Raw genomic sequence first — 230,686 nt, 5'->3', positions numbered from 1 at the left:
ATCGATCGATCTCTCCGAATACAATATCCATGGTGCCGATAATCGCCACCACATCCGCCAGCATATGCCCCTCGCTCATTTCGTCCATGGCGGCAAGGTGAGAAAAACCGGGGGCACGGACCTTCAGTCGATAAGGCTTGTTCGCCCCGTCGGAAACCAGATAGACACCCAACTCGCCCTTGGGATGCTCGATGGCGGTATAAACCTCGCCGGCCGGGAGCGTGTAGCCCTCGGTAAACAGTTTGAAATGATGGATCAACGCTTCCATGTCATCCTTCATTTCCTCCCGTTTGGGTGGAGTGAATTTGTGATCGTCGAGGATCACCGGACCGGAATTATTACGCAGCCACTCGATGCACTGCTTGATGATCCGGGTCGACTGGCGCATTTCCTCGATCCGCACCAGATAACGATCGTAGCAATCCCCGTTAACACCGACCGGAATGTCGAAATCCATCCTGTCATAAACTTCATAAGGCTGCTTCTTGCGCAGGTCCCATTCGATCCCGGAACCCCGCAACATCGGACCGGTAAAGCCAAGTTGCTGGGCGCGCTCGGGAGACACCACGCCAATGCCGACGGTGCGCTGCTTCCAGATGCGATTGTCGGTCAACAGCGTTTCGTATTCGTCGATGTTGACCGGAAAGCGCTGTACAAACTCCTCGATAAAGTCGAGCAGCGATCCGCTGCGCGCTTCGTTCAGTCGTTTGGTCTCGGCTTCGTTCTTGTACTTGCTGCTCTGGTACTGCGCCATCTTGCCGGGCAAGTCGCGATACACACCGCCGGGACGGTAATAGGCGGCATGCATGCGTGCGCCGGAGACCGCTTCGTACATATCCATCAGATCTTCGCGTTCGCGGAAGCAATACAGGAACATGGTCATGGCGCCCACGTCGAGTGCATGGGTACCCAGCCACATCAAATGATTCAGAATCCGGGTAAGCTCATCAAACATGACCCGGATGTACTGCGCACGTATCGGCGGTGTGATATCCAGCAATTTCTCGAGCGCCAGCACATAGCCGTGCTCATTACACATCATGGAGACGTAATCGAGCCGGTCCATGTAGGGAATGGTCTGGTTGTACGGCTTGCTTTCCGCCAGCTTTTCGGTCGCGCGATGCAGCAAACCGACATGCGGATCGGCGCGTTGAATCACCTCGCCGTCCATCTCCAGTACCAGACGCAACACGCCATGCGCGGCCGGATGCTGGGGCCCGAAATTCAACGTGTAGTTTCGGATCTCGGGCATGAATTACTCCTCTTCTTCCTGCAGCAGACGATCGGCATAACGATGATCGTCACGGATCACCCGTTGTTGGGCAACCCGCGGCTCGATACTGACCGGCTGGTAGACCACACGCTGTTTTTCCGGGTCGTAGCGCATTTCCACGTTCCCGATCAACGGGAAATCCTTGCGGAACGGATGGCCGATAAAGCCATAGTCGGTCAGGATGCGGCGCAGATCGGGATGGCCTTCATAGACGATGCCGTACAGATCGAAGGCCTCGCGTTCGAACCAGTTAGCCGAGGCCCAGACGTCCACCATGGATGGAATCACCGGCGGTTCGTTATCCAGCATAACCTTCAGACGCAGACGGTGATTGTGTTCAATCGATAACAGGTGATAGACCGACGCAAAACGCGCCCCCTGCCACTGCCCTTCGCCGCCATACTCGCTGTAATCCACGCCACAAACATCGATCAACTCGGCAAATGCGAATTCGGGATCATCACGTAAGGTCACAGCCACATCCAACAGTTTATGCCGGTCGGCAACGATCGTCAGCTCACCCCAGTCCACGTCACAGGACTGGATGCGATTGCCAAATTTTTCCCGGACCTGCTCGGCCAGTTGTTTATAGTATCTGGACATATATAAGGAATCAGCGCGCTATGGTGTTGGTTCTTTTTATTTTGTTCTGCAACTGCATGACGCCATACAGCAACGCCTCGGCCGTGGGCGGGCAGCCCGGGACATAAATATCCACCGGTACAATCCGATCGCAGCCGCGGACCACGGAATAGGAATAGTGATAATAACCGCCGCCGTTGGCGCAAGAGCCCATGGAGATCACCCAGCGCGGCTCGGCCATCTGGTCATAGACCTTGCGCAGGGCCGGCGCCATCTTGTTCACCAGGGTACCGGCGACGATCATCACATCCGATTGCCGTGGGCTGGGCCGGAAAATCAGACCCATGCGATCCATGTCGTAACGAGCCGCTGCGGCATGCATCATCTCCACGGCGCAACAGGCCAGACCGAAGGTCATGGGCCACATCGAACCGGTGCGCGCCCAGTTAATCAACCGATCAGCCGTGGTCGTAACGTAACCTTCTTTGAGTAACCCTTCTATTCCCATTCCAGGGCTCCTTTTTTCCATTCATAAATGAAGCCGATAACCAGAATCCCCAGGAAGATCGCCATGGCAACGTAACCGAACATACCAATGTCCTCGAGAACCACGCCCCATGGAAACAGAAATGCAATTTCCAGATCGAAAATAATAAACAGAATCGCAACGAGATAATAACGCACGTCGAACTTCATGCGGGAATCCTCGAACGCCTCGAAGCCGCACTCATAGGGAGAGAGTTTTTCACTGTCAGGACGGCTCGGCGCCAGGACAAAGCCAAGCACAATCATGACGACGCCGACGGTCAAACCGACAATCATGAATATGAGAACCGGCAGATAGTTCTCTAACATCGTTGTGCTCCTCCGCCGCATCCCGCAGTGGCTGCGGATGTATTTAAAACCGCCCCGTCGGACGATTTTGTTTATTATTGTTTTGCTCTGTGATCATCATTGATCAAAGCCGAACCAGTCTAGGCTAGCCGCAAACTTTGTGTCAAGTTTGTATAAAGCGCGAAAAACCTTGCATATCAAAATGTTAGCTTAATTTTAGGGGTCTATAAAAAGATTCAGGGGCTAGGGGCTAGGGGCTAGGAACTAGGGGCTAGAAAAAGCGCAGAACCGTAAAACTGGTAAAATCGCTAAAAGTGTCTAGAACTAAACTCTTTTCCTAGAACCTAGCCCCTCGCCCCTAGAACCTCACAAACAAAAAGGCCTCCCGGGCATGCGCCCGGGAGGCCTTTTTGTTTGTGTTGGTGCCGAAGGCGACGCACAGGGATGTGCGAATGCCGCGGGAGGCAGGATGCCGGGAGCGGCCGGACATCAAAACAGGGCCGGTTCGACCAGAAAAAAGCCGTGTATGCAACCCATGCACGGCCTTGATTTGAAAGATGGTGCCGAAGGCCGGACTCGAACCGGCACGGCTTACGCCACTACCCCCTCAAGATAGCGTGTCTACCAATTCCACCACTTCGGCAAGGATTTGCGGATCTACTCCGACTTCGGCACGTCCACCGGCGCGCCGTCTTCCGGAGCAGCCGATTCGGGCGCGGCCGGCACGGTGCTTTCCTGCGACTGCCGCTCGGCCTGATCCACGATGCTTTCGGGTTTGCTGACATCCCCGGCCAGGGTAAACAGCGCCAGGGACAGGCCGAAAAACAGAAACGCCAGCACCGCCGTGAAACGGGTCAGAAAGTTCGCCGCGCCACGCGAGCCAAACATGGTGCCCGAGGCGCCGCCACCACCGCCGCCACCAAACGCGGCGCCGGCATCGGCGCCCTTGCCCTGTTGCAGCAGCACCATCACAACCAGTGTCACGGCAACAATGACATGCAATACCAGAATAATGTTATACAACATACTTTCAGAGTCTCCCGGATTTATCCTAACCCGCTGCCTGGCAGATGGTCAGAAAATCCTCCGCTTTGAGTGAGGCGCCGCCGATCAGGCCGCCGTCGATATCCGGCTTGGCCAGCAGTTCGGCGGCATTGGCGGCGTTCATGCTGCCGCCGTATTGAATCCGCAAGCCTTCAGCGACCGCCGCATCGTGTTTGACAATCTGGCCGCGAATAAAGGCATGGACCTCCTGGGCCTGTTCCGGAGTCGCGGTCTTGCCGGTGCCGATGGCCCAGACCGGCTCATAGGCGATCACGCCGTCGGCCAGCGCCGTTACCCCGGCGTGCTGGATCACTGCGTCGATCTGACGAGCCACCACCTGTTCGGTGATCCCCTGCTCCCGCTCCTCGAGCGATTCGCCGACACACAAAATCGGCTTGAGGCCGGCCTGACGGGCCACTTCGAATTTCTCGGCCACCAGCGGGGCATCTTCGCCGTAGAGGCTGCGGCGCTCCGAGTGACCGACGATAACGTATTTGCAGCCGAAATCGAGCAGCATGGCGGCAGAGATTTCACCGGTAAAGGCGCCCTTCTCTTCCTTGCTCAGGTTCTGGGCGCCCCAGGCGATGGAGGTCCCCTCCAGCTGCAGCTGGACATCCGCCAGATAGACATAGGGAACACAGACGGCCACTTCCGCTGCTTTGACGTCGCCGATGCCCGCCTTGATCCCGTCCAGCAGGACCGTGTTATCCGTGCGCGAACCGTTCATTTTCCAGTTGCCGGCGATCAGTGGCTGACGCATGCCCTCTCCTTCTTCTCGTTCGGTTGACCTTATAAAAGAGCGCGAAAGCTTACCGTTCAGGCCGCAATAAATCAATGAAAAACCGGGTTATTTGGCGGATGAGAAGGGGTCAAGGCCCCATTCCAGGCGGTCCGTGGCGTAAGTGTCGGAGCGCGCTCAGCCGGGACCGAGCGCCCGCTCCACGACGCCGGCCAGCTCGTGTGCCACCCGCGTCACCTGGTCGGCATCCTGGCCCTCGACCATCACCCGCAGCAGGGGTTCGGTACCGGAGGCGCGCAACAGTACCCGGCCGCGGGTGGCCAGTTCCGACTCGGCGGCGGCCACCGCCGCCTGTACCTCGGGCGCGCCCAATACGTCGACCTTGCGGGCCAGGCGGACGTTGATCAGCTGTTGAGGGTACTTGTGCATGCCGGCCACCAGATCGGTCAGGCTTCGCCCGGACTCCACCACCGCCGCCAGCACCTGCAGGGCGGCCACGATCCCGTCACCGGTGGTGGTCTTGTCCAGGCAGATCAGGTGCCCGGAGCCTTCCCCGCCCAGTTGCCAGCCTTGTGCCTGCAACTGCTCCATCACATAGCGATCCCCGACCCTGGCCCGCGAGAACGGAATGCCGGCCACCTGCAGGGCATGCTCCATGCCCAGATTGGTCATCAGGGTCCCCACCACCCCGCCTTCCAGGCGCCGCGTGCGCTGACGATGGGCGGTGATCACGTACAGCAGTTCGTCGCCGTCGACGATCGCGCCCTGACTGTCGATCATCAACACCCGATCCCCGTCCCCGTCGAAGGCAATGCCCAGATCGGCGCCCTGCAACTGGACATTTTTCTGCAACCATTCCAGGTGGGTGGAGCCGCAACCGTCGTTGATATTGAGGCCGTCGGGATCGTTGCCGATCACCGTCAGTCTGGCGCCCAGTTCGGCGAAGACCTTGGGTCCAATCTGGTAGGTGGCGCCGTTGGCGCAATCGAGCACGATATGCAGGCCGTTGAGATCGAGATGCTCGGGAAACGTGCTTTTGCAAAACTCGATATAGCGCCCGGCCGCGTCGTCCACCCGGGTGGCACGGCCGAGTTTATCCGGTGCGCTGGTGACCAGCTCCTGGTCGATCATCGCCTCGATCGCCAGCTCCACCTCGTCGGGCAGCTTGGTCCCCTCGGCGGAGAAGAACTTGATGCCATTGTCCGGATAGGCGTTATGCGAGGCACTGATGACGATCCCGGCGCGGGCGTGCAGGGTGCGGGTCAGATGGGCAATGCCGGGCGTCGGCATCGGGCCCAGCAGACAGACATCCATGCCGGCGGCCGCCAGCCCCGCTTCCAGGGCCGATTCGAAAATATAGCCGGAGAGCCGGGTATCCTTGCCGATCAGCACCTTGCCGCCGCCATTGCCCAGCACCCGCCCGGCCGCCCAGCCCAGCTTGAGAATAAACTCCGGCGTGATCGGGAACTCCCCGACCCGCCCGCGGACCCCGTCGGTACCAAAATATTTACATGACATAAAACAACATTCCCCTTGCCGCCGGCACGGGCCGGCCAGGCCCTGTTTCAGCGATTATAAAGCAATCACCCCGCCGATACTCAGGCCTGTTGCACAGCCCGGCACATCGCCAGGGCATCGGCGGTCTCGCGTACATCATGCACCCGCAGGATGGCCGCCCCCAGCCAGCCGGCCAGGGTTGCCAGGGCGAGACTGCCCGCCAGGCGCTCTTCCACCGGCCGCTCACCCAGCAGTTTGCCGATTAACGATTTGCGCGAGACCCCCACCAGCACCGGGTAGCCGGTCTCGACAAAACGGCCCAGCTCACGGAACAGGGTCAGGTTATGCCCCGCCGTTTTTCCGAAACCGAAGCCGGGATCCAGAATCACCTTGTCCGGCGTAATCCCCACACCCTGACAGGCCTCTATCCGCTGCAGCAAAAACGCCAGGACCTCTTCGACCACATCCTCGTAATGCGGATTGGCCTGCATGGTCCGCGGCTGGCCCTGCATGTGCATCAGGCAGATCGGCACACCCAGTTCGGCCGCGGCTTCCGGCGCGCCGGGTTCCTGCAACGCCCGCACATCGTTAATCAGGCTGGCGCCGGCGGCCACCGCCGCGCGCATCACCGCCGGCTTGCTGGTATCCACCGAGATCGGGATGGGACTGTCGCGACGGATCGCCTCGATGACCGGAATCACCCGTGCCAGTTCATCCTCTTGTGAAACGGCCGGCGCGCCCGGGCGGGTAGACTCGCCGCCGATATCAATCATGTCGGCGCCCTCCTCGATCATTCGCCGCACCCGTTCGATCGCCGCCGAAGGCTGATTAAAATGCCCTCCATCGGAGAAGGAGTCCGGGGTCACATTGAGTATCCCCATGATCAGGGGCCATTGTTCGGGACTGAGATCTATCGCCATGCTTGATTCATTCCGGGTATCTGCTGCCGTAGTTTAACAACATTCGACGACGGCGACCGGCAAGCAAACCGGATCCATTCACGCGCCACAACCACCGGCTTGTCGAAAACGGCTCCTGGCGGGCGTTACATGACCGCCACTGGCAATCGTTGCCGGGCAAAACGAAAAACGCCCCGTCAAAACGGGGCGTTGATTGTACTTAACGGCGGGATGGCTCAGTGTTCACCGGCCGGACCGCCGATCTTGCCTTCCCCCTTGTCCGCGCGGGAGGGTTTCTTCTCCTCGTCATCGGAGGGGCTGTGCGGCGGCTCGTGATCATCCCAGTCGGCGGGCGGCGGTGGCTCGTTACCGCTCATGATGGCATCGATCTGCCGCTTGTCGATGGTTTCATACTTGATCAGCGCCTGTGCCATCAGGTGCAGCTTGTCCATATGATCGGTCAGCACCGTCTTGGCCCGCTGGTAGTTGCGATCGATGATGGAGCGAATCTCTTCATCGATAATATGCGCGGTCTCATCGGAGAGGTTCTTGTGCTGGGTCACCGAATGACCGAGGAACACCTCGCCTTCGTCCTCGCCGTAAGTCATCGGACCGAGGCGTTCGGACAGACCCCACTTGGTCACCATGTTGCGAGCGATCTCGGTGGTGCGCTGAATATCGTTGGAGGCACCGGTGGTCACGTGTTCGTTGCCGAAGATCAGCTCCTCGGCCAGGCGCCCGCCGAACAGGGAGGCGATGGAACTTTCCAGCCGCTCCTTGGTATAGCTATAGCGATCCTCTTCGGGCAGGAACATGGTCACACCCAGCGCCCGGCCACGCGGAATAATACTGACCTTGTAGACCGGATCGTGCGACGGTACGCTCAGGCCCACGATGGCATGGCCGGCCTCGTGATAGGCGGTGAGCTTTTTCTCTTCCTCGTTCATCACCATGGACTTGCGCTCGGCGCCCATCATGATCTTGTCCTTGGCCTTTTCGAACTCTTCCATACAGACCAGGCGCTTGTTGCCGCGCGCGGCAAACAGGGCGGCCTCGTTGACCAGATTGGCCAGATCGGCCCCGGAGAAGCCGGGTGTGCCGCGGGCAATCACCATCGGTTCGACATCATCACCCACCGGCACCTTGCGCATGTGGACCTTGAGGATCTGCTCGCGGCCCCGCATGTCGGGCAGCGGCACGACCACCTGGCGGTCGAAACGACCGGGACGCAGCAACGCCGGATCCAGCACGTCGGGACGGTTGGTGGCGGCGATCACGATCACGCCCTCGTTGCCTTCGAAGCCATCCATTTCCACCAGCAGCTGGTTGAGGGTCTGCTCACGCTCGTCATGACCGCCGCCCAGGCCGGCACCGCGATGCCGACCGACCGCATCGATTTCGTCGATAAAGATAATGCACGGCGCCTGCTTCTTGGCCTGCTCGAACATGTCGCGCACCCGCGAGGCGCCGACACCGACAAACATTTCCACAAAATCGGAACCGGAGATGGTAAAGAACGGCACCTTGGCCTCGCCGGCAATCGCCTTGGCCAGCAGGGTTTTACCGGTACCGGGCGGGCCGACCATCAGCACACCGCGCGGGATCATCCCGCCCAGCTTCTGGAACCTGCCCGGGTCACGCAGGAATTCGACCAGTTCCTGCACTTCATCCTTGGCTTCGTCACAGCCGGCCACATCGTTGAAGCGGATATTGACCTGATCCTCACCCAGCATGCGCGCCTTGCTCTTGCCGAACGACAGGGCACCGCGGCCACCGCCGCCACCCTGCATCTGGCGCATAAAGAAAATCCACAGGCCGATGATCAGCAGGAACGGGAACCAGGAGATGAATATCTGAGTCCAGATAGACTGCTCCGGCGGCTTGGCCTTGATGGTCACGTTATGCTTCATCAGGTCGCCGATCATGGCGGTGTTGTCTGTTTCAGGACTGAAGGTCTTGAAATTTTCACCCCCTTGAGTACGGCCGGTAATATTACGCCCCTGAATAGTGACTTCCATCACCTGGCCGCTTTTCACATCCTGCATGAATTGTGAATAGGGCTTTTCAGTCGCGGGAGTTGTCGTGCTCAGATTCTGGAACACCGACATGAGGATGATCGCCACGATCACCCACAACAGGATATTCTTGGTCAAGTCGTTCAATGGTCTACCTCATGGCCTGCCATCACAGGCGTTTGCTGTCATGCAAAATACACTACTACACATTATAGCCCCTCGCCAGCAGATAAATCTCGGGAGAACGGGGCCGTGAAGCCTTCGGTTTTCGGACAACCAATTTCGCGAAATGTTGCCGGATTTCGCGTTTAAATTCATCCAGACCCTCGCCGGTAAACGCCTTGATCAACATATCCCCGCCCGGCTTGAGGACTTTTTGCGCCAGCTCCAGACTCAGCTCGGCCAGATACATAGCGCGCGGCTGATCTACCGCCTTCATACCACTCATATTGGGGGCCATATCGGACATTACAAGGTCTACCGGCCGCCCCTCGAGCACCGCCAGCAAGCGCTCGTAGACCGGCTCTTCGCGAAAATCCCCCTCGATGAATTCGACGCCGGCAATCGCGTCCATGGGCAGCAGATCCAGCGCAATCACCCGCCCCTTGTCGCCGACTTTACGCGCGGCATATTCCGACCAGCCCCCGGGGGCCGCACCCAGATCCACTACGGTCATACCGGGTTTGAGCAGGCGGTCCCGCTCGTCAATTTCGATCAGCTTGTAGATGGCGCGACTGCGCCAGCCCTCCTGCTGAGCTTTTTTGACATAGGGATCGTCAAAATGCTCGGTGAGCCATTTTTTGCTGGTTCTGGAACGGGCCATGGGAATTCCAGTCGTCAGTTAGCAGTTGGCAGTCGTCAGTGGGGGTATGAATTGGTACAATTTACGGCCTTCACCATCCGGATTCCGCTTTCATGTCCCTGACCAGCAACCAGAAAAAATTCCTGCGCCAGCGCGCCCATCACCTCAAACCCGTGGTCATTGTCGGCCAGCATGGGCTGGGCGAGAACATCCTCGCCGAGGTCGACATCGCGCTGGCCCATCACGAGCTGATCAAGGTGCGGGTCAACGCGGCGGATCGCGAAGAGCGCCAGCAACTGATTGAACAGATCAGCGAGCACAGCCAGGCCGAACAGGTGCAGCTGATCGGCCATGTCGCGGTCTTTTACCGTCCGGCCGACGAGCCCAAAATTCAGCTGCCGCGCTGAGTATCCGGCTCCAGCCCGAAGATCACCAACACCAGGCCCGCCAGGCTGTTAAACAGAAACAGACTCGAAGAGAGGCCATGCAACATGCCAAAGCGCTGTTGCGCGGCGCTGCCCTCGTCCAGTCCCAGAGCCTTGAGCTCGGCCATCATCGGCTGCAGCACAAACTCACCCATCACGATCACCAGCAGCATAGCCAGCAAAACCCAGCGGCGCCACTGGCGCCAGCCGTTGAGCCAGTTTTTTTGAAAATGGGTCAGTAACAACAAACCGACGCAGACCAGCCCCACATAACTCATCGCACTGAACATCCTGCCCGCCAGCATCCCGGCCAGCGCTCGTTCCTCCAGCACCGAGAACAGCATTGGCGCCACCAGATACCCGGTAATCCACATCCCCCCGACCCACAGGGTCAGGGCAATGCGTTCAGGAATCGCGTAATTCATGGACATCATCCTGTAGAGAGTTCACTGGAAAATAACGCGGAGGGCGCAGAGGCGCAAAGACGCAGAGAAAACAAAATCATTTTAAACATTTTGATGTTGGGCACTGAAGTAATACTGAACCGCGATTCAAAATTTAAAATTCAACATTAAAAATTATCTTTCTCCGCGCCTCTGCGCCTCCGCGTCCTCTGCGTTCATTCCCAGAAGCACATCTACACGTATTTAACAGACACGATTTCGTAGTCGCGGTTGCCACCCGGCGCCTGGACGGTGACTTCGTCGCCTTCCTGTTTGCCGATCAGGGCGCGGGCGATCGGGGAGGTGATGGAGATCAGGTTCTGTTTGATGTCCGCTTCCTGTTCGCCGACGATCTGGTAGGTCACTTCCTTGTCGCCATCGATGTCGTACAGTTCCACCGTGGCACCGAATACGACCTTGCCGCCGGCGTTTTTGCCCACCGCCTGGACGTCGATGATTTCGGAGTTGGACAGGGCCGCCTCAATCTCCTTGATCCGGCCCTCGATGAAACTCTGTTGCTCGCGCGCGGCATGGTACTCGGCATTCTCCTTGAGATCGCCATGTTCGCGCGCGACCGCAATCGCTTCGATCACTTTCGGACGTTGCACGCTTTTCAGATCCTTGAGCTCGGCGCGCAGTTTATCGGCGCCGGCAGCGGTCATCGGTTGACGACTCATGCATTCATCTCCTGATGCAGATCCTGCAAACAATGTACCTTGATGTTGTTCAGATAGCGCAACGCCTCGCAGGTCGCTCGCGCGCCGGCCACGGTCGTGGTATAGCCCACCTTGTGATTCAACGCCTGGCGGCGGATTTCGTAGGAATCGGCAATCGCCTGCTGGCCTTCGGTGGTATTCACGATAAAGTTGATTTCGTCGTTTTTGATCATGTCGACGATATGGGGACGGCCCTCATTGACCTTGTTGACCCGTTGATTGGGCACACCGGCTTCGTTTAACGCGTCCGAGGTGCCACTGGTAGCCACCAGGTTGAACCCATGTTCGACCAGCTCCCGGGCCACCTCGACCGCCGCGCTCTTGTCGACATCGCGGACGCTGACAAAGGCGGTACCGGCGGCCGGCAGGGCCACGCCGGCGCCCAGCTGGGCGCGCCCGAAGGCTTCACCAAAACTGCGTCCCACTCCCATCACTTCGCCGGTGGACTTCATCTCGGGACCCAGCAGGGGATCCACGCCCGGGAATTTGACAAACGGGAACACCGCCTCCTTGACCGAATAATAGGGCGGAATACGCTCGCTCGTCATGCCCTGCTCCGCCAGGGTCTTGCCGACCATGCAGCGCGCGGCGATCTTGGCCAGCGGCAATCCCACGGTCTTGGAGACAAACGGCACCGTGCGCGAGGCGCGCGGATTGACCTCGATGACAAAGATCTTGTCACCCTGCACGGCAAGCTGGGCGTTCATCAGACCAATGACCTTCAGCTCGATGGCCATGGCCTTGACCTGTTCGCGAATCCGATCCTGAACTTCCGCGCTCAGACTGTAAGGCGGCAGGGAACAGGCCGAATCGCCGGAGTGCACACCGGCCTGCTCGATATGCTGCATGATGCCGCCGATCACCACACTCTTGCCATCGCACACCGCGTCCACATCCACTTCGATGGCATCGTTCAGGAAGCGGTCCAGCAATACCGGCGCGTCGGGGTAGACCTCGACTGCCGTGCGCATATAGCGGTCCAGATCCTCGGGCTGGTAGACGATCTCCATGGCCCGGCCACCGAGCACATAGGAGGGCCGCACCACCAGCGGGTAACCGATCTCCTCGGCCAGTTTCATGGCCTCGGCCTCGCTGCGCGCCGTGCGATTGGGCGGCTGTTGCAGATTGAGTTTGTCGATCATTGCCTGGAAGCGCTCCCGGTCCTCGGCCAGATCGATGGAGTCGGGTGAGGTACCGATAATCGGCGCGCCAGCCTCTTCCAGGTCCCGGGCCAGCTTGAGCGGGGTCTGGCCGCCGTATTGCACGATGACCCCGATCGGCTTCTCGATTTCGATCAGCCCCAGCACGTCTTCGAGTGTCAGCGGCTCAAAATAGAGCCGGTCCGAGGTATCGTAGTCGGTGGAGACCGTCTCGGGGTTGCAGTTGACCATAATGGTCTCGTAACCGTCCTCGCGCATGGCCAGTGCGGCGTGCACACAACAATAGTCGAACTCGATCCCCTGCCCGATGCGGTTGGGCCCGCCGCCAAGCACCATAATCTTCTTACGATCGGAGGCCTCGGCCTCGCACTCTTCTTCATAGGTGGAGTACATGTAGGCGGTATTGGTCGCGAATTCAGCGGCACAGGTGTCGACCCGTTTGTAGACCGGGCGAACATCCAGCTCGTAGCGATGCTGGCGCAGCACTTTTTCGCTGACCCCGACCAGTTTGGCCAGGCGGGTGTCGGCAAAGCCCTTGCGTTTGAGCTCGCGCATGCGTTCGGCGGTCAGCACCTTCATGCCCCCCTCGCGAACCTGCGCTTCGAGCTGAATGAGCTCTTCGATCTGGACCAGAAACCACGGATCGATCGCCGTCATCTCGTGCACGTCTTCCACGCTGAAACCGGCCCGGAAGGCATCGCCCACATACCAGATACGCTCGGGTCCGGTATTCTTTAACTGGGTACGGATCTTCTCCAGCGCATCGTCATCGTTGAGATCCACCATTTCATTGAAACCGTCGGCGCCGGTCTCCAGACCGCGCAGAGCCTTTTGCAGCGACTCCTGCTGGGTACGGCCGATGGCCATCACCTCGCCCACCGATTTCATCTGGGTGGTGAGTCGCGCTTCGGCCTGGGGGAATTTCTCAAAGGTGAACCGCGGTATCTTGGTTACCACGTAGTCGATGCTCGGCTCGAAGGAGGCCGGCGTGGCGCCGCCGGTAATCTCGTTTTGCAGCTCGTCCAGGGTATAGCCGACCGCCAGCTTGGCGGCCACCTTGGCAATCGGAAAGCCGGTGGCCTTGGAGGCCAGCGCCGAGGAGCGGGAGACCCGGGGATTCATCTCGATGATGATCATCCGACCATCGTCGGGGTTGATGGCAAACTGCACATTGGAGCCGCCGGTATCCACCCCGATCTCGCGCAGCACCGCCAGCGAGGCGTCGCGCATGATCTGGTATTCCTTGTCGGTCAGGGTCTGGGCCGGTGCCACGGTGATCGAGTCACCGGTATGCACCCCCATCGGGTCGAGGTTCTCGATGGAACAGATGATGATGCAGTTGTCCTTGTGATCCCGCACCACCTCCATTTCGTATTCCTTCCAGCCCAGTGCCGACTCCTCGATCAACAGTTCGTTGGTCGGCGACAGCTCCAGGCCACGCTCGCAGATCTCGACGAACTCTTCCTTGTTGTAGGCGATGCCGCCACCACTGCCGCCCATGGTAAACGAGGGACGGATGATGGTCGGAAAACCGATCGTCTTCTGCACCTCGTTGGCCTCGTCCATGCTGTAGGCCACTTCCGAATGGGGGAACTCGAGCCCGATCTTGCTCATCGCCTTGCGGAAACGATCCCGGTCCTCGGCCTTGTCGATGGCATCCATGGAGGCCCCGATGAGTTCCACGCCGTACTCCTCCAGCACCCCTTCGCGATCCAGATCCAGGGCACAGTTCAGCGCGGTCTGGCCACCCATGGTGGGTAACAGGGCATCGGGACGTTCGCTGGCGATAATGTTGCGCACGGTGGTCCATTCCACCGGTTCGATGTAGGTGCGGTCGGCCATCTCCGGATCGGTCATGATCGTGGCGGGATTGGAGTTGACCAGGATGACACGGTAACCCTCTTCCTTCAGCGCCTTGCACGCCTGCGCGCCGGAGTAGTCAAACTCGCAGGCCTGACCGATAACAATCGGCCCGGCGCCGACGATGAGAATGCTTTTGATGTCGGTACGTTTTGGCATAAGTCTTTTTAACCACCAAGGCGCCAAGACGCCAAGTTTAATGAGTTTTCCAGAATCATTGCATCACGCGGGATATCGCATAACACATGCATTTGCTTGCAACAAAAACCAACAAGTCACTTCTTGGTGTCTTCGTGTCTTGGTGGTTCACGCTTTTTGCTTTTTCAGCATATCAATGAACTTGTCGAACAACGGCGAAAGATCGTGCGGCCCCGGGCTGGCTTCGGGGTGCCCCTGAAAACTGAACGCCGGACGGTCGGTGCAGGCCACACCCTGTAGCGTGCCGTCGAACAGCGACCGGTGGGTCGCCTGAACGTTATCGGGCAGGGAGTCCTCGTCGATGGCAAAACCGTGGTTCTGGCTGGTAATCATCACCTGCTTGCTCTGCAGATCCTGGACCGGATGGTTGGCACCGTGGTGACCGAACTTCATTTTGACGCTTTTGGCGCCATTGGCCAGCCCCAGCAGCTGATGGCCGAGACAGATACCGAATAGCGGAACGCCTTTTTCGAGGATATGTTGTATCGCCTCGATAGCATAGTCACAGGGCTCAGGATCGCCCGGTCCGTTGGAGAGAAAGACCCCGTCCGGGTCCATGGCCAGCACCTCCTCGGCCGGGGTCGTCGCCGGCACCACGGTTACCCGGCAGCCACGATTGACCAGCAGGCGCAGGATGTTGCGTTTGACGCCATAGTCATAGGCCACCACCCGGTAGGGCAGCGCCTCTTCCACCATGGCGGGGACATTGGGATAGCCTTCCCCGGGGTTCCACACCCCTTCCAGCCAGTCATAGGCCGTGCCGGTGCTGACCACTTTGGCCAGATCCATGCCCTTGAGGCCGGGGAATTCACGCGCGGCCGCCAGCGCCTGTTGCTCGTCGATGCTGCTGCCGGCCATGATGCAGCCGTTCTGGGCCCCCTTTTCGCGCAGGATACGGGTCAGCTTGCGGGTGTCGATATTGGCAATCCCGACCACGTTGTTGCGCTGCAGATAGTTGTCCAGGGTCTCCTGGCTGCGCCAGTTACTGGCGGTGAGCGGCAGATCGCGAATGATCAGGCCATCGGCGAATACGGCGCGGGATTCTTCGTCTTCATGATTGGTGCCAACATTACCAATGTGCGGATAGGTCAGCGTAACGAGCTGTTTGGCGTAGGAAGGGTCGGTCAGAATCTCCTGATAACCGGTCATCGCGGTGTTGAACACCACCTCGCCCACGGTCTGACCGTCTATGCCGATAGACTCACCGTGAAAAATGGTACCGTCTTCCAACGCCAGCAGTGCCGGTTTTTTCAAGAGTCCTCCCTTGCGCGTGGCGCCTGCAAAAAGCGGGAGATACCAAACTGGAGTCTCCCGCTATGCAAAAATTCGCTTCAATTGTTCAGTCCGAGTTTAATTCAGACCTTCTTTATTCTAACCAAGTGGTCTTACGACCACAAGGAACGAGTGACGAGTCACGAGTCACGAGGGCAACCATAAAGCCGGCTAACCACCTGATTTTATTCCTAATATAAACAAACAATCATACCCGCAGAAAATAGAGTCGACTCACAAGTTCTCCTCGTCACTCGTCACTGTATGTGACGAAGGCCGAGGACGTCCTGCATGTCAAATAGCCCCTGATCATGCTGCATGATCCAGTTGGCGGCGCGTACGGCGCCGTTGGCGAAGGTCATGCGGCTGGAAGCCTTGTGGGTAATCTCGACCCGCTCGCCCGCACCGGCAAACATAACGGTATGCTCGCCGACGATATCGCCGGCCCGGATCGTCTCAAAACCGATGGTCTGGCGATCCCGCTCGCCGGTATCGCCTTCGCGGCCGAACACGGCGCATTCCATCAGATCCCGACCCAGGGCATCAGCCACCACCTCGCCCATGCGCAGGGCCGTGCCGGAAGGCGCATCCACTTTATGCCGGTGATGGGCCTCGATGATCTCGACATCCACGCTGTCACCCAGTACCCGGGCGGCAATATCCAGTAATTTAAACGAGAGATTGACCCCGACACTCATGTTGGGGCGAAGACGATCCCTATGTGTTTGGCAACATGGGCAATCTGTTTTTTCTGCTCATCAGTAAAACCGGTGGTGCCGATGACCATGCGCTTGCCGGCGGCGCGGCAGATCTCCAGATGCAGCATGGTGGCTTCGGGACGGGTAAAATCAATCAGCACGTCAAACTGATCCGCCACCCGGGTCAGACTGTCATCCACCTTGATCCCAATCTTGCCGAGACCGGCCAGCTCCCCGGCATCCACGCCGACCATGCTGCTGCCCGGCCGATCCACCACTGCGCGGATCTCGGCCTGTGTATCCTGGTGTGTCGCTTCGAGCAGCACCCGTCCCATGCGCCCGGAGGCACCCACAATTGCAACCCTGGTCATGAGAAAACCCCTTTTTCAGAACCTCATATCTTCGAAGAATTTTTTCACCCCATCCAGCCAGGAGGCGGCACGCGGGCTGTGTTTGATGCCGTCTTCCTGCATGGCCTCATCGAGCTGCTGCAGCAGCTCTTTTTGCCGGTTGGTCAGGTTGACCGGGGTCTCCACCGCGATCTTGCACAGCAGGTCGCCCACCGCCCCGCCGCGGACCGACTTGACGCCCTTGCCGCGCATGCGGAACTGCTTGCCCGACTGGCTTTCCGGCGGCACCTTGAGTTTGACCCGCCCGTTCAGGGTGGGCACTTCCAGCTCGCCGCCCAGCGCCGCGACACCGATGCTGACCGGCACCTCGCAATGCAGATCGCTGCCGTCGCGCTGGAAGATGGGATGTTCCTTGACGTGAATGTGCACATAGAGATCACCGGGCGGCCCGCCGTTCTCGCCCGCCTCACCTTCACCGGCCAGACGAATACGATCGCCGTTGTCCACCCCGGCCGGCACCTTGACCGACAGGGTCCGGGTTTGCTCGACCCGACCGTGACCGTGGCAGGCGGTACAGGGATCGGTGATGATCTTGCCCGTACCCTGACAATGCGGGCAGGCCTGTTGGAGCGAGAAGAAACCCTGTTGCATACGCACCTGACCGTGACCACCACAGGTGGTACAGGTGCTCGGGGAACTGCCTTTTTTCGCCCCGCTGCCGTCACACTCTTCGCAGGCGACATGCGTCGGAATGCGTACGCTGACGTCGCTGCCCTTGACCGCCTCTTCCAGGGTCAATTCCAGGTTGTAGCGCAGATCGGCGCCGCGATAGACCCGCTGGCCGCCGCGTCCGCCGCCCCCGCCGAAAATATCGCCAAACACGTCGCCGAAGATGTCGCTGAAGCTGGCGCCACCGAAGCCACCACCAAATCCGGCACCGCCACCGGCCGACCCCTCAACACCGGCGTGGCCGAATTGATCATAAGCCGCCCGTTTTTGCGGATCGCTCAATACATCATAAGCCTCGCGGGCTTCCTTGAACTTCTCCAGCGACTCTTCATCATCCGGATTGCGATCCGGATGGTATTTCATCGCCATGCGCTTGAAGGCTTTTTTGATCTCGTCATCACTGGCGTTTTTGGAAACACCCAGTGCTTCGTAGTAATCCTGTTTGGCCATAATCGTTATTACTTTGTAGTGAGTGTATTCGGTGTTTTCAGTGGTTTCGCTTTTACCGTACTACAACGCCGAAACTTACACAGCAATTGGCTGGATACAGTTACCTGCATCCAGCCAGAGGTAGTGACAGCCGAAAAAGTAACGACTTATTTCTTGTTGTCGTCCACTTCCTCGAACTCGGCATCGACGACGTCTTCGTCGGCCTGGCCACCTGCTTCCGAGGCGGCTTCCGCACCGGCCTGGGCACCGGCCCCGGCGGCACCCTGTTCGGCGTAGAGCCGTTCAGCCATCTTGGCGGATGCCTCGGTCAGGGTCTTGGTCTTGGCCTCGATATCATCCTTATCGTTGCCGTTCATGGCTTCTTCCAGATCCTTGATGGCCGCCTCGATCTTCTCCTTCTCGTCGGCTTCCAGCTTGTCACCCAGATCATCCATGGACTTGCGGGTGGCATGGATCAGGTTATCGGCCTGGTTGCGGGCATCGACTGTTTCGTGGAACTTCTGATCCTCGGCCGCATGGGCTTCGGCATCCTTGACCATCTGTTCGACTTCTTCCTCGGACAGACCGCTGGAGGCCTTGATCACGATCTTGTTCTCCTTGCCGGTCGCCTTGTCCTTGGCCGACACATTCAGGATACCGTTGGCGTCGATGTCCAGCGTGACTTCAATCTGTGGCACGCCGCGCGGGGCCGGCGGAATGTCCTGCAGGTCAAACCGGCCCAGCGACTTGTTGGCGTCGGCGCGTTCGCGCTCGCCCTGCAGCACGTGGACGGTCACCGCATTCTGGTTATCGTCCGCGGTCGAGAACACCTGGGTCGCCTTGGTCGGGATGGTGGTGTTCTTTTCGATCAGCTTGGTCATGACACCGCCGAGGGTTTCGATACCCAGCGACAGCGGGGTCACGTCGAGCAGCAGCACGTCCTTGACGTCGCCACCCAGAACACCGGCCTGAATAGCGGCACCCAGGGCCACGGCTTCGTCCGGATTCACGTCCTTGCGCGGATCCTTGCCGAAGAACTCCTTGACCGCTTCCTGCACCTTGGGCATCCGGGTCTGACCACCGACCAGAATGACATCATCCACATCGGAGGCGGACAGGCCGGCATCCTTGAGTGCGGTCTTGCACGGCTCCAGGGAACGGGAGATCAATTCCTCGACCAGCGATTCGAGCTTGGCGCGCGTGATCTTGACGTTCATGTGCTTCGGACCACTGGCATCGGCCGTGATATACGGCAGGTTGACATCGGTCTGCTGCGAGGAAGACAGCTCGATCTTGGCCTTCTCGGCGCCTTCCTTGAGGCGCTGCATGGCCAGCGGGTCGCCCTTGAGGTCGATGCCCTGGTCCTTCTTGAACTGTTCAGCCAGATAGTCGATCAGGCGCTTGTCGAAGTCCTCACCGCCGAGGAAAGTGTCACCGTTGGTGGACAGCACCTCGATCTGGTGTTCGCCATCGATATCGGCGATCTCGATAATGGAAATATCGAAGGTACCGCCGCCCAGATCGTAGACCGCCAGCTTCTGGTCGCCGCGCTTCTTGTCCATCCCGTAGGCCAGGGCAGCCGCGGTCGGCTCGTTAATGATGCGCTTGACATCCAGCCCGGCGATCTTGCCGGCATCCTTGGTGGCCTGACGCTGGGAGTCGTTGAAATAGGCCGGCACGGTAATGACCGCTTCGGTCACTTCTTCACCGAGGTAGTCCTCGGCCGATTTTTTCATCTTCTGCAGGACCTTGGCGGAGACTTCCGGCGGAGCCATTTTCTTGCCATTGACTTCCACCCAGGCGTCGCCGTTGTCGGCCTTGATGATGTTGTAGGGCACCATGTTGATGTCCTTCTGGACTTCATCATCCTGGAATTTACGGCCGATCAGACGCTTGATGGCAAACAGCGTATTTTCCGGATTAGTGACGGCCTGCCGCTTGGCGGACTGGCCCACCAGGATTTCATTGTCCTTGGTATACGCCACGATGGAGGGGGTAGTGCGATCCCCCTCCGCATTTTCGATCACCTTGGCCTTGCCGCTTTCCATGATGGCGACACAGGAGTTGGTAGTACCAAGGTCGATTCCGATTATTTTACCCATTGTTCGGTTCTCCACATTTTGCGAGTTTCGGGTCTTAAATTCTGTTGTTGCTTTCTAAATGGGGGCATCCACGCCGACTTCAAGCCTGCTGGTCGACCTTTGAGCCCCTGTCGTCCGCCTTCGGGGCCCGGGAGACAATCACCATGGCCGGGCGGATCAAACGATCGTTGAGCAAATAGCCCTTTTGCATCACATTGATTACCGTATTGGGGGCCTTGTCCGGGGTTTCAACCGTCGACATGGCCTGGTGGCGCTCCGGATCAAAGGGCTCGTCCTGCGGGTCGATGGACTGGATATTGAACTTGTCCATGGCCCCCTCGAGCATGCGCAGGGTCAGCTCGGTCCCTTCCTTGATTTTCTCGACGCTGGCCTCTTCCTGCTCGGCGGCGGCCACGCCCATCTCCAGGCTGTCGCGCACGGCCAGCAGCTCCTGGGCGAAGCGTTCCACAGCATATTTGTGGGCATTTTCCAGCTCTCGCTCGGTGCGCCGACGCAGGTTGTCCATCTCCGCATTGACCCGCAGCAGCTTGTCCCAGTTCTCCTGGGCGCGGTTTTCGGCCTCGGTCAGTTTGGCCTGCAATTCCTCGATGCTGTCGGCCTCCAGGGGGGCGCGGGACTCGCTCTCGTGGCGGGCCTCCTCGCCGGGGTTGTCCTGGGGCTGTTGATCGGTCACATCTGTGTCACTCATGCTCTACTCCGAAGCGTTGCGATTACCTGATAAGGGTTTGAATCTGTTTGGAATTATGGGGGAATATGGGGACGATTATTCCGAGGTCAAGAGTGACCCCAGCAATTTGGCGGTCACATCCACCACCGGTATCACCCGGTCGTAGGCCATGCGGGTCGGGCCGATGACCCCCAGCACGCCCACCACCTCGTCCTGCACCCGGTAGGGCGACGTCACTACCGAACATTCGCCAAAAGCGTCGTAGCCCGATTCCTCGCCGATGAAAATCTGCATGCCCTCGGCGTGGATGGACTTGTCCAGAATGTGCAGAATATCCTGCTTGGTCCGCAGCGCCTCGAACAGCTGGCGCAGGCGTTCCATATCGGCCATCTCGGCGTAACTCATCAGATTGGTCTCGCCGTGCACCACGTAATCGGCGGTCTGGCTGGTCTGGACCACCTCGTCGGCCAGTTGCACCGCCAGTTGCATGATCTGCTTCATGTCGTCGCGGATTTCCTCCATGTGCTGGAGCACCCGTGCGCGTATCGAATCCAGCTCGCGACCGGCGAATTCGCTGTTGAGATAATTGGCCGCCTGTTGCAGCTCCGACTGGGTATAGGGTCGATCGGTGTGAATAATCCGGTTTTGCACCTGCTGATCATTGATCACCAGAATCACCAGCACCCGGTCCCCGGAGAGAGGCAGGAATTCAATATGCTTTAACTGTACCGAGCCGGCGCGCGGCAGCATCACCAGCCCCGCCATGCGGGTCATACTGGAGAGCAGATTGGAGGCGCGATCGATCAACTCTTCGGGATCATCGAGGCGATGCAGTTCATCGCGAAAGCGTTCCACCACATTGCCGCGCAAGGGGCGCACAGTGAGCAGATTATCGACAAACAGCCGGTATCCGCGTACTGTGGGAATCCGACCCGCGGAAGTGTGCGGCGCCTTGACCAGCCCCAGATCTTCCAGATCGGCCATGACATTGCGCACGGTCGCCGGGCTGAGGTTCATGCCCGACTCACGCGACAGAATCCGGGAGCCGACCGGCTGGCCGTCCTGGATATAACGTTCTATCAGCGTTTTTAACAGCGACTGGGCGCGATCATTTATAATCGGATCGTTGCTCACGGCACATCCCGGTCTGGTCAAATGGAGGTATGATTAGCACTCGTCAGAATAGAGTGCCAATCGCGAATTTGCAACTGCTCGCGACCGCGGTCAAGCCCGCCCGACAGCCGTGCCGGGGGAATCGAATACGGGAAGAATAACAATGAAAAATGCTTTCAATACGATTGGACTGATTGGCAAATACGCCGACCCGGCGGTCAACGCCGCCATTGTCGAACTGGGCCAACTTCTGGAGCGGCGCCAGTGCGAGATCCTGATTGAAGAGAGCACCGCCCGGGATTTACACCAATGCGATTATCCACGGGTCAGCCTGGAAGAACTGGGGCAACGCTGCGATCTGGCCATGACCATTGGCGGTGACGGCACCCTGCTCAACGCCGCCCGCTCGCTGGTGGAAAGCAAAGTCCCGCTGCTGGGCATCAATCTGGGGCGACTCGGCTTTCTGGTGGATGTCTCGCCCGACGAGATGACACAACAAATCAATGAAATCCTCAATGGCAAATTCGAGGAAGAACACCGGATCATGCTGACCACCGTGATCCATCACCACGAAGGCCCGCCCAGCCAGAGCGATGCCTTCAATGATGTGGCGCTGCACAAATGGGAAGTCGCCCGCATGGTCGAAACCGAAACCTATATCAACGGGCGCCTGCTCAACAGCGTCCGTTCCGACGGGCTGATTATCTCCACGCCCACCGGTTCCACGGCCTATGCCCTGTCAGCGGGCGGGCCGATTCTGGAGCCGGACATGGACGCCATGATCATCGTGCCCATCTGTCCGCACACCATGAGTTACCGCCCCATTGTGGTCGACGGCGACAGTGAAATCGAAGTGGTGGTCAAAGAAGATCCCCATTCCCATGCCCAGGTCACCTGCGACGGCCAGATCAACCTGGGCGTGGTCTCGGGCGAGCGGATTCTGATCCGCAAAAAGGGGACCGTGGTCCGCCTGATCCATCCCTGCAAGCACAATCATTATGAGATACTGCGCCGCAAACTGCACTGGGGCGAGCACTTTTAAACCGTGCGGATTGTGATCGAAAAAAGGATGAGTAACACGGCATGCTGACGCATATCCATATCTGGAATTTCGCTATCGTCGAAAAGCTCGACCTGGCCATGGACAGCGAACTGACCGTCTTTACCGGCGAGACCGGCGCCGGCAAATCGATCCTGCTCGATGCCCTGAGCCTGGCGCTGGGCGATCGTGCCGACAGCGGCGTGATTCGTCACGGGGCCGACAAAGCCGAGATCAGCGTCACCTTCAGCACCGAGGACGCCCCCGACGCCGAGGCCTGGCTGGCCGAACGGGAACTGGCCAGCGAAAACGAGTGCATTATTCGCCGCACCATCAGCAGCAACGGTCCCTCCAGAGCGTTTATCAACGGCAAACCCAGTCCCATTCAAAGCCTGCGCGAGCTGGGCGAGATGCTGGTGGATCTGCACGGCCAGCACGAACACCAGTCCCTGCTCAAGCGCGATATCCAGCGCCAGCTGCTGGACGACTATGCCGGTCACCAGAGCCTGCTGCTGCAGTTGCGCGAGGTATATCAACGCTGGCAACAGCATAAAAACGAACTGGACGAACTGCGTCAGGCCAGCAGTGAGCGCGATGCCCGACTGGATCTGCTGCGCTTTCAGGTCAACGAACTGGAGACCCTGGCCCTGGAAGAGAGCGAACCGGCGGAGCTGGAACAGGAACACAAGCGACTGGCCAATGCCAGCCAGCTGCTGGAGACCAGCGAGCGGGTCAGCCAGCTGCTGCAGGACAATGACGAAACCAATGCCAGTCAACTGCTCAGCCAGTGCAGCAGTGAACTGCAGCAGCTGGCCGACACCGACGCCCGGCTCGGGACCGTCGCCGAGCTGCTCGACAGCGCGCTGATCCAGGTCCGCGAGGCCGGCAGCGAACTGCGCCACTACCTGGATGCGCTGGAGCTGGATCCCGGACGTCTGAGCTGGGTGGAACAGCGCCTCTCCGACATTCATGCCCTGGCGCGCAAACACCATGTGGCCGTCGAGGAGTTAGCCGGTGTGCTGCCCCAGCTGCAACAACAGCTCGAATCGCTGGAGCAGGCCGATGTGCAGCTGGGCCAGTTACAACAGGCGCTGGACCAGGCCGAAAACGCGTATCGTCAGCTGGCGCAGCAGTTAAGCGAGGGGCGCCGGCAGGCCGCCACGCGGCTGGCCGAACAGGCCACACAAAGCATGCAGACCCTGGGCATGGAAGGCGGTCGTTTCGATGTGCAACTGCAAGCCCGCGAGGAAGGCTTTTCGCCCAACGGACTGGAACGGGTGGAATTTATCGTCAGCGCCAACCCCGGCCAGCCGCTACGCCCGCTGAGCCGGGTCGCCTCCGGGGGCGAGCTGTCGCGCATCAGCCTGGCGATTCAGGTGATCACGGCGCAGGACACCCGCATCCCGACCCTGATCTTCGACGAGGTGGATGTGGGCATCGGCGGGCGGGTCGCCGAAATCGTCGGCCTGCAGCTGCGCGAACTGGCCACCCATCGTCAGGTACTGTGCGTCACCCACCTGCCCCAGGTCGCGGCGCTGGGCCAGCATCACTTCCAGGTCAGCAAACGGGCCGCCTCCGACGTCACCATCAGCGAGATTACCGAACTGACCCCCGAACAGCGCGTCGACGAAATCGCCCGCATGCTCGGCGGCATCGAAATCACCGACCAGACCCTCTCCCACGCCAGAGAAATGATCGACCGTGCCCAGGCGGGGTGAACTCTTTTCTAATCCACTGGAAATAACGCGGAGAACGCAAAGACGCAAAGGACGCAAAGGTTTTATTGCTTTTGGGGGAGGTGGAAAATTACGGCTGGATAATCTTACACAAGCGTCCTGCTACAAGTACTTCCTATGCGCTAACAACGCAGGTAATTCTTCAGATACACAAAAGTATTTTCTTTGCGTCCTTTGCGTCTTTGCGGCCTTTGCGTTTTTTATAGCGGCCTTAAACAGAGGTCACTTTTCTTTTTTCTGGCAGTCGGGGCAGATGCCGTATATATATAAAGAATGGTCGGTCATGGAGTAGCCGAGTTTGTCGGCGATGGCGTGCTGACGTTCTTCGATGATCTCGTCCATGAACTCATCGACGCGGCCGCATTTGACACACAGGATGTGGTCGTGGTGGGTGCCTTCGTTGAGTTCGAACACCGACTGGCCACCTTCGAAATGGTGACGGGTTACCAGGCCGGCGGCTTCGAACTGGGTCAGGACGCGATACACGGTCGCCAGACCGATTTCATCCCCGCTTTCCAGCAGGGCCTTGTAGACCTCTTCGGCGGTCATGTGCCTGACATCGCTATCCTCGAGAAAATTCAAAATCTTGAGTCGCGGCAGGGTGGCCTTGAGGCCGGCTTTTTTCAGATCCTGGCTTTCCATATCACTCTCTCTACAACCGGTCTTGCGCATGCTGTATCATGCGCCCAAGTATAACCGTATCCGGGATAGAAATGCGAAACCTTCTCATTCTGATTTTACCGGCCCTGCTCCTCGGGCCGGCGGGCTGTTCGGTCTACAAGGTCGACATCCAGCAGGGCAACACCCTCGAAGCCCGGCAGGTCAATGAACTCGAACCCGGCATGTCCCGGGAGCAGGTGGTTTACCTGCTGGGCACACCACTGATTCAGGATCCGTTTCATCCCGATCGCTGGGACTATGTCTACAGCTTCAAGCCCGGTGGCGGCGAGCCTGAAAGCCAGCATCTGACCCTCTATTTTGAAAACGGGCAACTGGCCAGGATCGACAGCTCCGCCTTTGTCGATTTCAACAAGATTTACGCGCCCACCGGTAGCGGCCGGGCCGACACGGCCAGCCAGAGTACCGGGGGCGATCGCGGCCCCGCCCCGCCGCGTCCCTCGCCCGGCGGTGGCCTGCCGATGCCCTGAGGGGCCACCGATCAGTTTTCCGACTCGCTCTCCGGCTCTTTCTTGGCCGCCCGGCGCCGCCGCGACTCCTTGGGATCGGCGATCAACGGGCGGTAGATTTCCACTCTGTCCCGCTCCCGCAATTCGGTATCCGCACGGGTGATCTTGCCAAAGATACCCAGCTTGTTCCGGGCCAGATCGATTTCAGGAAACTGTTCGAGCACCCCGGACAGCTCGATGGCTTGCTGCACCGTTGTCCCCGGCGCGACCTCCAGGGGGATGAGAACCTGCTCGTCCGGGCGCGCATAGGCCACTTCCACCGGTATTTTTGAGGCAGGCTCAGCCATACACCACCCGGGCACGTTCGATAAAAGAGTCCACCAGTGTTCCGGCAATCTTGCTGAACAGGGAGCCAAAGGTCATCCCCATCAGCTTGCTGGAAAACTCGAAATCCATCTCCAGCGACACCTTGCAGCCATCATCGCCCAGGGACTCGAATCGCCAGATCCCTTTCAGGGACTTGAACGGCCCCTTGACCAGGCTCATTTCGATCCGCTCGTGGGGATGGAGCTCATTGCGGGTGGTAAAGGATTTGTGCAGCCCGCTGTGAGCGATCTCGAGACTGGCTTCGACATGACTGTCCGTGCGGTGATGTTCCTCGGCATGATGGCACCAGGGCAAAAACTGCGGATAGGTCACAATATCATCCACCAGAGCATACATCTGGTCGGGACTGTAAGGCACCAGGGCACTTTTATTAATCTGCATAAGACATCAGGTCGCAGGTTAGATAACACCGAGCATATTCAAAAACACCAGCAAAATGGCCGCCGGCGTGACGAATTTCACCAGGAAACGCCATAGATTATAGCGTATCCCGTCGCCCAGCCCGAGCTCGTCGCGGCTCGCTTCACGGCTCATAAACCAGGCGGCGAAAATGGCGATAAACAGCCCGCCCAGCGGCAACATGATACTGGTGGTCAGGATATCCAGAATATCGAAGATCCCATTCTGCTTCAGGATGCCGGCAAATTCGAATTCAAATGCCCACTCGTTGAAGGAGAAAACACTGACCACGCCCAGCAACCAGGTCAGAATCCCCGCGTAAAGCGTGGCCGTGATCCGGCGCAGGTTAAAGGTTTCCACCAGCCAGGTGACCACCGGCTCCAGCAGGGAAATACTCGAGGTCCAGGCCGCGAAGCTCAGCAAAACAAAAAACAGGCTGCCAAACAGCACCCCGCCCGGCATATGCCCGAAGGCCAGCGGTAAACTGATGAAGATCAATCCCGGACCGGCGGCCGGCTCCATATGGTTGGCAAAAATAATCGGGAAAATGGCCATGCCCGCCAGCAAGGCAACACCGGTATCGGCCAGGGCAATCGTAAACGTGGTCCGGGCGATGGACGCCGAACGCGATAAATAGGCGCCATACACCATGATCGCCCCCATGCCGAGACTCAGGGTAAAGAAGGCCTGGCCCATGGCCGTCAGCACCCCGCCCCAGGTCAGAGCGGAAAAGTCCGGGTTGAACATGAAATGCAGGCCCTGCATAAATGCGTCCCCCTGACTCATGGCGTAACCCACCATCAGTAACAACAATAAAAACAGGGCAGGCATCAGAAACTTGACGGCCGATTCCAGCCCGCTTCTAACCCCGCGGGCGACGATCATCATGGTCATGGCCATAAACAGTGTATGCCAGAACAACAGGGTTTCGGGGTGCGCCAGAAAACGCTCCAGAAACAGGCTCTCGACACCATCGGCCGTGGCCCCGGTAAAGGCGCCGCTGGCCGAGCGAAAGACATAGGCCAGCGACCAGCCGGCAATGACACTGTAAAAGGAAAGAATCAGGAATCCGGCCAGCACGCCCAGCCAGCCCAGCCATTTCCAGTTGGGATTGTGGCCCGATTCGACGGCCAGATCATACATGGTATTGATCGGGCTCTGGCGGCCCCGTCGCCCCAGCATGATCTCGGCCATCATCACCGGAATCCCGATCACGGCGATACAGGCCAGATAGACCAGAACAAACGCACCGCCACCGTTCTCACCGGTGATATAAGGGAACTTCCAGATATTGCCCAGACCAACCGCTGACCCGGTCGCCGCCAGGATAAATGCCCAGCGCGACGACCACTCCCCATGCATCGATTTGCGTGCCATGCCCCTGCTCCATTATTTTCGTTATGCCCGGATTTTCGGTGAATTCGCGCCCCGGCTCAACCTTCCGGACCGCTTTTGTTCCCGCTCAACTATCTGCCCTCGCGCCGCTCCGGTATAATGCATGGCTATGAGCAAGCCCAAAAAAACCAAATCAGGACACACCAGCAACACGATCGTGCTGAACAAGAAATCCCGCCACGATTATATCCTGGAGGAACGTTTCGAGGCCGGACTGGCGTTGCAGGGCTGGGAAGTCAAGAGCTTGCGCGAGGGACGCGTACAGATCCGGGACAGCTACGTGATCCTCAAGGATGGCGAAGCCTGGTTGCTGGGCGCGGTCATCACTCCCCTGCCCACCGTGTCCACCCATATTCAGCCCGAACCCCAGCGGACCCGCAAGCTGTTACTGCGCCACGATGAACTGAACAAGCTGATCGGCGCCGTGGAACGCAAGGGCTACGCCCTCATTCCCACCGCCCTGTACTGGAAAAAGGGCCGCGCCAAACTGGAAATCGCCCTCGCCAAGGGCAAACAGGCCCACGACAAACGCGCCGCCATCAAGGAACGCGACTGGCAGCGGGACAAACAGCGAATCATTAAAGGTACTAGGTCCTAGGTGTGATCTCTCAATAGGTTGTTCATCCGGAACGATCCCGGAAGAATGGAGGTGTGAACAAACCAACCTTCCAGGAGTCCCGGATGAACATTCATAAAAATGCCCGATTAACGCCTCAAGGTCGAGCCCTTTTGGTTCAACGTGTGCTCGAAGAGGGGCTGCGTCCCACCGAAGCGGCCCAGGCCGCCGGCGTCAGTCCCCGCACGGTCTATAAGTGGTTGGCCCGTTTTCGTGACGAAGGAGAAGTCGGTTTGCGGGACCGCTCTTCCCGGCCCCACGCCAGTCCCCGAGCGACCGCCGAGCCGGTCCGTGCCCAGATCATCGAACGCCGCCGCCAACGCCAGACCTACCGTCAAATTGCCCAGGCCCTGAACCTCGGCCATAGCACGGTCGCCCGACTGCTCCAACGTGAAGGACTCAATCGCCTCGGGGCATTGGCGCCGGGCCGGCCCGATAATCGCTACGAGCACGCGGCACCGGGGGACCTGTTACATCTGGATATCAAGAAGCTGGGCCGCTTTGTCCGCCCCGGGCATCGGATCACCGGGGAACGGCAGCGCAAAAGTCGCGGCGCCGGTTGGGAGTATGTGCATGTGGCCATCGATGACCACTCGCGGGTGGCCTTTAGCACGATTTACCCCGATGAGACCGGCCAAAGCGCCTGCCGGGCCTTGCTGGCGGCGGTGCGTTACTATGCCCACCTCGGGATCCACTTCAAGCAGGTGTTGACCGACAACGGGGCCTGTTACCAGTCCCGACGCTTTGCGCGACTGTGCCAACGCCTGGGACTGACACACCGCCGGACGCGGCCCTACAGTCCGCGCACCAACGGCAAGGCCGAACGGTTCATTCAAACCGCGTTGCGCGAGTGGGCCTATGCCCGGCGCTTGACGCCAGTTCGACCAGCGGGAGCAGCATCTGTAGGCGTGATTGTATCAGTACAACTGGCATCGGCCTCCTGGAAGGTCTGGTTTGTTCACACCTCCATTCTTCCGGGATCGTTCCGGATGAACAACCTATTGAGAGATCACACCTAGGCACCAGGTCCTGGAAAACCAGCCTGTTCCCGATCCATCGGCCTGATAAAGCATCCGGCGGACATAAACCCCGCGGTATCGCGCACAGCCGGTGCCGGACACCGCTACGCTCAGTCCGGCCTACCCACTACCCACTTTCCTAGCCCCTAGTACCTAGTATCTTGTTAATTCTCGCAGAGCCCCTATATAAGTACGGAACTATCCGCTAGAATAGCAGTCGAAAGAATAGACCAATGGGGGCGACCTGGATTCGACGTGGGTTGCGAAACCGGAGGTGCATGCCGAGGTGCAGATAACCTCGTAAATCAATCTGCAAACCTTATAGTTGCCAACGACGACAACTACGCACTCGCCGCTTAAAACCCGGTAGGGTGCCCTCTGACTGAAGCCGTGCCTGTGCGTTCAGATTCCAGGGGTCATATCTCACAGGATCGCGTCAAAGCTCGTCCGGGGCAGCGACGTTAAAACCTAACCGGAATCGCCGTCAGTTGGCCCTGCCCGTCGGGTTGCTGCCGGTTAAAATAATAGACGCGGATAAGCATGTAGAGCCAATGGCAGAGGACTCGCGGACGCGGGTTCGATTCCCGCCGCCTCCACCATCCAGTCAAAACGCCACCTTTTCGGTGGCGTTTTTTATTGTCTGTCGATATCAAATTCTGCTCGCAAAACGGGTAGTATGATGAAAGCCCTCCAAGAGGGTGCTATATCAGGTGCCGGGTGCATAGAATGCACCCTTGTATCTCTCTCGCAGAGACGCAGAGCACGCTGAGAATGCGCAATATCAGGTTTCTCTGCGCCGTAGTGTCTCCGCGAGATATCCGCTTTTTTCCTTGACTGTGACACGCCGGCCCCAAACAGGGATAACCACCGAAATCCGGGCCATTACGTATTCTTCAGGCAGACAGTTCCTGCTCGAGCAGCTTCTGGAACTCGGCTGCGGGCACCGGCCGGCTGAAATAATACCCCTGGCCGATCGTGCATCTCTGTGCTTGCAGAAAATCACAATGCGTCTTTTCTTCGACCCCCTCGGCAATCACCGTCAGCTGCAGATTCTCCGCCATGGCCAGAATCGCGCGCACGATAGCCGCGTCCTCGGGATCGCTGACAATATCCCGGATGAAATCCCGATCAATTTTCAGCTTGTTAACCGGAAGTCGTTTGAGATAGCCCAGCGAGGAATAGCCGGTCCCAAAATCGTCAATAGTAATCGTCGCACCGTGTTTTTGCAGTTCGGTCAGAATCCGGATGGCACTGTCGGTATCTTGCATCAGAATCGACTCGGTGATTTCCAGTTCGAGATCGGAAACCGATAACTGATAATAATCACAGGTACTCAAGATATGCCTGACCAGATCACCCCGTTGTAACTGCACGCCGGAAACATTAATCGCTATCTGCTGAATTTCGTAACCTGCCTCGCGCCACTGGCGCAACTGCTCGCAGGCCCGGGTGATAACCCAGTCACCAATCGGGACGATCAGTCCGGTCTCCTCGGCGATCGGGATGAAACGGTCCGGCGGGATCATACCCAGTTCGGGATGCGACCAGCGTAACAGGGCTTCGGCGGAGGTAATGCTGCCGTTTTTCAACTGGTTTTGAGGCTGGTAATGTAAATCCAGCTGGTTTTTCTCGATAGCCTGGCGCAGATTGGTTTCAAGCGTCAGTTTTTCATGAGCCTTGCGGGATAATTCCGAGGTAAAAAACTGGAATCCGTTGCGACCCTGTTCCTTGGCACGATACATGGCCGCATCGGCGTTTTTCAGCAACGTTTCCACATCCCTGCCATCATCGGGACTGATGCAAATCCCCATGCTCAGACTCAGGTGCAGGTGATTCTCATTGATGACAAACGGGTCGATAAAGGTATTGAGCAGCTTTTCGGCAAAATAGACTATATGCTCATCCGATTCAATATTCTCCAGCAGCACCACAAACTCGTCACCACCCAATCGCGCTACCGTGTCGGATTTGCGAATATTCATGAGAAAACGCGATGCCGCGTCTACCAGCAATTTGTCACCCAGGGCGTGGCCCAGTGTATCGTTGATATTCTTGAATCGATCCAGATCGATAAAGATAATGGCCAGTTTGGTTTTTTCCCGCGCGGATTTCTCCAGCGCCTGGGTCAGGCGATCCATAAACAGAACCCGGTTGGGCAGCGAAGTTAGAGGATCGTGATAAGCCAGAAAGTCGAGTTTTTCCTGCGACTGCCTGATGGCGCTGATGTCAGAGAAAATGGAGACATAATTGAGTACTTCACCGGCATCATTACGAATCATGTTTATGGTTTGCCAGGCCGAAAACAACTCGCCATTTTTACGTCGGTCCCAGATTTCACCGCGCCAAACCCCCTGATTTTGAAGCTGTTCCCACACTTCGGCATAAAAATCCCGATCGTGAGTACCGGAACTGAGGATATTCGGCTCCTGACCCAGCAGTTCTTCTCTCTCATAGCCGGTAATATGCAGCAGGGCCTCATTGACCTCAATTATGCGGTTGTTGTGGTCGGTCACCACCACACCTTCGCTGGTGTTTTCCAGCACCACCGCAGACAGTTTCTGGCGGTTGAAATCCTCACGCTGTCGGGTCACATCGAAGCCCATACCTTGTGTCGTGACCCGATGACGCTCGAGCATCTCACCCACGGCATCTGCCACAAGCCCGAGGGGATCCTGCTCAAGCAGGGCCTGGTCATTGAGTTCATCAGGCTCAAACGTATTTACCCCTGCAAGGGGTAACAGGCGTCGAAGATGGTGACGAAGATAGCGAACGGCGTTGTCATGTATCGCCGTCGAGTCGCCGGATCGGGGAGTGTTTTTATTGTCTGACACGCGGCGACTCATTATGCTTATTAATTAAATTCAATCTGCAATACTGCCCCGGCCAGGGACTGGCAAAATAACAGGACAACAGTCTGGTGAATATAACAATGCCCGGTCGGGGTGCCAACCCTGTTCCGGGTCGCATTGCCGGCTAAAAGACCATCTCGTACAAGACGTTACAAATGTGTAACAGTTAGTAACACATCACTTGCTAATCCGGCTCATTACTCCGTGCAAGACCAATTCAATGCGAAAGTCTTCAGTCACTCACACAGGAACCGGTATCCCAGCGGAAATAGCGGGCGTGGGCTTTTTTGTGCAGATAGATGCCCAGCACGATACCGACCATCGTCATCAGTGCCGGAATTTTTCCGGCACCGAGCTGGATAAACACCATACTTGGACAGGCGCCACAGACCGCCCAGCCGAAGCCGAATAACATGCTGCCGGGAATGGTCCCCGGCTGGAAAAACTTTTCCTGTTTGGGAATACGGCGCGCCAGGATGATAAATCCCAGTAATGACAGGGCAACGGCGCCGGCGAAGGCATACAACATGCGCAGATCTTCCAGAATGAACATATTATGCAGCTCGTCATAATCACCAAAGCCGATCCGTGCGATCACATAGCCCATCAGACCGCCCATCAGCCCATAGGAGAGATACATGCGTATTCTGGACTGTTTCATCAGATTGCCGCCTCCATTAATAAAGACAGACCAATGGCACTGAGCATGAATACCACGGTGGAAAGCAAACTGGCGGGAATCAGTCGGGCGCAACCGCTCAGGCCATGACCGGAAGTACAGCCTCCCGCCATCTGGGCGCCAAAGCCAACCATCATGCCGCCAAACAACAACGCCAGCCAGACTTCCATGGGGCCGCCGAATATGCGGCTGTGGGTATCGCTCAACTGGAGTTCAATTTCAAACTGCCCGGAGGTCAGAGCCGCAATCAGACCGCCGATGAACATGGCCAGCAGAAAGGTCAGATGCGCGGTCCACGGTGTGTGGCTTACCGCCTGTGTTGCTGCCGTGGCTACGCCATCTTCGGTTGACATCTCATCGGCGGATTTCTCATCCACGGCACCGGCGCCGAATTCCGCCAGGGTCGCGGCCAGCAGAGCATCCTCGATCTCGCCATCATCGGCCTCTTCGAGTTGTGCAGCGGAACGGGCCAGCTCCCGGTCTTCCTTCCAGCCGACCACCTTGGCCCAGCTGCCGGAGACTCCGAGCATTTTACCGATCAGCAACAGGTAACCGAGACTGACTCCACCCAGCGCCAGCGCGCCAATCCACCAGGGCCAGTATTCCACCGCTCAGGCCTCCCTGGAACGAAACGGGTTCAGGCGACGTAACAAACCAACCACTTCGTTCATTTCCGGTTCGGCGTTGGTTTCGGCTTGCGCCGTGGCGGACGCCGGTGACGTCTTGCGGGTCGGATTGGCGGCCATGTGCTTTTTCAATATCTGCTCGCAATCACCGAAACCGGCCTCCCGGGCCAGTTCGATAGCCCGTTTCCCCTCGCCATTGGTCGCATGGGGATCACAGCCGTATTCGAGCATCAGTTTCACCAGTTCCGCGTTGCCAACGGCCACCGAGGCCATCAGCGGCGTCATGCCGTCTTCGGTCTTGAGCTCATAGGAAGACATGCCGGTCTTGATCAGCGAGCGAACGACCCCGACCCGCTGTTTCTGGATGGCATTGAATAGCGCCGAGGCGCTGATCTGCTCCTTGGAGCGACGCTCGACCATCTTGCCGTTGGGCAGCAGGGTCAGGGGGACCGGTTTACCCTCCAGCGCGAGCTGATAGCGGGCACACTGGTCGAAAACCCCCTCACAATAGTGTTGTTTCCACAATTTTAACGACGCATCGGCCGCAAACTGGGCGTAAAGCTGGCAATTGGTGGTATGTGAACATGTCATGGCACTTCACCCCCCGTGAAGTGGTTGTCCGGGCCGGACTCCTGAAATTGACCCGGTATTGCAAGTCCTGTTCAGTGTGTCGGCAAACAAACTGTGAACTTTAGCACGGTTTTACCTGACAACCAGGAGGGTTATCAACCACCGGGAACCCGGCTAAAAGAGGCGGTTTACTCGTCGGCCATACTTGCCTGGATCTGGCGCAATTGCCTGACCCAGGGTTGCCACTGACGTAAGGCTTCAGGGAGCGTCTCGATCGCCCGGGTGGCATCGGCCACCGAGGGATAGGTGCCATACACCAGAGCATACTGGTTGCGTTTTTTATTCAGGAAATAGCCCCCGCGCCCCTGGAGCTGGTATTCGACGTAATAGCGCTTGATCAACCGGCTATTGCGACTGCTGGCCAGCTGAAGCGTGTAGTTACCAGGCTCCTGAACCCGTATCCACTCCTGCGGACCAAACACAAGTTCAACCTGTGGCGGCTGCCCGGGCTGGACCGCGTCCTGCCGCAACTGGGCATAGGCATTGACTATCCCGCCACGCGCCGCTCGCTTGAACCAGTACTTCGCCAGCTGTCTGTTAGAGGCGACACCGATACCATTTTTATAAAACAGGGCGAGATCGTATTGCGCGACCGGGTCATCCGCCTCGGCGCGTTGCTTCAAAATGGACAGGGCCCGATCATGCTCCCCGCGCTGACTGGCCGATAGCGCCTGCGCCACGGTGTCGGCAAAGGCCGGATTGATCATCAGCCCCATCAACAGTACAGCAGCAGTGGCAAGATAAAATGGAAAATGAATAACTCGCCCCATACTGGCCTTTAACCGGTTCATGACAGGGTGACACTGCGATCGGCCTGCCGATGACGGTTAATGAACATGGTTAACCAGTCATGCAGCAACAGATTCGCCTGGCGTTTCTCGTCCGGCAACAACATGCCGCTGTTGGGCAACTCATAGCGCGCCAACAGCCGCTCCACACCCTGATACCCGATCACCTCCGCGAGCATGGCATCATGGTACACACGCACGCTCATACAAAGATCGCGCAATAGTGGCGAGCTGGCGTCAAAGCGCTGGGATAGCTGCAGCCGCTGGGTATAGGGGCCAAAATCGGTGACCTGAATATCCAGCCTGTGCTGCTCGTGTGTAATTTGATAACTCTCCTGACGGCCATGGTGCAGGTCCGGGAGCAACAGACACAAGAACCGGTAGTTCTTTTCATAGAACCACATCGGTTGCCGGCGTCGGTGTTGTGCAATCGTATGACTCATCAGACTATAAATCAGTAAACCATGCCGTATCTATCGGTCCGGTCAGGAGATTCTTGAACCTTCACAGGTTACCACCGTGGCTACAGGATGTGTAGGCCCGCACTCACAGAAAAGAACAGGACGACCGCGGGGGAACGGCAGAAAAGGCGACAAAACCGGCTCGATGGCCGCACAAAAAACGGGCCGTCAGTTACCCGACGGCCCGTCTTCAGCAGAATCCGATAACCGTTATTTCAATCGAAATCCATGACCGACTCCAGGCGCTCCATGTCGTTAACCACCTTCCATTGGCCACCGCCGGATTCGACCCGGTTCTGCCACTCTTCCAGGCGACTCATGTATTTGCGCGGGTCAACATTATCACTGCTTAACTTGATAACGTTCAGCGCCACGACATTGAAGCCATCCAGCTGCAGCGGTATATCCCGCACATACCCCTCTTTCAGATCCTCTTTCATATCGGAGAAGATCAGAATTGTCTTGTTTCCCGGTCCGACCTCGTTGAGATGCTCGATCGCCTGCAGGATACCGCCGGTGATATCGGTATAGGAGCTGGGCTTCACCTCTTTGACAAACGTATCGATCGTCTCGCGAAATTTGCGTCGTTGCATATTGGCCTGGCTGGGGCGCGTATCGAACGTTTGTCGATGGACAATATCCTTGCCGCTGAAGCTGCCCGTATCAATACGCGCCACGGCAAACGTATCGCCCGGCTCCAGCTCGCTCAGTATATAATTGATAATACGCTGGGCGTCGGTTAACTGCTCGGTATAGGTGCCCGATGTATCCAGCAGCATATAAACACCGTGGTCGCGCGCCTGATTATGTCTGGAGCAGCCGCTGACAATAGCCAGCGCCGCGACCATTATCAGAATAAGCAGTTTCGTTGATTTCATTTCTCCCCCCTTAAAATGCGGATGCGGTATCAATTTTCTTGTTTTTATCTCCACTTTTTCCTGGTTCCCTGTTTGTCGCTATCAGTCGTTCAATTAACAGGGGCGCAAAAATAACCAGATCGTAAATATTGACAAGCACCTTCGCGGCATAGCGTGAGATATTCCCGACAAACCGTAGCAGCCATGCCAGGCTGCGCAGGAACGCAACACCGATAATCCCAAGAACTGTACGCAATGAATGCACAAAAGACTCGAGCGGAATCGCAACAAAGACCAGCGCAAACGGCAGCATAAAGCCCAGTCCCATCTGTGCGGCAGTGGTAATCCACAGATAGCCGCCCTGAACGACTTCCTCGCCGCCGGTCAGCATGGAGGCCTGTTTCATTTCAAGCAGCCATTCACGCATATAGGCCAGACCGGCTTCCACCGAGGCCAGAACAAGCAGAATCGTGAAGGTGATCCAGATCATACGCACCCGTATCTTGTCCGGCAGGGCACCGATAATGGGAAACAGCCGGGTGATCCGCATGGATTCCATCAGAAAAATTCCCATGGCGATTTCCACGAGAATGATCACCAGCGCCGCGACATCCGAGGTTGGCATGCCGATAATTTCACTTTTCGCCCCCACCATTTCCGACATCGGCAAGGCGATCAAATTAAAGTTAATCATCGCGCCACCAATGGCGATAACCAGCACGAAGGAAGAGATAAAAAACTGGGTAATAGATGAGGAAGAGAGCATCTCCATGGCACGATTACTGTGTTTCTGGATATTCTCATACTCGTCCATATGCCGATCGATGGTGACCGAACGCTGTAACAGACTGTTGACGTTCTTGTCGACCTTGCCGAGTATCTGCTTGACGTTGCGCCAGTGCGGCATCATGTTATTCAGCAACTGATGGCGTTTGTGGCTGGCCTTGCGATACTCTTCCAGTGCCCGGGTGTTGGCCTTGACCAGGGATTGATGAATATCCTCGAGGACATTACCAACCATCGGATCACCCTTGGTGGACGGAATCTTGGCGACAGCTTCCACCGCCTTGACCCAGGCCGGCGGTTCCGGTGGCACTTCGGTGCTTTCCTTGTAGTCCTCGTCGATCTTGGCAATTTCCTCGCTCAACTGACGATGTAGTGAGGGATACTCCGCCAGATCCTTGCGTACGGTGGCATCAATTCGCTCAAATTCCCTTTCGATAATGCGCTCGGCGGCTTCCCTGCCCTGGTTCAGCAAGACTTCGCGGTTGCGGTCCAGCAGCCGTTTTTCGGCACGCATGATGGCCGCGGCGGTCAGGCGCATGGCACTGTGCAGTACCTGGCCAAAAGAACGAATAGCGCGATGGGCGTGAGCACGGGCCGCCCACAACACAAAACTCAGGATAATGAACCAGATCAGCACGCTCAACAAAACGCTGCCGGGCACGATCATTAATATCTCACTCATTATTATCTCCTCACATCCTGTCAGAACATAACGGTTCCAACCCGGGCATGGTAACGGTATTCAAGCTGACAAAACCGATAAGCGGATCACAGAACATCCGCCGTTATTTTAATTATCAGAGACTTAACAACAGTGAGTATAGAGTATTCCCACGCCGATGCGAGCCGTGCCGGCCATTCGAAAGGCGTTCTGTGAGCCAAACCCGGTAAATCGGTAGCGCCGTGCGGGGTCAATCCCGGGTAGTGTAATCGGACAGATGCTTGCGCATGCGCAGATGTGCCTGGCTCATCAACTGGCTGACCCGGGATTCGCTCACCCCCAGCACCTCGCCAATTTCGCGCAGGTTGAATTCCTCATCATAATAGAGGCCGATAACCAGCTTCTCGCGTTCGGGCAGTGCCTCGATGGCCTCGACCAGATGCTCCTGAAAGCGCGTCTCTTCCAGTCCATCCAGCGGCGTTGTCTGTCCGGCCTTGTAGTTATCCCCCAGTTGATTGTCATCGACCCCCATATCCACAAAGCTGAGAATGCGGCAACTGTTGGTCTCCTGCAGGATCTGGTGATATTCGTTAAGGGTAATCCCCATCATCCCGGCCACTTCACCCGGCCGGGCTTCGCGTCCGGTTTCCGCCTCGATCTGTTGCGCACACTCCATCAGATCCCGTGCCCGCCGATGCACGGATTTGGGTGCCCAGTCATTGCGGCGCAGTTCATCCAGCATGGCCCCGCGGATGCGGATCGTGGCATAGGTTTCAAATGTGGCGCCCTGAGCGGGATCATAATGCTGGGCCGCATCCAGCAGCCCCAGCATCCCGACCTGGATCAGATCATCCACCACCACACTGGCGGGCAGGCGGGACATCAGATGATAGGCAATCTTCTGTACCAGCGGCCCGTGCGTCTCCACGAGCTGTTCGGCTTCGCTGAGCTGGCTGGTGCTATACATCGAAAGCGGCATCAGAATTCACCTGTTTGTGATTGCTGTAATGTCGGTAGCCGAAGGCGGCAACTTGAATACTTCTGTCTCAGACGGTACTGAACAGCAGGATGCAGAAAGCGTGCCCGTTCTCTGAAATACATTAACTTTTTGTTAATCAAGGTCTTACATTCATCCTGTTGTATAACCCGGGCGCGGTGTCATGAATCCGCCGCCGTTTGATGTCAGGCCCGCAAAACCGTCGTCACAGCGGCCCATCACCGCCGGGTCAGGCATAAAGATCCAGTAATCCGTTGTCGTTCGAATTGAGACGGCTTTCTCCCGCGACGGTGGAGGAGTCACTATCGGTCCCGGGCTCATCACCATGGGCGAGCGCCTGGCCCTGGCCATCGGGGTTGTCGCCGGTCTGTTGCTGTTCGGCAAACGATTCCTGGGAAACATTCACATCGCCCAGATCCAGACCGACCTCGCCAAACATTTCCCGTAACCGGGGGGCCGCGGCTTCCACCGCATCCCGCACCTGGGCATTGGCCACGCTAATATTCAAACTGGCCTGATCCCGATTGATCGTCACCCGCAGTTCCAGAGAGCCCAGTTCCGGAGGCTCAAGACGAATTTCAGCCCGTTGCATGTTCTGGCCCACCATCCACTGGATCCGCTCACCAATCCCGTTACTCCAGTTCGGGTGCTGCGGTGACACGTTCATCGGCGGCAGCTGCATTTCGGGACGTTGCCCCGCGCCGTTATTCATCCCGCCGAGCCCCGCCAGCATTTGATTGAACTGCCCCTGCTGCGAGGAAGAAGACCCCGCGTTCAGGGATAGCGAACTGCTCAATCCTGTTTCGGTATTCTCCGCGGCGCTCAGCAAGGTCGCCGGTTGACGGGGATCGACCACGCGATTGCTGGTTTGCTCGGTGAGGAGCTTGAGCAGATTCTGGTTGAAAAGCGCATCACTATTTTGAGATGCGCTGCTGCCGACATGACCCGGCATCTCGCCTTGTGTCCCCTGTTGCAGCGGATTGGCCTGGCGTAACAGGAAACTGGCGGCCGCCCCGGCGTCACGGCCTGACATGGCGTCAGGCAGCCCACCGGCGGGCAAAACAGCCTGCCCGTCAGTACGCGGTAAATCATCCCAGACCATGAGTGCCGACCAAGTGATGGCCGGCGATTGTGACGGCAAGCTGTTGCCGCTTGCCTCCCCGTCGGTTGCCGCGGGCGGCAATTGCAGCGCCGCCTGCTCCCCGTCGGTATTCAGCATTTTCAGCAGCAGACCGCCGAACAATGGCGGCGGCGCCGCGCCCTCGGGTTGCGTTCCCGCCTCGCCCTGGCGCGCGTTCTCGGCGGTGCCCTGAGCTTTGGCAGGCGGTTTCCCCGACAGCAACATCATTGCAGCTTCAGACATGAAAGTGTTCTCCACAGCGGTTTGTCTGGGTAACTGCAAGGGGTATGCCAAAATCCAGGGCCAAGGGTCAGGGGCCAGTAGCTAGCCACTGGTGATTGACCTCCGTGCCCGGCGCGGTCGTCAATCGGTAGGCTTGTGCCGGTGCCGGGCCCCGGCCAGATCGTCATTTTCAAGCTGTTCCTGCCGTTCGGCCTGATGACGTTCGTGGCGCGCGAAGCGATCCCGGGTCTTGTCCAGGATACGGGTCTGTTGATGGCGCTGTTGCCAATGATCGGTTTGTTGCCGGCACTGCACGGCCAGTTGTTCAACCACCTGGTGCTGATTTTCGATCGCCTGATCCAGCTGGCCCATGAAAGCCTGGAAATGTTGCAATTGGGAACCAGTGATCCCCTGCTCGCCATCCTGTAAAAAGCGCCGCCGGTACTCCTCGCGGTATACGCGCAGCTCTTCCAGTTTGGTCTGCTGGGCTTCCATTTGCTGTTGCGCCTGGCCCAGATCGCGCACGGCCTGCTGTTCCTGTTTTTCCGCCAGCTGCATAAGCGATTTGATACGCTCGGATTTTTTCATCTCAGATCGTCACCATCGGGACTTCCGGTTGCGGTGTATTCGCCGGTTCAGACAATAGCTGCTCCAGCTGATTGAGACTGTCCTGCCAGTTAGTCGGCTGCTGCATATCCTGGCGCAGAAACGCCATCAATTTCGGATGCATGGCGATCGCCTCATCGATGCGGGTATCAGTGCCTCGGGTGTAGGCGCCGACACTGATCAGATCGCTGTTACGCTGATAAGTGGAATACAGCTGTTTGAACCGCTGCACTATCTGTTGCTGTTCGTTCGAGACAATCGCATTCATTGCCCGACTGATAGAGGCCTCCACATCGATCGCCGGATAATGCCCCGACTCGGCCAGTTGGCGCGACAGCACGATATGCCCGTCGAGGATTGCGCGCGAAGCATCGGCGATCGGTTCCTGTTGATCGTCGCCTTCGGTCAGCACCGTATAAAACCCGGTAATCGAACCGCCGCCGGCCGGGCCGTTACCGGCCCGCTCAACCAGTTGCGGCATGCGCGCGAAGACCGACGGCGGATAGCCCTTGGTGACCGGCGGCTCGCCAATGGCCAGGGCGATTTCCCGCTGGGCCTGGGCGAAACGGGTCAGCGAGTCCATGAGCAACAGGACATGCTTGCCCTGATCGCGAAAATATTCAGCAATACTGGTAGCCAGAAAAGCACCGTGCATGCGCATCACCGGTGTCTGGTCCGCCGGCACCGCCACCACGCAGGCACGCGCCATACCTTCGGGACCGAGAATATTATCAATGAATTCTTTCACCTCCCGGCCGCGCTCGCCGATCATGCCGACGACGATCACATCCGCGGCGGTATAGCGGGTCATCATGCCCAGCAGGACACTCTTGCCGACCCCGCTGCCGGCAAACAGCCCCATGCGCTGGCCGCGACCGACGCTTAACAAGGCATTAATGGCGCGCACACCAACATCCAGCGGGGCGCTGATCGGGGCACGTTCCAGCGGGTTGATCGGTTTGCCGGTCAGTGGCATGCGTTCGGACGCCATCAAAGGCCCCTGTCCGTCCAGCGGTTTGCCGGCACCGTCGAGCACTCGTCCCAGCACACCATCCCCCACGACCGTTTCATAAACGCGATTGGTGGGAATCACCCGGGCATTGGGATGGATACCATGAATATTGCCGGTCGGCATCAAAAACAGTTTTTCGCCCGCAAACCCGACCACCTCGGCTTCTATGCTGTCACTGTCTTCGCTTTCAACCAGACAACGCGCCCCGATCACCGACTGACAGCCGACCGCTTCGAGGGTCAGACCGACCATCCGGCTCAGCCGCCCTTCGACGATCAGGGTTTCCACCTGTTGCAGGCGCCCTGACAGGGTAGCGAGGCCCTGTCGCCATTGATCACTGCGCTCAGTTGTCGGAATCGTCGCCATCGCTGACACGCTCCCCGCCAAACACGGCTGCTGAGATTCTGGCGATCTGTTTTTCGATGGTGGCATCGATGGTCGAGTTTTCCGCCACCACCTTGCAGCCGCCACGACTGATCAGCGGTTCTTCCACCACCTGCCATAACCGGTTGTCGTTATCGGTTTCATTGAGGGACAGCGCTTCGCGCACCAGCTGGGCGTCTTCGGGGTGTAACTGAACCCGGATATTGCGGGCACTGACCGGCAGGGCATTGACGGCCTCGCGTACCACGGCAATCACCTGCCCCGGCTCGGTTTTCAGTTCACGGCGAATCACATGCTCCGCGACAGACATGGCCAGTTGACCGGTCTGCTCGATCACCTGCTCATCCAGTTCGGTAAACGGCTCGGTCAACGCCGACATCAACCGTTCCAGTTGTTCAACCCGGCTCCGGATTTCCTCCTGCCCCTCGGCCAGCCCCTTGTCGAAGCCTTCCTGCTTGCCCTGGGCAAAGCCTTCTTCATAGGCCTGTTGCTGAACGGCTTCCAGTTGCGAGGCGGTAGCCGGGGAACGTGGCATGGCGTCGTCATGCACATTGGGCAGTTCCCAACGCTCATAGGCGGACTGCTGATTGTCGGACACCTTAGACGAAGTCATCGCCGCTGCCGCCTAACGAGATCTCGCCCGACTCGGCCATGCGCCGTGCAACCGTGAGAATCTCCTTCTGTGCGATCTCCACTTCGCTGAGCCGGACCGGCCCCTTGGCATCCAGATCGTCGAGCAACATCTCGGAAGCCCGTTTGGACATATTCTTGACGATCTTGTCTTTAACGTTTTCGTCGGCGCCCTTCAACGCCACGATCAGATTCTCGGAAGAGATTTCGCGCAACAGCGCCTGGATGCCGCGGTCATCCACATCCACCAGATTATCAAAGACAAACATCTGTTCCTGAATATTCTGGCCCAGCTCCTCGTCCTGCTGCTTGACCAGATCCATGATTTGCGATTCGACACTGGTGTCGACAAAGTTGAGCAGGTTGGCGGCCGTCTTGATACCACCGACACCGGCCGACTTGAGACTGTCCGCATGACCGGCAAACTGTTTTTCCAGCGTCTCGTCAAGTTCATGCAGGGCGCTGGGCTGGATACCATCGAGGGTGGCCACCCGAATAACGACATCGGTACGCATATTCTCCGGTAACGCCGCCAGTACTTCGGCGGCATGATCGCTTTCCAGATAGGAGAGGACGATCGCGATAATCTGCGGATGCTCGAGACGAATCAGTTCGGCAATGGCCCGCGGTTCCATCCACTTGAGGGTCTCCAGCCCCTTGGCATTGTGGCCCATGAGGATGCGATCGATCACATTGCCGGCCTTGTCCTCGCCCAGGGCGTTGACCAGCACATTACGCAGATAGTCCTCGTTGCCAATACCCAGTTCGGTCTGCTCATCCACCGTGTCGCAAAACTGCGCCAGCACGTGATCCACCGTTTCCCGGTTGACATTGCTCATGGCGGCCATGGCCTCGCCGACCCGCTGGACCTCTTTGGGGCTCATGTGCTTGAGAATGGCCGCCGCATCCTGCTCGCCCAGTGTCATCAACAACACGGCGGCACGCTCCGTGCCGCTGATGTGTTTGCCTTTGGAATCTGCTTCTGCCATATCGATTGCTATCCTGCCGCGACCTTATTTATCGTCCAGCCAGCTTTTGACCACCTGGGCCACGCGTTTAGGTTCCTGGGCGGCCAGTTGCCGGGCCATGTTCAGATTATCTTCATAGGTTGCCGCCTTGGGCAAACGGGGCTGTCCGCCACCCCCGCCGGAGAGACTGAGCTGGTCCTCGGAAAGTTCCTCACCGGTCTGGGGGTCAACGATCCGGGTCGGACGATGACTCGCCAGGCTGCGCATGACCGGACGCAGCACACCAAACAAGATTAACAGAGCCAGCAGCGCGCCACCCACTTGCTTGAGAATCGACCAGAAGCCCGGTTTCTCCCAGAACGACTCGGCCGGGACCTCCTCCAGTTGTACCGGCGGGGTAAACTCGGCGTTGATGACCTGCACCGAATCGCCGCGCACCGCGTTAAACCCGACGGCTTCCTTGACCAGTGTCGTAAAGCGGGCCAGCTCCGCATCGGTATAGGGTGTCGCGACCGGATTACCCTCATCGTCAGCGACCTGTTTAACATCCAGCACCACGGCAACGGAGAGCCGGCGTATGGAACCGGGCACATTGCGGCTGTGACTGATCGTGCGATCCAGCTCATAGTTGCGCGTCGAGCGGCGAGTAACCTGGCCGGACTCCTCGGTTTGAACCTGTTCGCCCGCCGCGGCATCGGCCTCCTCGGGCGCCCGGGCCTGCCCCGGCGGCGTGTTGGTCAACGCCCCCGGAATCCCGCCGGCGATGGCCGGACCGTTAACCTCTTCTTCAAACGACTGTTCACTGCGTACCGCCGGCGCATCGGGGTTATAGGCCTCGCGGGTGGACTCGGTACGGGTAAAATCGAGATCGGCACTGACCGTGGCGCGAACATTCTCCCGTCCCACCAGCGGAGTTAGTATGTTTTCAACCCGGCTGGCGTAGGAGTCTTCCACCTTGCGGGTGTGATCGAACTGACTGGCGGTCAGGGCCAGCCCTTCCTGATCCTTGCCGGAGGACAACAGGCGCCCCTGATCATCAACGATGGTGACGTCCGAGGCGATCATGTTCGGCACACTGGACGAGACCAGATTGACGATCGCGTTGATTTGCTGTTTTTCCAGTTGCCGACCCGGGCGTAATTTGAGCATCACCGAGGCACTGGCCTGGCGCTGACTGCGAATAAACGCCGACTGTTTGGGCAGGGCCAGATGCACCCGCGCAGTCTGCACGGCCGTAATCGAACTGATGGTACGGGCCAGCTCGCCTTCCTGGGCGCGATGAAAACGGGCATTTTGCATAAACGAGCTGGAACCGAACCCGTCCGCATCTTCGAGTAACTCGAAGCCGACGCCATCAGTCTGGGTCAGATTGGCCGCGGCCAGTTTCAGCTTGGCCTGATGCAATTTATCGCTGTCCACCATCAAGGTGCCGCTGTCGGGATCCAGCCGATAATCGATTCCCGCGCCCGACAGTACCTGGACCATCTCCTGGGCGCTCTGGCCGGTGACGCTGCTGTAAAGAATGCTGTAATCGGGACTGCGGGACCACAGCACGATCGCCACACCCAGCGCAATACTGGCGGCCAGGCCCACCAGCAACCCGGCCTGTTTCAGCACGGGCAGGTTAACCATCCCCTGAAACGGCGCATTGAGTTGTTCAGCTTTGACAAGATCCATAATCGTGTACTGTCATATTGTTAAATAATTAAGTTCAGTTTCAGGGCAGCGATACGAAGCGTTGTTATCGAACAACCTGCATTCCCTCGACCTCCTGACAAACTCGCGATCTCACGAACTCACTACCTCGCGACCTGACGCCCTCACGCCTTACACCTGCATATTCATGACTTCCTGGTAAGCGTTAACCAGTTTGTTACGCACCTGCAGCATCGCCTCAAACGCGACACTGGACTTTTGCTTGGCAATCATCACCTCGGATAACTGCACATTGGGATCGCCCTGCTGAAAGGCATCGGTCAGCCGCTTGGCTTCCTGTGAAGCGTTGTTCACTTCATTGATGGACTGTTTGAGCAGATCGGCAAAGTCGGACTGGCCATTGACTGTCTCCTGATTGGCCTGGAGACCCTGGCTCTGCGCACCCTGGGCCTGGGCCGCCATGGACCGCATCTGGGCCAGCAGCATATCGGGGGTAATCGTCGTGTTGCTCATCGGTTCACTCTCCGTCTTGGGTCGTTCTGTTTCATTCAGGCGGTTTCAAAGCCGCTGGCTTCGGGAACGCGGATCCCGGCCTCACGCATTCTGGCCAGTTTGTAGCGCAAGGTGCGTTGACTGATACCCAGCTGCTCGGCCGTGGCCTTGCGGCTGCCATATTTTTTGATGGCGTTCAGGATCAAATCCCATTCGCGATGCCGCAGATCCTGATTCAGCGAATCAACATCCGCTTCGTCTTCCACCTCAGACTGCGCAGCCGGCGCGGGTTGCGATGTCACAGCCGGAGCTGAAACCGGTGTAACCGCCGGGGTCTCCTGGACAGGGACCGTGGCCGTTTCAAAATGAATATCACCGGTCTCGATTACTTCGCCGCTTTGCAAAATCATGGCCCGCTGCATCACGTTATCCAGTTCACGGATATTGCCAGGCCAGGTGTGGCTTTGCAGACGTTGCAGCGCGGCCTCATCCAGTCGCGGAATCATGCGTCCCTCGTTACGCGCCTGCTTTTCCAGCAAACGCTCGGCGATCGGACCGATATCCTCAAGGCGTTCGCGCAACGGTTGCAGATGCAGGGGAAAGACATTCAGGCGATAAAACAGATCCTCGCGAAAACGGCCTTCGGCCACCACCTGACGCATATCCCGGTTCGAGGTCGCCAGTACCCGGACGTCCAGCTGAATCACGTTGTTGCCGCCCAGACGTTCTACTTCCCGCTCCTGCAACACGCGCAGCAACTTGGCCTGCAGGCCGATATCCATTTCCGAGATTTCATCCAGTAACAGGGTGCCCCCCTGGGCCTGTTCAAATTTGCCGGGACTGGCCTTGTAGGCACCGGTATAGGCGCCCTTTTCATAACCGAACAGCGTGGCTTCCAGCATATTCTCGGGAATCGCGGCGCAGTTAATCGCCACAAACGGCTGTTCGGCGCGGCTCGAATGTTGATGAACAAAGCGCGCCAGGACTTCCTTGCCAACTCCGCTTTCGCCGGTGATCATGACCGTGGCATCGCTGTCGGCCACCTTGCGTGCCATGGCGGCCAGTTCCCGGGAAGCCGGTGCCACGGCCACCATGTCGGTTTCGGCCTCCGGTTGACCGATGTACTGCCCCACCATGTTGACCAGCACTTCAGCCTCGAAAGGCTTGACCAGATAGTCGGCGGCGCCTTCGCGCATGGCATCCACCGCCTGCTGAATCGTCCCGTAAGCGGTCATCAACATGACCGGGGTATCGGGGTACTGGCTGCGCAGTCGTTTGAGCAGGGTTTCGCCATCCATCTTCGGCATGTTGATATCGCTGACCACGATATCGAAGTGCTGCTGTTCCATCGCCCGCAATGCCTCGATCCCGTTGGCGGCCAGTACGCTCTCATAGCCGGCGAGCTTCAGGGTGTCCTGCAACGCTTCCGCCAGGGCATCGTCATCTTCCACGACCAGTATGCTGGATGCAGTCATCTCTGCCTCCTTGTTAAGTTATGCCAGTTGCCCGGCCAGCTGTCCGCCCGCTTGTTGCCGGGCATCGGCCTGGACCGGCAGATACAAAATAAACGTCGTGCCCTCGCCGGGCTGCGATTCCAGTTCAATCCGTCCCTTGTGGTTGCGGGTGATCGCCTCCACCACGGCCAGGCCCAGTCCCGTGCCGTCCTTGCGAGTGGTATAGAAGGGGCTGAAGATTTCCTTCTGTTTGTCGGCCGGAATTCCCGGGCCGGTATCGCTGATCCGGATCACCAGCGAGGATTCATCGCGCTCGGCGCGCAGTGTCAGACGGCCCCCGTCGGGCATCACCTGAATCGCATTCATGGCCAGGTTCAGCAACCCGCTGAGCAACATTTGACGGTTACCCTGTATCACGCAACCGTCACTGTCGTCATAAGATTCGAACTGGATAGCGCTGTGACGCAGGCTGGTTTCGAGATTCGCCTGCAGGTCCCGGAACAAATCACCGGCGGTAAACGCTTCCTCGCTGACGGTACCGCGCCGGGCGTACATCAGCATGTTGTCGATCACCTGCTCCAGATGGCGCAGGCGCGAGAAGATTTTCTCCGCGGCATGAATGCGATCCTCGTCTTTGAGGGTCTGGCGTTTGAGTTGCGAGGCATACAACAAGGCCGAGGCGATCGGGGTGCGAATCTGGTGTGCCAGGGAGGCGGCGGTCTCGCCCATGGCCGCCAGACGTTGTTGCTGATTGAGACGATCCTGCATACGCCGGATTTCGGTCACATCCATCAGCAACAGGATCTGGCCCGGCTCGGCGCCCAGCGGACAGGTCGAGATGTTCACCCGGCGCCCATCGCACAACGAGACGTCGGTGCCATCATCCGGCCCCGGCGCAAAGGCCCGGTCAATCACGGCGGACCAGGGTTGTTGCAGCAACGGTTCGCCCAGCAACTCACCGGCGGCGGGATTGTGTTCCTGGACCTGGCCCTCACCGTCGAGCACCACCACCCCGCCGGGCAGCACATCCAGCAACAGGGCAAGGCGGTTGGCCAGCCGCTCCTTTTCGGTCAGTTCGCGAAACCGCTCGTCATGCGCGGCGGCCAGTTCCTGGTTCAGCTCGGTCACCCGCGATTCCAGCAAGCGGTAAGACTCGGTCAGCTGGCGGGAGAGCTGGTTGAAGGTATTGAACGCTTCTTCCAGGGCCCGGGACTGGCTGGGGGTTTCTTCTGCCATACGGTTGTTGTCCGGTTGCATTCCTATGACGCCAAAATTGACACACAGGGAACCCGGAGCAAGAACCATGCCTGAATCAGTTTTTATTGAAATTCAATAAGTTGAGAGTTTGAAATCGGCGGGGGTCAAAATCCTGTCACCGCCAAACAGGACGATTCAGGCGGTTTCGGCCCGTTGCAGGCCGAGCTTGCGCATTTTTTCCACCAGGGTGGTACGACGCATATTCAGACGCTTGGCGGCATGCGCCACCACCCCTTCGGCATCGTCCAGTGCCTGTTTGATGAGGGCATATTCGATTTCCTGCAGATGTTCGCGCAGATCCAGGCCGTCGCTCGGCAGGCGCGCCAGTTCCTCGCTCACCCGCCACTGTGGCTCTGCTTCCAGTTCCAGCGCATCGTCCGCCATCTCCTCGTCTTCCAGCGTCTCGACTTCGATACCGTCGCGGTATTTTTCCGGCAGATCCCGCACATCCACCAGCCCGTTGGGGAACATAATCACCAGCCGCTCGATAAGATTGGCCAGCTCGCGCACGTTGCCCAGCCACTCATAGTCGCTCAGCGCCGCCAGCGCCGCCCGGGTGAAACGCACCGAACGCTGCTGTTCGTGCTCGATACGGGTGACCAGCTCGCCAATCAGCAGCGGGATATCCCCCCGGCGCTCGCGCAGAGGCGGCATTTCGATGGGAAACACATTCAACCGGTAATAGAGATCTTCGCGAAAACGGCCGGCACTGATCTCCTCTTCGAGATTGCGGTGCGTCGCGGCGACAATCCGCACATCCGCCTCGATGCTTTTGTTGCTGCCCACCCGCTCGAACACCCGCTCCTGAATCACCCGCAGCAGCTTGACCTGCATGGACAACGGCATATCACCGATCTCATCCAGAAACAGGGTCCCGCCGCGCGCCATCTCAAAGCGACCCTGGCGGGCGGTCAGGGCGCCGGTAAAGGCGCCTTTTTCATGCCCGAACAGCTCACTTTCGAGCAGGTCGGGCGGGATAGCGCCGCAATTGACCGGCACAAAGGGTTTTTGCCGGCGGCCGGAATGATAATGCAGATTTCGCGCGACCACTTCCTTACCAGTCCCCGATTCCCCGAGAATCAGAACATTGGCATCGGTGCCGGCCACCTGCTCGATCTGCTTGCGCACATCCCGAATCGCCGCACTTTTGCCCACCAGGCTGCGAAACAGGGTCTGGGATCCGCTGCCGGGCTGTTCGACCTGGCGCCGATGGATATCGGCCTGGTGCAGGGCGTGGTAGAGCTGGCGATATTTGAGAGGATATTCGATCTTGCCGGCGATATAGCCCCCGGCAAAACGGCTGTCGCTGTCGGGATTGCCGCGCTCACTGACCAGCAGAATGGGAATCTCCCACGCAAAGTATTCGTGCAGCGCCTTGAGTTCTTCCAGCGTGGTGGCATCCGCCGGATGGCGGCCCAGAACAATGACATCCAGTTGCACATCGTTATGATTGGCCGCTTCCCACTGTCCGTAGTCACAACGCTGGACACTGCCGTAATCGATGAAATCGAATAACAAGCTCACCTCTTCGGCTCGCTCATCGTCGCAATCGACCAGCAACATATGCTGTGCCAGTTTGTTCGGGTCTTTGTGGGGCAGATGATCGTCGGCTGGATTATTCACAAGAGCGCATTAACCGATAAATTTTGTGGTTTGTTAGATTTTAGACAAATACTAATCAGTGCCTGGCAGCATGTCAAAATATTGTCGCCCGGTTAACAAAAAGTTCACCTTCGAAGACATTGCCGCAGATAAGGGCAACAACACGATCCCAACGGCCTGTCTGTCGGCCGGCCTATATATGATAGCGTGTTCAGGAACGGCCCTGGCGCTGGTGGGCGATTTCCCGCCGATGACGACGGAAGACCCATTTCTCGAGATGGGCGCGGATCTCCTCCTCCAGGAAGGCAAAGCGGGAACAGATTCGCCACACCCCGGGTTCCAGTTCATCCTGGCGGTTTTCCACTGGCAGTTTGAGCGCACGGGGTAGTCGCGGTTCGAGAAACAGCTCCAGCCAGCCCAGTGGGGGAAGCGGTGTGGGGCTTTGCCATTCGATGCCGCTCGCCGCCAGGCGCACGGTTTGTTCGGGAGGCAGGGGCTGTTGTTGACCCAGTAACCGGGTGACCAGCTGAATCAGCAGGTCCAGCTTGGCCTCCAGCGCCTGAAATGCCTCATTGTCGCGCTCGCCGCTTTCACTGCCCGTCGGCGCATCGAGCAGGGAATCCAGCAGCAAAAAGGTCGTGAGGTTATGATCGTAACAGGCGGCCGGATCAAGGGGATCGTCATGCCAGAGGAGCCCTACCCCCGGCGTCACCACCACCCCGTCGGACAGACATTCGTCGCGGGTTGCATTCATAGGCCCAGTATATCACCCGCTGTGATGGCGATAGAGCTTCACGGCCTGGCGGGCCTGCTTGCGCTGGCCGAGATAGTCTCCCAGACGTTTTTTTTCCGCTTCACCCAGGGCAATGGACTCGCGATCGATGTCGATCACATCCTGCAGCAGGTGCTGAATATCGTGCAGCGCGCCAGGCATCTGCGGATGATCGAACAACTGTTCGATAATGGTCTGACGCTCCTGTTCCAGCTCGGCGAAAACCTGCCAGTTGGACTCCCCGGCCTGCTGGCGCATACTGCGGGTCAGATGCAAGACCTTGCGGGCATAGTGCCCGGGCGAAAGATAGTATTTTACCGCTTCAGCACACATGGCTTCAGGAGCGCATCGCATCCACGTTGGAGGCCGCGGCGCCTTCCTGCATGACGGGCAGTTCGTCCCAGGCGCTTTTGATCGATTTCATCAGTGAAGAGACTTCATCCAGCAGGACCGGATCATTCTCCACATTGGCCCGGGCCAGACGCCGGGTCATGTAATCATACAGATCGTCCAGATTCTGGGCGATCTCGCCGCCGGACTCGAGATCCAGACTGGCGCGCAGGCCATCGATAATGGAAATCGCCCAGCTGATATGGCCGCCTTTTTGCGCCACTTCGCCGCGTTCCATATGCCCCTTGGCGGTGGCGATTTTTTCCAGTGCGCCATGCATTAACATCTGGATGAGACGATGCGGATCCGCCGATTCCACACCACTGGAAACACCAATGCTGTTGTAGTGTTTAACGGCACTATGTAGTTTTGCCCTGTTCATCACGACACTCCTGCTGTTGGGTGATGTGGTTGCTGCCTTGCAGCGTTATTAATCGCGGACCCGTACCTTAGCTGTTGCCTGGTCCCTTGCTATTACCCTGTGTGGCACCCGGCAGCGAACCGAGCTGCTGACTGAGGTACTTACTGGTGGCTTTCATCTTGCCTACCGTCGCGTCCATGGCGGTAAACTCCTTCATGTAACGTTCCTCGGTTTCCGCCAGACGCCGGGCCAGTTTTTCCCGCTCTTCGCCAATCGACTGGAGGCGCTCGTTGAAGCCTTCGCTCCTGACGGTCAAAATCCCGTCTTCATCCAGCACACTGCCGAGCAGCTGATCCAGCCTGGCGGCCACGCCGTTGGAGAAGATCACCTGGCCGCGATTGCCGGTCTGATTGCCTTCAACCTGAATCGTTAAGCCTTCAACAGGGCCCATGCCTTCCAGTTGCCGGCCATTGCCGCGCCCGCCCAGGCTGCCCAGTCGTCCGGCCACATTCTCACCGGATTCGCCTTTGCCCGGTGCCAGACCGGTGATCCGACTCAGTGACGGCGAGATGTCGGTCAGTTCGACCCGTGAATTGCTGCCATAACTAGCGGAGAGGATCTGCAATCGCCCCTGCTCGGCCCTGACGCTGACCTCGACATCGTTGCGTTTGAACATGGGATCACTGTTGATCGCCGCCTCCAACCGGGTGGCCAGCTGCGGCAGAGCGTTATAGGTGCCGGGTTCCAGCGACAGGGCCCCCGAGGCGATACCGTCGACCCGCAAGCTGAGACGATTATCGGCATCATTGAGGACCAGCGGGCCCTCCTGCATCAACGCGCGCCCGTTCAGCACACCCCGCGCCGGCGGCCGGGTAATGTCCAGATCATACGCCCCCGGCTCGGTCGCTTCGCCGGCGGCGAGGAAGGTCACCCCGGGATCGTCGGCCGAGCCGGCCCGGGCAAACAGGTTGACCACTTCCTGGCGGTTACTGGCAATCGCCTGTTGCAGGCGGCCACTGTTCAGTGTCAGGGTGCCATCGCGATTGGTTTCGATCCCGATACTGCCCAGCGACGGAAACTGTTCGTTAATCCCGGAAAAATCGGTACCGATCTCCCGGCGTAACATACTGACCACGCCACGAATCGATGCATCGCCCGACAGCGGGCCGGCCTGTTCGGTTTCCGGATCGAAACCGGTCAGCTGTTCCACCACCTGGATCATCTCGTTGTATTTTTTAACAAACCCCTCAATGGCCGCGACTACATCCCGGCTTTCCAGTTGCACATCAAGACGGGTACTGCTGCCGGCGGCCCCCGGTTGCAAACTGAAGCTGACGCCGGGGATCACATCCTCAAAATCATTCGAGGCACGCTGGATATCGATACCCTCGACCCGCACCCGGGCATCGCTGGCGGCCGCCACCTGCTGCAGATTATTACCGCGACCGCGCTGTCCGATCGGGTCGAGAGCCAGGTTGGACAGACCGCTCAGATCGCCGTCATTACCATCACTGTCCTCGACCTGAACGCGAATGCTGTTATCGCTGCCGGGTTGCTCCGCGCTTAAAACCATTCGATAACCGTTACCGTCATTCATGACCGAGGCCCGGATCGGTGCCTCGGAATCGTTGATCGCCACGGCGATGTCGCGCAGGGAAGCCTTGTCCGGATCAATGTCAATGGTTACCGGCACGTTATCGGGATTACTTTGAAAGGTATTGCTGTCGGAATCATAGGCACCGAGCTGAAGTGTGATTCGCCCGCTGCCGAAAAATTTGTTGGCGGAATCGAACGTATCGGTCGCCACCTTGTGCGCATTGGCCAGCTCAATGACTTCGAGATCGTATTCACCGGTCTGGGCCTGGTTGGACGCGCTCACGCTGACTACCCCTTCGTTCGCCGCATTGGCCTTGATGGCGTTGAAGGTTTCCGAGTCCCGTAGCCCCGCAAGCGAAGCCTGGAACTCGGAAACCGCGCCTTTAAATGTCCCCATGGCAGACAAACCTGCCTGGAGTTCCGCTTCCTTGCGGTCGAGTCGTTTTTTGACGGGGGCTCCCTCCGCCGCCACCAGCTGCTCAACCAGTCCATTCACATCGATGCCGGAGCCGATCCCTGCTGATGAAATGGTTGGCATAAAGTACCTCGGTTAATTCACAATGAACTGATGATCTGCCCGGCTTTTGGGCCGGGCAGATCGACCTGCAAGATTGCTATGCAATTGCAATGCCACCCTGTCAGGCTTTCAGCTCCACCAGAAATCCCCGGCGTTGTTCCGCCTCCTCGAGGAAATCCGCCAGATTCCGGGAAATGGCCAGCATCTCCTCCGAAGGTATCTGGCGAATCAGCTCCTGGGTCTGTGAATCAACCACCCTGACCACGTAACGTCCTGTTTTGTCATCAACGCTGAAATCCATATTGCGCTGCAGGGACTGCACGTACTCTTTCAGATGGCTAACGGCCTCCTCCAATGCCTCCGGTGACATCTCGAGCTCCCGGCTTTCCGCCTGGACACCGAGGCTGTCACCGGCAACAACTTGCCGTGTTTCGGCAACCTTGCCTGTGGCATCGGTCGAGGTACCGCGGGACTCCGCCGCACTCACCTGCACGACCACACTGGCGATTGAATGTGTTGCCATAACGTCACCTCTCTCTGTGTGGAGGACCGGCTACAGTGTCCTCCGGGTTCACAGGATATGAGCTTACTGGAGCAAGCTCAGGACGTTCTGCGGCTGTACATTCGCCTGCGACAGCATTGCCGTACCGGCCTGCTGCAGAATCTGCGCGCGGGTCAGCTCGGCGGTCTCCTTGGCGTAATCCGCGTCGCGGATCCGGGACCGGGCTGCCGTGAGGTTCTCTGCATTGGTCGACAGGTTGGCGATGGTGGAACCGAAACGGCTCTGGATCGCACCGAACTCGGCCCGCTGATTGCTCACGGTAGCCAATGCGGCATCCACGGTCTGCATCGCCAGGTTGGCGCCTTGCACGGAGCTGATATCCAGGTCAGCCACGGCATTCAGCTTGGACGCCTCGGTGGCCTCGGCGACAGTCTGACCGGCATTGCCACTGACACTGAAGGACTTGGTGGAGTCAAAGACCACCTGACCAGTGATATGCGCCGTTGCACTACCTTCACCACCTTCACCACCACCGGCAGGAATCTCAGCCTCACCCACGGTGACAGAACCGGCATTATTGTTGTTGGTGATTTCACTCAGGGAAATATTCTCCCCGGTGTTGTTCATCAGGACCACGCCCTGACCATCATCGCTGACGCGCGCGGTCACGCCGGTTCTGGAAGCCACGTCGTTGAACGCGGAGACCGCTCCGGCCAGACCATTGTTGCCTTCCGTACCACTGATGGTGAAGGAGATTTGCTGGGCCTCATCGTTATCCGATTTGACATCCAGCACATAGGCGCCGGCTTCACTGAAGGAGATCATCTCTTCAGTCTTGGCAAAGGCCTTGACCCCGGTCGCATCGCTCTTGGCATCGACTATCTCGGCGATCTTCTTGGCGCTGGTACCGGCATCAATCTGGAAGGTCTCGCTACCCAGCGAGCCGGAAACCTTCAGCTCTTCACCGGCGATCCGCTGTGTACTCGTACCGGAAGTCTCAACCCCTTCCACCCGGAAGTTACCGAACTGGTTGGTGCGGAAGTTACCGGTCGTGGTCTGGATAGTCTGGTTGGCATTTGCGCCGACCTGGAAAATGGCCGAACCGAAAGTGCCGTCCAGCAGTTTCTGGCCGTTGAACTCGGTGGACGTGGCAATCCGATCCAGCTCGGAAACCAGCTGGCCCACTTCCGACTGCAGGGCCTGACGATCCGAGGCGGAGTTGGTGGCATTGGCCGACTGAACCGCCAGTTCGCGAATACGCTGCAGAATATTGCTGCTCTCGGCCAGTGCCCCCTCGGCCGTCTGGGCCAGGGAAATCCCGTCGTTGGCATTACGTACTGCCTGATTCAGACCCCGAATCTGCGAAGTGAACCGCTCGGAAATCGCCAGACCCGCGGCGTCGTCCTTGGCGCTGTTGATACGCAGACCGGAAGACAGACGCTGCAGCGATACCTGCAGATCTTCCTGCGACCGGTTCAGGTTGCGCTGCGAGTTCAGCGACATGATGTTGGTGTTAATAACTTGAGGCATGACGCACTCTCCTACTTTGCTCTGCCCGGCTCTCACTGCGAGGATACCGGGACAAAATACCTAGCGGATATACGGGCTTTGGCCTGTATTCACCGCTCCCATTGGCACTAGCGTCCCGGTACGGGGGTTTTATAGGGTCGGGCGGAAAATTTTTGCCGGCCTCAAGTCACTGAAAAACCGAAAAATTCCGAAATTTTCTTAAACAAAGTCTGACTTTTCAGCCGAAATAGTCACTTATCCGGCCAAGTGGAAGAAACGCAAAGGACGCAAAGGACGCAAAGACGCAAAGGGCGCGAAGAAAAAACTTCAAAGGCACAAATTACGGCCATAGACGCCAATAAATGAAGGCATCCAGAATCACTTTGTGATTATTTGCGCTGAACTTTTCTGGTAGTTCAAGGAATCACAAATTTCTTTAAGTTCTTTGCGTTCTTGGCGCCTTTGCGACCTCTGCGTTATTTTCCAGAGGCTGAGAGAAATGATCAGATGTGGTTGAACAGGGAGATGCCCTGAACGCGGGTATAGGCTTTCTGGGAGGCTTCGAGGCCGGTGAGTTTGAGGTTGAGGTCGCTGACGGCCTTGGCGTAGTCGAGGTCTTCGACTTCGGAGAGGATCTCGCGGATCTGCAGTTGCTGGGATTCGTTGATCTCCTGCTGTCCGTCCATGGCATTGAGCCGGGCACCGACATCGGCCCGCACGTCGAGGATACTTCCCAGCGCGCTGTCCATGCCCTCCAGGGTCCGGTTAATCTCGTTGTGCAAGGCCGTATTGGCCTGGGCCTGGCTGTCATTTTCATTGCGCAGCGCGTCGATAAAACGCTGGATGGTCGTGAACATATCCTGGTTCATGCTCGGGCGGATCACGAAAAAGTCGCCATCGACCGGCTCGCCTTCGACCTTGGTCTGCACCCCGGCAAAACGGATAGCCGACCCTTCCTGATACGGCGTGCCGGCCGGGACGACTTCCTTCCCCTCTCCGTCGATCACCTTGTAGGTAATCTCCTGTTCATTGTCCGGCAGTTTGCGGGTTTCGAAAATGATCGCATAGGTGCCGCCCTTGTATTCGCCGGTGGTACTGCCGGGATCGATCACCCCCGACCCCTTATTACCCGGATCATCCAGGGTGACGAAATCGCCGTTGCCATCCTTGATGTTGCGAAATACCCGGCTCCCGGGATCGCCGGTGGGGATGACCCGGTTTGGACCGATCATTATCTGGCGCTGGCCATCATCCCCGTCATAATCAAAACCGTTGGTTTCATTGCGGGTGAAGGGGGTGAACTTGCTCTTGCTGCCGGCAAACATGTATTCGCCGTTGATATCGGTGGAGTTGGCCAGCCCCAGCAGTGCTTCCTGTAATTGCTCGACTTCCTGCGCGATGAATTCCCGGTTTTCGTTGGTCTGGCTGTCGTTATTGGACATCACCGCCAGTTCACGCACCCGTTGCAGAATATCGGTCACGTTCTGCAACACCCCCTCTTCCAGTTCCAGGCGGGCACGACCGGCATTGATGTTGTCCTGATACTGTTGCACGGTTTCCAGCACATCACGCAAGTTGACAATCTTCGCCGCGGCGATCGGATCATCAGACGGTTTGGCGATACGTTGACCGGTCGCAACCTGCTCCTGCACCTTGCTGAGTTTTTCCTGCTGCTCAAGCATGGCATTGATTGCGGTTTGCTGGGCCTGATGAGAAGAGATACGCATCGTCATATCACCGGAAGGCGTTGATCAGCTCTTCGAGCAACTTGTTGGCGGTGGCCATGACCCGGGCATTGGCCTGATAGAGATTCTGGTACCGCACCATCTTGGCCGCTTCTTCATCGAGATTGACACCGGAAACCGCCTGTTTACGCTCTATGGCCTGATCCAGTAACAGTTTCTGCGCATCGCGATTGATTTCCAGTTCGTGGGTCTTGCTGCCCACGCGTGAAACCAGCTGGGAATAGACTTCCGAATAATCGCTGCTGCCATTATCCAGCACCGGCTTGCTTTGCAGGCGGGCCAGTTCCAGGGCGTTGCGATTATCGCCAACCCCATCCTTGTTAAACTCGATACGGAACACATCCCCGGCTTTGGGCTTACCGGTAATCCGCACCCGAAAACCGTAATCCTGGCCATCCGGTGTGGGGAAGACGTCGGCCCCCTTGTCGGGGTCGTACGGGATACGGGTCGTCAGTTCAGGCGGCTGGGCCGGTTCGGCCGGCGTGGCGGGACCACCGCCTTTTTCATTGGCGCTGATGGCCGGCTGCGCCGGACGGGCCGATTTTTTGATCGGAATCGCGTTGCCGCTGTTATCCAGAATTTCGTAATGGGTGTCATCCACGAAACGAACGGCAAACGGCGGATTGAGCTTGTTGCCCTGGGCAAATGCCGCGTGACTGGTATCCTCGACCACTGCCGCGCTGATCTCGGCATTGCCCTGGTTGCTGACCAGTGCTTCGGTGCGTACCGGCGAGGCCGCAGCAATGTATTTGGTGTTTTTCACCAGCGGGGAGAATACTTCCCCGCCGCGCCGGGTCGGACGAATCACAAAACTGTCGCCATTGACGATCCGGCTCCCTTCCTCCAGATTGATTCGAAACCCTTCCGATTCGATATGCCCTGGCATCTTGTCGTATTCACCGAGCAATTTGTCATCCAGCATTCGCACCAGGCGGTATTTACCGTCGCGATAACTGAGTTCGTAATCACTGGTGGTCAGCTTGTCGATATCGGTAATCTCGGCGCTGATCTTGTAATCGCCCTGGTTACGACCGTTGGGCAGAATGTTGGGCGCCAGTTCCTCGGCTTCGGTAAAGAAGTTATCACCCAGCTTGCTTTCCAGATCCATGCCAAGGCGATGCTGTTCATTAAATGTCTTGGCAATGCCCACGGCAATGCGGCCCAGTTCGTTCTGGGCCGGATCCAGCACGCCGTTGCGAAATTCCAGAATGCCACCCAGACGACCGCCGGAGATAAACTTGGTGATCACCGAATCGCTGGCATTGCCTTTGAAAACAATTTCGGCATGATTGGGATCGAAACGGCTTTTCTCGATCGCCATCTCGGAGACTTCGCTGCCCACCACCAGCGTCTGGCCGTTTCCGATAAACACATTCATACGACCGTCATCCTGTTCGCTGACCCGAACCGAAACCAGTTCAGACAGTTTCTGCACCATCCGATCCCGCTGATCGAGCAGATCGCTGGGGGGCTGACCACTCATTTCCTGGGCATTGATGATGGTATCGTTGATTTTCCCGATGGATTCGGCCAGGTCATTGATATCGGTCACCACGCTTTTCATTTCGGACGTAGCCCCTTCGCGCAGGGTATCGAAACGATTGTGCATGTACTGGAAGCGATCCGACAGGGACTGGGCCTCGCTCAACATGACCTGGCGCGCCGAAGTGGAAGAGGGATCTTCGGAAACCCCGTTAACGGCGGAAAAGAAACTTTGCAGCGCCGGGGCCAGGCCCGCGTTGGGATCGGACAGCAAGTTATCCACCTGGCTGGTGTATTCATAATTGGCGCGCAGGGAGCTGTCGGCCGAAGTATTGGTGCGTACCTCGCCGGCGACAAAATCGTCATACACCCGCTCGACGTTATTCACGGTCACACCGGTGCCGATGGCGCCATTGCCGGCCAGCTGGGGCGTGCGTGTTCCCAGGTCCACCCGCTGGCGGGAATAGCCCTCGGTATTGGCATTGGCAATGTTGTGGCCGGTCGTGGCCAGGGCGCGCTGTGACGCTAACGCCCCCGAAACACTGACACCGAGCAAATCACCACTGGCCATAATCGTCGTTGCCTCTTATCGGTTAACCGGTCGCCTGTACATGCTCGACATCCTGTCGGGCCACGGGCTGCTGCAGGACATGACGCTGCATAATGTCGAGTATCTTGTCGGCATACTCGGGATCCGTGGCATAACCGGCGCGTTGCAGGGAACGGACAAACTGTTCCGGTGAAGCCGATTGTTGCAGGGCTTCGCCATAACGGGGATTACTGCGCAAAAACGCCACATAATCGTGGAAGCTCTCTTCCAGCGAATCGTAGGCCCGAAACGGCGCCCGCTCCTGCACCGGCAGACCGTCGCGGTATTCCAGCGTCTGCTTCATGACCCTGTCGCCCTGCCACTCCTGCCCGGCCTTGATATTGAACAGATTGAACGTTGGCTGACCATCGCCATGGCGCAACATATATTTGCCCCAGCCGGTTTCCAGCGCCGCCTGTGCCACCAGCGCTTCCGGTGCCGCATCCAGCTCCTGCGCTGCTGACCGGGCCAACGGCCACAGCGTCTCGACAAACTCCTCGGGACTCTCGAATTCCAGATCCGGCCGGGCCTTTTGAACCCCGTCGGACTGGCTCTGGCGGGCTGGCATCGATGGCGCAAGACTGACCGCCGGCAGACTGGCGGCCGTCGCCGGCTGACGCTGAACCGGCGAGGATTCGCCGCCAGGCGGCAAATATTGATCCAGCTGCCGCACCAGATTGTCGGCCAGCCCCAGCCCCTGGCCCCGGGTCATCTCCAGGGATATCTGCTTGTCGAACATGTCGCGATACAGCTCGCTCTGATTGCTATCGAAAATCGGATCGCCAAAGCTCGCCTCGCGCATGCTCTTGAGCACCATTTGCATAAACACCCCCTCGAACTGCTTGGCCACCTCGCGCAGGGTCGCGCGTGGATCCTGCTGCGACTGATAACGCAGACGCGACAGATCCGCCATATCCGTATAGCTGGACGCCTGCGAAAGGCCGGCAACGGGGGGTTGTTGATTTAACATACTCTGGAATATGCAGTAAGCATGCCAATATTCAGGGAGCCAGTTCTCAGGCTATCCCAGCGTGACTGTCATTTTTCAAGTCCCTGGCATTAACGCGGAGGGCGCAGAGGCGCAAAGACGCGGAGAAAATACTTTTTCATTCATCCTCTGCGACTCCGCGCCTCTGCGAACTCTGCGTTATTTCCCAGAGACCCATTCAGGAAGTGTCAGGTTGTAGGCCCGGTTGCGCGCCGCGCTACCTGGCACCCTTGCTCAGGTTCAAGGTATGTCACGTAGACTATTGCCAACGTGACCTGCGTAACTGTCATTTTTCAAGTCCCTGGCATTAACGCGGAGGACGCGGAGGCGCAAAGACGCGGAGAAATAACTTTGCAATCATACTCTGCGGCTCCGCGACTCTGCGTCCTCTGCGTTATTTTCCAGAGGCCCATCTATGAAGTGTCAGTCGTAATTTCAGTTCCAGGGGCCTGAACCTGGGACCTGTTTTAGATGACCACCAGCTCGGCGCGCAGGGCGCCGGCTTCCTTGAGGGCTTCGAGGATGGCGACCAGATCGCCGGGGGCGGCGCCGACTTCGTTGACGGCCCGGACGATTTCATCCAGGGAGACACCGGGGGCAAATTTGAACATCCGACTGTCGGCCTGTTCCACATCGATGTCGGTACGCGGTACCACGGCGGTTTCCCCGCCCGCCAGCGGTCCCGGCTGACTGACCATGGGATCGGCGGTAATGGTCACGGTCAGGCTGCCGTGGGCCACGGCGGCGGGCGTCACCTGGACATGTTTGCCGATCACGACGGTGCCGGTGCGTGAATTGACGATCACCCGGGCCGGGGACTCGCCCGGGGTAAAAGTGAGATTCTCCAGCATGGAAACAAACGCCACCCGTTGCGCCGGGTCGGTCGGGGCGTTCACACTGACCGAACCGGGATCCACCGAATGGGCGGTACCCTTGCCAACCGCGCGATTAATCACCCGGGCCATGCGGGTCGAGGTCGTAAAATCGGGATGATGCAGATTCAGCACCAGCTCCTTTTCCTGCCCGAAGGGCGTATCCACCACGCGCTCCACCGTCGCCCCGTTGGGAATGCGGCCGACCGTCGGCACATTCACGGTTATGCTGGAACCGTCATTGCCGGCCGCGCCAAAACCGCTGACTATCAGGTTACCCTGAGCAACGGCATACACATTGTCATCCACGCCGCGCAATGGGGTCATCAACAGTGCGCCACCGCGCAGGCTGTCGGCGCCACCGACCGAGGACACTGTGACATCAATGGTTTTGCCCGGTTTGGAAAACGGTGGCAACTCCGCATGGATGCTGACTACCGCGACATTATCGGCTTCCAGATTCTCTCCTTCGGGGATACGTACACCGAGGCGGGTCATCATATTACGCAGGCTCTGTTGCGCGGCCGGCCCGCCCCCGTCACCGGTACCATTCAAACCAACCACCAGACCGTAACCGACCAGCTGGTTACTGCGCACCCCGGCGACCCTGGCCACATCCTTGATGCGCTCCGCCTGAGCCAGCCCCGGCAACAGTCCGAGCACAAAAACCAGACCGACCACAATCGTAAAACCCAGTTCTTTTATGGAAAGCATGCGTCTGTCCTCAACTTGATACTGTGGCATGATCGTCGATTAATACGGCCAGGTCGGCCCCTGGAAGAATCGGGCCAGCGGACCCATGCTGTTGGCCGAGGCAATGAACCCCTCGCCGGAATAGGCCACCCGAACATCCGCCACCCGGTGCGATGAGACCGTGTTGTCGGGTTCGACATCCTGAGGCCGGACGATGCCCATAAAACGGATATATTCATCGGACTGGTTCAGCAGCAATATTTTCTGCCCCCGGACCACCAGATTACCGTTGGCCAGTACCTTGTGCACGGTGACACTCAACGTGCCCTCGAACGAGCTGCTCATCTCACTGTCGCCCTGCCCGTTAAATTGCCGGTTGGCGCCCAGGTTGTTCTGCAATATCGGCTTGCCGTTCTGGGTCACCTGATCCCCCGCCAGCTCCGGCCCGGGCATATCGACCTGTTGATCCTTGGCGCTGTTGGTACTGGAGCTGGCGCTCGCGCTGGTTTGCTCTTCCAGTTGTATAGTCAGAATATCGCCGACACGGCTGGCTGTCGGGTTTTCAAACAAGCTGACCCGCATGCCCGGTTGATAAATAGCGCCATTATCCTTGCGCGGCACATTGACCACGATCGGCTCGGCGGGTTCGTAGCTTTTTTCCTCGGCGGTTTTTTTCGGCACAAAGGTACAGCCGTTGGCCAGCAACAGGCATCCGGCGAACATAAGGATCATTTTGCTATTCATGCTGGCTCACCTGTTAAAGATTGTTGTTGGCAAACTGCAACATCTGATCGGCGGTGGAGATGGCCTTGGAATTCATTTCATAGGCCCGCTGGGTTTCGATCATATTCACCAGCTCCTCCACCACATTGACGTTGGAAGTTTCCAGGGACCCCTGAAACAGGGCACCAAAGTTCTCTGAATCCGGGGCCCCGGTCTGGGGATCGCCACTGGCTCCGGTCTGGACATACAGGTTTTCACCTCTGGGCTGTAATCCGGCCGGGTTGGTAAAATCGGCCAGCTCAATCGTACCGACTTGAGTGGGTGCCGCATCGCCCGACTGCAATGCCGAGACCGTCCCGTCACGACCGATGGTCACACTGGTGGCATCTTCCGGGATGGTGATATTCGGTTGCAGTCGATAGCCGGACGAGGTCACCATCTCGCCGTCCTTGTTCACCTGAAATTCACCGCTGCGGGTATAGGCCATGGTGCCGTTGGGCATCAGTACCTGAAAGAAGCCCTGCCCCTGAATCGCCATGTCATAGGGATTCTGGGTCTGCACCAGGCTGCCCTGGGTATGCATTTTCTGCGTTGCGACGGTCCGCACGCCGGTGCCGAGTGACAAACCGGACGGCAACTCGGTCGCCTGGCTGCTTTGTCCGCCGGCCTGGCGCACATTCTGGTACAGCAAATCCTCGAACACCGCCCGGTCCCGTTTGAAGCCGGTCGTATTCACGTTGGCCAGGTTATTACTGACCACATTCAACCGGTTTTGCTGCGCTTCCAGACCGGTTTTTGAAACCCATAATGCGCCGCTCATGTCACTTCTCCATTACCAAATTTGTTTATCTGCCGGAATCACTAGCCGGATCGTTCGCACACTTACGCCTGATCAATCTGTTATTAACTCATTTGCATTATCTGTGCCGCTTTTTGATCATTGCGTTCGGCGGTCTTCATCATCTTGACCTGCATTTCAAACTGCCGGGCCAGATCGATCATGTTAACCAGCGCCTCGGCAATATTGACGTTACTCGACTCCAGCGCGCCGACGGCCAGCCGCACATTGGCATCCGCCTGCGCCTGCTCCCCCTCGGCAAGGCGCATCAGACCGTCCTCGCCCTTGTAGAGCTCATCCGCTGGTGGATTGACCAGCTTGATACGATCCACTTCCTGCATATTCGCCGCTTCATCACCCTGCGCAATCAGACTAATGGTGCCATCACCGCCAATTTCGACTTTGCTGCTCGGCGGCAGGCTGATCGGACCGGCTTCGCCCATCACCAGATGCCCTGCACCGGTTTGCAACAGGCCGGTACTGGTGACCTGCAGATCACCGGCACGGGTATAGGCTTCATTGCCATCCTGCCCCTGTACGGCGATCCAGCCCTGCCCCTTGAGTGCCACATCCAGTGACCGGCCGGTGGTCATCAATGAACCGGGATTCAGATCCGTGCCCGGCTTTTCCGTCATGCCATAAACCCGGGTGGGCATGCCCGGCCCGTAGACCGGCATGCTGCGCATGGCGGCCAGATCCTGCCGGAACCCGGTCGTGTTGACGTTGGCAATGTTATTGGCATTCACCGTTTGCGCCTGCATGGTCTGGCGGGCGCCGGTCATGGCCACATAAAGCATCCGATCCATTTCAGACTGCCTTTATCCGTTTAACGAATATTGATAATGGTCTGGGTAACGGTATCCGCGGTGGTGATCACCTGGGCGTTGGCCTGGAAATTCCGTTGCGCGGTTATCATTTTGACCAGCTCGCCGGTCAGATCCACATTCGAACCTTCCAGGGCCCCGGACTGGATCGAACCCAGACTGCCGGAACCGGGTGTACCGTTCAGGGCCGCCCCGGACGCAAAACTTTCCGCCCAGGTGGTATCCCCAAGTGGACGCAGGCCCTGCGGGTTTGAGAAATCAGCCAGACTGACCTGACCGAGCACCTTGGACTGACCGTTGCTGTAACGCGCCTTGATCATGCCCGCATCATCGATATCAAAGCCGCTCAGACGACCGGACGTAAAACCATTTTGTGACAGCGCGTTCACATTGAATTTGGTGCCGAACTGCGTCGTCGGTGTCGCGGACAGCAGGTTGACATCAATATTCAGAGGATCGCCACCGGCACCGACATCAATCCCGCTGTAACTCACCATCCCCGGCGGCACGGCCTCGCCATTAATAGATGCCAGCGCGCCTGAACCGTCAAACTTCAGGGTGTCACCGGTATACGGTGGCGTCTGTTCGCCCTTGGCACTTTTACCGTTCACGAACATGTGCGTTTCCCAGGTATTGGGTTCTTCGCCCTTGACGTAATACATGGTAGCCAGATGCCCGTTACCCAGAGAGTCATAGACCGTCAGCGAGGTTGAATGATTGTAGGAATTGGACACTTCGGGATCGAACGGCTGGGTCGTCGGCGGAGTCTGCTCGCTATCGAGATTGATGCCCACATCAAGCCGTGACGTGGCTTTTGGTTTGATATTGGAATTATCCAGTCGCAGGGCACCGACATCACCGGTAATGTTGCCTTCCTCGTCCGCATTATTGACCACCAGGCGTTTGTTGCTGCTGTTGGTCACATAGCCTTCCCGATCCACCTGGAAAGATCCGGCGCGGGTGTATTCGCGTGTACCGTTGTTATCCAGGACGAAGAACCCGCGCCCATTGATCGCCAGATCCATCTTGTTATCGGTAAACTCGATGTTGCCCTGCCCGAAATTCTGATTAACCGAGGCCAGGCGCACGCCCGACCCGATGGCGTTGGACGATCCGCCCTGCGTTGCCGCATAGACATCGGCAAATTCGGCACGCGCTTTCTTGAAACCGCTGGTACTGGCATTGGACACGTTGTTACCAATGACCTTGAGATCTTCCGACGCGGCGTTAATCCCACTTAATGCTGAACGAAATGGCATGATTGCTTCTCCTGTGTGGAATTCGTTACATAATTTCCCGAACGTCACTCATGCTCTTCGAGCCGGCGTTCGCAAGATTTAAAGTAATACCCTGTCCCTGTTTCCCGATAGAAACACTCTCGACATTGTCCATGACCATGGGATCAACAGACTGTGTTTTGCCGTCGACCACCATCTCGGCCTTGACTGTATAGGTCCCGGCCGGATTCTGTTGTGCCAGTGAAGGATTCTCACCGGCATCGGAGGCGCCAGCCTTGCCGTCCCAGCTAAAATTCACCATGCCCTGGTTCTGGCTGCCTTTGTTAATGGTATGAGCCAGCTCACCACTGGCGTCATAAAAGGATATCTTCAGGTCGCCGGTGCTGGTAGGCAGATCCACCGCACCCTTGAGTTCACCGCCTTCGGGCAATACAGCCTTGTCCCCCGGTATCATTACCTTGCGCCCCACCATGCTCGATGCCTGCAGGGCATGATTCGACTTGAGGGAATCGCTCAGCGTACTGAATGATTCCTTGATGTCCTTGAGGCCACTGACCGCACTGAATTGCGCCATCTGGCTCAGGAACTCCCCGTCTTCCATCGGCTTGAACGGATCCTGCTGATTCATTTTGGTCAGCATCAATTTCATGAAGTCTTCCTGCCCCAGATCAGACTGCTTGCCGCTGATCTGCGAACCTGTGTCAGCATTTCCGTTTGCCTGCCCCGGTGCCGGCTTTTTAGGCTGAGTCAGCCCCAGGCTTTCAAAGGAGGTGGCATTACCCTTGTTGATACTGTCCATTATGCTGTCTCCGAATTAATTACTGACCCATTGAAAGGGTACGCATCATCATCTGTTTGGCGGAATTCATGACTTCGACATTGGTCTGATAAGAACGGGATGCCGAAATCATGTTGGCCATCTCTTCCACCACATTGACATTGGGCAAAAAGATATAACCTTCTTCATTGGCCATCGGATGCTCTGGGTTGTATTCCATCCTCAGCGGCTCCTGGCTCTCCACCACGCCCTTCACCTGCACACCAACACTGCTGCCATCGCCGCCCAGCTGTTTCATGATTGGCGCGAATACGGGGTGACGCGCTCGATAGGTTTCACCGGTGCTGCTGCTGACACTGTTGGCATTGGCCAGGTTACTGGAAGTGGTATTCAGCCGAAGTGACTGGGCGTTCAGCGCGGTTCCGGCGGTATCGAAAATATTAAACAGCGACATGGTTTACTGGCCTCCCTTGAACGCGGTGATTAGTTTTTGCAAACGACCATTGACTATCTGCAACGAGAACATGTAACGCATAGAATTCTCGGAAAACGCGCCCATCTCGACCTCGCTCTCGACAGTGTTACCATCCAGCGAGGGCTGCAACGGCTGGCGGTACATAACCTGCGCCCCCATCTGGTAATTCTCCGGCTGCATATGGCGCCGGCTGGTCGCCTGCATCGGGCCGGCATTAGTGCCCAGCTCCTGGGCATCCCGCAGGGCAGCACGAAAATCAATATCGCGCGCCTTGTAACCGGGTGTGTCCGAATTGGCGAGGTTGGCGCCGAGCAGCTCGGCCCGCTTCGCCTGCAGATTCAGGGCCGTCTCGTGGATTCCCAGTACACTGTCAAAATTCATTGGCATGGTTGCTATCCGTTGTTGCCGTTGCTGTACAGCCCGAATATTGCAACTGCCGTGCCATATTTTTATGGCTATAAAAAACAACAACTTGGGGTATCAGAGGGGAGGCAACCCACGCTTGCCGGCGGCAAACCCTGGCCAAACCGGCAGACAATCACTTTTTCTGGTTCACTGGAAATAACGCGGAGAACGCAAAGACGCAAAGAACGCGAAGTAATACTTGTGTTTAGTTGCGGGAACCCGGGGAATGCGCAGCACCCCAAACAGGCATCCAAATCTCTGATGAGTAACTAAAAGGCTTTACTTTGCGTCCTCTGCGACTCCGCGTCCTTTGCGTTTCTTCCACCACTTTTGATAAAGCGGTTCAGGCTTTCCAGTTTTCCTTGAGGCGGTAGACGACACCGTCGGGGAAGCGGCACATTTCGTAGGCCTGGCTGTAACCGGTGGGGGATTCGGAACCGCCGAGAAACAGGTAGCCGCCCGGTTTGAGTACCTGGGTCATGCGATTGAGGATGTCGGTCTTGATCGGTGAAGAGAAGTAAATCAACACGTTGCGGCAGAATATCAGATCGAACTTGCCAAGATTGCTGAAACTCTTGAGCAGATTCATCTCGCTGAACCGCGCCATGTTGCGGATTTCCGGCTTGACGGTCCAGCCGCCGTCGCCGTTATCGGTGAAATAGCGCTGCCGGCGTTCCGCGCTCAGGCCGCGCCCGAGGCTGAGTTCGTCATATTTGGCATCACGGGCGATCCGGATCACGGTCGGGGAAATATCGGTGCCCAGGATGTCCGTATTACCGTTCCAGACACCGGGGCGATTTTGCTGAAATTCCTTGATAGCGATGGCGATGGAAAAGGCTTCCTGGCCATAGGAGCTGGCCGCCGACCAGATACGCAGCGGATTGGGTTTTTGTGCGGCGAGCTCGGGAAGCAGGTCTTTTTTGAGTATTTCAAACGGATAGATGTCCCGAAACCAGCTGGTCTCGTTGGTAGTCATCGCATCGATGATGCGCTCGCGCAGTACCTGGTTTTTGTTCTGACGCAGGGCCTCGAGCATTTTACTGAGCGAGTCGAACGAAAACTCCTCGGTCAGCCGGTTGAGTCGGCTGGTGACCAGGTAATGCTTGTTATCACCCAGTACAATGCCGCAGGACTCTTCCAGAAAATGACGGAATGCATCATATTCCTCTTTGGACAACAAGGGCTGGCTCACTTGGCTCGGTTTCTCGTGGCAATCAGGTGCAAACTCAGAGTATTTGCTTTTCCTGCAACAGGTTGACGACTTCTTTCGCCAGCTCATCCGCCTGGAATTTTGGCACGAATTTATCGGCCCCGACTTTTTTGATCATGGCATTGTTGAAGACACCACTTAATGAGGTATGCAGCAATACCGGCAGTTGACGCAATTGTTCATTTTGTCGAATCTCCTGCGTCAGGGTATACCCATCCATTTCCGGCATTTCCACATCCGAGATCACGGCATCGACCAGCTGCCCCGAGCCAAGCATGTCTTTTAATAACTGCAACCCTTCGCGACCGTTTTTACCAACGATCGGCTGCATCCCCATCTGTTCCAGGGTGCGGGTGATCTGGTTACGGGCCACGCTGGAATCATCCACGACCAGTATCCGCACCGGTTGTTGCGAACCGCCCCGATACTGCTCGGGTTTGTCGAGTTCGGCGAGGGTACCCACCAGATCGGCCAGGACTTTTTCGACATCGATGATTTCGACCATGTCATCTTCCACATGTGTCACGGCCGTCATGTAACTGTTCTTGCCCAGCCCACTCGGTGGCGCCTTGATCTCTTCCCAGTTGAGATTGATGATGCGCTCGACATTACTGACCAGAAAACCCTGGATTGAGCGGTTATACTCGGTCACGATAACAAACGCGTCCTCGCACTTGTCCACACCCCGTTTACCGATTGCCTTGGCCAGATCGATGACGGGTATCGTCCGCCCACGCAGATGCGTGATACCGCACACCATGGGATTGCTATGCACCATCCGGTTCAGCGGTGGGCATTGAATCACTTCATGAATCTTGAAGACATTGATGCCGTAACGCTGCCGGCCGCCCAGCCGGAACATCAGCAGTTCCAGTCGGTTTTCTCCCACCAGATTGGTTCGTTGGTCCACGCCGTCGAGCAAGCCCGCCATAAATCACCCTTGAGTTCGTAAGTTCCTGTATCTTCGGATATATCGGCCCGCTACCCGTATCCTTGAGGCGGCGAGCCTTCTCCCGGTTGAATTCCTGTCATGGCATGCGGCTTGCATCATACCTGTTGCCCGTCACGCTAGCCGTTCTTCGGCCCGGTCAGGCGGCGGACCGGTTCCGGCCGGCGGTCTATTTCATCAGGACAAGACATTGTAATTGTTATGATTTTCAGATTCCTTACCACATTACGGGCGCCCCGCTTACAACGCCCGGCAACGGCGCCCCCCCGGCAAGTCACTGCCGGCGCCGCCGCGCGTGCCGGTTTTGTGGCGCTGATGCTGCTGTTGTTGTCGGGACTGAATACCTCGGGCTGGGCGGCCAGCAGCGATTCTGCCGCAATCCGCCAGGCTGTGGAAGCCTATTTACAGGAACAATTCGGCCCGCCGGGCAAGGATCTGGATTACACCATCAACCAGCTGGATCCCCGGTTGAGGCTGGCGGCTTGTGACGAGCCCCTGCGGGTCGGTTTCCCGCCGGGCGGTCGCCAGAGCGGTTATACCACGCTCATAACCGAGTGCCGGGGCCGCAATGGCTGGAAGATTCATGTCCCGGTGAGTATTCGCCGTTTTGCCGAGGTCCTGGTGGCGGTGCGCAATTTGCCACGTGGTACCCGCCTGTCGAGCGACGATGTGCGTGCCGAACGCCGGGAGATCTCACGCCTGAATCGGGGCTATTATCGCCGCCCGGCCGAGATCGCAGGCCAGGTATTGCAACGCAGTGTCCGCCAGGCCCGGGTCCTGAATCCGGCCAGTGTCGCCCGCCCCCGGCTGGTGCGCCGCGGCGACGAAATCACGATTATCGCCCGGGCCGGGAACCTGACCATTCACGTCAAGGGCAAGGCGCTGATGGACGGTACCGAGGGCAAAAAAATCCGGGTCCGCAACCTGCGCAGCAAAGAAGAGCTGCAGGCGACAGTGGTCGGTCCCGGGAAGGTGAAAGTAACCATTTGAAACGTCTGTTTTTTGAGTCCGGCGCTAAAGAAATGCCGAAAATGGACGCCAATCGGATAAGGCAGGAGTGAACCATGGCGAACGACATCAACAGCATTAACACCAACCGGCCCCAGCAGGCCGCCAGGGATATTGCCGAGCGTGTCAAAAGCGAGGCCCGTTCATCGACTTCGGAACAGAACCAGAACGGGAATGAGGGCAGTGACAAGGTCAGCCTGACCAGCACGGCCAGCAAGCTCAAGGACATCGAACGCAGTATCGGCAGCGATGCCCCGGTCAACCAGGATCGGGTCAATCAGGTCAAAGACGCCCTCTCCCGGGGAGAATACCGGGTGGACGCTGATCGGGTCGCCGACAAGATGATCGACTTTGAAACCTCGTTGCGCCGTTAAGAGGGCAAACCATGGCCGATCCCACGCTGTTACCGATTCTCAAGGACATTGCCGCCCACCTGACGGCCCTGCAGGAAACCCTGCAGGCGGAATACCAGGCGCTGTCCGATAACGACCGGCCGGGCATCGAACAGGCCGCCCGGGACAAGAGCCGCCTGACCGCCTCGCTGGACGATCTGGAACAGGAACGGGTCACGCTATTACGCGAAGCGGGGCTGGATCTGGATCGCAGCGGCGTCATGGCCTACCTGAGCCGCCAGCAAAACAGCACCACCGATCCGATAGCCCGAATCTGGCAGGACATTGAACAACTCAGCCGTGACTGCGAGCAACAAAACCGCATCAACGGCATCATCATCGAACACAACCGCAAACGCACCGAAACGGCCTTGAATATCCTTCAGGGCCAGACCGGTAACACGGAACTGTACTCCGCCTCGGGCAGCACAGTCTCCGCATCGAACCGCCAATCCATCGCTACCAAGGCCTGAGCGCTCTCGAACCGCTCACATCGAGCTGTATATGTGCAACAGATTGGCCTGTCGATTCGGGCCGATTTGGTGCCCTGTTGCGGCAGTGCTACAATCTTCGCGCCTTTCCATCGGCCCCGATAGCTCAGCTGGATAGAGCATCCCCCTCCTAAGGGGAAGGTCAGAGGTTCGAATCCTCTTCGGGGCGCCATTCACAGCACATAATTAAGAACAAGGAAACCGGCGATTTCACGGGGACGAGGCACAACTCACCGGCTCCCTTGTAACACGTTGACCGGCCGCGATTCTCAGCCGGTACTCCAGGCCCGCGGCTTGATCATCCCGGCCACCTTGCAGGCCTGTTTCACATAACCGTAGGGGAACAGCTCGAACAGATGGGCCTTGGCGGTTTTCTTGTCGAAGCCCTGCTCCTTGACCAGATAATCCACCACATGGCGCACGTCCGGAGCGACCTGATGCTCGGCCCAGTAGCGGCGCATGAAATTGAGCACCGCCAGATAGGTCTCATCCAGCTCCAGTCCCTCTTCCTCGGCCAGTTCCCGGGCGACGGCTTCATTCCACTGCTCCGGATCGATCAAATAACCTTCATTGTCCCGTTCCAGTTCTGTCGCGGTCGTCATCGGAGAACTCCTTCTTGCCTGCTGTTAATGTAGTAAAAACGATATAAGTATCATCTAATGCAGTCAAACGATATTATTTGCTGTATAATATCGCCATATTCGATATAAGGAGAGGCAGATGGATATCGAACAGGCCCGGACGTTTCTCGCCATCACCGCCAACGGCAGTTTTCTGGAAGCAGCCCATCAGTTGCACCTGACCCAGTCCACAGTCAGTGCCCGCCTGCAGCGGCTGGAACAGGAACTGGGTGCCCGGCTGTTCGTGCGTAACCGGGCCGGGGCGAGCCTGACACCGGCCGGGCGTCGGTTTCTCGACTACGCCAAACGGTTAGTGCTCACGGCCGATCAGGCCCGCACCGAGGTGGGACTGCCGGAACGCTACCGGGCCAGCATCCGGATCAGCGGGCGTATCGCTCTGTGGGAAGGCTATCTGCCACAATGGGTCGGCTGGATGCGCCGCCAGGCCCCGGATGTAGTCATTCGCAGCGATATCGGCTTCGAGGAAGACATCATGCGCGGACTGATCGAGGGCAGCCTGGATATCGGCCTGATGTACACCCCGACCCACAGCCCCGGGCTGATGGTCGAGGCGCTGTTCGACGAAACCCTGATCCTGGTCAGCACCCGGCCCGACGACACCGGCCCCGGCGAGGATTACGTCTATATCGAATGGGGTCCGGGCTTTTATGCCCGCCACGCGCAGAGCTATCCGGATCTGGAGGGGCCGCCACAAATTGCCAACATCGGCTGGCTGGGAGTGCAGTTGATCCTGACCAACGGCGGCAGCTGTTTTCTGCCGGCGCGCATGGCCATCCCGTTTATCGAAGCCGGCCAGCTTTACCGGGTGGCGGATTCACCCGAGTTCCGCCACCCGGCCTACATGGTCTATCCGCGCCACAGCGATCACCCGGTCCTGGAACAGGCGCTGGCGGGATTGCGCGAACTGGCCGCTAGCCAGCATGTCATGGCATAAACGCCATCGTCGCTGCCGACGACGAATTTATTGCATTCGGTAGCAATGGCCACGCACCTCGGCGGAACATTTCCATTTGCCGTTGCTGTTTTGCCGGCAATCGGGATTGGCATAGGACCAGCGGGTCGGGGCATTGCCCTGTTCAATATCACTGAATCGCGGCCCGTCCGATCGCGCCCCCTTGGTACTACAGCGATCATTAATATCATTCACCGACTTGAGCCGGGCATTGGCGATCGCCCGATCGCGATCCGAAAACCAGGTAAAGTTTTCCCTGCTGACCACCTCGGGCATGGGTTCGTACACCTTCTGTTTTTTACGCGAAGACGAGCCCTTGTCGGACCCTGTGCGGGTAGCAGTGCCTGTCGAACCGGAGGGTGAAGAACTCCCACCACCGCTGTAACCCGACGACGCCGCACCGGCACTTTGCGCCAGCAGCTTCTGGCTCGCGCGGCGTTGTTGTTCGACCAGGCGCTGTTGTTCCCGCTGGCGACGCTGTTGTGCGGCGATTTGCTGGCGGCGCCGCTCGGCGGCGGCCTGCTGCTGGCGCTGCCACTGTTCACGCTGACTTTGCGCCTGCCGTTGCGCGGCCTGCTGTTGCTGGCGATATTGCTGCTGGCGTTGCTGTTCGCGCCGCGCCTGTTCGGCCAGCTGCCGGGTGCGGGCCGCATTCTCCTGTTTGATGCGATTGATTTCGGCGGTCGACTGCAAGACCTGGTTGGTGATGCTCCACCAGTCAACGCCCGAGGATTGTTGTTGAGCCGCCATCTCCTGCTCGCGGCGGCGCTGCTCGGCCAGTTCCCGCTGGCGTTGGCGTTCTTTTTCCGCCTCGCGGCGGCGACGCTCGGCTTCCTTGGCACGCCGGCGCGCCTCGGCCAGCTCCCGCTGGCGCTGGCGTTCGCGGGCGTTTTTGGCATGCTGCATCTCGATTTGGCCGGAGTGGGCCAGCTCACCCAGATCCAGCGAGGCCGTGCCCTTTTTCCTGATCGCCTCGGCCAGGGGATCATTCTGGTAATTCGACGGCCGCGGGTTGGCGGGTAAATCGATCCGCGAGTCACTTTGGCTAGCGGTGCTGCGCCGCTGCAGATGGCGGGTACGCACGTAGCCGGTCACCGCCGGCTGTTGCAGCCTGACCTGGATCCAGCGACCGTCAGAACTGCGCTTTTTTGAACGCAATTGGCTGCCGGCAGGTAACGTCGCCACCACGTCGGCGCCGGTATCCGGCGTGGAGCGCACCGTCACCGCCTCGCGGGTTTCAAACTGCTGCACAAACGGTACCAGTGCCGCCAGGGCCACCACCGGGCTCGACAGCAGCAACATCACCAGTAGCAGGCCCCGGACGGTTGTACTTGACCCTGTCATGCTCAATCCCCTGGGCTAGCTTTTACACTGACGCGCACCGGCGCCCTTGAGCTGCCCACGAAACTCCCGGCAACCGCATAACAGCGTCCCCTGTTCGATCAGTTTTTCACAGAACGCGCGACGCTGCTTGCGCGCCTGTGCGATTCGGGCCAGACGTTGCTGGCGTGCCTGTCTGGCCGGGCCTTCCAGACGGGTATAGAGATCCAGCGCCTCGGCATAGTTGGCGCCGGCGGATCCGGCCAGGTTGATGTAGTTCTGCACCCGATCGTAGGCCAGCTCAGTGTTTCCATTGGCCTGTAACGCCCTGGCTTCATAGAAAATGGATTCCATGCCGGTATCGAATCCCAGCGTCTGCAGTTCGGTCATGTGGATCAGATAGTTGGTCCAATCCTCTGCCAGCAGCGCATCCACCCAGCGTTTGCGCAACAGTTCGATGACCGCGCTGTGCGGCAAACCGTCAAAGTCGGTCCGGATTTCCTCGGCGGAACGGTAGCTGTAGCCCGTCGCTTCAAGCTCCTCCTCACCACTGTATACCTGATGCGAGGTATTGTTGGATGGATTCACCCAGTACGAGCAAGCCTCGCCCCGCTTTCCCTTGAAACAGTAGCCTTCGCCACTGGGAAGGCCCTTGTCAAACTGGCCGATAAAACCCCGCCCGTCGGCATAGATAAGCTGACCGTGCAGGTTCAGCGCCTTGAGCTTGGCACTGGCGGAATCGCGCGGGCGCGCCAGTGGCAACGCCTCCTCTTTTTTTGCGGCACCGAACAACACCGGACCGGTATAGCGACGGCCGTCGGGATACCTGATCTGGCTGTCGATACCCGGCAGCGCGAGGTTCGGCCGCATGCTCAAACCAGAACCTGATTCCGGACTGCTCCGGGTTACGACCAGATCAGCCTTGCTACCCAGTGCCTGGCTTTCAAACGTCAGGGTAACCTTGCTGCCCGGATCCCCCGTCAGCATCTCGATGAGCAGTGGTAAGTCCGGCCGAACATGAGCCAACCTGACACCGTCGATTGCCACCAGGTTGCCACTATTAATTGCTCCCAGCTTCAGATAATCCACTCTCAGAGAAACAGCCTGCATCGCTTTGTGCAGCGGTTGATGCGCGATCGGCTGAAGTCGGTAACGTGGTCCTTCATCGATTGAAACCAGCGCGCCAACTTTGCCGCGCTTGTCATGCGGGAAGCGCGCGGTTAACCGACCTCCGTCATCATAGGTAAAAGTGCCTTGCCGTACATAACCACAGTCGCTCACCTGCCCCTCGAAACGCGCATTGGTCCAGCGCAGTTTCAGTGGGTTCGGCAGACATTCATTACCGGGTGGAATGTTCGATTCGACCGGAGTCAGCAACCGGGCATTGAGATTGGCCCATTGTTTTACGTCGAGGCGGATCACCTGTACCTTCTGGATCAGCAATGATTCATCATTTCGGGCATCGGCACCATCGATGGGTTCAAGAAACGGTTTTTCGTATTGGGTCCATTTAAACAAACGAGTATCGCCGGCTTTCACCACAACCTCGACTGTCTGCTGTGTGGTGACTGTTTCATTACCAAATCCATACTTGCTCTTGGGCTGATTGAGACTAGCTTGCAATGTATATTTGCCGGGTAAAACGGTATAAAAGAATGGTTTCTGCCGGGAAGGATCGTGGGAAATATAGAATCCATCCGCGACCTTTGCGGCAAATAATCCGTGGGAGGATAAAGTGAATCCGCGTTTTCGTGTTGCGTTCCAGAACTCGCTGCCACCGCTCTGCTTGTGCGCATAGATCCCTATCAGCGCCCGATCCTGAGGCACATCCAGCGCCTGTTCCAGCATCTTGCGACCCTCGGCGGGGTCGATTACCTCGGTGGGTGTGGCGCAGCCCCCGACAAAAATAGCAGACAGCACTCCCCAGACAGCCAGGTCTCTCACTAACCGCATATCCCCTCCCGCTCCCGCAGATTGTTATTATCAGGGTAAATTATCGGTGAGCAGTATATTGGCTTGAGAAAAAAATGCCATACTGGCCGCTCAAGGCTTTTTCCCTACGAGCAATCTGTGTATGCTCGGTACTTGTTAACGATGATGTCTGAACACGCCACGCTATTAATTTCCCTCGGCGCCCTGTTGCTGCTGGGCATGGCCACCGATGGCATCGGCAAGCTCACGCGACTGCCACGCGTGACGTTGTTGCTGATATTTGGATTTTTGATCGGCCCGGGTGCCCTGGATCTGCTGCCCGATCGCAGCGAAGCGTGGTTCGAGCTGATCACGACTATCGCCCTGACCATGATCGGTTTTTTGCTCGGCGGCAAACTCAGTCGCCAGGGCATCTTCCGCCACGGTCGCGCGGTGATGGGCTATTCGGTGCTGATTGCCCTGCTCACGACCGGCGGGGTGATCCTCGGGCTGCTGTTGTTGAATACACCGCCCCCACTGGCGGTGCTGCTGGGCGCTATCGCGGCCGCTACCGACCCGGCCACCACCATCGAGGTCATTCGCGAGAGCAACAGGGATAACCGTATCACCCGCACGTTGCTCGGGATCGTGGCGGTGGATGATGCATGGGGGTTGATTATCTTTTCCGTGGCGCTGGCCGTAGCGGCGGTGTTGACCGGCAACGGTTCCCTCTATCAATCAATTCTGCACGGAGTCTGGGACATCGGCGGCGCGTTGTTGCTCGGACTGGCCATCGGCATCCCGGCTGCATTGCTGACCGGCCGACTGCGGCAGGGCGAGCCGACTATTCTCGAAGCGCTGGGCGTGGTGATCCTCTGCGCGGGGCTCACCGACTGGCTGGCGGTCTCGCCGTTTCTGGCCGCGATGACTCTGGGCATGGTGATCGTCAACCTGGCCCGGCATCATACCCGTCCCTTCCATGTCATCGACGATTTCGATCGCCCTTTTCTGGTGCTGTTCTTCGTGCTGGCCGGTGCGCAACTGGAACTGCTCAGCCTTCTGGAAATCGGCCTGCTGGGCAGCGCCTATGTCCTGTTGCGCATTATCTCCCGCTTTGCCGGCGCCTGGAGCGCCGGCGCCTGGCTGCATACGTCCGTCAATGAAAGTAACCGGCTGGCCCTGTCGCTGATGCCGCAAGCCGGCGTGGCCATGGGCATGGGACTGGTCGCCGCCGAACGCTATCCGGCATTTTCCGAAACTCTGATCAGCGTCGTCATTGGCAGCACCGTCCTGTTTGAAATCCTTGGACCGATCCTGACCCGGCGGGCTTTGAGTACGCTGCCAGAATCAAACGCTGCCAAGGAACACAACTGAAGCAAACGAGTCACGTGTCACAGGAATAACCGTGCAGGCGCAGCCCGTCTTCGAGATAGTCGGCGATGTAGGGGATAGCAATGATCTGCTCGGGGGAGCTGGAGAGCAGATTCTCCACGGCCGTCTGCAGCGCGACGTCCCACTCCTCCAGGGCATAATCCTCCCGGCCCAGCCAGCTGAGCGCCAGCAGCTGGGCCTGCTGATCCGGTTCCAGATCCCCGATGGCGTATTTCAGTTCCCGGTAAACAGGATCATCCCGGTGATCGGCCAGCACCTGCAATGCCCAGTCGTCACCGGGATTGTTCGGCATCTCGGGAATCACCACCGCTTCCTTGGCATGAAACTCGCGGGCCAGCTGAATAATGTTGCAAACCCGTTCTGGATTGAGTTCAAGCATCGTTGTCCCTCCTCTCGTTCAGTACCCGGGCCGGATACAAAAAGTGTCGTTAGTGAACCGCCCTCAATGGCGAACGCCCGGTGTTTCAATCGGCAACCCGTTGCCACGGGCGCTCATATACACTTCCAGATCGATATATTCCTGTGACCCCGGCTCGTAAGGCATCGCCCGCAGGGTGCCATAGCAACCGATATATTTCTCGTGCAGGCTCATAATCGAGCCATCGGTAATCCGGTAAATCGGGAACCCGTTGATCTGTGCCTGATTGAGTATCTGGCCGCGCAGGCGCTGGCCAACATACATCTCATGACAATGCACGCAGGCCATATCACGTTGACCGATACGGGTATGAAAAATCTCCTTGCCTGCTTCGTAATGCTCACGCATCGGTCCACTGACATCCACGTTCACCTTCTCACCCCGGGCGAGATAACGTACAAAGGTCTCCAGCGCAATCAACTCGTCGGCATTATAAAGCATCGGAAACTCTTCCTGCCGATCCGCATAGCACTGATTGATCTGACTTTGTAACGTCACCGGACCACGTTGTGAATCATACTTTGGATAAGCCGCGATCTGCTCGGGATCGAGTTTTTCCCCGTTGTCACCATGACAGGTTGCGCAGGACTTACCATTGAACCCCGATTTCTGGAAAAGCTCGCGTCCGAGATCGACGGTCATCATGCCCGGATTGGCAAAATCATCATCCTGCATTTCTTTCAGCTCATCACTCAGCAGTTCATAACTGGACTGCGGTTCCAGTGCAAACAGCGAGCCGGGCAACATCAACAGGGCAAATGGTAAAAGCCGCATAAACCGATTCACCATCTCACACCTCATTTCAGTGTCATCAGATAAGCCACCACGTCTTCCACTTCCTGGGCGGTAAGCACCGTGGTTTTGTAGGCCGGGTGGGGTCGATGGTATTCGCCGGGCCGCTTGTACAAAGCCGGCATAATGGTGTTGGGATTGATCCGTTGCTCGTTAACGACTCGCAAGCGCAGCTGGCCCTCGCTCAACCGGGAACCGACGCCATCGAGCGGGGGCGCAACGGTACCGTGCATGGGTTCCTCGGGAATCGGCATGTGATGGCAGGCCAGACAATTACCGCTATCGCGATCGATCACCACCGCCTTGCCCCGGACCGGATCGCCCTGTAATCCGCCAAGCGGTTCGGGAATGGCATCGCCCACCGCTTGCCACTCGACATACTCTGATTCATCGGCAAACAGTACGGCCGGATACCAGAGAATGAAGAATGATAGAAACCACGGGATTTGCCATTGAAATCGCATCATAATGATAATCCTATCATTTTGCTCAGGGCAGGCAAGAGAGAGATTGATCTGCATCAACCTTACCCCGTATTGCTTCACTCATCCCCTGATTCAAAACGGGTTGACAGAAATTGATGGACAGGCCGCACGGTACAAAACAAGCGCTCCCCAAAAGTCGAAATAGTTAACACCTTATAAAACTCCGTTACCACTACTAACAGCCGTCAAAACCGTGTCGATAGCAATAAATCAGGCTTATCCATTCTCCCGGCGTCGAAGAAACTTACACTCATAATTCAGCTCGAGGAGTGTATTGTGGAGAGAGTCCCCTCCACCATTTCAGCGACAAACCGGTCCAGCGATGAGCGAAGGTAAGCCGGAAAGAATAATCACTATATTTTCAAAAAGTTAAATCAGCTCGCAGATAAACCATGCTGTTTATCTCTAACTGTGTCATTAATCTCCCGGAAAAATGGTCATAAAATGGGTTGTGCGGCACATATCTTGCTTTGAGTATCTTGTTCATACACGGAATCCGGGTCGACAGACTTGCTTATAACCAACCAAGAATAACAGGACGCGATATTATGGACTTTAAAGTTAAAAAACTCGGTCAATTACTTGCGATAATGGCGTGTTGTGGTCTGGTACTGACATCGGCCAGGGCGGTCATTATCGACGATTTCGAGGATGGAAACATCACCGAATATAGCTCAACCGGTACTTCTCTGGCAGCCACAGGCATTGTCGATGGCAGCCATGCCCAGGCCGGCAGCTTCGGGCTGGGCATGGGCACTGATCTGGGACTGCAAAACGATTGGCTTTATCGCACGGATATCTCCATCTCGGAAGGTAATGTACTCTCTTCCTGGGTCAGATTTGGCAATTCAGGACGCGCCTATCTCGGCTTTGGCGCCGATGCGAACGGAACCCAGAGTTTTGTACTTGCTCCCAACACCGAAGACATACGATTTCAGGACAACTTTGGATACGGCTTCTCAGAACTTGATATTTCGAGTCAGACATTTTCATTTAACCGCTGGTATCGTGCCGAGGTTATCTGGAGCACAGGCGGCGCTGTGACCGGCAACCTGTATGACAGTGACGGTACTACCCTGCTCAATACCGTCAACTCCAGCGTCAGCTACTCGTCCACGGGCGGTTTGGCATTGCGTGGATTCAGTAACGTGTCATTTGACACCATCGAGCTCAATCCCGCTGCCGTTCCCGAACCGGCGACCCTCGCACTGATGGCGTTGGGTCTGTTCGGTATCGGCATCACCCGCAATAACAGGCGACGCGCACCGAGATCAACCCACGGCGCCTGAGTCAGTCTCAACAGACGCCCCACAGCCCGACAGGCGCAGGGAGATGAAAACCCGCCTGCCCCCTTCGGGGCCGCCGTACCAAGACCGATAACGACAAAAGCCCGCATAAAGCGGGCTTTTATCGTTATATGGCGCGCCCGGAAGGATTGACGTGAGGCCATCCCTGGCCTCACGCCCCTGCGGGCGACACTTTGTGTCGTCCAAATCGGCTTTCCTGCCGATTTGTCGAACCGGCCATTTGAAGTCGGAGGTTCGTATCCGGCTGGTACAACGGATAAAACAAAAAAGGCCACCCGAAGGTGGCCTTTTTTGTTTTATATGGCGCGCCCGGAAGGATTCGAACCTCCGACCGCCTGGTTCGTAGCCAGGTACTCTATCCAGCTGAGCTACGGGCGCATTAGAACAGGGGCTAGGTTCTAGTCGCTAGTGACTAGTAACCCCAGATCGTCAGGGAAGGCGCAATATACTGATTATCGGAACCAGTTTCAAGCCAAACCCCACCTAGCCCCTAGTAACTAGAACCTAGAGACTGAATAAAAAGGCCGCCCCCAGGGCGGCCTTTTTATTCGATATGGCGGAGAGAGAGGGATTGTCTCGGGGCCTTCCCTGGCCCCGAGCCCTTCGGGCGCCGTCGCTCACGCTCCGGCGACCAAATCGGCTGTCCCTGCTGATTTGTCGAACCGAAGGGTTCTCATCATGGCCTCCCATCACCTGATAATTAAAAAGGTCACCCTTGGGGGTGACCTTTTTAATTATTGGCGGAGAGAGAGGGATTCGAACCCTCGATGGAGCTATTAACCCCATACTCCCTTAGCAGGGGAGCGCCTTCAGCCACTCGGCCATCTCTCCGGGACCCCGTTTTACCGGGGAGCAAAGGATACTAGGGCCGGGGGCCGAGGTAAAGTCTCAGCTGCCGGACTCCTGGGCGCTGCTGTCTTCTTCGCTCTTGATCCGCTCGTAAATCTCTTCGCGGTGGACGGAGACATCCTTGGGGGCATTGACACCGATGCGCACCTGGTTGCCCTTGACACCCAGTACTGTCACGGTGACTTCGTCGCCAATCATGAGTGTTTCACCCACCCGTCTGGTCAAAATCAGCATTTCAATCTAACTCCTTTTCGGATAATTCAGTAAGTTCTGTCCTTCGGCAGGCCTGATAGCGGGCAGGCTCAAACCTAGGTATCGTCAATGCGTCACTAAACTTTAGTAAATAAACAGCGGCAAAACACCGGATTTATACCGCCATTTCCTGCTCAAGCCCGAACGCGCCGTGCAGGGAGCGTACGCCCAGTTCCAGGTACTTTTCTTCGACCACCACGGAGATTTTGATTTCTGAGGTGGAAATCATCATGATGTTGATCCCCTCCTTGGCCAGGGTCTCGAACATCTGGCTGGCCACCCCGGCGTGAGAACGCATGCCAACGCCAACCAGTGAGATTTTAACAATCGATTTGTCGCCGGCAACCTCGCGCGCACCCAGTTTTTTGGCAATCTCCTGCAGCAGTTTCAGGGCCTTGTCGTAGTCATTGCGATGCACCGTGAAGGTGAAATCGGTGGTTCCGTCCGCCCCCACGTTCTGGATAATCATATCCACTTCGATATTGGCGTCGCCAATCGGCCCCAGAATGCTGAATGCCATACCGGGCTGATCCGGAACGCCCAGGATCGTCAGCTTGGCTTCATCGCGATTGAAGGCGATGCCGGAGATGACAGGTTGTTCCATATCCGCTGCTTCCTCATAGGTAATGAGTGTACCGGGGCCTTCCTCAAATGAGGATAGCACCCTTAAATTGACATTATATTTGCCGGCAAATTCCACCGCGCGGATCTGCAGGACTTTCGAGCCCAGGCTGGCCATCTCCAGCATTTCCTCGAACGTGATGCGCTGCAGGCGCCGGGCTTCGGCCACCACCCGTGGATCGGTGGTGTAGACCCCGTCCACGTCAGTGTAAATCTGGCATTCGTCCGCCTTGAGGGCCGCGGCCAGCGCCACCGCGGTGGTATCGGAGCCGCCACGGCCCAGGGTGGTGATATTGCCGTCTTCGTCGCGCCCCTGAAAACCGGCCACCACCACGACCCGACCCTGCTCCAGATCGGTACGCATGCGGCTCTCGTCGATATCCAGAATCCGCGCCTTGGTGTGTGCACTGTCGGTCAGGATATGCACCTGCGAGCCGGTGTAGGAGCGGGCCGGATAGCCACGGGCATTGAGTGCCATACTCAGCAGGGCAATGGTCACCTGCTCGCCGGTGGAGACCAGCACATCGTACTCCCGCGGATCGGGCTGGTCACTCACCTGATTGGCCAGCTCGATCAGCCGGTTGGTCTCGCCGCTCATGGCGGAAACCACCACCACCACGTCGTGGCCGGCCTGGCGACTGGCGATCACCTTCTCGGCGACATTTTCGATTTTCTCGACATTGCCGACCGAGGTGCCGCCATATTTTTGAACAATAAGAGCCATAACACCTTTACGCTGTGCCCAAAGGGCGCAAATTAAACACTAGTTGGCAAAAGATTGGAAGGCGCGAACCGCTCGGATAGCAAAATGCAACGGCCAGGAGACCGTTCTACAGCCGATGGGTCAGAAGAACCGATTCAACCGGCGAGCTTTTCGCGCACCCACTCGGGCACGCTGGCCAGGGCGGCATCCAGTCCTTCGGGCTGGCTGCCGCCGGCCTGGGCCATGTCGGGACGACCGCCGCCCTTGCCGCCGACCTGTTGCGCGACCATATTCACCAGTTCCCCGGCCTTGAGTTTGTCGGTGTGGTCCTTGCTCACGCCGGCCACCAGCGCGACCTTGTCGCCGCTGACCGTGGCCAGCACCACGGCCGCCGAACCCAGCTTGTTCTTGAGCTGATCGACGGTCTCGCGCAGCGACTTGGGGTCGGCGCCGTCGAGGCGCGCCGCCAGCACCTTGAGCCCGTCGATCTCCCGGGCCTGGGCGGCAAGATCGGAGCCCTGGCTGCTGGCCAGTTTGGCCTTGAGCCGCTCCACCTCTTTTTCCAGCTGGCGGTTGTGTTCCAGCGTCTGGCGAACCCGCTCGGCCAGTTGCTCGCGCGCGCCCTTGAACATCCCGGCCAGCTCCTCCAGCTGGGCTTCGTTCTCCTCCACCCACTGCAGGGCCCGCTGGCCGGTCATCGCCTCGATACGACGCACCCCGGCGGCCACGCCGCCCTCGCTGATGATCTTGAACAGGCCGATATCGCCCGTGCGCTCGACATGGGTGCCACCGCACAGCTCCATGGAGAACTCGCCCATGCGCAGGACCCGCACCGCTTCGCCGTATTTCTCGCCGAACAGGGCCAGCGCGCCGGCGGCAATCGCGGCATCCGGCGCCATGACTTGCGTTTCGACCGGATGATTACGCCGGATATGCGCGTTGACCAGCGTCTCGATCTGCTGCAACTGTTCGCGGCTGATCGGCTCGAAATGGGAGAAGTCGAAACGCAGGCGATCGGCGTCCACCAGCGAGCCTTTCTGGGTGACATGCTCGCCGAGTACCTGGCGCAGCGCGGCATGCAGCAGATGGGTGGCGGAATGGTTATAGGCCGTGGCCTGACGGCGTTCGGCATCCACGCTCGCCTCGACCTGTTCGCCGGTTTTGATCGCCCCTTCACTCACCTTGCCGAAATGCAAGAAGACCTTGCCGCCCTGCTTGCGGGTATCCTCGACCGTGAACTTGCCCCCGGCCGACTGCAGCCGGCCACGATCGCCCACCTGGCCACCGCCTTCGGCGTAAAACGGGGTGCGATCCAGCACCAGCATGCCGGCCTGGCCCTGATCCAGTTCCTCCACCGGCTGGCCGTTTTGATAAATCGCCTCGACCGTGGCCGGGCCGGCCAGCTGCTCGTAACCGGTAAACTCGGTCTCGCCTTCCACCTGCACGGCTTCGCCGTAATCGACGTCGAACTGGCTGGCGGAACGGGCCCGCTCACGCTGGGCGGCCATGGCCTTGTCGAAACCGGCCATATCCAGTTGCAGACCGCGCTCGCGGGCGATGTCGTTGGTCAGATCCACCGGGAAGCCGAAGGTGTCGTACAGTTTGAAAATGGTCTCGCCGGGAATCGTCTGATCGGGCAGATCCGCGATCGCCTGATCCAGGATCTGCATGCCCTGATCCAGGGTTTCGGCAAAGCGTTCCTCTTCCTGCTTCAAGACTTTCTCCACCATGGTCTGCTGTTTGACCAGTTCGGGATAGGCCTCGCCCATCTCTTTGGCCAGGGGTTCAACCAGTTGATGGAAAAAGCCCTGTGCCGCCCCCAGTTTGTGACCGTGACGAATCGCCCGGCGAATGATCCGCCGCAGCACATACCCGCGCCCTTCGTTGGAGGGCATCACGCCATCGACGATCAAAAAGCTGCAGGAGCGGATGTGATCGGCGATCACCTTGAGGGAGTTGTCCTGCTTGTCCTTGCAGCCGGTCACTTTCGCCGCGGCATCGATCAGGCGCTGGAACAGATCGATCTCGTAATTGCTGTGCACGCCCTGCATGACCGCGGCCAGGCGCTCCAGTCCCATGCCGGTGTCCACCGACGGCTTGGGCAGCGGATTGAGGGTGCCGCTTTTGTCCCGGTCGTACTGCATGAAAACCAGGTTCCAGATCTCGATATAGCGATCGCCGTCCTCGTCGGGACTGCCGGGCGGGCCGCCGGGCACCCCGGGACCGTGGTCGTAGAAAATCTCGGTACAGGGACCGCAGGGGCCGGTATCGCCCATGGACCAGAAATTATCGCTTTCGTAACGCTTGCCGCCCGGCTTGTCGCCGATGCGGGTAAAGCGTTGCTCGTCCACGCCGATTTCCTTGAGCCAGATATTGGCGGCGTCTTCGTCGTCCTGATAGACGGTGACCCATAACTTGTCCGCCGGCAGTTTCAGCGTCCCGGTCAAAAACTCCCAGGCATACCCGATCGCCTCACGCTTGAAATAATCGCCGAAGCTGAAGTTGCCCAGCATCTCGAAAAAGGTGTGATGGCGGGCGGTATAACCGACGTTTTCCAGATCGTTGTGCTTGCCACCGGCACGCACGCAGCGCTGGGAGCTGACCGCCCGCTTGTAGGGGCGCGGCTCCTGGCCGAGGAAGGTCTCCTTGAACTGCACCATGCCGGCGTTGGTAAACAGCAGGGTCGGATCATTGGCCGGCACCAGCGGGCTGGAGGCGACAACTTCGTGGCCCCGCTCGCGGAAGTATTCCAAAAAGGCTGTACGTAATTCAGCACTGCTGTTCATCATGGGTATCCCAATCTCAGTCATCATCCCGCACCACGTTTTGAATCTGCTCGGTGGTAAATCCGCGCTGCTGCAAAAAGCGCATCTGCCGGGCTTTTTCCCGGTATTCCCCGGGTAAAGCGGCCCCGAATTTCCTGACGCGCACCTCCCTGGCCAGATCGATCCAGACCGGGCTGCGTTCATCCAGGTATTGGGAGATCAGCGTCTCGCTGACACCTTTTTGCGACAGTTCGGCAATGATCTTGCGCGGCCCGGAGCCCCGGGTCTGCCGGGAATGCACGAACGCTTCCACGAACCGTTCGTCACTCAACAGGTTTTCATCCGCAAGGCGCTGCAATGCCGAGTCGACCTCTTCTTCGGCATACCCCTTGCGCACCAGCTTTTGCTGCAGCTCGCAGGTGCTGTGTTCGCGGCGGGACAACAGATCCATCGCCGCTTCACGGACGCTTTTAGCCATCTCGAAACGGCGTCACCGGATTCAGGCTTCGGCTTCGGCCTCTTCCAGCGCGCTGTCATCGGGCGCGTCGGCCTGAACCTCTCCCTGAGTCTCAGCCGGCCCGGGCAGCAGCTTATTGCGGATCTGGGCTTCGATCTCCTGCGCCATTTCCGGATGCTCCTTGAGGAAATTCCGCACGTTATCCTTGCCCTGACCGATGCGATCGCCGTTATAGCTGTACCAGGCGCCCGATTTATCCACCAGCCCTTCCTTGACACCGAGATCGATGATCTCGCCCTCGCGGGAGATGCCTTCGTTATACAGCAAATCGAATTCCACCTGCTTGAAGGGCGGCGCCACCTTGTTCTTCAGCACCTTGACCCGGGTCTCGTTACCGATGACCTCGTCACCCTTTTTGATCGAACCGATACGCCGGATATCCAGCCGCACGGACGCATAGAATTTGAGCGCGTTACCGCCGGTGGTGGTTTCCGGGCTGCCGAACATGACCCCGATCTTCATGCGGATCTGATTGATGAAAATCACCAGGGTATTGGAGCGCTTGATGTTGCCGCTCAGTTTACGCAGTGCCTGGGACATCAGCCGTGCCTGCAGGCCGACATGGGTATCGCCCATATCGCCCTCGATTTCCGCCTTGGGGGTCAGTGCCGCCACCGAGTCGACCACCACCACGTCCACCGCGCTGGAGCGCACCAGCATGTCGGTGATCTCCAGCGCCTGCTCGCCGGTGTCGGGCTGGGAGACCAGCAGATCATCCACGTTAACGCCCAGGCGGCCCGCATACTGGGGATCCAGCGCATGCTCGGCATCCACGAAGGCCGCGGTGCCGCCGTGTTTCTGGCATTCGGCGATCACCTGCAGGGTCAGCGTCGTCTTACCCGAGGATTCCGGACCGTAGATCTCCACCACCCGGCCCTTGGGCAGGCCGCCCACGCCCAGGGCAATATCCAGCCCCAGCGAACCGGTGGAAATCGCCTCGACATTGCGCACCGCCGAGGTATCGCCCATGCGCATGACCGAACCCTTGCCGAACTGTTTTTCGATCTGGCTCAGTGCCGCACTGAGTGCTTTTTTCTTGTCTGCATCCATGGTATTTCTCCTGTAATGTATCGAATGAAATCGCTCCCTGTGTCCTGGCTCACGTCTAATGGCACCTTCAGCAAGGCGAGAAGCGGCCAGATGCAAGGCGCTTGCCCGCAGGGGTAGCCATCTACCTCAAGGGCAAGCAACGCCGCAGATGGCCGCTTCTCGCCTTGCCCGAAGGGAGCCACCGAGCCGCGCCATTGCTGTGTTGCAGCGCTTGACAAGGGAGTCGCCATTGCCTGCGCACTGCGCCTTGCACTGGCGCGGCTCGGTAGCTCTGAAGGCGTCATTAGACGTGAGCCAGGACACGATCCCACGCCCACTCGTAACCCGGCGCCATTATTTCACACAACCCCGGCCACGGCCTAGCCTCGATTTGCCCCGGCCCGTCGTCGCCCGCCCCCCTGCCCGCCTTTACAACACAACCACCGAAAACACCGAAGCCACGGAACAACCTGTACAGGTCACAGTTTTTTTCAGTGGCTTCGGTGGCTTCAGCGCAGTCGATGGTTTTCTTGAGGGTCCTGACCGATCAGCGGCCAGCGTTGCAGGATGCGATATTCCGCTCCGCTCGGCCGGGTTTGGGATTCGACCAGCACGAACTCATCAACCGGCCACAACAGCGGTGGTTCAAGTCCCTCGCGCAACGGCGGTCGGCGCAACTTGCGCGCCAGAGTCAGATGGGCCTGCCAGGGCCGTGGATCAATGGGAAAACCGCACTCGCCCAGCCCCTGCCGCAACTGGCTCACCAGGGCCAGCAATGGCGGCGGGCTGCTGTCGGGGGCGATCCAGCCAACCCGGGGGCGGGACCAGAAGCCGAGCCGGGAGAAGCAGAGAGTAAAAGCCTCGGCCCGTACCTCGTCGGCGACGTGCCCGGCGCAGGCGCGCCGTTCGGCATCGGTGGGGCCAAGATAAACCAGGGTCAGATGAAGTTGTTCGCGCTGCAGCAGGCGGGCCTGGCGCCGATCGAACAATGCCCGGGCGACATGTTGCAGGCGGTGCGCCAGTTCGGGCGGCGGCCACAGGGCAAAAAAGAGACGCAGGCGGGGCTCATTCACCGATCAGCTCAAGGATACCATCCAGCGCCCGGACCACCGCCTGGCGGCGCACATCATCGCGGTTGCCGTTAAATACGCAGTGCTCGCTGCTGATCGACGTGCCGTCACCGGCAAGCCGCTGCGCCCAGCCGAACCAGACCAGTCCCAGCGGCTTGTCGGGCCGTCCGCCACCGGGGCCAGCGATGCCGCTGACCGACAGGGCCAAATCGGCCCGGCTGTGGCGCAGCGCTCCCTCGGCCATGGCCCGCACCGTCGGCTCGCTGACCGCGCCGTGTTCGTCCAGCACGGCGGCCGGTACCGCCAGCTGTTCCTGCTTGGCCTCATTGGAATAGGTGACAAAGCCGCGATCGAACCAGGCGGAACAACCGGGAACATCGGTTAGCAGCTTGGCAATCCAGCCGCCGGTACAGGACTCGGCGGTGGTCACTGACAATGAGCGTGGCTCGAGCCGTTCGCTGATCCGGTGGGCCAGCGCCAGCAACATTTCATCACTCGGGATTCGGCTCATCGTCCCCTGTCCGCCTTACTCATTTTCATCGAAGACACTGGTAATAATAGCGCCGATTTCGTAACCGTCCCCCCGCCGCTGTTTGGCCATGCGCACCACCCGAACCATCGCATGCAGCGGCGCGGTCACCTGCTTTTCCGCCGCGATTCGGATCTCCACCGGCGTATCAACCGGAATCTCCTCGGCGGCGATGAACATCATGCCGCGCCCGCTGAGATTGGCCAGTCGTCCGATCTGCTCGCTCCCGGCGCCCTGCGGCTTGAAGTGGATATCGCAATCCACCTCGACGCGAATGAAATCGCGCTTCTCGTCATAATCCCTCGGCATCCGGCCTCCCCCGTTTTGACGTCTTGCGCCGACGTTTTCTTATTAATTACAGCGAACTGTATGGCAGCCACCGAATCGGCGCAAGCCGATTCAGGGACGAGTGACGAGAAAAAGCGATAGTGTCTTTCTTGCCTTTATGCCCGGCACAATGCCTTCCTGGCTCTAAAAGCAATTTAATTCTTTGCGTCCTTTGCGCCTTTGCGTTCTCTGCGTTATTTCCAGCTTTGCCGGACAGGAGAGTTCACTGTGCGGGGCAAAGCCGATAAACTCCCAGCCCCCATTACCCATTACTCCTGCCGCATAGGCGTTACACCATTGTTTTACAAGGATAGTTTTAAGAACGCCGCATAAAAGCTACACTATACTCAGCCAGTGACCTTGCTCCCACCGGTTCCGGCCGATGCGGTTCCCGAAGAAGCTTGCGGCCTCCGGGAGGGCGCTTTTCGCCGTCAAAGAGGTAGATCGGGCCGGCCTGACCGTTCGTGTGACCAGCCCGGAGCGCACCCCGGTGGAGGTTTCGCACCTGGAGTCCCTGCGCGCGTACCGGCCGCGCAAGCCGCACTATCTGATGCGCAGCCGGGGTACCAGCGCCGCCAGGCGGGCAATGAAATCCAGCGCCTCAAAGATCACATGCGTGGTGCCGTCCCGGTACGGCGTCTTGAGCTGGTAACGGATGTTGCCATTCGGCGTGAGTGACAGCCGCTTTTCCGACACCGCCGGACATCGGGGAAGGCAACCGGGAACTGGTCGGTCACCTGTACTGGGTGGCGGCAAAACTGGCGAAGGATATGGGCTTTGCAAACGACGGCTATCGGACAGTGATGAACTGCGGAGAGAATGCAGGCCAGACGATATTTCACATCCATCTGCACCTTTTGACAGGCAAGCCTCTGGGATGGCCGCCCTATGCCGATAATACAGAAAAGGGCTGAGACTTTTTGATCTGGGAGCTGCCTTCGCAGCCTTCAGGAGCTGGTGCAGAGCCTGGCTGGGGGCAAGTGTTCAGAACCGTAGAGCGCCATGGATGGCGCGACCGAGCCCTACAGGGACGTATTAACGGGCGTGTTCTGAACATTTGCCCCCTGCCAGGCAATAACTCCCAACCAACAGACCACAGAGGCGGAAACTGAATTACCGGCCGACGACCCGTTCAGTCTCATCCATGGGCGTGTGACGAACATCCTCGCCCTCGACAAGAAAAATCACATGCTGGGCGATGTTACAGGCGTGGTCACCGACCCTTTCCAGAGATCTCAATACCCACATAATGGAAAGACAACTGGAAATGCTTCTCGGATCTTCCATCATATATGTCACAAGTGAGCGGGTCGCAGCCTTGTATTCTTCATCGACACGCTTGTCTTCCTTGATGATGCGCAATGCCATTTCGGTATCGAAACGCGCGAACGCATCAAGAGCGTCTCTGACCATTGCGACAACGTGCTGGGCAATATGCCGGGCCTCAACATATCCCCTGGGCGCTGCCACGAAGTTGTCGCTCTCATCAAACATTGATAACGCGAACTTGGCGATCTTTTTCGACTCATCACCGATACGCTCAAGGTCTGAAACCATTTTTACCACTGAAATCACCAGGCGCAGATCGCTGGCAGTTGGCTGCCGTTTTACGATCACCCGGTTGGCTTCCTCATCGATCAGCAATTCCAGTTGATCAACTTCTTTGTCCTTGACGCGGGTGGCTTCCGCCAATTCGTAATCGTGGTTTTCCAGGGCCTCCATGGCTTTGACGATCTGGTCTTCGACCATACCACCCATCTTCAGGAAATCGTCGCGAAGCTGGCTCAGCTCGGTGTTGAACTGCTGTGATATGTGCTGTAAATGGCTTTCATGACTTGTGGACATAATAAATCTCCGGTTCGGCTCCTGCGGCAATAATATCGGTCTTAACCAAAGCGACCGGTAATGTAGTCTTCCGTGCGCTGGCACTTCGGCCGCTGAAAGAGATCGTTGGTCTCGTTGTATTCAATCAGCTTGCCGAGGTACATGTAAGCAGTATAGTTGGATATCCGCGCTGCCTGCTGCATATTGTGGGTCACAATCAGCACCGTCACTTTGCCGGTCAGCTCGTTAATCAGATCTTCTATTTTCGCAGTGGCGATGGGATCCAGCGCTGATGTGGGCTCATCCAGCAGAAGGATTTCGGGTTTGACCGCCAGCGCGCGGGCAATACACAAACGCTGCTGCTGGCCGCCTGATATGCTCAGAGCCGGATGGTGAAGCTGGTCTTTGACTTCATCCCACAACGCCGCCTGTCTCAGCGAGGTTTCAACAACTTCGTCGAGGGTCTCACGCTTGCGGATGCCACGGATTTTCAGGCCGGCGATCACGTTCTCGTAAATCGACTTCGGGAAGGGGTTCGGTTTCTGGAACACCATGCCGACCCGCATCCGGACAATGTTAGCGTCCAGGTCAATCAGGTTTTCATCTTCCGGTAACAGATTGATGGAACCCGAGTATTTCACCCCCTGATAGAGGTCGTGCATGCGATTGAAGCAGCGCAGCAACGTGCTTTTACCGCAGCCCGAGGGGCCGATCAGCGCCGTGACTTTCTTGTCCACCAGCGGCATGCTGACATCGTCAATCGCCTGGGTGCCATCGGCGTACCAGAATTTCAGGTTGGATACCCTGGCCCGCAACGCGCCTTCTGGCTCAAGGTACCAGTGTTCACGGGTTTCACTGGGTTTCGCGGTACGTCCACCCTGATGGGCGGACTCACTGATTTGTATGGTAGACGTTTGATCCGTACTCATGGGTCGCCCCTTTTTAAACCTATTGATTAATTAGTTCATCCGAACAATGTGACACGTGTTCGGTCAGGACTTTCGGGCCCGATAGCGAATATAAATAGCCAGTCCATTCATCGCCAGCGTCATTACGATCAGTACGGCACCGGCCGCCGCCGCCGTAATCTGAAAGTCGGCTTGCGGCCGGGAGACCCAGCCAAACATCTGGATCGGCATAACCGTAAACGAACTGAACAGCCACTCAAAATTCAGGAACGGAGGCTCGCCACTGACCGGCGACGGCGGCAGGAAAGCAATATACGAAAGCGCGCCAATGGTGATAACCGGGGCAGTTTCACCAATCGCACGGGAAAGCCCGACGATCCCACCAGTGATAATGCCCGGCTTGGCGGCCGGAAGGATATACAGAGACATGGTCTGCCACTGGTTGGCGCCAAGGCCATAGGCCGCTTCCCGCAGTTCGCCGGGAATTGAACGTACCGACTCCCGGGTGGAAACAATGACAATCGGCAGTATCATCAGCGCCAGCACAAGCCCCGCGACCAGCACCGTCTCGCCCATCCCGAAAGTCTGGACAAACAGCCCGAGCGCCAGCAGGCCATAGACAATCGAAGGAACACCGGCCAGATTGGAGACGTTGATTTCAATAATGTCGGTAAACCAGTTCTTGGTGGCGTATTCCTCCATGTATAACCCGGCACCAATCCCCAGCGGGACAGCGACAACGGCCGTCACCAGCATAACCATGATGGTGCCAACCCAGGCGGAAAGAATACCGGCTTCCATGGGCTTTCGCGATGGAAAGCTCGAGTAGAAGTCCGGGTTAGTCCACTGTGGCGCCCCGCGGATAGCCAGATCAAGAAACAGTGCCAGCAGGGTCGATATGGCAATGAACAGAACGATAATGCCCAGGGACGCAAAGATAATGTCTTTGGAATGATTCTTTCTGGAAATCGACGCGTAATCGATACCGCTTTGGATGTTTGTAGCCAATGTGTTCATAGTCACCTCAGTAAGCCTGGCGGTAGCGCTTGCGCAGGAAGAAACCGATCAGGTTGAAAACCAGCGTCAGCAGGAACAGCACCAGACCGGCCGCAAAGATCGACAGGTAAGCAATGGAGCCATGGCTGACATCGCCGAGGCTGACCTGCACAATAAAGGTGGTGATCGTCGCCGCGCCTTCCATCGGGTTGAAGGTGAAGTTTGGCATCTGGCCCGCAGCAATGGCCACTACCATGGTTTCACCCACGGCTCTGGACATGGCGAGAATAAAGGCGGCCGTGATACCGGATATGGCTGCTGGAATCACTACCTTTACAGCGGTGTGGAAGCGGCTGTAGCCCAGGGCGTAAGCGCCTTCACGAATGCTGTTGGGCACCGCCCGCATGGCGTCCTCACTCAGGGAGGTGGTGTAGGGCAGTATCATGATTCCCATCACCAGACCCGGCGCCAGCATATTGAAGCCCGGTAGTTCCGGAAAAATAATCTGCAGCAAAGGTGTCACAAGAAAAAGGGCGAAGTAGCCATAAACCACGGTAGGAACGCCTTCCAGCAACTCCAGTATCGGCTTGACCGATTCCCGGACTTTATCCGGCGCGTACTCGCTGAGATACACCGCCAGGGTCAGGCCAAAGGGAATCGATACTCCCAGGGCAATACCCGACACAACGAGGGTGCCCGACAACAACGGCCAGATGCCAAAGGTCGGCCTGGAAAACATCGGCGTCCAGCTGGTGCCGGAGACAAACTCCCACACCGAGACATCTTCAAAGAATTTCAGAGCCTCACTCACCAGCACATACACAATACCGATGGTAACAAACACGGACACCGCCGCTGCTGCCATCAGCACGTATTTTGCGGTCTTATTGACCGTTTCACGCCTGCGGAGAAAGTGTGCGGACACCTGAACCCCGGAGGACTCAGGGCGCGCAGAATTGGGATTAGCCATTGGTTTTACGCCCAGCTTGGATTACAAAAAAATGACAGCGCGCATAATAACAGAAGCGAAGGCATGCTTGCCTCCGCCTCTGCTGACTTTCAATAAGCCTGCTCAGTAGTGCTTTTTGCGGTTCAGTGTTTCGACCACATCAACGCCTACTTCGGAGCCCTGGTAAGCCGTACCAACTTCGCGGTCGTTCAGAACCCGCAGAGCTGCTGCACGAACTTTCTGGCCGTTGGGCACATAGCCAACCTCGCTGATCAGCTCCTTGTTTGAGTCGCGATAGATGAACTGAAGGAACTCTTCAACGTAGTCCTTTTCCATTACCGAAGACTTTTTGGCATAGAAGTAGAGCGGACGGGTCAGCGGCTGGTATTCGCCATCACCGGCGCTCTGCATGCTCGGCTTGACCGGCTTACTGCCTTTCCAGGAGATCGGAACAGCCTTCAACTTGTTCTCGTTCTCCAGATAGTAGGCCAGGCCGAAGAAACCGAGAGCCTCTTGAGTGTTGGCAACACCCTGTACCAGCACGTTGTCGTCTTCACTGGCGCTAAAATCACCGCGACTGGAATGCTCTTCACCAACAATGGCGGCGGTAAAGTAATCGTAGGTGCCGGAGTCGGTGCCTGCACCGTACAGAACCAGGTCACGATCCGGGAAACCGTCGCGAATCTGGTTCCAGTTGGTGATCTTACCCTGAGCTTCCGGCTCCCACATTTTCTTGAGCTCTGCCACAGTGAGGTAGTCGACCCAATCGTTTCTGGGGTTGATTACAACACTCAAAGCATCCATGGCGATCGGCAGTTCGATAAATTCAATGCCGTTTTTCTTGCACTGTTCAAGCTCACCTGGACGGATCGGACGGGAAGCGCCGGTAATGTCCGTCTCTCCGCGACAGAATTTCTTGAAGCCGCCACCGGTGCCGGACAGGCCTACAGTCACCCGGATCTCGCCGCGATGCTTCTTACCGAACTCTTCAGCCATTGCCTCGGAAATCGGGAAAACGGTACTTGAACCATCCACCTGGACGGTATCCACGGCATAGGCACTCTGGGCAGTCAGGCAGCCGGCAAGGACAGCACTGATCAAAAGATATTTTTTCATGTTTCTCTCCAATTTGCGTTCAACGCTTTTAGGTTTTCCAAGCACTTTTAGGTTTTCCAAGCACTTTGCGAGAGGTGATTTACAGCTCGCTTCAAGCACTGCGAGAACTCTAATGAAGAAAAATGACAGAAAGATGACAAGGTGAAAAAATCCTGTTTTTCTTGCAGACACCGCGAAGGCCGTTACCATGCGAAGCATTACAACAATTCCAGAGGCAAAAGGGAGTCCCTATGAGCGACCTTGATGATGACAGGCCTATCCCCCGTAGCGAACTGATTACCCAGATCGTCCCCCTGCCCTCGGACACCAACTGAAACCGGATGGAGTCCGATACAGTACCAGGACAAAAACGGCGACCTGATCGCCGATATTCCCTCGGATCCTGCCAAACAGGTAGACCCTACCCACCCTGATCTTTGCCTACACCCCGGTAGAAGACCTGGCGGTTTATCGTGAAGTCTGGTCTGGAGTATAAGAAGAATAAACGCCCTTTTCCGGACCGGTCAACCGGTTATTCAGCGATGGAGGTGGAACGCGTGGCCCTCCACCATCCCTAAATCCTGCCCCATTCAGTCCTCGCCAGCAAAAAAGCCTCCCGTCCCAGCGTCCCGTTTCGGGCCATCCCCGGCGGGCGGCCAGCCGGTACCCTGCCGTGTGCCTGTGAGTAACAGCATCCGGGGTCGAACGGGAGCGGTGGCGTTAGCCGAATAGCGTGCCAGGTGGCGCCCGGCTTTCGGGTAACGGGAAGGGCTCGCGGGTTTCGTCTTTACTCTTCAAGTGATCGAGAATCCTCTTGATCACCACCGGGTCTTGCGTCTGGCGGGTCGACGCCACCATGCCCGAGGTCAATACAGGCCGCTCTACACTGGTGCCGGCAAACCTGTAGACCGAGACAGGATGCGAGCTGGCTTTCCCCTCGCCGAATCGTTAGAGTCTCCGCTGTCCACCACCCTTACCGCATAAGCCCAGCATGTTCGCTCGTATCATTCGATCCACCAGCCGACGGTCCACTTTCGCCCGCTTTACGATGGTAGCCGGCAGCATCGCCCTGATCGACATTGGCCTGCTGTATGGACTGCACGAAGGGGCGGGGGTGGATATCTTTATCTCCCGGCTGTTTTCCTATCTCGCCGCGATGACCGCGGGCTATTTCCTCAATCGGCATTTCACCTTCCATCAGCACGAGCGCTTCCGCACGATACTTCATGACCTGGGGCGCTTTTATGTGGTTTTCTCCGGCGGTGGGCTGCTCAATTATGGGGTGTTCGCGCTGGTGGTGATGCTGGGGAGGCAGGCCGGTCTCAAGCCCGGTGTCGATTTCTGGCTGCCCCTGCTCGGCGTCTGGCTGGGCGGCATGGTGGGCATGGGCTTCAATTTTTTCGTCTCCCACAAGCTGGTCTTCGACGATCAATGATCACACTGCGCGTACTGCTGGAAAGCCTTCCAAGGCACCTGGGCTGGTGGCTTCAGGCGCTGGCCGGCTGGCGCCACCCCTGCGCGCCGCTACGGCCCCGCCGGCTGGTGATGCTTGTGCTCGGTTTTCCGCTGTTTGTGCTGGTTCAGGGCATCCACGGCGTCTGTCTGTTGCTGGACGAGGTTTTGTTTCCCCGCTACCGGCGGGTGGAGATCGGGCAGGCGCTGTTCATTACCGGTATTCCCCGCAGCGGCACCACGTTCCTGCACCGGACGCTGGCCACCGAGCAGTCCCGCTACACCACGATCACCACCTGGGAGGCCTTGCTGGCGCCCTCGATTCTGCAGCGCCGGATAGTGGAGCTGTGCGCGGCGCTTGATCGGCGGCTCGGGGGTTTTGTGGCGCGCGGCCTGCGGGCGCTGACCCGACGCCTGGCCGGCGAGCTGGCGGACATTCACGAAGTGGGCATGGAAGCGGCCGAGGAAGACTATCTTGCGCTGCTGCCCGCCGGTGGCTGTTTCATTCTGCTGCTGGCCTTTCCGGCGGCGCCAGGGCTGCGTCAGCTTGGCCATATGGATGACGACATGCCGCCAGGGCGGCGGCAACGGATGCTGCGGTTCTACCATCGCTGCCTGCAGCGTCATATTTATGCGGATGGCGGGCAGCGGCGACTGCTTTCCAAAAACGCCGCGTTCGGCAGCTGGATCCAGGGCCTGAGGCAGATCTGTCCGCAGGCGCGATTCATTCTGTGTGTGCGCGAGCCGACATCGGCCCTCAGCTCCCAGATCAGCTCGATCCGCAGCGCCCAGGCCCTGTTCGGCGCCCGGGTCGACGGCGAGGCGTTGCAGCGGATTTTTCTGGATCAGTTCGAGGCCTCCCTGCAACACATGGCCGATATACTGCCCGACTGGCCCGAGCAGCGCGCCGTCGTGGTGGACATGGCCGATCTGCGCCGCGCCCAGGCGGCGGTGATCCGCGCGCTGCTGGCGCAACTGGCGCTGCCCGTCGGCGATGCGCTGGCCGCCCATCTGGCGGGGCTCCCCGCGAGCACCGGCCGCAGTCGCCATCAACACCGTAGCGGGGACCTGGCCATTCCTGCCGAGGAGTTGGCGCAACGGCTGCTGCCCCCTTACTATCGTCTTCTTGATCTACCACAACGAGTCGGAGTGCCCGAGTGAATCATCCGCCCAACCCGCCCAGCGATGAGGCCCTGCCCGTGGCGTCTCTGCGCATTGCCTTCTTCTCCGACTCCCTGCCGGAACGCAACGGCACCGGGGCCTATTACCATGATCTGCTGCCGCATCTGCTGCCGCGTGTCGAGGCCGCCGAGGTCATCCAGCCGCGCCCGCGGGGCCGCTTCAGCCTGCTGTCCGTGCCACTGCCGGGCGACCCCACCCAGCAGCTGGTGACCCCCAGCCTGCCCCGCATCCGACGCCAGCTGCGGGCGTTGCGACCGAACATTATCGTCTGCGTCACGCCTGGCCCTTTCGGCCTGCTTGGCATGTGGGCGGCGCGCCGGCACCGCTGCGGGTTCATCTCGGCCTATCACACCGATTTCGAGGGCCTGGCCGACCTGTACTGGGGGCCGCTCAAGAAGCGGATCGTCAACGGCTTCATGCGGGGCGCCAACCGTTTCATCAGCCGCCGCAGCGGCACGGTGCTTGTCAACAACAGCGGCCTGGCCGATGACGTGACCGCCCTGGGCGCGCCCGCCGTGGACGTTATGGGCACGCCGCTGGAACCCGGCTTTCTCAACACGCCGGCGGCGGCATCGCCGACCGCACTGCGGCAAGTGTGCTTCGCCGGGCGGCTGGCGGCGGAGAAGAACATCGACAGTTTTATCGACGCCGCCCGCCAACACCCCGCGCTGCAATTCGTCATCGGCGGCGATGGCCCGCTGCGAAAGAGCGTGCAGGCGGCCGCCGACGAACTCGACAACCTCAGCTATCGCGGCTGGCTCAGCCGCGAGGCGCTGCGCGCGTTGATCGACGAATCCAGCCTGCTGGTCCTGCCCTCCCACATGGAGACCTTCGGCACCATCGCCCTGGAGGCCATGGCCCGAGGACGGCCGGCGCTGGTGTCCGAGCATGCCGGCATCCACGACTGGCCTGATCTTGCCGACGGGCTGTTTACGCTGCCGGCGGGTCAGTCCGTCGCCGACGCGCTCACCTCCCTGGTCGCGGAACCCGCCGCCGTGTGGCAGCGGAAAAGCAGCCATGCCCGCGAGGCGGCCGAGGCGCTGAATCGCCGCACGGTGGATCAGTGGCTGACGGTGCTCGCCCGGCACGCCCGGGGAGGGCGTGCGTGAAGGCGCTGATCAGCATTCACGACGTCATGCCCGAGACCCTGGACCGGGTCGAAGCCCTGATCGAGCGGCTGCGGGCGCGGGACAGGACCGCCATCACCCTGCTGGTCGTGCCCGGCCGGGCCTGGGACGAGACCGACATCGCCCGGCTCGCCGCCTGGTCCCGGCAGGGCATGGAACTGGCCGCTCACGGCTGGCAGCATCACGCCCGCAGGATTCATGGCCTCTGGCACCGACTGCATGCCCTGTTCATCTCCCGCGATGCAGCCGAACATCTGGCCCTGACCACCGCTGAAATCGAACAACTCATGCGCGACAGCGCTATCTGGTTCGAGGCCCACGACCTGCCAACGCCCACCAGCTACATACCCCCTGCCTGGGCGCTGGGCCGCCTGCCCCGAGCGCGTCTGGCCGCGCTGCCCTATCAACAGGTGGAAGTCACCCGGGGCGTCATCGACTGCCGCAGCGGACGGTTGCATGCCCTGCCACTGGTGGGCTTCGAAGCGGATACCGCCTTCCGCGCCGCCTTCCTGCGCTGCTGGAACCGCTTTCAGGCCCATCAGGCCCGCCGCAGCGGCCGACCGTTAAGGATCGGGATTCACCCCGGCGATGCCGAACTTCGCCTCGCCGACCAGCTCGCCGAATTCATCGACGGCCACTGGACCAGCCACCGCCTGGACGACCGCGCCGCCGTGTTCTAGGAGACGCGGTTGTCGCTTGCCGGGGGTCTTGCTACCGACGGCGATGCGTAAGCGAGCCGTGTCGCCCCGCCGGAGTATAAATCGCCATAGAGGATTCTGCGCGTCTCGGACTGCCCTTCGGTTTTCGTGCACCGGCGATGACCTTGCCGCCTGGAGAATTCCGGTCTTCGATATATTGGGTCAGGTAGGACTCTACGAGCTTCTCAACCGTGAAGGACTTTTCAACTGACTCTACTTGCCTCTTCTCCAATTCCTGGGCCTGCTCCCGTTCCTGCTGCTTCTCCTCTTTGGCCTTAGTTGCCGGGCAACACCCCTGGCGGCGAATTTGTTTCAGTTCCTGGAGTTTCAATCTCGCTTCGGCCAGGGAGGTCTCCGGGAAGTTGCCGATTTTCACCTGAACGAGCTTTGAGGTGATCGGGCTGGTATAGCGATAAAAAAATGTTTTCACTCCGGTAGCCCCGCATTTCACTCGCAACCCGATGTTTTCTCCCGTGTCGGGCTTAATCTTATCTCCCGGCCTCATCGCCTCCACTGTTCTGGAAGATAGAGGTTTGGTACCCTGCACTGTTGCCATTGGCATCCTCTTGAATTGATATCCGTTTGTCCGGCGCGACGGAAAAAGTGTAACTTTTGGATTTCAGCAAAAGTTACACTTTTTCGTGAGACTCAATGAGATGTTAAGAGACGACGAAAAAACGATAAATGCATAAAATTCAATGAGTAGAGCATCATAACGGCATGAGTTCATCAGGAAAGAATTCACAGCATACGCCGATGATGCAGCAGTTTCTGCGCATCAAGGCGGAGTATCCGGATATTCTGCTGTTCTATCGCATGGGCGATTTTTACGAGCTGTTTTACGACGACGCCAAACGCGCGGCCAACCTGCTCGACATTACCCTGACACAACGCGGCCAGTCGGCCGGCGAGCCGATCCCGATGGCCGGGGTGCCCTATCACGCGGTGGAAAGTTATCTCGCCCGCCTGGTGCGCCAGGGGGAGTCGGTTGCCATCTGCGAACAGCTCGGCGATCCGGCCACCAGCAAGGGCCCGGTCAAACGCGAGGTGGTGCGCATTGTCACCCCCGGCACCCTGACCGACGAGGCGCTGCTGGAAGAGCGGCGCGATAATCTGATCGCCGCGCTGTATCGGCATAAGGATCAGTCCGGGCTGGCCTGTCTCGATTTGAGCAGCGGCCGTTTCAGTGTCCAGCAGCTGGACGGGGACGAAGCTCTGCACTCGGAACTGGTCCGTTTGCAGCCGGCCGAGTTGCTGGTCGACGAACAACGGGATAATCACTATCCGGGTCTGCGTACCGCGGCGATCAAAACCCGCGCACCCTGGCACTTCGAACACGACAGCGCCTATCGCCTGCTGTGCGATCAGTTTCAAACCCAACATCTGGCCGGCTTCGGCTGTGACGACTGGCCGCAGGCCATTGCCGCCGCCGGCTGCCTGTTGCGTTATGTGCAGGAGACCCAGCGCGGCCTGTTGCCGCATCTGCACGGACTGATCACCGAGCAACGGGAACAGAGCCTGTTGCTCGATGCCGCCACCCGCCAGAACCTGGAACTGGAACAGAGCCTGTCCGGCCAGCACAACCACACCCTGGCCGGTATTCTGGATCGCTGCGTCACGCCCATGGGCAGCCGGCTGGTGCGCCGCTGGATCAACCGGCCGCTGCGCGATCACGATCGGCTGCGCCAACGCCAGGCGTTGATCGGTCTGTGGCTGGAATCCGATCGCTATCTGCCGCTGCGCGATGCGCTCGGCCAGATCGGCGATATCGAACGCATTCTCACCCGCGTCGCGCTGAAATCGGCCCGCCCGCGGGATCTGGTGCAACTGCGACACGCGCTCGCGATCCTGCCCGAACTGCGCGAGCAACTGGCCGCACTCGAGGCCGACCTTCCCCTGCTGGCGGAACTGTACGAACAGGCCCGGCCGTTTCCGCAGTTACATGACCTGCTCAATAGCGCCCTGATCGAACAGCCGCCCATGCTGATCCGCGACGGCGGGGTCATCGCCGCCGGTTATGATCCCGAGCTGGATGAACTGCGCGATCTGCAACATAACGTCGGCACCATTCTGGCCGAACTGGAACAGCGCGAGCGTGAGCAATCCGGCATCGCCAATCTCAAGGTCGGTTACAACCGGGTCCACGGTTATTACATCGAGATCAGTCGGGCGCGGGCCGAATCGGTGCCCGATCATTATCAACGGCGCCAGACGCTCAAGGCCGCCGAGCGCTATATCACGCCCGAGCTCAAGCAGATCGAGGACCGGGTGCTGAGCGCCAACGAACGGGCCCTGGCCCGGGAAAAGCAGCTGTATGACGCGCTGCTGGACACACTCAACACGCAACACCGGCCGCTGCAGGCCTGCGCGGGGGCTCTGGCGCAACTGGATGCCCTGAGCAACCTGGCGGAGCGGGCCGCCACGCTCGATCTGCGCTGTCCGCAACTGGTCGACCAGGCCGGGTTGCAGATCCGGGGCGGTCGCCATCCGGTCATCGAGCAGGTGCAGGCCACGCCGTTCACGCCCAACGATCTGGAACTGGACGAGGCGACCCGCATGCTGATCATCACCGGCCCCAACATGGGCGGCAAATCGACCTACATGCGCCAGATCGCGCTGATTACCCTGCTGGCCCATATCGGCAGTTATGTTCCGGCCGACTCGGCCGTCATCGGCCCGGTGGATCGCATCTTCACCCGCATCGGCGCCGCCGACGATCTGGCCGGCGGCCGCTCCACCTTCATGGTGGAGATGACCGAAACCGCCAATATCCTGCACCACGCCACGGCCAACAGCCTGGTCCTGATGGACGAGGTCGGCCGCGGCACCAGCACCTTCGACGGCCTGTCGCTGGCCTGGGCCAGCGCCTGGGAACTGGCCACCCGGCTCCAGGCCTATACCCTGTTCGCCACCCACTATTTCGAGATGACCCGGCTGCCCGAGTTGCTGCCCCATTGCCGTAATGTCCATCTGGACGCCCGCGAGCACGGGGATCAGATCATCTTTTTACATCAGGTCCAGCCCGGCCCCGCCAGTCGCAGTTACGGTCTGCACGTGGCCTCGCTGGCCGGCGTGCCACGCGCAGTCATCGATCGGGCCCGGGAAAAGTTGCAGCAACTGGAACAGGGTGAGTCCCCGGCGCCGGCAACGGCCAGCGATCCCACGCCGGTCACGCCACCGCCGGCGGCCCTGCAGGCACTGGCGGAGCTGCAACCGGACGAGCTTTCCCCGCGCCAGGCGCTGGACGAACTCTATCGGCTGAAAAAATTGCTGGATACGTAACCGGGCTCGCACGCCGCCCGACTTTCACGCTAACATAGACTATTGGATTGCCCGCCGGACCGCCGGGTTCGGCATTCGTTGACTGATTTAAGGAGCCCGCGCATGACTTACGTAGTCACCGACAACTGTATCAAATGCAAGTACACCGACTGCGTTGAGGTGTGTCCCGTCGACTGCTTTCACGAAGGTCCCAACTTCCTGGCGATCGATCCCGAAGAATGCATCGACTGCACCCTGTGCGAACCGGAATGCCCGGCCGAAGCCATTTTCGCCGAGGACGATGTGCCCGCCGGCATGGAAAACTTCATTGACCTCAATGCCGAGCTGTCCCGGGAGTGGCCGGTGATCGTGGAAATAAAAGATCCCCCGGCCGACGCCAAGGAGTGGGACGGCGTACCGGACAAGCTCCAGTATCTGGAACGCTGAACCCTTTTGTGCGTCCGGGTCGCTGCCCATGACGCCCGACAGCGCCCATCACGGCGTGGTAGTGCTCCCCTACCACGCCGATCCCCTGCAACAACTCGCCCGGGATCTGATCCAGGCGCATCGTGAGCAGTTGCCGGATCTGACCGGGATTACGCTGCTGGTCGACGATCCCCAGGTCAGCGTGCCACTGCGCCGACAGTTACTGGATGCCGCAACCGAACAGGGGGTCGACGGACTGGTGGGGCTGGCGATCCAGCCTCTGCGCGACTGGGTACGGTCGTTTGTGCCCGACGGCATCCGGGTCTGTTCCGCGGTCAGCGCCGAACTGCTGCTGGTCGACGCCCTGCGCCCCTATCAACACCTGTTCAACCAGGCCAATCCCTGGCTGCTGGCCAGCGAGCTGCTGGAGCTGTTCCAGGCCCTGACCCTGAACGAGATCGACCTGCCCGCCGACCGGGAGCACTTTATCGATCAGTTGCAGGCCGCTTACGGGGCCCGCAACCGCCTGCGCCAGAGCCTGAGCCGCGAGGCGACCATCGTGCATACCCTGTGGCACGCCTGGCACGAACAGATCCGCGCCCAGGGACTGATCGACGCCGACAGTGCCCATCTGCTGGCGCTGCGCCGCAGCCTGGAACAATGCCCTTCCGATCAGCCGCTCTGGTTCGCCTGCGCCCGTCCGCTGGCCCCGGCCGAACAGCAATGGCTCCAGGTACTGCAGCAGCGCGGCCAGCTGCAGCTCTATTTGCACGGGCGCCTCGACGGCGAGCCCCCCGGTTATCCCGAACAGCATCTGCGCCCGCTGGCCAACGCGCTGGGGCTGGATGGTGTCACCGCCCCGGCCTCGACCCGCAGCCCGTTACTGGAGACCGTCTTCGGCACCGAGGAGCACCCCTTGCAGGAGACCGCCCGGGCCCTCGCCGCGGAGCAGGCCGACAGCCCGCTGCACGGACAGCTCGGGGTATTGCTGGCCGACAACGCCGAGCAGGAGGCCCGGGCCATCGACATCCGCGTCCGCGAGTGGCTGCTGGCGGGCAAGACGGACATCGCCATCGTCACCGAAAACCGGCGCCTGGCGCGGCGGGTGAGGGCCCTGCTGGAGCGTGCCGGCATCCAGCTGGCCGACGCCGCCGGCTGGGCGCTGTCCACCACCAGCGCCGCGGCGGCCCTGGAGCGCTGGCTGGAATGCCTGGAAGAAGACTTCGCCCATCTGCCGCTGCTGGATCTGCTCAAATCCCCCTTCGTGTTCGCCGACCGCGATCGGGACACCCACCGGCTGGCCACCTGGCGCCTGGAGCAGGACGTGATTCGCCACGAAAACGTGGCGCGCAATCTCAACCGCTATCGCGCCCACGCCCATGACCGGCGCAAGCGCCTGGCGCAGCAGACCGACATCACCCCGCTGCTGGACCTGCTGGATCGCCTGGAGGCGGCGGCCGCGCCGCTGCTGGCCCTGCGCCGGGGCCACCATCCGGCCGACGACTGGATCGCCGCGTTGCAGCAAAGCCTGGCGCTGCTGGAGATGGACCGCGCCCTGCAGCAGGACGCCGCCGGCAGCCGGCTGCTGGAGCTGCTCACCCGCCTGGCCGGGGGCATCGCCGGCGGCCAGTTCCTGCTCGGCTGGAGCGACTTTCGCACCTGGCTCGGCCGGCATCTGGAGCGTACCCATTTTCGTCCCCGTCCCACCCAGCAGCGCGTGCGCCTGCTGGGCCTGGCCCAGAGCCAGCTGCAGCAGTTCGAGGCACTGATTCTCGCCGGCGCCGAACAGGACTCACTGCCGGGGCATCCGCCGGTCAGTCCCTTTTTCAACGACCAGGTCCGTCACGAACTGGGCCTGCAATCCGGCGAGGCCCATTACGCCGAACGCTTCTATCACCTGCGCCGCCTGCTGGAGGCCGCGCCGGCCATCCTGATCACCGCCCGCGCCGGGCAGGACGGCGAACCGGTGGTCATCAGCCACTGGCTGGAGCACCTGCTGACCCTGCATCGGGAAGCCTGGCCGGATCAGCCGCTGGAAGAAAAGGCACTGGCCGAACTGACCGCGCACGCCGAACAGCTGCAGATCGAGACCGAACCCCAGGTGCCGTTGCCGGCCCCCTCGTGCCGGCCGCAACCGGGCCTGGACCCGGCGCTGCTGCCGACCGGCTTCTCCCCCAGCGATTACCAGCAGCTGCTCGACTGCCCCTATCAGTATTACGCGGCCCGCGCCCTGCAGCTCAAACCGCCGGAGGAGATCCGCGAAGCGCTGTCCAAGGCCGACTACGGCGAGCGGGTCCATCTCTGTCTGCAGGCATTGCACTCGAAGGTACGCAACCTGCCGGGGCCGTTTACCGCGCCCTTCGATGCGGCCCACCGCGAAGAGGCCGTTGCCCTGCTGGAAACGATCTCCCGCGAGGTCTTCGCCGATGTACTGGCCGACAATTTCGAACACCAGGGCTGGCTGAGCCAGTGGCGCGCCTTCATCCCGGCCTACGTCGACTGGCAAATCCGGCGTCGCGCCGGGCACTGGCAGGTGAGCGACACCGAGCAACGCCACGAGGTGCCCCTGGGCGAGCTGTCGATCCGCGGCCGGCTGGATCGCATCGACCGGGGGCCGGCGGGGACCGCGATCATCGACTACAAGACCGGCGCCATTCCCAAAGCCGAAGAGGTCGAGGCCGGCGAGGCGATCCAGTTGCCGTTCTATGCCCTGTTGCAACAGCAACACCAGCCCGAGTCGCCGGTCAGCCAGGTCGCCTACCTGCGCTTCGACAAGCCGGAACAGGCGCTGAAACTGAGCTGCCCGCTGGAAGAGGACGCATTGCACGCATTGAGCGAGGCGATCGGCCGGCGTTTGCAGACACTGGTCGGACAGATCAATACCGGTCAGGGGCTCCCCGCCTGGGGCGATGAAAAAAGTTGCAACTATTGCGAGATGGGACTGTTATGTCGAAAAGCGGTCTGGCAGGTATAAAAAAAACCGGGCAAACCACCGGCGCGGATCATGATCCGACCCGGCAGCCGCCCCGGCTGAGGTCCCTGCGGGCACTCCGGCCCGTTGCTTGTCCGGGCAGTTCCGGTCTACGCCCCGGCGTGCGCCGGAGCGCTCGACGCGTCCGTGTCACTGCAACCCTCGTCCCTGCGATTCATCCTGAGTGGGCGCTCCCGCCCCCGACACGTCTCCCTGTGCGACGTCCACCTGGCGGCGGGTGCGCCGATCGCATGCCGCCGACAGGTGTTTCAAGCCTGGCCATCCCCGGCGTGAACGCAAGGTCATTCGGGCCTGTCTGTGCACCCCATCACAGGAGCCGGCTATGAGCGGCAGCGCCAGCCCCGCCCTGCAGGGCAACATCACCGTGCAGGCCTCGGCCGGCAGCGGCAAGACCTATCTGCTGGTCAGCCGCATCCTGCGCCTGTTGCTGGAAGGCGCCGAGCCGGGATCGATCCTGGCCATCACCTTCACCCGCAAGGCGGCGGCCGAAATGCAGCAGCGCCTGTTGCAACGGCTGCAACAACTGGCGTTGTGTGGCGAAGCGGATCTGGATAAACAACTGCATAGCCTGGATCTGGTGCCGGATGCCGATCTGCGCCGCCAGGCGCGCCAGCTCTATCAACGCCTGTTGCGCACCCCGCACGGCGTGCGCACCACCACCTTCCACGCCTTTTGTCAGGAGCTGCTGCGCCGTTTTCCGCTGGAAGCCGATGTCCCGCCCGGCTTCGAACTGCTCGAGCGTACCGCCGCACTGCTCGATGAGGCCCGCGAAGCCTTGATGGTGGGTGCGGCGCGCGAACCGGACAGCGACGTGGCCGGCGCGTTGCAGATCCTGTTCAACGAACTGGGGCTGAACAATACCCGCACGGTGCTGCGCCAGTTCGTGGATCACCGCAGTGACTGGTGGGTCTATACCGATGGGCAGTCCGATCCGGTGGCCCGGGCCGAGGAACAGCTCAAACAGCAACTCGCCATCGATCCCGAACAGGATCCGCGTCAAGATTTTCTCGATAACACACAATATCAACAACAACTGTCCCGCTGTGCCGAACTGTTATCCGGCCACCCGAACAAGGGTAACAACGAAGCGGTCGCCCATCTTCAGGTGGTGCTGGATAAGCAACAAACCATAGAAGCCCGCCACGCTTCACTCTACCTGGCCTTTTTAACCAAAGAAGGCAAGCCGCGCAGTAAACGGGAAGCCAGTAACAGGTCTTTACAAAAAAGTCTGGGCATCGAGGGGGCCGAAGAACTGGCGAGCCTGCATGAAACGTTTTGCGATCGACTCCAGACGTTGCAGGAACAGATCGCCGCACGCCGTAATTATGTCGTTAACAACGCCTGGTACCGCGCCGGTGCCGCGCTGCTGGATCACTATCAGCGCATCAAGCTTGAGCAACGGCTGCTCGATTTCACCGATCTGGAGTGGAAGGCCTATCGGTTGTTAAATGTCGCCGACAACGCGCTATGGGTGCAGTACAAACTCGATCAGCGCATCGCCCATCTGCTGGTGGACGAATTCCAGGACACCAACCCGACCCAGTGGCAGTTACTGCTGCCGTTATTACAGGAGCTGGCCGCCGAAGGCGATCGCCAGCGCAGCGTGTTTCTGGTCGGCGATGCCAAGCAGTCCATCTATCGCTTTCGCCGCGCCGAACCCCGGCTGTTTGCCACCGCCACCGACTGGCTGGAAACCCACCTGGCGGCCCGGCGTTATCCACTGAACACCTCCTGGCGCTCGGCACCGGCGATCATGGACTTCGTCAACCGGCTGTTTACCGCCGATCCGCAACTGCAGCAACAGATCCCCGATTTTCCCGAGCATCGCACCCATCATCAGCAACTGTGGGGGGAGGTCATCCTGCTGCCCCCGGCGCGGGAGTCGGACAGCGAGGTCGACGCCATCGAAGGGCTGCGCAATCCGCTCGAACAGCCCCGGCCGGAGCCGGCCGGCAGCCGTTACCGGCAGGAGGCCCAACGGGTCGCCGACGAAATTCGCCGCCTGATCGATCGGCCACTGCCGGTGCAGCAGGACAACCGCGATCAGGCCCGGCCGATCGAATACAGCGATATCCTGTTGCTGGTGCGCAACCGTACCCATCTGCACGAATACGAGCAGGCCCTGCGCGAGGCGAACATTCCTTATTTGAGCGGTAATCGCGGCACGTTGCTGCAGAGCATCGAGGTGCAGGACATGCTCAACCTGCTTAACTGGCTGAGCATGCCGTTCGACAACCTGGCGCTGGCCGGCATCCTGCGCTCGCCGCTGTTCGCCCTGGACGACCGCGATCTGATGCAGCTGGCCGCCCGGGGCCAGGGCAACTGGTTCGAACGCCTGGCGCAGCTGGCCGGGGAACAGTCCGCCGATGCCCCCCTGCAACGGGCGCATGACCATCTGGCCCGCTGGGTCGAACGGGCCGGGCGTATCCCGGTGCACGATCTGCTGGAGCAGATCTACAGCGAGGCCAATGTGCTGGCCCGTTACCGGGCCGCCTTCCCGGCCCATCTGGTGCCGCGGGTGATGGCCAATCTGGTCCGTTTCCAGGAGCTGGCGCTGGAGATGGACAGTGGCCGCTACCCCAGCCTGATGACCTTTGCCCAGTGGCTCAAGGAGCTGTGGCAAAACGCGGAGGATGCCCCGGACGAGCCGGCCAGCACCGGTCAGCAATCGCCGGTGCGGATCATGACCATCCACGGAGCCAAGGGGCTGGAGGCACCGGTGGTGTTCCTGCTCGACACCGCCCGCGGCGACTCGGGCGGCAAAACCCACGAGGCCCTGGTCGAATGGCCGGCCGGGGCGCCTCTCCCGAGCCATTTTCTGCTGCGCCCGGACCAGGCCCACCGCGATCCACTCAGCGAGGCGGTTATCCAGCGCAGCGATGCGGCCGGCCAGCGCGAGGAGGCCAACCTTTTATATGTCGCCGCCACCCGCGCGCGCCAATATCTGTATGTCTCCGGCAGCCTGGCCAGCCGGGGCAACGACTATGGCTGGTACCGGCAGATCGCCGGCGCTTACGATCTGCCGCTCGACGAGATCGAAGCCCCGGTCACCCTGCAGGAGAGCAACACGCCGCCGCAAATCACCGCACCGGTCATCAACCCGGCCGCAAGCGAACCGCTCATCGACCCGCGCCTGCGCCAGCGGATCCCACTTGCCCCCCGCCAGTTCGAGATCGCCCCCAGCCGCCAGGGCACAGATACCCACAGCGAGGTGGTCGACGAGGACGGCCGTCAGCGCGGCATCGTGATTCACCGCTGCCTGGAATGGCTGTGCGCCGAGCCCGAACTGCCACTCGAGAGCGTCCTGCAACGCCTGGCCGGCGAGGCCCCGCCCGCCCTGCTGGAACAGTGCTACGCCGAAGCCCGGCAGACCTTCCGGGCCGAGGCGCTGGCGGCCATATTCCACCCGCCGGCCGGCGTGCAGAGCTACAACGAACTGCCGCTGCTCTATCGCCGGGAGGGGCGGACCGTCAACGGCGTCATCGATCGGCTGTTGATCGAACCCGGCCGGATCCAGCTGATCGACTACAAGACCCATGCCGGTGCCGTGAACGATCCGGCGGCCATCGCCGCGCAATATGCGCAGCAGATGCGCCTGTACGCCGACGGCGTGCGGCAGCTGTGGCCCGGGCGCGAGGTGCAGGCCGCGCTGTTGTTTACCGCCTCTGCGCAACTGTGGCCAATGCAGGTATAATTCGCCGCGCGTCCCGCCCGTCCGGGGGCGTTTCCATTTTGTATCCGTTCAGCAACCGACAGGACAGACCATGAGCCAATCGCAGTACAGTTTCGATGTCAGCGCCCAGACCTTTCAGTCACAGGTGATCGATGCCTCCCAGCAGGTGCCGGTGCTGGTGGATTTCTGGGCCACCTGGTGCGGTCCCTGCCAGAGCCTGATGCCGGTGCTGGAAAAACTGGCCGAGGAGTACCAGGGGCAGTTCATGTTAGCCAAAGTGGAGATCGATCAGCAGCAGGAACTGGCCACCCACTTCGGCGTGCGCAGCGTGCCCACCGTCAAACTGGTCAAAAACGGCCAGATCGTCGACGAGTTCACCGGCGCCCTGCCCGAAAGCGAGATCCGCGCCCTGCTCGACAAGCATATGGAAGGCAAACCGGACACACCGATGCAACAGGCCATCGATCGCTATGACGCCGGCGAGCGGGAACAGGCCCTGCAACAGATGCAGCAGATTATTCTTGATGATAAAGACAACATGCAAAACCGGGTGCGCTTCGCCGAGGTGCTGATCAAAGAAGAGCGCTACGACGACGCCCGCCAGTTGCTCGACAGCCTCTCCGTCGATATCCAGATGAGCCCGGAGGTCTCCGCGCTTTATTCCAAACTGGAACTGGCCGAAACCCTGGAACAATCCGAGGATGTCGACAGCCTGCTAAAACGTATCGAAGCCGATCCCAAAGACAGCGAGGCCCGCTATCAACTCAGCGCCCGCTACGCCGCCGAAGGCCGTCACGAAGACGCGATGCAACAACTGCTGGAGATCGTCAAACGCGACCGCGCCTACAACGACGACGCCGGCCGCAAGGGACTGTTGAGAATGTTCGAACTGCTCGGCAACCAGGGCGAACTGGTCAGCAAATACCGCCGCCTGCTCGCCCAGGCGCTCAACTAGCCAGATCAGTGCAAGGAACGCAAAGTTCGCAAAGACGCAAAGTACGCAGAGAAAACAATTCCCAATGAGCTGAATTCGACGTTACCCGTAACCAAGCAGTAGCGCATCAGTCCGGGACAAAACAAATTAACCTTTGCGTTCTTTGCGTCTCCGCGTCCTCTGCGTTAATTCCCAGAGAACCGGAGAAATGGCTCAGTTCGGCGTTTTGCCGTTGAGGATCGCGGCCAGGCGTTTGGGGGGGACGAAACCGGGAATGATTCGGCCGGTTTCCAGCACCAGCGCCGGGGTGCCGGAGATGCCCATGCTCTGACCGAGCTGGAACTGATCGGCGACGGGGTTACTGCAGCTCTTTTCGGGAATCGGCTTGCCCTGTTTGGCCCGGGTGAGGGCCTCTTTACGATCATCGGCGCACCAGGCGGAAACCGCCTTCGTGTAGGACGAAGAGGGGATCCCGGCGCGCGGGTAGGCCATGTAACGAATCCGGATGCCTTCCTTGTTATAGCCGGCCACGGATTCATGCAGTTTACGGCAGTAACCGCAATCGATGTCGGTAAACACGGTCACGGTATGTTCGGCATCATCGGGACCGAAGACGATCATCGACTCCTCGCCCATTCCCTCGATCGCCGCATTAATCGCCTGGTTGCGGTATTCATCGGTCAGGTTACGTCGCTCGGCCAGATCGATCACGCTGCCATCGACCACATAGCGTGCATCGGACGACATGTAAAATACCTGCGGCGGGATCGTGACCCGGTAAAGCCCCTCGATCGGCGACGCCTCGACATTCTCGGCTTTGACATCGTCAAAGCGATCCATGATGGCCTGGCGGGCCTGCTTGAGCTCATCGGCGCCAGCCTGGGAAAACAGCCCCAGCAGGGCGCTCATAACAACAACACGGGAAAAAAACAGCATGGGAATAACTACCAGTAAATTGTGTGGATAAGGCGCAAAAGTATACCCGATTCACGCCCGATTATGGGCTATATGATGCGCAAAACAGGCATAAGTTCCGGAAAGAAACAGTGCTGAGTTCTGAGTTCTGAGTACTTAGAACTTAGAACTCGGAACTCACCCCCTGGGATGATGTTGGGCGTGCAGTTCCTGCAACCGCGCTTTGGCGATGTGGGTATAGATCTGGGTGGTGGAGAGGTCGCTGTGGCCGAGCAGCATTTGCACCACGCGCAGATCGGCACCGTGGTTGAGCAGGTGAGTGGCGAAGGCGTGGCGCAGGGTATGGGGCGAGAGGGGTTTGTCGATGCCGGCGCGACGCGCGTAATCCTTGATCAGATGCCAGAAAGTCTGGCGGGTCATCGGCTGGCGGCGATTACTGAGGAACACCGCCTCCGCCGCCTGGCCGTCGAGCACCGCCGGGCGCACCTCCTCCAGATAACGTTGCAACCAGCCCAGCGCCTCTTCGCCCAGCGGGACCAGGCGTTCCCTGTCGCCCTTGCCGCTGATCCGCACCACGCCCTGCTGGCGGTTGATCTGTCCCATATGCAGATTAACCAGTTCGGAGACTCGCAGACCGGTGGCGTACAGCACCTCCAGCATGCAGCGATCCCGCAGCCCCTTGTGGGTTTCGGTATCCGGCGCCAGCAATAACGCCTCGACATCGCTTTCACTCAGGCTTTTGGGCAATGGCCGCCCGAGCCGGGGCGCCTCGATCAGCGCGGTGGGATCCTCGCCAATCTGTTGTTCGCGGCGCAACCAGGCATAGAAACGACGCAGGCTGGACAGCAGCCGCGCGGTACTGCGCGGACTGCCGCGGGCTTCGAGGCGCTGCGCCAGGTATCCCTGGATCTGCTCACGGCGGACGCCACGTAGCGAGGCGCCCCCCTGTTGATCCAGCCACAGGCCGAACTGACTGAGATCCGAGCGATAGGCCGAAAGCGTGTTCTCGCTCAGGCCTCGCTCCATCCACAGGGCATCGAGAAACTGTTCGATCAAAACCTGCGACTCACTCATGCCGGTAACGTCACACCCTCGTGCTGCAGCAACCAGCGTTTGAGCGCGATCCGCGGGCCGGCGGTCTGGCCGGCGAAACCGCCGAGGCCGGTTTTGGCCACCACGCGATGGCAGGGAATATAAATCGGGATCGGATTCTGACGGCAGGCATTGCCCACCGCCTGGGCGCAACCGCCGACCTCACCGGCCAGCTCGCCGTAGGTCCGGACACGGCCCACCGGAATCGCGCGCAACGCCTGCCAGACCCGCTTTTGAAAATCGCTGCCGTCAAAATCCAGCGGCCAGACCAGGGGCGCCGCCGCATCGTTAAAATAGGCCGCCAGTTCGCGCGCAATTTGTTTTTCACTGGCACGGCTCGCACCGGGCAACCCCGGTTGCAGTCGGGTCTGTAAGGCGATATCAATGATGCAATCGCCCGCCAGGGTCACCACCAGCGCGCCCGGGGCAATGCGAATCTGAAAACGGGATGGCTTCATTTAGGTAGATACCCGAATTTACTCCGCGGTCAGTAAACCGTATTCTGTCAGGGTCAGGGAATCGCTATCCGCCTGATAAGGTATTTCAACTATAGTGCAGGAGTTCTCAAGATGAAACCGCGTGTATTGTTTGCCCTGCTTGTTCCGTTGCTGCTGGCCCCGCCATTGTGGGCCGAAGACGAGGAAGACAAGTCTGAGGCAGAAGAACAGGCGGCACCGGTCGTGTATACCGCCATGCAACCGGCCCTGGTGGTGAATGTGAATGATAAGGGGCGGGTTCGGCATATGCAGGTGAGCGTCCAGCTGAAGCTCAGTGATAAAACCATTGAACAGTATATCCAGCAGTATAATCCGGCCCTGCGCCATGAGCTGGTCATGTTACTCAGCGATCAACCGGTCAAAAAACTCACCTCGGCCCAGGGCAAGATTACCCTGCGCGATGAGGCGCTCTCTGCCCTGCAAAAAGTGATGCAAGAGCATATCCAGCTGCCGGCCATCGAAGCGGTGTATTTCACCGAAATGGTCATCCAGTAACGGCGAATTATTATGTTCAGATATCCCCTCTTCGCATTCGTATCGGGCCTGTTGTTGCTGTTGGTCATCGGCCATGCTGCAGCCCAGATGTACAAATACCAGGATGAAGACGGCGTCTGGCATTTCAGTGACAACCCGCCGCCGAGCGAACAGCGTCGCCGGCACCCGTCACAGGATGAACAACCGTCGAACGAAAAACAGGTGATTATTCACCGTCAGGGTGAGGAAGATGCGCCGATCTTTGAGGTCAGTAACACCCTGCCCATGCCCATACAGCTGGAGTTCTCGGCCGGCCAGCTGCAGAACATGCGGGCCGACCCGCCGCTGCCGTTGCGCAAGGTGATCGGTCCCGGCAGTCGCGAGCCGCTGACCCGCTTTGAAAAGATCGATCCGGACACCCCCTGGAGCTATACCTATCGCACCCGCTTTGTCCCGGGCAACCCCGCTGCCGAACATATGACCGGCAAACCCTATCTGCCGCCGTTTTCACCGCACAAGGAATTCAGTATCGCCCAGGCGTTCAACGGCGAAGCCGGCCATAACGCTCATGCGCTGACCCGTTACGCGGTTGATATTCCCATGCCGGCGGACAGCACGGTACATGCGGCCCGCAGCGGCACCGTGGTGGAAATGAACACCGGCAAGCTGTCGCCCGAACGGCGCGAGAAGACCTTTTATGTGCGGATTCTGCATCGCGATGGCACCTTCGGGCTGTATGCCCACCTGGTGCCCGAGTCGGTCAAGTTGTTCACGGGGATGACCATCAATCGCGGCCAGATCCTCGGCCGGCTCGGATCCGGGGCGGAGGAAAGTTCACCGTATCTGCATTTTGCGGTGCAGAAAAACGTCGGCATGCAGCTGGAATCGATCCCGTTCGAATTCACGTCACTGGACGGGAGCCCGCAGACGCCTAAAACGGACTTGTTGCTGCGTCATCCTCTGTAACGGCCGCCGACTGATCGCCGCTGCGCCCGCCTTCGAGCAGCCAGATCTTCTGCAGTTCCTGGCGCAGGGCCGCGCGCCGGCTCTTGTCCTCGGTCACGCGCAGCAGATGATTGAACAGCGTCCGCGCATCCGCATACAAGCCGGCCCGCGCCAGCGCCACGCCGGCCTGATAACGGGCCGTCTGGGCCCAGGGATCCATCGCCTCGGGGCCGATCAGCATGGCGGATTTCAAATAGAGTCGCGCCGCCTCGGCATACTGTTCGCGGGATTCGTGCGAATTGGCCATCCAGTAATAAAGCTCGCGTTTGCGTTTGGTATCGACGGTCAGTTCCTGCAGGGCCCCAAACAGATCCAGGGCCGCCGCATGGGCCCCCGCGGTCTGCATATCGAACACCACCTGCAGCACCTGATCCAGTCGCTGATCCTGACCCGGCTTTAACGCCTCCAGCACCTGGCGCAGGGTTTGCTGTCCCTGCACCAGCTCACCGCCGAGCACCAGAATCCGCGCCCGGCGTAATTGCCAGATAAACGCTTCCTCGCCTTCGGGCACCTGTTCGATGCTGGCCATCAGTTTCGAGGCGCGCTCGATCTCCTGACGGGCCAGCGCGATGTCCACCAGTTCCAGGCGTGCCGCCAGCGGAATATCGGCGGGTTCTTTGAACTGCTTGCTCTCGAGAAACAGGGCTTCGACCAGGGCCGCGCCACGACTGCGCTGACGCAGCGTCTCGATAAACGCTTTGGCCGCCCGCTCGCGGCTGGCCGCCGACTGGCCCTTGAACATCAACAGGGTGTAATAGGCACGCGCCCGCACCGGTTGTTTGGCCCGTGCCGCTTCGGCGGCCTCGAACCAGGGGGCGTCATCGCCGATCAGAAACTGCTGCTGATTACCGAGAAAGGTGGCCAGATCCACATAGGCATTCCACAGGCTGTCGGCATTGTAGTCGAACAGGCCGGCGGGCAACGGCCGCGCGGCCTGCGCCGCCAGCACGTGCTCCAGCGCATTGGCAGCCGTCAGCCGATCGCCGCTGCGCCGGGCGGCCTCGGCGATCACCGCCCACAGATGATGGCGATCCTCGGCCTGAACCCACTTGCCGCGCAGATGGCGCAAGCCGGCCTGCATCACCTTGTTGGCCGGCCGGCTGCCACTGCGCAATTGCGCCAGCAGCACCAGCATCCCGGCCTCGGTATCCTGTTCATCCGCCAGCAGTTCGGGGACCTCTTCGGGATGGCCGCTCATCAACAGAATCCGGGCGCGCAGTAACCGATCATCCCGGCTTTGCGGCGGATAATCCTGATAGAACTGCCGGCTGGCCTGATAGGCATCCTCCGCCAGCCCCAGACGGACGTAACTGATCATCACCAGCTCGCGCCAGCGCCGGCGCCATTGCGGATCCACCGCGCCCTCGCCCGACCAGATCAGATCGCGCAACACCGACAGGGCACGGCGGGGTTCATCCAGTTTTAAAAAGGCGTTGGCCCGCTCGGTCATGGCCCAGCGCACGGCCTGTTCGGGCATGTTGCGGGGAAAGCCGGTAAGGCGCGAGGCCAGCCGCTGCCACTGACCACTCTCGCGATAGATGCGCACCCGCTCGCGCTCCAGCGCCAGCCATTCGCTCTGTTCGGAAGGGATGGTGGGTTGACGTTCGTCCAGCAGACGCACCGCCAGGGTCGCGGCGCCGCTGTCGGCCAGGGCGCGGATTTCATCCAGCGTTTCGTCGGCCGGGGCCAGCCCGGTTAATGCTAACAACAGGGCGAATAATGCCGTGCGCCGGAACCAAAAAACGGGTAACCCGCGAGGGTTACCCGTTCTGATGTTCACCGGTTTGCGGTCGTTCGACCGGACTGTCATGCCGGATGAGCTTATTTATTGGTCAGCTTTTCCTTGATACGCGCGGACTTGCCGGAACGTTCGCGCAGATAATACAGCTTGGCGCGACGCACGTCACCGCGACGCTTGACCTGAATCTCGGCCAGGGTCGGGCTGTAAACCTGGAAGACACGCTCGACCCCTTCCCCGTAGGAAACCTTGCGCACGGTGAATGAGGAATTGAGGCCGCGGTTACGTCGGGCGATCACCACGCCTTCATAGGCCTGCAGACGTTCGCGATTGCCTTCCTTTACCTTGACCTGAACCACAACGGTGTCGCCGGGACCGAACTCCGGGATCGTCTTGTTCATCTGTTCCGCATCTAACTGGTCGATAATGTTGCTCATGCTCGTCGCTCCCAAGCTCGTGCCTCGTTATTCAATCTCATGCTCGCGAATAAATTCCGCGAGCAAAGTCTGTTGGTCCTCATCCAGTTCGCGCGTCTCGAGTAACTCGGGACGTCGCAGCCAGGTTCGACCCAGCGCCTGTTTGAGCCGCCAGCGCTCGATGGCCTTGTGATTGCCACTGAGCAATACCGGCGGGACTTGCCTGCCTTCTATCGTCTCCGGCCGGGTAAACTGCGGAAAATCCAGCAGCCCGTCCGAAAAGGAATCCTGTTGCGCCGAGTCCTCGTGCCCCAGCGCGTCGGGCAACAGACGGGTCAGCCCGTCCATCATCACCATCGCCGCCAGCTCGCCGCCACTGAGGACGTAATCCCCGATGGACCACTCCTCGTCGACCTCGGCGTCAATCAGCCGCTCGTCGATCCCTTCGTAGCGACCGCACACCAGTATCAGGTGCGAGTGACGTGCTAACTGTTCCAGCCCGGCCTGATCCAGCCTGCGCCCCTGCGGCGACAGGTAGATTACCCGGCTTGGCCCGCCGTCGCTGCCGCGTGCGTCACGAATCGCCTCACGCAGCGGCTCGACCATCATCACCATGCCCGGGCCACCGCCGTAAGGCCGGTCATCGACCGTCTGATAATTGTCGGTCGTATAGTCGCGCGGGTTGTAAAACCCGACTTCCACCAGACCGCGGCTCAGGGCCCGTCCGGTGATGCCGTATTCGGTGACCGCGCTGAACATCGGTGGAAACAGCGTGATGAGATCAAAGCGCATGTCACTTAACCTTCATGCCCTCAGCCGGCATGAATCAAAATTCCGGATCCCAGTCGACGCGAATCACGCCGGCCTGCAAATCCACCTGTTTGATCACCTGCTCGCGAATAAACGGGATCAAACGCTCCTGCTTGCCGCCGGCGCCGATCTGCTCGACCACCAGGACATCATTGGCCCCGGTTTCCATCAGGTTCGTCACCTGGCCCAGGTCCACGTCCGCCTGGTTAATGACCTGCAATCCGAGCAGGTCGCGCCAGTAATAATCCCCCACCGCCAGCGCCGGCAGTTGCTGGCGAGTGACGGCAATCTCGCGGCCCACCAGGGCCGCCGCATTGTCGCGATCCGGACACTGTTCCAGTTGCGCAATCAGGGTCTTGCCGTGTTGCTTGCCCTGTGCCAGTCGGTAGGGCAGCCATTCACCGCCGCTATACAGATACCACGGCGAATAGTTCAGAATGTTGTTCCGGGGTTCGGTGTGGGAATAGACCTTCACCCACCCCTGGATACCAAACAGGCCACTGATATGCCCCAACACGATCATGTTATCGGCATGCTGCATGGCCTGTGGCGTCCTTCCGCCCGCCGATCGGGTCAGGCGGTCGCGCGGCGGTTTATGCCGCGCGCTTTTCCTGTTCCTTGACCAGCTTGCTGACCCGCTCGGAGGCCTGGGCCCCCTTGCTCAGCCAGTGCGAGATCCGTTCGTTGTCCAGATTCAGACGGACTTCGTTACCGGTGGCGACCGGGTTAAAGAACCCCAGGCGTTCGATATAGCTGCCGTCCCGGCGGTTACGGGAATCCGTGACCACGATATGGTAGAAAGGACGCTTTTTGGCGCCAGCGCGCGCCAGACGTATGGTTACCATCGCGAGTTATAACCTCTTGAACCAAATAAATTGAGGCCGTCTCGACCCACAGCCGGACAGCCTTCCCGAAAGAGTGGGGCATTGTACTGAAAATGGCGGAAAAGTGAAGGGCTTAGCGCCATTTTGCGGGAAAAATTTCACCTCCCGTGCGTATCGGGAATACCGGCAATCCCGGGGGGAGGGGGCCACCAAATAATATCCTCCTGTTGGAGCCGAGCCCCCTCGGCGATTCAACTCGCCCGCTTACATCAGCCCCGGCGGCAGGTTACCGCCCTTGAGGCCGCGCATCATCTTGGCCATGCCGCCGCCTTTCATTTTCTTCATCATCTTCTGCATCTGGGTGAACTGCTTGAGCAAGCGGTTGACGTCCTGGATCTGGGTGCCGGAGCCGCCGGCGATGCGCCGCTTGCGCGAGCCTTTAATCAGGTCCGGCTTGCGCCGCTCGGCGGGCGTCATGGAGCGGATGATCGCCTCCATGCGCTTGATCTGCTGCTCGCCGGCCGTCGCATCCAGGGCGCCGGCGGGGACATTGGGCATTCCGGGCAGCTTGTCCATCATGCTGGCCAGCCCGCCCATTTTCTTCATCTGCTGAAACTGGGCGAGGAAGTCCTCCAGATCGAAGCCCTTGCCCTTTTTGAGCTTGGCCGCCATCTTCTCGGCCTCGTCCAGGTCGATCTTGCCCTGCGCCTCTTCGACCAGACTGACCACATCGCCCATGCCCAGGATGCGCGAGGCCACCCGATCCGGATGAAACGGCTCCAGCGCGGTGGTTTTCTCGCCGGTGCCGAGAAACTTGATCGGTTTGCCGGTGATCTGGCGAATCGACAGCGCCGCCCCGCCGCGGGCGTCACCGTCGGTCTTGGTCAGAATGACCCCGGTCAGCGGCAGCGCCTCGTGAAAGACGCGGGCGGTATTGGCCGCGTCCTGGCCGGTCATGCTGTCGACCACGAACAGGGTCTCCACCGGCTGGACCGTCTCGTGCAGCCGGCGCACCTCGTCCATCATGGTCTCGTCGATGTGCAGACGGCCGGCGGTATCGACGATCAGCACATCTTTATGCTGCACCTTCGCCTGCTCCAGCGCCCGCCGGGCGATCTCGACCGGATCCTCGTCGCTGGCACTGGGACAGAAGCTGGCTTCGACCTGGCCGGCCACGGTCTGCAGCTGATCGATGGCCGCCGGACGATAGATATCGGTACTGACCAGCATGACCGATTTTTTCTGATTCTCCTGCAGCCAGCGGGCCAGTTTACCGGCGCTGGTGGTCTTGCCCGAGCCCTGCAGGCCCGCCAGCAGGATCACTGCCGGCGGCGTCACGCTCAGATCGAGGCTGTCATTGGCCTCGCCCATCAGCGCCACCAGTTCGTCATTGACGATCTTGATCAGCGCCTGACCGGGCGTCAGGCTTTTGAGGACGTCCTCGCCAAGGGCCTTTTCGCGCACATGGTCGGTAAATTCCTTGACCACCGGCAGGGCCACGTCGGCTTCCAGCAGAGCCATGCGCACCTCGCGCAGGGTCTCCTTGATATTCTCCTCGGTCAGTCGGCCGACCCCGCGCAGGTTACGGACCGTCTGGCCGAGACGTTCGCTCAGACCATCAAACATGTTGCCTCACTTGGAAATGCAGTCGACCGCCGCATCCGGCGATCCGGGGATATTATAACGTGAAACGGGCGCCGGCCGAGAGTCGGTTGACCGAATGGGTGGTGATGGCGCGGGCGCATTCGGCGAAAATCTCGCCCTCGCCGCCCGGCTTGTTGTGGGTGATATAGACCTCGGGCTGATGGCTCAGCTTGGCAATGTCCTCCGCCAGCAGCGCGGGGCAGTAATGCCCGGCGCGTCGGCAGATATCGATATCGTCGTCCGCGAAGGCGGCCTCGACGATCAGCAGATCCAGCCGCTCCAGCTGGTTGAGTCGCGCCCAGAAGGTGTCGTTGGTGGTGGTATCGCCGCTGAAGGCAAAGACCTGTTGACTGTTGCGCACGATATAGCCAACCCCGGGAACCACGTGATTGACCGGCACCATTTCAAACTGGATATTGCGCACCTGGCGGGTTTCGCCCGGCTGCATCGGCTGATACCGCAGCACCGGCCGATCAGGATGCGGCAGCGCGGCAAAATCGGGCCAGATCACGTTATTGAAAATGTGCGTGCGCAGCGCGTCGATGGTCACTTGCTGGGCATGAATGGTGATCGGTTCATGCAGATGTTCGAACACGCTGTCCACCAGCAGAGGAATGCTGGCGATATGATCCAGATGCGAATGGGTGAGAAAAATATGCCGCAGGCCGGCCATCTGATCGAGAGTCAGATCGCCCACACCGGTGCCGGCATCGATCAGAATATCCTCATCGATCATCATGGTGGTGGTGCGTAAACCATTGCCGACACCGCCGCTGCATCCCAAAACCTGCAGTTCCATCTAACCTGTCACTCCGCCTGACTGAATCATACTTTATTAACCTGTTATTCCGACCTTCAATAGTGCCATGCCCGAGTAAATCAAAATGCTACCAGAGTCACAAGTCTAAGACCTTGATAATCATTTGTTTTATCCCGGAATTGGTCATAACGTATACAAGACAGCCAGCTCAGTGCAAACACGGCCCCTGCGCGCAGCGCGGCACTTCCTTCGCCGATCGAGCTGTGCGATGATTCAGGCGTGATGAATTCCCTTGCTTTGAACCTGTTGCTTCCGGCCCTGGCTGCGATCCTGATGTATCTGCTGGCCGGCGCTCTGCTATGGCGACGTCTGGTCAGCGGCGTCCCGGCCGCGCCGACGACCCGTCTACGTCTGCTGTCCCCGGGGCTGATCGCCGTGCTGCTGCATGGCGTGCTGTTATGGCAGGTGCTGTTTACCCCGGCCGGTGTGGATGTCGGGTTTTATACCATCTTCACCCTGGTGGGCTGGCTGGCGGCGCTGTTGCTGCTGCTGTCGGCCCTCTCGCGGCCGGTGGAATCGCTCGGCATTGTGGTGCTGCCGTTGACCGCTGTCACGGTCCTGCTGCGCCTGCTCAGCGACGAGCACAACATTCTGGCCCGGGATCTGGCGGCGGGACTGGAATTTCATATCCTCGTCTCGATCCTCGCCTACAGTCTGCTGAGTATCGCGGTCGTGCAGGCGATCCTGCTCTATTTCCAGGATGCCCATCTGCACAACAAGCAGCCCGGGGGTATCGTGCGCGCCCTGCCGCCGCTGGAAACCATGGAGACCATGCTGTTCCAGATGATCGGGCTGGGCTTTATTGTACTGAGCATCTCGCTGTTGAGCGGCGGACTCTATCTGGAAGATATTCTCGCCCAGCACCTGGTGCACAAGACCGTGCTGTCGATCATCGCCTGGATCCTGTTCGGGATTCTGTTGTGGGGACGGGTTCAATTCGGCTGGCGCGGCCGTGTGGCGATTCGCTGGACCATCGCCGCCTTTATCGCCCTGATGCTGGCCTACTTCGGCAGCAAATTCGTTATCGAACTGGTTCTGCATCGCTAGCCGCCACAAACAGTTAGCCTTGACAGTACCGGTGATGTCCTTCGTAATTCATTTTCCTTACAGGCAGCAAGAGGCGTTGCGTTCTTGAACGAATTACCCCTAGGTATGCTCATCGGCATACTCGTCTTCCTGTTGATTGCGTCGGGGTTTTTCTCCGGCTCCGAAACGGGGCTGATGAGTCTCAACCGTTATCGCCTGCGCAACCTGTCCGAAAAACAGCACAAGGGCGCGCAAAAGGCAGAACGCCTGCTGACCCGGCCCGATCGCCTGATCGGCGTGATCCTGCTGGGCAACAACTTCGTCAATATTCTGGCCTCGGCCATTGCCACCCTGATCGGTATCCGGCTGTTCGGCGAATCCGGCATCTGGATCGCCACCATCGCCCTGACCATCGTGGTGCTGATCTTCTCCGAGGTCACGCCCAAAACCCTGGCGGCCTTCAACCCGGAACGTTATGCCCTGCCCGCCTCCTATTTGCTGGCGCCGCTGCTGAGAATTTTTTATCCGCTGGTCTGGCTGATCACACGCGTTTCCAACGGCCTGCTCTGGCTGTTCGGCGTGCGACTCGATGAGGCCGGACGCATGACCCTCAGCAGCGAGGAGCTGCGCGTGGTGGTCAGCGAGGCCGGCAGCATGATTCCCCAGCGCCACCAGGAGATGCTGCTGAGTATTCTGGATCTGGAAAAGGTCAGCGTCGACGACATCATGGTGCCGCGCAACGAGATCGCCGGCATCGATCTCTCTGATGACTGGGAGGAAATCGCCAAGCAACTGACCGAAAGCCAGCACACCCGCATGCCGGTCTACGAAGGGGATATCGATCATGTGATCGGCATGGTCCATCTGCGCCGTGCCGTGCGACTCTTCCAGCAGGATGAGCTGAGCAAGGACAATTTCCGCCAGATCATTCGCGACGCCTATTTCGTCCCCGAGGGAACGCCCCTGCACACCCAGTTGCTCAACTTCCAGCGCGAGCGCCGGCGCATTGCGCTGGTGGTCAACGAGTACGGGGATATTCAGGGGCTGGTCACCCTGGAGGATATTCTCGAGGAGATCGTCGGCGAGTTCACCACCGACCCGGCCGCCTCCAGTCGCGATATTCACGTGCAGGAGGACGGCACGTTTCTGGTCGACGGCAGCATCACCATCCGCGAACTGAACAAGGCGCTGGAGTGGGATCTGCCCACCGAGGGACCGAAAACCCTCAACGGCCTGATCCTCGAATACCTGGAACACATTCCCGATCCCGGCACCAGTCTGCTGATCGCCGACTATCCCATCGAAATCGTCCAGACCACCGGCAATGCGGTCAAGACCGTGCACATCGACCCGGGCTGGAAACGCAACAACCTGCCGGCGGGGGAGCAGGAACCCGGGAAGCCTTGACGCAAGGGGGGAAATACCGGACGGGCGGTCAAATCGGGACTATCCACCGCCGCAGTTGTATAATAACATTAATAAAAGACTATAATTCTACGATAAATATAGACTTTTCATTCAGATACTAGCCGGGAGCCGAGCCGCACGTGTCCAAGCTGACGCTGTCATTCAAGGGAAGCATTCTGCGTGTCTATCCGATCCTCAAGGGCAGCATGCTGATCGGCCGTGATCCCCAGTGCACCATTCATATCGACAGCCTGGCGGTCTCGCCCCAGCACGCCCGCATCGACACCCGGGATCAGACCTCGGTACTGGTCGATCTCGACAGCGAGGGCGGCACCTTCGTCGACCAGAATAAAATCGACAAGCATCTGCTCAAGGATGGTGACACCCTCCGCATCGGCAAGCACACGCTGGAATACAAATACGAAGAAGATCTCAACATGGCGCACGTGGATGAGTTGCCGGTGCCCGAAGTGGAAGAGATCACCCCGCAACAGGCCGAAACCGAACAAAACCACGAAACCCGTCAGGGCTGGCTGCAGATCTTAAACGGCCAGAACCTGGGCAAGACCCTGAGCCTGAACCGCTCCATGACCAACCTGGGTAAACCGGGCGTGGCCACGGCGGTCATCACGCGGCGCAACGACGGTTACTTTCTCTCGCATCTGGAAGGCGAACATCCTCCGCTGGTGGACAACCAGCCGCTGGGCGAACACAGCCACAAACTACGAGACGGCAACACCATCCAGATCGGCAACATCAAAATGCAGTTTTACCTGGACTGAGCATGAGCGACTCCGAACGCCGACACTTCACCCGCATCCGCTTCGATGGCGACGCGTGGCTAATCGACACCACTAACAACCGCCAGTGGCAAACCGAGGTGATCGACATCAGCCTGCGCGGTGCCATGATCCGCCGCCCCACGGATGGCCCCCGCGACTTTGACAAAACCTATCTGCTGCAACTGCAGCTGAGCGAAGAAGTCCGGCTGGAATTTGAAACCCGCATTACCCACTACGACAACCCCGACCACCTTGGCCTGCACTTCGACCACATGGATCTCGACAGCGCCAGCCACCTGCACCGCCTGCTCGAACTCAACCTCGGCGACCCCGCCCTGCTCGAACGCGAACTGGCCGAACTGCTCGAATCGGACTAGACCTACCGGTGAGCCATTTCTCTCCTTCGCTGGAAATAACGCGGAGGACGCAGAGGCGCAAAGAACGCAAAGCTTCTATTAAGCTTTCTGTGCACCGGGGTTGATGAAGAACAGGTGTAATATTCAACTCTATTTACTGATTCTTGGTGGCAAGTAGCACAGAGCAAGAGTTGACGAATTGTTGTAGTGATTTCTTCCTTTGCGTCCTCTGCGTCTTTGCGATCTTTGCGTTACTTTCCAGTGCGCTCACTAAAAAAGATCAAGGAGTTCTTCGAGCCGGCTAACCGCGGTGATCTGCAGGCCGTCGATGGGTTTGCGCGGGGCGTTGCCTTTGGGGATGACGGCGCGTTTGAAGCCGTGTTTGGCCGCTTCCTGCAGGCGGTCCTGGCCGTTGGGCACGGGGCGGATTTCGCCGGCCAGGCCCACTTCGCCGAACACCACCAGTTCCTGCGGCAGGGTCTTGTTACGCAGGCTCGACATGACCGCCAGGATCACCGCCAGGTCGGCGGCGGTTTCGGTGACCCGCACGCCGCCGACCACGTTGGCGAACACATCCTGATCGGCGCACACCACGCCGGCGTGGCGATGCAGCACGGCCAGCAGCATGGCCAGGCGGTTGTGTTCCAGGCCAGTGGTCACCCGGCGCGGATTGCTCAACTGACTGTCATCGACCAGCGCCTGCACTTCCACCAGCAACGGGCGGCTGCCTTCGAGCGTGACCAGGATGACACTGCCGGGCACCGCCTCGTCGTGGCGGGACAAAAAGATCGCCGAAGGGTTGTTCACCTCGCGCAGCCCCTTGTCGGTCATGGCAAACACGCCCAGCTCGTTGACCGCGCCGAAGCGGTTTTTCATCGCCCGCACCATGCGATAGCGGCTGCTGGAATCGCCTTCGAAATAGAGCACGGTATCGACCATGTGCTCCAGCACCCGCGGCCCGGCCAGGGTGCCCTCCTTGGTGACATGGCCGACCAGAAACAGCGCGGTGCCGGTCTGCTTGGCATAGCGCACCAGTTGCGCCGCCGACTCGCGCACCTGGCTGACCGAGCCGGGCGCCGAGGTCACCTCGTCGGTAAAGATGGTCTGGATGGAATCGATCACCAGCACCCGGGGTTGCTCCTGCTGGGCAATGGCCAGGATATCCTCCACCCGGGTTTCGGCCAGCAGGGCCAGATCGTCCGCCGCCAGCCCCAGGCGTTGCGCGCGCAGGCTGACCTGCTGCAGCGATTCCTCGCCGGTAATATACAGCGGGGTCAGTTGCTGTCCCAGGCTGACCACGGTTTGCAATAATAACGTTGACTTGCCGATGCCGGGATCGCCGCCCAGCAACACCACCGAGCCGGGCACCAGCCCGCTGCCCAGCACCCGGTCGAACTCGCCGATCCCGGTGGGCACACGGGCCACGTCGGCGGCATTCACCTCCGCCAGTCGCTGCACCCGCTGGCCGGCCGCGTCGCCGGCAAAGCCGCTGAAGCGCGCGTTGCGCGCGCCGCTGCTCACTGCGGTCACTTCCACCAGCGTGTTCCACGCCCCGCAGTCACCGCACTGCCCGGCCCATTTTGGTGCCTGGGAACCACATTCGGTGCAGGAATAAACAACTTTGCTCTTGGCCATAGGGGATTAGATATCCGCTCTTGAGATCAGGGGACATGGTACCATGAGCGAGCCAGTCACGATCCCCGCGCAATTCCGGCGCATTTGCCGCAAGTAACCCGCGTCATCCGCCTGTCACAGCCCACGGGGACAATCGACGGCATGCTATTTGAATACCAGTACAGGAATAGCACTACCCGACAACCACATGGATGGAACATTATGTCAGCCTTCAAGGATCGCATTACCTATCAAAAGCAACTGCTGGCCAGCCTCGCGGCCGAGCCGCTGACCGCCCTCGCCCGGGAAACCGCCAGCGTCTGGCAGGAACCGACACAACTGGATCAGGTACTGTTGCAGGGACTGAACCGACTGCCCCACTGCCACATGCTTTACGCGGTGGACACCCATAACACCCTGATCTCCGCCAACATTGAGAATGATCAGCTCGATACCCAGTGGCGCGGCCTGGATCTCACCGGCCGGCCCTATTTAAAGCGTATCCTGCCCTGGCAGGGCTTCACCCTGTCACCGGTCTATACCAGCCGCCACAGCCTGCGCCCCTGCATCACCGCCATCCAGGCCGTGCACGACGGCGACGCCATCCTCGGCTTCATCGCCGGCGACTACAACGTCGACGATTTGCACAGCCAGCGCAGCAATCCTCCGGCCTCGGCCGGCTGGAGCCAGTACAAGGGCGACCCGGCGATCCGCGGCACCGTGTTTCAGCAGCAGCGTTCCATAAGCGCCATGGACAAGGTGCTCGGCGAAGTCATGAACAGCATCGCCGACATGCTGCGCCATCACGGCATCTTTCACGTCAAGATCCACTTCTCCAGCTCCCGCGCCTCCTTCTGGTCGCTGGACGATCCGTATGACTACAACATCCACATGCTCGATGAGATCGTCGATCCCGAACGCTGCCTCGCCTACCCGCGCCGCCCCGCGCATGAGCGCACTCAGGTCAGCTCTGATGACATCGGCCGTGTGCTGGATCAGTTCAAGGCCCTGCGCCACGCGGATGAAACCATCTACCTGCGCTCCGCCTCGTTCAACATCATCAACGGCATGGTCGGACTCACCTTCTCCTGCGACGGCTCGCATTACATCCACTTCCAGCAGTTCCTGGAGATGGACAGCCGGTTCTGGTTCGGGGAAACGGCCGAGGCTGTGTAGAATTTTCACCACGAAGACGCGAAGAACTCGAAGGATGTTTATTGAGTCAGGGCAGTACACAGTTGGCAGTTGGCAGTTGGCAGTTGGCAGTTGGCAGTTGGCAGTTGGCAGTTCAGGATTGTGGCGGGAAATATGCATACTGTCACCATAACTCCCCGAAACAAGGGTTATTGCTGAAATGTTAAATGAGAAGTATTAAAGTCGGTTGGGAATCGTTAGTATCATAAGCTGCGATCCTCATCCGCATGAGCAGAATTTCGGAGGTAATGATGCGATTAAAACTGTCCCTTCTGTCCCTGGTATTTTTCTTTATTACCGCGTGCGCAGGCAACCCCGAGAGTACAGCTGCCCTGCAATGTGAACGTGGCCTGGAAACCGCTTACAAAGAGCTCGACTTTGCCAAAGCCAAGGGGCTTGGCGGCACAATGGAATACACCAAGGCCGCAAGCCTGTTGACAGCTGCCAAGATACAGTTTGAGTTTGGAAAATACCCAAACTGTATCGACAAGGTTAAACGTGCCCGTGCCTATATCCGGGTATCACAGCAATAGTTCTGTTTGTTACGAAACTATTTACCATGAAGACACGAAGACAAAGGGCGAATACAAAAGGTGACAGAATTATTTTTAATCCTTCCTGTCTCAATACGAACAGTTAAATAAATTTGCCACCTTTTCCGTAAAAAACCATTAACGCAGAGGGAGATCAAGCGAAGTTGGCAGTTCAGAAAACCAGTAGGGAAACTAAATTTTGAATACGATAAAAACCGAACAATTGGCAAAAGTTCTGGGATATGCCGGCCTGATTCCATTTGTCGTCTTCAGTATCGGAACATGGATTGATCTGCCTGGCGTACAGAACGCCGACTTCGTCTTGAGAACCTACGGCGCCATTATCCTTTCGTTTATGGGAGCGATCCACTGGGGTGCGGCCATGTCGCATCAGGGAAAACCGGCGCAGGTGCAACTGGCGCTGAGCGTGTTTCCCGCTTTGTTTGGCTGGGCTGCCTTGTTGATCGCTCACACATACAGCTACAGCATACTGATAATTGCGTTTGTTACTTTATGCGTTATGGACCAGCGTGCCGCAAAAGATAACCTTGTGCCCGCATGGTATGTACCGATGCGCATCGTCCTGACCACGGTTGTTGTCCTGTCACTGATAGCCGCAGCACTCGCCTGATTGCAAAAACAAATCTGAAAACCGGGTTAAAAACGATAGATAGCTTGAATCAGTACAAATTATAAATCGATTAAATTTTTACTCTGGCCCTAACTATCAAAGAAAAGCCTAGACAATATTACGATAAAGCAAAAGGCGAGACCTGACCCCGGCCTCCGTTAGATGCCGCCACTCGCTCGACGGCACAGGGACGTGCCGTCTGGCGAGCCCGACTGGAATGAGAAGCGCAGGGAACCGCTCCAGCCATTGGAAATGGCTGGACCGGCGGCGTCTTTCGGGCGCGTTTTCTTTGGTTCTGTTTCTTTGTCGCGTGACAAAGACAAATTCGTCAGGATGACGTACATGAATGTACTAATGTCGCGGGAGGCAGGATGCCGGGAGCGACTCGAATTTGGACAGCCGGAGGCTGCACGAAGTGCGAAGGCCAGGGATGGCCTTCGTCAGATGAACCCGAGGCGCGCTGGCGGGTCAGCGCTTTCAAGATCCAGACCGCCCGGAGGGCGCTCATTTTGGTAAAGCCGGATGCTGATCACCCCTCCCTGGCCGTTATTCCGGGCATCCTGCCCTACACCCTTCGGGCCAGCCTTCGGCTGTTCAAATCTGTTCCCGACAGATTTGTCCCTTGGAGGGGAGGGAACAAAAAGAAAAGTTACAACACTTCCACCCGGTTCCCCCCACCCTCGCGCGCCAGCCGCACCGCTTCCACGCAGCGGTCGGTGAACTGTTCCACGTTGTCCTGCGCCTGCGCTTCGGTGACGCCGCAGCTGATACTGACCAGGCCAAAGTTATCGATCAGGGTGCCGTCGATGGCCTTGACCAGTTTTTGCGCCAGGCGCCGGGCATCGCTCTGGCGGGTTTCGGGAATGAGGATCGCGAACTCGTCTTCCGACCAGCGGGCCGGGATGTCGGTAGCGCGGATGCGCGAGTGAATGCGACTGGCGACACTGCGAATGACGTGTTCGCTGGTGGCCTGGCCGTGGACGGCGGCGATCTCACAGAAGCGATCGATGTCCACCAGGATCAGTGACAGGCTGTGATGATAGCGTTGCTGGCGCGCCAGTTCGTAGTCGATCAGATCGCCGAACTTACGCCGGTTATAGAACCGGGTCAGGCCATCGATGCTGGCGATCTCTTCCAGGTCGCGGGTACGATCCTTTAACACGGTAATCTCGGAGTTAACCGAGTCGGCGGGATTGCGGACTTCCTCGGCGCGCAGTTCGATCAGCTCTTCCAGCCGGTTTTTGTATTCCAGCAATTCCTGTTGCAGGGATTCCTGGCGTTTGAGTTTGCGCCGTGCCGCCACGCCGAGGGCGACCATCAACACGATAATGCCGCTGCGCAGGGCAATGTCGAACAGTGGCGGGAAGATCAGATTCTCGACCAGGGTCTGGGGAACCTGCAGGACATAGACATCGACCATGGCATCCAGCAGCCACAACAGCATGCCGGACAGCAGGCCGTACAACGGCATATAGCGCCCCTTGTCGCGCGAGTCATACAGGGCGTAGGCGGCAACGTTCATGAGAACGCCTCCGTGTTCGAACCGCTGACGGTTCAGTGATGAACGTACTCAAAATCGACACGCGATGTCACTTTACATAAGAGCTCATAGGCGATGGTGCCGGCGGCATCGGCGATCTCCTCCACCGGCAGTCCCTCGCCCCACAGGATCACTTCATCGCCGATTTTCGCATCGGGGCACTCGCGCAGATCCAGGCAGAGCATGTCCATCGACACCCGCCCGACGATGGGCACCCGCTTGCCGTTCAGTAACACCGGAGTGCCGCTGGGCACGTGGCGCGGATAGCCGTCGCCGTAGCCGATGGCCACCACTCCCACCGGCATCGGCTCGGGACAGCGCCAGCTGCCGCCGTAGCCGACGGGTTCGCCGGCCCCGTGCCGGTTCACCGCGATCAGTTGCGAGCGCAGGGTCATCACCGGCTGCAGATCCTGTTGTTCGCCGACACTATTGATAAAGGGCGAAGCGCCGTAGAGCATGATGCCGGGCCGGGCCCAGTCGCTTTCGCTTTGCGGCCAGCCGAGCAGGCCGGCGGAGTTGGCAATGCTGCGCGCGGTGACGCTCAGTTCATTCAGGCCGTCGAAACGGCGAACCTGCTCCAGGGTATAGTCATCCTCGCGATCGTCGGCGTTGGCCAGGTGAGTCATCAGGCGCACGCTGGCGACCCGCGAACAATTAAGCAGGCGAGTCAGCATGGCCGGTGTCTCCTGCGGGGCGATCCCGAGACGATGCATGCCGGTGTCGACCTTGAGCCAGACATCCAGCGCCGGGCCGGGTGACTGTTCCAGCATGACGATCTGTTGGGGATGATGGATTACCGGCTGCAGTTGATAGCCGTCGATCAGTCGCAGTTCCCCGGCCTGAACGAAGCCTTCGAGCAACACGATCGATTGCGGAATGCCGGCCTCGCGCAGAGTGATCGCCTCGTCGATGGATGCCACGCCAAAGGCATCGGCGTCATCCAGGGCCTGGGCGACCTCGACCATGCCGTGGCCGTAACCGTTGGCCTTGATGATCGCCATCAGTTGGCTGCCAGGGGCGTGCCGGCGGGCGACGGTCAGATTGTGTTGCAGGGCGCGAAGGTTAATGGTGGCCCGTGTCGCACGGGTCATGCACCGGGCCCTTCCAGATAGTTGTCGCCGGAGATGTAGTTTTCGAACTTGGTGTACTGGCCGAGGAAGGTCAGACGCGCGGTCCCGATGGGGCCGTTACGCTGTTTGGAGATGATAATCTCGGCGGTGCCCTTGTCGGTGCTCTCTTCGTTGTAGACCTCGTCGCGATAGATAAAGACGATCACGTCGGCGTCCTGTTCGATGGCGCCCGATTCACGCAGGTCCGACATGACCGGCCGTTTGTTGGGGCGCTGTTCCAGCGAGCGGTTGAGCTGCGAGAGAGTGATGACCGGCACGTTGAGTTCCTTGGCCAGTCCCTTGAGCCCGCGCGAGATCTCGGAGATCTCGTTGGTGCGGTTTTCACTGCTGCCACTGAGCTGCATCAGCTGCAGATAGTCGACCACGATCAGGCCCAGGCCATGCTCGCGCTTGATGCGCCGGGCACGGGAGCGGATCTCGGTGGGGCTCAGCCCCGGCGTGTCATCGATATAGATCGGCGCCTCGTTGAGAATGCCCACCGCCGAGGTCAGACGCGGCCAGTCCGAATCATCCAGCTTGCCGGTGCGGATCTTGTGCTGATCGATGCGCCCCAGCGAGGACATCATACGCATCACCAGCTGCTCGCCGGGCATTTCCATACTGAACACGGCCACCGGCACCTGGTGTTTGATGGCGGCGTTTTCCACCAGGTTCATGGCGAAGGAGGTTTTGCCCATGGAGGGGCGCCCGGCGACGATGACCAGGTCGGAATTTTGCAGGCCGGAGGTCATGTCGTCGAAATCGGTATAGCCGGTGGGCACGCCGGTATAGGCGTCGCTGCTTTGATAAAGCGCGTCGATGCGATCCACCGCCTTGACCAGCAGATCCTTGATACCGACATAGCCGGAGCGATTGCGCGCGCCCTGCTCGGCGATGTCGAACACGGCTTTCTCGGCCTGATCCAGCACCTCGGCGCTGCTGCGCCCTTCCGGGTTATAGGCCAGGTTGCCGATCTCGGTGGCCACCCGGGTCAGCTGGCGCAGTACCGAGCGTTCGCGCACGATAGCCGCATAGGCCTTGATATTGGCGGCGGTGGGGGTGTTCTTGGCCAGCCCGCCCAGATAACTCATGCCGCCGGCGGCATCCAGCTGGTTGTGACGTTCCAGCCATTCGGAGAGGGTCACCACGTCGCAGGGATCGCTCTCCTGGGCCAGCGCGGCGATGGCGCGGAAAATCAGACGGTGATCGCGACGGTAAAAATCCTCTTCGGTGACCTGATCGGCCACCTGGTCCCAGCTGCTGTTGTCGATCATCAGCCCGCCGAGCACCGCCTGCTCCGCCTCGATAGAGTGCGGCGGCACTTTGAGCGCGTCGGTGGCCTGATCCGTGGCGGTTACCGAGTAAATTGCATCAGGCATGGTGGTTAGTCTTGTTATTCCAGCATGGCCGGGGCCGCATACGGGCGGTACTCCCGGAGAATGTCATCGAAACGACCCCTCGCTCCCGTGGCGGGAGGCCCTGAGCATAGCACAACCCCGACCGGGATCGGACCGATCCGGCGCACGGAATTGGAACGGAAAATGAACGGGGAAAATCCGCACGAGCGGGGCGTGCGAAAGGCGTGCCAGAGAAGGCGGCGGCGGGCGGGAAGACCCCGCCCGCGGCAATCACTCGGCCTCGACGATGACCTTGATGGACTGCATGACTTCCGGGTGCAGCTGCAGTTCGATCTCGTATTCGCCGGTCAGACGAATCGGGCCCTCGGGCAGGGTGACTTCACGTTTTTCCAGCTCGATGCCGGCCGCGGTTACCGCGTCGGCGATGTCGGCCACGGCCACAGAGCCGAACAGCTTGCCTTCCTCACCGGCGTGAGCCTGGATGGTCACCTGACCCAGCTCGGCGATCTTCTCGGCACGGGCCTGGGCCGCGGCCAGGGCCTCGGCAGCCGCTTTTTCCAGCTCGGCGCGGCGCGCTTCAAAGGCTTCGATATTCTCACGGGTGGCCGGCACCGCTTTTTTCTGCGGCAGCAGAAAGTTGCGGCCATAACCGGGACGCACGTTGACCTTGTCGCCCAGGGTGCCGAGATTGGCTACGTTTTCCAGCAGAATGACTTCCATTTTATTGACCTCAATGCCTGTCGCTTGATGTGATTGGTTGATTAACCCGCCGCCCCGGGAAAACGGCGACGGAGCTCAATCCAGTTATCCAGTATGCCCAGCATGGCGATCGCGAGCGCGCCATAGGGCAGGGTAAAAAACAGCACGATATACAATGCCACCAGCCAGATCTGCGCATTCTGGCTGCGGGCAGCCAGGGCATGGCCCACGGCCAGCCCCTGAAACAAAAACACGCCCAGCACCACGGTGGCCGCATTGACCAGCCACTGGCCGGCCAGACCACCCACGAACTGGGCCAGCGCCACGATGGCCAGCGAGATGCCGGCGGCCAGCGTGCCTAGGCGCAGCTGGTGAAACTCGCCGGGACTGGCACTGCCAAACAACAGCGCCTGCCAGTAGCGCCCGGCCAGCAGACCGATAATGGCGCTCAATACCAGCGAGGTGAGCATGGCCCCGGTCATCAACCGGGCCGACTGCTCCAGCACCGCCCGCAGGGCGACCTCGTCCTGAATCTCGATGCCGGCCTGTTTGAGCGCCGGGATCACCTGCTGGTTGAAATACTCGCCCCACCACTGGGCCGGATCGCCCAGCAGCGGGAACATAATGCTGATGCCGACCAGTCCCACCAGCCCACACAACAGCAGGGTCTGGGAGAGCGACTCGCGCTGGCGCAGCCACTGGGCCGCCAGCCAGGCCGGCGACCAGACCACCAGCGCATAGCCGACGGCAAAGTGCGGACTGCCGATCAGCAGGGCCAGCACGGCCAGCGCGGCGGTGGCTCCCAGCAGGATCAGCAGGCTTTCGCGGCTGGCCTGGGTCAGCCCCACCAGCGCCACCAGGCCGGCGCTGAGATAACTCAACGGCCAGCTCAGCGGAAAAAACAGCAGCGAGGCGATGGCCAGCCCGGTCACCGCGAGGATGGCCTGGAGCGGGCCGCGCATGGCATAGCTTGCCAGCGACTTCATCATTGCAAATCCTCTGTTCGCACCCGGGCGAACAGGCGGTTTTAGTTCTTGTGCGAGTCGCTGTACGGCAGCAGCGCCAGATAACGGGCACGCTTGACGGCGGTAGCCAGCTGACGCTGATAACGGGCCTTGGTGCCGGTAATGCGACTGGGCACAATCTTGCCGCTTTCGGTGATATTGGCCTTCAGCAAACCGAGATCCTTGTAATCGATCTCCTTGATACCTTCAGCGGTAAAACGACAGAATTTCTTGCGACGGAAAAAACGGGCCATGATGTGATTCCTTTAAGTTAACTGGTTAAGGTCGGGCTCAAGCGGCGCTTTGCTCGCTGTCTTCTTCGCGCTCGTCTTTCTTCGCCATCGGGGACGGCTCGGTGACGGCTTCATCACGGCGGATGATCAGATTGCGAATGACGGCGTCGTTAAAGCGGAAGCCACTTTCCAGTTCATCACGGGTGGCCTGGTCGCATTCGATGTTCATCAGAACATAATGCGCCTTGTGGACTTTCTGGATGGAGAAAGCCAGCTGGCGGCGGCCCCAGTCCTCGACCCGATGGACCTTGCCACCGTTGCCTTCGACCAGGTTGCGATACCGTTCCAGCATGGCGGGAACCTGTTCACTCTGGTCAGGGTGGACCAGAAACACGATCTCATAGTGTCGCATCGACATCTCTTCCTTTCGGTTAAAAGCCCCCCGTCGAACCTCTCGGCCGCGGTGGAGCAAGGCTATCCCGGCTTTTCGGCCCGGGTTGACTAAAGGCTGCGCATTTTACTCGAGGGATCAGGGCTTTGCAATCCAGATATAGGCAGATTGCCGGACACCGCTGCGCTCTGTCCGGCCTACACCCCTCTTTGTGCAGGAGCGGGCTTTGAGCGCGATCACCCCCGTTCGACAATCGCGCCCGCGGGGCGCTCCTACCCGCTCTTTCTGCAGGAGCGGGCTTCGAGCGCGATCACCCCCGTTCGACAATCGCGCCCGCGGGGCGCGCCTACCCGCTCTTTCTGTAGGAGCGGGCTTCGACCGCGATCACCCCCGTTCGACAACCGCGCCCGCGGGGCGCGCCTACCCGCTCTTTCTGTAGGAGCGGGCTTCGACCGCGATCACCCCGTTCGACAACCGCGCCCGCAGGGCGCGCCTACCCGCCCTTTCTGTAGGAGCGGGCTTCGACCGCGATCACCCCCGTTCGACAACCGCGCCCGCGGGGCGCGCCTACCCGCTCTTTCTGTAGGAGCGGGCTTCGACCGCGATCACCCCCGTTCGACAATCGCGCCCGCGGGGCGCGCCTACCCGCTCTTTCTGTAGGAGCGGGCTTCGAGTGCGATCATCCCCCGTTCGACAATCGCGCCCGCGGGGCGCTCCTACCCGCTCTTTCTGTAGGAGCGGGCTTCGACCGCGATCACCCCCGTTCGACAACCGCGCCCGCAGGGCGCGCCTACCCGCCCTTTCTGTAGGAGCGGGCTTCGACCGCGATCACCCTCGTTCGACAATCGCGCCCGCGGGGCGCGCCTACCCTTCTCCAGGGATCAGGTCCTAGACCTAGTACCTAGCAACTAGCCCCTGCGCTGTCGCAGCGCCTCATAGAGACAGATCCCGGTACTCACGGAGACGTTCAGACTCTGGACTGTGCCCAGCATGGGTAGTTTGACCAGCTGATCGCAGTGCTCGCGGGTCAGGCGGCGCAGGCCTTTTTCCTCGGCGCCCATCACCAGTGCCAGCGGGCCGGCCAGGTCGGCCTGGTAGAGGTCGATCTCGCCCCCCAGATCGGTGCCCACCAGCCAGATGCCACGCTCGCGCAGCTCACGCAGGGTCCGGGCCAGGTTGGTAACCTGGATGAAGGGGACGATCTCGGCGGCGCCGCTGGCCACCTTGCGCACGGTGCTGGTCAGGCCGCAGGCCCGGTCTTTGGGGGCGATGACTGCCTGCACCCCGGCGGCATCGGCGGTGCGCAGGCAGGCGCCCAGGTTGTGCGGATCCTGCACGCCGTCGAGAATCAACAGCAAGGGGGGCTCGTTCAGATCATCAAGTAGCCGGGCCAGCTGGCGTTCGTCGCCGGGGCCCGGCAGCGTGGCCTCGGCCGCCACCCCCTGGTGGCGCTGGCCGTCGGTCAGCTCATCCAGGACCCGGCGCTTGACCCGTTCCAGTGCCACGCCGGCGGCGCGAACCTGCCCTTCCAGTTGCCGGGCCCGCTCGTCACGGCGGCCCTGCTCCAGATAGACCCGCCGGATATGCTCGCTGTCACGTTTGACCGCCGCCTCGACCGCGTGCAGGCCGAAGATGATGTGCTTCTCTGTCATGGCGTGGTGCGCCCGGGATCAGTCGGTCTTCTTTTTGCCGCGCCGGCGGGTCGATTTTTTGCTGGTTTTCTTGCCGGTCTTCTTGCGCCCGCCGCCCTCGTCGGAACGACTGGTGGACTTTTTACTGCTGCGCTTTTTACCGGCTGTTTTTTTGCCGGTTTTCTTGCCGCGACCACCACCCTTGCCACCGCGCTCGGGCAGCTCACCATGGAAGGTTTCGCCGGTCAGGCTTTCCAGCAGCATGAAGTCCATCTTGCGCTCTTCGAGATCGACCCGTGCCAGCTTGACCCGCACCCGATCGCCGAGGCGGAACATTTGCCGCTGGCGTTCGCCGATCAGCCGGTGATGGGCCGGATCGAAATGGTAATAGTCGTTCTCCAGCGAGGTGACGTGCACCAGTCCCTCGACGAAGACTTCATCAAGCTCGATAAACAGCCCGAAGCTGGTCACGCTGCTGATGGTGCCGTTGTATTCCTCACCCACCTTGTCGAGCATGAATTCACACTTGAGCCAGTCGACCGCGTCGCGGGTCGCCTCGTCGGCGCGCCGTTCGGTCTGCGAGCAGTGCTCGCCGAGATTTTCCATGGCGGCGTGATCGTAACGAAACGGAGGCAGTTTCTTGCGTTGCAGGAAGCCGCCCTTTTTGTGTTTGATAACGTGGCGAATGGCACGATGCACCAGCAGATCCGGATAGCGGCGAATCGGCGAGGTGAAGTGGGCATAGGCATCGAAAGCCAGGCCGAAGTGGCCCACGTTGTCCGGGCTGTAGACCGCCTGTTGCAGGGTACGCAACATGACGGTCTGGATCAGATGGGCATCGGGGCGTTCGGCAATCTGCTCCAGCAATTTGGAAAAGTGCTTGCCCTCGGGACTATCGCCGCCGCCGAGCTTGAGCCCGAACTCACCGAGAAATTCACGCAGGGCTTCGAGTTTTTCCGGCTTGGGCCCTTCATGCACGCGATACAGCGCCGGCACCTTGTGCTCCAGCAAAAACCGCGCGGTGGCCACGTTGGCAATGATCATGCACTCCTCGATCAGCTTGTGCGCGTCATTGCGTTCGGTCGGCACGATGGATTCGATCTTGCGATCCTCGCCGAACACGATACGGGTTTCGGTGGTATCAAAATCGATGGCACCGCGCTTGCTGCGGCGCTGGCGCAGCGTCTGGTAAAGCTGGTAAAGGTTGTGCAGATGCGGCAGCACCCCGGCGTACTGGCGACAGAGATCGGCATCTTCGTCGATCAGCATGCCCGCCACCTTGTTATAGGTGAGCCGTGCATGGGAATACATGACCGCCGGATAGAAGGTATACCCCTTGAGCACGCCGGTTTTATCCAGCTGCATGTCACACACCATACACAGGCGATCCACTTCCGGGTTCAGGGAACACAGGCCGTTGGAGAGGATCTCCGGCAGCATGGGAATGACGCGCTCGGGGAAATAGACCGAGTTGCCGCGCTCGATCGCATCCTTGTCCAGTGGCGAGTCGGGTTCGACATAATGGGAGACATCGGCAATCGCCACCAGCAGGCGCCAGCCCTTGCGATTGGGCTCGCAATAGACCGCGTCGTCGAAGTCGCGGGCATCCTCGCTGTCGATGGTCACCAGCGGCAGATGCCGGATATTCTCGCGGCCCGGCTCCTGCTTGTGTTCTTCTTTGACCTCCTCACTCAGTTCGGCAATCTGCGCCTCGGTTTGCGGCGACCAGACCTGCGGCAAGCTATGGGCGCGGATCGCCACATCGATCTCCATGCCCGGGGCCATGTGATCGCCGAGCACCTCGACCACCTGACCGATAGCCTGGCGAAACGGGGTTGGCGGCTGGGCGATTTCGACGGTGACGATCTGGTTGTGTTCGGCCGGGCCGAGATTTTCCGTCGGCACCAGGATGTCCTGGCTGATGCGCTTGTTGTCCGGTACCACGAAGGCGACGCCGCCCTCGATAAACAGCCGACCGACGACGGTCTTGTGGGCCCGTTCCAGGACCTCGACGATGGCGCCTTCCCGGCGGCCACGCCGATCGATGCCGGCCACCCGGCCCAGCACCCGATCGCCATGGAAGGCAACGCGCATCTCGCGCCCGGAGAGGAACAGATCATCCGAGCCGTCATCGGGAATCAGAAAGCCGAAGCCGTCGGGATGGCCCTGTACCCGGCCGCGTACCAGGTCCATTTTGCTGATCAGGCCGTATTCGCGACGACGATTGAACAACAGCTGGCCGTCGCGCTCCATGGCCCGCAGCCGGCGGCGCAGGCCCTCGAGCTCGTCGTCACTTTCCAGCTTGAGCGCCTCGGCAATCGCCTCGCGGGACATGGGACGGCCGGCCTGCTCGAGCAGATCCATGATGTATTCACGGCTGGGGATGGGTTTTTCGTACTTCTGAGCTTCGCGCTCGGCGTAAGGGTCTTGTTTGTCGGAACGTTGGGTCATGTAATCTTCTTTCTCTCGTTATTTTGTATTCAGTCACGATTTTGACTCGCGAGCGGCGAATTATGCCTCATTTAGCGTGGCCGCGCTCGTGATTGACAATCCCGGGGACTCTCTGTAAAGTGCGCGGCTTCTGAGCCGAGGTGGCGGAATTGGTAGACGCGCTAGCTTCAGGTGCTAGTGGGGGTAACCCCGTGGAGGTTCAAGTCCTCTCCTCGGCACCAATTCTCTCATAAAAGCCCCCTTTCGGGGGCTTTTTTGTTTCTTCCGAAACAAAGTACCGATCTCCCTGTTTGTCTTTCGGGCAAGCAACTCCCCGGTGCTACACTTTGATAACCTCATTCTCACAGGACGCATAGCGAACGATGCGCGAATCGGATTTGCACCATATTATTATTGTCGGCGGCGGCGCCGGCGGCCTGGAACTGGCCACCCGCCTGGGCAAGACCCTGGGTAAAAAAGGCCGCGCCCGGATCACCCTGGTGGACGCCAATCGCACCCATATCTGGAAACCGCTGCTGCACGAGGTGGCCGCCGGGACCTTCGACGCCTATGAAAACCAGATCGAATACCTGGCCCAGGCGGCGCGCAACCATTTCGAGTTTCGCCTCGGCCGGATGGACCGGCTGGATCGCGCCGCGCGCACCATTTATCTGGCCCCGACCCTGGACGCGCAGGGCAACGAAATCATTCCCCGACGCGAGTTTCAATACGACACCCTGATTATGGCGGTCGGCAGCGTGAGTAACGATTTCGGTATCGAAGGCGTGCGCGATCACTGCCTGTTTCTGGATACCAAGCAACAGGCCGAATCGTTCCAGCACCTGCTGCTGGAGAACTTCATGCGCGCCAGCACCCGGCCCGATGCGGCGCAACAGGGCCAGCTGGATGTGGTGATCGCCGGCGGCGGCGCCACCGGCATCGAGCTCTCCGCCCAGTTGCACAAGGTCTCGCGGCTGATCACCGCCTACGGTATCGATCAGATCAATCCCGCCGATGTGCGCATTACCATTGTCGAGGCCGCCGATCGGATCCTGCCCGGCCTGCCGCCCCGCCTGTCGCAGGCCACCGAGGCGGAGCTGGAAAAACTCCATATCGCCGTGCTCAAGGGCGAACGGGTGGTCAAGGTCAGCGCCGAAGCGCTGTATACCGAAAGCGGGCGCGAGATCCAGGCGCCGATCAGGGTCTGGGCCGCCGGCATCAAGGCGCCCGACTTTCTCGCCGAGATCGACGGGCTGGAAACCAACCGCGCCAATCAACTGGTCGTCGACCAGACTCTGCAAACCACCCGCGATGAGAATATTTTCGCCTTCGGCGATTGCGCCGCCTGCCCCTGGCCACAGATGGAGACCAATGTGCCGCCCCGCGCCCAGGCCGCGCATCAACAGGCCGCCTTGTTGATCAAGAGCATGAAACGTCGTCTGGCCGACAAACCGTTGCCGACATTTCTCTATCGCGATTACGGCTCGCTGGTCTCGCTGGGCAAGTACAGTACCGTGGGCAACCTGATGGGAAATCTGACCGGCAGCATCATGGTCGAGGGCTTTGTGGCGCGGATGGTTTACCTGTCGTTATACAAGCTGCACCAGTTCGCGTTGTTCGGTTTTTACCGCACCATGATGATCTCCATTGCCAATCGCTTCCGGGCCACCGTCGAGCCGGAGATCAAGTTACACTAGACGCAAAGCGGCAAACGGCAGAGTGCGTCACTTTTTAAATTCTACTGGAAATAACGCAGAGGACGCAGAGGCGCAAAGGACGCAGAGAAAAGAAATAATAATTACTTATTATCTGGATAAAACAAATCCGCCAATGAACGCGAATATTTTATCCTGGCGCCCATTCGCGTTGATTCGCGGATAAAATAGTGCCGAAACATCTGACCGAGGCAATCGATGCATGTAACTCGCATTTATTCCATCGTCTTGCTGTTACTGGCTGCACCGCTTTGCGGTGCGGAGACCTTGCGGGTAGCAGTGGCGGCGAATTTCAAAACCACGCTGGAGGCGCTGGTCGGGGAGTTTGAAGCGAACAGCGAACATCGGCTGGTACTCGCCAGCGGCTCGACCGGCAAACATTACGCGCAAATTCTCAACGGCGCGCCGTTTGATCTCTTTTTTGCCGCCGATGTGCGCCGCCCCGCGTTACTCGAGGAACAACAACGCAGCGTCCCGCACAGTCGGTTTACCTACGCGATAGGTAAACTGGCGTTATGGAGCCCCGAACCCGGTTACGTGGACACTGAAGGCAAGGTGTTGGAAACCAGCGATTTCCGGCGGCTAGCAATGGCCAATCCGCGCCTGGCGCCTTACGGACTGGCGGCGAAACAGGTACTGAAACGACACGGTTTATACGCGACATTGCAACCCCGAATTGTGCGCGGCGAGAGCATCGCCCAGACCTTTCAGTTTGTTGCCACCGGTAACGCACAGCTGGGCTTTGTCGCGCTGTCACAACTGCAAGGCACAGGCAGGGGCAAACAGGGATCGCTGTGGATCGTTCCCGAATCACTGTACGAGCCAATCGAACAGCAGGCGGTGATATTGAACGACACCCCGGCCGCGCGGGCGTTTATCGCCTTCATAAAAAGTGAACCCGCCGGGCGGATCATGCGCCGGTTCGGCTACGCCACCCCGTCACAGGAGAGGGAATGATCAGCGCGAACGACCTGCAGGCCCTGTGGATCACGCTGCAGCTGGCCTCGCTCACTACGGTGATTTTGTTGCTGCTCGGTACGCCGCTGGCCTGGTGGCTGGCTCACAGTCGCGCCAGGTTCAAACCGGTGATCGAGGCGGTGATTGCCCTGCCGCTGGTGCTGCCGCCCACGGTGCTCGGGTTTTATCTTTTGCTGGCGCTGGGACCGCGGGGGATCTTCGGCCAGACCGCCGACGCGCTGGGACTGGGTTCGCTGGCCTTTACTTTCAGCGGGCTGGTGATCGGTTCGGTGTTCTATTCCCTGCCGTTCGTGGTACAGCCGCTGCAAAATACCTTTGCCGCCATCGGTCGCCGGCCGCTGGAAGTGGCCGCGACCCTGCGTGCCTCACCGCTGGATCGGTTTTTCAGTGTCATCTTCCCGCTGGCCCGGCCGGGTTTTATCACCGCCGCGATTCTCGGCTTTGCGCATACGGTCGGGGAATTCGGCGTGGTGTTGATGATCGGCGGCAATATCCCCGGCGAAACCCAGGTGCTATCGATTGCGATTTATGATCATGTCGAGGCGGTGGATTACGCCAGTGCCCACTGGCTGGCCGGCGGGCTGTTGCTGGCCTCGTTCATCATGCTGCTGCTGGTCTATCGCTATAACCGGCGTTTGCAGGTGCTGCCCGCATGACGTTGCAGGCCCGCTTTCAACTCAGCCGTGGGGATTTCACGCTACAGGCCGAATTCAGTGCGCCGATGCAGGGCATCACCGCCCTGTTCGGCCCGTCGGGCTGCGGCAAGACCACCCTGTTACGCTGCATTGCCGGCCTGGAGCCGATGGCCCGCGGCAGCGTGAAACTGGGCCATACCACCTGGCAGGATGAAAACACCTTTGTACCGGTGCACCGGCGCGGCATCGGTTATGTCTTTCAGGAGGCCAACCTGTTCGCGCATCTGTCGGTGCGCGACAACCTGCTCTACGGCTATCGCCGTAGCGGTGGCGATCAGGCCGGCGTGGATCCCGATCACATTGCCGACCTGTTAGGTATCGACAGATTACAGGCACGTTCTGTGACAAATTTATCCGGGGGCGAACGCCAGCGAGTGGCGATCGGTCGCGCCCTGCTGTCAGCCCCGCAACTGCTGCTGATGGACGAGCCGCTGGCCGCGCTGGATCGCGACAGTAAAAACGCCATCATGGCCTGCCTGCAGCAGCTGTCGCAGGCGCTGTCGATCCCGGTGCTGTACGTCAGTCACGATCACAGTGAAGTGGCACAACTGGCGCAGCAAATGGTCATGTTGAACGGCGGCCGGGTCCAGGCCAACGGCAGCGTGATCGAGTTATTAAACCGGCTCGATCTGCCCCTGGCCCATGCCCCCGATGCCGAGACTATCGTGGAAGCGACGGTTAACGCGCATGATGATCAATACGGTTTGAGCTATCTCGAGTTCGCCGGCGGAAGACTGACGGTGGCGCAGGCCGACTTGCCGACAGGTCAGGCAGTGCGAGTGCGACTGCAGGCCCGGGATATCAGTCTGACCCTCTCGCAACAAACCGATACCAGCATCCTGAACATCTTCCCCGTTACCATCGAGGCCATCGCCGAAGAGCCCCCGGCCCAGCAACTGGTCAAACTCGATGCCAACGGCGCCAGCCTGCTTGCCCGCATTACCCGCAAGTCCGCCGAGCACCTGGACCTGACAGTCGGCAAGCAGGTTTACGCGCAGGTGAAAAGCGTTGCGCTGGTATAAGTTCTGAGTTCTGAGTTCTGAGTTCTAAGTTCTAAGTTCTAAGTTCTAAGTTCTAAGTTCTAAGTTCTAAGTTTGAAGTCGTAGGAGCGGCTGCGCCGCGACAGACCTTGCCGATTGCCCGGGCCTTTATCGCGCCAAAGGCGCTCTACAATCCATGAGACAGGCTTTGTTTTTTCTATCTCGGTATCGACCCAGGGAGTTCATAAGTTCGTCTAAGTTCTAAGTTCTAAGTACTAAGAGTGTATTGCGTGTAGCGCTACCTGACATTCCATCTATCGGGCTATTTTTTACCACGAAGACACGAAGTCTCGAAGTGAATTGATTTTTCTTCGTGCCTTCGCGTCTTCGTGGTAACGCTTTTATAAAAATTCATACACGGTTTACCGTGCCAACCCATCACATCTCTGTAGGAGCGGCTGCGCCGCGACAGACCTTGCCGATTGCCCGGGCCTTTATCGCGCCAAAGGCGCTCCTACAATCCATGAGACAGGCTTTATTCTTTCTATCTCGGTATCGACCCAGGGGATAGTATCTAGCTATTTTTACGACGAAGACACGAAGTCTCGAAGTGAATTAATTTTTCTTCGTGCCTTCGCGTCTTCGTGGTAATGTTTTGATAAACATCTGAATATCAGGTTCTAGCTGCCAGGACCCAGTACCTAGTGTCTAGCCCCTGTTTAACGGCCCGACGGCCGTTAAACATCGTACGGATGACGGAGAATGATGGTTTCGCTGCGTTCGGGGCCGGTGGAAATGATATCCACGGGAGTGCCGGTGACTTCTTCGATGCGCTTGAGATAGGCCTTGGCGTTGGCCGGCAGGTCGTCGTAGCTTTTCAGGCCGACGGTGGACTCCTGCCAGCCCGGCATGGCTTCGTAAACCGGTTCGCAGCTTTCAAAGGCTTCGGCGCCGACCGGCGGGGTATCGCGCACTTCGCCGTTACATTTGTAACCCACGCAGATCTGGATCTGGTCCAGGCCGTCCAGCACGTCCATCTTGGTGATACACAGGCCGCTGACGCTGTTGATCAAGACCGATCGGCGCAGGGCCACGGCATCGAACCAGCCGCAACGCCGCGGGCGGCCGGTGGTGGAGCCGAACTCGTGGCCGCGTTCGGCCAGCCGCGCGCCGACTTCATCCATTAACAGATTGCCGTCATACAGTTCCGTGGGGAACGGGCCGGAGCCGACCCGGGTGGTATAGGCCTTGGTGATCCCGAGCACGTAATCGAGATTGCGCGGGCCCATACCGCTGCCGGTGCTCGCCCCGCCGGCGGTGGTGTTGGACGAGGTCACAAACGGATAGGTGCCGTGGTCGATGTCCAGCAACGCGCCCTGGGCACCCTCGAACATGATGTTGTTGCCGGCCTGCATATGCTGGTTCAGCAGTTCGGGAATATCGGCCACCAGCGGCTGCAGCTCCTCGCGCATAGCCATGGCCTGTTCCAGCACCTGGTTGAAGTCCACCGGTTCGACCTTGAAATAGTGTTGCAGGGCGAAGTTGTGATAATCGAGGATTTCGCCCAGCTTGGCGGCAAAGCGTTCGCGGTGAAACAGATCGCCCAGGCGCAGGCCGCGGCGGGAGACCTTGTCTTCATAGGCCGGGCCGATACCGCGGCCGGTGGTGCCGATGGCTTTTTTGCCGCGCGCCACTTCGCGGGCATGATCCAGCGCCACGTGATAGGGCAGGATCAATGGACAGGCTTCGCTGATGCGCAGTCGCTCGCGGGCCGGGACGCCTTCGTTTTCGAGCATCTTCAGTTCATCGAGCAGCGCCTCGGGCGAGAGCACCACGCCGTTGCCGATCAGGCACTGGACGTTTTCCCGCAGCACACCCGACGGGATCAGGTGCAACACGGTTTTCTTGTCGCCGATCACCAGGGTATGTCCAGCATTGTGCCCACCCTGGAACCGCACCACGGCTGAAGCCCGATCGGTCAACAGATCGACGATCTTGCCTTTACCTTCATCTCCCCACTGGGTCCCGATAATGACGACGTTCTTGCCCATGACTTCAGCCTGTTGTTGTTATCAAATCGTTACAATCTGCCATGTCTTGCCATCCCTGACCAGCTTGCGATCGCAGCCCAGTTGCTGCGGATCGCTGTTATCGCCCGGCAGAGCGCTGATGACCCGCTCTCCCTGCCGGCGTAGTTGTTCGATGTGCTCGCGTAAACCGGCATCCTCTTCAGCCGGTGCGTAAATCGCGCCGGGCAGCGACAGTGCCGTCTCACCCAGATCGATCAATGTCTTGAGATCGGTACTGAAACCGGTGGCGGCCCGGGAACGACCGAAGACCTTGCCGATTTCGTCGTAACGCCCGCCCTGGGCAATGGCCTGACCCCGTCCCGGCACGTAAGCGGCGAAGACCACGCCGGTGTGATAGTTGTAACCGCGTAATTCGGCCAGATCGAAATGCAGGGGAATCTGCGGCTCGTGATTCCTGATCTGTTGCGCCACGGCCTGCAGATTATCCAGCGCCTGGTTGACCCCGTCACCGGCGAAAGCCAGCAGACGGCGCGCTTCTTCGATGACCGATTCATCCCCGTTGAGCGTTGCCAGGCCGCGCAGTCCATCGGCAATCTTTTTCTCGACCGGGCTGTTAGCCAGCAATTGCTCGATTTCGGGAATCGCCTTGCGTTGCAGGGCATCGAACAGTTCGGCCTGTTGTTCTTCGGACAGCTTCGCCTCGCGTACCAGCTGCCGATAAATACCGACATGGCCGAGATCAAAATAGAGATCCTGGACACCGCTGTGGCGCAGGGTCTCCAGCATCAGCCGAAAGACTTCCACGTCGCTTTCGCTGCCGCTGTGACCGTAAAGTTCGGCGCCTACCTGGATCGGACTGCGCGAACCGGCAAAGCCATCCGGACGGGTATGCAATACCGAACCGATATAGCAAAGCCGTGACGGGCCGGCCTGTTTCAGCGTATGCGCATCGATGCGCGCTACCTGCGGCGTCATGTCCGCGCGCAGTCCCATCAGCTTGCCGGTCAGCTGATCGGTCAGTTTGAAGGTCTGCAAATCGAGATCGTGGCCGGTGCCGGTCAACAGGGAATCGAGATACTCGATCATCGGCGGAATCACCAGCTCATAGCCCCAGCCGGCATACAGATCGAGCAGACGCCGGCGCAGCGTTTCCAGCTGGCGCGCCTGTTCTGGCAGGACCTCTTCGATCCCTTCCGGTAACAACCAACGATCGGATTTCATTCTGTTTCTAACCCTTGACCAGATAGATCAACAACGCCCCACCGAGCATGGCAGCCAGCCCGATACGCCGCAAAACACGGTCGCTCATCTGGGCCACCATTAACAGACCACGACGAAAAGAGGTGGGACTGAGTGCCGGTGTAATCCCCTCGATCACCAGCACCAGTGCGATTGCCACAATCAATTCCTGCCACATGAATGACGTCCGAAAGCGTGATTAGTCAAACGTTATCGGCGCGTCACTTGCCGGTGGGATTATTATCCTTGAAATACTTGAAGAAGTCGGAATCCGGTTCCAGCACCATCATATTGCCTTCACCCACCAGTGATTTACGATAGGCGGTCAGGCTGCGATAGAAGGAGTAAAACTCTTCATCTTGCTGATAGGCAGCGGAGTAAATCGCCGCCGCCTGGGCGTCACCCTCGCCGCGAATCGCCTGTGCCTCGCGATAGGCCTTGGCCAGCATCACGGTTTTCTGCCGTTCCGCCTCGGCGCGGATCCGTTCAGCTTCACCCTGACCGGTAGCGCGCAATTCGTTGGCTTCCTTTTCACGCGCCGACTTCATGCGTTCGAAAATGTTCTTGAACACCCGCTCGGTCAGCTCGATCCGCTTGAGACGGACATCGACGATCTCGATACCGAAACTCTCGACCCGTTCGCTGGCCTTCTCGGTGATGCTACGCATGATTTCATCGCGCGCACTGGAGATGACTTCCTGCAGGTTGCGCTCACCAAAGGCGTCCAGCAGTCCCTTGTTGACGATCGACTGAAACTGCTGACGGGCCCGGGCTTCCTGACCCTGCATGGTCTTGTAATAGGTTTCGACATCACGGATCCGCCACTTGACATAGTAATCCACGATCACCGGTTTCTGTTCCTGGGTCAGATAACGCTGCGGCGCGGTATCGGCGGTAATAATCCGCTTTTCATACTTGCGGACATTGTTCACGAACGGCCATTTGAAATGCAGACCCGGTTCATAATCGGCTTTCTCGATCTTGCCCAGGGCAAACAAAATGGCCAGCTCACGCTCGCTGACGGTGAAAACGCTGCTGCTTCCCACCACGGCGACAATGACGAGGACGATGGCGGCGCCCAGAAGTTTCGGATTCATTGGCGCACCTCCCTTGAACGATCGCGCTCACGGGTCTGATCCAGTCCGAAATCCTCTACCTGTTGAGAGAACGGACCGGACCCCTGTGAGTCATCGCTTTTGTTACTTGAACCACTGGCGCGTTGCTTCATCAACTGGTCCAGCGGCAGATACATCAGATTGTTGCCTTCTTTGAGATCAACCATAACCTTGGGGTTTTTCTCCATCAGCTCTTCCATCGCCTCCAGATACAGACGTTCGCGCGTGACCCGGGGCGATTTCTTGTACTCGCGCATGATTTCCAGGAAGCGTTCAGCATCACCCTCGGCGACGGAAACTTTTTCATCGCGATAGGCCTTGGCTTCCTCGAGGAAACGCTGCGCCTGACCTTCGGCCCGGGGCAGGATATTGTTGGCGTAAGCCCTGGCCTGGTTCATGAATTTCACCCGATCCTCGCGCGCGGCAGCCACGTCATCGAACGAGGCCATGACTTCCTGTGGTGGCTGGGCTTTTTGCATGTTGAATCCGCGCACTTGTAGCCCGGTCTCATAGCTGTCGAGGATGCCCTGAATCCGGTCCCAGGCTTCGGAAGCGATCTTCTCGCGTCCCTGGGTGATAATGAATTCCATATCATTGTTCCCGACGATCTCGCGCACCGCACTCTGGGTCACGTGGCGCAGTGAAATTTCCGGCTCACGAACGTGGTACAGAAAGCGACGCGAATCGCGGACGTTGTACTGCACCACGAACTCCATATCGACAATGTTCTCGTCCTTGGTCAACATCAGGGCTTCAGTACTGCCCTCACCGATATGCACCGAGCGGACCTGGGAGATATCCACGATCTCGACCGTGTCGATAAAACGCGGGTACCAGTGCGGACCCGGCGGCTGAATGGCGTGGAATTCACCGAAGCGCAGTACCACGCCTTCCTTGCCTTCATTAATGATGTAGATGCCGGACAGGGCCCAGACCGCCACCAGCACCAGGATGATCAAGCTCAACCCGCTGGAACCGCCAGGGATACCTGGCGTCTTACCACCGCCACCGCCTTTGCCACCGAACAGACCGCCGAACTTGGCCTGCAGCTTTTTGATGACTTCGTCGAGATCGGGGGGACCGCCTTGCGGGTTATTGCGATTACCCCAGGGATCCTTGTTATTTGAACCACCAGGTTCATTCCAGGCCATGTGATGCTCCGTAATATGTGTTCTGAATCAGCGCGTGCGGTTCAATTCAGGAAAATGGATTTTCAATGTGACCGAGGGGCAATTCTATGGGGCTTCGCTACCTGCCGCAAGGCATGCTCCGGATTTAGCTCGCCACGCTTGTCCCCGCTCTTTGTCAGGAAGCCAGATGGGCGAGCCGGGCCACGTCTTCCTCGCCGGCCAGATGCGCGCCAATCGCATAATGTTTGTCCAGGGCGTCCCAGTCGGCACGTGGCATTTCGACGGTCATCAGCCAGTTACCCTGCTCGTCCACCTGCTCGCGGTGAACCTTGCCGACTTCATATAACAGAGCATGCAGTCGCCCTTGCGCCACCGGCAACAGCAGCTCATGGCAGACCCGGCCGCGATCCAGTCGTGCCGCCAGCGCTTCGCGCAACTCGGCCAGCCCGGTGCCGCTCTGGGCCGAGATCCACACCCGCCAGGGCAGGCCGTGCTCGTCGTATTCAATCCGCGGCTCGCTCTCCTCGAGCTGATCGATTTTGTTGTACACCAGCAGCTGGGGCACATCACTGGCCTCGATTTCCGCCAGCACCGCATCGACCTGCTCGATATTCCCGTCGCGCTCGGGGCTGGAAGCATCCACCACATGCAGCAGCAGGTCCGCGTCGCGGGTTTCCTGCAAGGTGGAGCGAAACGCTGCCACCAGATCATGCGGCAGATGGCGAATAAAGCCCACCGTGTCGGCCAGAATCAGGGCCTGCCCGTCGGCCAGTTCCAGCCGGCGCAGGGTCGGATCCAGGGTGGCAAAAAGTTGATCGGCGGCATACACGTGGGAATCGGTCAGCCGGTTAAACAGGGTGGATTTGCCGGCATTGGTATAGCCGACCAGCGAGACCGAGGGGATCTCGCGCCGTTTGCGGGCGCGACGCCCCTGCTCGCGCTGGCGCTGGACCTTTTCCAGCCGCTTGTTGAGCTGGCGAATCCGCTCGCCAATCAGGCGGCGGTCGGTCTCCAGCTGTGTTTCACCGGGACCGCGCAGGCCGATACCGCCTTTCTGGCGTTCCAGATGGGTCCAGCCGCGCACCAGCCGTGTGGAAAGGTGTTTGAGTTGCGCCAGCTCGACCTGCAGCTTGCCTTCGTGGGTGCGGGCGCGCTGGGCGAAGATATCCAGGATCAGGCCGGTGCGATCCAGCACCCGGCATTTGAGCAATTGCTCCAGGTTACGTTCCTGGACCGGTGACAGAGCATGGTTGAACAGCACCAGATCGGCCTGGAGTTCCCTGACCGTATCGCGGATCTCCTCGGCCTTGCCGGTCCCCACAAAATAACGGGGATGGGGAACCGCCCGCGAACCGGTGATCACCGCGATGGGTTCGGCACCGGCGGAAACAGCCAGCTCACGGAATTCCCGGGGTTCTTCCTGTTGCTGTTCCGCTTGCAGAGCCAGATGAACCAGAACAGCCCGTTCACCGGCTTGAGGACGCTCAAACAATCATTACCACCCTCGCCAACCGGGGCTGGCGACTAAAGATTACCCTTGTCGTTTTCCTCCGCCACCGGCAGCTTCACATTGCGCGCCGGCACGACGGTGGAAATCGCGTGTTTGTACACCATTTGGTTAACTGTATTACGCAGCAGCACCACAAACTGGTCAAATGACTCGATCTGCCCCTGCAATTTAATCCCGTTCACCAGAAAGATTGAAACGGGGACGCGTTCCTTACGCAGCGCATTGAGAAACGGATCTTGTAAGGACTGTCCTTTACTCATCGTTATTATCTCCGCATGTTATAGTTATTGTCTCAGACGATCGGGCCTGTTCTTATAACCTTATAAAAAATCAACAAAAATTCAAATTTATCTTACCACACTCATGCTGTATCAATGGGTGAGCGACGCAACCATTTCAAGACCTGATTTCCCCTTTTTTGATCCAGGGCATCAAATGCCTGGACCTCCGATTCGCTGCGCAGCCAGGTCAGCTGACGCTTGGCCAGCTGGCGCGTCGCCGCCACTCCCTGTTCCTGCATTTGAGTATAGTTGATCCTGCCTTGCAAGTAGTGCCACAGCTGGCGATAGCCGACCGCCCGGATCGCGGGCATCTGTTCCTGCAAATCCCCGCGTTGGAAAAGGGCTTCCACCTCCTCGACAAAGCCCTGCTCGAGCATTTGCGCAAACCGCCGGGCGATGCGCTCGTGCAACACGGCCCGATCCGAGGGGATCAGCGCCAGTTTGACAAACTGCCAGGGCAACGGTTCATTTTGTTGCTGAAGATCGCTCAGGGGCATGCCGGTCAGCTCAAACACTTCCAGCGCTCGCTGGATTCGCTGGGGATCGTTGGGATGAATCCGATCCGCGGCCTGCGGGTCCACCTCCCCCAGCCGCGCGTGCATCGCCGCCCAGCCCCGCTCCCGCGCCTCCTGCGCAAGCCGCGCGCGCAACGCCGCATCGGCCGCCGGCAGGCGGGAAAGACCGTGGATCAGGGCCCGAAAATAGAGCATGGTGCCGCCCACCAGCAGGGGGATGCGCCCGGTGGCGGTGATCTCGGCCATTTCCCGACGCGCCAGTTCAGCAAACCGGGCCGCCGAGCAGGCCTCGGCCGGATCCAGAAAGTCGATCAGGCGGTGGGGCGCCTCGGCCAGGACTTCGGGCCCGGGCTTGGCCGAGCCGATATCCATGTCACGATAGACCATCACCGAATCGACGCTGACGATCTCCACCGGCAGCTCGTGCACCAGACGCACGGCCAGGTCGGTCTTGCCCGAGGCGGTCGGCCCCATCAGGGCGATCGCCGGCGGCAGTGACGCCGGGGGCATGCTCACGTTTTGAACAGCGCCTGCAACGCGGCCTGATCCCAGCGCACCCAGTAGCGGGCCGGCTGCGGATCCGGCTGCCAGCACAGGGCATCGCGCACCAGCGCCTGCTGTTCGGCGGCACTCCAGCCCGGCGGGTGACTGAGGGCCTGCGCCAGCGCGGTCTCCGGCGCCGTTCCCGCCAGAGTGGCCTCGACAAACGCCGCCAGCCACTGTCCCGGTTCGAAGGAAGCCGCCGCGGCCGGCACCTGGCGCAGCAGCACCGTAGTTTCACTGACCGCACTGAGATCGATGCCGTGGCGATCCAGCCATCCGGCGTGTTGCTCCAGCCAGGCCAGCGCCGCGGCGGACAACTCGATTGTCTCGGGAATCAGCAGCGGCCGGACGGTTTGCGCCTCGCCGGCGGCAAAGCAGGCCGCCAGTTGCGCCGCGCGCACTGCCGGGGCGTTGATCAGTAACAACGCGCCGGCCTCTTCCACCACCAGATAACCGCCCGCCAGCGTGGCGAGAACCGGTTTATCAGACGCGGCGGCGTCGCTATTGGCCGCGACCGGGACGCTGGCGGCTTCGCGGACCGACCAGGCCGCGGGAATATTGCCCTCCGCCGGGGTATAAAAATCGCGCCGGGATTCTGCCGCCGGTGGGGTCGATTCCGGTGTCGCCGGCCGGGCAACGGCGGGGTCCTCGGCCAGGGCTTCGCTGACGGCGTGGACGAGGAAATCATGCACCTGGCGCGCCTGATGAAAACGGACTTCATGTTTGGTCGGATGCACATTCACATCCACCTTGAGCGGATCCAGCTCCAGATAGAGCAGCCAGGCCGGATGGCGACCGGGATAGAGCGGCCCCTGGGCCTGGCGCAGGGCGTGGTTGATCAACTTGTCGCGCACGCTGCGGCCATTGACATACACATACTGCAAATCGGCCTGGCTGCGCGCCGCCTCGGGCCGCCCCAGCCAGCCCCACAGACGCAGGCCATCCAGGCTGTAATCGATGTGCAACGCCTGCGCATAAAACGCCTTGCCGCACAGCCGCTCCACCCGCCGGGCCTGTTGCGCGGTGGTCGTCGCCGGCGGCAGGCGGAAAACCTCCCGCTGGTTGTGCCGCAGACTGAAGCCCACCTCGAAGCGGCTCAGGGCCAGACGTTTGAGCGTGTCCTCAATATAGCGGTATTCGGTACGCTCGGTACGCAGAAAACGGCGCCGCGCCGGGGTATTATAAAAGAGTTCGCCGACACTGACGGTGGTGCCCTCCGGATGGGCCACCGGCGTCAGCTGCGAGCCCGCCTCGCGATCGGTCAGACTCAGGCGCCAGGCCGCTTCGGCATCGCTGAAACGGGAGTCGATCACCAGCCGCGCCACCGAACCGATGCTGGCCAGCGCCTCGCCACGAAAGCCGAGACTGGCCAGGTTCTCCAGATCCGCCAGCCGGGCAATCTTGCTGGTCGCGTGCGGGCTGACCGCCAGCTCCAGCTCCTCGGCCCGAATCCCGTAGCCGTCATCGCTGACCTGAATCTGCTCCAGCCCGCCGTTACGTATCTGCACCTCAATGCGACTGGCGCCGGCATCCAGCGCGTTCTCCACCAGCTCCTTGACGATCGACGCCGGCCGCTCCACCACCTCCCCGGCGGCAATCTGATTGGCCAGGGTCGGCGGCAGACGCTGAATAATCGCATCGGGTTGATAACGGCGGGCCGGTTGCATCCGAATAGCTTAACCGCGTTATTTAAAAAGGGGAACTGGCTTCGTTGCAGGACTGAATTAAAAAACGCAGAGGACGCGGAGACGCAAAGGACGCAAAGAGTTAATTTTTAATATGTTGAATTTTAAATTGTTCACAGGTATTTAATCGCGAATTCAAAATCTTATATCTTTGCGTCCTTTGCGCCTTTGCGAACTCCGCGTTACTTTCCAGAGCCTCTGAAAAGTGAAACGTCAGATAACGGGAATCTGGATCACCTGGCCGACGCGCAGCAGGTTGTCGGAGAGGTTGTTGTGCTGTTTGATGGCCGAGACGCTGACCCGGTAGCGGGCGGCAATGCCCGTCAAGGTATCACCGCGGCTGATTTCGTGCCGCCGCGCCTTGCGGGTCGCCAGCAAGGTGCCGGCCGGGGCGTGGCGGGCGAAATACCGCTTCACGCCGTAGAACATCGATTTGGCCAGTTCAGTCTGATGGGCGCTGCTGCGCAGCTTGCGCTCTTCGGCCGGGTTGGAGATGAACGCCGTTTCGACCAGGATCGACGGGACATCCGGCGCTTTGAGCACCCGGAAGCCGGCCTGCTCCACGTGGCGCTTGTGCAGGTGATTGACGTGTTTGAGGCTGCCGAGCACTTCGCTGGCGACGCGATGGCTGTCCTCGATGGTGGAGTTCTGCACCATGTCCACCAGCACCATCTTCAACAGATCTTCCTTGTCCTCCAGACTGACACCGCCGATCAGATCCGCGCTGTTTTCACTTTCGGCCAGGAAGCGGGCGGCCTTACTACTGGCGCCGCCGTCGGAGACCACATAGACCGAGGAACCGTGCGCGCGACGATCGTGAAAGGCATCGGCATGGATGGAGATAAACAGATCGGCCTGGGCGCGGCGCGCTTTTTCCACCCGCTCGCGCAGACTCAGGTAATAGTCGCCGGTGCGGATCATAAACGGTTTAAACCCGGGCTCCCGTTTGAGCATCGCCTCGAGCTTGCGCGCGACGGCCATGACCACGTCTTTTTCCCGCGTCCCGAGTCGCCCCAGCGCACCGGGATCCTCGCCGCCGTGACCGGCATCGATGGCAATGATGAGATCCCGCGGCTTGCCGTCATTGACCGACTTGGTCACCTTTGGCGCGGCCTGCTCGCTTTGCGGCTGGTGCAAATCGATCACCAGCCGGTGACCGTATTCGCGTTGCGGTTTGAGAACAAAACTTTTCGGTCGCACCTCGGACTTGAGATCCAGCACAAAGCGCAGCTGGTTATCCTCGCGGTGTGCATAACGGATATTTTCGATCAGCGCGCCGTCATAGCTCATGGTCGGCAGACTGCCGGGGAAACGGGAATCCTTGAGATCGATCACCACGCGGTCGGGATTTTCCAGGGAGAAGAGACGGTGATCCACCGGCTGGCTCAGATCCAGCACCAGCCGGGTGTGATCCGGTGCCGGCCACATGCGTACCCCTTCCACCTGTACCCCGGCGGCCGTCGCGGTCAGTGGTATAACGGACAACATCAGCCATAGCAGCGCCCGAGCTATACGCATGGTGTTCCCTCCCGTTTACCTGCGTTCCATTTATTATTGTACCGGTCGGCGGGAGAAATCAAGTAAAAATTTGATATTTATTATGAAGATAGCCAGGATTTCTAGAGTTTTTTCGAGATAATGGCACCGCAGGCGGCTCAAAACGGCTCCAGCCGGGCCAGCAGGGCCTCGCCGGCCTGGTCGTGGGCGATCAGGCGCGCCTGACGGCCTTCGCCGCGCGGCTCGAGATAGACCTCCACGTCGGGATGGGGCAGATGGCCCTGGCCCCGCTCGGACCACTCCACCAGACAGAGCGAGTGATCATCCAGGTAATCCCGAAAGCCCAGGTATTCCAGCTCTTCGGGATCCCCGAGCCGATAGAGATCGAAGTGAAAAACCTTCTTGTGATCAAAATGATAGGGTTCGACCAGGGTATAGGTCGGGCTTTTGACCGGGCCACTGTGGCCCAGCTCCTGCAGCAGCCCCCGCACCAGGGTGGTCTTGCCGGCCCCCAGTTCGCCGTGCAAAAACAGCAGACAGGGTGCGACACACAGGCGCGCCAGCCGCCGACCCAGCTGTACCGTGGCCGCTTCATTGTCGAGATACTGTTCCATCGCTCCAAGCTTAGCGGAATTTTTCGAATAACGGCATGCGTCAGAAGAAAGAATCTGGACGGCGGGATCAATCGTTGACGAGCCGACGCAACGGGCCGAACAGATCCCCCGCCAGCAGGCCGCGCTCACCCGCGGCTCTGGCACTTTGATCCGCCGCCGTGCCATGCAGGCAGACCCCCAGTTGCGCGGCGATCTCCGGTTCCAGTCCCTGCGCCAGCAGGGCGGCGATTACCCCGGTGAGCACATCCCCCATGCCCGCGCTGCTCATGCCGGGGTTGCCGGCGGTGCAGATGCTGTTACCCGCGTCGGCGCTCACTAACGTTCCGGCCCCCTTGAGCACCACCACCCCGTCGTACTCGGCCTGCAGGCGACGCACCGCCGCCAGCCGATCGGCCTGCACCCCGGCCGTGCTCTGGTTCAGCAGGCGCCCGGCCTCGCCGGGATGGGGAGTAAGAATTCGCTGCCCCGAGCGCTGTGGATTGTCGGCCAGCAGATTGAGGCCATCGGCGTCGACCACCCGGGGGGCGTCGCTCGCCTCGACGACCTGCCAGATCATCCGGGCCCACTCGCCCTGCCCCAGGCCGGGGCCCACCGCCAGCACTGTGGCCTGCTCGATCAGCGCCTGCAATGCCTCGCTATCTTCCACGCCGTGGCACATCAGTTCCGGACGGCCGCTGTTGAGTGTCGCCGCATGGGCGGCGCGGGTGGCAATGCTCACCCGCCCGGCCCCACAGCGCAGGGCCGCCTCGCCGGCCAGCCGGGCCGCGCCATTCATGCCCTGCTCCCCGCCGATGATCAGCACATGACCGAACAACCCTTTGTGGCTGTTACGCGCCCGGCGCGGCAGGTGCTGTCGAAACGCGTCAAAGTCGAGCCGCCGGGCCACCGGGCTCACTCGCGCCCGCACGCTGGCCGGCAGATTGAGGGAGGTGAATGCCAGCTCGCCGACATGATCGGAGGCATCGCCGGTCAACAGCCCCGTCTTCAGACCGATGAACGTGAGGGTCGCATCGGCGCAGACCGCCCGGCCGCCTGCCTGACCGGTGTTGGCATCCAGGCCGGAGGGGACATCCAGCGCCAGGACCGGCTTGCCGCTGGCATTGAGCCAGTCGATCGCCGTGGCGTAGGGCTCATTCACCGGCCCCTGGACACCGGTTCCCAGCAGGCCATCGACCAGCAGATCGAGATCCTCGATCGGTTGCGATGCAAACGCCTCGGGAACCACCTCCATGCCCTGCAACCGCTGCAGGGCAGCCAGGGCGTCGCCGTGTAATTTATCCGGATCCCCGACCTGCAGCACGCGGACCTCGCGCCCGTCGGCCTGCGCCAGCCGGGCGACCACGTAGCCATCGCCGCCGTTATTGCCGGTGCCGCATACCACGGCAATGCGGCGCGCCTCGGGCCAGCGCCGTGTGAGCAGCCGCCAGGCGGCCTCGCCGGCGCGCTCCATTAATATAGAGCCGGACATGCCCTCTTCCTCGATGGCGATGCGATCGAGTTCGCGGCACTGGTCGGCGGTATAAAGATCATGCGGCAGATGAGTCATAAGGCTATGATTATGATCATGAGTCAGCAGCAAAACAAGCAAGCCGCGCACAAACCCGACTGGTCGACGCTGGCGGCTGAGATCAAACAGTGGGGCGCCGAGCTCGGTTTTCAGCAGACCGCCATCACCGATACCGATCTGGGCGAGTATGAAACGCGTCTGCAGCGGTGGCTGGCCCGGGATTACCAGGGCGACATGCAATGGATGGCCGAACACGGGACAAAACGCAGCCGGCCGGGCGAACTGGTCCCCGAAACGTTGCGCATTATCAGCGTGCGCCTCGATTATCTGCCCGAGGAGACGCTCGATCTCAAGGCGCTGCTGGATCACCCCGACAAGGCCTATGTCTCGCGCTATGCGCTGGGACGCGATTATCACAAACTGATGCGCAAGCGCCTGCAACAGCTGGCCGATCGTATCCAGCACCGGATCGGGCCCTTCGGGTATCGCGCCTTTGTCGACAGCGCGCCGGTGATGGAAAAAGCCCTGGCGGAAAAAGCCGGCCTGGGCTGGATTGGCAAGCACAGTAACCTGCTGCAACGGAATACCGGCTCCTGGTTTTTTCTCGGCGAGTTGTATACCGATCTGCCCCTGCCGGTGGATGACCCGGCCAGTAACCATTGCGGTACCTGCCAGGCCTGCCTCGATGTCTGTCCCACCAACGCCATTGTCGAACCCTATGTGGTCGATGCGCGACGCTGCATCTCCTATCTGACCATCGAGCTGAAAGGCTCGATCCCGGTGGCATTGCGCAAGCCGATGGGCAACCGCATTTATGGCTGTGATGACTGCCAGCTGTACTGTCCCTGGAACCGGTTTGCCGACACCAGCCGTGAGCCGGATTTCGATCCGCGTCAGCGCCTGGATGAGGCGCGTTTGGTGGAACTTTTCCAGTGGGATGAAGTCACTTTCAATCAGAACCTGGAAGGCTCGGCGATCCGGCGTATCGGCCATGAACGCTGGTTGCGCAATATCGCCGTGGCACTGGGCAATGCGGCCACCTCACCGGAGGTGATCGCCGCCCTGCGGGCCCGCACCGACCATCCTTCCGAACTGGTGCGCGAACATGTGCTGTGGGCATTACAACAACATCAACCCGCCACCATTGAGGAATAAACCATCATGAAACGCTACCTTGCTGCTGTGCTGCTTCCCGCGTTACTGCTGAGCCCGATGGCCGCCGCCGAACCGGCCTATGTCACCACCCGGGTCCTCTCCTTCGAGCTGGCCAACCAGCTGGCCGTCGAGTCGGCCCGGGCCTGTCGCAAACAGGGTTATCAGGTCACATCCAGCGTGGTCGATCGCAACGGCAAACTGCTGGCCGTGGCGCGCGATCCGCTGGCCGGCACCCACACCATCGACGTCAGCCGGTTAAAAGCGGTCACCGCGGCCAGCTTCCAGACGTCCACGCTCGACATGCAGGAAGGCAACTTCGACAACCTGCGCTTTGCCCCGGAGGTGTTATTGATCGGCGGTGGCGTGCCAGTACGTATCGGTGGCCATTTCTACGGTGCCGTCGGCATCTCCGGCGCGCCGGCACAGAAGATCACCGGCGACGTGGACGATGAGTGCGCCAGAGCCGGCATTGAGGCGATTCGCGAAGCGATCGAGTTTGCCGAATAAAAGAATAAAGACCAACCACCAGGACACGAAGACACCAAGAAAAATTCTTCAAGAGGCCGAAACGATCACGCGTTCACCAATGTCGGCGACGGCGGGCAAGTCTACGTCGCGAGCGGAAGTGGTTTCAATGAATACAAAAATTTACCTGGTGTCTTCGTGTCCTGGTGGTGAAATCAGATCTTGCAGGCAATATCAGAATAGCGATTGACCTGGTTACGACCATGGCCCTTGCTGTAATACATGGCACTGTCCGCCTGATGCAGCAGTTCCTCGAGGGCCCGGCGGGTTTCGCGCGAATGCGTGGCCTGCAGGGCCGCCACGCCGACGCTGATCGTGATGCCGAAATCTTTTTCAGCAAAGCGAAATTCCAGATTGGCAATGCGTAACCGGATCCGCTCGGCCAGGGTCATGGCACCCTCCTCAGCGGTCTCCGGCAGCGCCAGCACGAATTCCTCACCCCCTAAACGGGCGATAATATCCGCCTCGCGCGCTTCCTCGCGCAGCAGATCGGCAATCGCGCGCAACACATTGTCGCCCACCCCGTGACCGAAACGATCATTGATTGACTTGAAGTTATCGGCATCCAGTACCAGTAAACAGAACGGTTCGTCATAGCGGATTGCCCGGGCCAGCACTGACTGGGCTTCGGGAAAGAAAAAGCGCCGGTTATGCAGTTCGGTTAACTCGTCAATGACTGACAGGGTGGCGTAACGTTCCTTGAGATGCTCGGCTTCCTCCAGCGCCGCTTGCAGTTGTTGTGTGCGCTCCGTGACCATTTTTTCCATGTCGTGCAATAGCCGGTTTTTGATCAGCAGCTGGCCGAGAAAATTGCAAAAAATAATCAGGCTGCGCTCATGCTCCACGGTAAAAAATCCGCTATGCGGATGGCAGGCGACAAACACCCCCAGCAGTTGCCGGCTGGCCTGAATCGGCAAGCCGATATACGACACCTCGTCATTGTCGATCAACGCACCGCTGATACCCTGGGCAAATTGCTCGGTCGTGCGCCGTGCCTGTTGTTTCATCCAGGCCTGGGCTGCTTCCACATCTTCTTTTTCCGCCGCGTCACACCCCCGGCTCGCGACCAGGTCAAACCGCTCGGCCTCGTCCTGTAAAAAAATGCCGACTGAATCGAGTTCGAGATTCTCCGCCACCACCTGCAGTGCGCCCTGTAACAGACGCTGCTCGTCATGATCGGTGACTTCAAAGCCGGAGAGTTCACGCAAGACCGAGAGGGTGCCGACCAGATCGATCAGTCGGGTATTAACGTCCTGAAAGGCTTCAACAAACGGTTTGTTATCCATATTCCACCCGCTCACTCAGACCACGGCCAGCATTTTGGCCACAGCCTCGTACAACTCACGCTTGCGATGTAATTTTTCCTGTACCTGGTGAACCTGTTCGACGGAAACGCCCAGATCGAAAAACGCGGCCTTGGCCGACTCGGGCAACCATTTGCGATCGCCATCATTGCAGTAGCTTTCGGCCCACTCGGCGGTGGCATGGATCAACAGCACCAGCGGATAGTGATCCCCGCGATAACTGTAGTCACTCAGATTGCGTATCACCGTGACGATATTGTTCGGAATGTGCCAGTGTTCCGCCAGCCAGGCCCCGACCTCGTAGTGATCGGTGCCGCTGACCTCACGCAGGGCCTGGCTGAGCGACAGGGTCGGCTCCGCCTCGCGGCGTCGATAGGCTTCGGTCACCTGCTCGGGATAAAGATGAATCAGGGGCAATAAACCGAAATTGTGCAGCATGCCGGCCAGATAGCTTTCCTCGGTACCGGGACGCGGCTCGACCGTCACCAGGTGGCTCAACTCCTGGGTCATGCTGGCGGTGAGAATCGCCTGCAACCAGAAACGCTGCAGTTCAAAACCGGGAATCGAGACCAGGATCCGAAACGGCCCGGCCAGGGCGATACTCAGGGCGAGGCTGCGGGCCAGGCGCAGACCGAGGGATTTGAAAATCGCTTCCTCGGCGGAGGTAACCGGTTCGGCATGGCCAAAATAGGCGGCATTGGCCAGGCCGATGATCCGCCCCAGCAGGGCGGGATCCTGCTCGATCAGCCGGGCAAAGGACTCGATGGTGATCTCCTCATTGCCGATGGCATCGAGCAACTGATCCAGCACCGGCGAGACGGCCGGCAAACTGCTCAGTTTGCGGACATCCAGCCGAATGGCATCGCGCGAGCTATCAGCCAGCAACGGGGTCACGCCTTGACATCGATGACTCCGCCCAGCGCTTCGTCGGCCTGTTCCACGCTTTTGGCGTTCGTGGCCACCTGGCGCTCGGCCTGTTTGAGATCCTGCAGGGCTTCGCTGTCGCCGCGCCCCGAGGCGATCTGGGACGCCGCGCGCCGGGCGGTGGTAATACCGGCCTGCATGCCGTTGACGGCGTTTTTCATGGTGGCATCGATACTGGACATGGAAACCCGGGTCGCTGTTGAGTGGATCAATTGCTTGCAGTTTTACCCTTATCGGCCCACCAGCGGCGATCTTTAGGGATTGACGCGCCGACTCGCGAAGCGCGATATACTGGGATTTTGAGCGAAACGGAACCGGCATGAGCTTATCGGCACCCACCACCATTACCGGCATCGTCCTGGCCGGGGGCCGGGCCCGGCGCATGCAGGGGCAGGACAAAGGGCTGCTCCCGTACCAGGGGCGCCCGTTGATCGAACATGTTTGCGAACGACTGCGCCCCCAGGTGGCGAAGCTGTGCCTCAATGCCAACCGCCACCGGGAAATTTATCAACGCTATGGCTACCCGGTCATCGAAGATATGTGGCCGGATTTTCCCGGGCCCCTGGCCGGGTTTTACAGTGCCCTGCAACAGTGCGCCGGCGAGTGGTTCTGTTTTGTGCCCTGCGATACACCGCAACTGCCGACGGATCTGGTCGCCCGGCTGAGGGAGACAGCCACAAAGGCGCAGGTCCCCGTGGTCGCGGTCACTGACGGAGAACACTTGCATGGCACCCTCTGTCTGCTGCACCGTTCCTGTGAAAGCGCGCTGCTCAGTTATTATCAGCAGGGCCACCATCGGGTGCAGGAATGGATTCGCAGTCAGTCTTATGCCCTGGTGGATTATGGCGATCAGTCCCAGGCGCTGATCAACATCAACGAACCGCAACAACTGGAACCCGGACTCTCATGATTGAAGCACCCTGTCCCCTGCTGGGTTTTGTCGGCTACAGTGGCAGTGGTAAAACCACCCTGCTCACCCAGCTGATCGCCCTCCTGCGCGAGCGCGGCTATCAGCTCGGCGTCATCAAACATGCCCATCATCAATTTGATATCGATCATCCCGGCAAGGACAGTTATGAACTGCGCCATGCCGGCGCCGGTCAGATGCTGGTCGCCTCGCAGAATCGCTGGGCACTGATTACCGAAACACCGCAGCAAGAACATGATCCGCAACTGGGCGAACTGATCGCCAAACTGGATTGCAGTGAGCTGGACTTGATCCTGGTGGAAGGTTTCAAACATGAAACCTATCCCAAACTGGAAGTGTACCGCGAAGTAGCCTCGCATTCGCCGCTGTATGTCGACGATCCGCACATTATCGCCCTGGTGACCGAACTGCCCGCCGACATCGACGGGGATTTGAGCGTGCTCGATATCAATAACCCGCCGGCCATTGCCGACTTTGTCGAAGCCTTCATTCAGCAGAATCGCGGCTGATATGGCATAATCTCCGCTTGCCACAAACCCCGTTGATTGAGTAACTGCCTATGTCCGCCAAACCTTCCTGCGACGAATTCGATCCCAACAATCTGCGCGTGGAACAGGCGCTGGAACAGATTCAGCACCGCATCACGCCGGTACAGGAAACACAAACACTGCCGCTGATGCAGGCCCACAACCATGTCCTGGCCGAGGCTATCCGCTCGCCATTGAATGTGCCGCCGTACAAAAACTCCGCCATGGACGGCTACGCCCTGCTCGGTACGGATCTCGGCGACAACGAGATCACGCTGGATCTGATCGGCACCGCCTTCGCCGGCAACCCGTTCGATGCTGAAGTCCGGGCCGGTCAGTGCGTGCGCATCATGACCGGCGCCAAGCTGCCCGACGGCGCGGACACGGTGATCATGCAGGAACATGCCAGCGTCGATGGCAACCACATTACCTTTGGCAGCGGTCACACGCCGGGACAGAACGTGCGTCATGCCGGCGAGGATATCGCCGTGGACGATGTGGTGTTACAAAAGGGCCAGCGTCTGCACGCGGCCGAGCTCGGCCTGCTGGCCTCGCTGGGCGTCCCCGAGGTCAGCGTGGCACGCAAACTGCGGGTCGCGTTTTTCTCTACCGGGGATGAACTGCGCCCGGTTGGCGAGGTGCTGGAAGAAGGCCAGATTTACGACAGTAACCGTTACACCCTGTACGGCATGCTCCGGGAACTGGATGTCGAGATTCTCGATCTGGGTGTCATCCGGGATGTGCCCGAAGCGATCGAAGCCGCCTTTGAACAGGCCGCCGATCAGGCCGATGCGGTCATCACCTCCGGTGGCGTGTCGGTGGGAGAAGCCGATTACGTCAAACAGACACTGGATAAACTCGGCGAAGTCAGCTTCTGGAAGATCGCCATGAAGCCGGGCAAACCGCTGGCCTTCGGCCGGGTCAAAAACGCCTGGTTCTTCGGCCTGCCCGGCAACCCGGTCTCGGTCATGGCCACCTTCTACCAGTTCGCCCTGCCGGCCCTGCGTCGCCTGATGGGGGAACAGACGCAAGCCCCACTGACCTTCAAAGTGCCCTGCCGCGAGCCGTTGAAAAAGCGCGCCGGACGCACCGACTTTCAACGCGGTATTCTGACCTGTGATGAGCAGGGTAACCCGGGCGTCACCGCCGCCGGCATGCAGGCCTCGCATATCCTCAGCGGCATGAGCCGCGCCAACTGTTTCATCATCCTGCCGCTGGAAGCCGACAACATCGACGCCGGCACCCTGGTCGAAGTGCAGCCGTTTCGTGGGTTAATGTGAAAAAAAGATATTCACCACGAAGACACCAAGACACGAAGTAAAAAATATAACTTTTGCCTGCGTATTATTCTAATTTACCGGCAACAGACCTGCCACGAAGAACTCACTGCGCATTAACGCACAAAGACACCTTCAGGAAGTATCGTCAAACATCTTCCCCTGGTGCCTTCGTGTCTTGGTGGTTAATCTGTAATGAAAAAACCAACCACCACGACGCCAAGGCACAAAGCAAAAATTAATTTCACTCAATCCCTTTTCACTCCTCTACAGAGGCAAAGGGACACACCTTGAAACATTTACGCCGGACATAAAAACACGAAGACACCAAAAGGAAAACCTTAAACGTCCTTCCTTGGTGTCTTCGTGTCTTGGTGGTTAATCTGTAATGAAAAAACCAACCACCAAGACGCCAAGGCACAAAGCAAAAATTAATTTCACTCAATCCCTTTTCACTCCTCTACAGAGGCAAAGGGATGCATATTGAAACATTTACGCCGGGCATAAAAACACGAAGACACCAAAAGGAAAATCTTAAAATGTCTTTCCTTGGTGTCTTCGTGTCTTGGTGGTTAATATGTAATGTAAAAAACCAACCACCACGACGCCAAGGCACAAAGCAAAAATTAATTTCACTCAATCCCTTTTCACTCCTCTACAGAGGCAAAGGGATATATCTTGAAACATTTACGCCGGGCATAAATAACACGAAGACACCAAAAGGAAAATCTTAAAATGTCTTTCCTTGGTGTCTTCGTGTCTTGGTGGTTAATATGTAATGTAAAAAACCAACCACCACGACGCCAAGGCACAAAGCAAAAATTAATTTCACTCAATCCCTTTTCAATCCTGTACAGAGGCAAAGGGATGCATATTGAAACATTTACGCCGGGCATAAAAACAAGAAGACACCAAAAGGAAGTTTTAAAATGTCTTTCCTTGGTGTCTTCGTGTCTTGGTGGTGAGAAATTTTAAAAGATCAGGACTGGGCCTGTTGTTCCTGTTCCTGCTGCTGCTTGGCGACTTCCTGATGGACTTTTTCCATATCCAGGGCTTTGGCATCCTCGATCAGTTTTTCAAACGCGGATTGCTGCAGTGCGCCGGCTTCGGAATAAAGAATGACCTGCTCGCGGAAGATCATCAGGGTCGGAATGGAGCGGATATTGAACATGCCGGCCATTTCCTGCTGGTCTTCGGTGTTGACCTTGGCAAAGACGATATCGTCGTGTTTTTCGGATACTTCTTCATACACCGGACCGAAAGACTGGCAAGGACCACACCACGGCGCCCAGAAGTCGATGATCACAAAATCGTTCTGCTCGATGACATCTTTGAAGTTTTCGGGGGTCAGTTCTACGCTCGCCATGGATTTCTCCTGAAATTGAATATGTGAAAATTTTACGTATCTGAAAAGATGGGGGCAATTTTTTATGATACAACCCCGCTATTGCCGCACCGGCGCCAGCTCGCCCGTGGCCAGATAATGCCGGTAATCATCAAGAATAAGTGCATGATCAAAGGCAAGTTTCTCCGGCAACTCCGCCGGGCTCACCAGTTTGATGGCCCGGGCATCGTCCGCCGCCTGCGGCTCGCCGCGGGCATCAGCGATATACACCGCGCTGACGGTATGCCCGCGGGGATCGCGCCGCGGATCCGAATAACATCCCAGCAGGCGCTCCAGCGTGACCTGCAGACCGGTCTCCTCGCGCGCCTCACGCACGGCCGCCGTTTCCAGCGTTTCGTCGATGTCCACGAAACCGCCGGGCAAGGCCCAGCCATGAGGTGGGTTTTTACGCGCGATCAACACCAGCGGTTCATCGGGCCGATCGATCAGCCGAATGATGATATCCACGGTCAATAACGGGGTTTGCGGCCGGCTCATGGCTTCTCCTGAGAGTATTTGTTCACAAAACGGATAATCTTGCGCCGCTCCCGCTTGTCCGGTTTATGCGTAGGCCGGGGATTAAGCCGCGCCGCTTCCCGTCGCGCGGCCTGTTGTGTTTCCCGCCGGGTCACACTTTCGGCCGTTTCCTCGTACAGTTGTTGCGCCACGCTGGCCGGGCTCCGGCGTTGCGCCAGTTCACGTACGGTGATGTCAAAGCTCAGCGACTGCTTGCGAATGAACAGTTGATCGCCGATCTGCACGCGGGCCCCCGGTTTGGTGCGTTGACCGTTGAGCTTCACGTGGCCGCCATTGATCGCCTCACTGGCCTGCGCCCGGGTCTTGTAAAACCGGGCGGCCCAGAGCCATTTGTCCAGACGTGTTGGTGTGGCGGAATCCGTCGACATGTGATTGTCCCGATCGGCGATCAGCGCTAGGCTGTGCGTATGCAGATAATTCATCCAGTGTACCAATGAGCGAGGCGCAAACTCCAGCCTGGTTGGCCGCCTTGCAACAACCCGCCGCCTACACGCATCCCGTTGCCAGGATCGAATTGATCGAAACCCACATCTCCTGGGTCTTGCTGACCGGCAAGTTCGCCTACAAACTCAAAAAGCCGCTGGATCTCGGCTTTCTCGATTTCAGCACACTCGAGCTGCGACACTATTACTGCCAGGAAGAGCTGCGCCTCAATCGCCGTCTGGCCGCACCGATTTATCTGCAGGTTCTGGCAGTGATCGATACCGCCGACGGCATCGTGCTGGCCGATCCGCAACAGACCGAGGGCGAGATGCTCGAGTACGCGCTCAAGATGCGCCAATTCGATCCCGGGCAGGGCTTTGATCATTTGCTGCAAAAACAGCAGCTGACCTTGCCCCATCTTGATCAACTGGCGGCCCTGATCGGGGATTTTCACCGGCAACTGCCCGCTGCCCCGCCCGACAGTGATTACGGCACCCCGGCGGCGATCCGTCATCCCTGCGATGAGAACATCGCGCAGATTCGCCAGCAGGCGCCGCAACTGGCCGATGATCCCCGACTGACCGAAGTGGCCGACTGGACTGAACAACAGTTGCAACAACTAACCCCGCGGTTTGAACAGCGTCATCGCGACGGCTTTATCCGCGAATGCCACGGGGATCTGCATCTGCGCAATATTGCCCTGTGGCAGGATAAGGTCATCGCCTTCGACTGTATCGAATTTGACCCGGCCCTGCGCTGGATCGATACCCTCAACGAAATCGCTTTTCTGATGATGGATCTCGATGCGCATGATGCCAGCGGTCTCGGCTGGTATGTGCTCAATCGCTACCTGGAGCAGACCGGTGATTATGCCGGACTGGATCTGCTGCCCTTCTACCGGATCTATCGCGCCATGGTTCGGGCCAAAGTGGCCGCCATTGAACTGGGCCAGCATCAGGCGCCGCGCCACCGCGAGGAACTGAATGACTATCTCGATCTGGCCGCGGCTTCCATGCGGCGCGACTCGCCCGCCCTGCTGATCACCATGGGCTTTTCCGGCAGTGGCAAAAGTACGGTCACGGACGGCCTGCTGCAGTCACTCGGGGCAGTGCGGCTGCGCTCCGACGTGGAGCGCACGCGCCTGTTTGGCGAAGCCGACAGCGATCAGGGCATCGGCACCGGCAAATATTCAACACAGGTCAGCGAGCGGCTGTACCGCCATTTACAACAACAGAGCCGTCAGCTGTTGCAGGCGGGCTACACGGTGATCGTCGACGCTGCCTTCCTGCAACACGCCCGCCGCCAGCCCTTTGCCGAGCTGGCCGACGCCTGTGGCGTGCCGTTTCACATCCTCGCCCTGCAGGCCGAACCCGACGTGTTACGCGAGCGGATTCGCCACCGACAACAGGCCGGGCAGGACGCCTCCGAGGCGGATCTGGCCGTGCTGGAAGCCCAGCTGGAACACCATGATCCGCTGGATGAAAGTGAGCAGGCCCGGGCGCTTGACATCGACACCACGCAACCCGCCGATCCCGGACGGCTGGCGGCCCGCCTTCGCCGCCTTCGCGGACAGTAACCCTGTGCGCGACACGGAAAAAAGGGGGCTGGCCTCTTGCCAAATACCCGAGTCTTTTGCTAAGGTTATAAGTAAATTTGGGTCACCCCCAAAACACATTCTCTCAATCAGGAGGTTGATAACAGTGGAATTGAATCTGGACGGCGAAGGCTTTCTCGTCGATCGTGACGACTGGTCAGAAGAAGTCGCCAAAGAACTCGCCAAACAGGACGAGATGGAAATTGACGATCAAATCATGGATCTGATTAATCAGGCGCGGCAAATGTACGAAGAAGACGGCGTCGTTCCGCCGATTCGCAAATTTGCCAAACAGACCGGCGTCTCCTCCAAGGAGCTGTACGACATCTTCAAAAGAGGCCCGATGAAACTGATTTGCAAGTGGGGCGGCCTGCCCAAGCCGACCGGCTGCGTCTGAGCCCCCAAGGTTACTCCCCGGGACAAAAGACCGGCATCATGCCGGTCTTTTTTTGTGGCTTGAAAAATCAGCCCGCGACACGGGCCAGATACACGCTCTGGATGAAGTCCCGCTCCTGATAGGGATTGTAAAAGCTTACCGGCTCGGCACGGGCCGCGGCGAAGACGCCGGCCAGCTGGTCGGTAAAAGCGGGATCGGGTGGCGCATTGGACCACAGCCCGAACACGCCACCGGGGCGCAGATGTTGCGCCAGCGCGCGCAGGCCATCGGGTTGATAAAAGTCGTCGTGTTGCGCATCCAGCCGGTGATCCGGCGCATGGTCGATATCCACCAGGATCGCGTCGAATTGCCGGCCGGGCTGTTCGGGATCGAAACCGGTCTCACTGTGTGCCAGGGCGAAGAAATCGCCCGCCACAAACCGGTTGCGCGGATCGCGCTGTAACAGGTCCCCCAGCGGCAACAGTCCCGCCTGATGCCAGTCGATCACCGGCGCCAGCGCCTCGACATTCAGCAGCGAGCGAACGGTCGTATGCGCGAGCACCGCCTGCGAGGTGTAGCCCAGTCCCAGTCCGCCGACCACCACGTCGTGTCCCGCCCCGTCGAGTTCGGCCAGCCCCAGATTGGCCAGGGCGATCTCCGAGGCGGTGAAATGACTGGTCATGAGAAAATCCTCACCCAGCTTGATTTCGTAGACTTCGGCTTCCAGCCGGGGATCATAACGCCGGCGCAGACTCAGCTCGCCGAGGGGTGTGTCACGATAATCCAGTTCTTCAAATAACATGGGGCCATTCCCTCACAACCGTGTGGCGAGAATAATAACAGACCCCTCCCCGCCGGGGCGGAAAATGGCTTTATAATGCGGCGAAGCCTGACGTAACATGCACACCATGTCGATTGAATTCAGCAGCCAGCCCGGTCCCCGCGAACGGCACTTGCAGCGCAAGTACCGCAATCCCCTGTTCCCGGATGGCAACAGTATCGACGCCGAACAGGTCACCCGGGCGCGCGAGCAGGATGAAACCGAGCTCAATCATTTTCTGCGCTATTTCCGTGATCTGGTTCAGGAAGCGGTAGAGCTGCAACCCAGCAGTGACAGCGATGTCATTCTGGATATCAAGGAACGGCTGGATCAATGTTATGTCCAGTGTTGCGCCCTGCCCGGCGATCACAGCGAGATCAAACAGGCGGTGAACAAACTGGTACAGGTCATTATGATCGCCGTGCGTCAGGGGGCCGCCAACGATCCGGTCGCTCTGAACAAGCTGGACGAGGAAGAACAGGCCCGCCAGCTGCATAACCGACTCGCCGACGAAGTGTTTGTGGCCGACATCATCCTGCCCGACTCACCCATCGAGCAGCATGAGCTGGTCCCCGCGTTACTGAGCGAATCGGAACAGGCGGTCCAAACAGCATTACAACTGTTCGATGCCGAACAACTCAGTACGATCTATCAGGACGCGAGAACCCTGCTGGAAAACACGCAACAACAGGGCCACACCCTGCCCGGGGCACAACAGCGGTTGCAGCAGATTGAAACGGCGCTGGCCGATGCCACCGCGCAGGTCACCCTCAATTGAACCCGATCAACTGCTACGTCTATCGCAGCCGACGCAAACCGGGTTTATACGTCTACCTGTCCGGGGAAGATGACTGGTCCGCCGTGCCGGAGAATATACTGAACCTGCTGGGCGAAACCGAACGATTTCTGGAACTGGCGCTGACACCGGAACGCCAGCTCGCGCGCTGTACCGGCGCCGAGGTGATCGCCGCGATAGAAGAACAGGGTTTTTACCTGCAAATGCCGCCTGGAGATAAATCAGTGGCTAGTCTCTAGGGGCTAGCAGCTAGAAAAAACCCTGCATCGGCCCCTTTCCTTGCAACCTTACGAGCCGAACAGTTTGCTGTTACTAGCCCCTGGTAACTAGCACCTGGTACCTTATTTACCCCCACCGTGACACGGCGGTGAATCGGGCGCCTGGCCGGTTTCCTGCCACTCGTCCGGTGCGTAGGTATGCAACGCCAGGGCATGGATGTTGTTCTGCAGTTCATCGGCCAGCACCTCGTTGATCATCCGGTGGCGGGCGATCAGCGGCTTGCCGTCAAAGCTGTCGGAGACGATCACCACCTTGAAGTGGGATTCGGAGCCCGGCGGCACATTGTGGTTATCACTTTCGTTGATCACCTGCAGATGGGAAGGATGAATCTGCCGGGATAATTTTTCCTCAATGACCGTTTGCATGCTCATGCGCTGACTCCGTGAATGTCTGGGTTGAATAAATCAAATGTGTCAAGGTTATGGGCCCCGCCAGAGCGATTTCAAGCCTGCGCTTTGTAGTGTCTTTATCGATTCAGATCACCGCAGATCCTGATCCCGGGATCAGGATGCATCATCGTCCTTGTCTTTGGCATCCTCGTCCTGGTCTTCATCGCCCGGCTTGGCGAACTCGTGGCGGGTTTCGGCGAAATCCTCGAGTCGCTGTTTGACTTGATAGTTCACCGACTCTGGCGGGTATTCACCCCGGGCATCGGCCTCGCCGGCGGTAACGCCGGTCAGTACTTCGATTGCCTCGTCCACGGTACTCACCGGGTAGATATGAAACCGGCCTTCGCGGGCGGCGGCCACGACATCCTCCCGCAGCATGAGATGCTCGACATTGGTGGAGGGAATCACCACGCCCTGTTCGCCATTGAGTCCGATGGCCTGGCAGGCATCGAAGAAGCCTTCGATTTTCTCATTAATCCCGCCGACCGGCTGTACCTGGCCTCGCTGGTTGGCCGAACCGGTCACCGCCAGTGACTGGCGTACCGGGATATTCGCCAGCGCGGACAACAGGGCGCACAGTTCGGCGATGGTGGCGCTGTCCCCCTCGATGCCGCCGTAGTTCTGTTCGAACACCAGGGTCGCCGCCAGGGACAGCGGCTTGTTGCCGGCAAAGCGCGCGGCCAGATAGGCCGTCAGGATCATCACGCCCTTGGAGTGAATCGCCCCGCCGAGCTCCACTTCGCGCTCGATATCCACCACTTCACCCTCGCCGACGCGTACCGTGGCGGTGACACGACTGGGGTGACCGAAAGCAAAGCGACCCAGTTCGCTGATGACCAGGGCATTGACCTGGGCAGTCACCGCCCCGGCAGTATCGATCAACAACGTTCCGCGCCGGATCTCCTCGACGATGCGTCGCTGGACCCGATCGGAGCGATAGATCTGCTTGTCGATCGCCTGTTGCACATCGGCACGGCTGACCAGTTCACGCCCCCCCTGACGGGCCCAGTAATCGGCTTCCTGCAACAGATCGTTGATGCTGCGCATATGTACCGACAGCCTTTGGGTATCTTCAACCGCACGCCGGCTGTGCTCGATCACCCTGGCGACCGCATCGCGATCAAAATGCAGTAGCTGATCCTTGCGCACCAGGGTCGCCAGCAGGCGGGCATAACGATTCTGGTTATCGTCATTACTGTCGAGACTGTTTTCAAAATCGGCCTGGACCTTGAACAACTCGGCAAAATCGGGATCGTAAGCCTGCAACAGATAATAGAGATAGCGTTCGCCAACCAGCACCACCTTGACGTTCAACGGGATCGGTTCCGGCTCCAGACTCACGGTGCTGATCATGCTGTACATTTCCGCCGGTGACTCGATATGGATCTCGCCGGCATAGAGCACGCGCTTGAGAGCTTCCCAGGCAAACGGCTGGGTCAAAAGTTTATGGGCATCGAGCACCAGATAACCGCCGTTGGCACGATGCAGCGCGCCGGATCGGATCAACATGTAATCGGTGACCAGCGTCCCCATCTGCGAGACATATTCGATCCGCCCGATCAGGTTCTGAAAAATGGGCAGATCCTCGTAGACCACCGGCGCTCCCGCTGCCTCACTGTGATCCACCAGGACATTGACCTGGTAACGCCGGAACGACTGCTCGGCCTTGCCGGTCTCCCACATCACCACTTCTTCCTCTTCATCGCGGAAGGCATTGAGGTTGTCAATCACATCCTCCTGCACTTCGGAGAGGTAATCGTTGATCGCTGCGACATCGTTATATTTCTCGCGCAGGTCTTCGATCAGGTGGCCGACCGCAAACATGCCGACTTCACGATTGAGCGTCTTGATCGCCTCGCGCAACTCCCGTTGCCATTGACTGCGCTGATGGAGAATCCCGCGCAGCTTGTCTTCCAGGCTGGTGATCACTGCCGACAGGCGCTGCTGTTCTTCTTCCGGCAATGCCTCGTATTCTTCGCTTTTGATCGGACGCTCGTCCTTGAGCGGCACAAAACTGAATTCGTCCCGCTCCCGGGCGCGCACCACGGTAACCCCGTGCTTTTCCGCCTCCTCGGCCAGTTCGGCAAACACTGCCCGCGAGCGCTCCTGGAAACTTTCGTGCAACTCCTGCAGCCGGGCGTGATATTGCTCGGTTTCGAACGCATTGGGGATCGCCGAACGCAAATCTTCCACCAGCTGACGCATGTCACGGTCAAACGCGCTGCCCCGCCCGGCGGCCAGTTCGATGGCGCGCGGTTTTTCCGGATGGGAAAAATTGGCTACATAGATCCAGTCCCGGGCAACCAGCTCTTCAGCCGCACACTGGTGCAGGAACTGGTGCACCATGGTGTGTTTGCCCATCCCACTGGGGCCGAGCACGAACAGGTTATAGCCGTGCCGGCGGATCCCCAGACCAAACTGAAGGGCCTCCTCGGCCCGATCCTGGCCCAGCAACCCGTCCAGATCCGCCAGTTCCGCCGTGCTTTTGAACCCGAACCGGTCCGGGTCACAGGGGGTATAAAGCGCGTCCGCGTCGAGTGCCTGTATCAAATCAATTCGCCTGTATTTGGTGCCGGGGAAGAAGCCGACCGCCGCCCGGCCGGCGGTCGGCCCCTACTATACCAGCGAGCGGCACGCACACGGCACAGTGGAACCATCCGGATTTTTATGTGCCTAAGAAATTGCCGTCAATATAACATACGACTGATTTCAAGTTGTTGTTTTATATTGATAATTTATAATTTCCCGTATGAGCAACAAGGTTGAAATTTACAATTGTTCACAGCATACACATTGTCAAGCTGGGGGAATAATCCTAAGTTGTTTACCAAGTCAATTGTAGAGACCGAGAACGAACCCAAACCATCAAGAGGCCAAACCATGAAACTTTCATCACGAGCAGACTACGCCGCCAAGGCCATGCTGGAACTGACGATGAGCCCCGACCGGCCGGTCACGCTGGCCTATCTGGCGCACACACAGAACATCTCCATCTCCTATCTGGAACAGATTTTTGCCTTGCTGCGCAAGCACGGGCTGGTACGCAGCGTGCGCGGCCCCGGCGGCGGTTATGTATTGAACAAGTCCATCGACGAGATCTCCGTCGGCGACATCGTCAAGGCAATCGACCTGCCGGAAAAAGAGAAAGCCAAAGACAATGTCCCCACCGGCCACGGCGCCCCGGAAAGCGCCCACCTGTGGCAACAGCTGTCCAATATGGTCTATGACTACCTGAGCAGCGTCAGCCTGCGGGATATTCACGAAGCGGACAAGAAACAGTCCGGCGACAAGTCTAGCCAGGCGGCCTGACAACAGTTCGAGTCGAAATCAACGCGCCGCGATCGAACGATCGCGGCGCGTTTTTATTTTTTACCGCAGAGGCGCAAAGGGCGCAGAAGGTATTTGGTTCAAGGTAACCTGGACCGAAAGCCCCCTTCTGACCTCTTGAGCCTGTGCCCGTGTATTCCGGTAATTTAATTTTGCCTTCCCGTCCTGTTCGGGGATGTCACACAAACCGACATCTATCTATCAGAATCCACTGAATTTCTTAATTTAATAGAATTTGATCCGGATCAAACCCGGCCTGCTTTTAGCGCAGTAAAGCTTTGTCATCGCAAACTACCCAGGAGTGAATCATGCAACAGGGTGACAAAGGTATTGCCATGAACGTCGGCAAGACGGTGCTGGTGTTGTTCGGGTTTATGGTGTTTTTGATCGTGGTATCGAATGTGATTGCCTGATGCCCTGCGGGCAGGTGCTGAGTGCTGAGTTCTAAGTGCTGAGTTCCGAGTGCCAGATGCAGGTCAGGTTGTGCGCAGCGCTACCTGACATTCTGTCTGTCGGACTGTTTTTTTACCACGAAGACACGAAGTCTCGAAGTGTATTCATTTTTCCTTCGTGCCTTCGAGTCTTCGTGGTAACGCTTTTATAAAAATCCAGACGAGGCCGGAACCCGGCGGTGGGCGTTTGTAGAGAGATTGGATCCCGGCTTGCGCCGGGATGACAGTTTCAGCCGCCGAGTTCCTGCAGCAGGCGGTTGACGCGGCTGACGTAGGCGACCGGGTCTTCGAGCTGGCCGCCTTCGCTGAGCATGGCCTGCTCGAACAGGATCAAAGACCAGTCATTGAACTGCTGGTCGTCGTCCACGTTCTGCAGCCGTTTGACCAGGGCATGCTCGGGGTTAATCTCCAGTGACGGCTCGATGTTGGGGACATTATGGCCGGCCTGCTTGAGCAGTTTTTGCATGCTCATGGCCATGTCGTTCTCCGAAACCACCAGGCAGGAGGGCGAGTCGGTCAGGCGATGGGAGACCTTGACTTCCTTGACCTTGCCCTCGAGCACGTTTTGCATCCGTTCCAGAAGATCCTTGTAATCCTTTTCGGCTTTTTCGACCTTTTCCTTCTCTTCCTTGTCTTCCAGTTCGCCGAGATCCAGCGCGCCCTTGGCGACGGAGACGAACGGCTTGCCGTTGTATTCGTCCATGAAGGACATCATCCATTCATCGACGCGATCGTACATCAGCAGAACTTCGATGCCTTTCTTGCGGAACAGCTCCAGATGGGGACTGTTTTTGGCCGCGGCATAGCTTTCGGCGGTGATGTAGTAGATCTTCTCCTGCTTGTCCTGCATGCGATCGAGGTACTCGTCCAGTGAGACGTTCTGTACATCGCTGTCGTTATGCGTGGAGGCGAAACGGAACAGTTTGGCGATCTTCTCCTTGTTGCCAAAATCCTCGGCCGGCCCTTCCTTGAGCACATTGCCGAAGGCCTGCCAGAACTCGCTGTATTTCTCCGGCTCGTCCTGGGCCAGTTTTTCCAGATGGGCCAGGATCTTTTTCACCGAGCCGTTGCGAATGGTATCGATCTGGCGATTGCGCTGCAGAATCTCGCGCGAGACGTTGAGCGGCAGATCGTCCGAGTCGACCACGCCGCGCACGAAGCGCAGGTAGTTGGGCATCAGCTGCTCGGCGTCGTCCATGATGAATACGCGCTTGACGTACAGCTTGATACCGTAGCGCTTGTCGCGATCATAGAGATCGAACGGCGCGCGCTTCGGGATATAGAACAGCGTGGTATAGGACTGGGTTCCCTCGACTTTGTTATGCAACCAGGTGAGGGGATCTTCGAAGTCATGGGCCACGTGCTTGTAAAACTCGGTGTATTCCTCGTCGCTAATCTCGCCCCGTGAGCGAGTCCACAGAGCCGAGGCCTTGTTCACCGTCTCCAGTTCGTCGGTGGGCTTGCCCTCCTCGTCCCGTTTGGCCATCAAAATCGGCAGGGAGATATGATCGGAGTACTTCTTGATGATGCTGCGCAGCTGGAAGTCGTCCAGAAACTCCTCGGCATCCTCGCACAGATGCAGGGTCACGCTGGTGCCGCGTTCGGGCCGCGCGATGGTCTCGAGGGTGTATTCCCCCTCGCCAGCGGACTCCCAGCGCACGCCGTGTTCGGCCCCCAGGCCGGCGCGGCGGGTCTCGACGGTCACCCGGTCGGCAACGATGAAGGAGGAGTAGAACCCCACCCCGAACTGACCGATCAGCTGGGCGCTTTTGGACTGGTCTTCGGAGAGGGCCTCGAGAAACTTGCGGGTGCCGGAGCTGGCGATGGTACCGATGTTGTCCATCACTTCCTGACGGTTCATGCCGATCCCGTTGTCCGTCACGGTAAGGGTGCGCGCTTCCTTGTCGTAATCGATGCGCAACTTGAGGTCGGTATCGCCTTCGTACAGCGCATCATCGGACAGGGCCTCGAAGCGCAGCTTGTCACAGGCATCGGAACCGTTGGAGATGAGCTCGCGCAGGAAAATCTCCTTGTTGGAGTAGAGCGAGTGGATCATCAGCTGCAGCAGCTGCTTGACCTCGGTCTGGAAACTGAGGGTCTCTTTATGGGCGTCGACTGTCATGTTCTTCTCACCTTTAATATATGCGTGTTGTCATCAGATGACACAATTTGCAAGTGGTAATGGGGACAAGGGGGGAGTTTTTCAAGTCCCGCGGCGCCCTTCGGGCGAGGGGCGTAGGCTACAGCCGGTGGGGCTCCAGGCTGGTGGCCTTGAGGATGTAGGTGGCGATCTCTTCGATGGATTTGCTGGTCACATCCAGGTACTCGATGCGGTTTGCCCGGAACAGCGCCTCCACCTGGCGCACCTCGTACTGACACTGGTGCAGTGCGGCGTAGCGGCTGTTCGGACTGCGTTCCTGGCGGATCTGTTGCAGGCGTTCGGGGCGGATGGTCAGGCCGAACAGTTTGTCCCGCCAGGGCCGGAGATCGCCGGGTAACTGGCTGTTTTCCAGCTCCTCTTCCACCAGCGGGTAATTGGCGACGAAAATGCCGTAATGGATCGCCAGAAAGACACTGGACGGGGTCTTGCCGCTGCGCGAGACCCCCACCAGGATCAAATCCGCCCGCTCGTACTGGCGAATACTGCCCCCGTCATCGTTCTGCAGGGCGAAATTGATCGCCTCCATCCGGTGACTGTATTGCTCCGGCGTAACCATACCGTGGGTATGGCCTACCGTGGCGACCGGGCGGGTGCCCAGCTCCTCTTCCAGCGGCGTCAAAAACGAGCCCATGAAATCGATGAACAACCCCTCGCTGGCGGCAACCCGCTCGCGCACGTTGGGCACCACCAGGGTGCTGAACACCACCGGCCGCTTGCCCCGCTCGCGATGGGCCTTGTTCACCATGTCCCGCACCTCGCGCGCCTTCTCCTCGCTGTCGATATAGCGCAGGGTCACACAATCAAAGGACTGGTCCGCGAACTGGGAGAGCAGACTGTGACCGAGGGTCTCCGCGGTAATCGCGGTACTGTCGGAAACAAAAAACACCGCGCGTTTGCCGGTCATAAAATATTCACCCGCATCATTGTCGTGACTGGTATATTGAAAAGCAGGTAAAGCTGCCTGTAACCTGCACGATAAGCAGTTACACTCTGCTATGAATCATCCTGACAAGCAAGGGGAAACAACGTGACTCAACACCTTATCTGGTTCGATGACCTGCGGCTTGATGATGTTCCCCGGGTCGGTGGCAAGAACGCCTCGCTGGGCGAGATGATTCATCAACTGAGCAACGCCGGAGTGCGGGTGCCGGGCGGATTTGCCACCACCGCCGATGCCTTTCGTGAATTTCTGGAGCACAAGGGCCTGGCTGAACGCATCTATGCGGAGCTGGACGATCTGGACATCAACGATGTTGTCGCACTGGCCAAAAGTGGCGAACGCATTCGCCAGTGGATTATCGATACCCCCTTCCCCCCGGCGCTGCAAGAAGAACTGCACGAGGCCATCAACAAACTGCAGCAGGACCACGGGGATGAGGTCTCGTTTGCGGTACGTTCTTCGGCCACCGCCGAGGATCTGCCGGAGGCCTCGTTTGCCGGTCAGCAGGAAACCTATCTGAACATCAAGGGCGAGGCCAACCTGCTGGATGCCATCCACCATGTCTTCGCTTCGCTGTTCAATGACCGGGCCATCGCCTACCGGGTCCACAACGAGTTCGACCACCGCGACGTGGCACTGTCCGCCGGCGTACAACGCATGATACGCAGCGACATCGGTGCCAGCGGGGTCATATTCACGATTGATACCGAATCGGGGTTCGAGGACGTGGTATTCATCACCGCCGCCTACGGCCTGGGCGAGACCGTGGTTCAGGGCCAGGTCAACCCGGATGAGTTCTATGTCTTCAAGCCGATGCTGGAAAAAAACAAACAGGCGGTGATACGGCGCAATCTCGGCCAGAAAGGGATCCGCATGGTCTACGGCGATGATACCGCCCATGCCGGCTCGACCCGAACCGAGGAAGTGCCCATGGATCTGCAACGCCAGTTCAGTATCAACGACGAGGAAGCCATGGAACTGGCCCGTCAGGCCGTGACCATCGAAAAGCATTACGGCCGCCATATGGATATCGAATGGGCGCGAGACGGTCTCGACGGCAAACTGTATATCGTCCAGGCGCGACCGGAGACGGTCAAAAGCCGCAGCGACCGTAATGTCCTGGAACGTTACGAAATGCAGGAGTACGGCAAGGTGCTGTCCACCGGGCGCAGCATCGGCCAGCGCATCGGCAGCGGTGTGGCCCGCACGATCATGAACATCAAGGAAATGGATCGTCTGCAAAAAGGCGATGTCCTGATTACCGACATGACCGACCCCGACTGGGAACCGGTGATGAAACGGGCCTCGGCGATCGTCACCAATCGCGGCGGACGTACCTGCCACGCCGCGATCATCGCCCGTGAACTGGGCATTCCGGCTGTGGTCGGCTGCGGGGATGCCACCGAAGCGGTCACCGACGGCAACGAAGTCACGGTCTCCTGTGCCGAGGGCGACACCGGCTATATCTATGACGGCATCCAGCCGTTCGAGATCAAGCGGGTTAACCTGGAAAGCATGCCTGAACTGCCGTTCAAGATCATGCTCAACGTGGGCTCACCGGATCGCGCCTTTGATTTCAGTTATCTGCCCAATGCCGGGGTCGGTCTGGCCCGACTGGAGTTTATTATCAATCGCATGATTGGCGTGCATCCCAAGGCATTGCTGAACTATGCCAAACAGCCGGACGAAATCAAACAACAGATCGATACCCAGACTGCCGGCTTCCCCGACCCGGTCGGATTCTTCATCGACAAACTGACCGAAGGGGTCGGGACCATCGCCGCCGCTTTTTGGCCCAAGCCGGTGATCGTGCGCCTGTCCGACTTCAAATCCAACGAATACCGCAACCTGATCGGCGGCGAAGCCTATGAACCGCACGAAGAGAACCCGATGATCGGTTTTCGGGGTGCCGGACGGTATATCGCCAAGACCTTCCAGGACTGCTTCGAGCTGGAATGCCGGGCCATGAAAAAGGTCCGCAACGAGATGGGACTGAGTAATGTGCAGATCATGATCCCGTTCGTGCGCACCGTGGAACAGGGCCAGAAAGTGATCCAGCTGCTGAAAGACAACGGGCTCAAACAGGGGGAAAATGATCTCAAGGTGATCATGATGTGCGAAATTCCCTCCAATGCCCTGCTCGCCGATCAGTTCCTTGAGGATTTTGACGGCTACTCGATCGGTTCCAACGATCTGACCCAGTTGACGCTGGGGCTGGATCGCGACTCGGAGCTGGTGGCCGATGCCTTCGACGAGCGCGACGAGGCGGTCAAGGCGCTGCTGGCCATGGCGATCAAGGCCTGCCGTGCACAGGACAAATATGTCGGCATCTGCGGCCAGGGCCCGTCGGATCACCCCGATCTCGCCTTCTGGCTGATGGAACACGGCATCGACAGCGTCTCGCTCAACCCCGACAGCGTAATTCCCACCTGGTTGTATCTAGCCGAACAGTTACAAGAGAAGAATCACTGATATGGCCCGCCTGTTTATTCTGCTGATCATCGTTGCGGCATTCGCCATCTGGGCCGGGTTTGCCCTGCGCGCGGATAACCAGTTCTATTCCAACCTCGCCTTCGGGATCGGAGGATTTCTGGCCATACTGGCGGCAGGCGGTTTTTTCGGGTTGTTATAGGCAAGCCTGCTTTTAGCGCAGGATACACGCCGATGAACTATTCAAGTACCAGGGCAGTTTCCACAATACCGTTCCGATTTCCCACTCGGACTCCTTGACAACTTCATAAACCCGGAACAGCAAATAGACACGTCGAAGTCATGATGTCTATACTTCATCAAGCGGGCTGTCACCATTCGCCTCACTCATGGCGAACAAACTTGAAAATCACAAGGGCTTTAGGACTGATGAAACCCTGGCCATTCATTCCCCTGTTAGCAGTTGTTTCACACCTTGTAATAGCCGCTGATGATGTCGAATCCGGCAAGCGGCTGGTCCAGCAAGGCAATAACCAGGGCGCCATGGCGTGTGTCGCCTGTCACGGCACCAGTGGCGAGGGCAATGCCTCGGCGGGTTTTCCGCGTCTGGCCGGGTTGAACGCCGAATATCTGGCCAAACAGCTGCGGGATTATCGTGAAGGTTCGCGTACCAATCCGACGATGAAGCCGATCGCCGCCGCGCTGGATGAGGCGGCGAGTCGAGATGTGGCGGCCTATTACGCCAGCCTTGCTCCCGCCGGCGATACCGCAAAGGGGAAAGACAACACCACCGGACGAACCCTGGCGCTGCGCGGTGACTGGGATAACACGATTCCCGCCTGTGTCAGCTGTCATGGACCCGGCGGGCGCGGTGTCGACCCGTCCTTCCCGGCTCTGGCCGGACAACATGCCAGTTACATCACGGCGCAACTTCAGGCCTGGCGCGAGGGTCAACGGCGCAACGACGCAAACGATCTGATGAAGGTCGTGGCCAACCGCATGAGCGACAAACAAATCCAGGCGGTCGCCGATTACTTCGCCGCCGCGCCCGTTCAGCCTGATGCCGGAGCCGCCCAATGAAATACACGCTTGTTTTGATCAGCAGTTTGCTTGTGGTTACCGGGACCGGTACCGGGCAGGAGCGGGATTATCAGTTCGAGCTGCCCGACACACCGGGTGAAGCCCCCAGGTTCACCCCGCCGCCCGAATCGGCCATACCGGACGACCAGTTTGGTGACATGGTACGCCGCGGCCGCGATCTGTTTATCAATACCCAACAGTTGCGCGGCAAGTATGTGGGGAACGGCATGAACTGCGTTAACTGCCACGTGGATGCGGGCCGCCGTGCCGACTCGGCACCATTGTGGGCTGCCTATACCATGTATCCCGCTTACCGGGGCAAAAACGATCGGGTCAACACCATGGAAGAGCGTATCCAGGGCTGCTTCCGCTACAGTATGAACGGCAAACCGCCGCCGTCCGGCAGCGAGGAACTCACCGCCATACTGACCTACCATTACTGGCTGGCTAAAGGGGCGCCCACCGGGGTGCGACTGGCCGGTCGCGGCTATCCGACGCTCGATAAACCGGACAAGACAGCGGATATCCACCGCGGTCAGCAGGTCTACCAGGCCCAGTGCGCCATTTGTCATGCCGATGACGGCCAGGGGCGTCAAGCCGAGGGCCAGTATGTTTTTCCCCCGCTGTGGGGTGAGGACTCTTTCAACTGGGGCGCCGGCATGCACCGCATCAATACCGCGGCCAATTTTATTCATGCCAACATGCCGCTGGGCAAACCCTATACCCTGAGCGAGCAGGAAGCCTGGGATGTGGCGGCTTACATCAACAGCCACGAACGACCGCAGGATCCACGCGACGAAGGTGATCTCAAAGCAACCGACCAGACCTTCCACAGCCACCAGTGTTATTACGGGGACAGGATCGACGACGCGGTGCTGGGCAGCCAGGCCTACCCCAACCCATTTGAATAGACCTATGGATCACGACACGATCCGAAACAGCGGTTCGACCAGGAGTGTGACGCAACCGGGGGCAACCGGTTTGCTCGGCCGACTAAGGACCGCGACACGGCCGGCGCATCAGGCACTCGAACAACACCCGATTTTGCGACCGCTGCCTGGCCCGGCGCTGACTGATACAGACTACCTGCGGGTATTAACCGCCTTTGCCGATTTTTATCGGATCCTGGAACCCTCTCTGCTTGATGAGCTCACAAAACTGGTCGATAAACAGGATACGGCCTATCGATACCAACCGCGTTGGCCGTTGTTGAGGGATGATTTGCGCGATCTGCACACCGTGACCAGCGGTAACCCGCCTGAAATACCCAATTTGCCATCGATATGCGATACAAGCACACTACTGGGTGTCATGTACGTGCTGGAAGGCGCCACCCAGGGTGGGCGAATCATCGCGCCAAATCTGGCCAACACATTGGGATTAAATGCCACTTGTGGCGCCCGCTACTTTCATCTATACAGGCAAGGAATGTGGCAACATTTTAAGGTTCTGCTGGCAGGTTACGACCGACGAGTGAATAACACCGCCGCCACTCACAGTGCGATACAGGTTTTTGATGCTTTATACCTGCATCTTGATCATTATCCGCCGCCGAACAGGAGCAGGCCTTGAGCGAGACTACCGACAACGAATTTCAAAAAGCTCTGGAATCATGCGCCCGGGAACCGGTGCATATCCCCGGGGCGATCCAGCCCCATGGCTGCCTGATCAGCATGGATGACACTTTTAACCGAATTCTCCAGGTTAGTGCAAACATCCATCACTGCCTGGCTGTCTCGCCTGAACAGGCGCTGCAAAGCTCACCGCAACAACTGCTGGGGAAGCAGCTTGTCAAGCGCTTGCAACGTGCGCTGAAAGACGCCGCATTTTCAACCACGGCCCTGCGCACGACCCGGCGCTTTGGTGATCAGACACAACGTTATAATGTTCTTGTCTATCGCAGCGGCACGCGGCTGGTACTGGAATTCGAACAGCTGCATTACAACAGTCGTCATCACCTTCTGCCAGCCGTGAATGACTGGCTCGACCGTTTTGCGCGCGCCAACGATAGCCAGATACTGCTCGATGCCCTGACCGAGGGAATACGCGAGTTGACCGGGTACGAGCGAGTCATGGTCTATCAGTTTGATAACGATTGGCATGGTACCGTCATTGCCGAGAGCGTAAATGATCAGGCCCAAAGCTTTCTGGGACACCATTTTCCCGCCAGCGACATACCGCCCCAGGTGCGAGCCCTGTACGATATCAACCCGGTACGCAGTATCCCTGATTCGAGTATTGCAAATGTGCCTCTGATACCGGCTGAGGACCCCGACAATGGCCCCCTGGATCTGTCGCAGGGGGTTTTGCGCGCGGTCTCCCCCATTCACCTTGTCTATCTACAGAATATGGGTGTGCAGGGGGCACTCTCCATTGCGCTTTACAAGCAGCAACAACTATACGGTCTGGTTGCCGCCCATGCATTGCAACCTCATCCCTTATCACCCGACGTGCGCGATGCCGCCCGCTCCCTGGTCCAGGCCGCCACCCAGCGGCTGTTTTTGATCAAGGCTCACGAGGAAGCACGGTTTTTACAACAGGTACGCGACAGTCAGGCACTGCTCGCCGAGATTCGTGGCCAGTTGCGTGAACCGGAAATTATACTTCAGGAGCACGGTTACGACTGGCTGGAACTGTTCCAGGCCTGCGGTTGTGCCCTGGTTTATCCAAAACATACCTTCGGTCTGGGCAGGGTACCGGATCGACCGACTCTGAAGAAAATCGCCGCCTGGTTGGATCATGAATCCCAAAGCCACGGGACCTGGCAGAGTAACGAACTGCAACTCACCGGACTGACAGGATTGATCGATAAACAAGACGCCTGTGGCTTGCTGGCTGCCCCGTTACCGTTGAGCCGAAAGAATACAGGCTGGTTACTGCTACTGCGCACCGAGCATATCAAAACCCAACTGTGGGCCGGCAATCCGGAAAAACCACTGCACGATGACAAAGACGGCAGACAGCTTTCACCCAGGCAGTCTTTTGCGACCTGGGCACAGCAGATAACCGGCCAGAGCCGGGCATGGAGTGCAATAGAACAACGGGCAATCACCGATCTGGCCGAACATCTCGCGGTCGCCATTTCCGCCCATGAAATCGCCCAACTCAACCAACAGCTCGAACACCTCGCTCATACCGATGCCCTGACCGGGATCCGTAACCGATTATACACCGAGCAAACCATCGACACAGAGATCAGCGCCGCCAGACGATATGGCCGACCCTGCAGCATATTGTTGTTCGATATCGATCATTTCAAGCAGGTCAATGACACTCATGGTCATGACGCAGGTGACGAAGTTCTGGTAACCCTCAGTGATATTATCACCCGGAATCTACGGCCTACCGACTATTTTGGTCGCTGGGGCGGCGAAGAATTCATGGTGGTTGCAGGTAACAGCGATCTGGAGAATGCCGCGCAACTGGCAGAACGCCTGCGCCAGGCCGTCGAAACCTGCGACTTCGGGCCGATTGGCAATATTACCGCCAGTTTCGGGGTGGCCACCTGGGCCACCGATGATACCCGTCGTACGCTGGCTAAACGGGCGGATCAGGCCATGTATCGTGCCAAAGAGGCCGGCCGCAACCGGGTGATGATCGAAACCGTTATCGAAACAACTTCTGATTGAGCAATACGCGGCTTGTGCGCCAACAGCGAAGGCTGATGGCCGATACAGGATACAGCCTGCAAATCATTATCCGGTCCGAAACTGTTCACCAATTCAATAACAAACCACGAAGCTACGAAGCCTCGAAGCGAATTAATTTATACTTCGTGTCTTCGTGGTTACGTTTTTATAAAAAACGCTCTCACATCATCGCCCGACTGGACCATACACAAGACATTTTTTACTCTGCGTCCTCGGCGTCTCTGCGGTGATATGTTTTATCCCTTATCGTCACGACAAGAAAGCTGTCACGCAGGCTATCGCCAGCGTGAGCTACGACTAATCGGGTTAATTTGCGGATTAACACACCGGCAAACAAAAAAGGGCGACCTGATGTCGCCCTTTTTCTGTTGCGTTAAACGATTCGTTTAACTGGCCTGCGCCGCGCCTTCCAGCACCGCTTTGGCCGCGGGCACGGCCACGCCGCTTTTGATCGGCGCGTTCATCTTGCTCAGCACTTCATCCAGTGACTTGAGACAGTACTCGATGTTGGTCGGGTTGCTGGCGTGGCCCATCAGGCCGATGCGCCAGACCTTGCCGGCCAGGTTGCCGAGCCCGGCGCCGATCTCCAGGTTGTAATCATTCAGCAGGATGGAACGCACCTCGGCATCGTCGACACCTTCAGGAATGGTGACAGCGTTGAGCTGCGGCAGACGATCGCCTTCCTTGACCACGAAAGTGATACCCATCGCTTCCAGCCCGGCCTTGAGCGCCTGATGATGATGCTGATGCCGGGCCCAGGCGTTTTCCAGCCCTTCTTCGTGCAGGATCAGCAGCGCTTCATGCAGACCGTAAAGGTTATTGATCGGCGCGGTGTGGTGGTAGGCGCGCTTGCCGCCCCCGCCCCAGTAGCCCATCACCAGGGTCAGATCGAGGAACCAGCTCTGGACTTTGGTCTTGCGGTTTTTCACGACCTCGGCGGCGCGCTCGCTGAAGCTGACCGGTGAAAGCCCCGGCGGCGCGGAGAGGCATTTCTGGGTGCCGGAGTAGATGGCATCGATCCCCCACTCGTCCACTTTCAGGGGCGAGCCACCCAGCGAGGTGACCGCATCGACGATAGTCAGACAGTCATGTTTGTGCGCCAGCTCGACCAGGGTTTTGGCATCGGACTGGGCGCCGGTGGAAGTTTCGGCATGCACGAAGGCGACGATTTTGGCATCCGGATTCGCCTTCAGGGCCGCTTCCACTTTTTGCGGATCGACGACCGTGCCCCATTCATCCTCGACCATGACCGCCGTCGCACCGCAACGCTCGACGTTCTCTTTCATGCGCCCGCCGAACACGCCGTTTTGACACACGATCACCTTGTCGCCGGGCTCCACCAGGTTGACGAAACAGGTCTCCATGCCGGCCGAACCGGGTGCGGAAACCGGGAAGGTCAGCTCGTTTTTGGTGGCAAAGGCGTACTGCAACAGTTCTTTCATCTCTTCCATCATGCCGATGAAGGCCGGATCGAGATGGCCGATGGTCGGGCGCCCCAGGGCTTCCAGGACCCGCGGACTGACATCGGACGGACCCGGCCCCATCAGGGTCCGGTGGGGAGGAATGAATGATTTCATAAACAACACCTGTTCTTTTGCTCCGGGAAGCTCCGCGGAAGGTTAATAGCCGAGTAAAAACGTCCAGTATAAAAGGTTTGCGACGGCTTGTCCCGGGCTGATTGAGGTCGGGGACACGAAAAAGCCCCTACTTTACGTCGGCCTGGGCGGGCGTCCCCAGGGTTTGTTGCCACTGTTTGAGACGATGGCGCATGCGCCGCACATGACTGCCGTCCCAGTACACCTTGTTACAGGTGGGACAGTATAGCGTGCCATCCTGCCGGCGCACATCCGCGGGCATGGCGGCCCGGCGGGCCTCGTCGGTCGGGCGCAGTTCGGTATTGCAGATCAGGCAGCGGGTGAACGGGCGATATAGCCAGTCGATGGGCAGCTGGCGGGAGAGACTGGCGGCACACGCTTCGAGATTGTTGCCTTCCAGCAGGATGACATGGCCGGGGGCGCGGCGGTATTCGAGCAATTTGCGATCGCGGGTGAGCAGCAGGCGCTGTTCGGCGATGGCCTCGCGCAACAGGGCATAGTCATCGCGGCCATCGCTTTCAATCAACGTGTCGTAACCGGCGGCCCGCAACCAGCTGCCGAGTCGTTGCAGCATTTCATCACAGAGAAACTTCACACGCGGGGCTCAGCCGGCCGAACGGATAACTCCCGAGACAATCCCCAGAATCTGCACATCCTGGTTTTTAAGATAAATCGGCTCCATCTCGGGATTGGCCGGTTGCAGGCGAATGCCGTCATGCTCGACGTAGAATTTTTTCAATGTCACGCTCTCGCCGTTGATCATGGCCACCACGGTCTGGCCGTTTTCGGCCGTCTCGCGCTTTTCGATCACGATGACATCGCCGTCCTGGATATTGTCGTCGATCATCGAGTGGCCGCGTACCCGCAGGGCATAGGTATTGCGCCGCACCATGTTGGCCGGTACCGAAATCCGCTCGTCCTGCTCGCACAGATCCATGGGCAGCCCGGCAGTCACCTCGCCCAGCAGGGGAATACTCAGCATCCCGTCGGCGAATACATCCAGGGCTTCGAGCTCCGGGGTCCAGACCGGACGTTCCCCCTTGGGAATCAGATAGTTAATATTTGACATTGAGGTAATTCCTTAGGTATTTTTCCTAACCTTAGCCCGGATAAACAAAAAATTCAAACCGGACGGGCCGGCATCGGAACCTTCTACCCCCACCACAGCCTAATACAGGATCTGTTGGTCACTGATTCGTGAGATAATAGCGTTATGTCTGATACCCGTATTCCCAAGTTCGTCAGTTATCCGCTCATCGCCCTGGTCGCCATCGCCGCTGTCTGGCTGGGTGTCTGGCTCTCCCTGCAGGAACAGCGCGGCGGCATTCCCGATAATATGGAAGCGACGGTGCTGCCCGAGGCGCGCCAGCTGCAGCCGTTTGCCCTGCGGGATCATCACGGGCAGCCGTTCGGCCTGGCGCAACTGGAAGGCCGGTGGAGCTTCCTGTTTTTCGGCTATACCAATTGCCCCGACATCTGTCCGGCGACCCTGCACACCATGAAAAGCGTCTGGCAGAAACTGCCCACCGAGCCGGGCGAACCGGGTCATCCGCGACTGTTTTTTGTCTCGGTCGACCCGGATCGTGACAGCCTGGATACGCTGAGACAGTACGTCACCTATTTCGATCCCTCGTTCGTCGGCGTGACCGGCAAGCTGGATGAGATCGATAACCTGACCGGTCAGCTGGGCGTCCTGTACGGCTATGACGAGAAAAAGAACGACAATCCCCTCGATTACAACGTGAACCACAGCGGCCAGGTGCTGCTGATCGATCCGCAGGGTCGCCTGCGGGCCGTACTTCCCCGCCCCATGATTCCACCACCATGGCGCGTAACTACCAGATCATTACAGACTATTACGGAGATTAAAATCATGCTGCGAGTTCGCCAGCTTCTGCTGTTCGGCCTGCTGGCCGGTTTTGTTGTAACCGGTTCAGCAAACGAATCGCTCCAATTCGACAATGCCTGGTCTCCCGAGGCGCCGCCGGTTGCACCGGTGATGGCCGGTTATGTGCGGATCAGCAATGACGGCAGCGAGGATGTCACGCTCACCGGCGCCCGTTGCCCCGACTTTGCCCGGGTGGAGATTCACGACATGGTCGAGCGCGATGGCATGATGCGCATGATCGAACAGGAGAGTCTGACCATTGAGGCTGGCGAGCAGGTGGAACTGAAACCGGGCAGCCTGCATATGATGCTGATAAAACCCCGGCGGACTATCAAACGCGGGGAGACCCTGGAAGTGACGTTTGAAACCGCCAGCGGCGACTCCATTCCGGTAAGTTTCGAGGTCAAACCCCAGTCAGCACGGGATCAGCAGCACGACCAACATCAACACCATCACCATTAAACAATGGCCGCTTTTCCCCTGACTCTGTTGCGCCGTACCCGGCAGGCCGCTTTTGTGGTGCTGCAGTATGCGTTGCCGCATCATCTGCTCTCACATCTGATGTGGCGTCTGACGCGGATCCGTATCGGCTGGTTGAAGAATTTTTTCATCCAGCGATTCATTCGCCTGTTCCGGGTCGACATGCACGAAGCACAACAGCCTGACCCGACAGCCTATCCCGACTTCAATCACTTTTTCACCCGGGCCCTGGCCGCCGATGCCCGGCCGCTGGCCCTCGGCGACGGGAATGTGATCTGTCCGGTCGATGGCACGGTCAGCCAGCTGGGCCGGCTGGAATACGAAACCCTGTTGCAGGCCAAGGGCCATCGCTATGTATTGTCCCAGCTGCTGGCGGATCACAGTGCGGCCGTGCGAATGTTTCAGGACGGCCACTTCGCCACCCTCTATTTGTCACCGCGGGATTACCACCGGATTCACATGCCACTGGCCGGTACCCTGCGCGAGATGATCTATGTGCCCGGGCGGCTGTTCAGCGTCAACCCGACCACGGTCAACCGGGTCCCGGATCTGTTTGCCCGCAACGAACGGGTGATCTGCCTGTTCGACACCGACGCCGGCCCCATGGCCATGATCCTCGTCGGCGCCATCTTCGTCGCCAGCATCGACACGGTCTGGCACGGCACCGTTACCCCGCCACGCGGCAAAACCGTGCAGCACCGGGATTACCGCCAACACCCCGTGCATCTGCAACAGGGCGAGGAAATGGGGCGCTTCAATATGGGCTCCACGGTAATCCTGCTGTTCGGCAAGGACGCAGTAAACTTCAGCGACGATCTGACCGCCGAAAGCCATGTACAGATGGGGCAGCTTCTTGGTTCGCATTCGACATAGACAGGGCGGTGTAAATAACGCTAAGGACGCAAAGGCGCAAAGAACGCGGAGAAAACCTTAATTAAGTATATATTTTTTATTGTTTTATCCGGTCCCCTGGTTCTCTATAACCTTTTCAAGTTTATTTCATATAATTTAAAGAAAAAATTTATCATACATTTTTATCCTTTGCGGCCTTTGCGGCCTTTGCGTCTTTGCGTTCTTTGCGTTCCTTCCATATGCCCATCTACAACCGCTCAATGCTGAAGCTGAGCACGTCGTGGATGTCATCCTTCCCGGTCGCAATCATCAGTAACCGATCGATCCCCAGGGCGACGCCGGCGCAGTCGGGCAGGCCGTGTTCGAGGGCGGCGAGAAATTTTTCATCGAGCTCGGGCACGAAACGTCCCTGTTGCCGGCGTTGCTGTTGATCCCGTTCGAAGCGCCGGCGTTGTTCGATTGGATCCTGTAATTCATGATAGCCGTTGGCCAGTTCCAGGCCGCCCAGGTAGAGCTCGAAGCGGCACGCGACGGTGATGTCGTCCCATTGCTGCAGGCGGGCCAACGCACTCTGGCTGGCGGGATAATCATAAATAAAGACCGGCCGGTTGGCGGGCAGTTGCGGTTCGATCACGTGGGTCAGTAACAGATCCAGCCAGGCGTCGCGCTCCAGTTCACTTTGCCCGCCCAGTTCGATCCGGTATTGCCGCGCCTGTTGTTGCAGATCATCGACTGCACAGGTAAAGGGATCGAGCTGCAGGGTTTGCTGGAACAGCTGGCGATAGCTGAGCTTGAGCGTCTCGTCCATGCGGAATGATCCGGCCAGCAACGCCCGGATGAGATCATCCAGTTCCTGCATCAGCGCGTGATGATCGAAACCGGGCCGGTACCACTCCAGCAGGGTGAACTCCGGATTATGCCGTCGCCCCGCCTCGCCGGCGCGAAACACCTTGCAGAGCTGATAGATCGGCCCGCTGCCGGCGGCCAGCAACCGTTTCATCGGGTATTCGGGGGAGGTGTGCAGATACCCCGCTGCGCCATCCAGCGGGACACTCAGACTGTCGATATGCACGTCGGTGACGGCATGGCGATTCAGCAGCGGGGTTTCCACTTCCATGACCCCGCGTTGCACGAAAAAGGCCCGCAGCTGTTGCAGCATGCGGGCCCGTTGTTGCATCACCGCCAGAGCGGCGCCCGGCCGCCAGGAGGTGTTGTCCGCTGTCATCCGTGCAGGCCGTTAATCCTTGACGCGGCCGACATATTCCCCGGTGCGGGTATCCACCTTGATCTGTTCGCCTTCCTCGACAAACAGCGGCACGCGGACCACGGCGCCGGTATCGGTGGTCGCCGGTTTGCCGCCGCCACTGGCCGTGTCGCCCTTGACGCCGGGATCGGTCTGCACGATGGTCAGGATCACGTGATTGGGCGGCATGACGCTGATCGGATTGCCGTTCCACAGGGTCACGGTGCAGACATCCTGTTCCTTGAGCCACTTGGCCGCCTCGCCCACCGCTTTTTCATCGGCCGCGACCTGCTCGAAGGTTTCCGGGTGCATGAAATGCCAGGCCTCGCCATCGTTATACAGATACTGCATGTCGGTATCCATGACATCGGCGGCCTCGATCGAATCACCCGATTTGAAGGTTTTCTCCAGCACCCGGCCGGTCAGCAGGTTGCGGATCTTGACCCGGTTAAAGGCCTGCCCCTTGCCGGGTTTGACGAACTCGTTTTCGATAATCGTACAGGGGTCTCCGTCGAGCATGATCTTGAGACCGCTTTTGAATTCATTGGTGCTATAGGTTGCCATGGAGGTCCTCGTTTCCTGCTGTACCGGTGGTCCCGGTCGTTACCCGCTCACCGGCGAATCCGGTACACTGGGGCGGCCATCAGCCATTAAAATCCGAATTCCCTATGATAACGCGAACTCCCCCCCTGTGGCATAGCGCCGACTGGCAAAAATCCCTGGCCCGGGCCATCCGCGAGCCCCGTGAACTGCTGGCGACCCTGCAGCTGCCCGACAGCCTGCTGGCGGGCGCCGAAGCGGCCGGGCAGGACTTTCCGCTGCTGGTACCCCGCGGCTACGTGGCCCGCATGCGGATCGGCGATCCGCAGGATCCGCTGCTGCGTCAGGTGTTGCCGCTGGCGGCAGAGGGGCAGCCCGCACCGGGGTATGTGGCCGATCCGGTCGGCGATCTGTCGGCCATGGCACGCCCGGGTATCCTGCACAAGTACCACGGCCGCGCCCTGGTGGTCGCCACCGGGGCCTGCGGGATTCATTGTCGCTACTGCTTCCGGCGCCATTTTCCGTATACCCGGGCCAACCCCATGCCCGAGCGCTGGCAACAGGTCCGCGAGTACCTGCTGGCGGACGACAGCATCGAAGAGCTGATTCTCAGCGGCGGGGATCCCCTGAGCCTGGCCGACCACCGTCTCGCCGGGCTGCTGGAAGCCGTACAGGATGTACCGCATCTCAAGCGACTGCGCCTGCACACCCGCTATCCCGTGATTCTGCCCGAGCGCCTCACCGACGATCTGCTGAACCTGCTGAAGGCGCTGCCGCAACAGGTCATCCTGGTCATGCACGCCAATCACGCCAATGAAATCGACGCCAGCGTCCAGCAGGCGCTCGCCCCCTGGCATCAGGCCGGGATCACGCTGCTGAACCAGGCGGTGCTGTTGCAGGGCGTCAATGACAGCGAATCGGCCCTGGCCGACCTGAGCGAGGCGCTGTTTGCCGCCGGTGTGCTGCCCTATTACCTGCATCAGCTGGATCCGGTGCAGGGAGCGGCCCATTTTGCCGTCGACGACCCCCGGGCCCGGGCGCTGGAGACGGCGCTGCGCAACCGCTTGCCGGGGTATCTGGTCCCGCGCCTGGTACGCGAGCAGGCCGGCGCGCCCGCCAAGACACCACTGGTCTGATACTGCCCACCGCCGGTCATGTCCTGTGCCAGCCGCGCCCCGGGAAAGTGCACAATTTGTCCCATTTGCTGGCAAACTGTGACATAGCTCACAATATGTGATATTGAAAGCCCAAAGGAAGGGGCAAGAAAAAAACAGAGGAGTGGCCCGTGAGCCGAGCACCCGGACTGGAAATCCCCGAACAGCGCAAACCGACCCGGCACGATGTCAGCCTGCGTCCCAAAAAGGTCGAGGCCTGGCTGCAGAGCCTGCCCAAGGCCAACCTGGGCGAAACCGCCCGCCAGATCTATCAGCGGCTGAGCCAGACCAACGAGTTACGTTACCCGTTTGTGGAGCGCTTTCGTTTCCTCGAGCAGATGCGCGAACCGGTCCATTATGTGACCGATTCCATGCGCAAGCACTTTCTGGGGGTGACCTTTCCCCTGCCGGACAAAAATCGCCAGATTGCCGCCGCCACCCGGGAAATATACGCGGCCATGGCCACCGGTTACAAAATCGCCATCGAGGAAATGAGCCACACCCATCCCCTGTTCCAGGACAAGAAGCTGCTGGCCACCCTGTTGCAGCGAGCCCTGTTCTATACCGGCCGCAACCTGGTGACCGCCTACCAGATTTACAGTCCTTGCGAACCCGGTAGCTGGCAAGAGCTGCACAAGCTCTACGCCTGCGCCGAGGCGCGCAAACTGCACAAGACCGGGGTAAGCGACTACCAACACCAGAGCGGCGACAGAACCAGCCCGCTGAGCGAATATCTGCGCCTGCTGTTACTGGCGCTGGCTTCGCCCTACCAGCTGCGCCAGGGTGAAATCCTCAAGATCTATACCGCGCTGGAACGCTGGACCCGGCAACTGGCGCTGCGCCCGCTGGACCTGTCGAGCAGCGGCGACACCCGGGCCCGTTTTCTGGTCCGGCTCGATCAGGATGCCGCACCCCGCCCCGCGGCCTATTCGGTCATCCGCGAGGAACGCCAGCCTCACTACCGGGCCCTGGATACCGAACGGCTGACACAACTGCTGCGCGATGAGATTCGCAATAATGAAGAGGTCGTCTCCACCACCCTGACCAGCGTCGACCTGGGTCGCCCCGATCTCTCCCATGATCTGATGCGCCGCCTGCTGGTGGCCTGGGGAGCCGAAGCCAAACGCAGTTTCCCGCGCAGCCCGAAACAGGAGACGGTGGAGGTCACCATCGGTCTGAGCGCCACCCACCGTTTTCTCAACCACCTGGCGCGGCGTCATCACGGCAAGCGGGACCTGTTTGAACACCGCGCTCATTATGAAAGCCAGGAAATCAAAAGCCTCAATGAGCCGCAGCACGATGTCTGGGACATGATTTATCAGACCGACACCTCCAGCTTCGATACCAGCAGTATCATGCCCCTGGTCAACGAGGAACTGGCCCGGCACGAGGCCCCCCCCGAGACCGATGAGTCGGGCCCGGAGCCGGCCGCCGACCACTATCAGGCCGGCAGCTGGCTGATACTCAATGAAAGCGCCGGCGGCTATTGCCTGGAATACCATGATCACGATACCACCCAGGCCCAGGTCGGCGAGCTGGTGGGGATCCGCCGCGGCCAGAACGGCAAGACCCTCAAATGGGGCATCGGGGTAATCCGCTGGCTGAAGTTTGCCGCCGAACAGCCGCAAGATTCGGCCGGCAAGACCGTGCAAATGGGCATCGAAATGCTCAATCCGGCGGCCGCCGCCGTCGGCATACGCCCCGCCGCCGCCAGCAACAAACCGGAAAATTACCAGCGCACCCTGATGCTGCCCGAGATTCGCGCCATGCGTCAGCCCGCCAGCCTGATCACCGGTCCGGTTCCCTGGCGCCCCGGACAACACGCCGTGGTGAACATCCTGGGCAAGGAGATGCCGGTGGTGCTCACTCAGGCCCTGCAAAACACCGGATTGTTTGCCCAGTTCCAATTCCAGTCACAGTCACAGGACAGCGACCGCCAGAAGAACAACCAGACGGAAGCAGATACCCTGTCGCAGGTCTGGTCCAGCCTCTAGTCCCTTCCTCAAGCCTCTGATTAGCGCAGCCGATAGCTCATTCAGACGGCAAGCGGCTTGCCCCGCACGCCTGAACAGTGACATGATAGCCGCTACGAAAAAACCGGTTAATACAAGAAAAATCAAACAGCTAAGGGATTCACGGTGAGTGACGCGGACCTTCTAAGACTCCTGACCATCTTCGACAATAGCGAGGAAGCCGAAGGGCTGATCAATACCCTGCGCAATGCCGGGCACATCATCCGGGATATTCGCGTCGAGGACGAGGAGGATCTTGAAAAAGCCCTCGAGGAAAACCCGGTGGATATCATCCTGGCCAAACAGGCCACGCCGTTGATCACCGCGAAACAGGCGGTCGAATATATCATCAAATCCGGGCGGGATATTCCGGTCATTGTCGTCACCCCGTCAGGCGAAATCGACGGCGCGCTGGAAGCCATGCAAGCAGGCGCCCGGGACAGCCTGGAACTGGGGCAGAACGAACGGCTCAAGCTGGTCATCAAACGTGAAGTCACCGACCTGAAAAACCGGCGCAGCCTGCGACGCAGTGAAAAAATGCTGCACGAGTCAGAAAAGCGCGCCCGGGATCTGATCGACAACTCGCGGGACGCCATTTCCTACGTGCATGACGGCATGCATATCTATGCCAATAACGCCTATCTCAAGATGTTCGGTTATGACACGCTGGAAGATATTGAGGGGGTCCCCATTCTGGATATGGTCAGCAGCGAAGACCATGCCAAAATGAAAGAGTTTTTGCGCAAGTATTCCAAGGGCCAGAGCACCGACGATACCCTGGAAGTGCACGGCCAAACGCTCGACGGCAACAAGTTCAAGATCACCATGGAATTCTCCACCGCCAGCATGGAAGGCGAGGCCTGCTCGCAGATCATCATTCGCGATCAATCCACCACCAAAGAGCTGGAAAAACAGCTCAATGTCCTGAGCAAACAGGACCTGCTGACCGGTCTCTATAATCGCAATTATTTTCTGGAGCAGGTCGACAAGGTCATCGCCAAAACCGTCGAGGACAAGGCCCAGGGGGCATTACTGTATATCGTGATCGACGAGTTCGAAAAACACAAGGAAGAACACGGAATCTCGGGGGCCGATCTACTGCTGACCGACGTGGCCGGCATGCTCAAGGAAAAAGTGGGCAACATGGGGACCCTGGCCCGTTTTGAAGGCCACCATTTTACTTTTTTGCTGACCGGCAGCGATCTCAAGCAGGCGGAAAAAATCGCCGGCGGGCTAATCAAGCTGATCCAGGATCACTCCTCGGATATCAATGGCAAACTGGTCAGCACCAAGGCCAGCATTGGTCTGGCGCATATCAACGAGACCGTCAAAAACACCCAGGAAGCGATCAACCGCGCTATCAAGGGTTTCCACGCCGCCGAAAAAGCCGGCGGCAACCAGTACTATATCTATAACCCGGCAGTGGAAGATCTCGAAGAGCAGGAGCAGATCGCCCACTGGTCACACCGCATCAAGGAAGCACTCAAACACAACCAGTTCAAACTGCTCTATCAGCCGATAGTCAGCCTGCATGGCGAAACCGGCGAGCATTACGAAGTCCTGGTCCGCATGCTGGACGAGCAAGGCGAGGATTTGCCGCCGTCGGAATTCATTCCCGCCGCCAATCAGGCGGATCTGATGAAATATATCGACCGCTGGGTCATTGCCAATACTTTCAAAGTACTGACCGAGCGTACCCAGCAACAGAAGCGAACCCGGTTTTTCGTCAAAATATCCCAGGGCTCGCTAATCGATCCGGAATTCATTCCCTGGGTGTCCGAGCGCATCAAGTCACTGCGTCTGGATACCACACTGCTGGTATTCGAGCTGAGCGAGGACACCGCACTGAACAACATCAATGCCGCAAATGCCTTCGTTGATGCCTTCAAACAACTCAATTGCCGCACGGCGCTGGAGAATTTCGGCATCGAGCAGAATACCTTCCAGTCCATGAAGCAACTGCCGGTCGATTACATCAAGATCCACGCCAGCCTGATTCAGAACCTGGCCCAGAATGTCGAACACCAGGACAAGGTCAAGGAAATCACCCGCGAAGCGAGCGAGCGCAGCATGCGCTCCATCGCCGCCTGCGTGGAGGACGCCAACAGCCTGGCCGTACTCTGGCAGTGCAGTATCGACTTCTTCCAGGGCCACTTCCTGCAAGAACCCGATACCAGCCTCAGTTATGACTTCGAGGAAGGCTTCTGAAACGAAGCAAGATTATAAAGAAATTAATAACTGTTCCAAATTCGTGCACACCTTATACTCTGGCTAATCCTGTAAGTCGCGCTGGCGTTAGCCTGCGTGACACAACTGCCGTTACGGAGAGTGTCAGGTAGCGCTGCGCGCAAGCTGACCTATACCTCTGCGCACCTTTCAGGAACAGTTATTTAGCGACTCAGGCTTCGGTAATCCCGTAACGCTTCATTTTTCGCCATAAGGTGGATTTGTCGATACGTAATATTTCGGCGGTCATAGTGCGATCACCATCTTGCTCACGCAAAGTTTTTTGAATAAAGAATGCCTCCAACTCTTCCAGGCTCTGCGGCGGCATACAGTCCAGCGCACGTGTTGGTAATTCCATACCCTCACGAAATTCGGGAGGCAAGACATCTTCATTCAAACTTTCTTCTGTGCTTAGAATAAGCATTCTTTGAATAACATTTTCCAGCTCACGGACGTTACCGGGCCAATCATGACGCATAAACGCCCCAAGAACTTTGGTGCTGATACCCGTTACAGGTTTACCCAGCCGTTTGGAATGCTTATGCAAAAAATAGTGAGCCAGAACCGGTATATCCGAACGGCGCTCGCGTAAGGACGGAATGTCGATTTCTATCACTTTCAATCGATAATACAGGTCCTGACGAAACTCCTCGTTGTCGATAAGCTCTTGAAGGCTGCGATTGCTGGCAGCCATTACGCGTGCATCCATCTCCCGTAATTCAGTGTCACCGATGCGATAATATGTCCCATCCTGTAGAACCCGCAAAAGTTTTGCCTGAAAGCCCAGCGAGGCATTGTTGATTTCATCAAGAAACAACGTTCCACCATTTGCTTTTTCCAGCAACCCCTGCTTATTTCGCTCGGCACCGGTAAATGCGCCGCGCATATAACCGAAAAGCTCGCTCTCGATGATACTTTCCGGAACAGCCGCACAGTTCAAGGCAACAAAATTCCCTTCCGAGCGCTCTGATAAGTTGTGGATTTTGCGAGCTACCATTTCCTTGCCGCAGCCGCTTTCGCCACTGATAAGCACACCGCAATCATAGGCAGCGGCTGCATGAATCAGCTTGTCGATTTCATCCATGGGGGCCGAGCGACCGACAATATCTATATCATTGCTTGCTCCACCCTTCTGCCTCAGGCTCTTGTTTTCCCGTGCCAGACGATTATGTTCGACAGCCGTTTCAACTGTGTGGCGTAATTCCGTATTATCAAACGGCTTGCTAATATAATCAAAAGCACCGGCCTTCAGGGAATCGACCGCCGACTCAACTGTCCCGTAACCTGTAATCATTATCACCTGGGTAAGATGATCGTGATTGCGGGCGAATCGAAGGACCTCGAGCCCATCAACTTTCGGCATGCATAGATCGGTAACAACCACGTCAATTCGCTCGGATTCAATATAATCCAGCGCCTGCTGAGAGCTGGTTGCCTGAATAACTGTAATCGGCATATCCTCGAGCATCGTCGCGATAAGCTCTCGCATATTGACATCATCCTCGGCAATCAACACCACCGGCTGCGCCTCTTTCGCAGCCTCGTCTCTTTCCAACGTCACTGACAATGCCTCGCTCATTTTGCTTCTCTATACATCCGGATGACAAACCGCGCGCCGCTTGAATATGAGGAATCAAGCCGCAGGCTTCCTCCGCGGCGACCAATCATCGCCTGACTTATCGCAAGCCCCAGGCCGCTTTCATTCCCCATTTCACCCGTGGTGAAGAAAGGATCGAAGATCCTACTGCGGATCTCGGGGGAAACCCCCGGCCCATTATCCTCTACCGTCGCCAGAACCTCCTTATTATTAACCATCTGGGTGCGGACCCGTATTAAAGGATCTTCCCGGCCTTCCAATGCGGATAATGAATTAATTATCAGGTTGGTAAAGACGATATCCAGCTCGCCGCAGCCGCCATTAACCAGAGGATCATTTTCATCCAGATCAAGTTCGATCTCAACCGGCTGGCGCTTTAACCGGCAGCTTGAGAATGTATCGAGTAACTCGCGGATTAACTGGTTAACGTTGCACCCGTCACCATAACACTGGTCCTTACGGCCATAATTCAAAAGGTCCTGGACGATACGCGAGCATCTTTTTGCCTCATCAACAACAATCCCGCTGTAATGCACTTGTTTTCCCGAGTCACCTACATTATCCGCCAATATCTGGGAATAACCAATAATGTTACCCAGGGGCGTATTCAGTTCATGGGCAATACCGGCTGCCAACTGTCCCATTGCAACCAGTTTTTCACGATAATAAACGGATTCCTGAAGGTTCTTATAGTCGGTTATATCCTGAAAGATAAGCACGGCGTCCATGCCCACGTCCTCTTCCGTCAGAAAAGACATGTTCAGCGCCAGCCAGAGCTCACGATTGTTAAGTCGCGTGTGTAAAACATGATTATGTAATTGATGCTTGTACAGAAATGCATCACGCAGAATTTCCCTGTCAGGCTCGTCTACCACCAGCAAGTCAAACAGATTATGATTTTCCAGCTCATTTGATCGACAACCGAACAGGTCTTCCGTCTGGCTGTTAATTGCGGTGACTCGCAAATTATCATCAACCGAAAGCAGCGCGCCGGGAAGACTCTGCAGCAGAGCATTCATCTTGTTGCGCTCATTCATTACCCGCATCTGGCACTTTTCAACGGTATCGAACATTGCGCGCAGCGCGCCCATCATTACGTTGAAATCCTTGACCAGGGCATTGAGCTGATTATTCGGCGAGACTTCCACCTTGAGCGGCTCGAGGGTCCCTTCCTGGGCGTCCAGGATGCTCTCGTGCAAGCGGGCAAGTATCAGCCGATCACGGACATAGAGCACCAGTACAACGGCAAGCACCGCCGCGAGGATTACAGCCAAGACGACAGTCCCGCTCATTTTCTACCTGCTGGCCCCTCATGCGTCATTAACGCAGCGATAGATTTAAGAATAGTACCGGCAGCGATTGATATCGCCGCGCGTCCCACCAAAGCATACTATCCGCCATGGTATACCATGGCGGATAGCGTATTCAAACAATCTGATTTTATGCGGGAAAAGCCGCATTCTGCAAGTCACTGACTGACCCGGCCTGGCGTCAGTCAGATCGTATACATCTACTATTATTAGAACATCATTTGCAGACCTACGGTCGTCTGGTCATAGTCCTGAAGTGACGGAGTGGTGGCATCCTGCTCGTCAAATTCGATAGAAGCATGCTCAAATGTGACCTTCAGGGATTGGCCGTTGATATAGTAATTGGCGCCGATACTGTTCCAGGTGCGGTCGGACAGGCCGAGTTCCTGGCCGTATTCGGTTTCTTCCGCGCGGACAAAGAGCTGCAGACGGCCCATTCCAACCTTTTCAGGCAGCAGGTAACCGGCCTTCCCATACCAGCCTTCGCGCTCGACATTGGCATTCAACTCGGGATCCGGATCGGTCGGAAATCCATCAACCGAGTAGTCGAAGACCGCGGCGGAAGCCGTTATCGTGCCAAATTCGAAAGGCTGTTCATAGAAAATATCGAACGTGGAAGCAGAGTAGTCTTTGGCGTCCTCGCGGGTTGAGTAACTGCCATAAGCAATGTCCGACTGTTGATCGAAACTGGCACCAATAGTCAGCACTTCCTGGGTACCCAGGTAGGTGCCACGGTAACCATAGTCATATTCCGGATCCAGCAGACTGACATGAATGCGGCCGGTCAGTCTCAGGCTGTCAGACACGGTTTCTTCGCCTTCGCGACCATCGGAAACCATTACCCGGTACTGAAACATGCCGTCAGCCATATTACCCCACATGGCAACACCGGTATCGCGTGTACCGCCATAAGGGGTATAGGACAGCGATTCGGACCTGTCCAGCGTCAGCGGCTCAAGACAGGCCTCCAGGTTTTCGCGACTGAAGGTGTTCTTGAAACGACCCGCGATAAACCGGATCGGGTCCGAATAATCCAGGGTGAGGTAAGCATCCCGGTAGTAAACCGAACGGTCATCATTACCGCCCTTGCTGTCGTTGCCCGCTTCGAGCTGGGCATAATACCCGACATAGTCGTTATATTGCCCCATCAGGGTTACGCGGTTGCGACGCAGGAAAAAATCGTTGGTATCGCCATCGTCGGTCGCTGATGTATAGCCCCGGCTCTGACCCCAGAATTGTACCGCGTAATTGAGTTGAAGGAATCCCTGTTCCCCGTATTGCAATGTCGGGCCAGCCTGTACGCTGCCACCCACACCGAGGCCCAGTGTAAGAAGCCCGACGGCCAGACCTTTATGCTGCTGTAGATTATATTTGGTTTTTTTCATCTCTCTCTCCTCACAAATTGTGTGACTGGCTATCACTGATCAGCGTAAATTTTCAAAAACTCAACGACTTCTTTTTCGGTATGGCAACTTGCACAGGTTTCTCCGGATTCCCGGCGTGGGTCGGCAATCAGTTCCCTGTGCGCCATGCTTTTCCGCATCAAGCGATCATTACCCGCGTGGCAACCCTTACAGGAATGGTTGACCTCCGAATGCTGGCTATGCCACAGGTTATCCGACGGCTTTTCTGCACGTCGTCCACTATGGCATTTGAAGCAGGAAGACGCGCCAAGTCCACAGGCATTGGCAATATTAATGGGGGCGGTCATAACAACGCCCTCGTGGATTTTCGACAGCGTGTCAGCCCCCCAACCATGATATTCCGTATAGTCAGGATCATAGGTAGTGGCATCAACCGCGATCATGCTCCATACCGTTGTCACGGCAACAGTCAGAACCCCGACGGATATGCCCCATTTCAGCCGGTGACCCAGTTTTTTCATGATGTCTTTCATACGGCCTTTCATCGCTCGTCTCCTCTGCATTTACTCTTGATTATTTGATTCATCACTGTTGTTCGCTTCCTTCATCTTTTTGCGATCGGGTTGTTGAATCCGGTCTCTCTGTGACTTGCGGGCCTCCCTGGCCCGACGAATATCCTCCTCACTGAGTCCGTCGCCCGAACACATACACACGGGCCCCTTCCCCTTGAATTTCAGCCGGGGCCCGTCAGCCTGTGCGGCGACGGAAAAGGCGGTAAACAGGGCAATGACCAGGCTGCCGATTGTCACTTTTCGAAACACTGCTCTACCCATTTAAAGATTCCAGTTGCAATTATGTTCTCTCTTGCAGATGCCATGCCAAATTAATAATTTAATATTTTTCAACAAGTTATACAAATCCAGTTCCAGTTCGAGATTGCAGAGTGAAATTTACCCCGGGTCGGGGCTCAATTTGCAACCCGGGGAGGATAATATGCCAAAGTCCGCTGATAACGGCTGTTACGGGCCTCGGCAATGGAGAGCGTCAGCAGAGCGCGCACGTCGGGATCGAGCTTGTCCCCCTGCTTTTGCCTGTAATCCTCGAAAATCCGCTCGTACATCCGCCGGGGTGCCACGTCCATTACCAGTTCCAGCGATTCATCGTCCGCCAGCGGCGTCGACAGTGGCGCTTCGAACGTATGCGTCTCGCCACTTTTTATGCGCGTATCAAACGCCTCTTCGGTGAGCGCCAGATTGGCGCGCCAGGCAATCACCTCGCGGGCGAGCGCCTTTCTGCTGCCGTCCTGCCTCACCCGTTCCAGGCGTAACGCGATCTCCGGCACCATGTAGGTGGGAAAATGATGACCGGCGCCGACATTTTTTACTGTCACTGTTACCTTGTTCGCATCGACCAGGAACGCCGTCTCCAGCGCCGAGGCGGTCATGGCCGGATCGTGGATGCCGCGCCACTGATGGCGCCGATCCGGCATGTGACAGTTCTGGCAGGTGCGGCCTTCGTCGGCATGGCGTGACTGTTGCCACTGGACCACGGTGTTCTCGCGCAGCTTGCCGTTCACCCGGGGTCCGTCCTCGGGAAACTGGTGACAGGCCGCGCAAAAACGGCTGTCCTCGAAGGCCGCCCTGGCGGTGAACCCGCCATGCGGACCCTGCTCGGGATCGATGTTCGGATCGCGCGGCGGCGGCCCCACGCGCTGGTGCTGACGTACATGGCAGGCGGCACAGGCCAGGCCCTGCCTGTGCAGATCGCGGGGAACATGCGCCGGCGGTGCCTCCTGCGGCGCACCGGCCCAGTCCAGTTCGGCCGCCACCAGCGCCGTCTGTTCGCTCATCGGGGCATGGCATTTCAAACAGCTCTGGCCCTGCTCGGGCGACATCAGGGCCAGTTGCCAGCGCAGGCCCGGCGAGAAGGTTTCGCTATGCAGGCTTTGCTGCCAGTCCGCATGCTGTTCGGCATGACATTGCGCGCAGCTTTGCGGATCCAGCGAGGCCTCCAGATCGCTGAAATCATGCGGCGGATCGCCCTGAAACGGAATGGGCCGTTCCCAGTGGTGCTCGAGAACGGTTTCCACATTCTCCTGCGGTGGCGCCATCCCGCCAAACCATAAAAATCCGGCCGCGATCGCGGCAATCAGAATCAGAAAAAGGCGTTTTGTCTGCACGTTGTTCTGTTCCCGCAAAAAAAATAGGCCCGTCAAAGACGGGCCTCTAATGGGAGGTTCATATATGTCGTACGGTCAAACTTGCCAACCGCGTTTTACCCACCACAGGGGTTCGGAGGCAGCGTGGCACCGCTGTCATCGTCGTCGCCGCCACTATCACCACTACCGGAGATCTTGTAGGCCCGATCGGCAAGGATGATGGCGTTGGTGTTATCGGCGTAGGGATCATCGATCCGACGGGGCTCCGTCAGGGACTGCTTGTTGTATTTGAAGAACGAGACACTGTTCTTGTCGGTCCGCCACGGGGAATCCCCCGGCAGGAGCTGATTACCGAACTTGTCATAGGCGTTGGACATGGTGTGCCACTCGACCATGGCGCCGTCGTAAAAGCGAGTGGGCAGGCCAAGGATGCCCACGGTGGCGAAACCGGTCACCATGGCCCGATAGGTGGTCTCGCAGTAGGTCCAGACCTCCTGGCCGTCCTGGTAGGCATTCCCGGAACCCAGGGCCCCGTTCAGATCCTGGAACTGGGCGCCATTGATGATGCCACCGTTCATGGCCGTCTCGAGTTCCGACTTCGAGCGCCAGGCGTAGGAGGGGTAGTAGCAATCCCCGTTAGCGGGATCGGCATCGCTATCATTAGTGCCATCGGCGTCGTCAGTCAAAGCATAGATGCTTTCGTCATTAGCATCCGTATCACCGGGGCAATCGCCGCTGAGATCCTGATAGCCATACAGGAACCGAGGTGTCTGCGACGCATCCGAAACGAGCAGATTCGCATAGTTGAGTTCCACGGCCCCGTTCGGATGGCCCTGAGCGGAACCGCCATTCTGGAAGGGATCCTCGGTCGCATTGTACTGCTCGATATTGCGCGCATCCCAGATGAAGACATCCCCGGAGGCATTGCTCGCCTCCTGGATCATCTCTTCCAGGGTCACCTGAAGGGCGGTATTGTCCTGCTCGAGTTCGCGGACACTGAAATCACCGGGCTGCGAGGGGAGGTCGCTGGCCGATGCGCCCATGTAGTTCTCGGCCATCACAGCTTGCGCCCCGCCATTGAGTACGGCGAGATGTTCCTTCTCCACGCCCCAGTAGCGCATGGTGTACCAGCCGCGCCCGAGCTTCATGGCCTGGAAGTTTCCGCCCTGCCCGACCGCGAAGACAATCATGTCCTCGGTGGGGTCGATCTGGCGGTCCTGCAGGAAGCCGTCGATGGTCGGACCATCCGCCACCATGCTGCGCGTCGTCAGCACCCCGTTGGAGCGATCCATGCGCAGGTCGTTGTGATCCACCGAGTAAACCCGCACCCCTCCGGCTTCATCGGGAGAAATATACGCCAGGTCGTTTGTCTCCTCGTAAGTCCCGTTCGAGTCGGTATCTTGGGTGTAACGCGCCATCCCGGGATGGATTTGCAGGATGACGAGGTCGCCACTGATCCCGCTGGGCCGGTTAGCCTCCCAGTCGTCGATCCAGCTCTCCAGCGTCGAGCCGGAAATCAGACCATTGACGTTGTTGTCGTAATTATCAGCGGATTCCTGGGCGATATCCGCCGCGGAATTCGTGGTGACATTATCGCTACTGTTGACTGAGTCTTCGTCGCTGTCAACACAACCGGCAAGGCCCATCGCGGCAACCAGTGCCAGACCTCTTATCAATATTTGCCAGCTGTTGAGTGTCTCATTGAGCTGTGCTTCTGTTTTTTTCATGATCTCATCCTCTCTCCTGAATGTCGGCCACTGTCTCAAGCCTGCTTCGTCAAAACTGTTTGCATGTAACGTGCCAGAACAACATTTCTCTTTTTTATCAATCTGTTAGCTTAAAAAGCCCGAACCGGGTACATTGCAGTTACGCAAACAGGCGATGGCCGGTGGTAAATTGCAATCAGCGCGGGGCGGGTTTGAGCACCACCGGCATGGCGCCGCTTTCGAGCGTATCCAGCACCCGTTCCAGCTCACTGTCCAGGTCAAACCGGGCACAGGTGAGCCCCTCATCCTGCAAGGCACGGTACAGCGTCTCGTCAAAATCCGGCTGACCGCCCGCCACGCTAATCAACATCACCTTGTTCTCGTTTTTCATACTATGTACACCACATTTGCCTGGTTGATCATCCCGGTCAGTTTCGCGGCCATGTTGGTGGCCAGCTCCGTCACCGGCACATCCGAAAAATCCAGGGCTTCGAGCTGCATCGCCACCTCGTCGTCATCCCGATCCAGCTCGCCCCAGACGGCCACATTCACCACGTCGTCAAGCAGGGTCAGCCCCGTGGCCATGCGCAACGCCTCACTCTTGCGATCCCGGGCAATGACCAGGATCTCTTTGGTCTCACTCATCTCATCTCCTTCAAAGAACAATCACCTGATCACTGTTTTTGACCAGCTCCGCATCCTGGTACTGGCCGCCGATGATGACCCGATCGGCCAGCCCGGCCTCGTGGGGATCCGCACCGGGATAGCGATCCACGGACAATTCGCACAGGGACACATGCGCCTCGCTGCCATCGAGAAACGCCCGAAAAGCCTCATCCCCGAGTAATTTCACCCCCGAGTCGGTCAAAAAACAGCGCAGTTGCCAGCCACGGGCCTGCGCGCCCTTGAGCAGGGCAATCGCCTGTTGCGCGAATTGTCCGTCTGTGACAACAACCCCCAGCCGCATCAGGCCGCCCCTTTGCGGATCTTCCAGACATAGGTGCCGGAATCCTCGTCGCGACTGAACAGATCATTACCTTCGGACTCGCACATCGCCATGATGGACTCCCCCGAGGAGGGATTGTCGAACTTCAGCGTCAGCACATCGCCGCCGTCCATCTTCTGCAGGGCCTTCTTGGTATACATTTGCGGATGCGGGCAGACATAGCCGGTCACATCCAGCAGGTAATCACCTTCATCGACTTTTTCAAATTTAATTGCCATGGTTACTTCCTTCCTCTTCCTTACGTCAATATTCGACGGACAGTTCGAGACTGTCCGCCGCTACAGCTTGTTACAATTCCAGGTCATCATTACGGGACATGCGATACATCAGCCACTTGTTAAAGGTCCGCACGCCGATGTAGCCGCCAATCACCATGCCGGCCAGGAAAAGCCAGCCCGTCAGATCGCCATTGGTGACCGCCGCGAAGAACGCGCCGACATTACAGCCCATGCCGATACGCGCGCCGATCCCCATGATGGCCCCGCCGACAATGGCGAAAATGGCCGTTTCCATATCCGGTATTTTCCATTTGAACTCGCGGCGCGCCAGGGCGAGCACGGCGGCCCCGAGGATAATGCCCGCTGACATAAGCAACGGCGCATTGATTTCCGGACTCGGCAGACCGTTATTCAGCCCGAAATAGACGTTATCCATGTTTTCAACGCCGGCCTTGTTGAGCACCCAGCCGCCCAGCTGGGCTTCCTGGGTGGTGATATACCAGTAACCCGGGTCAAAAACCGTACCCTGAATGGAAAGCCCGGAGGTATGCCCCATCTTCTCCAGCAGCTCGCCAAAATTGAAAATGCGATAGTGCTCCCGCAAGGAACCGGTGACCCACATATGCAAGCCGGCGAATACCCCCAGACCGATGCCGGCCAGGGCGGTATTTTTCGATGAGGTAATCATTGCCCAGATACCGCGCAGCTCGAAACCCATGCCCGGCGTATCCTGTTTGTGCCGGCGCAGATAGCCCTTGCGATAGGCAAAGATATAAAGCAATAAAACGAGTACCAGAACAGGAAGAATTGCGCTGAGGAAGGCGTTGCCGATAAACGCGTCAATCCACTGATTGCCGGAATCCAGCCATTGGCCGACCGTGCCGCCGGAAAGATCCCAGATATAGCCGGTCATGAACTGGTCAAACCAGCCGTCCGTTACCGACAGTTCCTGGGGCATGCCCTTGTCAGCGGCCGATTCCGCCCATGACTTCGGTGCAAAGGTATTGGACCAGGAACCGAGATCAACGAACAGGGCCTGGGAGAAGGAGATACTGGCCACCACCAGCATGGAACCGACATTGCCCTCGCCGCTCTTGTAGAGCGATCCGGAGGCACAACCCCCGGTAAAAATCATACCGAAGCCGAAAATCAGCCCGCCGATGATGATGTGCCAGCCCAGCGGGTGGGGATAAAAGGTACTGGTGCCGCTGACGGTCACCAGTGCCGCGGTCAGTGAAAAGAGCGCCGTGGCAATCATGATCCCGACCGCCATCCTCGGCACCTGCACGGCAAACAGATCCCGCACCGCGGAGGCCATGCAAAAACGGCCATATTGCAGCAGCAGACCGTAGATCAATCCGAACCACGCATAAACCAGCAGATAGATCCAGCGCGTATCAGCGGCTAACGCGATTGCCGAACCGATCGCCACCAGCGCCACGATGATAATTGACCAAATACTGCCACGATGCAGCAGCCCTTCTCCTGAATTTTCGATTTTTGTTGTTGCCGTTGCCGTGTGTTCGTTCATCGATCCCCCGCAGGATAATCCCGTTACTACTTGTTACTACTTACCTGGTCAGAATTACAAACCAGAACCACTTATCAAATTTGCTCTGCTGAAGCGTTCGCCAGGCGTTGTATGTAAACCCGCCAGACTCCCTCGTCACGTTCGGTTGCAAGGTATTCCCCGTCAGCCAGATTCATCATGGCCGAGATGGTCTCCGCGGCGGTCACGCTGTCGGTTACCAGTTCCACTACTTCACCCGGCTCGACCAGCGATAACGCCTTCAGCGTCAAAAGTTGCGGTTTGGGACAACCGTCTCCCAAACACTCCACCCGTTGGCGGACAACCAGCATTCGTCCATCTGTCAGTTCTACTTCACGCGACTGCTCGGTGATCTGCCGATTCTGTCGCCGCTTCGGGCGGTGGAATAAATTGAATAGCATCATCATGATGTTGACCTCCTCCCATACCCGCCGGCACATATAATGCAGGTTACATGCCAGGTGGGTAAGTTTTTGATATACAAGATATTTGTTGATGTTTTCGACTTTCGTCAAACTGCAAATTGCAATTTGGCGGCATAAGGCCTCCGGCATTGAGAATTTGCAATCCTGTTGTCGAGCCCGATCATTCGATCCGGGCCTGGCCGGGCGGCAAACGCTTCAGTTAGAGACCCTCCCCCTGCAGCGGGCATTTCACAACGCCCCATACTTTGCCCCTCACCAGGCAGGCCAGAACAATCAGGGAAGTTGGGCTATAGGAAATCACTCCGCTGCCGCTGTCAAGAAAGGCGGCCATTGCCACGGGAAAAACCGGGACAAACAGTCTGCCCGCAAGCAGCCGAACGAGAAGGAAGATCGCAAGAATGCGGGAACCCGCAAGCGGGACTGCCTACAAACGAGATAACGGCCTTGCCCGGGCCGTCAGCTTGCAGGCTTGTTTGTTTCAGCCGGTCTGTGGCGGATCGGTGAGTTAACGCACCAGCTGGTTGATTTCGAAAATCGGCAGGAGAATGGCCAGGACGATGGTGAGCACGACCAGCCCCATCACCAGTATCAGGGCCGGTTCGAAGATGCCGAGGATCATGCCGGTGCTCATCTCCAGTTCCTGTTCCTGACTTTCGGCGGCCCGTTCGAGCATGGTGTCGAGATTACCGCTGGCCTCGCCACTGGCGATCAGATGCACGGTCATCGGCGGGAAGTAACCACTACGCTCCAGGGCACGGGCCAGTGATCCACCTTCGCGTACTTCCCGGGCGGCGGCGGAAACGGCCTCGTACATGGCGACATTATTGACCACCTCCCCCGCGATACGCAGCGCTTCGAGAATCGGCACCCCGGAGGCGGAGACAATCGACAGGGTCCGGGCAAAGCGGGCGCTGTTACTGCCGCGCACCAGGTTCCCCACGACAGGCAAACGCAGCAGCAAGCGGTGCCATTTGTGCCGGGGTTCCGGACGACGCAGCAGGCGCGCCAGTAAAAATCCCCCGACGACAAGCACCCCGGCAATGGTCAGCCCGCTGGATTGCACGATCTCGCTAACGGCGATCAGGCCCACGGTCAGCGCCGGCAGCTCCTGGTTAATATTCTCAAACACCTGTACCACTTCGGGAACCACATAGCCCAGCAAGGCGACGGTCACCAGCACCGCCATGACGGTCAGGATGGCCGGATAGAACAGCGCCAGCTGGACTTTCTGGCGCATCTGTTGCCGTTTTTCGGTGTAATCGGCCAGACGCTCCAGCACCACATCCAGATGACCGGACTGCTCGCCGGCGGCCACCGAGGCGCGGTAGATATCGGGGAAAACATGGGTAAATTCGCCCAATGCGCCGGCCAGATCATGGCCTTCGGTAATGCGGGTGCGTACCGCGACCAGCACACTCTGCAAGCGCGGTTGTGAAGTCTGGCGGGCGACGGTGCGCAGGACTTCCTCCAGCGGCAGTCCGGAACGCACCAGCGTGGCCATCTGCCGGGTCATCAGGGCCAGATCGCCGGCGCGCACCCCGCGGCGGGGTAGCAGGCGAACCTTTTCCTGGCGTTCATCCGCCGTCACTTCCGCCACGCTCAGCGGCGTCAGCCCCTCTTCTCTTAACCGCGAACGGATCTGGCGGGCACTGTCTCCCTCGATGACGCCCTTGCGGGTGCGCCCGTCACCCTCCAGCGCCTGATATTCGAATGCCGGCATGGAAACAGATCCTAATTCGCCGGACGCGGCGGCGCATAAACCCGATCGGCCCCCTGGCGTCCCGGCGGGCCGACGCGATCCTCAAAGTCCGGTGGCAGGGTCATAAATTCGGCGGAGGAACGCAGCACCGGGATCATTTCATCGTCCAGAAAAGCCAGCCCACGCTCGCGGCTGGCGAGCTGCTGGGCGCGAATCAACTGGTATTTGGCGCTGCTGATCTCGCGCGTGTCATCCCGATCCTGAATAATACGTGGCCGCAAAAAGACCATCAGATTGCGTTTTAGCACAGTAGAGCGGTCGTAACGAAACAGCCAGCCCAGCCCCGGTATGCTGCCCAGCCCGGGAACCCGCTGGTTACGCGTAGCCGCCTCTTCGGAGGTCAGCCCGCCGAGGACGATGATCTGCCCATCATCCACCATCGCGGTGGTCTTGATGCTGCGCTTGTTGGTGATCAGATCTTGCGCCCCTGCCAGTGATTCGGCAACCGAGGAAACCTCCTGTTCGATATTCAATTTGATGGCATCGCCCTCGTTAATCTGTGGCCGGATGAGCAACTTGATACCGACATCCTGGCGCTGTATTGAATTAAACGCCTGGCCGGAATCCTCGATCGCGCGGCCGGTGACGAAGGGGATATTCTGTCCCACCACGATCTCGGCCTCTTCGTTGTCCATGGTCATCACCGACGGGGTCGAAAGCACGTTGGTGCCCGTATCCGCCAGCAGGGCCCGCAACAGGGCGCCGATCTCGCCTTGCGAATCGGCGGCCCCGACGGTTGCACCGTCAACATTCGGAATACCCCCGGCCTCCACCGCCGCGCCGATATTGGCCAAAGAGCCGGCACCCGCTACGCCAAAGTTCAACATACCCACGGCATCATCCCCCAGGGCACCCCACTGAACGCCAAACTCCTGCAGACGTTCCATGGAAACCTCGGCGATGATCGCTTCCACCAGTACCTGGGCCCGACGAATATCCAGGCGTTTGATCACCGAGCGCAGATCGTCCACCACGCCCGACGGACCGCTGATAACCAGCGCATTGGTACTTTTGTGCGCCTGGATACTGACCTCTCCCTCGGCGGATGACACCCGGCGCGAAGCGGCAGTGTCTTTACCACCGCCGGCCGCGCTTCCCGAACTACTTCCGATTTGCTGCGACACGACACCCTGCAGGACGGGGACCATCTCCTCGGCATCGGTATAGCGCAGATAAACCACCGCAATGCCTTCGTCTTCAATACCTTTTTCATCCAACCGCCGAATCAGGGAACGCACCGAGGAGCGCCGCGCCGGATCGCCACCGATGAGTATACGATTGGCGCGTTCATCGGCTACCAGCAGCAGGCGACGTCCATTGCGCTCCTCGTTTTCAACGGACTCCACCATGCGCACCACTTCGGCCGCCGAGGCATGTTCCAGTTCCACCACTTCCGTGACACCGGTTGTATCGCGATCAATCTGCCGGATGAGCTTGCGAACCCGCTCGACGATACCGGCGGAATCGGAAATGATCAGATGGTTATTATCTCCATAGGCGGCGAGATGGCCGTCCTTGGTCAACAGCGGTCTTAACACCGGAACCAGTTTGGCCGCCTCAACATACTCGGTTGCCAGCACCCGGGTGACGAACTCGTAACCCCTGCCGGCATCCTCGCCGCGTTCCAGCACCTCGGTTTGATCCCCGCGCGCCAGACTCATCGGCATGATCCGATCCCCGCCCTCGCCCGACACGACCGTGTAGCCGTGAAGCTGCAAGGCGGAAAGAAACACTTCATAGAGCTGATGTTGGTCCACCGGATGCTGGGAAATGATGGTCAGCTTACCCTTGACCCGGGGGTCGATGATAAAATTGCGCCCGGTCTGCTCGGAGACCAGCGCAATCACGGAGCGAATATCCGCCTCTTCGAAATTCAGTGTAATCTTGCCAGCGGAGGCGTCACGGCTCTGGGCCGGCACCAATCCCGGCGCCGAAAGCACCGATACCAGCAAACAAAGCGCTACACGGCGCAGCCAGATATGATATTTTTGTATTTGCATACATCCTCGCCCGAGGGGAATCATTAAAATTATGATAAAAATCGCCTACCAACGTATCACTTGCAACCTCATCGCTATTATCGCACTGGCGGCGCTCTCATCCGGCTGCACCGTGTTCGGGGGAAACCAGCGGCAACACGACGAGGCTGCGGCACTTTACCAGCAGGCGATGACCGCTCGCGAGGACGGACAACTCGAGGCCTCGCTGGCTCACCTGGATACCCTGTTGTCCGATTATCCGAATACACCGCAAGGTCAACAGGCCATGCTGGAAAAAGCCTACACCCATTACCACCTGAAAAACTACCATCTTACCATTGAACAGACCAGTATCTGGCTTAAACAGGGCAGCGAGGCCGATACCCCGGAGCGGGCCTATGCCCGTTTTCTGCGCGCCGAAGCCGCCCGGGCGCTCTGGAATGCAGACACTTCCTCCCCCCGAAAGACTTCATTGGCCCGCCAGGCCTTCGCCTATTATCGCAAGGTGGTGGAACACCATCCCGAAAGTAAAGAAGTAAAAAGCGCGTTTCAACGCATGCAACAGCTGCGTCGGGATCTGGCCGCCGAGGAATTACGCCGCGCCCGCGACGATATGCAAGCCGGCGATTTTGCCACCGCCGCCGAGCGCGCCGCCTGGGTGGCCGAGCAGTACCGGGGTGTCCGCCACGCCGCGGATGCCCTGGCGCTCCAGGCCGAAGCACTGGAAAACCTGAATCGGGATCGTGAAGCCGCGGCGACCTTGAGAATGTTGCAAATTCTCTATCCGGATCATCCCGCCGTGGAATGATGACGCCATTTCAAAAGCTCGCTGTTCATTCTGGTAGAAAAAAAAATACCGGCGTTGCGCTGATCACCGCCCTGTTGATCGTCTCTCTGGCCACGGTGACCACTGTCTCGCTGACCGCCAGCCATCAACTGGACCTGCGCCGCTCCCTGACCACGTACAATCTCGGTCAGGCCCAGCTGTATGGCCGCAGTATCGAAGCGCTGGCCAGCGAACTCATTATTACCTTACGCAACGATGCCGAACTCGCCGAGGAGCTGACCCGAACCTGTCAAACCCCGCCGTTACAACTGGAAATGGGCGGCTTTCAAATTCAGGCCCGCCTCAAGGATCTGCATTGCCGCCTTAATCTCAATAATCTGCTGGATCCTGAAGATAAGGCAACGGAGGCCGGCTTTATTCGCCTGGTCGATGCGCTTAACCGGCGTCATAGCGACATGGCGCTGGAACCCCGGGCGATTATCAGCGCACTGCGTGACTGGGCAAATCCCGAGGTCGACGATGACTGGTACACGCGCCAATCGCCGCCTTATCGATCCGCCAATCAACCGCTGTTCTCGACCAGTGAGTTGCTGCTGATCCGCGGCATGAACCCGACCGCCTACCGGTATCTGGAACCGTATGTGACAGCGCTGCCCGAAAGCGGCACCGCGCTTAATGAAACCTCGCTGCCGCCCCTGCTGCGCGATGCCTACGAATTCCCTCCGCAAGAGGAAATGGATAGCGAAAAACAGGGGGCCTGGGGCCGTTACATCGAGCTGGCCATTACCATCCGACAGGACACGTTCCTCTACAGCCAGTGCGCGGTGATCGACGGCGACCGGGGAACGGTACTGCAACGCTATCAGCAACCCTGTCCGCGATCCCCGACGTCCGATTTGGCCACAGCCCGGTAATGTGGGGTACACTCGGTCTTATCGAGAGCAGGACAACGATCATGCCAGAACAGCTCATTCTCCATCTGCCCGCCGCTTCTGATGGCTCATACGAATATGCCGTTATCAATGCCCGGGGGGAACTGGAACACCAGGCGCGCAGCGGCAGCGACAATCTGCAGCAGGTCCTCGCCGGCCGTCGTTGTTACGTCGTGGTGCCGGGAACGGATGTGCTGATCACGCGAGTCAATCTGCCGACCCGGCGCCGCGATCGCATCGCCCAGGCCTTGCCCTATACTCTGGAAGATCGACTCATTGGAGACATCAATGATTTCCACTTTGCCAGCAGCCTGACGACGAAAGGCCCGGGCCTGACCGCGGCGGTCGTGGATCATGAACGAATGCGAACCTGGGAGCAGGCGCTGGAACAACTGGCGATCACCCCGCTCGCCCTGATCCCGGAAAACGGTATTCTTCCGCTGGATACGCAACAGTGGTACATCCTGGCCGATGAGCAGCGGGTCTTGTTGCAACTGGGTAACGGCAGTTACACCCTGGAGCCGGACGCCGCACTACTGACCCTGGAAGCCGCACTGCAGGAAATGGACGACGACGATCTCCCCGCTGACCTGGAAATCGAAGCGCCGCAGACACTGATAACCCGTTTACAGTCGGTGCTGGCCGCCCATCCCGAAATCGAAGACAACATCGCCATTAACACCACCACCAGCGACGTGTCGCTGTTACCACGACTGGCCTCGCGCCTGAACGAACGCCAGGTCGTGAACCTTTTGCAGGGCGCGTATGCCCGTCAGGCTCGCTGGGACTGGGTCTGGCGTCCCCTGCGGCCGGCCGCGGCGCTGTTGATCGTGTGGCTGCTGGCCCAGTACAGCGTGCAATTTGCCCAGACACAACGTTTGCAGGCCGAACGGGATCAACGGCAAACAGCGATCGAAACCATTTATCGAGACACGTTCCCCGACAGCCGGGTGGTCAACCCGCGGGTGCAAATGCGTCAACACCTGGCCGCCCTGGAATCGACCCCGGAGGAAACTGACAGCCCGCGCCTGAGCAATCTGCTGGCGCTGGCCGGGCCGGCACTGGCGGGCGATGACACGCAATTGCGTTCCCTGCGTCTGCGTGACGACCGGCTGGAGGTGGACCTGAGCGCGCCCTCGATCGAATCGCTGGAACGGATCCGTGAAAAACTGGCCGCCTACGAAGGTCTGGCTGTCGAATTACGCTCGGCCAGCACACGGGGTAACCGGGCGGATGGCCGCTTGCTGATCCGCGGGGAGGCGACATGAACCTGCGCGCGCAAATTGATCAGCAACTGGCGCCACTGAAACAGCAAATCACGCTCTGGTGGCAGGCACGCAACATCCGCGAGCGCTGGATTCTTGCCGTCGGCGGCACACTGGCCGTGATCGTGTTTGCCTATGTCGGGCTCTGGGAGCCGCTGGTAAAACAACGCGCCGCCCTGGAACAGGAACTGGTCGAACTGCGCGAAACCCATGCCTGGATGAAACAGGCCGCCGCCACGATCCGTGCCCGCACCGATCAGTCGGGCACGCTTGCCGCCACCGATGATCGGTCGTTGATCGGTCTGGTTGACCGCAGTGCGCGCAATGCCGGCATGGGTGAACAACTCAACCGGGTTCAGCCGCAGGGGGATTATGGCGTGCAGATCTGGTTCGAACGGGTCGCCTTCGATCGATTGATAACCTGGATCGATGAACTGGAACAAAGCAGCGGCGCACGTGTCACTGCCTTGCAAGTCGAGGCCACCGGTGCCAGCGGGCTGGTGGATGTGCGGCTGAACCTGGAGATGGCCCAATGAGCCGGCTGCGCTCCCGCCTGGCACGCATTCCCTGGTCAGTATTTGGTTGGCTGGGGCTCGGCCTGCTGTTTTATCTGATTTTTCTGCTCGCCCGCTGGCCGGCTAACCATGCCTGGCAACAGATCGACGATCGGGGGATGTTGCCGCCCCGGCTACAGGTCAACACGGTGGCCGGCACCATCTGGCACGGCGAATTACAACAGCTGAATGTCGCGGGCATGGCGATAAACCGGGTACGTTGGCAGGTACGTTTTGGCACCCTGCTTGGTGGCCGGCTTGGAGTGGATATTGACGCCGCCACCGAAGGCGGATTTCTGCGCGGGCGAATCCATCTCTCGCCAATGCGCCTGGGCGCCGAAAAGATCAGCGGGCGGCTCCCGGCCAAACGGCTTGAGCCGATCATTGCCCGCTACAGCCCCATGCCGACGCAAGTGGACGGCCAGCTTGCTCTGGCTGTGGAAAATCTGGCGATAAATCATGACGGCACCGTCCAGCGTCTCGACGGCCGCCTCGCCTGGCAACAGGGCCGCGTTGAGGTCGATAACACGGTGTTTGAACTGGGCGGTCTGATGAGCGACCTGCAGGCCAACGACGGTATCATCCACGGCAAGTTGAGTGATGATGGCGGGCCCCTGGCGCTCGACGGCCAGTGGCAGCTGCGCCCCAACGGCCACTATCGGCTGGATGCCCAACCCCGTGCCCGCGATCAGGCCAGCGATGCCTTGCGTAACGCGCTGGCCCCACTGGGCAATCGCCTCCAACTGGAAGGCCGCCTGAAGTAACCCGCTTGCAATGCATACGTCAACCGATGACACTAATCATCTGAAAACTGTTACAGGTCAATACGATATTCAATCCCAACCAATGAAGCTGACATGACAAAACGATCCCAGCGTGGTTTCACGCTTATTGAAATTATGGTGGTGGTGGTGATTCTCGGTATCCTCGCGGGTATCGTCGTCCCGCGCATCATGGACCGTCCGGACAGCGCCCGGGTCAATGCCGCGGCCCAGGACATTCGGGCCATCGAGTCGGCACTGAATCTCTATCGTCTGGACAACAGCGTCTATCCTTCCACGGATCAGGGGCTGGAGGCGCTGGTGGAAGAACCCGGCGGCCAGCCCGAACCGCGCAACTGGCAGGGCTATCTGGACAAGGTACCGCGCGATCCGTGGGGCACCCCCTACCAGTATCTCCATCCCGGGCAACATGCCGAATTCGATCTCTACAGTCTCGGCGCCGACGGCAAGCCGGGAGGCGAAGGCGTCAATGCGGATATTGGCAACTGGAATCTGGACTGACCGCCGCCAACACGGTTTCACCCTGCTGGAACTGCTGGTTGTTATCGCCATCATGACCATTCTCGCCGGTCTGGTGGTTCTCTCGATCGATGTCTCGGACCCGAACCGCACGCTGCGCGAACGCGGCGAACGCCTGGTGGCGCTGATCAATCTGGCCCACCATGAGGTGATGCTCGGCGCGCCTCCCGTCGGTATCGCCTTTACCGCCGAGGGTTATCACTTTCAACGCCAGCAGCTGATTAACAACGAGGTGCTGGAGTGGCGCGACATTCCCGACGACCGCACCCTGCGGCCGCGCTCCCTGCGCGACGCCGGGCTGGAGCTGGAACTGCGGGTGGAAGGCCGGCCCGTCAAGCTGGAATGGGCCCCGGAACATCCCTCGCCCAATATATTTCTGGAGCAAGACGGCACCCTCACTCCCTTTGAGCTGGTGCTGCGGGATCGCGACCAGCCCGACCGCCAGCTGCGACTGATTGGCGAGATGAACGGCCGCCTCACACTGGAACAGGAGCGGGGTTAACCATGACGGGCAGCACGCAACGCGGTTTTACCCTGCTGGAAGTCCTGGTGGCCGTCGCCGTGCTGGCCATCGCCCTGGCGGCGGCCATCCGTGTGGGCAGCCAGACCGCGATCAATACCGTTGAATTGCGCGAGCGAACCTACGCCGGCTGGGTGGCCGACAACGTCCTGGCCCGGATCGAGGCGGGAATTGAACCCCTTTCGGGCCCGGGGAAACGGCGCGGTAAAACGGAACTGGGCGACCAGGCGTGGGAGTGGCAACTCACTGCCGAAACCGCCGAGCCACCGCTGCCCATGGCGATCAACCTGCCCGGGCTGCTGCGTCTGGACGTGGCGGTCTATCGCGCCGGCGCGGGTGACGAGCGGGCCGTGGTAAGACGCGAAATCTGGCATAGCCTGCCACGCGCCGAGACCGCGAATGAAAATGCAGAAGAGGGAGCGGCGCAGTGATCCGCCCCGTTCGAACAACCGGTTTTACCCTGCTGGAACTGCTGGTCGCGCTGTCCATCTTTGCCCTGGTCTCGACCATGGCTTACGGCGGCTTGCAGGTGGTCCTGGAAAACCGCAGCCGCGTCATCGCCGAAGGGGAGCGGCTGGGCGAGCTGCAACTGGCCATAGGGGTCATCGAACGCGATCTCTTGCAACTGGCCCAGCGCCACTGGCGCGATCCGTGGGGTGAGACGCACCCGCCGCTCAGCTACGATCTGCTGGATATGGACCCGCGTCTGGAACTGGTGACCAGCGGCGGACGCCCGGGCCCGCAACGCAGCCGGCTGACCCGAATCGGTTATCAACTCGAGGACGGCGTACTCTACCGGCTGATCTGGAGCCACCTTGACGGCAGCCCACAGGAGCCGACCTATCGAACCCGCCTGGCCGGTGATACCGAAGAGCCCCGCCGCCGATTCGAGGCACTGGAGTTCGAGTTCTATTATCGCGAACGCGGTGTCGCGGACCCGGCTGCCACGCTGACCACCGACAGCTGGCCGCTGAGGGGGCAACAGAGGATCAATCCCGAGTTACTGGCCGTCGAGTTGACGCTGGAACTGGCCCGGGGCGGTACGATTCAGCGCCTGTTTGCCATGCCATTGCAACCCCGGACTCGACGGCAAGCCTCCGCCGATGGACAATAGCCCCATGAACATGCTTAACGAACGTCTCAGCAGTCTGGCTACGCCACAGACCGGTGCCCCGTATGTGCGCCGTCTTGCCACCCTGCTCAAGGCCCTGGCCGTGGTCCTGCTGGCGTCAACCGCGGCCCAACTGACCTGGTTTTTTCTGGCCGATCCGCCCGTGCCGCTCAAAAGCGCCGGCGTCGCCACCCCGGTCGATGCAACAAAAACCAAAGCCTTTGACGGCAACTCCCTGCAAAGCACGAAAACCAGTCTCTCGGATCTGGCGACGATCCACCTGTTCGGGACACCGCCCGCCACGCAGCCGCGTCAATCGACAGTCCCCACCGATGCACCCAAAACCCGCCTCAACTTGCGCCTGACCGGGATCCTGGCCATCGGCGGAGACGGCCAGGGGGTTGCCATCATCGCCCGGGGCAACGATCAGCGAGTCTATACCACCGGCGCGAATCTGCCCGGCAACGCGATACTCAAATACGTTCATCGGGATCGGGTCATCCTCTCGCGTGCCGGGCGCTTCGAGATGCTCCCCCTGGCACGCGACAAACTGGATATATCCCAAACGGATGCCGGGGTCCAGGCGGCATCGCCGGGTGAATTTCCGGTCAACAGTTCAGCGCGCGAACCTGAACCCGTCGAAACCGAACAAAGCCACATCCCACGCAATGAACTGACCCAATTGCGTGAAGAGCTGAATAACAATCCCCGGCGGCTTGCCGACCTGATCCAGTTCACGCCGATCATGAGCGGGGACGGAATTCGTGGCTTTCGTATTCAGCCGCGATCTGCAGGGCGGGACTATTTCCAGCGCGCCGGGCTCGAAGAAAATGACATTGTCACGGCAATCAACGGTATCCCGGTCAGCGACATGCAACAGATGAGCGGACTGATCAATCAACTGGAAACGGTTCGCGAACTGCGCCTGCAGGTGGAACGCGGCGGACGCGAACAACAACTGGTAGTAGGCATTGACTGACCATGGCTGACAATCTCGCTCCAAATTCCATATCCTATTCCTTTGCCCGACAGCACGGGCTGGTACCGCTGCCCAACGATGCTTCAGAAGGCAATAACACGGAGGAAACCGCCGGCCCGGTTCGTGTTGCCTGCCGTGCCGATGTCCATCCCGGCGCGATCGCCGAGCTGCGCCGTCATATGGGCCAGCCGTTGATGCTGGAGTCGGTCAGCACGGAGGATTTCGAAACCCTGCTGCGCAATCTGTATGAACGTACCTCCGGCGAAGCCGCCTATGCCATCGCCGGCATGGATGAAGGGATCGATCTGGCCCGTGTTGCCAGTGAACTGGGTGAGCCCACCGATCTGATGGAATCCGAGGATGACGCCCCGATTATCCGGCTCATTAATGCGTTGCTGACCGAGGCGATCCACGAGGACGCCTCCGACATTCACATCGAAACATACGAAAACCGCCTGGTGGTACGGTTTCGGGTGGATGGCGTACTGCGCGAGGTTCTGCAACCGCCGGCCGGACTCGCGCCCCTGCTCACCTCGCGCATCAAGGTCATGGCCCGGCTGGATATCGCGGAAAAACGTCTGCCCCAGGACGGCCGCATCTCCCTGCGGCTGGCCGGACGGCCGGTGGATGTGCGCGTCTCCACCCTGCCGACCGGCCAGGGGGAACGGGTGGTGATGCGTCTGCTGGACAAACAGGCCGGGCGCCTCGATCTGACCCATCTTGGCATGCAATCCGGCGATCTCGATCGCCTGGAGCGGGTCATTCACCACCCCCACGGCATTTTGCTGGTCACCGGTCCCACCGGCTCGGGGAAAACCACCACCCTGTATGCCGCCCTGGCCGCGATTAATGATCGCCAGCGCAACATCATGACGGTCGAGGATCCGATCGAATACTATCTGGACGGCATTAACCAGACCCAGGTAAATCAGAAGGTCGACATGACTTTCGCCCGCGGTCTGCGCGCGATCCTGCGCCAGGACCCGGATGTGGTGATGGTCGGCGAAATCCGGGATGTGGAGACCATGGAGATCGCCATCCAGGCCTCCCTGACCGGTCACCTGGTCCTTTCCACCCTGCACACCAATACCGCGATCGGCGTTGTCACCCGTCTGCGCGATATGGGGATCGAGCCCTTCCTGCTGGCCTCCAGCCTGGTCGGGGTCATGGCCCAGCGGCTGGTGCGCGTGCTCTGTGCGCACTGCAAATCCCCGTTCGAGGTCGGGCCGATCGACATGAAACATATGGGACTGGATCCCGCCACTGATAGCGCGCCGACACTCTATCAGGCAGTCGGTTGCGAAGCCTGCAACGGACTCGGCTACCGGGGCCGCACCGGTATCTACGAAGTCATCGAGGTCGACAACACTTTGCGCCAGATGATCCACGACGGCAAGGGAGAACAGGCCATGGAACGGTATGTGCGCAAGCAGGCCACCTCGATTCACGCAGACGGACTACGCCGGGTACTGGCCGGTGATACGACTCTGGAAGAGGTCTTGCGGGTCACCCAGGAAGCCGAGATTCAGGAAGACTGAATAAAAGTTCCGAATATCCGATCCCCCCTGCAGGATGGAACAAGCGAAGCGGTTCCACCTGAACCCCGGAAAAACCTGGATGCGTCGCGTTGCTCCTTGATCCAGGCTACCGGGTCAATGAACTGGTATTCGGATCACCTGTTCAGACACCGTTAAAGAAACTAACGGCCGCACCGGTTTTGATTTTTTAATCCAGTACGTGCGAAACCAGCCCGTCGGCCAGCTTGGGTTCGAACCAGGTGGATTTGGGCGGCATCACCTCTTCGGCGTCGGCCACCGCCATCAGTTCGGACAGGGCGGTCGGATAGAGGGCAATGGCCACCTGCATTTCACCGCTGTCGACCCGTTTTTCCAGCTCGTCCAGACCGCGTATGCCACCGACAAAGTCGATGCGCTTGTCGCGACGCGGATCGTCGATCCCCAGTACCGGCTCGATCAGGTTGTTTTGTAACAGACTGACATCAAGACGCCCCACCGGGTCCTGCTCCGGTATCTGTGCCGGCTTGATCGTCAGACGGTACCACTGTCCGGACAGGTACATACCGAACTCACCGGAACGGGCGGGTTTGACCTGCTGGTCACTGGTTTGCACGTCAAACCGCTCCTCCAGCCGTTGCAAAAACTCCGCCGGCTCCAGGCCGTTGAGATCCCGCACCACCCGGTTATAGTCCAGGATGTTCATCTGATTGTCCGGAAAAATGACCGACAGGAAATAGTCGTGACTGGCCTCGCCAACCTCACGTGCGCCGCTATTGCGCATTTCGGCCACGCGCGAGGCCGCCGCCGAACGATGATGACCGTCGGCGATATACAGACAGTCCATTGCCTCAAAGGTATCGGTGATAAGGTCAATATCCTTTTGCTCCGTAATGCGCCAGAGTATATGACGCACACCGTCATCGGCAGTAAGATCATAAAGCGGCGTGGACTGGCTGACTCTGTCGGTGAGCGAATCGATGGTGGTGTTATGCCGATAGGTCAAAAATACCGGCCCGGTCTGGGCATTCAACGCGTCAATTTGCCTGACCCGATCGGCCTCCTTGTCCGGTCGGGTGTATTCATGCTTGCGAATCCGGTTGCGATCATATTCGGCCACCGAGGCGACCGCCACCAGGCCGGTCTGAATATGGTCGTTCATCTGTAACTGATACAGGTAATAACACGCCTGCGGCTCCCGCATGAGTACGCCTTTGTTTATCAGATTTTGCAAATTCTCGGCGCCCTGATTGTAGACCTGTTCGGAATAGGGATCCGTCCCTTCGGGCAGATCAATCTCCGGCTTGGAAATGTGCAAAAAACTGTAAGGCCGACCCCGGGCTTTTTCTCTGGCTTCTTCCGTATTTAATACATCATAGGGCGGGGCAATGACATCATCGGCGTGTTCCGGTACCGGCCGCAGGCCGGCAAACGGGCGAATTAAAGACATACGAACTCCTCGGCTTTTCTGGTTTATTATTCATTCATGTCGGCGTCTGAGCCGAGAGCTTATCCTGACACTGGTCATTTAGCCGACGCAAGGCCGCCATTCGCTCAAACAGCATGGGATGGCTGTTAAACAACTGCATAAAACGGAATTTAAGTCGCCCGGACAGACCAAACGCCGCCAGTTGCCTGCCCTGCCCGGATTGCATCATGGTATCCAGATAACGCAGGGCCGCGCGCATTTGCCTGTGACCGACCAGTTCAGCGGCCTGTCGATCGGCCCGGTATTCGCAATGCCGGCTGAAACGCATAATCAGCAAGCTGGCCAGCCAGCCGCCCGCCAGCTGTAACACCACTACAGTAATCCAGTAAACCGCACCGCCGGCAAGATAGCCGGGCCAGAGTCTCCGCGCCAGTGCATCGAGCATTCTGGCCGGTAACTCGATGAAAACCGTCAGCACACCTTGCAACAGGGCCAGTACCTGTACATCGCCATTGGCAATATGACTGATCTCATGCGCCAGAACCGACTCCAGCTCCCGCGGCGTCAATCCGTGCACCAGCCCTTCGCTCAGGACGATGGTTGCCTTGTGACGGCGCAGCCCCAGGGCAAAGGCATTAAACTCACGGGAAGGATAGATGGCGATACGCGGCGGGCTGATTCCGCGTCGCAGCGCCAGACGGAACGAGGTGGTATGCAACCACTGTTCCAGACCGCCGAGCGGTTGTTGCAGATGACGGGCCTTGAGAATTTGCCGGCAGTAAAGCCGGGCAGCAAACAGACAGATCAGCCCCGCGGCGAAGACCAGTGCGGCCAACAATCCCGGCACCGATAGCGGGACCGGCGCCCAGTCCTGCGTGTACAGTAACCCCAGCCACGGCAGACCACCGAGCAACAGCGCCATGGCGCTCGTCGCCAGCATGACGGATGACTTGAGCCAGCCCGTCATGGCCTTAACCCTGCCCATCTCTGTACGACCCTTTTCAAGCCTTTATTGCTCCTTCCCGGTATTTTATGACACAGATCACAAAATTGTCGGACGGGCGCCGGATTCCTCATGCGTAGGCGCAGCCCGGTCGATTATGCTTTAATATATAGGGGATTATACCTCACTGGGAAGCACCAGACTCACCAAATCGGAGGAACATCCGGCGGCGTCAGCCAGCCAATCTGCCCCCTTGCGCGCAGGGCAAAGGCCTGACCACCCGGATAACAGGAAACTATGGCTTCACCCCCGGCACAACGCAGCATCATTCATCGCATCAAACACTGGCGGGCGCGGATCGGCTTTCGCCTGCGCCGGCTCATTCACAATCGACTGCCGGAATACTTCCCCATTGCCTATAAACTGTCGCTGATTATTACCCTGCTTATCAGCGGCGGGATGATTCTGCTTGGCCTGGTTATCGTAACCAATCAGACCGAATTACTGCGCGGCCAGATGGATGAGTTTGGTCAGACCATGGTCAACCAGGTCGCCGAATCGTCAAAGGAACTGGTCCTGTCGGACGACACGCTGAGCCTGATGGTCGTCATCAGCAACCTGGGCACGAACGAAAATGTGCTCGGCGCAGCCATTTATTCCGACAATGGCGAAGTTCTGGCCTCGTCCGGCGCCAATCCCTCCGGTGACATTATCAACCTCTACGGCGAATCAACCCGGATTGGCAATAACAGCTACAGTGTACCCTGGCAGTCATCCAGCGATGCCGGTACCTACACCAGCGCGGTGGCTTTTATGACGCCCATTCGTTTTCAGGGCGTTATCGCCGGCCATGCCCTGGTCAGTTTCAGTGAAGAGGCGCTGAACAAATCGATTCAGCATACTATCAGTGCGATTGCCGCCGCGACCATTCTTATGATCATCCTCGGTATTATTATTGCCTTTATAATGGGGGATCGCCTGTCCCGTCCGATACATCAGCTAATGAACGCCAGCAAAGCAATTGGCAGCGGCAACTACGGCTATCGTATTCAGGAACGGCGTAACGATGAAATCGGTTATCTGACCTCGGCCTTCAATGACATGGCAAAGGGCCTGTTGGAAAAAACCCAGGTGGAAAATGCGTTTTCACGCTACGTCTCGCCCAATGTTGCCAAACAGATCCTCTCCAATCTTGACTCGGTTCATCTGGGTGGAAAACATATGCAAGGCAGCGTTTTGTTTGCCGATATTGTCGGCTTCACCAGTATGTCCGAAAAACTGCCGCCGGATGAAGTCGCTGACCTGCTCAATGAATACTTCTCGTATATTTCCATGGTCAGTCAGCTTTATCGCGGGACAATCGACAAATACATGGGTGATTGCGCGATGATCGTGTTCGGCATTCCGGACAACGATGAAGAACACAAATTTAATGCCATCGCCTGCGCCGTCATGATTCAGCGCCTGGTTGAAACCCTGAATGCCCGACGGATACGGGACGGAAAATACCCTGTTTACTTCCGCATCGGGGTCAATAGCGGAGTCATGCTTGCCGGAAACATGGGCTCTCCCGAACGCATGCAATACACTGTCGTGGGTGAGGCCGTTAACCTGGCCTCCCGACTTCACACGGTTGCCGAAAAAGGGCAGATTGTCATCACCGAACCTTTCTACAAAGACAGCGACATTAACTGGCGCGTACTCGCCCAGAAGCACAAATCCATTCACCTGCGCGGTATTGCCGAACCAGTGTCCACCTATATCGTCAATGATATCACGCAAACTTACCGGGCCACCATGGACGCCCAGTTGCATGAAATTCTCTCGGGCAAAAGTGTTGCATGAATTTCCTTCGTCTCTTTGTAGTTTTCAGCCTCGCCCTTTCTTTCACGGGCTGTGCCTACCTGCACTCCTTTGATTCCAATCTGCCGGAAAAAGTCGATCAGTGGATTGAAGAGGAACAATATGGCAGAGCCCTGGATACCCTGGAACATGTCCGTGAGGATAACCGTAATTACGCCCTGTTGATGAAACAAAAGGCACGGATCCTGTCACTGGCGGCCAAACTGGAAAAAGAGACTATTGCCCGTTCGCGGCAGCTCGTTGCCAGAAACGAATGGTATAACGCCTCTCAACTCTATCAGGAAGCACTGCATAAATACCCGGATAGTAAAGCGCTACGCAAAGCGCATGAGGATTTTATCGAACAACGCCAGGTATATCTGGCTGCCCTTGAGACCCGGCTTTTGATCAACAAGGGGAGCTGGCTGAAACAAAATGCCTCGATTTACAGTCGGGTTAAAGCCGCCATTCCGCATAATTACCGTTCTGTTGACGGCATTCGCGACTATGAAAGCGATCGACAACAGACAACCCGGGCACTGGTCGAATGCGCCCTGACCGCGGACAGCGCCGATAACATTGATCTGGCACGCCAGTGCCTGCTCCTGGCAGAACGCCTGGAACCGGCACTGAAGCAGGACCCGCGACTGGCAGATACTCGCGAGCGCATCGGGGAGGCACGTGAAGCCCGTCTTACCCGATATAAAAACCGGATTATCGATCTCATGGCCGAGCTAAGACAGGGCAACAGTCTGGATAACCTGCAACGGGCCCGGGATCGCCTGCAAAGTTCGGGGCAGTACGGCTCACTGGATGATGAAACACTGGAATTGCTCGACAACCTCAGTAAACGTTTGCAGGAAGGCATCAATCAGCGCATGGAGTCGGCACGGTATCTGTACAGCCAGGGCAAAATACAGCAGGCGCTGCAGATATGGGAATCACTGCGCAGCATCGACCCGGGCAACCAGCAACTGGAAGCCCACATCGATCGTGCCCGACGGGTACTGGAAAAGCTGAAGCGTCTGCAACAGGAAGGCAGTGTAATCAGCCCGCCGGGGTTACAAAACTGAGTTTTACCCGGCTTGAATAACGGTTCCAAATTCGTGCACACCTTATACTCTGGCTAACCCTGCAGGTCACGCTGGCGATAGCCTGCGTGACACCCTGCCGATACGGAGATGCCGGAGTTCAGGTGAAACCGCTTCGCTTGTTCCACCCTACAGGGGGACCGGGTATTGGAAACCTTTATTTAGAGTGGGCTATTCCTCCACCGACTCCATGCGTGTCACGTTACGGAAACCCTGAGGCAGTTTGATACCCCGCTGGGCCCGTTCACCTTCATAAGGCTCCATTTCTTCGGGCTTGAGCACCTTGTGCCTTTTGCCCGAGTAAATCTTGAGGCTGTCCTGTTCCTCGAGTACCGTCACGGCCGTGGCGTATTCCTGGCCGCTTTTCGCCCTGGCCGGCGGGATGTTCATAATCTTGACGCCCTTGCCTTTGGGCAGTATCGGTAACTCGGCCACATGGTGAATCAGCAGTTTGCCTTCATTGGAGACCATCGCGACCCAGTAGGTCTCCATGTCGGTTACCGGCACCGGCGGCAGAACCTTTGCCCCCTCGGGGACTTTCAGCATGGCCTTGCCCTTCTTGTTACGGGTAATCATATCTTCCAGCTTGGTGATCAGCCCGTAACCATGACTGGTCGCCAGCAGCACCAGTTGATCGGCACTCCCGGTCACCACACCACAGAAGATGGCACCGGATGGCGGGCTCAGACGACCGGTCAGCGGCTCACCCTGGCCTCGTGCCGACGGCAGGGTGTGTGCAGGCAAGGCATAGGTACGCCCGGTAGAATCGATCACCACGGCCAGCTGGTTGGATTTGCCCAGGGCGCTGTTAAGATAAGCGTCGCCCGATTTGTAATTCAGTTCGGTGGGGTCCATTTCGTGACCCTTGGCGGTCCGGATCCAGCCTTTTTCCGACAGCACGATCGTCACCGGATCGGCGCTGACCAGTTCGGTGACATCCAGTGCCTGGGCGGCCTCACGGGTCACGATCGGTGAACGCCGCTCATCGCCGTATTCCTTCGTGACTTCCTTGAGTTCCTTTTTCACCAGTGTCTTGAGGCGTTGTTTGGAACCCAGAATTTTCTGCAGTTCAGCCTGTTCCTCTTTCAGCTCTTTTTGTTCAGTGCGAATACTCATCTCTTCGAGCTTGGCCAGATGCCGCAATTTTAACTCGAGGATCGCTTCGGCCTGTTCATCCGACAGTTTGAAGCGTTTCATCAACACCGGCTTGGGTTTGTCATTCTCGCGAATGATCTTGATCACCTCATCAATATTGAGATAGGCGATCATCAGGCCGTCGAGGATATGCAACCGCTTGCTGACCTTGTCCAGGCGATGTTCCAGGCGCCGGCGCACGGTATCGATACGGAAAGTCAGCCAGTCATTGAGCAGATCCTTCAGGTGACGCACGCCGGGTCGACCATTGAGACCGATGACATTCATGTTGACCCGGTAGGTCCGCTCCAGATCGGTGGTCGCAAACAGATGGGTCATCACTTCAGCCGCGTCCACCCGGTTGGAGCGTGGCACGATTACCAGACGCGTCGGATGCTCGTGATCCGACTCGTCACGCAGATCCACCACCATCGGCAGTTTTTTGGCCTGCATCTGGGCCGCAATCTGTTCCAGTATCTTGGCCGGCGAAGTCTGATGGGGCAGCGCGGTAATAATGATGTCGTCTTTTTCCCGCTCGTAACGGGCGCGCATGCGGATCGAGCCGTGGCCGGTTTCATACATTTTTACCAGATCGGCTTTCGGGGTAATAATCTCCGCGTCGGTGGGATAGTCCGGTCCGGGCAGATGCTTGCAAAGTTCCTTGATGGTGGTTTTGGGGTTTTCCAGCAAATGGACCGAGGCGTTAAGCAACTCGGTCAGGTTGTGCGGCGGAATGTCGGTACTCATTCCCACGGCAATGCCGGTCGTCCCGTTCATCAATACATGCGGAACCCGGGAGGGCAGGACTTCCGGCTCACTCAGTGTGCCATCAAAATTGGGCACCCAGTCAGCCGTCCCCTGCCCCAGCTCGGACAACAGCAGATCCGCGTAGCGGGACAGACGGGCCTCGGTGTAGCGCATCGCCGCGAAGGACTTGGGATCATCCGGCGAGCCCCAGTTGCCCTGGCCTTCCAGCAGCGGATAACGATAGGAGAACGGCTGCGCCATGAGCACCATGGCCTCATAGCAGGCGGTGTCGCCATGAGGATGAAACTTACCCAGCACATCACCGACCGTTCTGGCGGACTTCTTGAACTTCGATCCCGCCTTGAGGCCGAGATCGGACATGGCATACACAATGCGCCGCTGCACCGGCTTGAGCCCGTCCCCCACATGCGGCAGCGCCCGATCCATGATGACGTACATCGAGTAATCGAGATACGCCCGCTCGGTAAACTCCTTCAGCGGCAGCAGTTCAATATTTTCTTCGAATTGATTGCTCATAGATACTCGTCACTTAGTGAACTTCACTTTATTAACGCGGAGGACGCGGAGGCGCAGAGTTTGTAAAGCAATGTTGAGTTTTTAATGTTGAATTTTGAATGAAATGCCAGCTCACAATTCAACATTAATAATTATTTACGGCCTCCGCGCCTCCGCGTCTCTGCGTCCTCCGCGTTTATTTCCAGGATATATCTACTAGACCTCGATATCCGCCAGGTCGCCTTTTTTCTCCAGCCAGGCCCGGCGATCGCCCGCCCGCTTTTTGGCCAGCAGCATATCCATCATCTGCTGGGTGCCGTCACCGCTTTCGGTCACCAGCCGTGCCAGGCGCCGGGTGTCGGGATCCATGGTTGTCTCGCGTAGCTGCAGGGGATTCATCTCGCCCAGACCTTTGAAGCGGGTAACCTGCACCTTGCCTTTGATTTTTTCCGCCGCGATACGATCCAGGGTACCCTGACGCTCGGCGTCATCCAGTGCATAATAGGTTTCCTTGCCGACATCAATCCGATAGAGCGGCGGCATGGCGATATAGACATGCCCCGCGTCCACCAGCGGCTTGAAATGACGCAGGAACAGCGCGGTCAGCAGTGTAGCGATATGCGCGCCGTCCGAATCGGCATCGGCCAGTACGATCACCTTGCCATAACGCAGGCTGGAAAGATCTTCGGAGCCGGGATCGACGCCCAGGGCAACCGAGATATCGTGCACTTCCTGGGAACCGAGTACCTCGGTCGGCTCGACTTCCCAGGTGTTGAGAATCTTGCCCCGCAGCGGCATGATCGCCTGAAACTCGCGATCCCGGCCCTGCTTCGCGGAGCCGCCAGCCGAATCGCCCTCGACCAGAAACAGTTCAGTACGACTCAAATCCTGCGCGGAACAATCGGCCAGCTTGCCGGGCAGTGCCGGCCCCTGGGTGACTTTCTTGCGCACCACCTTGCGACCGGCGCGCAGCCGGCTCTGGGCATTATTGATCGCCAGCTCGGCGATCTGCTCACCCAGGTCGCTGTGCTGATTGAGCCATAAACCGAAAGCATCCTTGACCACGCCGGAGACAAACGGCGCCGACTCCCGCGAGGAGAGCCGCTCCTTGGTCTGGCCGGAGAACTGGGGATCCTCGAGCTTCACGGACAGGATATAACTGAGTTTCTCCCAGATATCCTCCGGTGCCAGCTTGACGCCCCGCGGGATCAGATTACGAAATTCGCAAAACTCGCGCACCGCTTCGGTCAGGCCGGTGCGCATGCCGTTGACATGGGTGCCGCCCTGGGCCGTCGGGATCAGGTTGACGTAACTTTCACTGACGTTGATCGAACCGTCGGGGATCCAGGCCAGCGCCCAGTCCACCGCTTCCAGGTTGCCGCTGAAACTGCCGACGAAAATATCCGGGGGCAACATTTCAACGCCACCCAGCTCGCCCTTGAGATAATCACGCAGACCATCTTCATAGCACCATTCGATCTCTTCCTTGCCGGCTTCATCCTGGAAGGTGACGAGCAGGCCGGGACATAAGACCGCCTTGGCGCGTAACACATGTTTGAGTCGTGGCACCGAGAATTTCGGGGAGTCGAAAAACGTCGGATCGGGCCAGAAACGCAGGGTGGTACCGCTGTTGCGTTTACCGACGGTGCCGATCTCTTCCAGGCTCGATTTTTTATCCCCGTTGGCAAAGGCGATGTTGTATTCCTTGCCATCGCGCTTGATCCAGACCTCCAGATGTTTGGACAGGGCATTGACCACTGACACCCCGACACCGTGCAGGCCCCCGGAGAACTGGTAGTTCTTGCTGGAGAACTTGCCGCCGGCATGGAGCCGCGTCAGGATGACTTCCACTCCCGGGACTTTCTCTTCGGGATGCAGATCCACCGGCATACCCCGCCCGTCGTCGCTGACCTGCAGGGAGCCGTCCTTGAACAGCACCACATCGACCCGTTTGGCGTGACCGGCAATGGCCTCGTCGACGCTGTTGTCGATGACTTCCTGGGCCAGATGATTGGGACGCTCGGTCTGGGTATACATGCCCGGGCGCTTGCGCACCGGCTCCAGGCCGGTCAAAACTTCAATAGACTCAGCAGTATATTTGGCGTTCATGACATATCGTTATATCGAATAGGCGTTCACCGGTCGTTGACCGGCGCGGATAGTACGCAGCGATTCTACGGGGGATCGGGGCAGGGAGCAAAATGAATCGTGCCGATTATGTGCACGATTTTGCACCACCGGACAAAGTCGCTGCCTTGAAACAGGCCAAACGACGGGGGGATACGGTGCCAGGTAACTCTGGCACCGCCGGTTGTAGCGGTGAGACGTCAGACCTTGAAACGGCCGACCAGGGTCTGCAGTTCCGAAGAGAGCCGGGCCAGATCATGGCTGGCGGTCGCCAGCTGCTCGGTGCTGTTGGAGGAGCTGTC

At 58.9% G+C, this 230,686-nt stretch carries 214 protein-coding genes, 5 tRNA genes, 1 other RNA gene and 7 pseudogenes (3 of these 227 cut by a window edge); 73 read left to right on the top strand and 154 right to left on the bottom strand.

Annotated features, from left to right (window positions below):
* On the bottom strand, positions 1–20 hold the 5' portion of the coding sequence (gene nuoE, locus U5K34_RS01685; protein ID WP_416223991.1) for an NADH-quinone oxidoreductase subunit NuoE. Its footprint begins 511 nt before the window's first position; only the first 20 of its 531 coding nucleotides appear in the window; its start codon is at positions 18–20; its stop codon lies off the left edge, out of view.
* Positions 1–1,252, bottom strand: the 5' portion of a protein-coding gene (locus U5K34_RS01680; RefSeq protein ID WP_322565369.1) for an NADH-quinone oxidoreductase subunit D. The gene continues 2 nt to the left of window position 1, outside the view; only the first 1,252 of its 1,254 coding nucleotides appear in the window; it begins with the start codon at positions 1,250–1,252; its stop codon straddles the left edge of the window (only 1 of its three bases is visible, at position 1). The genes nuoE and U5K34_RS01680 overlap by 22 nt, the downstream gene beginning before the upstream one ends.
* 3 nt (positions 1,253–1,255) lie before the next feature.
* On the bottom strand, positions 1,256–1,876 hold the full coding sequence (locus U5K34_RS01675) for an NADH-quinone oxidoreductase subunit C (protein ID WP_322565368.1): 621 nt from the start codon (positions 1,874–1,876) through the stop codon (positions 1,256–1,258).
* A gap of 10 nt (positions 1,877–1,886) precedes the next feature.
* Positions 1,887–2,363, bottom strand: a complete 477-nt coding sequence (locus U5K34_RS01670; protein ID WP_416223982.1) for a NuoB/complex I 20 kDa subunit family protein — start codon at positions 2,361–2,363, stop codon at positions 1,887–1,889.
* Positions 2,354–2,710 (bottom strand): NADH-quinone oxidoreductase subunit A, encoded by a 357-nt coding sequence (locus U5K34_RS01665; RefSeq protein ID WP_322565367.1) that lies wholly within the window; start codon positions 2,708–2,710, stop codon positions 2,354–2,356. The genes U5K34_RS01670 and U5K34_RS01665 overlap by 10 nt, the downstream gene beginning before the upstream one ends.
* Before the next feature lie 537 nt (positions 2,711–3,247).
* Positions 3,248–3,332: transfer RNA gene (locus U5K34_RS01660), tRNA-Leu, on the bottom strand.
* Between the two features lie 14 nt (positions 3,333–3,346).
* On the bottom strand, positions 3,347–3,715 hold the full coding sequence (gene secG / locus U5K34_RS01655) for a preprotein translocase subunit SecG (protein ID WP_322565366.1): 369 nt from the start codon (positions 3,713–3,715) through the stop codon (positions 3,347–3,349).
* A 25-nt stretch (positions 3,716–3,740) separates the two neighbouring features.
* On the bottom strand, positions 3,741–4,493 hold the full coding sequence (gene tpiA / locus U5K34_RS01650) for a triose-phosphate isomerase (RefSeq protein WP_322565365.1): 753 nt from the start codon (positions 4,491–4,493) through the stop codon (positions 3,741–3,743).
* A 156-nt stretch (positions 4,494–4,649) separates the two neighbouring features.
* Complete coding sequence (glmM, locus tag U5K34_RS01645; RefSeq protein WP_322565364.1) at positions 4,650–5,990, bottom strand: phosphoglucosamine mutase; 1,341 nt, start codon at positions 5,988–5,990, stop codon at positions 4,650–4,652.
* A gap of 80 nt (positions 5,991–6,070) precedes the next feature.
* Positions 6,071–6,889, bottom strand: a complete 819-nt coding sequence (gene folP, locus U5K34_RS01640) for a dihydropteroate synthase (protein ID WP_322565363.1) — start codon at positions 6,887–6,889, stop codon at positions 6,071–6,073.
* A gap of 215 nt (positions 6,890–7,104) precedes the next feature.
* Positions 7,105–9,030, bottom strand: a complete 1,926-nt coding sequence (gene ftsH / locus U5K34_RS01635) for an ATP-dependent zinc metalloprotease FtsH (RefSeq protein ID WP_322565362.1) — start codon at positions 9,028–9,030, stop codon at positions 7,105–7,107.
* A gap of 55 nt (positions 9,031–9,085) precedes the next feature.
* Entirely contained in the window at positions 9,086–9,706 is a 621-nt protein-coding gene (gene rlmE, locus U5K34_RS01630) for a 23S rRNA (uridine(2552)-2'-O)-methyltransferase RlmE (protein WP_322565361.1), read from the bottom strand.
* 92 nt (positions 9,707–9,798) lie between these two features.
* Here rlmE and yhbY point away from each other — a divergent pair, with 92 nt between their 5' ends.
* Positions 9,799–10,092 (top strand): ribosome assembly RNA-binding protein YhbY, encoded by a 294-nt coding sequence (gene yhbY / locus U5K34_RS01625; RefSeq protein WP_322565360.1) that lies wholly within the window; start codon positions 9,799–9,801, stop codon positions 10,090–10,092.
* Here the strand turns inward: yhbY and U5K34_RS01620 are convergent.
* The 9 genes and pseudogenes from U5K34_RS01620 to hrcA all read right to left on the bottom strand — a co-directional run bounded on the left by U5K34_RS01620 (position 10,077) and on the right by hrcA (position 21,868).
* Positions 10,077–10,535 (bottom strand): DUF4149 domain-containing protein, encoded by a 459-nt coding sequence (locus tag U5K34_RS01620; RefSeq protein WP_322565359.1) that lies wholly within the window; start codon positions 10,533–10,535, stop codon positions 10,077–10,079. The genes yhbY and U5K34_RS01620 overlap by 16 nt on opposite strands.
* 212 nt (positions 10,536–10,747) lie before the next feature.
* Positions 10,748–11,230 carry a transcription elongation factor GreA gene (gene greA, locus U5K34_RS01615; RefSeq protein WP_322565358.1) on the bottom strand — a complete coding sequence of 161 codons (483 nt, stop codon included), beginning with the start codon at positions 11,228–11,230 and terminating at the stop codon, positions 10,748–10,750.
* Positions 11,227–14,448, bottom strand: a complete 3,222-nt coding sequence (gene carB, locus U5K34_RS01610; RefSeq protein ID WP_322565357.1) for a carbamoyl-phosphate synthase large subunit — start codon at positions 14,446–14,448, stop codon at positions 11,227–11,229. The genes greA and carB overlap by 4 nt, the downstream gene beginning before the upstream one ends.
* A 147-nt stretch (positions 14,449–14,595) precedes the next feature.
* A complete protein-coding gene (gene carA, locus U5K34_RS01605; RefSeq protein ID WP_322565356.1) occupies positions 14,596–15,741 on the bottom strand; it encodes a glutamine-hydrolyzing carbamoyl-phosphate synthase small subunit in 1,146 nt (381 codons plus the stop codon).
* A gap of 275 nt (positions 15,742–16,016) precedes the next feature.
* A pseudogene (gene dapB / locus U5K34_RS01600) lies at positions 16,017–16,828 on the bottom strand (4-hydroxy-tetrahydrodipicolinate reductase).
* Between the two features lie 15 nt (positions 16,829–16,843).
* The gene (gene dnaJ, locus U5K34_RS01595; protein ID WP_322566783.1) at positions 16,844–17,986 is read right to left on the bottom strand and encodes a molecular chaperone DnaJ; all 1,143 of its coding nucleotides are present in this window, start codon (positions 17,984–17,986) and stop codon (positions 16,844–16,846) included.
* A gap of 146 nt (positions 17,987–18,132) precedes the next feature.
* Positions 18,133–20,067, bottom strand: a complete 1,935-nt coding sequence (dnaK, locus tag U5K34_RS01590) for a molecular chaperone DnaK (RefSeq protein ID WP_322566782.1) — start codon at positions 20,065–20,067, stop codon at positions 18,133–18,135.
* A gap of 79 nt (positions 20,068–20,146) precedes the next feature.
* Positions 20,147–20,755 carry a nucleotide exchange factor GrpE gene (gene grpE, locus U5K34_RS01585; RefSeq protein ID WP_322566781.1) on the bottom strand — a complete coding sequence of 203 codons (609 nt, stop codon included), beginning with the start codon at positions 20,753–20,755 and terminating at the stop codon, positions 20,147–20,149.
* A 75-nt stretch (positions 20,756–20,830) separates the two neighbouring features.
* The gene (gene hrcA / locus U5K34_RS01580; protein ID WP_322566780.1) at positions 20,831–21,868 is read right to left on the bottom strand and encodes a heat-inducible transcriptional repressor HrcA; all 1,038 of its coding nucleotides are present in this window, start codon (positions 21,866–21,868) and stop codon (positions 20,831–20,833) included.
* Positions 21,869–22,010: 142 nt separating this feature from the next.
* Between hrcA and U5K34_RS01575 the strand changes: the two genes are divergently transcribed.
* Together U5K34_RS01575 and recN are read left to right on the top strand one after the other, a co-directional pair.
* On the top strand, positions 22,011–22,889 hold the full coding sequence (locus U5K34_RS01575) for an NAD(+) kinase (RefSeq protein WP_322566779.1): 879 nt from the start codon (positions 22,011–22,013) through the stop codon (positions 22,887–22,889).
* A gap of 41 nt (positions 22,890–22,930) precedes the next feature.
* Positions 22,931–24,604: a DNA repair protein RecN gene (recN, locus tag U5K34_RS01570; protein ID WP_322566778.1), complete on the top strand. Its 1,674-nt coding sequence runs from the start codon at positions 22,931–22,933 to the stop codon at positions 24,602–24,604.
* A 240-nt stretch (positions 24,605–24,844) separates the two neighbouring features.
* On the opposite strand, the gene fur is transcribed toward recN, so the two are convergent.
* Positions 24,845–25,264 carry a ferric iron uptake transcriptional regulator gene (fur, locus tag U5K34_RS01565; RefSeq protein ID WP_322566801.1) on the bottom strand — a complete coding sequence of 140 codons (420 nt, stop codon included), beginning with the start codon at positions 25,262–25,264 and terminating at the stop codon, positions 24,845–24,847.
* Between the two features lie 71 nt (positions 25,265–25,335).
* Between fur and U5K34_RS01560 the strand changes: the two genes are divergently transcribed.
* Positions 25,336–25,770: an outer membrane protein assembly factor BamE gene (locus tag U5K34_RS01560; protein WP_322566777.1), complete on the top strand. Its 435-nt coding sequence runs from the start codon at positions 25,336–25,338 to the stop codon at positions 25,768–25,770.
* A gap of 11 nt (positions 25,771–25,781) precedes the next feature.
* On the opposite strand, the gene U5K34_RS01555 is transcribed toward U5K34_RS01560, so the two are convergent.
* Genes U5K34_RS01555 through U5K34_RS01545 form a run of 3 tightly spaced genes read right to left on the bottom strand, consistent with a single transcriptional unit; the run spans position 25,782 to position 27,912 of the window.
* Positions 25,782–26,096, bottom strand: coding sequence for an RnfH family protein (locus U5K34_RS01555; RefSeq protein WP_322566776.1), 315 nt, complete (start codon positions 26,094–26,096; stop codon positions 25,782–25,784).
* Positions 26,089–26,517, bottom strand: a complete 429-nt coding sequence (locus U5K34_RS01550) for a type II toxin-antitoxin system RatA family toxin (protein WP_322566775.1) — start codon at positions 26,515–26,517, stop codon at positions 26,089–26,091. Before U5K34_RS01550 ends, U5K34_RS01555 begins: the two co-directional genes overlap by 8 nt.
* Positions 26,518–26,535: 18 nt before the next feature.
* Positions 26,536–27,912 (bottom strand): sodium-dependent transporter, encoded by a 1,377-nt coding sequence (locus U5K34_RS01545; RefSeq protein WP_322566774.1) that lies wholly within the window; start codon positions 27,910–27,912, stop codon positions 26,536–26,538.
* A 127-nt stretch (positions 27,913–28,039) separates the two neighbouring features.
* Here U5K34_RS01545 and smpB point away from each other — a divergent pair, with 127 nt between their 5' ends.
* The 3 genes and pseudogenes from smpB to ssrA all read left to right on the top strand — a co-directional run bounded on the left by smpB (position 28,040) and on the right by ssrA (position 30,164).
* On the top strand, positions 28,040–28,528 hold the full coding sequence (smpB, locus tag U5K34_RS01540) for an SsrA-binding protein SmpB (protein WP_322566800.1): 489 nt from the start codon (positions 28,040–28,042) through the stop codon (positions 28,526–28,528).
* Positions 28,529–28,611: 83 nt separating this feature from the next.
* A pseudogene (locus U5K34_RS01535) lies at positions 28,612–29,565 on the top strand (IS481 family transposase).
* Positions 29,566–29,800: 235 nt separating this feature from the next.
* Positions 29,801–30,164, top strand: a transfer-messenger RNA (tmRNA) gene (gene ssrA, locus U5K34_RS01530).
* A gap of 294 nt (positions 30,165–30,458) precedes the next feature.
* Here the strand turns inward: ssrA and U5K34_RS01525 are convergent.
* From U5K34_RS01525 to U5K34_RS01340, 38 genes are all read right to left on the bottom strand, one after another.
* Positions 30,459–32,396 (bottom strand): putative bifunctional diguanylate cyclase/phosphodiesterase, encoded by a 1,938-nt coding sequence (locus tag U5K34_RS01525; protein WP_322566773.1) that lies wholly within the window; start codon positions 32,394–32,396, stop codon positions 30,459–30,461.
* Positions 32,397–32,646: 250 nt separating this feature from the next.
* Positions 32,647–33,075, bottom strand: coding sequence for a YeeE/YedE thiosulfate transporter family protein (locus U5K34_RS01520; protein WP_322566772.1), 429 nt, complete (start codon positions 33,073–33,075; stop codon positions 32,647–32,649).
* A complete protein-coding gene (locus tag U5K34_RS01515; protein WP_322566771.1) occupies positions 33,075–33,701 on the bottom strand; it encodes a YeeE/YedE family protein in 627 nt (208 codons plus the stop codon). The genes U5K34_RS01520 and U5K34_RS01515 overlap by 1 nt, the downstream gene beginning before the upstream one ends.
* Before the next feature lie 3 nt (positions 33,702–33,704).
* A complete protein-coding gene (locus U5K34_RS01510) occupies positions 33,705–34,310 on the bottom strand; it encodes an ankyrin repeat domain-containing protein (protein ID WP_322566770.1) in 606 nt (201 codons plus the stop codon).
* Between the two features lie 167 nt (positions 34,311–34,477).
* Positions 34,478–35,140 carry an SPOR domain-containing protein gene (locus U5K34_RS01505; protein WP_322566769.1) on the bottom strand — a complete coding sequence of 221 codons (663 nt, stop codon included), beginning with the start codon at positions 35,138–35,140 and terminating at the stop codon, positions 34,478–34,480.
* Positions 35,137–35,580 carry a DUF1249 domain-containing protein gene (locus U5K34_RS01500; protein ID WP_322566768.1) on the bottom strand — a complete coding sequence of 148 codons (444 nt, stop codon included), beginning with the start codon at positions 35,578–35,580 and terminating at the stop codon, positions 35,137–35,139. Before U5K34_RS01500 ends, U5K34_RS01505 begins: the two co-directional genes overlap by 4 nt.
* Before the next feature lie 233 nt (positions 35,581–35,813).
* On the bottom strand, positions 35,814–36,476 hold the full coding sequence (locus U5K34_RS01495; RefSeq protein WP_322566767.1) for a hypothetical protein: 663 nt from the start codon (positions 36,474–36,476) through the stop codon (positions 35,814–35,816).
* Positions 36,477–36,486: 10 nt separating this feature from the next.
* Positions 36,487–37,923, bottom strand: coding sequence for a hypothetical protein (locus tag U5K34_RS01490; protein WP_322566766.1), 1,437 nt, complete (start codon positions 37,921–37,923; stop codon positions 36,487–36,489).
* A 229-nt stretch (positions 37,924–38,152) separates the two neighbouring features.
* Positions 38,153–38,881, bottom strand: a complete 729-nt coding sequence (locus U5K34_RS01485) for an RNA polymerase sigma factor FliA (protein ID WP_322566765.1) — start codon at positions 38,879–38,881, stop codon at positions 38,153–38,155.
* A gap of 247 nt (positions 38,882–39,128) precedes the next feature.
* Positions 39,129–40,262: a flagellar hook-length control protein FliK gene (locus U5K34_RS01480; protein WP_322566764.1), complete on the bottom strand. Its 1,134-nt coding sequence runs from the start codon at positions 40,260–40,262 to the stop codon at positions 39,129–39,131.
* A gap of 120 nt (positions 40,263–40,382) precedes the next feature.
* Positions 40,383–40,829, bottom strand: a complete 447-nt coding sequence (gene fliJ, locus U5K34_RS01475; RefSeq protein WP_322566763.1) for a flagellar export protein FliJ — start codon at positions 40,827–40,829, stop codon at positions 40,383–40,385.
* 1 nt (position 40,830) lies between these two features.
* Positions 40,831–42,225 carry a flagellar protein export ATPase FliI gene (gene fliI / locus U5K34_RS01470; protein ID WP_322566762.1) on the bottom strand — a complete coding sequence of 465 codons (1,395 nt, stop codon included), beginning with the start codon at positions 42,223–42,225 and terminating at the stop codon, positions 40,831–40,833.
* Complete coding sequence (locus U5K34_RS01465; RefSeq protein ID WP_322566761.1) at positions 42,203–42,856, bottom strand: flagellar assembly protein FliH; 654 nt, start codon at positions 42,854–42,856, stop codon at positions 42,203–42,205. Before U5K34_RS01465 ends, fliI begins: the two co-directional genes overlap by 23 nt.
* Positions 42,843–43,862 carry a flagellar motor switch protein FliG gene (fliG, locus tag U5K34_RS01460; RefSeq protein WP_322566760.1) on the bottom strand — a complete coding sequence of 340 codons (1,020 nt, stop codon included), beginning with the start codon at positions 43,860–43,862 and terminating at the stop codon, positions 42,843–42,845. Before fliG ends, U5K34_RS01465 begins: the two co-directional genes overlap by 14 nt.
* A gap of 24 nt (positions 43,863–43,886) precedes the next feature.
* A complete protein-coding gene (gene fliF / locus U5K34_RS01455; protein ID WP_322566759.1) occupies positions 43,887–45,518 on the bottom strand; it encodes a flagellar basal-body MS-ring/collar protein FliF in 1,632 nt (543 codons plus the stop codon).
* Between the two features lie 150 nt (positions 45,519–45,668).
* Positions 45,669–46,010: a flagellar hook-basal body complex protein FliE gene (gene fliE / locus U5K34_RS01450; RefSeq protein WP_322566758.1), complete on the bottom strand. Its 342-nt coding sequence runs from the start codon at positions 46,008–46,010 to the stop codon at positions 45,669–45,671.
* 35 nt (positions 46,011–46,045) lie between these two features.
* On the bottom strand, positions 46,046–47,464 hold the full coding sequence (locus tag U5K34_RS01445) for a sigma-54 dependent transcriptional regulator (protein ID WP_322566757.1): 1,419 nt from the start codon (positions 47,462–47,464) through the stop codon (positions 46,046–46,048).
* Between the two features lie 18 nt (positions 47,465–47,482).
* Positions 47,483–48,679: a sensor histidine kinase gene (locus U5K34_RS01440; protein ID WP_322566756.1), complete on the bottom strand. Its 1,197-nt coding sequence runs from the start codon at positions 48,677–48,679 to the stop codon at positions 47,483–47,485.
* A 156-nt stretch (positions 48,680–48,835) separates the two neighbouring features.
* Positions 48,836–50,263: a sigma-54 dependent transcriptional regulator gene (locus U5K34_RS01435; RefSeq protein WP_416223990.1), complete on the bottom strand. Its 1,428-nt coding sequence runs from the start codon at positions 50,261–50,263 to the stop codon at positions 48,836–48,838.
* A gap of 250 nt (positions 50,264–50,513) precedes the next feature.
* On the bottom strand, positions 50,514–51,056 hold the full coding sequence (locus tag U5K34_RS01430) for a PilZ domain-containing protein (RefSeq protein WP_322566754.1): 543 nt from the start codon (positions 51,054–51,056) through the stop codon (positions 50,514–50,516).
* Between the two features lie 12 nt (positions 51,057–51,068).
* Positions 51,069–51,407: a flagellar protein FliT gene (locus U5K34_RS01425; protein WP_322566753.1), complete on the bottom strand. Its 339-nt coding sequence runs from the start codon at positions 51,405–51,407 to the stop codon at positions 51,069–51,071.
* A 4-nt stretch (positions 51,408–51,411) separates the two neighbouring features.
* Positions 51,412–51,846 carry a flagellar export chaperone FliS gene (fliS, locus tag U5K34_RS01420; RefSeq protein ID WP_322566752.1) on the bottom strand — a complete coding sequence of 145 codons (435 nt, stop codon included), beginning with the start codon at positions 51,844–51,846 and terminating at the stop codon, positions 51,412–51,414.
* Positions 51,847–51,913: 67 nt separating this feature from the next.
* Positions 51,914–53,959 carry a flagellar filament capping protein FliD gene (gene fliD, locus U5K34_RS01415; protein WP_322566751.1) on the bottom strand — a complete coding sequence of 682 codons (2,046 nt, stop codon included), beginning with the start codon at positions 53,957–53,959 and terminating at the stop codon, positions 51,914–51,916.
* Positions 53,960–54,059: 100 nt separating this feature from the next.
* Positions 54,060–54,461 carry a flagellar protein FlaG gene (locus U5K34_RS01410; protein WP_322566750.1) on the bottom strand — a complete coding sequence of 134 codons (402 nt, stop codon included), beginning with the start codon at positions 54,459–54,461 and terminating at the stop codon, positions 54,060–54,062.
* 63 nt (positions 54,462–54,524) lie between these two features.
* Entirely contained in the window at positions 54,525–55,970 is a 1,446-nt protein-coding gene (locus tag U5K34_RS01405) for a flagellin (protein WP_322566749.1), read from the bottom strand.
* A 482-nt stretch (positions 55,971–56,452) separates the two neighbouring features.
* Positions 56,453–57,676, bottom strand: a complete 1,224-nt coding sequence (gene flgL, locus U5K34_RS01400) for a flagellar hook-associated protein FlgL (RefSeq protein WP_322566748.1) — start codon at positions 57,674–57,676, stop codon at positions 56,453–56,455.
* Between the two features lie 7 nt (positions 57,677–57,683).
* Positions 57,684–59,747 (bottom strand): flagellar hook-associated protein FlgK, encoded by a 2,064-nt coding sequence (flgK, locus tag U5K34_RS01395; protein ID WP_322566747.1) that lies wholly within the window; start codon positions 59,745–59,747, stop codon positions 57,684–57,686.
* Positions 59,748–59,769: 22 nt separating this feature from the next.
* Complete coding sequence (gene flgJ, locus U5K34_RS01390) at positions 59,770–60,678, bottom strand: flagellar assembly peptidoglycan hydrolase FlgJ (RefSeq protein ID WP_322566746.1); 909 nt, start codon at positions 60,676–60,678, stop codon at positions 59,770–59,772.
* Between the two features lie 542 nt (positions 60,679–61,220).
* On the bottom strand, positions 61,221–62,339 hold the full coding sequence (locus tag U5K34_RS01385) for a flagellar basal body P-ring protein FlgI (RefSeq protein WP_322566745.1): 1,119 nt from the start codon (positions 62,337–62,339) through the stop codon (positions 61,221–61,223).
* Between the two features lie 39 nt (positions 62,340–62,378).
* Positions 62,379–63,062, bottom strand: a complete 684-nt coding sequence (locus U5K34_RS01380; protein WP_322566744.1) for a flagellar basal body L-ring protein FlgH — start codon at positions 63,060–63,062, stop codon at positions 62,379–62,381.
* A 13-nt stretch (positions 63,063–63,075) separates the two neighbouring features.
* Positions 63,076–63,861: a flagellar basal-body rod protein FlgG gene (gene flgG / locus U5K34_RS01375; RefSeq protein WP_322566743.1), complete on the bottom strand. Its 786-nt coding sequence runs from the start codon at positions 63,859–63,861 to the stop codon at positions 63,076–63,078.
* 83 nt (positions 63,862–63,944) lie between these two features.
* A complete protein-coding gene (flgF, locus tag U5K34_RS01370) occupies positions 63,945–64,685 on the bottom strand; it encodes a flagellar basal-body rod protein FlgF (RefSeq protein WP_322566742.1) in 741 nt (246 codons plus the stop codon).
* 20 nt (positions 64,686–64,705) lie between these two features.
* A complete protein-coding gene (gene flgE / locus U5K34_RS01365) occupies positions 64,706–65,962 on the bottom strand; it encodes a flagellar hook protein FlgE (RefSeq protein ID WP_322566741.1) in 1,257 nt (418 codons plus the stop codon).
* A gap of 25 nt (positions 65,963–65,987) precedes the next feature.
* On the bottom strand, positions 65,988–66,740 hold the full coding sequence (locus U5K34_RS01360; protein WP_322566740.1) for a flagellar hook assembly protein FlgD: 753 nt from the start codon (positions 66,738–66,740) through the stop codon (positions 65,988–65,990).
* 19 nt (positions 66,741–66,759) lie between these two features.
* Positions 66,760–67,173, bottom strand: a complete 414-nt coding sequence (gene flgC / locus U5K34_RS01355; RefSeq protein WP_322566739.1) for a flagellar basal body rod protein FlgC — start codon at positions 67,171–67,173, stop codon at positions 66,760–66,762.
* 3 nt (positions 67,174–67,176) lie between these two features.
* Positions 67,177–67,581: a flagellar basal body rod protein FlgB gene (gene flgB / locus U5K34_RS01350; protein ID WP_322566738.1), complete on the bottom strand. Its 405-nt coding sequence runs from the start codon at positions 67,579–67,581 to the stop codon at positions 67,177–67,179.
* Positions 67,582–67,942: 361 nt separating this feature from the next.
* Positions 67,943–68,791, bottom strand: coding sequence for a protein-glutamate O-methyltransferase CheR (locus tag U5K34_RS01345; RefSeq protein WP_322566737.1), 849 nt, complete (start codon positions 68,789–68,791; stop codon positions 67,943–67,945).
* 34 nt (positions 68,792–68,825) lie between these two features.
* Positions 68,826–69,740 (bottom strand): chemotaxis protein, encoded by a 915-nt coding sequence (locus tag U5K34_RS01340; RefSeq protein ID WP_322566736.1) that lies wholly within the window; start codon positions 69,738–69,740, stop codon positions 68,826–68,828.
* 219 nt (positions 69,741–69,959) lie between these two features.
* On the opposite strand from U5K34_RS01340, the gene flgA reads away from it, so the two are divergent.
* The 4 genes from flgA to U5K34_RS01320 all read left to right on the top strand — a co-directional run bounded on the left by flgA (position 69,960) and on the right by U5K34_RS01320 (position 71,821).
* A complete protein-coding gene (gene flgA / locus U5K34_RS01335) occupies positions 69,960–70,748 on the top strand; it encodes a flagellar basal body P-ring formation chaperone FlgA (protein ID WP_322566735.1) in 789 nt (262 codons plus the stop codon).
* Positions 70,749–70,822: 74 nt separating this feature from the next.
* The gene (flgM, locus tag U5K34_RS01330; RefSeq protein ID WP_322566734.1) at positions 70,823–71,140 is read left to right on the top strand and encodes a flagellar biosynthesis anti-sigma factor FlgM; all 318 of its coding nucleotides are present in this window, start codon (positions 70,823–70,825) and stop codon (positions 71,138–71,140) included.
* Positions 71,141–71,151: 11 nt separating this feature from the next.
* Complete coding sequence (locus U5K34_RS01325; protein ID WP_322566733.1) at positions 71,152–71,631, top strand: flagellar protein FlgN; 480 nt, start codon at positions 71,152–71,154, stop codon at positions 71,629–71,631.
* 113 nt (positions 71,632–71,744) lie between these two features.
* Positions 71,745–71,821: transfer RNA gene (locus U5K34_RS01320), tRNA-Arg, on the top strand.
* 97 nt (positions 71,822–71,918) lie between these two features.
* Here the strand turns inward: U5K34_RS01320 and U5K34_RS01315 are convergent.
* Entirely contained in the window at positions 71,919–72,251 is a 333-nt protein-coding gene (locus tag U5K34_RS01315; RefSeq protein ID WP_322566732.1) for a TusE/DsrC/DsvC family sulfur relay protein, read from the bottom strand.
* Positions 72,252–72,369: 118 nt separating this feature from the next.
* On the opposite strand from U5K34_RS01315, the gene U5K34_RS01310 reads away from it, so the two are divergent.
* A complete protein-coding gene (locus tag U5K34_RS01310; RefSeq protein ID WP_322566731.1) occupies positions 72,370–73,224 on the top strand; it encodes a LysR family transcriptional regulator in 855 nt (284 codons plus the stop codon).
* Between the two features lie 27 nt (positions 73,225–73,251).
* Here the strand turns inward: U5K34_RS01310 and U5K34_RS01305 are convergent, their stop codons facing one another.
* Both U5K34_RS01305 and U5K34_RS01300 read right to left on the bottom strand, forming a co-directional pair.
* On the bottom strand, positions 73,252–74,586 hold the full coding sequence (locus tag U5K34_RS01305) for an SH3 domain-containing protein (protein WP_322566730.1): 1,335 nt from the start codon (positions 74,584–74,586) through the stop codon (positions 73,252–73,254).
* A gap of 15 nt (positions 74,587–74,601) precedes the next feature.
* Positions 74,602–76,515 (bottom strand): hypothetical protein, encoded by a 1,914-nt coding sequence (locus U5K34_RS01300; RefSeq protein ID WP_322566729.1) that lies wholly within the window; start codon positions 76,513–76,515, stop codon positions 74,602–74,604.
* A 141-nt stretch (positions 76,516–76,656) separates the two neighbouring features.
* On the opposite strand from U5K34_RS01300, the gene U5K34_RS01295 reads away from it, so the two are divergent.
* Positions 76,657–77,847: a cation:proton antiporter gene (locus U5K34_RS01295; protein ID WP_322566728.1), complete on the top strand. Its 1,191-nt coding sequence runs from the start codon at positions 76,657–76,659 to the stop codon at positions 77,845–77,847.
* 10 nt (positions 77,848–77,857) lie between these two features.
* Here U5K34_RS01295 and U5K34_RS01290 read toward each other — a convergent pair whose 3' ends face one another.
* The 3 genes from U5K34_RS01290 to soxX form a co-directional block, all read right to left on the bottom strand.
* The gene (locus tag U5K34_RS01290; protein WP_322566727.1) at positions 77,858–78,244 is read right to left on the bottom strand and encodes a DUF3775 domain-containing protein; all 387 of its coding nucleotides are present in this window, start codon (positions 78,242–78,244) and stop codon (positions 77,858–77,860) included.
* Between the two features lie 63 nt (positions 78,245–78,307).
* Complete coding sequence (gene soxA / locus U5K34_RS01285) at positions 78,308–79,057, bottom strand: sulfur oxidation c-type cytochrome SoxA (protein ID WP_322566726.1); 750 nt, start codon at positions 79,055–79,057, stop codon at positions 78,308–78,310.
* A gap of 23 nt (positions 79,058–79,080) precedes the next feature.
* Entirely contained in the window at positions 79,081–79,542 is a 462-nt protein-coding gene (soxX, locus tag U5K34_RS01280) for a sulfur oxidation c-type cytochrome SoxX (RefSeq protein WP_322566725.1), read from the bottom strand.
* 566 nt (positions 79,543–80,108) lie between these two features.
* Between soxX and U5K34_RS01275 the strand changes: the two genes are divergently transcribed.
* The gene (locus U5K34_RS01275; protein WP_322566724.1) at positions 80,109–80,849 is read left to right on the top strand and encodes a PEP-CTERM sorting domain-containing protein; all 741 of its coding nucleotides are present in this window, start codon (positions 80,109–80,111) and stop codon (positions 80,847–80,849) included.
* 319 nt (positions 80,850–81,168) lie between these two features.
* Here U5K34_RS01275 and U5K34_RS01270 read toward each other — a convergent pair.
* The 11 genes and pseudogenes from U5K34_RS01270 to U5K34_RS01220 all read right to left on the bottom strand — a co-directional run.
* A tRNA-Arg gene (locus U5K34_RS01270) sits at positions 81,169–81,245 on the bottom strand.
* 360 nt (positions 81,246–81,605) lie between these two features.
* Positions 81,606–81,698: transfer RNA gene (locus U5K34_RS01265), tRNA-Ser, on the bottom strand.
* A 57-nt stretch (positions 81,699–81,755) separates the two neighbouring features.
* On the bottom strand, positions 81,756–81,950 hold the full coding sequence (csrA, locus tag U5K34_RS01260) for a carbon storage regulator CsrA (protein ID WP_322566723.1): 195 nt from the start codon (positions 81,948–81,950) through the stop codon (positions 81,756–81,758).
* A gap of 133 nt (positions 81,951–82,083) precedes the next feature.
* Positions 82,084–83,313: an aspartate kinase gene (locus tag U5K34_RS01255; protein WP_322566722.1), complete on the bottom strand. Its 1,230-nt coding sequence runs from the start codon at positions 83,311–83,313 to the stop codon at positions 82,084–82,086.
* A gap of 134 nt (positions 83,314–83,447) precedes the next feature.
* Positions 83,448–86,078: an alanine--tRNA ligase gene (alaS, locus tag U5K34_RS01250; protein ID WP_416223989.1), complete on the bottom strand. Its 2,631-nt coding sequence runs from the start codon at positions 86,076–86,078 to the stop codon at positions 83,448–83,450.
* Between the two features lie 16 nt (positions 86,079–86,094).
* Positions 86,095–86,535, bottom strand: coding sequence for a regulatory protein RecX (locus tag U5K34_RS01245; protein ID WP_322566720.1), 441 nt, complete (start codon positions 86,533–86,535; stop codon positions 86,095–86,097).
* A gap of 21 nt (positions 86,536–86,556) precedes the next feature.
* Entirely contained in the window at positions 86,557–87,624 is a 1,068-nt protein-coding gene (gene recA / locus U5K34_RS01240) for a recombinase RecA (RefSeq protein WP_322566719.1), read from the bottom strand.
* 488 nt (positions 87,625–88,112) lie between these two features.
* Positions 88,113–88,676: an RNA 2',3'-cyclic phosphodiesterase gene (gene thpR / locus U5K34_RS01235; protein WP_322566718.1), complete on the bottom strand. Its 564-nt coding sequence runs from the start codon at positions 88,674–88,676 to the stop codon at positions 88,113–88,115.
* A complete protein-coding gene (locus U5K34_RS01230; protein ID WP_416223988.1) occupies positions 88,669–89,175 on the bottom strand; it encodes a CinA family protein in 507 nt (168 codons plus the stop codon). Before U5K34_RS01230 ends, thpR begins: the two co-directional genes overlap by 8 nt.
* 24 nt (positions 89,176–89,199) lie before the next feature.
* On the bottom strand, positions 89,200–89,511 hold the full coding sequence (locus tag U5K34_RS01225; protein WP_322566716.1) for a PilZ domain-containing protein: 312 nt from the start codon (positions 89,509–89,511) through the stop codon (positions 89,200–89,202).
* A 567-nt stretch (positions 89,512–90,078) separates the two neighbouring features.
* Positions 90,079–90,231 (bottom strand): annotated as a pseudogene (locus tag U5K34_RS01220) (transposase); the annotation flags it as partial.
* Here U5K34_RS01220 and U5K34_RS15985 point away from each other — a divergent pair.
* Positions 90,231–90,443: pseudogene (locus U5K34_RS15985) on the top strand (HIT domain-containing protein); the annotation flags it as partial. The pseudogenes U5K34_RS01220 and U5K34_RS15985 overlap by 1 nt on opposite strands.
* 199 nt (positions 90,444–90,642) lie before the next feature.
* On the opposite strand, the gene phoU reads toward U5K34_RS15985, so the two are convergent.
* The 5 genes from phoU to U5K34_RS01195 form a co-directional block, all read right to left on the bottom strand.
* Positions 90,643–91,374 carry a phosphate signaling complex protein PhoU gene (gene phoU, locus U5K34_RS01215; RefSeq protein ID WP_322566715.1) on the bottom strand — a complete coding sequence of 244 codons (732 nt, stop codon included), beginning with the start codon at positions 91,372–91,374 and terminating at the stop codon, positions 90,643–90,645.
* A gap of 41 nt (positions 91,375–91,415) precedes the next feature.
* Positions 91,416–92,282, bottom strand: a complete 867-nt coding sequence (gene pstB / locus U5K34_RS01210) for a phosphate ABC transporter ATP-binding protein PstB (protein ID WP_322566714.1) — start codon at positions 92,280–92,282, stop codon at positions 91,416–91,418.
* A gap of 63 nt (positions 92,283–92,345) precedes the next feature.
* A complete protein-coding gene (gene pstA, locus U5K34_RS01205) occupies positions 92,346–93,278 on the bottom strand; it encodes a phosphate ABC transporter permease PstA (protein ID WP_416223981.1) in 933 nt (310 codons plus the stop codon).
* Positions 93,279–93,285: 7 nt separating this feature from the next.
* The gene (gene pstC / locus U5K34_RS01200) at positions 93,286–94,227 is read right to left on the bottom strand and encodes a phosphate ABC transporter permease subunit PstC (RefSeq protein ID WP_322566712.1); all 942 of its coding nucleotides are present in this window, start codon (positions 94,225–94,227) and stop codon (positions 93,286–93,288) included.
* Positions 94,228–94,329: 102 nt separating this feature from the next.
* The gene (locus U5K34_RS01195) at positions 94,330–95,322 is read right to left on the bottom strand and encodes a PstS family phosphate ABC transporter substrate-binding protein (protein WP_322566711.1); all 993 of its coding nucleotides are present in this window, start codon (positions 95,320–95,322) and stop codon (positions 94,330–94,332) included.
* Positions 95,323–95,655: 333 nt separating this feature from the next.
* On the opposite strand from U5K34_RS01195, the pseudogene U5K34_RS15980 reads away from it, so the two are divergent.
* From U5K34_RS15980 to U5K34_RS01175, 5 genes and pseudogenes are all read left to right on the top strand, one after another.
* Positions 95,656–95,788: pseudogene (locus tag U5K34_RS15980) on the top strand (phosphate/phosphite/phosphonate ABC transporter substrate-binding protein); the annotation flags it as partial.
* A gap of 504 nt (positions 95,789–96,292) precedes the next feature.
* On the top strand, positions 96,293–96,736 hold the full coding sequence (locus tag U5K34_RS01190; RefSeq protein WP_322566710.1) for a GtrA family protein: 444 nt from the start codon (positions 96,293–96,295) through the stop codon (positions 96,734–96,736).
* The gene (locus U5K34_RS01185; protein WP_322566709.1) at positions 96,733–97,914 is read left to right on the top strand and encodes a sulfotransferase; all 1,182 of its coding nucleotides are present in this window, start codon (positions 96,733–96,735) and stop codon (positions 97,912–97,914) included. The genes U5K34_RS01190 and U5K34_RS01185 overlap by 4 nt, the downstream gene beginning before the upstream one ends.
* A complete protein-coding gene (locus tag U5K34_RS01180; protein WP_322566708.1) occupies positions 97,911–99,044 on the top strand; it encodes a glycosyltransferase in 1,134 nt (377 codons plus the stop codon). Before U5K34_RS01185 ends, U5K34_RS01180 begins: the two co-directional genes overlap by 4 nt.
* A complete protein-coding gene (locus U5K34_RS01175; RefSeq protein WP_322566707.1) occupies positions 99,041–99,742 on the top strand; it encodes a polysaccharide deacetylase family protein in 702 nt (233 codons plus the stop codon). Before U5K34_RS01180 ends, U5K34_RS01175 begins: the two co-directional genes overlap by 4 nt.
* 31 nt (positions 99,743–99,773) lie before the next feature.
* Here U5K34_RS01175 and U5K34_RS01170 read toward each other — a convergent pair whose 3' ends face one another.
* Positions 99,774–100,316: an Arm DNA-binding domain-containing protein gene (locus tag U5K34_RS01170; RefSeq protein ID WP_322566706.1), complete on the bottom strand. Its 543-nt coding sequence runs from the start codon at positions 100,314–100,316 to the stop codon at positions 99,774–99,776.
* A 164-nt stretch (positions 100,317–100,480) separates the two neighbouring features.
* On the opposite strand from U5K34_RS01170, the gene mutS reads away from it, so the two are divergent.
* The 5 genes from mutS (at position 100,481) to trxA (U5K34_RS01145) (ending at position 111,067) form a co-directional block, all read left to right on the top strand.
* On the top strand, positions 100,481–103,042 hold the full coding sequence (gene mutS / locus U5K34_RS01165; RefSeq protein ID WP_416223980.1) for a DNA mismatch repair protein MutS: 2,562 nt from the start codon (positions 100,481–100,483) through the stop codon (positions 103,040–103,042).
* A 102-nt stretch (positions 103,043–103,144) separates the two neighbouring features.
* A complete protein-coding gene (gene fdxA, locus U5K34_RS01160) occupies positions 103,145–103,468 on the top strand; it encodes a ferredoxin FdxA (RefSeq protein ID WP_322566704.1) in 324 nt (107 codons plus the stop codon).
* A 28-nt stretch (positions 103,469–103,496) separates the two neighbouring features.
* Entirely contained in the window at positions 103,497–106,421 is a 2,925-nt protein-coding gene (locus tag U5K34_RS01155; protein ID WP_322566703.1) for a PD-(D/E)XK nuclease family protein, read from the top strand.
* Between the two features lie 340 nt (positions 106,422–106,761).
* Positions 106,762–110,133 (top strand): UvrD-helicase domain-containing protein, encoded by a 3,372-nt coding sequence (locus U5K34_RS01150; RefSeq protein WP_322566702.1) that lies wholly within the window; start codon positions 106,762–106,764, stop codon positions 110,131–110,133.
* A 70-nt stretch (positions 110,134–110,203) separates the two neighbouring features.
* Entirely contained in the window at positions 110,204–111,067 is an 864-nt protein-coding gene (gene trxA / locus U5K34_RS01145) for a thioredoxin (RefSeq protein ID WP_322566701.1), read from the top strand.
* A 192-nt stretch (positions 111,068–111,259) separates the two neighbouring features.
* Here trxA (U5K34_RS01145) and U5K34_RS01140 read toward each other — a convergent pair whose 3' ends face one another.
* From U5K34_RS01140 to U5K34_RS01130, 3 genes are all read right to left on the bottom strand, one after another.
* The gene (locus tag U5K34_RS01140; RefSeq protein ID WP_322566700.1) at positions 111,260–111,982 is read right to left on the bottom strand and encodes a DsbC family protein; all 723 of its coding nucleotides are present in this window, start codon (positions 111,980–111,982) and stop codon (positions 111,260–111,262) included.
* Positions 111,983–112,138: 156 nt separating this feature from the next.
* Positions 112,139–113,035: a site-specific tyrosine recombinase XerD gene (gene xerD / locus U5K34_RS01135; RefSeq protein WP_322566699.1), complete on the bottom strand. Its 897-nt coding sequence runs from the start codon at positions 113,033–113,035 to the stop codon at positions 112,139–112,141.
* Positions 113,032–113,511 (bottom strand): methylated-DNA--[protein]-cysteine S-methyltransferase, encoded by a 480-nt coding sequence (locus tag U5K34_RS01130; protein WP_322566698.1) that lies wholly within the window; start codon positions 113,509–113,511, stop codon positions 113,032–113,034. The genes xerD and U5K34_RS01130 overlap by 4 nt, the downstream gene beginning before the upstream one ends.
* A gap of 111 nt (positions 113,512–113,622) precedes the next feature.
* On the opposite strand from U5K34_RS01130, the gene U5K34_RS01125 reads away from it, so the two are divergent.
* A complete protein-coding gene (locus tag U5K34_RS01125; protein ID WP_322566697.1) occupies positions 113,623–114,045 on the top strand; it encodes a flagellar basal body-associated FliL family protein in 423 nt (140 codons plus the stop codon).
* 12 nt (positions 114,046–114,057) lie between these two features.
* Entirely contained in the window at positions 114,058–114,990 is a 933-nt protein-coding gene (locus tag U5K34_RS01120) for a M23 family metallopeptidase (protein ID WP_322566696.1), read from the top strand.
* Here U5K34_RS01120 and U5K34_RS01115 read toward each other — a convergent pair.
* The 8 genes and pseudogenes from U5K34_RS01115 to U5K34_RS01085 form a co-directional block, all read right to left on the bottom strand.
* A complete protein-coding gene (locus U5K34_RS01115) occupies positions 114,956–116,737 on the bottom strand; it encodes a hypothetical protein (RefSeq protein WP_322566695.1) in 1,782 nt (593 codons plus the stop codon). The genes U5K34_RS01120 and U5K34_RS01115 overlap by 35 nt on opposite strands.
* A 113-nt stretch (positions 116,738–116,850) precedes the next feature.
* Entirely contained in the window at positions 116,851–117,204 is a 354-nt protein-coding gene (gene rplS / locus U5K34_RS01110) for a 50S ribosomal protein L19 (protein ID WP_322566694.1), read from the bottom strand.
* A 27-nt stretch (positions 117,205–117,231) separates the two neighbouring features.
* Entirely contained in the window at positions 117,232–117,975 is a 744-nt protein-coding gene (gene trmD / locus U5K34_RS01105; RefSeq protein WP_322566693.1) for a tRNA (guanosine(37)-N1)-methyltransferase TrmD, read from the bottom strand.
* Positions 117,976–118,009: 34 nt separating this feature from the next.
* Positions 118,010–118,534: a ribosome maturation factor RimM gene (rimM, locus tag U5K34_RS01100; protein WP_322566692.1), complete on the bottom strand. Its 525-nt coding sequence runs from the start codon at positions 118,532–118,534 to the stop codon at positions 118,010–118,012.
* 52 nt (positions 118,535–118,586) lie between these two features.
* Complete coding sequence (gene rpsP / locus U5K34_RS01095) at positions 118,587–118,838, bottom strand: 30S ribosomal protein S16 (protein ID WP_310692883.1); 252 nt, start codon at positions 118,836–118,838, stop codon at positions 118,587–118,589.
* A 243-nt stretch (positions 118,839–119,081) separates the two neighbouring features.
* On the bottom strand, positions 119,082–120,443 hold the full coding sequence (gene ffh / locus U5K34_RS01090; RefSeq protein WP_322566691.1) for a signal recognition particle protein: 1,362 nt from the start codon (positions 120,441–120,443) through the stop codon (positions 119,082–119,084).
* A 6-nt stretch (positions 120,444–120,449) separates the two neighbouring features.
* Entirely contained in the window at positions 120,450–120,608 is a 159-nt protein-coding gene (locus U5K34_RS15975) for a hypothetical protein (RefSeq protein WP_416223987.1), read from the bottom strand.
* Position 120,609: 1 nt separating this feature from the next.
* Positions 120,610–121,197, bottom strand: a pseudogene (locus U5K34_RS01085) (3',5'-cyclic-nucleotide phosphodiesterase); the annotation flags it as partial.
* 306 nt (positions 121,198–121,503) lie between these two features.
* On the opposite strand from U5K34_RS01085, the gene U5K34_RS01080 reads away from it, so the two are divergent.
* From U5K34_RS01080 to U5K34_RS01065, 4 genes are all read left to right on the top strand, one after another.
* Entirely contained in the window at positions 121,504–122,328 is an 825-nt protein-coding gene (locus U5K34_RS01080) for a cytochrome C assembly family protein (RefSeq protein WP_322566689.1), read from the top strand.
* An 84-nt stretch (positions 122,329–122,412) separates the two neighbouring features.
* The gene (locus tag U5K34_RS01075) at positions 122,413–123,714 is read left to right on the top strand and encodes an HlyC/CorC family transporter (RefSeq protein WP_322566688.1); all 1,302 of its coding nucleotides are present in this window, start codon (positions 122,413–122,415) and stop codon (positions 123,712–123,714) included.
* Positions 123,715–123,854: 140 nt separating this feature from the next.
* Complete coding sequence (locus U5K34_RS01070) at positions 123,855–124,496, top strand: FHA domain-containing protein (RefSeq protein WP_322566687.1); 642 nt, start codon at positions 123,855–123,857, stop codon at positions 124,494–124,496.
* Positions 124,497–124,498: 2 nt separating this feature from the next.
* Entirely contained in the window at positions 124,499–124,873 is a 375-nt protein-coding gene (locus tag U5K34_RS01065; RefSeq protein ID WP_322566686.1) for a PilZ domain-containing protein, read from the top strand.
* Between the two features lie 249 nt (positions 124,874–125,122).
* Here U5K34_RS01065 and radA read toward each other — a convergent pair whose 3' ends face one another.
* Complete coding sequence (radA, locus tag U5K34_RS01060) at positions 125,123–126,487, bottom strand: DNA repair protein RadA (RefSeq protein ID WP_322566685.1); 1,365 nt, start codon at positions 126,485–126,487, stop codon at positions 125,123–125,125.
* A gap of 201 nt (positions 126,488–126,688) precedes the next feature.
* Between radA and U5K34_RS01055 the strand changes: the two genes are divergently transcribed.
* The 3 genes from U5K34_RS01055 (at position 126,689) to U5K34_RS01045 (ending at position 128,824) form a co-directional block, all read left to right on the top strand.
* Positions 126,689–127,642, top strand: coding sequence for a PDC sensor domain-containing protein (locus U5K34_RS01055; protein ID WP_322566684.1), 954 nt, complete (start codon positions 126,689–126,691; stop codon positions 127,640–127,642).
* Positions 127,643–127,908: 266 nt separating this feature from the next.
* On the top strand, positions 127,909–128,193 hold the full coding sequence (locus U5K34_RS01050; RefSeq protein ID WP_322566683.1) for a hypothetical protein: 285 nt from the start codon (positions 127,909–127,911) through the stop codon (positions 128,191–128,193).
* A 199-nt stretch (positions 128,194–128,392) separates the two neighbouring features.
* Positions 128,393–128,824 carry a DUF3429 domain-containing protein gene (locus U5K34_RS01045; protein WP_322566682.1) on the top strand — a complete coding sequence of 144 codons (432 nt, stop codon included), beginning with the start codon at positions 128,393–128,395 and terminating at the stop codon, positions 128,822–128,824.
* A 649-nt stretch (positions 128,825–129,473) separates the two neighbouring features.
* Here the strand turns inward: U5K34_RS01045 and U5K34_RS01040 are convergent.
* From U5K34_RS01040 to rnr, 9 genes are all read right to left on the bottom strand, one after another.
* Positions 129,474–130,346: a GGDEF domain-containing protein gene (locus tag U5K34_RS01040; protein WP_322566681.1), complete on the bottom strand. Its 873-nt coding sequence runs from the start codon at positions 130,344–130,346 to the stop codon at positions 129,474–129,476.
* A gap of 32 nt (positions 130,347–130,378) precedes the next feature.
* Positions 130,379–131,455 carry an alanine racemase gene (gene alr / locus U5K34_RS01035; RefSeq protein WP_322566680.1) on the bottom strand — a complete coding sequence of 359 codons (1,077 nt, stop codon included), beginning with the start codon at positions 131,453–131,455 and terminating at the stop codon, positions 130,379–130,381.
* Positions 131,452–132,852, bottom strand: a complete 1,401-nt coding sequence (gene dnaB / locus U5K34_RS01030; protein WP_416223979.1) for a replicative DNA helicase — start codon at positions 132,850–132,852, stop codon at positions 131,452–131,454. Before dnaB ends, alr begins: the two co-directional genes overlap by 4 nt.
* A gap of 249 nt (positions 132,853–133,101) precedes the next feature.
* Positions 133,102–133,551, bottom strand: coding sequence for a 50S ribosomal protein L9 (rplI, locus tag U5K34_RS01025; protein ID WP_322566679.1), 450 nt, complete (start codon positions 133,549–133,551; stop codon positions 133,102–133,104).
* Positions 133,552–133,592: 41 nt separating this feature from the next.
* Positions 133,593–134,519, bottom strand: coding sequence for a DUF2232 domain-containing protein (locus tag U5K34_RS01020; RefSeq protein ID WP_322566678.1), 927 nt, complete (start codon positions 134,517–134,519; stop codon positions 133,593–133,595).
* 38 nt (positions 134,520–134,557) lie between these two features.
* Positions 134,558–134,788 (bottom strand): 30S ribosomal protein S18, encoded by a 231-nt coding sequence (gene rpsR / locus U5K34_RS01015; protein WP_322566677.1) that lies wholly within the window; start codon positions 134,786–134,788, stop codon positions 134,558–134,560.
* 37 nt (positions 134,789–134,825) lie between these two features.
* A complete protein-coding gene (gene rpsF / locus U5K34_RS01010; RefSeq protein ID WP_322566676.1) occupies positions 134,826–135,179 on the bottom strand; it encodes a 30S ribosomal protein S6 in 354 nt (117 codons plus the stop codon).
* A gap of 887 nt (positions 135,180–136,066) precedes the next feature.
* On the bottom strand, positions 136,067–136,810 hold the full coding sequence (rlmB, locus tag U5K34_RS01005) for a 23S rRNA (guanosine(2251)-2'-O)-methyltransferase RlmB (protein ID WP_322566675.1): 744 nt from the start codon (positions 136,808–136,810) through the stop codon (positions 136,067–136,069).
* 18 nt (positions 136,811–136,828) lie between these two features.
* Complete coding sequence (gene rnr / locus U5K34_RS01000; protein ID WP_322566674.1) at positions 136,829–139,240, bottom strand: ribonuclease R; 2,412 nt, start codon at positions 139,238–139,240, stop codon at positions 136,829–136,831.
* A gap of 134 nt (positions 139,241–139,374) precedes the next feature.
* Between rnr and U5K34_RS00995 the strand changes: the two genes are divergently transcribed.
* The 5 genes from U5K34_RS00995 to modC all read left to right on the top strand — a co-directional run bounded on the left by U5K34_RS00995 (position 139,375) and on the right by modC (position 143,629).
* Positions 139,375–139,461 (top strand) — tRNA-Leu (locus U5K34_RS00995).
* A 141-nt stretch (positions 139,462–139,602) separates the two neighbouring features.
* Positions 139,603–140,916 carry an NAD(P)/FAD-dependent oxidoreductase gene (locus U5K34_RS00990; RefSeq protein ID WP_322566673.1) on the top strand — a complete coding sequence of 438 codons (1,314 nt, stop codon included), beginning with the start codon at positions 139,603–139,605 and terminating at the stop codon, positions 140,914–140,916.
* A 216-nt stretch (positions 140,917–141,132) separates the two neighbouring features.
* Positions 141,133–141,891, top strand: coding sequence for a molybdate ABC transporter substrate-binding protein (gene modA / locus U5K34_RS00985; protein ID WP_322566672.1), 759 nt, complete (start codon positions 141,133–141,135; stop codon positions 141,889–141,891).
* Entirely contained in the window at positions 141,888–142,568 is a 681-nt protein-coding gene (gene modB, locus U5K34_RS00980; RefSeq protein WP_322566671.1) for a molybdate ABC transporter permease subunit, read from the top strand. Before modA ends, modB begins: the two co-directional genes overlap by 4 nt.
* Positions 142,565–143,629: a molybdenum ABC transporter ATP-binding protein gene (gene modC / locus U5K34_RS00975; RefSeq protein WP_322566670.1), complete on the top strand. Its 1,065-nt coding sequence runs from the start codon at positions 142,565–142,567 to the stop codon at positions 143,627–143,629. The genes modB and modC overlap by 4 nt, the downstream gene beginning before the upstream one ends.
* Before the next feature lie 695 nt (positions 143,630–144,324).
* On the opposite strand, the gene U5K34_RS00970 is transcribed toward modC, so the two are convergent.
* The 12 genes and pseudogenes from U5K34_RS00970 to U5K34_RS00915 form a co-directional block, all read right to left on the bottom strand.
* Positions 144,325–145,638, bottom strand: a complete 1,314-nt coding sequence (locus U5K34_RS00970; RefSeq protein ID WP_322566669.1) for an adenylosuccinate synthase — start codon at positions 145,636–145,638, stop codon at positions 144,325–144,327.
* A gap of 21 nt (positions 145,639–145,659) precedes the next feature.
* Positions 145,660–146,838: an ATP phosphoribosyltransferase regulatory subunit gene (locus U5K34_RS00965; RefSeq protein WP_322566668.1), complete on the bottom strand. Its 1,179-nt coding sequence runs from the start codon at positions 146,836–146,838 to the stop codon at positions 145,660–145,662.
* A 7-nt stretch (positions 146,839–146,845) separates the two neighbouring features.
* Positions 146,846–147,016, bottom strand: a complete 171-nt coding sequence (locus U5K34_RS00960) for a DUF2065 domain-containing protein (protein WP_322566667.1) — start codon at positions 147,014–147,016, stop codon at positions 146,846–146,848.
* Between the two features lie 61 nt (positions 147,017–147,077).
* The gene (gene hflC, locus U5K34_RS00955) at positions 147,078–147,953 is read right to left on the bottom strand and encodes a protease modulator HflC (protein WP_322566666.1); all 876 of its coding nucleotides are present in this window, start codon (positions 147,951–147,953) and stop codon (positions 147,078–147,080) included.
* On the bottom strand, positions 147,950–149,122 hold the full coding sequence (gene hflK / locus U5K34_RS00950; RefSeq protein WP_322566665.1) for an FtsH protease activity modulator HflK: 1,173 nt from the start codon (positions 149,120–149,122) through the stop codon (positions 147,950–147,952). Before hflK ends, hflC begins: the two co-directional genes overlap by 4 nt.
* Before the next feature lie 154 nt (positions 149,123–149,276).
* Positions 149,277–150,593 carry a ribosome rescue GTPase HflX gene (gene hflX, locus U5K34_RS00945; RefSeq protein ID WP_322566664.1) on the bottom strand — a complete coding sequence of 439 codons (1,317 nt, stop codon included), beginning with the start codon at positions 150,591–150,593 and terminating at the stop codon, positions 149,277–149,279.
* A gap of 32 nt (positions 150,594–150,625) precedes the next feature.
* Positions 150,626–150,871 (bottom strand): RNA chaperone Hfq, encoded by a 246-nt coding sequence (hfq, locus tag U5K34_RS00940; protein WP_322566663.1) that lies wholly within the window; start codon positions 150,869–150,871, stop codon positions 150,626–150,628.
* Positions 150,872–150,972: 101 nt separating this feature from the next.
* Positions 150,973–151,917 carry a tRNA (adenosine(37)-N6)-dimethylallyltransferase MiaA gene (gene miaA / locus U5K34_RS00935; RefSeq protein WP_322566798.1) on the bottom strand — a complete coding sequence of 315 codons (945 nt, stop codon included), beginning with the start codon at positions 151,915–151,917 and terminating at the stop codon, positions 150,973–150,975.
* Positions 151,918–152,063: 146 nt separating this feature from the next.
* Positions 152,064–153,617: pseudogene (gene mutL / locus U5K34_RS00930) on the bottom strand (DNA mismatch repair endonuclease MutL); the annotation flags it as partial.
* Between the two features lie 231 nt (positions 153,618–153,848).
* Positions 153,849–155,153: an N-acetylmuramoyl-L-alanine amidase gene (locus U5K34_RS00925; protein ID WP_322566661.1), complete on the bottom strand. Its 1,305-nt coding sequence runs from the start codon at positions 155,151–155,153 to the stop codon at positions 153,849–153,851.
* A gap of 137 nt (positions 155,154–155,290) precedes the next feature.
* The gene (tsaE, locus tag U5K34_RS00920; RefSeq protein WP_322566660.1) at positions 155,291–155,746 is read right to left on the bottom strand and encodes a tRNA (adenosine(37)-N6)-threonylcarbamoyltransferase complex ATPase subunit type 1 TsaE; all 456 of its coding nucleotides are present in this window, start codon (positions 155,744–155,746) and stop codon (positions 155,291–155,293) included.
* Between the two features lie 67 nt (positions 155,747–155,813).
* Entirely contained in the window at positions 155,814–157,292 is a 1,479-nt protein-coding gene (locus U5K34_RS00915) for an NAD(P)H-hydrate dehydratase (RefSeq protein WP_322566659.1), read from the bottom strand.
* An 18-nt stretch (positions 157,293–157,310) separates the two neighbouring features.
* On the opposite strand from U5K34_RS00915, the gene queG reads away from it, so the two are divergent.
* Together queG and U5K34_RS00905 are read left to right on the top strand one after the other, a co-directional pair.
* Positions 157,311–158,408: a tRNA epoxyqueuosine(34) reductase QueG gene (queG, locus tag U5K34_RS00910; RefSeq protein WP_322566658.1), complete on the top strand. Its 1,098-nt coding sequence runs from the start codon at positions 157,311–157,313 to the stop codon at positions 158,406–158,408.
* A gap of 6 nt (positions 158,409–158,414) precedes the next feature.
* The gene (locus U5K34_RS00905) at positions 158,415–158,915 is read left to right on the top strand and encodes a heme-binding protein (protein WP_322566657.1); all 501 of its coding nucleotides are present in this window, start codon (positions 158,415–158,417) and stop codon (positions 158,913–158,915) included.
* Between the two features lie 173 nt (positions 158,916–159,088).
* Here U5K34_RS00905 and U5K34_RS00900 read toward each other — a convergent pair whose 3' ends face one another.
* From U5K34_RS00900 to U5K34_RS00890, 3 genes are read right to left on the bottom strand one after another with little or no spacing between them, the layout of a single operon-like run.
* Complete coding sequence (locus U5K34_RS00900) at positions 159,089–160,219, bottom strand: sensor domain-containing diguanylate cyclase (RefSeq protein WP_322566656.1); 1,131 nt, start codon at positions 160,217–160,219, stop codon at positions 159,089–159,091.
* Positions 160,220–160,234: 15 nt separating this feature from the next.
* Positions 160,235–161,122 carry an HDOD domain-containing protein gene (locus tag U5K34_RS00895; RefSeq protein WP_322566655.1) on the bottom strand — a complete coding sequence of 296 codons (888 nt, stop codon included), beginning with the start codon at positions 161,120–161,122 and terminating at the stop codon, positions 160,235–160,237.
* 5 nt (positions 161,123–161,127) lie between these two features.
* The gene (locus U5K34_RS00890) at positions 161,128–161,343 is read right to left on the bottom strand and encodes a hypothetical protein (RefSeq protein WP_322566654.1); all 216 of its coding nucleotides are present in this window, start codon (positions 161,341–161,343) and stop codon (positions 161,128–161,130) included.
* A gap of 137 nt (positions 161,344–161,480) precedes the next feature.
* Here U5K34_RS00890 and mobA point away from each other — a divergent pair, with 137 nt between their 5' ends.
* Genes mobA through moeA form a run of 3 tightly spaced genes read left to right on the top strand, consistent with a single transcriptional unit; the run spans position 161,481 to position 163,896 of the window.
* Positions 161,481–162,071, top strand: coding sequence for a molybdenum cofactor guanylyltransferase MobA (gene mobA, locus U5K34_RS00885; protein WP_322566653.1), 591 nt, complete (start codon positions 161,481–161,483; stop codon positions 162,069–162,071).
* Positions 162,068–162,598 (top strand): molybdopterin-guanine dinucleotide biosynthesis protein MobB, encoded by a 531-nt coding sequence (gene mobB, locus U5K34_RS00880; RefSeq protein WP_322566652.1) that lies wholly within the window; start codon positions 162,068–162,070, stop codon positions 162,596–162,598. The genes mobA and mobB overlap by 4 nt, the downstream gene beginning before the upstream one ends.
* Before the next feature lie 50 nt (positions 162,599–162,648).
* Positions 162,649–163,896 carry a molybdopterin molybdotransferase MoeA gene (gene moeA / locus U5K34_RS00875; protein WP_322566651.1) on the top strand — a complete coding sequence of 416 codons (1,248 nt, stop codon included), beginning with the start codon at positions 162,649–162,651 and terminating at the stop codon, positions 163,894–163,896.
* A gap of 976 nt (positions 163,897–164,872) precedes the next feature.
* Here the strand turns inward: moeA and trxA (U5K34_RS00870) are convergent.
* The 3 genes from trxA (U5K34_RS00870) to U5K34_RS00860 are packed head-to-tail and all read right to left on the bottom strand — an operon-like array spanning position 164,873 to position 166,236.
* A complete protein-coding gene (gene trxA, locus U5K34_RS00870; protein WP_416223986.1) occupies positions 164,873–165,280 on the bottom strand; it encodes a thioredoxin in 408 nt (135 codons plus the stop codon).
* 57 nt (positions 165,281–165,337) lie between these two features.
* The gene (locus tag U5K34_RS00865) at positions 165,338–165,775 is read right to left on the bottom strand and encodes an NUDIX hydrolase (RefSeq protein WP_322566649.1); all 438 of its coding nucleotides are present in this window, start codon (positions 165,773–165,775) and stop codon (positions 165,338–165,340) included.
* A complete protein-coding gene (locus U5K34_RS00860; RefSeq protein WP_322566648.1) occupies positions 165,772–166,236 on the bottom strand; it encodes an RNA-binding S4 domain-containing protein in 465 nt (154 codons plus the stop codon). Before U5K34_RS00860 ends, U5K34_RS00865 begins: the two co-directional genes overlap by 4 nt.
* Before the next feature lie 11 nt (positions 166,237–166,247).
* Between U5K34_RS00860 and U5K34_RS00855 the strand changes: the two genes are divergently transcribed.
* Both U5K34_RS00855 and U5K34_RS00850 read left to right on the top strand, forming a co-directional pair.
* Positions 166,248–167,813: an AAA family ATPase gene (locus tag U5K34_RS00855; RefSeq protein WP_322566647.1), complete on the top strand. Its 1,566-nt coding sequence runs from the start codon at positions 166,248–166,250 to the stop codon at positions 167,811–167,813.
* A gap of 115 nt (positions 167,814–167,928) precedes the next feature.
* Positions 167,929–168,228 (top strand): TusE/DsrC/DsvC family sulfur relay protein, encoded by a 300-nt coding sequence (locus tag U5K34_RS00850; RefSeq protein WP_416223978.1) that lies wholly within the window; start codon positions 167,929–167,931, stop codon positions 168,226–168,228.
* A gap of 67 nt (positions 168,229–168,295) precedes the next feature.
* Here U5K34_RS00850 and U5K34_RS00845 read toward each other — a convergent pair whose 3' ends face one another.
* The gene (locus tag U5K34_RS00845) at positions 168,296–169,009 is read right to left on the bottom strand and encodes a hypothetical protein (protein ID WP_322566645.1); all 714 of its coding nucleotides are present in this window, start codon (positions 169,007–169,009) and stop codon (positions 168,296–168,298) included.
* Positions 169,010–169,115: 106 nt separating this feature from the next.
* Here U5K34_RS00845 and U5K34_RS00840 point away from each other — a divergent pair, with 106 nt between their 5' ends.
* Positions 169,116–169,805: a hypothetical protein gene (locus tag U5K34_RS00840; protein ID WP_322566644.1), complete on the top strand. Its 690-nt coding sequence runs from the start codon at positions 169,116–169,118 to the stop codon at positions 169,803–169,805.
* A complete protein-coding gene (locus U5K34_RS00835) occupies positions 169,802–170,062 on the top strand; it encodes a YcgL domain-containing protein (protein ID WP_322566643.1) in 261 nt (86 codons plus the stop codon). Before U5K34_RS00840 ends, U5K34_RS00835 begins: the two co-directional genes overlap by 4 nt.
* A 102-nt stretch (positions 170,063–170,164) precedes the next feature.
* Here the strand turns inward: U5K34_RS00835 and U5K34_RS00830 are convergent, their stop codons facing one another.
* A complete protein-coding gene (locus U5K34_RS00830) occupies positions 170,165–170,473 on the bottom strand; it encodes a BolA family protein (RefSeq protein WP_322566642.1) in 309 nt (102 codons plus the stop codon).
* A 132-nt stretch (positions 170,474–170,605) separates the two neighbouring features.
* The gene (locus U5K34_RS00825) at positions 170,606–173,041 is read right to left on the bottom strand and encodes a Lon protease family protein (protein ID WP_322566641.1); all 2,436 of its coding nucleotides are present in this window, start codon (positions 173,039–173,041) and stop codon (positions 170,606–170,608) included.
* Positions 173,042–173,371: 330 nt separating this feature from the next.
* Here U5K34_RS00825 and U5K34_RS00820 point away from each other — a divergent pair, with 330 nt between their 5' ends.
* The gene (locus U5K34_RS00820) at positions 173,372–173,800 is read left to right on the top strand and encodes an Rrf2 family transcriptional regulator (RefSeq protein WP_322566640.1); all 429 of its coding nucleotides are present in this window, start codon (positions 173,372–173,374) and stop codon (positions 173,798–173,800) included.
* A gap of 699 nt (positions 173,801–174,499) precedes the next feature.
* On the opposite strand, the gene htpG is transcribed toward U5K34_RS00820, so the two are convergent.
* Complete coding sequence (gene htpG, locus U5K34_RS00815; protein WP_322566639.1) at positions 174,500–176,392, bottom strand: molecular chaperone HtpG; 1,893 nt, start codon at positions 176,390–176,392, stop codon at positions 174,500–174,502.
* Positions 176,393–176,510: 118 nt separating this feature from the next.
* Positions 176,511–177,335: a pyruvate, water dikinase regulatory protein gene (locus tag U5K34_RS00810; protein WP_322566638.1), complete on the bottom strand. Its 825-nt coding sequence runs from the start codon at positions 177,333–177,335 to the stop codon at positions 176,511–176,513.
* Between the two features lie 123 nt (positions 177,336–177,458).
* On the opposite strand from U5K34_RS00810, the gene ppsA reads away from it, so the two are divergent.
* From ppsA to U5K34_RS00780, 6 genes are all read left to right on the top strand, one after another.
* Positions 177,459–179,843, top strand: a complete 2,385-nt coding sequence (gene ppsA / locus U5K34_RS00805; protein WP_322566637.1) for a phosphoenolpyruvate synthase — start codon at positions 177,459–177,461, stop codon at positions 179,841–179,843.
* Position 179,844: 1 nt separating this feature from the next.
* Positions 179,845–180,003, top strand: a complete 159-nt coding sequence (locus U5K34_RS00800; RefSeq protein WP_322566636.1) for a hypothetical protein — start codon at positions 179,845–179,847, stop codon at positions 180,001–180,003.
* A 227-nt stretch (positions 180,004–180,230) separates the two neighbouring features.
* A complete protein-coding gene (locus U5K34_RS00795; protein ID WP_322566635.1) occupies positions 180,231–180,881 on the top strand; it encodes a c-type cytochrome in 651 nt (216 codons plus the stop codon).
* Positions 180,878–181,792: a c-type cytochrome gene (locus U5K34_RS00790; RefSeq protein WP_322566634.1), complete on the top strand. Its 915-nt coding sequence runs from the start codon at positions 180,878–180,880 to the stop codon at positions 181,790–181,792. Before U5K34_RS00795 ends, U5K34_RS00790 begins: the two co-directional genes overlap by 4 nt.
* 4 nt (positions 181,793–181,796) lie before the next feature.
* Positions 181,797–182,453: a biliverdin-producing heme oxygenase gene (locus U5K34_RS00785; protein ID WP_322566633.1), complete on the top strand. Its 657-nt coding sequence runs from the start codon at positions 181,797–181,799 to the stop codon at positions 182,451–182,453.
* Positions 182,450–184,510 carry a diguanylate cyclase gene (locus U5K34_RS00780; protein WP_322566632.1) on the top strand — a complete coding sequence of 687 codons (2,061 nt, stop codon included), beginning with the start codon at positions 182,450–182,452 and terminating at the stop codon, positions 184,508–184,510. The genes U5K34_RS00785 and U5K34_RS00780 overlap by 4 nt, the downstream gene beginning before the upstream one ends.
* A gap of 407 nt (positions 184,511–184,917) precedes the next feature.
* On the opposite strand, the gene U5K34_RS00775 is transcribed toward U5K34_RS00780, so the two are convergent.
* The 3 genes from U5K34_RS00775 to lexA form a co-directional block, all read right to left on the bottom strand.
* Positions 184,918–186,114, bottom strand: a complete 1,197-nt coding sequence (locus tag U5K34_RS00775; RefSeq protein ID WP_416223985.1) for a pyridoxal-phosphate-dependent aminotransferase family protein — start codon at positions 186,112–186,114, stop codon at positions 184,918–184,920.
* Positions 186,115–186,235: 121 nt separating this feature from the next.
* Complete coding sequence (locus U5K34_RS00770) at positions 186,236–186,721, bottom strand: DUF5615 family PIN-like protein (protein WP_322566630.1); 486 nt, start codon at positions 186,719–186,721, stop codon at positions 186,236–186,238.
* A gap of 9 nt (positions 186,722–186,730) precedes the next feature.
* Positions 186,731–187,195, bottom strand: a complete 465-nt coding sequence (gene lexA, locus U5K34_RS00765; protein ID WP_322566629.1) for a transcriptional repressor LexA — start codon at positions 187,193–187,195, stop codon at positions 186,731–186,733.
* A gap of 144 nt (positions 187,196–187,339) precedes the next feature.
* Here lexA and U5K34_RS00760 point away from each other — a divergent pair, with 144 nt between their 5' ends.
* Together U5K34_RS00760 and asd are read left to right on the top strand one after the other, a co-directional pair.
* Positions 187,340–188,476 (top strand): SCO family protein, encoded by a 1,137-nt coding sequence (locus U5K34_RS00760; RefSeq protein WP_322566628.1) that lies wholly within the window; start codon positions 187,340–187,342, stop codon positions 188,474–188,476.
* A gap of 3 nt (positions 188,477–188,479) precedes the next feature.
* Positions 188,480–189,367 (top strand): archaetidylserine decarboxylase, encoded by an 888-nt coding sequence (asd, locus tag U5K34_RS00755; RefSeq protein WP_322566627.1) that lies wholly within the window; start codon positions 188,480–188,482, stop codon positions 189,365–189,367.
* 226 nt (positions 189,368–189,593) lie between these two features.
* On the opposite strand, the gene epmA is transcribed toward asd, so the two are convergent.
* Both epmA and efp read right to left on the bottom strand, forming a co-directional pair.
* Entirely contained in the window at positions 189,594–190,571 is a 978-nt protein-coding gene (gene epmA / locus U5K34_RS00750) for an EF-P lysine aminoacylase EpmA (protein WP_322566626.1), read from the bottom strand.
* A 12-nt stretch (positions 190,572–190,583) separates the two neighbouring features.
* The gene (gene efp, locus U5K34_RS00745; protein ID WP_322566625.1) at positions 190,584–191,153 is read right to left on the bottom strand and encodes an elongation factor P; all 570 of its coding nucleotides are present in this window, start codon (positions 191,151–191,153) and stop codon (positions 190,584–190,586) included.
* A 104-nt stretch (positions 191,154–191,257) separates the two neighbouring features.
* Here efp and epmB point away from each other — a divergent pair, with 104 nt between their 5' ends.
* The 3 genes from epmB (at position 191,258) to U5K34_RS00730 (ending at position 196,503) form a co-directional block, all read left to right on the top strand.
* Positions 191,258–192,265: an EF-P beta-lysylation protein EpmB gene (gene epmB / locus U5K34_RS00740; protein ID WP_322566624.1), complete on the top strand. Its 1,008-nt coding sequence runs from the start codon at positions 191,258–191,260 to the stop codon at positions 192,263–192,265.
* Between the two features lie 149 nt (positions 192,266–192,414).
* The gene (locus U5K34_RS00735) at positions 192,415–194,277 is read left to right on the top strand and encodes a hypothetical protein (RefSeq protein WP_322566623.1); all 1,863 of its coding nucleotides are present in this window, start codon (positions 192,415–192,417) and stop codon (positions 194,275–194,277) included.
* 144 nt (positions 194,278–194,421) lie between these two features.
* Entirely contained in the window at positions 194,422–196,503 is a 2,082-nt protein-coding gene (locus U5K34_RS00730; RefSeq protein ID WP_322566622.1) for an EAL domain-containing protein, read from the top strand.
* Positions 196,504–196,693: 190 nt separating this feature from the next.
* On the opposite strand, the gene U5K34_RS00725 is transcribed toward U5K34_RS00730, so the two are convergent.
* The 14 genes from U5K34_RS00725 to gspD all read right to left on the bottom strand — a co-directional run bounded on the left by U5K34_RS00725 (position 196,694) and on the right by gspD (position 211,613).
* Complete coding sequence (locus tag U5K34_RS00725) at positions 196,694–198,100, bottom strand: sigma-54 dependent transcriptional regulator (protein WP_322566621.1); 1,407 nt, start codon at positions 198,098–198,100, stop codon at positions 196,694–196,696.
* Entirely contained in the window at positions 198,097–199,410 is a 1,314-nt protein-coding gene (locus tag U5K34_RS00720) for a two-component system sensor histidine kinase NtrB (RefSeq protein WP_322566620.1), read from the bottom strand. The genes U5K34_RS00725 and U5K34_RS00720 overlap by 4 nt, the downstream gene beginning before the upstream one ends.
* A gap of 227 nt (positions 199,411–199,637) precedes the next feature.
* On the bottom strand, positions 199,638–200,813 hold the full coding sequence (gene extI / locus U5K34_RS00715; RefSeq protein ID WP_322566619.1) for a selenite/tellurite reduction operon porin ExtI: 1,176 nt from the start codon (positions 200,811–200,813) through the stop codon (positions 199,638–199,640).
* A 32-nt stretch (positions 200,814–200,845) separates the two neighbouring features.
* Complete coding sequence (locus U5K34_RS00710; RefSeq protein ID WP_322566618.1) at positions 200,846–201,337, bottom strand: hypothetical protein; 492 nt, start codon at positions 201,335–201,337, stop codon at positions 200,846–200,848.
* 422 nt (positions 201,338–201,759) lie between these two features.
* A complete protein-coding gene (locus U5K34_RS00705) occupies positions 201,760–202,971 on the bottom strand; it encodes a multiheme c-type cytochrome (protein ID WP_322566617.1) in 1,212 nt (403 codons plus the stop codon).
* Between the two features lie 95 nt (positions 202,972–203,066).
* Complete coding sequence (locus U5K34_RS00700) at positions 203,067–204,677, bottom strand: hypothetical protein (protein ID WP_322566616.1); 1,611 nt, start codon at positions 204,675–204,677, stop codon at positions 203,067–203,069.
* 175 nt (positions 204,678–204,852) lie between these two features.
* Complete coding sequence (locus tag U5K34_RS00695; protein ID WP_322566615.1) at positions 204,853–205,047, bottom strand: hypothetical protein; 195 nt, start codon at positions 205,045–205,047, stop codon at positions 204,853–204,855.
* A complete protein-coding gene (locus U5K34_RS00690) occupies positions 205,044–205,301 on the bottom strand; it encodes a hypothetical protein (RefSeq protein WP_322565200.1) in 258 nt (85 codons plus the stop codon). Before U5K34_RS00690 ends, U5K34_RS00695 begins: the two co-directional genes overlap by 4 nt.
* Before the next feature lie 10 nt (positions 205,302–205,311).
* Entirely contained in the window at positions 205,312–205,623 is a 312-nt protein-coding gene (locus U5K34_RS00685) for a hypothetical protein (RefSeq protein WP_322566614.1), read from the bottom strand.
* The gene (locus U5K34_RS00680; protein ID WP_322566613.1) at positions 205,623–205,880 is read right to left on the bottom strand and encodes a sulfurtransferase TusA family protein; all 258 of its coding nucleotides are present in this window, start codon (positions 205,878–205,880) and stop codon (positions 205,623–205,625) included. Before U5K34_RS00680 ends, U5K34_RS00685 begins: the two co-directional genes overlap by 1 nt.
* 70 nt (positions 205,881–205,950) lie before the next feature.
* Positions 205,951–207,411 (bottom strand): YeeE/YedE family protein, encoded by a 1,461-nt coding sequence (locus tag U5K34_RS00675; protein WP_322566612.1) that lies wholly within the window; start codon positions 207,409–207,411, stop codon positions 205,951–205,953.
* Positions 207,412–207,485: 74 nt separating this feature from the next.
* A complete protein-coding gene (locus tag U5K34_RS00670; RefSeq protein ID WP_322566611.1) occupies positions 207,486–207,983 on the bottom strand; it encodes a sulfurtransferase TusA family protein in 498 nt (165 codons plus the stop codon).
* A gap of 376 nt (positions 207,984–208,359) precedes the next feature.
* Positions 208,360–209,574, bottom strand: a complete 1,215-nt coding sequence (gene gspF, locus U5K34_RS00665; RefSeq protein WP_322566610.1) for a type II secretion system inner membrane protein GspF — start codon at positions 209,572–209,574, stop codon at positions 208,360–208,362.
* A gap of 11 nt (positions 209,575–209,585) precedes the next feature.
* Positions 209,586–211,613 (bottom strand): type II secretion system secretin GspD, encoded by a 2,028-nt coding sequence (gene gspD, locus U5K34_RS00660; protein WP_322566609.1) that lies wholly within the window; start codon positions 211,611–211,613, stop codon positions 209,586–209,588.
* A 31-nt stretch (positions 211,614–211,644) separates the two neighbouring features.
* On the opposite strand from gspD, the gene U5K34_RS00655 reads away from it, so the two are divergent.
* The 11 genes from U5K34_RS00655 to gspE all read left to right on the top strand — a co-directional run bounded on the left by U5K34_RS00655 (position 211,645) and on the right by gspE (position 220,579).
* Positions 211,645–212,400 carry an outer membrane protein assembly factor BamD gene (locus U5K34_RS00655; protein ID WP_322566608.1) on the top strand — a complete coding sequence of 252 codons (756 nt, stop codon included), beginning with the start codon at positions 211,645–211,647 and terminating at the stop codon, positions 212,398–212,400.
* Positions 212,397–213,293, top strand: a complete 897-nt coding sequence (gspK, locus tag U5K34_RS00650) for a type II secretion system minor pseudopilin GspK (RefSeq protein ID WP_322566607.1) — start codon at positions 212,397–212,399, stop codon at positions 213,291–213,293. Before U5K34_RS00655 ends, gspK begins: the two co-directional genes overlap by 4 nt.
* A 41-nt stretch (positions 213,294–213,334) precedes the next feature.
* Positions 213,335–214,579 carry a type II secretion system protein GspL gene (gene gspL, locus U5K34_RS00645; protein ID WP_322566606.1) on the top strand — a complete coding sequence of 415 codons (1,245 nt, stop codon included), beginning with the start codon at positions 213,335–213,337 and terminating at the stop codon, positions 214,577–214,579.
* Positions 214,576–215,112 carry a type II secretion system protein M gene (locus U5K34_RS00640; RefSeq protein ID WP_322566605.1) on the top strand — a complete coding sequence of 179 codons (537 nt, stop codon included), beginning with the start codon at positions 214,576–214,578 and terminating at the stop codon, positions 215,110–215,112. The genes gspL and U5K34_RS00640 overlap by 4 nt, the downstream gene beginning before the upstream one ends.
* Entirely contained in the window at positions 215,109–215,894 is a 786-nt protein-coding gene (locus U5K34_RS00635; protein WP_322566604.1) for a type II secretion system protein N, read from the top strand. Before U5K34_RS00640 ends, U5K34_RS00635 begins: the two co-directional genes overlap by 4 nt.
* 93 nt (positions 215,895–215,987) lie before the next feature.
* A complete protein-coding gene (gene gspG / locus U5K34_RS00630; RefSeq protein WP_322566603.1) occupies positions 215,988–216,413 on the top strand; it encodes a type II secretion system major pseudopilin GspG in 426 nt (141 codons plus the stop codon).
* A complete protein-coding gene (gene gspH, locus U5K34_RS00625) occupies positions 216,391–216,933 on the top strand; it encodes a type II secretion system minor pseudopilin GspH (protein ID WP_322566602.1) in 543 nt (180 codons plus the stop codon). Before gspG ends, gspH begins: the two co-directional genes overlap by 23 nt.
* 2 nt (positions 216,934–216,935) lie before the next feature.
* The gene (gene gspI / locus U5K34_RS00620; protein ID WP_322566601.1) at positions 216,936–217,382 is read left to right on the top strand and encodes a type II secretion system minor pseudopilin GspI; all 447 of its coding nucleotides are present in this window, start codon (positions 216,936–216,938) and stop codon (positions 217,380–217,382) included.
* Positions 217,379–218,065, top strand: coding sequence for a type II secretion system minor pseudopilin GspJ (gspJ, locus tag U5K34_RS00615; RefSeq protein WP_322566600.1), 687 nt, complete (start codon positions 217,379–217,381; stop codon positions 218,063–218,065). The genes gspI and gspJ overlap by 4 nt, the downstream gene beginning before the upstream one ends.
* Before the next feature lie 4 nt (positions 218,066–218,069).
* Positions 218,070–219,041, top strand: a complete 972-nt coding sequence (gene gspC / locus U5K34_RS00610) for a type II secretion system protein GspC (protein ID WP_322566599.1) — start codon at positions 218,070–218,072, stop codon at positions 219,039–219,041.
* Positions 219,042–219,043: 2 nt separating this feature from the next.
* A complete protein-coding gene (gspE, locus tag U5K34_RS00605; RefSeq protein ID WP_322566598.1) occupies positions 219,044–220,579 on the top strand; it encodes a type II secretion system ATPase GspE in 1,536 nt (511 codons plus the stop codon).
* Positions 220,580–220,766: 187 nt separating this feature from the next.
* Here gspE and U5K34_RS00600 read toward each other — a convergent pair whose 3' ends face one another.
* Together U5K34_RS00600 and U5K34_RS00595 are read right to left on the bottom strand one after the other, a co-directional pair.
* A complete protein-coding gene (locus U5K34_RS00600) occupies positions 220,767–222,005 on the bottom strand; it encodes a DUF1015 domain-containing protein (protein WP_322566597.1) in 1,239 nt (412 codons plus the stop codon).
* 34 nt (positions 222,006–222,039) lie between these two features.
* A complete protein-coding gene (locus U5K34_RS00595) occupies positions 222,040–222,951 on the bottom strand; it encodes a M48 family metalloprotease (protein ID WP_322566596.1) in 912 nt (303 codons plus the stop codon).
* A gap of 273 nt (positions 222,952–223,224) precedes the next feature.
* Here U5K34_RS00595 and U5K34_RS00590 point away from each other — a divergent pair, with 273 nt between their 5' ends.
* The gene (locus U5K34_RS00590; RefSeq protein ID WP_322566595.1) at positions 223,225–224,772 is read left to right on the top strand and encodes an adenylate/guanylate cyclase domain-containing protein; all 1,548 of its coding nucleotides are present in this window, start codon (positions 223,225–223,227) and stop codon (positions 224,770–224,772) included.
* Positions 224,769–225,842: a hypothetical protein gene (locus tag U5K34_RS00585; RefSeq protein ID WP_322566594.1), complete on the top strand. Its 1,074-nt coding sequence runs from the start codon at positions 224,769–224,771 to the stop codon at positions 225,840–225,842. The genes U5K34_RS00590 and U5K34_RS00585 overlap by 4 nt, the downstream gene beginning before the upstream one ends.
* Before the next feature lie 189 nt (positions 225,843–226,031).
* On the opposite strand, the gene parC is transcribed toward U5K34_RS00585, so the two are convergent.
* The 3 genes from parC to U5K34_RS00570 form a co-directional block, all read right to left on the bottom strand.
* Positions 226,032–228,278: a DNA topoisomerase IV subunit A gene (parC, locus tag U5K34_RS00580; protein ID WP_322566593.1), complete on the bottom strand. Its 2,247-nt coding sequence runs from the start codon at positions 228,276–228,278 to the stop codon at positions 226,032–226,034.
* A 195-nt stretch (positions 228,279–228,473) separates the two neighbouring features.
* A complete protein-coding gene (gene parE, locus U5K34_RS00575; RefSeq protein ID WP_322566592.1) occupies positions 228,474–230,366 on the bottom strand; it encodes a DNA topoisomerase IV subunit B in 1,893 nt (630 codons plus the stop codon).
* Between the two features lie 218 nt (positions 230,367–230,584).
* Positions 230,585–230,686, bottom strand: partial view of a methyl-accepting chemotaxis protein gene (locus U5K34_RS00570; RefSeq protein ID WP_322566591.1) — the 3' end only. It continues 1,959 nt past the right edge of the window; only the last 102 of its 2,061 coding nucleotides appear in the window; its start codon lies beyond the right edge, outside the window; its stop codon occupies positions 230,585–230,587.

Origin of the sequence: Thiohalophilus sp., assembly GCF_034521165.1 — a bacterium.
GTDB lineage: Bacteria > Pseudomonadota > Gammaproteobacteria > UBA6429 > Thiohalophilaceae > Thiohalophilus.
The sequence above is the reverse complement of the archived record's forward strand: the minus strand, read 5'-3'. Positions and strand labels throughout refer to the sequence as shown.

Coding starts and splice junctions, on each gene's coding strand:
- U5K34_RS01675 (WP_322565368.1), bottom strand. CDS start 1,876: ATGTCCAGATACTATAAACAACTGGCCGAGCAGGTCCGGGAAAAATTT.
- U5K34_RS01670 (WP_416223982.1), bottom strand. CDS start 2,363: ATGGGAATAGAAGGGTTACTCAAAGAAGGTTACGTTACGACCACGGCT.
- U5K34_RS01665 (WP_322565367.1), bottom strand. CDS start 2,710: ATGTTAGAGAACTATCTGCCGGTTCTCATATTCATGATTGTCGGTTTG.
- secG (WP_322565366.1), bottom strand. CDS start 3,715: ATGTTGTATAACATTATTCTGGTATTGCATGTCATTGTTGCCGTGACA.
- tpiA (WP_322565365.1), bottom strand. CDS start 4,493: ATGCGTCAGCCACTGATCGCCGGCAACTGGAAAATGAACGGTTCGCGC.
- glmM (WP_322565364.1), bottom strand. CDS start 5,990: ATGTCATGTAAATATTTTGGTACCGACGGGGTCCGCGGGCGGGTCGGG.
- folP (WP_322565363.1), bottom strand. CDS start 6,889: ATGGCGATAGATCTCAGTCCCGAACAATGGCCCCTGATCATGGGGATA.
- rlmE (WP_322565361.1), bottom strand. CDS start 9,706: ATGGCCCGTTCCAGAACCAGCAAAAAATGGCTCACCGAGCATTTTGAC.
- yhbY (WP_322565360.1), top strand. CDS start 9,799: ATGTCCCTGACCAGCAACCAGAAAAAATTCCTGCGCCAGCGCGCCCAT.
- U5K34_RS01620 (WP_322565359.1), bottom strand. CDS start 10,535: ATGAATTACGCGATTCCTGAACGCATTGCCCTGACCCTGTGGGTCGGG.
- greA (WP_322565358.1), bottom strand. CDS start 11,230: ATGAGTCGTCAACCGATGACCGCTGCCGGCGCCGATAAACTGCGCGCC.
- carB (WP_322565357.1), bottom strand. CDS start 14,448: ATGCCAAAACGTACCGACATCAAAAGCATTCTCATCGTCGGCGCCGGG.
- dnaJ (WP_322566783.1), bottom strand. CDS start 17,986: ATGGCCAAACAGGATTACTACGAAGCACTGGGTGTTTCCAAAAACGCC.
- dnaK (WP_322566782.1), bottom strand. CDS start 20,067: ATGGGTAAAATAATCGGAATCGACCTTGGTACTACCAACTCCTGTGTC.
- grpE (WP_322566781.1), bottom strand. CDS start 20,755: ATGAGTGACACAGATGTGACCGATCAACAGCCCCAGGACAACCCCGGC.
- U5K34_RS01575 (WP_322566779.1), top strand. CDS start 22,011: ATGAAAAATGCTTTCAATACGATTGGACTGATTGGCAAATACGCCGAC.
- recN (WP_322566778.1), top strand. CDS start 22,931: ATGCTGACGCATATCCATATCTGGAATTTCGCTATCGTCGAAAAGCTC.
- fur (WP_322566801.1), bottom strand. CDS start 25,264: ATGGAAAGCCAGGATCTGAAAAAAGCCGGCCTCAAGGCCACCCTGCCG.
- U5K34_RS01560 (WP_322566777.1), top strand. CDS start 25,336: ATGCGAAACCTTCTCATTCTGATTTTACCGGCCCTGCTCCTCGGGCCG.
- U5K34_RS01555 (WP_322566776.1), bottom strand. CDS start 26,096: ATGGCTGAGCCTGCCTCAAAAATACCGGTGGAAGTGGCCTATGCGCGC.
- U5K34_RS01550 (WP_322566775.1), bottom strand. CDS start 26,517: ATGCAGATTAATAAAAGTGCCCTGGTGCCTTACAGTCCCGACCAGATG.
- U5K34_RS01545 (WP_322566774.1), bottom strand. CDS start 27,912: ATGGCACGCAAATCGATGCATGGGGAGTGGTCGTCGCGCTGGGCATTT.
- smpB (WP_322566800.1), top strand. CDS start 28,040: ATGAGCAAGCCCAAAAAAACCAAATCAGGACACACCAGCAACACGATC.
- U5K34_RS01520 (WP_322566772.1), bottom strand. CDS start 33,075: ATGAAACAGTCCAGAATACGCATGTATCTCTCCTATGGGCTGATGGGC.
- U5K34_RS01510 (WP_322566770.1), bottom strand. CDS start 34,310: ATGACATGTTCACATACCACCAATTGCCAGCTTTACGCCCAGTTTGCG.
- U5K34_RS01505 (WP_322566769.1), bottom strand. CDS start 35,140: ATGAACCGGTTAAAGGCCAGTATGGGGCGAGTTATTCATTTTCCATTT.
- U5K34_RS01500 (WP_322566768.1), bottom strand. CDS start 35,580: ATGAGTCATACGATTGCACAACACCGACGCCGGCAACCGATGTGGTTC.
- U5K34_RS01495 (WP_322566767.1), bottom strand. CDS start 36,476: ATGAAATCAACGAAACTGCTTATTCTGATAATGGTCGCGGCGCTGGCT.
- U5K34_RS01490 (WP_322566766.1), bottom strand. CDS start 37,923: ATGAGTGAGATATTAATGATCGTGCCCGGCAGCGTTTTGTTGAGCGTG.
- U5K34_RS01485 (WP_322566765.1), bottom strand. CDS start 38,881: ATGCCGCTTTCGATGTATAGCACCAGCCAGCTCAGCGAAGCCGAACAG.
- U5K34_RS01480 (WP_322566764.1), bottom strand. CDS start 40,262: ATGTCTGAAGCTGCAATGATGTTGCTGTCGGGGAAACCGCCTGCCAAA.
- fliJ (WP_322566763.1), bottom strand. CDS start 40,829: ATGAAAAAATCCGAGCGTATCAAATCGCTTATGCAGCTGGCGGAAAAA.
- fliI (WP_322566762.1), bottom strand. CDS start 42,225: ATGGCGACGATTCCGACAACTGAGCGCAGTGATCAATGGCGACAGGGC.
- U5K34_RS01465 (WP_322566761.1), bottom strand. CDS start 42,856: ATGACTTCGTCTAAGGTGTCCGACAATCAGCAGTCCGCCTATGAGCGT.
- fliG (WP_322566760.1), bottom strand. CDS start 43,862: ATGGCAGAAGCAGATTCCAAAGGCAAACACATCAGCGGCACGGAGCGT.
- fliF (WP_322566759.1), bottom strand. CDS start 45,518: ATGGATCTTGTCAAAGCTGAACAACTCAATGCGCCGTTTCAGGGGATG.
- fliE (WP_322566758.1), bottom strand. CDS start 46,010: ATGAGCAACACGACGATTACCCCCGATATGCTGCTGGCCCAGATGCGG.
- U5K34_RS01445 (WP_322566757.1), bottom strand. CDS start 47,464: ATGACTGCATCCAGCATACTGGTCGTGGAAGATGACGATGCCCTGGCG.
- U5K34_RS01440 (WP_322566756.1), bottom strand. CDS start 48,679: ATGGCAGAAGAAACCCCCAGCCAGTCCCGGGCCCTGGAAGAAGCGTTC.
- U5K34_RS01435 (WP_416223990.1), bottom strand. CDS start 50,263: ATGTTGCTGGTCGATTGCGACGATGAGCGAGCCGAAGAGGTGAGCTTG.
- U5K34_RS01430 (WP_322566754.1), bottom strand. CDS start 51,056: ATGAATGCAACCCGCGACGAATGTCTGTCCGACGGGGTGGTGGTGACG.
- U5K34_RS01425 (WP_322566753.1), bottom strand. CDS start 51,407: ATGTGTGCTGAAGCGGTAAAATACTATCTTTCGCCCGGGCACTATGCC.
- fliS (WP_322566752.1), bottom strand. CDS start 51,846: ATGAACAGGGCAAAACTACATAGTGCCGTTAAACACTACAACAGCATT.
- fliD (WP_322566751.1), bottom strand. CDS start 53,959: ATGCCAACCATTTCATCAGCAGGGATCGGCTCCGGCATCGATGTGAAT.
- U5K34_RS01410 (WP_322566750.1), bottom strand. CDS start 54,461: ATGGCAACACATTCAATCGCCAGTGTGGTCGTGCAGGTGAGTGCGGCG.
- U5K34_RS01405 (WP_322566749.1), bottom strand. CDS start 55,970: ATGCCTCAAGTTATTAACACCAACATCATGTCGCTGAACTCGCAGCGC.
- flgL (WP_322566748.1), bottom strand. CDS start 57,676: ATGCGTATCTCTTCTCATCAGGCCCAGCAAACCGCAATCAATGCCATG.
- flgK (WP_322566747.1), bottom strand. CDS start 59,747: ATGGCCAGTGGTGATTTGCTCGGTGTCAGTGTTTCGGGGGCGTTAGCG.
- flgJ (WP_322566746.1), bottom strand. CDS start 60,678: ATGGCGGATCTGTCGCGTCTGCGTTATCAGTCGCAGCAGGATCCACGC.
- U5K34_RS01385 (WP_322566745.1), bottom strand. CDS start 62,339: ATGCTTTCCATAAAAGAACTGGGTTTTACGATTGTGGTCGGTCTGGTT.
- U5K34_RS01380 (WP_322566744.1), bottom strand. CDS start 63,062: ATGAATAGCAAAATGATCCTTATGTTCGCCGGATGCCTGTTGCTGGCC.
- flgG (WP_322566743.1), bottom strand. CDS start 63,861: ATGAGCGGCGCATTATGGGTTTCAAAAACCGGTCTGGAAGCGCAGCAA.
- flgF (WP_322566742.1), bottom strand. CDS start 64,685: ATGGATCGGATGCTTTATGTGGCCATGACCGGCGCCCGCCAGACCATG.
- flgE (WP_322566741.1), bottom strand. CDS start 65,962: ATGCCATTTCGTTCAGCATTAAGTGGGATTAACGCCGCGTCGGAAGAT.
- U5K34_RS01360 (WP_322566740.1), bottom strand. CDS start 66,740: ATGGACAGTATCAACAAGGGTAATGCCACCTCCTTTGAAAGCCTGGGG.
- flgC (WP_322566739.1), bottom strand. CDS start 67,173: ATGTCGCTGTTTAATATTTTCGATACCGCCGGAACCGCGCTGAACGCC.
- flgB (WP_322566738.1), bottom strand. CDS start 67,581: ATGCCAATGAATTTTGACAGTGTACTGGGAATCCACGAGACGGCCCTG.
- U5K34_RS01340 (WP_322566736.1), bottom strand. CDS start 69,740: ATGGCGGGCTTGCTCGACGGCGTGGACCAACGAACCAATCTGGTGGGA.
- flgA (WP_322566735.1), top strand. CDS start 69,960: ATGATTTTCAGATTCCTTACCACATTACGGGCGCCCCGCTTACAACGC.
- flgM (WP_322566734.1), top strand. CDS start 70,823: ATGGCGAACGACATCAACAGCATTAACACCAACCGGCCCCAGCAGGCC.
- U5K34_RS01325 (WP_322566733.1), top strand. CDS start 71,152: ATGGCCGATCCCACGCTGTTACCGATTCTCAAGGACATTGCCGCCCAC.
- U5K34_RS01315 (WP_322566732.1), bottom strand. CDS start 72,251: ATGACGACCGCGACAGAACTGGAACGGGACAATGAAGGTTATTTGATC.
- U5K34_RS01310 (WP_322566731.1), top strand. CDS start 72,370: ATGGATATCGAACAGGCCCGGACGTTTCTCGCCATCACCGCCAACGGC.
- U5K34_RS01305 (WP_322566730.1), bottom strand. CDS start 74,586: ATGACAGGGTCAAGTACAACCGTCCGGGGCCTGCTACTGGTGATGTTG.
- U5K34_RS01300 (WP_322566729.1), bottom strand. CDS start 76,515: ATGCGGTTAGTGAGAGACCTGGCTGTCTGGGGAGTGCTGTCTGCTATT.
- U5K34_RS01295 (WP_322566728.1), top strand. CDS start 76,657: ATGATGTCTGAACACGCCACGCTATTAATTTCCCTCGGCGCCCTGTTG.
- U5K34_RS01290 (WP_322566727.1), bottom strand. CDS start 78,244: ATGCTTGAACTCAATCCAGAACGGGTTTGCAACATTATTCAGCTGGCC.
- soxA (WP_322566726.1), bottom strand. CDS start 79,057: ATGCGGCTTTTACCATTTGCCCTGTTGATGTTGCCCGGCTCGCTGTTT.
- soxX (WP_322566725.1), bottom strand. CDS start 79,542: ATGATGCGATTTCAATGGCAAATCCCGTGGTTTCTATCATTCTTCATT.
- U5K34_RS01275 (WP_322566724.1), top strand. CDS start 80,109: ATGGACTTTAAAGTTAAAAAACTCGGTCAATTACTTGCGATAATGGCG.
- csrA (WP_322566723.1), bottom strand. CDS start 81,950: ATGCTGATTTTGACCAGACGGGTGGGTGAAACACTCATGATTGGCGAC.
- U5K34_RS01255 (WP_322566722.1), bottom strand. CDS start 83,313: ATGGCTCTTATTGTTCAAAAATATGGCGGCACCTCGGTCGGCAATGTC.
- alaS (WP_416223989.1), bottom strand. CDS start 86,078: ATGAACAGCAGTGCTGAATTACGTACAGCCTTTTTGGAATACTTCCGC.
- U5K34_RS01245 (WP_322566720.1), bottom strand. CDS start 86,535: ATGGCTAAAAGCGTCCGTGAAGCGGCGATGGATCTGTTGTCCCGCCGC.
- recA (WP_322566719.1), bottom strand. CDS start 87,624: ATGGATGCAGACAAGAAAAAAGCACTCAGTGCGGCACTGAGCCAGATC.
- U5K34_RS01225 (WP_322566716.1), bottom strand. CDS start 89,511: ATGCCGAGGGATTATGACGAGAAGCGCGATTTCATTCGCGTCGAGGTG.
- phoU (WP_322566715.1), bottom strand. CDS start 91,374: ATGTCCACAAGTCATGAAAGCCATTTACAGCACATATCACAGCAGTTC.
- pstB (WP_322566714.1), bottom strand. CDS start 92,282: ATGAGTACGGATCAAACGTCTACCATACAAATCAGTGAGTCCGCCCAT.
- pstA (WP_416223981.1), bottom strand. CDS start 93,278: ATGAACACATTGGCTACAAACATCCAAAGCGGTATCGATTACGCGTCG.
- pstC (WP_322566712.1), bottom strand. CDS start 94,227: ATGGCTAATCCCAATTCTGCGCGCCCTGAGTCCTCCGGGGTTCAGGTG.
- U5K34_RS01195 (WP_322566711.1), bottom strand. CDS start 95,322: ATGAAAAAATATCTTTTGATCAGTGCTGTCCTTGCCGGCTGCCTGACT.
- U5K34_RS01190 (WP_322566710.1), top strand. CDS start 96,293: ATGTTCGCTCGTATCATTCGATCCACCAGCCGACGGTCCACTTTCGCC.
- U5K34_RS01185 (WP_322566709.1), top strand. CDS start 96,733: ATGATCACACTGCGCGTACTGCTGGAAAGCCTTCCAAGGCACCTGGGC.
- U5K34_RS01170 (WP_322566706.1), bottom strand. CDS start 100,316: ATGGCAACAGTGCAGGGTACCAAACCTCTATCTTCCAGAACAGTGGAG.
- mutS (WP_416223980.1), top strand. CDS start 100,481: ATGAGTTCATCAGGAAAGAATTCACAGCATACGCCGATGATGCAGCAG.
- fdxA (WP_322566704.1), top strand. CDS start 103,145: ATGACTTACGTAGTCACCGACAACTGTATCAAATGCAAGTACACCGAC.
- U5K34_RS01155 (WP_322566703.1), top strand. CDS start 103,497: ATGACGCCCGACAGCGCCCATCACGGCGTGGTAGTGCTCCCCTACCAC.
- U5K34_RS01150 (WP_322566702.1), top strand. CDS start 106,762: ATGAGCGGCAGCGCCAGCCCCGCCCTGCAGGGCAACATCACCGTGCAG.
- trxA (WP_322566701.1), top strand. CDS start 110,204: ATGAGCCAATCGCAGTACAGTTTCGATGTCAGCGCCCAGACCTTTCAG.
- U5K34_RS01140 (WP_322566700.1), bottom strand. CDS start 111,982: ATGCTGTTTTTTTCCCGTGTTGTTGTTATGAGCGCCCTGCTGGGGCTG.
- xerD (WP_322566699.1), bottom strand. CDS start 113,035: ATGAGTGAGTCGCAGGTTTTGATCGAACAGTTTCTCGATGCCCTGTGG.
- U5K34_RS01130 (WP_322566698.1), bottom strand. CDS start 113,511: ATGAAGCCATCCCGTTTTCAGATTCGCATTGCCCCGGGCGCGCTGGTG.
- U5K34_RS01125 (WP_322566697.1), top strand. CDS start 113,623: ATGAAACCGCGTGTATTGTTTGCCCTGCTTGTTCCGTTGCTGCTGGCC.
- U5K34_RS01120 (WP_322566696.1), top strand. CDS start 114,058: ATGTTCAGATATCCCCTCTTCGCATTCGTATCGGGCCTGTTGTTGCTG.
- rplS (WP_322566694.1), bottom strand. CDS start 117,204: ATGAGCAACATTATCGACCAGTTAGATGCGGAACAGATGAACAAGACG.
- trmD (WP_322566693.1), bottom strand. CDS start 117,975: ATGCGCTTTGATCTCATCACGCTGTTTCCACCGATGTTCAGCGCGGTC.
- rimM (WP_322566692.1), bottom strand. CDS start 118,534: ATGCAGCATGCCGATAACATGATCGTGTTGGGGCATATCAGTGGCCTG.
- rpsP (WP_310692883.1), bottom strand. CDS start 118,838: ATGGTAACCATACGTCTGGCGCGCGCTGGCGCCAAAAAGCGTCCTTTC.
- ffh (WP_322566691.1), bottom strand. CDS start 120,443: ATGTTTGATGGTCTGAGCGAACGTCTCGGCCAGACGGTCCGTAACCTG.
- U5K34_RS01080 (WP_322566689.1), top strand. CDS start 121,504: ATGAATTCCCTTGCTTTGAACCTGTTGCTTCCGGCCCTGGCTGCGATC.
- U5K34_RS01065 (WP_322566686.1), top strand. CDS start 124,499: ATGAGCGACTCCGAACGCCGACACTTCACCCGCATCCGCTTCGATGGC.
- radA (WP_322566685.1), bottom strand. CDS start 126,487: ATGGCCAAGAGCAAAGTTGTTTATTCCTGCACCGAATGTGGTTCCCAG.
- U5K34_RS01055 (WP_322566684.1), top strand. CDS start 126,689: ATGTCAGCCTTCAAGGATCGCATTACCTATCAAAAGCAACTGCTGGCC.
- U5K34_RS01050 (WP_322566683.1), top strand. CDS start 127,909: ATGATGCGATTAAAACTGTCCCTTCTGTCCCTGGTATTTTTCTTTATT.
- U5K34_RS01040 (WP_322566681.1), bottom strand. CDS start 130,346: ATGAACGTTGCCGCCTACGCCCTGTATGACTCGCGCGACAAGGGGCGC.
- alr (WP_322566680.1), bottom strand. CDS start 131,455: ATGACCCGTGCGACACGGGCCACCATTAACCTTCGCGCCCTGCAACAC.
- dnaB (WP_416223979.1), bottom strand. CDS start 132,852: ATGCCTGATGCAATTTACTCGGTAACCGCCACGGATCAGGCCACCGAC.
- rplI (WP_322566679.1), bottom strand. CDS start 133,551: ATGGAAGTCATTCTGCTGGAAAACGTAGCCAATCTCGGCACCCTGGGC.
- U5K34_RS01020 (WP_322566678.1), bottom strand. CDS start 134,519: ATGATGAAGTCGCTGGCAAGCTATGCCATGCGCGGCCCGCTCCAGGCC.
- rpsR (WP_322566677.1), bottom strand. CDS start 134,788: ATGGCCCGTTTTTTCCGTCGCAAGAAATTCTGTCGTTTTACCGCTGAA.
- rpsF (WP_322566676.1), bottom strand. CDS start 135,179: ATGCGACACTATGAGATCGTGTTTCTGGTCCACCCTGACCAGAGTGAA.
- rlmB (WP_322566675.1), bottom strand. CDS start 136,810: ATGACAGAGAAGCACATCATCTTCGGCCTGCACGCGGTCGAGGCGGCG.
- rnr (WP_322566674.1), bottom strand. CDS start 139,240: ATGACCCAACGTTCCGACAAACAAGACCCTTACGCCGAGCGCGAAGCT.
- U5K34_RS00990 (WP_322566673.1), top strand. CDS start 139,603: ATGCGCGAATCGGATTTGCACCATATTATTATTGTCGGCGGCGGCGCC.
- modA (WP_322566672.1), top strand. CDS start 141,133: ATGCATGTAACTCGCATTTATTCCATCGTCTTGCTGTTACTGGCTGCA.
- modB (WP_322566671.1), top strand. CDS start 141,888: ATGATCAGCGCGAACGACCTGCAGGCCCTGTGGATCACGCTGCAGCTG.
- modC (WP_322566670.1), top strand. CDS start 142,565: ATGACGTTGCAGGCCCGCTTTCAACTCAGCCGTGGGGATTTCACGCTA.
- U5K34_RS00970 (WP_322566669.1), bottom strand. CDS start 145,638: ATGGGCAAGAACGTCGTCATTATCGGGACCCAGTGGGGAGATGAAGGT.
- U5K34_RS00965 (WP_322566668.1), bottom strand. CDS start 146,838: ATGAAATCCGATCGTTGGTTGTTACCGGAAGGGATCGAAGAGGTCCTG.
- hflC (WP_322566666.1), bottom strand. CDS start 147,953: ATGAATCCGAAACTTCTGGGCGCCGCCATCGTCCTCGTCATTGTCGCC.
- hflK (WP_322566665.1), bottom strand. CDS start 149,122: ATGGCCTGGAATGAACCTGGTGGTTCAAATAACAAGGATCCCTGGGGT.
- hfq (WP_322566663.1), bottom strand. CDS start 150,871: ATGAGTAAAGGACAGTCCTTACAAGATCCGTTTCTCAATGCGCTGCGT.
- miaA (WP_322566798.1), bottom strand. CDS start 151,917: ATGCCCCCGGCGTCACTGCCGCCGGCGATCGCCCTGATGGGGCCGACC.
- U5K34_RS00925 (WP_322566661.1), bottom strand. CDS start 155,153: ATGCGTATAGCTCGGGCGCTGCTATGGCTGATGTTGTCCGTTATACCA.
- tsaE (WP_322566660.1), bottom strand. CDS start 155,746: ATGGAACAGTATCTCGACAATGAAGCGGCCACGGTACAGCTGGGTCGG.
- U5K34_RS00915 (WP_322566659.1), bottom strand. CDS start 157,292: ATGACTCATCTGCCGCATGATCTTTATACCGCCGACCAGTGCCGCGAA.
- queG (WP_322566658.1), top strand. CDS start 157,311: ATGAGTCAGCAGCAAAACAAGCAAGCCGCGCACAAACCCGACTGGTCG.
- U5K34_RS00905 (WP_322566657.1), top strand. CDS start 158,415: ATGAAACGCTACCTTGCTGCTGTGCTGCTTCCCGCGTTACTGCTGAGC.
- U5K34_RS00900 (WP_322566656.1), bottom strand. CDS start 160,219: ATGGATAACAAACCGTTTGTTGAAGCCTTTCAGGACGTTAATACCCGA.
- U5K34_RS00890 (WP_322566654.1), bottom strand. CDS start 161,343: ATGTCCAGTATCGATGCCACCATGAAAAACGCCGTCAACGGCATGCAG.
- mobA (WP_322566653.1), top strand. CDS start 161,481: ATGAGCTTATCGGCACCCACCACCATTACCGGCATCGTCCTGGCCGGG.
- mobB (WP_322566652.1), top strand. CDS start 162,068: ATGATTGAAGCACCCTGTCCCCTGCTGGGTTTTGTCGGCTACAGTGGC.
- moeA (WP_322566651.1), top strand. CDS start 162,649: ATGTCCGCCAAACCTTCCTGCGACGAATTCGATCCCAACAATCTGCGC.
- U5K34_RS00865 (WP_322566649.1), bottom strand. CDS start 165,775: ATGAGCCGGCCGCAAACCCCGTTATTGACCGTGGATATCATCATTCGG.
- U5K34_RS00860 (WP_322566648.1), bottom strand. CDS start 166,236: ATGAATTATCTGCATACGCACAGCCTAGCGCTGATCGCCGATCGGGAC.
- U5K34_RS00855 (WP_322566647.1), top strand. CDS start 166,248: ATGAGCGAGGCGCAAACTCCAGCCTGGTTGGCCGCCTTGCAACAACCC.
- U5K34_RS00845 (WP_322566645.1), bottom strand. CDS start 169,009: ATGTTATTTGAAGAACTGGATTATCGTGACACACCCCTCGGCGAGCTG.
- U5K34_RS00840 (WP_322566644.1), top strand. CDS start 169,116: ATGTCGATTGAATTCAGCAGCCAGCCCGGTCCCCGCGAACGGCACTTG.
- U5K34_RS00830 (WP_322566642.1), bottom strand. CDS start 170,473: ATGAGCATGCAAACGGTCATTGAGGAAAAATTATCCCGGCAGATTCAT.
- U5K34_RS00820 (WP_322566640.1), top strand. CDS start 173,372: ATGAAACTTTCATCACGAGCAGACTACGCCGCCAAGGCCATGCTGGAA.
- htpG (WP_322566639.1), bottom strand. CDS start 176,392: ATGACAGTCGACGCCCATAAAGAGACCCTCAGTTTCCAGACCGAGGTC.
- U5K34_RS00810 (WP_322566638.1), bottom strand. CDS start 177,335: ATGACCGGCAAACGCGCGGTGTTTTTTGTTTCCGACAGTACCGCGATT.
- U5K34_RS00800 (WP_322566636.1), top strand. CDS start 179,845: ATGGCCCGCCTGTTTATTCTGCTGATCATCGTTGCGGCATTCGCCATC.
- U5K34_RS00795 (WP_322566635.1), top strand. CDS start 180,231: ATGAAACCCTGGCCATTCATTCCCCTGTTAGCAGTTGTTTCACACCTT.
- U5K34_RS00790 (WP_322566634.1), top strand. CDS start 180,878: ATGAAATACACGCTTGTTTTGATCAGCAGTTTGCTTGTGGTTACCGGG.
- U5K34_RS00785 (WP_322566633.1), top strand. CDS start 181,797: ATGGATCACGACACGATCCGAAACAGCGGTTCGACCAGGAGTGTGACG.
- lexA (WP_322566629.1), bottom strand. CDS start 187,195: ATGTCAAATATTAACTATCTGATTCCCAAGGGGGAACGTCCGGTCTGG.
- U5K34_RS00760 (WP_322566628.1), top strand. CDS start 187,340: ATGTCTGATACCCGTATTCCCAAGTTCGTCAGTTATCCGCTCATCGCC.
- asd (WP_322566627.1), top strand. CDS start 188,480: ATGGCCGCTTTTCCCCTGACTCTGTTGCGCCGTACCCGGCAGGCCGCT.
- epmA (WP_322566626.1), bottom strand. CDS start 190,571: ATGACAGCGGACAACACCTCCTGGCGGCCGGGCGCCGCTCTGGCGGTG.
- efp (WP_322566625.1), bottom strand. CDS start 191,153: ATGGCAACCTATAGCACCAATGAATTCAAAAGCGGTCTCAAGATCATG.
- epmB (WP_322566624.1), top strand. CDS start 191,258: ATGATAACGCGAACTCCCCCCCTGTGGCATAGCGCCGACTGGCAAAAA.
- U5K34_RS00725 (WP_322566621.1), bottom strand. CDS start 198,100: ATGAGCGAGGCATTGTCAGTGACGTTGGAAAGAGACGAGGCTGCGAAA.
- U5K34_RS00720 (WP_322566620.1), bottom strand. CDS start 199,410: ATGAGCGGGACTGTCGTCTTGGCTGTAATCCTCGCGGCGGTGCTTGCC.
- extI (WP_322566619.1), bottom strand. CDS start 200,813: ATGAAAAAAACCAAATATAATCTACAGCAGCATAAAGGTCTGGCCGTC.
- U5K34_RS00710 (WP_322566618.1), bottom strand. CDS start 201,337: ATGAAAGGCCGTATGAAAGACATCATGAAAAAACTGGGTCACCGGCTG.
- U5K34_RS00700 (WP_322566616.1), bottom strand. CDS start 204,677: ATGAAAAAAACAGAAGCACAGCTCAATGAGACACTCAACAGCTGGCAA.
- U5K34_RS00695 (WP_322566615.1), bottom strand. CDS start 205,047: ATGAAAAACGAGAACAAGGTGATGTTGATTAGCGTGGCGGGCGGTCAG.
- U5K34_RS00690 (WP_322565200.1), bottom strand. CDS start 205,301: ATGAGTGAGACCAAAGAGATCCTGGTCATTGCCCGGGATCGCAAGAGT.
- U5K34_RS00685 (WP_322566614.1), bottom strand. CDS start 205,623: ATGCGGCTGGGGGTTGTTGTCACAGACGGACAATTCGCGCAACAGGCG.
- U5K34_RS00680 (WP_322566613.1), bottom strand. CDS start 205,880: ATGGCAATTAAATTTGAAAAAGTCGATGAAGGTGATTACCTGCTGGAT.
- U5K34_RS00675 (WP_322566612.1), bottom strand. CDS start 207,411: ATGAACGAACACACGGCAACGGCAACAACAAAAATCGAAAATTCAGGA.
- U5K34_RS00670 (WP_322566611.1), bottom strand. CDS start 207,983: ATGCCGGAGGCCTTATGCCGCCAAATTGCAATTTGCAGTTTGACGAAA.
- gspF (WP_322566610.1), bottom strand. CDS start 209,574: ATGCCGGCATTCGAATATCAGGCGCTGGAGGGTGACGGGCGCACCCGC.
- gspD (WP_322566609.1), bottom strand. CDS start 211,613: ATGCAAATACAAAAATATCATATCTGGCTGCGCCGTGTAGCGCTTTGT.
- U5K34_RS00655 (WP_322566608.1), top strand. CDS start 211,645: ATGATAAAAATCGCCTACCAACGTATCACTTGCAACCTCATCGCTATT.
- gspK (WP_322566607.1), top strand. CDS start 212,397: ATGATGACGCCATTTCAAAAGCTCGCTGTTCATTCTGGTAGAAAAAAA.
- gspL (WP_322566606.1), top strand. CDS start 213,335: ATGCCAGAACAGCTCATTCTCCATCTGCCCGCCGCTTCTGATGGCTCA.
- U5K34_RS00640 (WP_322566605.1), top strand. CDS start 214,576: ATGAACCTGCGCGCGCAAATTGATCAGCAACTGGCGCCACTGAAACAG.
- U5K34_RS00635 (WP_322566604.1), top strand. CDS start 215,109: ATGAGCCGGCTGCGCTCCCGCCTGGCACGCATTCCCTGGTCAGTATTT.
- gspG (WP_322566603.1), top strand. CDS start 215,988: ATGACAAAACGATCCCAGCGTGGTTTCACGCTTATTGAAATTATGGTG.
- gspI (WP_322566601.1), top strand. CDS start 216,936: ATGACGGGCAGCACGCAACGCGGTTTTACCCTGCTGGAAGTCCTGGTG.
- gspC (WP_322566599.1), top strand. CDS start 218,070: ATGAACATGCTTAACGAACGTCTCAGCAGTCTGGCTACGCCACAGACC.
- gspE (WP_322566598.1), top strand. CDS start 219,044: ATGGCTGACAATCTCGCTCCAAATTCCATATCCTATTCCTTTGCCCGA.
- U5K34_RS00600 (WP_322566597.1), bottom strand. CDS start 222,005: ATGTCTTTAATTCGCCCGTTTGCCGGCCTGCGGCCGGTACCGGAACAC.
- U5K34_RS00595 (WP_322566596.1), bottom strand. CDS start 222,951: ATGACGGGCTGGCTCAAGTCATCCGTCATGCTGGCGACGAGCGCCATG.
- U5K34_RS00590 (WP_322566595.1), top strand. CDS start 223,225: ATGGCTTCACCCCCGGCACAACGCAGCATCATTCATCGCATCAAACAC.
- U5K34_RS00585 (WP_322566594.1), top strand. CDS start 224,769: ATGAATTTCCTTCGTCTCTTTGTAGTTTTCAGCCTCGCCCTTTCTTTC.
- parC (WP_322566593.1), bottom strand. CDS start 228,278: ATGAGCAATCAATTCGAAGAAAATATTGAACTGCTGCCGCTGAAGGAG.
- parE (WP_322566592.1), bottom strand. CDS start 230,366: ATGAACGCCAAATATACTGCTGAGTCTATTGAAGTTTTGACCGGCCTG.